Source organism: Paenibacillus sp. P13VS (assembly GCF_015143645.1).
GTDB classification, from domain to species: domain Bacteria; phylum Bacillota; class Bacilli; order Paenibacillales; family Paenibacillaceae; genus Paenibacillus; species Paenibacillus xylanilyticus_A.
Window position 1 is genome coordinate 922,741 of record NZ_WYEV01000003.1, and the last position, 181,948, is coordinate 1,104,688.

The following is a 181,948-nucleotide window of genomic DNA, read 5'->3' on the forward strand; positions in this document are numbered from 1 at the left end:
GCAAAGTCATCCATTCGATGCGTACACCGTGGCCGATCTAAACGAAGAATATGCGGCCGCACGCCGCTCCACTCTGCTCATGCTTCGTCACATCACCCCGGAAGCCTGGCTGCGTAGAGGAATTGTTAGCGATAATCCTGCTTCTGCTCGATCCATTGCTTACGTTCTGGTTGGACATGAACTGCACCATCTGTCCGTTCTTCGCGATCGTTATGCAGTAGATTTGCCATTATAATTAACACAACCTTTTTGAAGTGACTCCCCATTATCGTTATCGGACAGACGTTGAACCTTCGTTCTCTGAAGTTTTCAACATCTGTCCGTCATTCTTTAATCCTTCGTTTAGCGCTTACGAATCACCTTAGATTTAAAAATGATCTGTCCCTCCCTCTTTCGCAATGACCTCTCTTGCTGCTTCGAGGAAAGATAACAACATGGGTGAAAGCCACTTGTCCTTATGCCATAACATTTGTGTATACACGTGCAAGTCAGCAATTTGCCATGGAAGAACGACCAGTTCCCCCCGATCTACTTCCGCTTCCGTTGTTAATTCCGGCAGGAACGCAATACCTATTCCGGCCATGGCACATTGCTTAATCGCTTCAGCATTTTGAAATTCCAAATGTGTAATGGTATCTATCCCCTTTTTCTCGAATGCCCGGTCAAACATGGTTCGATATGTACAGCCCTTCTCATTGGTCAGGAACACTTGGCCGTGAAAATCTTCAAGCTTTAATACTGTATACTGCGCAAGTGGATGATCCGGCGCAGCGTAAAAACGGAATGTCTCTTCCACCAACGGTTCCACTGCAAGACCTGTAGATCGAATGGGTTCGTCCAACATAAAGACCACATCAGCGGTCCCCTCAAAAAGCGTGTGCTTCAGTTGTTGGTTGGGAACGGAGCGAAAAATTAGGCGAACTCCCGGATGCCTTGAACGAAACAGATGAAAGACCACCGGGAGCCGATACGCACATAGAACCTCATTGGCACTTATGGTTAAAGTTCCGCTTAAATGTTCATCGTCGTGAACAGCATTTCGGGCTTCATCCAATTTATCCAGAGCACTCTCAATATGAATTAAGAAGCGTTTCCCGGCTCCTGTGAGTACAAGCTGCTTACCCAAGCGGTCAAAAAGCCGAACACCCAGCTCATCCTCCAAAGCCTTGATCTGCATCGTCACGTTCGAAGGTACATAGCCCATAGATTCGGCTGCCCTGCTGAAATTAAGGGTAGATGCGACAGTGCGGAACATATTTAATTGGCGCAATTCCATGTATTTCTCCCCCTATTACTATCAAAAATATTGAACACTATATTAAATTCTAATCACTTTTAATGAGAGTAACAAGGACCTATACTGGCACAAGAAACACACATTATGATTCATTATATTTGAAAGGAGAAATTAAATAATGGAGTATGACATCTTCAAATTGGGTGATGTTACCTTGCAATCCGGTGTGACGTTACCAAATGCTTTTCTTGCTTACAAGACTTACGGTAAATTGAATGAGAAGAAAGATAATGTTGTGGTCTATCCTACGGCTTTTGGTGACCAGCATGTACAGAATGAATGGTTAATTGGAGATGGCATGGCGCTGGATCCGGAAAAATACTTTATCATCGTTCCAAATCTGTTAGGTAACGGATTGTCCTCGTCTCCCAGTAACACGCCTCCTCCATTTGATCGGGCGAATTTCCCCAGAGTAACCATCTATGATAATGTAGTTCTGCAGCATCGGCTAGTTACCGAACTATTCGGCATACAAAAGATTGCACTCGTTGTAGGGTGGTCCATGGGTGGTATTCAAGCATTCCAGTGGGGGGCAAGTTATCCCAATATGGTGGAACGCATCGCGCCTTTTGCAGGCGCTGCCAAAACATGGCCTCATACGTTTACGGTGATGGAGGGAGTATGTGCCCCCCTCCAGTCAGCCGCCCAATTTGATTCGAATCAACTCAATCATTTGACCACTGCAGACATGCGCGGGGCTGGCCGGGTATACGCGGGATGGGGATTTTCACAGGCTTTCTATAGAAAGGAACTTTACCGTGAGCTGGGTTTCGATTCTTTGACAGATTTTGTGGCAGGCTTCTGGGAAGAGGTCTTCATGACTATGGATCCGCACAATGTCCTCGCCATGTCATGGACAGGCCAACATGCCGATATTAGTGATAATCCCTTCTATAACGGTAATTTCGAGCATGCGTTAAGCAGCATTAAAGCGCTTGCCTGCATTATGCCAGGTAGCACGGATCTCTTCTGCATGGCGGAAGACAACGCGTATGAGGCTGGCCTTATTCCTAATGCGGTCTATCAACCGATTCCTTCGATTTGGGGACATTTGGCCGGTCGTGGGATTAACCCTGCGGATAACAAATTTATCGATGACAATCTTAAACGGTTGCTGACGTTAAGTCCAGGCGGATAAATACACTCTTTGTTTAATGATATACCTTTTATCGTGATATAACTCCACATGCTAAAACCAACCTCTCCTGACGTCCTGGTCTCATGAACGGCAAGAGAGGTTAATTTAACGCATTGTGCAGCAATAAAACAAAAAGGCCCGAGTATACTGCTTGCTTATTAAGCAGCACTTGGGCTTTAGTTTTGTTTAAATTAGCTCACTAACTGAGGTTCTGAGGCTTTTGTCAGATAATCAGTTGGCTCTTCTATTTATTTTGGTTTTCAAGCATATTAAGAGCGCATCAACGTGATGGGTTAGCGGCATCTTGCTGTTTATGGTTAACGATAACGGATGGCTCTATAAGTCCAAGATGCTCTCGTAACGTCATACCCTCGTATTCTTCACGGAATAGGCCGCGCTTCTGAAGCTCAGGAATGACATGCTGGACGAATTCTTCGAGATCCCCTGGCAGAACGGGTGGCATGATATTGAAACCGTCGCACCCATATCCATGAAACCACTCTTCCATAAGGTTGGTAAGCTGTTCTGGGGTTCCCACAAATTGCATATGACCACGGGCACCGAGAAGCCTTCGCCCTATCTCGGTAATGGACAACCGCTCTTTGCGTGCCAGGTCCATAATGAGCTGGACACGGCTTTTCATACCATTACTTGCTTCCACCGGATCCGGTATGTCAGGTAACGGACCATCGGCAGGATATCCGCTGAGGTCTGTCTGAAGCATGCCGGATACCATCATCACAGCCTCCTGGGGGTCAATGAGGTCAAGCAGCTGTCGTTCCTTACGACGGGCTTCCTCCACAGTTAAACCGAGGATGGGTGATAGTCCTGGCATGATGAGCAAGCTGCCACGCTCACGGCCCACGGCCAGAAGTTTTTCGTTCACCTTCCGATAAAAATCCTGCGCAGCTTCGAGTGACGACTGAGCCGTGAAGATGACCTCGCCGACTTTTGCAGCGAAATCCTGGCCTGGCTCCGATGAACCCGCCTGAATAAGGACCGGATATCCTTGTGGTGGACGTGGCACGTTCAAAAGACCATGCGTGGAATACCATTGGCCTTGATATTCAGCAATGCGCAGCTTGGATTCATCGACGAACGTACCCGATTCCCGATCCATAACGAATGAATCTTGGGGCCAGCTATCCCATAATGCCGTAACAACATCAACGAATTCCTGCGCCATCTCATATCGTGTTGCATGCTCAGGATGCTTGTCTCTACCAAAGTTCCGGGCTTCCGTATCGACTTGAGATGTCACTATATTCCAGCCTGTCCGTCCTCCGCTGATGTGATCAAGCGTAGCCAGACGGCGTGCCGCATTGAATGGTTCGTTATACGTTGTTGACAGCGTTGCTGTTAACCCGATTTTCTCAGTCACCGTGGACAGAGCGGAGAGAAGCGAAATCGGGTCCAACATGCCTGCGGCAGCCCGACTAGGGTAAATTAAATGCAATAAATCCGCAAAAAAAATCATATCGAACTTTCCCCGCTCAGCAGTTTGGGCAATTCGTTTATACCATTCAATATCGAACATCTTCTCTACACCCGATTCCGGATGACGCCATCCTGCGTGATGATGTCCGGTGAAATATATGAACGCACCAAGATGAAGCTGACCCTGTCGTTTATTCATCATACCCATCCCTCTCTTCCATACTTCGAAGATCTCTAATTATTTCGAAATCTGTCTATTTACCTAATTTTCTATAATCAACCTTTGTAGGTGTTACTCCATCGCAGGAATCTTTTTTCGGCCAGTCTAACGACTGAATCCGACAGTTTACCAACCAACGCAAACAGAATGATTCCAACAAAAACGATATCTGTCTGTGCGTAAACGCGTGCATCCTGAATCATATAACCCACTCCTGCATTTGCTCCCATCATCTCTGCGACAGCAAGCAGCAGCCAGGAAGCCCCTACGGACAACCGGATGCCAAGCAGGATGTTCGGCAACGCAGAAGGGATAATTAGCTTCGTTAGCAGCATGAACTTGGAGTATTGCAAAATACGGGTAACCTCATATAGCTTACGGTCAGCACTACGTACACCTAGATGCGTATGGAAATAGATCGGGAAAAACGATCCGAGTGCGATCAGCAGTATTTTGGATAATTCTCCGACTCCGAACCACAGAATGAACAGCGGAATAACCGCAAGCAACGGAACCGTCCGCAGCATTTGGATTGTTGGATCAAGCGTCTGTTCAGCCCACTTGCCCAAGCCGGTGAATACCCCTAGCAGCAATCCTGTTGCCGCTCCAAGTAGAAATCCTCCGCCAGCCCGAATAATGCTGGCTGCCAGATGTTCCGTCATATCTCCATTTGTGCACAAATGCCAGAAGGTTAGAGCAATTCGAGACGGAGCTGGCAATACCGAGTCGGATAACAGCTCAAGAGCAGATGCTGATTCCCATAACACGATTACAATGACAGGCAGCATCCACCCATGCAACCAGCTCGGCAATCTCCACGGGGACCTTCTTCCAAACGCTGGTTGCTTCTCGTTTGTCTTAGCGTTTAATGACACATCGTTCGTACGCATGATCAATTATCCCCCTCCCTCCAAGGAATCCTGCCAACTCAATAATTTCTTCTCCACCAGCCTTACCAGTGAATCCGTTACCTTGCCAACAACCGCAAAGACGATTATGCCAACGAAAATGACTGACGTTAGTGAGAAGGATCGTGCATCGTTAATAATGTAGCCGATTCCGGAGCTTGAACCCATCATTTCCGCGACAACGAGGCCGAGCCAGCTTACGGCAATGGACAATCGAACCCCGAGGAATAATGAAGGGAGAGAAGCAGGGATAATCAGTTTAGTAATGGTCTGAAATCTAGTGAATTCCAATACGCGTGCTACTTCAAACAAATGCCGATCTACTGAACGAACACCCAAAAAGGCATTAACGTATAAAGGAAAAAAAGCCCCCTTAGCGATAAGCAAAATCTTCGATGTTTCGCCAAAGCCAAACCACAGAATAAACAATGGAGCAACAGCCAAGTGAGGCAATGTTCGAAGTAACTGAAGCGATGGATCGAGCAACCGTTCAGCCTTGATAGAAAATCCGACCCATAATCCAGCAGCCAATCCCAGCCCGCCACCAATCAAAAATCCGAGTGCTGCTCTACCCGTCGAGATGCGCAAATTTGACAGCAGTTCTCCTGAGGAGATCATCCGACCAAATTCAGTCAAAATGTCCTTGGGAGGCGGGACTAACACCGCATTTACCCATCCATTGGAGGATGCCATCTGCCATATAATTAATACTGCTGCCGGAACCATCATCCCAATCAGGAAATGAATAGTCCGAAGAACAAACCTCTTTTCCGATATATGCTGCATAACCGCACCTCTACTTTATTTAAGTGCTTCCTCAATGTACTGGTTGTCAAACACCTCAGCGACGTTAATTCGCTTGCGGATAGTACCTAGTTCGAATTGGAAATCAGCCGTATTCTGCTGACTCGCTATGATATCGTCACTGACCGGAAAGTTAATCATTGCTGCACGCGATTGCATACCTTGTACCAATTCAATCGGAATGTTCCGTTCATCGGCATAGCGCTGGAAGGCTTCCTCCTGGTTCGTTGCTTCCCACTGGCGCGCCTGCTCAAATATCTTTAAATATAGGGTAACAAGTTCCGGATACTCATTTGCAAAATCTGAGCGAACCAATTGAAACGACGGTGACAGTACACCCTCGGTCTCCCCATCAGCAAGTACCCGCCCTTTGCCGCTAAGTGTATTCAGGGTAATATAGGGATCCCAGACGGCCCAGGCATCCACTTTTCCGCTTTCGAATGAAGGCTGCGTTTCATCAGGTTGTAATTGAATTTCTTGAATATCGGATTTTGCCAAGCCGGCCTTCACGAGTACTTGATACAGGAAGTTGTAGGCGTTGCTGCCCTTGGTAACAGCGACCTTCTTACCCTTCAAATCGGCAATGGTTTGGATGAGACTATCGGTCGGCACAATGATTGCGACATTGTTCTTGCCATCAAGAACCTGTGAGATGATTTTGAAGTCAATGCCGGCTGCCTGTGCCGATATTGGCGGCATATTGCCCATGCCAGCAAAGTCCAAGTGATTGGATGCCATAGCTTCTACCATCGGAGGACCGCTCTGAAACTCCACCCACTCCACTTTTGCCCCCACTTCTCCAAATGCTTCTTCGAACCACTTCTGTTCTTGTGCTTTGCCAAACAAACCGCCCTTGCCTTGCACCCCAATTTTCACCTTGACATCCTCATAAGATGCCTTTGAATCCAAATTGCCTTCTTTCATTGACGTGCCTGCAGTTTGTCCAGGGCTCGCATCCTTCTCTCCATTGCCAGCATTGTTGCTAGCATTGCTGCATCCCGCAACAATCAGAATCAGGACTATTAATACTGTAATCAAGCCATATCTATTACTCATCTATTCGCATCCCCTTTATGAACACATAATTGTTGATAATGCAGTTCTATTAAATACCGGCGCCCTCATCAATAAGGGGAGGATGCTCCACTTTTTCAAACTCACGTAGAACCCGGGAACGAAGCTCCTGAAATGAACCTCCGCTTCGCTTACGTTGATAGGGAAGGTCTACGTTCATCACATTGCGAATATGACCTGGACGAGGGTTCATGATAACGACTTTCTCTCCAAGAAATACCGCCTCGTCTAAGTCATGCGTAACAAATAACATGGTCGTCCGGCTGCTCTGCCAGATGTCCAGCAGGGCTTCTTGCATATGTGTGCGTGTGAAGGCATCCAGAGCTCCAAAGGGCTCATCGAGCAGCAGAATCTCTGGTTTGCGCAGCAGAGCTCTAGCAATGGCAACCCTCTGGGCCATTCCTCCAGACAGTTCCTTCGGGTACGCTTTCTCGAATCCTTTTAGACGAACCAATTCAATCAGCTCTTGGACTTGATAGCGAACCTCTGCATTACTAAGCGAAAGGTTAGCAGCGATATTCTTCTCAACCGTCATCCACGGGAACAAACGTGGCTCCTGGAATATAAAACCTTTATCAACACTTGGTCCCGTAATTGCCTTCCCGCTCAGCTCCACCTTGCCTTCATATGTCGTATCAAGTCCGGCAACGATCTTGAGCAATGTGCTTTTGCCGCAGCCGCTCGGGCCGATAAAAGTGATAAATTGTCCCCGTTCAACCTGCAACCGTATATTGCTTAGTGCCATAATTGGCCCTGTAGGAGCAGAGAACGTTTTGTTCAACCGCTCGATAGTCAACATCGCATGTTACCTCCAATTTAAAATAATTTATCATATCAGCTTACTTGGTTTTATGGTCATAAAAAAAGGCCTTCTGCTTGTAAATCTCTACCCTTTGAACGATCTCTGGCTGTCCAGTTGATCTCTCGTTCACAAACCGAATGTTCACTCGGTTTGTTGGGGAAATTGTAGCAGTGGCCTAACTCTCTTGTCAATCATTTCTTTCAACGTTGCTTAAAATTTAATCTTTCTTGTTTGTTTTTCTTAATAGATGTACCTGACCAATTGCAACCCCATTAATCGACTTGTCTTGCGGCAAATAAGGAAACAATCGATTGCGCCTGCGCACGGATCGGAACTTCAGCACCTGGCATTTTCTGCAGCGTCAACCCTTGAATTAAACTTACAAAATAATAGGCAAGCTCCACGGGAACACCACTCACAATCAATCCTTCCTGCTGCCCCTGCTCCATAATGCTGGCTACAGGACCAAGGTTATTCGTAAATCGTTCTGTAACTTCTCGCCGAATTTCTTCGGAGGAGCTTTCCGAAAGACGTGCCGTATGGATAAGGATCGTATATGCCCAATTGTTTTCTAATGCTAGCCATGACTCAGACAGAAGTAAAAGCTTGCTCAAAGCATCGCCTGGTTGCTCGGCAAGTTGGGAGACATGTTCGCCGTAACGGGTCTGGCCTCTTCTCAGAAGTTCGCTGATAATCTCATCTTTGGACTTGAAGTAGTGATACATATTGCCAATACTCATTCCCGAAGCCGCTGCGATATGGTTGATGCTTACTGAACCGATTCCTTTAAGTGCGATAATCTCCAATGCGGAATCAAGGATGTGGTTGATCCTTTTTTCCCGCTGCTGGAGGTCTTTTTCTATGTTTCTTGGTGACATTAGAGCGCATCCCCTTTCTGCATTTCATTATATCATAGCCATCTTGTAGGCTTGATCTTCACAGAAACACATCAACGTCTCTATTCTGTACGGCCTGGAAACCACGACTACCTCTAACGCAGGATTCCTCGTTGGTCTGACAGTTTTTCGTTCCCTTGATGAGTGTCAGTTTTTTCGAAACAAGCTGGATCCATAATCAAGTTAAGGTCGTCGAAATCAAGCCCTATCGGTTTGATTTCACGACCTTTTATAGTACCCATTTGATTCAATGAAACTTCCTCTGATTGTTCTATCTTTTTCCTGTGTTATAATAAAACATAAACCTATTTTGGGTAATTCTAGGAGGTTCCAATGTTGCAAAGTATTAGTATCCCAGGCTTAATCATTCTCTTCCTAGTCATTTTATTAATCATATGGCTCGTTCGTAAACTAATAGCATCCTTACGCCGTTAGGTACGTGTTTTTTTCCTCGGACCTTGACACCTTCTTATCGCCTCAAAACAAAAAGCCGCTATATTAGCGACTTATATAGACTACTTATATCTGCTACTCGACATGTCTTAAATACTGGCACTTACGACCATCGTTTGACCTAAAGGAGTCCCAGGCTACATATCCCTTTGCACAGTCGACAGTGAAACGAGAACGGGTCCTGCAAAATCGGATGCCTCTTCCCCTTTTGGATTATGAAGCCGGAACAGAAAAGCATCTCCCGCATCAGACTTCCATACCATATAATCACTTATTCCTTCCTCTCCGGAAGCTTGAAGATAGAGTTCCGCGAAACGTAGAGGATGTTCAACCAATTCACCACTATAATCGGATACCTCACCAAATGTGCTGAGTTCCTTATTACCTTCGGCTTCAAGCTGAGTCACATCGTAATCGGAGGGCAGCGGTTCAATGTCCACATAATAATCCGGATTACTGCTTAACGACAAGCGGCCTGCTGATTCATCGAAGGTAAATTTCTCAAAGACATACAAGGAAAATCCTTCGCCTTGCTTCAGATCCGCGTCCATGGACTGGTTTCCATCTGCTGTCATTAACTCAAAACTCTCTGATTCTGGACGAGTTGTTTCAGAAGAAGGCTCCTGCTCGGAGGGAAGAGGTGATACCGATTCAGATTCTGGAGTCATAGGATCCGGATTAGCAGTAGGCTGCGCTTCATCTGTACAAGCTGAAAGCATCAGAACCAGGATAACCATCGGAAGGTTTTGCCACAGGGCATAACGGGTTTTCAATGGGATCGCTCCTTTCGAACGTAACCTAAGAATTTAAATATGAATGAAGATGTGCTCAATCTTCACACGATCCAATAGTTCCTTATGTTGAGACAATATGTTATTACCCTTTATAGTGATCTACACTCAACCCATTTTTCCTCCAAGTTCCAAGCTCCCAGCACTTTAAGTTTGATGATTTATGTAAAAAAAGCCGCTACTTACGACTTCAACTTCAAACGTACTTCTATATCCGATTCTAGATCGACATAGTAAACCATGAATCAGTCTTCTACAGTTTGATGTTATATTAAAAAATGACTGCCGGACAGGTTGTCCGGCAGTCATTCGCTTAACTCGTAGTTTGCTTCTCTTCATATTCGCTTGATAATTCTTTAAGCGATCTGATTTTACCATGAGGATGCTGTTCTTGCTTTCGTGACTTCCAAGCAGCTTCCTGCCTTTTCTTCTGGCGAGCCATAAAAGATCTCCTCCTCAGGAAATTAGAGTGATACTACTTTTCTATGATGTGAATTATCACTGACTTTCATTCATGTACAGCTTCATCTCAATAATCCAGCATTCAGAATTTACCAGCTCTTATTGAGCAGTGTATCCGCCATCCACGATCAGGCTGTTTCCTGTCATGTAAGATGAATCATCGCTGGCCAGGAACAGAACGGCTTTAGCCATTTCTTCCGCTTGACCAAGACGTTTCATCGGTGTTGCTGCCGAGAGGGCCTGTTTGCTCTCTTCAGGAATAATCGGTGTATCGATAAAACCTGGGCATAGTGCGTTGACGCGAATGTTTTTCTCTGCATATTCCAGCGCCAGCGAACGAGTCAAATTCACAACGCCGCCTTTGGCTGCATTGTAGGCTGCAGAACCAGGTGAACCAACCCATCCATACATGGATGCCGTGTTAACGATTGTGCCTCCACCGATTTTGAGCATTTCACGAATGGATTCACGTGCAACCAGGAATACTCCGTCCAGATCGACATTAACCGTATTACGCCACTCGGCATAGTCCAGCTCGTGCGACGGATGAACACGTCCGATTCCTGCATTGTTGAATACAATGTCCACTTTGCCGAATGCTTCTACGGTTTGTTTGAAAATCTCAGCAACCTCTTGTTCGCTTGTGATGTTGGCTTTGATGAATAGAGCCTCCGCGTTAAGCGCTTTCAGCTCCTGCTCAAACGCTTTGCCTTTCTCTTCATTCAAGTCCACCAGGACGACTTTAGCTCCTTCGGAAACGAATAGACGAGCTGTCGCTGCACCAATTCCGGATGCTCCTCCTGTGATCACTGCCACTTTGTCTTGTAGTTTGCCCATGACTATATCCTCCAGTATACTATTTTGAATAGCGCCTATATCAATAGTGCTATATGATGTTTACAAAACTAATTGTATGCTTAAAATTGTAACAATCCAATCATTAAGATACAGCCAAGTGTCTACCTTCTAGACACTTCTCTATACAATGTCTAAATTTATAGGAGATTTTTTGAATGAATGATGAACTTATTGTGACTTCTCAACATCGTAATCGTACCAAGGAGCATCTCAAAACGGCTCTGATTCAGCTTATTAAGAAAAAAGGCTTCCATGCAGTGTCTGTCAAAGACATCGTCGACCAAGCGGGTTACAACCGAAGCACGTTTTATTTGCATTATCAGGATAAATATGTCCTTGCCGAAGAGCTTTTGATCACGAAGTTGGAAGGCTTAAAAGAAGCCACAGGCAAACCCTACTGGCACGGTCATAAAGTCTTTACAAATAAGCTTAACGTGGAATCTTTTCAAATTGTGGATTATATATATGAACATCGTGACTTCTTCGAATTAATCCAATACGATGATACATTACCCGGTCTGCATACAGGCTTTCCACAAACCATGCTCAAAATTTATGAAGAGCAATTTGTATTCGAAACGATCAATAACTCCCCTGTCAACATGGAGTATTTCAAGTACTATACTGCATACGGATTTTTTGGACTATTGAACAATTGGATTTTAAGCGGATTTCGTGAGTCAAGGGACGCGTTTATCCATAACGTAATTGAACTCACCAAAACGCATATTCAATCTTTTTATTATGTGGGGGATAAACTGAATTAAATACGTTGTTATGCCGCTCAACTAAACTAGACATTTTCCACTGTAGCTCCGGTTAATGAATTACATAAAGTTTCAGGTTTAACGGATTGAACAAATATGTTCAAAATAAAAAAGCCGCAAATAACAGCGACTATAACAAGAAATATTCCAGTTCAGCATCAGGGTAGTTCCCTATGGTGGCTTGTTTGCTCTCTACAGAGTTCAGTCGGATGAATACGTCTACAAGAAAGTTGGATCAGCGGCTGGCTAGCCGCCGATCTTCTCCTTCAGTGCAGCGAAGCTTCATTGCGGTTTGAGGATCTCTTCTGGCCATTATCATTTACTACATCCAGTTGATTGGAATTACACCTTTACCGGTGTTTGTTCAGATGCTGCTGCGGCCGCTTTTGAAGAGAAGGAAAGCTTCGGAGGCATCACGTCATCCGGGAACGGGCAAACGTACGATTCTCCTTCCAGTCGTTCAGCCAGCTCTGCCTTCGCCTGCTCAATGAGAGCGGGATCAAGCAGCGCTGCAATGGCCGTACACGCCATCGCTTTGCCTGCGAGCAGCATGCCTTTGTGTGCATAGCTGCTCTTGCCTTGCGCAACAGTCTGCCAGGCATGGATCGGCGTTGCATAAGCCCAGGTCGCGGTACCGCATTGTGCAGTCGGCACGTTCCAGCTGACATCCCCTACGTCCGTTGACGCTGGCATAACGCGCATGGTATCCATAAGTGGAGCGACGAAGCCCGCAAGAGGACGGGCCGAGAGCATGTCATGGACCGTCTTTCCACTCTGTCTCGATGCACTTGTCTTATCCTCTTCAGGGATCATCGCAAAGATCTCTTGGGCAAAGGCCATTTCATCCTCAGTATACACAGGAAGCTCAAGTTCACTGAGGAACTCATGCATTTTGCCTTCCAGAGCCGCATTCGGGATGAGATTGGAAGCCCCGCCCTCATAGTGATATGACATTTTTGTCCCCGTCATCAATGCCGCCCCGCGAGCAACATCGAGAACCCTTTCAAACAGTTCAGCAACCTGGGCAGACTTGGGCGCCCTAACCAGATAGTTCACTTCTGCTTCCGCCTGTACAACATTAGGGGCAAAGCCGCCTGTATTCGTCACGGCATAATGAATTCGGGCATCGGAAATCATATGCTCACGCAAGTAGTTTACTCCCACGTTCATCAGCTCAACCGCATCCAGCGCGCTTCGCCCCAGATGGGGAGCGGCCGCAGCGTGGGCGCTTCGGCCCGTGAATTTGAAGTGCACATGCAGATTGGCAAGCGAGGACATGTGCATAACCACGTTCATCGTTGCAGGATGCCAGCAGAATGCAACGTCGACATCCTGGAATAATCCTGCTCTAGCCATGTAGGCTTTGCCGGAACCACTCTCTTCAGCCGGACAGCCATAGTAACGAACCGTGCCGGAGAGACCATGCTGCTGCAGATAATTCTTTATTGCAAAAGCAGCCGCAAGAGAGCCTGCTCCGAGCAAATTATGCCCGCAGCCGTGTCCGTTCGCACCCGGTACTACAGGATCAAAAGCTGCCGTTCCCGCCTGCTGGCTAAGGCTGGCCAGAGCGTCAAACTCTCCAAGAACAGCAATCACTGGCGAACCGTTCCCGAAACTGCCTACAAATCCGGTAGCAAGTCCGGCAACACCCTTCTCTACTGCAAATCCCTCCTGTTCCAGGGTCTTGCAGAGCAGATCTGCTGATTCGACCTCTTCGAATCGTGTCTCAGCGAAGTCCCAGATTGAATCACTTACATCAATAAATAAATCTCGCGTACCTTCGATATAGGCGGTAACCTCTTCAATAATGTCTTTGTTCATACCAAACACCTCTCTCCATAGTTTTGGCTACTCATCATTGGGATGCGAATGCTGCTAGTAAGCTAAATACAGGCTAATCGTCAATTAAATGCAAAGCAGGCAACGGCATGCTCGTGACCTTTAAGCTCCGGTTCGAATTCGCGACAGATTGCTTTGGCGATTGGACAGCGTGTGTGGAAACGACATCCCCCTGGCGGGCGGACCGGATTCGGTACATCCCCTTGAATTATGATCCGTTTCCGTGAACGGAGCTTTGGATCGATTACCGGATTAGCACTCAACAAAGCGTTCGTGTAGGGATGCTTCGGCACCCTGAACAGTTTCTCCCGGCTTGCGATCTCCACAATTTTGCCTAGATACATCACAGCGATTCGATCACTGATATAGCGAACTGCGCCGAGGCCATGTCCAATGAACAGGTAAGCGAGGCCTTTCTCCTTCTGAAGCTTCTTCAGGAGATTCAAAATCTGGGCCTGAATCGAGACGTCCAGAGCAGAAACGGGTTCGTCGCAAACGATTAGCCTTGGGTTTAGAGATAATGCTCTCGCAATGCCAATACGTTGTCGCTGTCCTCCGGAAAACTCATAAGGATAACGGCCTTTTTCTTCTTTTGGTATTCCGACCGTTTCCATTAATTGATCTACTCGCTCCGCAACAGACGAACGACTTTCAATTCGATGCGCCAGCAGAGGCTCTGCCAGAATATCACTGATTCTCATTCGGGGATTCAGAGAGGAATAAGGGTCTTGAAAAATCATCCCCATGCTCGCCCGAGTGCGGCGAAGTTCCCTCTTGCCGAGTTCTGCCAGTTCCCGGCCCGCATAGAGGATCCTTCCGTCATATGGAGTTTCAAGTTGAAGCAGGGTGCGACCGACACTCGACTTCCCACACCCCGATTCTCCAACAAGACCAAGCGTTTCTCCTTCGGGAATGGAGAAACTGATCCCATCGACCGCCTTAACATGGTCTGTGACTTGCGAGAAAATGCCCTGCCGGATGGGATAATATACCTTGAGACCTTCTACACTCAGCAGCGGTGGCCTTTTGCTACTCATACCCCGCATCTGCAGCCCTCCCTGGACCGAAGCTAGTCGTTAATCAATCAAGGGGTAAATTTCCACTTGGCAACGTTGTTTGTCAAGCCCACCGTGCTGGTATCGAGACTTTTGCCAATATCCAGGTTTTTGGCCGCTGCATACATTTGCTTATCCGCATACAGGGCAATTGCCGGAACATCGTCGTGCAGCTTTTGCTGAACCTGCTGGTAAATCTCGAAACGCTTGGATGGCTCCAGCTCTTCTGCTCCTTGGGCCAACAGCTCGTCGACTTCAGCGTTCGAATAATCTGCAAGATTAAAACTGACCCCCGTTTTGAACAGACCCAGCACGGAGTTCGGATCGAGAATGAAGCCAAGATTGATTACCGTCAAGTCGTATTCGTGCTTGAGAGCTCTTTGATAGGTTGTCGGAAAATCAAGCTTTGTGATTTGCACTTTCAAACCGGCTGCCTTCAGATTCTCGGCGATGATGTCAGATGCTTGCTCGCGGATTTTGTTGCCTGTCGGAACGACGAATTCAATCGACTGGTTGAAGTCCCAGCCCGCTTCGTTCAGCAGTGCTTTTGCTTTTTCCGGATCGTAGCTGTAAAGGGGGATATCTTTATTATAGTAAGGGTGATTTTGGCCGAGCATGCCATCCACGAGTTCACCTTGTCCTTTGAGCAATTGATCTACAATGAGCTGGCGGTTCATGGCATAAGCCATGGCTTGACGCACTTTCGGATCCGGGAACTTCTTCGTATTGATGAACATGATGTTTGGATTATTGGCATCTCCATAACCTGTGGTCACATTCGCCATATTCGCTACCTTGTCAAAATCCTGTACCGGAATGAGACCTACACCAGGAGAAGTCAACTGTATGTCTCCCGTCTGAAGCTGGGCTGCGAGGTTCGTCGCCGGCATCATTTTGATATAAATGTCCTTAATATTCGGCGCACCTTCGTAATATTGCTCATTGGCGGTGAGCTGCACGTACTGGTCCTTGGCGAATTTCACAAATTTGTAGGCTCCGTTGGTGACCGTAGGATTCATCATAAATTCGTTTTTGTTCAGATCCACCGGGGCCACATCCTTCAATATGTGCTCTGGCAGATATCGGAAGTACGTGCCGAACTGACTCTTGAATTGGTTCGTTTCCATCGGGTTTTTCGTCGTAATGACAAACGTATAATCATCCACCTTTTTGAAGAAACCCAGCTCCGTTTGCCCCTCCCCTCTCTTACCCGCTTCATTCAGTCCGGCGACGAACGTCATGTTGAGAAGGGTCTTTACGTTAACATCCGTGAACATGCGGAACGTGAACTCGATATCGTCTGCCGTAAACGGTTCCCCATCGCTCCACTTCGCGTTCTTGTTTAGCTTGATGGTGAAGTTCAGATTGTCCGTCGTTTCGATCGATTCGGCAAGCTTCGGATCGAATCCATAATCGCTGTTCATGGCAACAAGGGTATCGCTCATCAACGAGTTAACGAAGATACCTGCATTATCCAAATTAAAGATATCGAATGTCGTCACGGGATTTACAAGGCCGATATACAGAGGCTGACCGGCCCCCCCGGAAGCAGAAGCACTTTCGCCACCCGATCCCGGAGACGATGATGTATTGCTGTCAGAATTCGTACCGCAGGCCGTGACCAGTACCATTAATAATGTCAATACTCCGCAAATCCAAGCTTTACGCACCCTTTTCATCGGATCTCCTCCACTTAATATCTCGTTTTGTATGTCATCATTGAGAGATGCAATGTAGCTTATTGTTTCGGGTCAAGTGCGTCACGTAAGCCGTCACCGACGAAGTTGATAGAGAGCACCGTCACCAGGATCATGATACCGGGAGGCAGCCAAAGCCAGGGCTGGTCCGTCATCACGCTAATAGATTGAGCATCCGTCAGCATATTGCCCCAACTGGCCGTTGGTGGCTGTACGCCCATGCCCAAAAAGCTTAGCCCGGACTCTGCCATGATTGCCGCAGCAACACCGAATGTCGCGTTCACGATAATGGGAGCCAGCGCATTCGGCAGGATGTGACGGAAGACGATGCGCGGTGTGCTCAGCCCCAAAGCCACTCCGGCTTTGATGTAATCCATTTGCTTCAGCGTCAGTACACTCCCCCGAACCAGTCGGGCAATGGAAGGCCAGGAGAATAGAGCAAGAACAAGGACCAGCGTCCAAAGTGTTGGTCCAAGCACACTGACAACCACGAGAATAACCATCATATAGGGGAATGCCATGAACATATCCGTAATTCTCATGACCAACATATCAATCCAGCCGCCAACATAAGCAGACCAAAGACCGATGATCGTTCCAAACGCGACATACAAGGCGACTGTTCCAAATCCTACCGTTACAGCAACTCTCGTCGCATACAGCAGACGGGACAGCACATCCCTTCCCACCTGGTCGGTTCCAAGCCAATGGGAAGAGGAAGGTGCAGCAGAAAATTCGGCGGTTACAGCATAAGGGCTATGCGGGGCTAGCCAAGGAGCAAAGATGGCTATGAGGATAAGCAGCAAGGTAACAACAAGTCCGGCGACGGCCAGCCGATGCTTCAGGAAACGTCGGGCCATTTGCCGGAAGACGCTCTCGGGTTCTGCCTGTTGAATCGGAAGGATAACGCCTCCGGCGACTGGGGTTTGTACAGCAGACATCGAATCCGCCTCCTCTCATTCGTGGTTTGTTTCGTGGAATATATGCCTTCAGTTACTGATATTGGATACGAGGATCAGCTACCGAATAAAAAATATCTGTAAGTAGATTGGCAGCCAGTACAATCATGGCAGCGACCAGGTTTAGACCCATGATGGTCGAATAGTCTCTGGACATGATTGATTGAATAGTCAACTGTCCGATGCCAGGCCACTGAAACAATTGTTCCACAATGACGGCTCCACCAAAGAGCATCGGAATTTCCATTCCGACAACCGTAATGATCGGAATCAGAGCATTGCGCAGGGCATGCTTGTTGGTGACATAAAACTCTTTGAGCCCCTTGGCTCGAGCAGTACGCAGGTAATCCTGCTTCAATACATCCAGCATACTGGCCCGTATATAACGCACTTTGCGTCCGGCAATACCGACTGCGAGTGCTATGGAAGGCAGCACCAAATGTCTGATTCGGTCGGCTAACCCTCCGCCGCCGCCAAGATCCTCTGTTCCGCCGACGGGAAGCCAGCCCAGTTGAACAGCGAAAATATAAATGCACAAGAGACCAAGGAAAAACTGGGGAATGGACGTTCCAACGAAGGAGAGTCCAGTCATCAGATAGTCGAATTTCGAGTTTTGCCGGACTGCACTCATGATTCCGATTGGCAGCGCGATCAAAAGGCCAATAATCAGAGCACAGATGCCTAGCAGCACAGTCTGCCCCAGACGCTCACCGATGAGTGAAACAACCGATTCACTAGTGCTGAAGGAATAACCCAAATTGCCGACCAGCAGTTGACCGAGCCATTTGAAATATTGAACGATAATTGGATCGTTTAATCCAAGCTGCTCCTTACGTAACTCGAGCAATTCCGGAGGTGTATCCGGTGTCATGTACATGTCAATGGGGTTACCAGGCGCAAGGTTGATGATGACAAAATTGATGATCGTAATGCCAAACAAAACGGGAACTGCAATCAGAATGCGGCGAATGACGTAAGTAAACATGCTCTCTCTCCTCTCTTGCGATTTAACCGGCAGTCAGTGGATAATGACAAGCCACCGCGTGTTTTTCTCCTTGCAGAAGGGGCTCCTGCTCCTTGCACAATGCTTGGGCGTACACACACCGGGTATGAAACCGGCAGCCTGACGGGGGACTAGCGGGACTGGGGACATCTCCCTGAAGAACGATCCGCTCTTGTCCGCGCTTGCGGGGATCCGGGACCGGATAAGCATTGAGCAAAGCTTGCGTGTACGGATGTCGCGGGTTCGCAAAGATCTGCTCCTTTGTTCCGATCTCCACCACTTTGCCAAGATACATCACCGCAATACGAGTACTGATGTACTTGACGGCCCCGAGGCCATGAGCGATAAACAAATAGGTGAGTCCCAGCTCCCGCTGCAGTTCCTTTAGCAAGTTCAGGATCTGCGCCTGAATGGAAACGTCAAGCGCGGATACCGGCTCGTCACACACGATGAGCTTCGGATTCAGGGAAAGTGCTCGAGCGATCCCGATGCGCTGCCGCTGACCCCCTGAAAATTCATGGGGAAATCTCTGCTTATAGCTTCGGGGTATACCGACCGTATCCAGTAGGTGGTCTATCCTTGTCTCCAGCTCCGCTCCGGTGGCCAGACCATGCACCCGCATCGGCTCGGCAAGCAGCTCCTGAACCCGCATCCGGGGATTAAGGGAGGAGTATGGGTCCTGAAAAATCATTTGCATTTTGGTCCGTTCCCTGCGGAGGTCCAACATTGTTCTTTTCGTAATATCCTGTCCTTCGAACCATATTTTTCCACTCGTTGGATTCTCAAGTCGGATAATGCTGCGGCCGATGGTCGACTTGCCGCAGCCCGACTCGCCAACAAGTCCCAGTGTTTCTCCTGGATACAGCTCCAGCGAAATGTCGTCCACTGCTTTTACATTCCCAACGGTTCGGGACAGCAGTCCTCGTTTAATTGGATAATACGTCTTCAAACCTTCGATTCGAAGCAGCGGTTCTAGGCCCACCCTATGTTCCACAAGCGTCATATGACATTCTCCTCTCGTATCTTCCAGGCACCTGAATCCTGTGCCATCCAGCAGCGCACATGGTGGCCTTCCTGAACCGACAGCAGCATCGGTGCTTCGGACAGACATTTTCCTTCGGCAAACTCGCAGCGAGTGTGGAATCGGCAGCCCTTCGGCATGTTCGTAAGGGGAGGCACCGCACCAGGGATGGAGGTCAGCGCCTCCTCGGCATCGGATTCAATGTGGGGAATGGATCTCATCAGCCCTTGTGTGTAAGGATGAAGCGGCTGCTCAAACAGGGTATACACGTCAGTCTCCTCGACGACTTGGCCGGCATACATAACCACGACCTTATCGGCCATCTCGGCAACAACACCAAGATCATGTGTTATAAGCATGATCGAGGTATCCATTTCTTCGCGAAGCTCCTTCATCAGATTCAGAATCTGTGCCTGGATCGTCACATCCAGTGCGGTTGTTGGCTCATCGGCAATGAGTAATTTCGGCTTGCAAGAAAGGGCCATTGCGATCATCACGCGCTGCCTCATCCCTCCAGATAGAGAGTGGGGGTAGCTCTTCATGATTGCCTCAGGACGGGGGATACCGACCTTTTCCAGCATTTCGACGGCATAACCTTCAGCTGCCCTTCCTCTTAAATCGGTATGCAGCCGGATGGCTTCCATCAATTGGTTCCCAATAGTGAACACGGGATTGAGTGATGTCATCGGTTCCTGAAAGATCATCGCAATGTCTCCGCCGCGAATTAGACGCAGTTCGGGCTCAGGCAAGGTCGCGAGATCCTTCTCCATGAACCGAATCTCACCCTCCTTGATACTGCCATTCTTGCCGAGCAGTCTCATGATGGAGAGCGAAGTAACACTTTTACCACAGCCCGATTCGCCAACGATGGCGATCGTCTCCCCCTTCTCCAGCTTAAGGCTGACCCGGTCCACCGAAGTAACTTCCCCTTTGTCCGTTTTAAACACGGTCTTTACGTCCTTCAGCTCTAGCAGCATGCGTATCCCTCCTTCGTCTATATCGTTGCTCTCTATTGCAATCAAATGTTATATAATCTAACTTAAAATTACGGTTTGTGTAGCCCTCTTAAGAAGAAGATGTAGATACCCACACTTTTTTCTCTTTTTCATTAGAGAAATCTACATATTTTTCACTGGAAACTTATGATATATTTCAATTATCGTATTTTCTTTCTAGTGGTATCCCCCTAACATATCGGTGATGTATCTCAACTTGTAATCTTATTTAACGTCAATATGACGATTAATTAAAGGCACTTTTCATTAGCTTTTGGGATCATTTCTTGACATCATTGCCTCCATAGACCAGAAAGGTATCAAATTTTAAGAATACTAGAGAACGGGGTGTGGCCGTGTACAATCTCTTAATCACGGATGATGAAAGCGAAATTCGCAACGGTCTAAGTAACTATTTCCCTTGGCATGAATTTGGATATCAAGTTGTCGGGCAAGCTTGCGATGGGGAGGAAGCACTCGCCTTTATTGAGGAGAAACCTGTGGACGTGCTTCTCTGTGACATCCGGATGCCGTCCCTATCAGGCATTGATGTAGCAGAACGGCTGTACCGACAAGGCTCAGGGGTCAAGGTTATTCTTTTAAGCGGATTCAAGGAATTTGAATATGCACAATTGGCCGTACAGTATGGAGTCAAACGCTATTTGACAAAACCTACTAAATACGTGGAAATCGCTGAAGTGTTTGGACATCTCCGAAGTGAAATGGATCATGAGAGAATGCCTGCCCCTTCCCCTTCTGCATCGTCTGCGGAGAGCGGCTTGACGGATCACACTATCGAGAAGGTTAAGGCATACTTGCAGGATAATTTGTCTGCTGCCACCCTGGAGAACGCTGCAAAGCATGTTTATCTTAATCCCTTCTATTTGAGCAAATTCTTCAAGACCAAGACCGGTGAGAACTTCTCCGATTATGTCATGAACCTTCGTATGCATCGTGCGGCGGAACTGCTTAAGACTACCCACTGCAAAACGTACGAGATCAGTGAAATTGTCGGGTATAGCAACGCCAAAAATTTCACCAGAATGTTCCGGAGCTTCTTCGGGGTGACTCCCAGAGAATACCGGAACGAAGATTAACTTATGGTCACAACTACTGTCCGTTTTTTCATCAAGAACCTGCTGACCTTTCTTTTGCCCATGCTGATCCCGCTCGTTGTTCTCAGTGCTCTGTCCGCGTTCCTAACCCAGCAGTACGTCGTAAATGGTATCAAAAGCAACAACATGAACATGCTGAAGCAAACCAAAGAGAACATAGAACTTCTGTTCAATGAACAGAACGCTCTGAACCTGCATATCATCGCCAGCACAACCCAGTTCATGAACCTCAAGGATATGCTGAACAAGCCCTTGCCATCGGCAGAGGATTACCAACAACTGGCCGTTCTGAAAAACTTTATTGATTCACCCTCCATCGCCAGCTCCTATATTGATTCCATCTATATCTATCTAAATAACGATAACCAGCGCTACATTTCGTCCGTTACTGGAGGTTTTATCGAGCTCGGAGAAGATCCGGATCACCTCTGGTTTAATAGCTATCAAAAGCATGCACATCACGAAGAGATCTGGACGGAAAGCCGGAAGATTCCACGCTATAATTTGAACGACGAGATCGAATACGCAGACGTCATTACCATGTACCGCCATTTTAAGGTGTCGGATGACAATACCGGTGTTATCGTCCTTAATATCAAACGTGAGTATATTGAACGCAGGCTGAATGATCTCGCTACCGCAAAAGGACAGCTGCTTGCCGTTGTGGATCAGCAAGGCTCTGTTATCTTCCACAATAACGCCAAGTACGAGCTAAGTTCCGAGGAAATGCAGCAGGTCATTTCGAGTAAGAACAGCTCTGTTACGACGCAAACTTCGAATGAGGAAGCCTTGATTCACATGATCTACTCTGAGACGTACGACTGGACATTCATTTCCGTCACGCCGAAGCAATCACTTTACACCGCGCTTACTCGTCTGCTTCGCATTGGAGCTGTACTGATGGTCATGGCGCTGGTTGCTGCGCTTTTGCTCGCCTTCCAGCTCACCAAGAAGAATTATTCGGAGCTTCAGATCATCATGTCCATTCTAAACGCAGCAGAGAAAGGCAAGCCGCTTCCCTTGCATCGTTCCAAGGGGAATAACGTCTACAGTCAGATTATTCGCAGCCTGCTGCAGAATTTTATTGAGCACAATTACATGCGCGTTCAACTCTCCGAGAGCCAGTACAAAACGCAAGCTGCCCAGTTCGCTGCTCTGCAATCACAGCTCAACCCTCATTTTCTCTACAATACGCTGGAGACAATACACTGGAAGGCAGCTGGATACACAGACGGGCCGAATGAACTAACGAGCATAGTAGAACATTTGTCCGACATTTTGCGATATTCCCTGGATGGGCAAAATGGACTTGTGCCGCTTCACGTGGAGATTGCAAATACGAAGAGCTACATCGCGATTCAGAAAACAAGATACGGAGAACGATTTGATATTTGGTGGGAATACGAAGAAGAGCTGGAGAAATACCAGGTGCTTAAACTGATCTTTCAACCGCTGATCGAAAACAGCCTTCAGCATGGCTTAAGTCGTTCGGATCAGAAACTGGCCGTAAAGATCAAGATTCAGCGCCATGGTAACCTGCTGCGTTTGGCCGTCATCGACAATGGCGATGGCATACCGGAGGAGCGGATGGTCGAGCTGCGTACAAGGCTGTTTAGTGACACAGCGGATGCGAACCACATCGGTTTGATTAATACACAGAGAAGAATACAGCTTGCCTACGGTCATCGAAGCGAGCTGTGCATCAAGAGCAGACCCGGCCGTGGAACTCTGATAGATATCAAGCTTCCAATCAGTTAATTCCCGCGCAGTTCGTCAAGAAGGAGCCGTTTTCTTTTATCCAATCCATGTTCAGAAAAAAAAGAAACCCGCCCCGGCGGTTCGCCGAAACGGGATGTTATGGATACTAGTTGTTTGCATTTTCCTTGGTCACCAGCTTCAATTCTGCCGGGATGGACTTCTCCACCTGTTTGCCGTCCAGGACATCGAGAGCAGCTTGTACGGCCAGCTGGCCAATCAGTACCGGCTGCTGAGCAACGGTCGCTGTTAGCTTTCCATCCTGGATGGATTTGATTGCATCGTCGTTGCCGTCAAACCCGATCACTGGAATGTCTTTGCCCGAGCTTTGAATCGCTTCAATCGCACCAAGTGCCATCTCATCGTTATGGGCAAATACAGCCTGTACATCCGGATTTCCCTGCAGCAGGTTTTCCATCACATTCAAACCTTTGGAGCGGTCGAAATCCGCCGATTGTTTGGCAACCACGTCAAGCTTCTGGTCAGCCACCTCGTGGAACCCTTTACCCCGTTCACGTGTAGCGGAAGCTCCTGGCACACCTTCAAGTTCAATGACTTTAGCACCTTCACCGAGCTGTTCAACAAAATATTCGGCTGCCATCTGTCCGCCTTTGACATTATCGGATGCTACCAGAGCCGCTACCTCACCTTTGTCTGCGGAACGATCCAGTGTAATTACGGGAATGCCTACGCTGTTGGCAGATTGAACTGCCGTAGAGATTGCCGCGGAGTCCGCCGGGTTAATCAGGAGTGCATCAACGCCCTGCTGAATAAGGTCATCCACATCGTTGGTTTGCTTGGCCGAATCATTTTGTGCATCGACAACGATAACCTCAATGCCTTGCTTTTGAGCTTCTGCGACGACTCCGTCTTTCAATGAAACGAAGAACGGATTGTTCAGTGTTGAAATCGAGAGACCTATTTTCTTCTGTCCCTTATTTCCGGCACCGTCCGGCTTCGCCCATTCAGGGGGCTCCAGAGAGCACCCGGCCAGAACAATGATCATGATCATGCTTACAAGTGTTAATGTCCATTTTTTCATAGTTGTTTCTCCCCTTAAGCCGTTTTCTTGCGGTCCAGCAGGACAGCAATCGCAATGACGACACCTTTGACCACCATTTGATAGAAGGAGTTCACGCCGAGTAGGTTCAAACCATTGTTCAGCACGCCGATAATCAGAACACCAATTAATGTGCCCACGATCCGTCCGCGTCCACCCGTCAGGCTTGTTCCGCCCAGAACAACGGCTGCGATCGCATCCAGTTCATACGAAGTACCTGCTGTTGGCTGTGCGGAATTCAAACGAGATGTCAGAATTGCACCTGCTAGAGCTGCCAGCATTCCTGCAAGGGAATAGATCATGATCTTCACACGTGTGACTTTGATACCCGAGATGATGGACGCTTTCTCATTACCACCGATAGCATACGTTTTGCGGCCAAAAGCCGTTTTATGCAGAATCGTCCATAGAATCACGAAGGTAATCAGCATCGTTATGGCAGGTACCGGAATGCCTAACAGATAGCCGCGTCCAAACAGTTGGAACAGCAGACTGTCCCCGAGTCCTGTGATCGGATTACCATTCGTATATACCAGCGTTAAGCCGCGGAATATGGTCATTGTTGCCAATGTTGCGATAAATGGAGCCATTTTACCCTTCGTAATCATGAGTCCATTCACCATACCCATCACACCACCAAGTGCTACCCCAATGATGATGGACAAAATCGGATCCAGACCAGACAACATCATGTTTGCGACAAATGCGCTGGATAGAGCCAGTATGGAGCCAACGGACAAGTCGATCCCGCCGGTCAGAATGACAAAGGTCATACCGAAGGCAATCAGTGCATTAATCGATACCTGACGCAGCAGGTTCAAGATATTAAGCGGTTCCAAGAAGCTTGGATTCAGTACGGATACGATAATAATAAGAATGATTAAACCAAGCAGCGGTCCTAATTTCTGTGTTACGTTGGATAAGCGGAATCCCGTTCCAGTTGTTTTGCTGTTCTGCATTGTTGTCATTTCACTGTCCCCCTGTGGCCAATGTCATAATGTTTTCCTGTGTTGCTTCTTCCCTGGCCAGCTCTCCGCTGATCTGCCCTTCATGCACAACCACAATTCGGTCACTCATACCGAGTACTTCAGGAAGCTCCGAAGATACCATGATGATGGCGACGCCGCGTTCTGTCAGCTCATTCATCAACTGATAGATTTCACGCTTCGCTCCGACATCCACACCTCTCGTTGGTTCATCCAGAATGAGCACGCTTGGTCCGATGCCCACCCATTTGGCAATAACAACCTTCTGCTGGTTGCCCCCTGATAGGTTACGCGCAGCTGTCTCCGAAGATTGCGTCTTGATCTGCAGACGCTTGATCAGGGTATCAACGAATTCCTGTTCTTTTGGAGTTGAAATGAACCCTTTACTGGAGAAGCTGAACAGATTGGTCAGCGCCATGTTTTCCCGAATCGAGAAGTCCAGTACAAGCCCTTCATCCTTACGATCTTCTGTGATAAAACCGATGCCGTGTTTCACTGCATCCGAAGGTTTACGAATGTTTGCTTTTTTGCCACGGACCAAGACTTCTCCACTGTCCAGGGTATCCAGACCAAAGATCGCTCTCATGATCTCTGTTCGCCCGAACCCATGAGTCCGGAGAAACCAACAATCTCACCTGCTCTTACGTTGAAGCTGACATGTTGGAACAATCCCTTAATGCTTGCGTCCCGCACTTCCAGAACCACTTCACCATACGAAGGATTACGAGCCGGATATCGCTCGGTCAGCTCCCGTCCAACCATTTTCCGCACCACTTCATCGAAGCTTGTCTCAGGAATCGGCTGGGTATCTACCGTCCTGCCATCCCGCATGACCGTGATCCGGTCGCAGATGGTGAAGATCTCCTCCATACGGTGAGAAATATACACGATGGATACTCCGTTTTTCTTCAGTGCAGTAATCACATCAAACAACTTCTGAATTTCGCGTTCCGTTAACGCTGCAGTGGGTTCATCCATAATAATGACCTTCGCATCCGTCATCAGCGCCTTGGCGATTTCTATCATCTGCTGCTGTCCAACGGAGCATTCTCCTGCAGGCCGTTCGAGCGGGATTTGTACCGACAGCTTGGCGAATTGTTCTGAAGCGAGCGCTTTCATTTGTTTTGTATTGAGCAACCCTAAGGAAGATGTCATCTCCTTACCAATGAAAAGATTATCAAGCACCGTCATTTCGGGCCAAACGTGAAGCTCCTGATGAATAAATGCGATACCTAACTTCTCTGCTTCCTTCGGACTGCCAAAGTAGGTTTCCTTATCATCAATGGAGATCGTTCCCTGGTCACGCTGGTGAAGTCCGATCAAAATGTTCATCAGCGTGGATTTGCCGGCTCCATTCTCACCCATCAGGGCATGAACTTCGCCTTCCCTCAGTTCGAAATCCACTCCGCTTAGTACCTGGTTGGTGCCAAATGCTTTATGAATGTTGTGCATCTGAATATGCATCATGCAACCTCCTTTTAACCAAAATGGACTCCTGCTTGTAAAATGCAATTGGCATAGGGTGTAGCTTCACCTGTGCGAACAACCGCCTTAACCTGCCGGGTTAGTGCTTTGAATTGTTCGTGGTTGATGGAAGCATCAATCGCATCGTTGCCAAATTTATCTGTAACGAACTTCAGAGCTTCCGGATTGCCTTCCTTGATCTCTTCTGCCACGATTACTCTCTCAATGACCATGTCGTCAGCAATCAATTCAACTACTTCCTGAAAGCTTGGCGTTCCGAGTTTCAGAGCCACATCAATCTTGAGCACCCCTTCCGGAACGGGGAGACCCGCATCCGCAATGGCAATCATGTCCGTATGGCCTAAATCAGATAGTATTTTAGAGATGTGACTATTTAGTATGCCATTTCTTTTCATGATAAACTCTCCTCCACTTCGTCTCTCGTCGGCATGCCGCCCTGTGCTCCAAATTTGGTCACGGACAACGATGCGGCACGATTGGCGAACCGTATGCTCTCCTGCAGCGGTTTGCCTTCCGCTAAGGCGACCGCAAATGCAGCATTAAATGTATCCCCTGCACCGGTGGTATCCACGGCCTCCACCTTATATGTTGGCACAAGGATTTCTTCTGCTCCGTCAAAGTAACGAACACCCTTGCTGCCTTCGGTTATGAACAGCTTGTTAGGGTATTTGCGCAATGCTTCAGCCGGGCTCATGCCTTGAAAGAGAATTTCGGCTTCATGCTCGTTCGGCGTGATGTAGGCGGCATTGTCAATGACTTCCTGCGGCACTGTTCTCGCTGGAGCCGGATTAAGCAGCAGTGGCGTTCCGTATTCAGCACACAGGCTGCTCACACGGACAACGGTTTCTTCCGGAATTTCCTGCTGGATCAGTACGATATCGGCATTGCGGATCACTTCCGCCGCTTGATCAACATACTCGGGAGTGACTTCACGATTGGCAGCTTCAACAAAAACAATGCTATTATCGCCTTCCGCCAGTATGATATGAGCCGTTCCGCTTTCCGAATGTGTAACCGGTTTCACATTTTGCGTATTTACACCATTTGCTTTGAAATTATTCAAAATGTCTTGACCAAAAGCATCGTCTCCTACCCGGCCAATCATCGTTACCTCACCACCCAGTCTTGCAGCAGCAACCGCCTGATTGGCCCCCTTACCGCCAGGTACCGTTTTGAAACTTTCCCCGAGGACGGTTTCACCCGCCCCCGGACGTCTTGAAGAAGTAACGACCAGATCCATGGAACTGCTTCCAATTACGCATATTTTAGCCATCTGAATTCACCTTTCTCGTTGTGCCTCGTTCGATAAAACTTACGGGCATCTGTATGTTTTTGTTCTCGATTGGAGCTTGTTCCACAAGCCCGATAAGTAATCCCGCCGCTTCCCTGCCCATCTCGTAAGCAGGCTGGCGAATGGTTGACAATGCGGGTGATAACAGGCTGCTCATCGGAATGTCGTCGAAGCCGATTACCTGCACATCGTCAGGAACCTTTCTCCCGATTCGCGAAGCCTCATGCAGTACTGCCATAGCTGCAATGTCATTGCTGGCAATGACCCCATCCGTGTCAGCATATTTGCTGAACAGCTCTTCTGCCCACAATCCCGCTTCGTTAAAAGAGAACGAGGTCGTCTGAATCACATGGTAATCCAATCCGGCATCCCGGATGATTTCAATGGCTCCCTCGAACCGGTCCTGTGCTGGTTTGATATGTGAGGGACCCTGCATAACGGTTATCCGACGACTACCGCGCTTGATGATCTCTCTCGCGGCCAATCGTCCGCCCTCTCTTCCGTCCGCATAGACCGAAGGACTATCGAATGCAGTCCTGTCAAGAAACACCACAGGTATTTTTAATTTTTCATATATTGGAGAATGAGGGTAGTTCGTGGATGAAATCACACCGACTACGTTATTTTGGACAAACGTCTGGATGTAATCCTGCTCCTTCGATTCATCCTCATCACTATTTCCGAATATCAGCCTGAAATCCTGCTCCTGCATCCGATCCTCTACACCCCTAGCTAACTGTGGGAAGTAAGGGTTTGCAATATCCGGCAGCAGCAGACCAATCAGTTTGGACTTACGTTTATATAATGAGCGAGCTACTTCATTAGGGGAGAAGTTAAGCGCCTTCACGGCATCTTCTACTTTCTTGCGAGTATCCGCATGTACATAACCCCTGTCATTGATAACCCGAGATACGGTGGCTACTGATACACCAGCCCAATTCGCTACGTCTTTGATTGTTGTCATGAATTTGTTCTCCTTATGTGTAACCGGTTACAGACATTAAATTATCACATCTCTTTTTATTTGACAATCATTTTTTTACTGGGAATTTATCCAAGTTTTTTTGTGTTTCCTAATGCTTTTGATTATTCGAAGACAAAAAGCCACGGTTGACGTGACTTTCTGTCCGTTTCAATGATTATTTCCGTTGTTTAATTCTCGTTGCTGGCGAGTGTAATTTCAAATACTGAACCGATATCACCAGCAAAAACTATGATGCCATTATCAGGAAGAACCACCTCGTTTTGACCGCTGACCACGGTGTGATTAATGGAAATACCCGCTGGATTATACACGGTAAAAGCACCTTTTGAAGGCATTTGGACCGTCATAACCTTACCTGCGGCTGTCGCCGGGATCGAGTACCAAGTGGCATAACCATTCGTCTGGATCGTTGTCTTCGACTGATTTCCGGAATAGAGCGGCTTCACTGCGTCCTGGCTCGCATAAACTTTGCCCCCTGCTGAGACATATTCCACTCCGTTTTCCTTGAAGAATTCGTATACCATCGTATCACGTCCGGCCAAACCGGGGATTTGCAGCTGGTTCTCAGCGTGGTTGGCGTCTATGATTGTATTGGTGTATACCAAGCCTGGCATCTCGTCAAAGAGGTGAATCGGGATGATCGGTGTAGCACTGTCATATACCGTTGAAGTGTATTTCTCATTCACAAGAAAGTAATTCTTACCTTCACGTTTCTGCCAGGCTGCCGCAACATCCGGGGACAGTTCAGTCGTTTCCAGCTTCTCAGCCTTGTATTCGGAAGAAGCGATCTGCCCAAGCCCAGGCATGGACTGATACGAGCGTGACCATAAATAGATATTCCCATTATCTTCTTCAACGAACATCAATTTTTCCGTACCTTCATCATTGGTAAAAGTTCCATCTGTGGTATATGTGTACTTTTGTTCAGCACTATTCGGTGTTAAAGGCGCGGACAAAGTTAGTTGTCCATCAGCCTGCACATCAATATTCAGTAGCGAGCTGGCTCCACCTCCATAGATGCCCGAATACGCTGATAATCCCTTAGGCATCGTTGCGCTTACAGGCGTCCCGAATGACTTATCCGGCTTTCGTTCCGTAATGATATCCTTCTCCTCAAGTGCACCAAGCAGCAGTTCCGTTGCAATCAATTGATCCGTTGTGCTTGTTCCTCCCGATGAGGTGACGGCTGCAGCCATGTTGTATTCCGGAAGCACAATTAAAGAGGAATGATACGAAATCGTATTTCCGCCTTTGGCAACGGCCTGGATGCCGTATTCATTGAAAGGGAAAAGGTTTACACTATCCCAGCCCAAACCATAAGAAATTGACGAATCTGCATCTTCCGGCCACATGCCATTCTTGTATTCTTCTTCTGCCATGGCTTCTGCCGATTCACTCGAGAGAATACCTTCGACCTCTCCCGTGAAAATTTGCGCAAATTGAACCAAGTCTTCGGCTGTGGAATAAATGCCTCCCGAAGCAATCATATTTGTATTTTCTTGTGGAAGTTGTCCGTTGTGCAGGGCTGAATACGTCACGGCCATTTTGTTGTCACTAATCAGATCCTGTGGCGTTTTGGTGTTGTTCATCCCCAAAGGCACGGTAATATAGCGGTGCATGTATGCAGTAAAACTCATTCCACTAATTCGCTCAACCAGAATCTCGGCTAACGAAAAGCCGTCGTTACTGTAAACCGAATATGCTCCGGGGTCTGCCTTCAGCTTTTGCGTTGCGAGTTGATCCAACAATGTATCATGTGCGTAAGTATCTTTATCCCCGAACAGGATCGCACTGCTGCTTGAAGTTCCAGGAAGTCCGGAGGAATGATTCAACAGCATTCGCGCCGTGATTTCTTTGTAACGTTCATCCTCCATTTTGAAATCAGGGACATAATGTATGACTGGTACATCCAGATCGATTTCCCCTTCATCGACCAGCTTCATCACAGCAGTAGTAACTACCATTTTGCTGGTTGAACCTATGCCATAGATCGTATCTGCGGTAAGAGGTACAGCGTTATTCATGTCATTCTTGCCGGCTTGCCCGGAAATTACGATTTCACCATCATCTATGAGTGCATACTGCACGCTTGTTGTGCCATAGTTTTCGGTAAGAATTTGGGCTTTCTCCATCACTGCTTTTGTAGTCATCTCGTACGTAACATCGTTGACGTTACTTACCGGCACAGCCATAGCAGACATTGGAGCAAGTGTGGTAAACACCAGCGTTACGGCTGTAATTAAAGTTCGTTTCTTGATGGACAAAATTATCATCTCCTGTTTTTTTCTGTGTTGGCTACCATCAGGTGGCGTCAAGATAAGTGTACTGAAGGAAAATGTACTGCCCGTGTCATCCATATGAACTGAACATGAACTACAAAAAAAGCCGCGAATGCAGCACTATCATGACACCCATCAACGTCGTTATTGAAGTTTCCAAATATGGATACAATCTACTTTCATTCTACTTTCGTTAGATTCTCGAATATTTTTTGTTGACTTTTATTCATGGATAATGAAGTTCGTTTTAACATTTGGGGAGTGCAAGCGCAGCTTGATTGCAGATCGAAACTAGGTACGGAAAATGGTTTTATTGTTGTGAATTTTTCATATGTTGAAATATTATAATTATAGAGCTAAAAAAGAACCTTCGGAATCACATTAAAGTGATTTGAAGGTTCTTGAATTTTTCATATACGCATCCGACTAGTTTCCCAGTGCGTTTTCCATCGTTTGTTGCTGTTCTCTCGCCTGCAAACGTTGATGTGCTATCCACAAAAAAGGCACTCCGCATACAGCACTTATTGCAATTGGTGCAAAGACAAGCATTGGCTCGTTAGCCCCGAAGCTGTCCAGTAAAAAGCCGCCCAGGATTGGAGCACTGACATTGCCCAGATTGTTGAATCCGATCATGCCGAAATATGTGCCTTTCAGTTCCGGCTTCGCAATCCGATCCACCAGAACATCCATCAAGGTGAACATGAGTACTTCTCCTACCGTAAAAATGACAACTGCCGCGACCAGCATCCATGGGCTTTGCGCCAACCCAAACAGCAGCAGACTGACAGATACCATAATATTGCCTGTAATGAGCGGCACTACAGGTGGAAAGCGACTCGCGATACGAACCACCGGAAATTGAACGGCGATAACAACCACTGCGTTTAAGGAAAGCATGTATCCAAACCATTTCGCACCATCAGTTATATTCGGGTTAATCGCCATGAACTGAGGTAGCGTCGAGCTAAAGTGTCCGTACCCGAGCACACAAAAAATAGTCCCAATCAAAACAAACATAAAGACAGGATCTCCACTTGTTATCCGGAATGCTTGTTTCAAACGGATCGGCTCCGCCGTCCCCAAACTCTGCTCATCCCGCTTCAGAGGATGAAGAATAAACTGAACAATTAATAGAATACCGTAAGCTATGTATACTCCTCCAGCCACCAGAAAGGACAAATTGGAATCCGATAATCCCAAATACAGTCCCAGCAGCGGTCCAAATACTACACCCAGATTTATCGCTGCATACCTCAGATTGAATACAAGCAGCTTGCTTGATGGTGGTGTGATATCCGATAATAACGCTCTGGATGTCGGTTCAAATAACGCCCGGCAAATGCCGTTGAGTGCATTCATGATAAAGAACAGCCAGATCTGGTCCGATAGGGCAAACCCAATAAATACGAGCGCCCAGCCAAATACTGACATGAACAATACTTTTTTACGGCCAATCCGGTCAGAGATGTATCCACCATAGAAGCTGGCAAAAACACCGACAAGCGCGCTCACGGCCACGATTATGCCTGTCTGAGTTGGCGACGCCCCCATCTGCTGTGTCAAATAGATGGACAGAAACGGAATGCTCATGGATGTCGCCATACGTCCAAAGATGGTACCCACGATAATCGTCCACGCCAGTGGATGAATTTGTTTTAACTGTGAAGCCATGCTGTTCCCCCTTGTTGACCACTCCTGATTTTACATGTTCTTATAAACATATGAATTCTATTATACGGCTCGTGGACTTATTAGAGGGACATTTTATTTGGAAAACAGACTTGACTTTTACATTTAGGCCTATTCCTCGCCCTTTTTCTCGTGACAGGCATACACTTTAACTAAATCCAGCGCGGATACACGAAGAGTGTTTGTTGTTGTGAATTTTTCATATGTTGTAATATTATAATTATTTTATTTTCAAAATCTTCTTCCATTGTTTTTGCATGCCTCCCTTAGCTTGGGTGCTCCGATCCCACTAAAAAAAGCCGCCCGAGGGCGGCTTTCCAAAATCGACGGTTCTCTGTCGAACCGTTCGCTCCATTCTTCCATTACGTACGTCCGGTCCAATCCGGTCCGGCGACTTCCTTCCATCTTGTCCTGATTTCATCGTACAGTTCCTGCGGAAGAGCACCTTTTGCGACCAGATCAGCATTTTGCTGCCACCGGTTGGGCTTCGTTGTTCCAACAATCGCTGTATCGACGCCCTCCGTACTTAACGTGAAACGAAGGGCCGTTTCAACCGCCGCTTGTACATCATTACCTGCAATAAAACCGTAGCCCAGCTCCTGCAACCGTCTCCAATATACGAATGGATAGGCATCTTCGGGGAGCGTGTCAAACGTCCATGCCGCATTGGCAATCGGTCGTTTGGCAATGACGCCTATGTTTCTTTTTCTCGCCTCCGGCAATGTCAAATCAATCGCTTCCTGGTCTGCAATATTTAGCGAAGTTTCCAAACTGTCGAACACCCCGGTTTCAATCGCGTATAACGCGTCCGTTGTGTCCCCACTGTACCCGATAAACCTGGTCTTTCCGGCTTCCTTGGCGCGCTGCAGCACTTCAATTACCGCCCCTTGCCGAAGAACTTCTTCAGAGCAGCTATGCAAATGAATGACATCCACATACTCCGTTTTGAGTCTTCTCAGACTGCGGTCAATCGTTTGCTCCAGTACCTTGGCGTCCCAATCAGGTCCATCCACCCCGGCAGCATGTCCGCATTTGGTAAACAAATAATAATCATCACGCCGATGCGAAAGTACATCCCCGATCAGTTCCTCACTGTCCCCATAACATTCGGCGGTATCAATGACATTCAATCCGGCATCCAAAGCGGTATTCAGAAGTGTTTCCACGTCTTGTTTGGATACGTTGCTTCCGATTTCGGATCCGCCAAATCCGAGCGTGCTTACTTTCATGCCTGTGTTTCCATATTCGCGCAGTTCCATGATTGATTCCTCCGAGCTTCGATAATATAGGTACAACTTATGAAAGATTGACAACTCTAAGGGTTATTACCCGTTAGACGAACAACGCACCCACTTTAGATCTATTTATCCAATAAACATTTAAAATCCGTATAAGAAAAATGACATCTTCTCTTGTCCATGAAATATCGGATCTAATCGTGTCACATGCTCCTAATTCAATACAGTATGTATAGTGACAGTCGATCAGGTCCTCACACACTTTTACGTTACAAAAAACTGGCTCGGATTACCGAGTTCCGGATGAAATTTCTCACGAAATCTTCCTCCTGTGTAGGCTCCGATCACTTTCCTCCAGAACGCCTGAGCGATCACATTGTTGCGCACCTGCGTTACTTTCCATCTTCCCGGAAAACGATGAAACAGCTCGTGTGCGGCTTGAGTCCCTATCCCGCTCCGCCGATATTTTTGCATGACAAAGAACTCGGTCAAATAATAATCGTTATCCTTGCTGCCAGGCTCGAAGCGTTCCACCAGTGCAAAACCCGCCGGGGCTCCATCACATGTGATGAGAAAAGCAAATTTACGCCCTTCCTCCTCCCAAAATGCTTCCAAACCGGGATACTCCGGAAAAATGCCATTGCTGTCCACATCGATATTCAGGTATTTTGTAAAATCATATAGATAAAACTGCATTAAATGCCGAATTACCTGACTCCGTTCCCGGGGAACCAGCTCGATTTGCATATTCATCCGGTTCACCTCCTCTGCTTAACTTATACTAGTTACTTTAAAGGTTTGTACCGCGAAGGGCAAGAATACCGCTCTCCTTTGCCCTATTCCGTGAACAGGCTGTGACCAAGCAAATTATGGTACAATAGGACATAGACTATTCGAAGAAGAATTAACCAGGAGGTGCCGAACTTGACCAATGTGCAAAAAGAGATTGATCGACGCAAGCTGGATGACAAACTGCCTTCCATGCCTTGGTTCGTTCAGCAATTCATTGACTATAAGCTTCCCGATTTATCACCTTCTACCCTGCTGGAGTACTTAAGGGATTATGATACTTTTTTCAGTTGGCTGCGTGCTGAAGGTTTGTCCCAGGCTGAGTCTAACCGCGAAGTGACGTTAACTGAACTCGAAGTATTACGAATGGATTCGGTAACCTCGTTCCGATTGTTCCTCGCAACTAAACGCGAAGGAGCCAATTCGAGAATTACGGTATCCCGCAAACTGTCCTCTCTGCGCTCCCTCTTTCATTATTTGAGCCAAATTGCCGAAGATGAAGATTTCTATCCGCTGCTGAAGCGAAATATTATGGCCAAGATTGAGATCAAACGTACACATAAACCAAAGGACACCGCAGCGAAGCTCAAAGGAAAACTGTTAGAGGATGAGGAGCTGCTTGAGTTTATCGGATATATCCTCGAGGGATATGCAGTCGACATGCAAAAAAACAAACAAGCCCTCTATTCCCATGAACTCAACAAAGAACGGGATGCCTGCATCGCCAGTCTTATTCTGAATTCCGGACTACGTGTATCCGAAGTGGTTAACCTGAATGTCGATGATCTGGATTTGAACAACAAGCTGTTATATGTTTACCGCAAAGGTAACAATGATGAAACGTTCAAAACACCCGTATATTTCAGGGAGCAGGCCAAGGATGAACTAGCCAACTACATGCAGCTCCGGCAATCAAGGTATCGCACACCCAAACGGGAAAAAGGATTATTCATTGCGCTTCGTAACGGTGAATCCGAAGGCAGCCGTATGACCAAACGAGCGATTCAAGCCATGATTATGAAATATGCCAAATGTTTTGGCAAACCGTATTTGACGGTGCATAAGCTGCGGCATTCCTTTGCGACAGACTATTACCTGCAAAACGACATCTATAAAACCAAGGAACAGCTTGGGCATGCTTCGACAGAAACGACCGAAATCTATGCACATCTTACGGACAAAACGATGTCTGAAGCCATTGAGCGTCGTTCGGAAGGTACGGGTTCATAGGAGACGCCCATACCAATTAAACGGCGGATACTTTTTACTGATAACCAGTAAAAATATCCGCTGTTTTTTCGCTTATTCAATACATCTATGATAACGAATATGGTAGAGTTTGCTGAAATGAAACTGCATTATTCTTTCGATCACACCAAATACTTTCCGGCTCATGACTGCGCTAAATTCACATGTTCCAGCAACCATCGGGCAATAAGTCCCGGTTCCTGCACAGCGTGCCAAACCACCTCGCTTATCAGATCAGGTTCACTCCCCGCAGAATGCAAGGTTTCTCTCGGAAACCAGGAAACAACCGCCATCACTCCCTTTAGCTTCTGAAGTATCGCCACATGCTGTTCCTCACGAATCATTACCAGTTTGGGGTAGGATGCTGCTTTGTATCCTTCGATCAGAATCCAGTCATAATCCGATAGACGACTCAGCATTGTCTCCAGATTGGTTGGCTGCTGCTCGATGACAGCCGTTCGCTTCTCCGACATTACTACCACGGCGGAGGCTCCCGCCTGATGGAAACGATATGAATCGGTTCCTTCATGATCCATCTGGAAATGATCGTGTCCATCATGCTTAATGACGGCAACCCGTAACCCTTTCGAAGAAAGATATCTCGTGAGTTCTGCAGTTAAGGTGCTTTTCCCCGTATTTTTGTATCCCACGATCTGCACAATGTGTGGAAGTGTCCTCTTGTTGGCCATGAGCCCTACCTCACCTGTCCACTTGGCAGCTTGAGTATGCGTACCTGTTCACCTGCAGCAATCCCTTTCTTGTCAGGGGGAATGATGATCAGACAATCACTGTCCTTGATGGTAATCATGACGCTGGACTCATCCACTCGTGACGCAGCGGGCTTCGCAAATACCCTGCCATTCCGGATCTCTATGCGCCCCCGTACGAATCGTGTAAAATTGTTCACTTTTGTATATTCTTGATCCAATGTGGCTGTCCACTCTTCCAAATAAGGCTGGGCATCGTTTTGCATCATGCGAATAGTAGGCCGCACGAACAGTCCGAATCCTACAAAACAAGCTCCCGGGTTACCGGATAAGGCAAATAGTAACTTCCCACCAACAACCGCAGCTGTCGTAACACTTCCTGGTCGCATCGTCACTTTATTAAACAGCATCTCCATGTTGCCTTCCCGTACCAGATCACCCATAATGTCATAATCCCCGACCGAGACGCCTCCTGTGGTGACGACAATATCGTTATGCTCGACTGCTTCTGCCAGTTTAGCACGAGCCGTATCCACATCATCGGCGATGGATCCATACATCACAGGTTCGCCACCTGCCTCCACCACCAAGGATCGGAGCATATAACTGTTGCTGTTACGAATGCGTCCAGGCTGCAAAGGCTCATGCACCTCCAGCAATTCCGTTCCCGTTGCAAAAATGGCGACTTTCGGACGTCTAAACACCGGTACATCGGCCACACCAAAAGTAGCCAATACGGATTGTTCTCCTGCCTGGATGATCGTTCCGGCTTCAAGCAGCAGTTGACCTTCCTGAACCTCCAGTCCAATTGGCGTTATATTGGCATTGGGCTGGATATGGCGTTTCAATGCAATCCATTGTTCTCCATCCTGTTCCCTGCTTTCGGTCATCTCCAGCATAACAACGGCATCTGCTCCTTCAGGCACTTGTGCACCTGTCATGATCCGCGCAGTGGTGCCTGGAGTGATGGGTACATCCGATGTATATCCACATGGAATTTCATCAACGACACGCAGCCATACCTGTTCATCGCTGGACGCATGGGTTGTGTCACTGCTGACAATCGCATAACCATCCATACCTGACCTTCTGAAGAAAGGGTATGGATGCGGAGCATGAATCGTTTTTGCCAGCGTTCGTCCATGCGAAGATTCCAAGGTTACTTTTTCAACTAAAGCTGTAGTAACATGAGGTGATATTCTGGCCTGAGCAGCTTCGACCTGAACGGCTGTACGGTTGAATTTGGCACTTGTCATATCATCTGAATGTGTATTGATTCTCAAAATGAAACGGACCTCCTTGGGACAGAACTTGTTTAAGAAAGTGTAGCGTGAAAGCAGGGGTGTGACAAGTACTCGCCTCAAGGGTAACATGAAACTGAGAGCTTATGCCCATAATAGGGGTAAGAACGGAGGAGCAGATATGAGCAACCGATGCGAATTATGCGGTAGAGAGCCTGTGGAAACAACAGTTCATCATCTCACGCCCAAGGAAATGGGCGGTACTTTCATGCCTACTGCTGCTCTATGTATCCCGTGTCATAAACAAATCCATTCGCTGTTTACCAACCAGGATCTCATCCGTCTCCATTTAACAGAACTTCAGGCACTACGAGAGAATGAACGAATGGCCCCTTTTGTTCGCTGGATTCGCAAACAGCCACCTTCCACCATTCCCCGGACACGCAAATCCAATCACGTTCGCAGATCCTAATTCAAACGATACTTCCTAATATAAAACAAAAAGAACAGCCACAAGGTGAGCTTGCGCATGGCAGCATTTATTCTGCCTTACCTTGTGGCTGTTCTCTATAAACTCTTACGGCTGGCAAATCTCGTCTTTACCTTCGCCTCATGATTCGTCCGCCGCCTACCCTTGTTTTGGGTTTCTTATAAGAGCTCTTTGGTGAATTGAACAATCCACCGCTCTTGTTACGTTCGACGGTACCGGTGCTCGGTTCCTTTTTACGGCTAAACAATCCACCGCCTGAACCTACACTAGTATCAGTGTCTCCTCCCCGCCGGGTAATGGATCCTTTTCGATCAACCGTAATGGGTGGAGCTGCCTTTTTGTCATTGCTTGTTGGTGCACGATAAGTACCTTGATTCGGTTTGTACGTATCACGATCGGTGTACCCTCTGTACTTTCCGTATCCGCTGCCGCCAAAGGAATCAAACAAATTGCCAATGAGCGTTGCGGTCAAATAGCCCTGTAAAAAGGAAGAATCATAATTCTGGCGTACGTATTCCTTGGAATCCACCTCAATTAGGGTATCTTCCTTCTTGTTCGGGTCCTGCTGCAAATGATAATACTGGTCCTGATACACCAGGAACATCCGCTCTTCATTTTCCGCCGAGATCTGATCAGGTTTTCGCTGTTCGGATAACTCCTGAGCCACTTCCGGAACCGAACGGTCGGCAGCCCGATACACATAGGAAGTCGTATTGCCACTGCCACTTACAGACTCAAGCGGATAAGTGTCCTGAACGGAAGGCATCCCGCACGCGGACAACAGGGACATGACAAGGCTGAGGACCAGCATTAATTTTAATCCAAGTGCCATGCGCTTTTTCATTGGAACCTCTCCTAGCTCGAACGAATCACTTTGATATCCGCAGGAAGAATGGACTCACCTTCATACAGAGTAAATCTTCTGTCTTGCCATTCCACACGCAGAAGCATGTTATCATCAGACTGGTACTGCCAAACCAATTGCTCTCCAGCCTGACCATAAGGTGTCCTGCCGGCAGTGGTAACCATTCCTCCATATTCTTCCTCCAGATGATACGCGCGTCCGTCCAGATCAAGTAAGGTTGGGACTTCGTCTGGTGCGTCAAGACGGCCATCAATTGGCGTATAGAGGGAATAACGCGTCAATTCTCTTTCTTCTACATGTAAATGTCTAAACGTTGTACCGTCCTGCAGTGTGAGTACCACCGCTTTTCGGGCACGATGCTGCACCCGCCCCACAACTTCATACGTAACGAGCGAGACCTCACAGATATCTCCAGGCTCAAGGTCCAGCATGGTTTTCTCTGCTCGTGGTGGTTCGGGTTTGGCTAGTATTCCTTTAATCCGTTTCCATACACTCATACCCATTACTCCCGTTCGTTATCTTATAAACAAGCTGCAATAATTAATGCGCCCACAATGTGCAAAGCACCGGAGAACAAGCCATATCCTGTCTTCCCTTGCTGAATTCCTGTGTCCAGATCAAGATTGGCCCATGTGCGAATCATAAAGTGTACAACGCTCTCCAGAATAAGCAGGATGACAAATGAAACAACCGATACAAGCAGCGCTTCACCCAGATGACCCGCAGTCGAAATCGAAGTGGCAAGCACATAGCCTTGAGCAAACAGCTTCATGACCATCCGTGTCGTAACCGCCATGTTCCCTGCCTTAACTTCCGCAAAATCCTTATACTTCGTAAACAATGAATCCACATACATCAAAACAAAAAGCAAAACCGAGCCAGATAACGTCCAGACCAGCATCGCCAAAATGTTCAAATCCATTTACACAGCCCCCACTTATCAACATGAACCGCATTTAAAAGCGAAGGAGAAACGCTGTCTCTCCTCCGCCAGTGAACCCTGCCTGAGATGCAAGGTTTAGTTCTTATTTTCGTACTGCTTCATGAGTGCCGCCAGTTCATCCTCAACGGCCTGATCCTTACCGAGTTTCTCGAACTCTTCATCCAGTGATTTTCCTTTGGAAGACATTTCGTTGCTCGCTTCAGCCTGTGCCTCCATTTGCATCATTTTCTCTTCCATACGTTTCATGCCAGCACTAGCTGTATCGGAACTGAAGCCGTTCAGCGCTTTGTTGATTTCGGTTTGTGCTTTTGCTGCGTTATAACGCGCTACCAGCGTTTCGCGCTTATTTTTCATTTGTGTCAATTGCTTGCGCATTTCTTCCAGCTTGCCGCGCAGATTGTCTGCAGCAGCCTTATTCTGATCATAGCTTGTTTTATATTCTGCCATTTTTACTTCGGCAGCTTTTTTCTCTTCCAGAGCCCGGCGAGCCAGATCCATGTTCTGTGCACGTGCTGCAGTATGAGCTTGCTCCTCACGTTTCTTCACCAATGCTTCCTGTTCCTCGAACAGCTGCTTGAATTTTTTCTCAATCGCGATTTGTTGTGCAACAGCCTTTTCTGCATCTTCCAGATCTTCCTGCATATCACGGATATATTGATCCGTCATTTTGATTGGATCTTCTGCCTTGTCAATAATGGCATTAATGTTAGACATCGTTAAATCACGCAAACGTTTGAAAATGGACATTATGGTATTCCTCCTAGTCGATATTACATCCTTGTATATAATCATACATACGTGGTAACCTTCATCCCGTTTCAATTTTACCAAAAAAAATCATAAAACACGATTCCGGGTTACCCAAAATCTACTATTTTATATCATTCGCCAGGGTTAAATGGTCTTCGAGCAGCTTCTCCGCCGTCTGTACGATCTCATCGATCTGTACACGTGTAATGGCGTCAAAATGAATCCCCATAATGACGGTTACGGTCACCTTAAGAGAATTTGCGGCCTTACGTGCAAGGCGCTCACACAATTCCTGTTCCTTATGCCCTGGAATATGGACTGCCGTTCCCACCACGCGTTCTCTTTCCGGATAAAAGGTCGCCACAGCCCCTATATGAGCTTTCCCACCCGTGACCAAAAATATCTTATCTTCTCCAGCTTCAATGACCTGCAAACGAACTGATTTCAAATCATACGTACTCATCCTAATCCACCCATCCTTTGTGTGTATATGTAATGGTGGAATTATGAGCTTATCGACTGAATTGGACAATGAAACTTCTCACATTTATGCATAACGGACCGTCACCGCGGGCATACCAAAGAGAACGCAATCTGACAAGGGAGGCTATATCATGCGTATTCGCCTCATCGCATTCTCCATGTTGATCCTTATATTTATGAGTGGAAGCTATTTACCTGGACAAGTGCTGGCAAAACCCGTTCCAGAGAGCATACCTGCTGCAGAGCCGGATCTATCTGAGGATGAACAGCTGACACTCGGTCAGCTCAGGCAGAAATATGCCGATACATTCAAGACCAATGGGCCTTCAACCAGACAGGTAGCACTGACTTTTGATGATGTGCCTGATCCGCGCTTCACTCCGCAGGTATTGGATATTCTAAAGAAATATAATGTAAAAGCGACCTTTTTTATTGTTGGCAACCGGGCAGAGAAACATCCCGACCTCGTCAGACGGATCGTTAGGGAAGGTCACATTGTTGGAAACCACAGTTACAACCACCCTGAATTCAGTAAGCTGTCTTTGAATGCATTTCGCAAACAAATTCTACATACCGGTGACATTATTCATAAACTGACCGGGTATACACCTAAAATGATTCGTCCTCCATACGGGGACATTAATGAGAAACAGCTGCAATGGGCCGCAAGACAGCAATACAGCATCGTCAACTGGAATGTGGATTCGCTGGATTGGAAAGGCCTCAGCAAAGAGCAAGTGAAGCAGAATGTTTTATCTGCAGTCAAGCCAGGCTCCATCATTCTTCAGCATGCGGGCGGAGGCGTGGGCTCCAATCTGTCCGGTACCATTGGAGCACTTCCGGAGATTATAGATGAACTGCGATGCAGGGGGTTCAATCTGGTGACTTTGGACGAAATGCTGCAATTGCCAAAAAGCAAATAATACTCGGCTTGGTTAGACGAAACACACACCTTATGAATTAACCATTTTGCGCGTTATAATAAAGACAAAGGGTACCCTTATTTCACGTTAGTCGTGACTAAAGGCACCCTTTTGTTGGCACTGATACTTATTTCAAAATATAAAGTTCAACGTCCTGAAAACCGAATGTACTCACTGACTTCTGGCTCCCAGGAATGAAAATATCAATTCGTTTTCCTTTGATCGCCCCGCCGATATCCCGGGCAGTAGCCACAAATGCCTGCTTAGGCAGCCCCGGATGGGAGTGACCTGTAACAAGAACCTTTGTACCCAGTGGAATCACACTAGGATCTACGGCAATCGTGCCGAGTTCAAGTGGATTGCCGAAGTAATCAACAGCACCCCATCCACCATTTTCGGAAGCGGCTGCAGAGTACGCTGTTGCTTTCACATCAATGGACTTACTGTAATCAAATGTTTTGCCCCAGGCTTGAACGACTTTATCGTCAGCATTCACATCAAGGCTAGCGGTCGTAATCGTCTTTGCACCCGTAGAGCTCTTCGCTGCTGGAGCAGCCGAGGCCGTGTTTGCTTTTCCAGGAATCGTAATTTTCAAACCACCATAAATGTTGTAAGGCGAAATATCACTGTTTGCTTTTACCAGTGTGTTCAGTCCAACTCCATATTGTTTCGATAAGGTATAGAAGGTATCCCCTTCTTTGGCCACGTGAACAGAATCAGCGTGAGCTGGAACGGCCTGAATGAGCATTGCTGCTGTCAGCAGGGCTGCTGCTGTTTTGGCTATAGTTCTCTTCTTAATCATGGTCTTCCTCCCTCATTGTGCCTGCGAAGTTAGTTGTCGGATTCGGATGGAGGAAACCACCCTATAGGTCTCTGTTACATTCGTCTTGCGTTATGTACCCCTAATTCACCCCAAGCAGCGTGCGTATCAATCTTCCCCTCCACGGTCTGCATCGTTACATCCTCCACACTTCCTCCTCAGGAAGTTTCGGCAGGAACAATATATCACAATTTTGTAACCAGGGACCGTAGTAAATGTTACCAACTGTTTTAAACAACACATAATGCTGCTTAGAAATAAGGATTTTTCTTATTAAAAAGCGATCAAGCAGCTATGGAACGATGACAGAAACGTTACTTTTACGACACTGGATACTTATCCTGCACAAAAAACAACCCTGCAAACGTGACGTGAGCAAGGTTGTTTGATTTCGTTGTTTGTTCGTTTTAATTAATGCGGTTCACTGACTGGATCATGCTCAAAGGCTATGACAAGACTTTACCGAGGAAGTCACGCGTACGTGGATGCTTAGGCTGACCAAATACTTCATCTGGTGTCCCCTCTTCCACAATGACACCGCCATCCATAAAGATGATGCGATCACCGACTTCACGGGCGAAGCCCATCTCGTGGGTAACGATAACCATCGTCATGCCGCCTTCAGCCAGGCGTTTCATAACGTCGAGCACTTCACCAACCATTTCAGGGTCAAGTGCAGATGTCGGCTCGTCAAACAGCATCACATGCGGCTGCATCGCAAGCGCTCTGGCAATAGCAATCCGCTGCTTCTGTCCACCAGACAGCTGACTCGGATAAGCATCTTTTTTATCCAACAGCCCCACGGTTTTGAGCAAGTCTGCGGCAATCTGCTTGGCTTCCTGTGCAGACTGCTTTTTGACTTTAATCGGGGCAATGGTAATGTTTTGCTCCACAGTTTTATGCGGAAACAGATTAAAGTGCTGGAACACCATCCCCATTTTCTCCCGCGTTGCATTAATGTTGTGTTTGGGATCCGTGATCGATACGCCTTCGAAATTAATCTCACCTGAAGTAGGCTGCTCCAACAGGTTGAGACAGCGCAGGAAGGTACTTTTGCCTGATCCTGAAGGACCAATCACAACAACGACCTCGCCCTTGCCAATTGAGACATCTATGCCTTTTAGTACTTCGTTTTTGTCGTAGGATTTGTGTAATTGTCTAACGTCTATCACTTGCACTCAACTTCCTTTCCAGTCGACCCAGCAGCTTGGACAAAATAAATGTCAATACAAAGTATATGGCTGCTGCAATAAGGAACGGATTCATTCCTTGGTACGTAATGTTTTTGACTACACTTGCCTGATACATGATATCAACCATACCAATGACCGAGATAATGGAAGATTCCTTGATGATCGTTACGAATTCATTACCGATAGCAGGCAGCACAGCTTTGAAGGCCTGTGGCAAAATAATAAATCTCATGGCCGCGGCTCTACCCATCCCAAGCGAACGGGCTGCTTCCAGTTGACCGCGGTCAACTCCTTGAATCCCTGCACGGAAGATCTCTGCAAGGTAAGCACCACTATTGATGGAAAGAGTTAAGATACCCGCCTGAAGAGGCGAGAACGTAATACCAAATGTCAAGGCAAGACCATAATAAATAATCATCAATTGAACCAGCATCGGCGTACCACGAATGACTTCTACATAAGCCGTACCAATCCACCGCAAAATTGCTGTATCATGCATTCGGAACAGGCAAATGATCAAACCGATGATTACCCCGAAGATTACACCAAGTGCAGACAATAAGAGGGTATAACCCACGCCCGTAGCATAGAAGCTTTTGTACTGCCAGAATACTTCAAAAATATTTGGCGATTCGACCTCACGGTCTGCCATCAATTGACTGGCTTCCGTTACCATTTGATCAATTTTATTCTCACTCTTCAATCGTTCAAGCGTACCATTAACGGCATTAAGCAACTCCGTATTGCCTTTGCGAATCCCGATCGCTGCTGCTACCTGCTCTTCGTCCGGAACTGCAGGAGCAAGTCCAATCATATCGTCCAGGTAGCCTGCGGCAACCGTATCTTCAACGATTGCAGCGTTGATCCGTTTCGTCTGAAGTTGAAGCACAATGTCCGAGATTTTATCAAGAGACGTCAGCTTGACTCCAGGAATCTTCTGTCCGATCGTTTCCTGAATCGAACCTTTCTGTGCTCCGATTTTTTCATTTTCCAGTTCAGCCATGGTTGGGTATTTGTCTTTATCCTCATTGCGAACCATGATGACTTGTTTCGATTTATAGTAGGTATCCGAGAAGTCGATACTTTTTTTGCGGTCCTCTGTCGGTGTCATGCCTGAAATAACGATATCCACGCGTCCACTCTGCAACGCAGGCAGCAGGCCGTCAAAACCCATATCTTCTATGACAAGTTCTACGCCCAGATCGGCAGCAATCTCTTTGGCAATGGCAATATCAAATCCGACAATTTCATCCTTGCCATTAATCACTTTATGGAATTCATATGGTGCAAAGTCGGCACTCGTGCCAAGAACCAATTTTTTACTGTCTGAAGTGCCCGTAGTTCCACTTGCCAGCGCCGAAGGAACGGCAGCCGTCAATAAAACGACAAAGGTCAACAGCATCATGGTGTAACGACTAATCAATTTCAACCCTGTTCTCCCCTTACAATACATTATGTTCTTCCTCATGTTGATGCCTGAGTCATTATAAAGTACAATGCATGATTATGCAATGAGTTTTCAACTTACAAATCTTGACTTGTTTCTGAAAAAACCAAGCAAACATGATATAATGACTAAATTATTTTCATTTTGCACGAAGGAGTTCACGATGACACATACCAAATCACAAATTTTGTCGGTTATTGATCAATATGCTTCCCGTTTTAAGGAGATTTCATCATACATTGGTGCCAATCCCGAACTCGGGAACGAGGAATACCTTGCTTCTGCCCGCCTAAAGGAAGAACTGTTATTTCACGGTTTCGAAGTAGAAGCTCCCGTACTTGGACTGGATACGGCTTTTATCGGCACCTACGCTGCTGCCAAAAAAGGTCCAACCATAGCGCTGTTATGCGAATACGATGCACTTCCCGAGATTGGTCACGCTTGCGGCCATCATCTGATCTGTATGATGAGCCTGGGCGCTGCAGTCGGTCTAAAGTCCATTCTGGATGAAGTTGGAGGAACGTTGAAAGTATTCGGCACACCTGCCGAGGAAACTCGTGGCGCCAAAGTTCCAATGGCTGAAGCAGGTCTGTTTGATAATTGTGATGTCGCACTGATGGCCCATCCTTACTATGCTTATGAGAAATCGGGCAGCTCTCTGGCCATTGATGCTGTGCAATTCGAATTCCACGGCAAATCCTCTCACGCCGCGGCCAGTCCGCATGAAGGGATCAATGCTCTCGATGCCGTTATTCAAACCTTTAACGGCATTAATGCATTCCGCCAGCAAGTGAGAAGCACTGTCCGTATCCATGGTGTTATTAATAGCGGTGGTCAGGCTGCCAACATCATCCCCGACTATGCTTCAGCCCAATTCTACGTACGTGCCGCAACCAGAAAAGAGCTTAACATACTAACGCAGCGTGTCATTCAGATTGCAGAAGGTTCCGCACTCCAAACAGGCTGTCGTCTTGTGACTTCGAATTACGAAACGTCGTATGATGAGATGTTAACCAATGAATCTTTATCTGCAGCGTTCAGTGAAAACCTCATGGAACTCGGTATTCCACAAGACGAGATCGTTAGCGGAGATGATCATGGCTCCATGGACATCGGTAACGTATCCTTACGCTGTCCTGCAATTCATCCTTACATTCGTGTCGTTGATGAGGTTCACACCCTGCACTCCATCGAATTCCGCGATCTGGCATTACAGGAGCGGGCACTCGATGGTATGATCTTGGGTGCAAAAGCAATTGCCGCAACAGCTTATGATGTGCTAACGAAGCCCGAGCTGCTGCAAACGATTCGAACAGAGTTTGAACAGGCCCTACGATAATATAAGTTTTAAGTTTACAGACACAACCAAAGAGGTGTTCTCTACAGATTGGACGGATATCACCCGGTCTGCAGAAAACACCTCTTTTCTTTATTTTGCATACGTATATTCAAGCCTAACCTGGAGATGCTTGTGAAATGAAAACGATGAAAACAATGAAAATTTTACTAATTATGTAAACCTTTTATGGTTCATTTGCTGTCTAGCTTGGTTATGTAATGCTATACTCATCTTGATACAGGAGGTGCTGTCATGCTGCTCGAAGCGATGTATCACGTTCCCCGTGACAAGTGGGCCTACGCCTACAACACGTCTACGATTCATCTGCGTGTACGTACGAAGAGAGATGATGTAGACTATGTGACTGCACTGACCGGTGATAAATATGATTGGGACGGAACCTACAGGGAAATCCAACTGGAAAAGGCTGCTTCGGATAGCATGTTCGACTACTGGGAGGCTGCGGTTAAACCCAAATTCAAACGACTCACCTATATTTTTCGAGTCACAGCGGGTCATGAAAATGTATTTCTGGCCGACAATGGAATTCACCGAGATCCACCTTACCCTACTGGAGGATATTACGAATTCTCGTACATTCATGAAATTGATGTATTTAAGGTTCCCGAATGGGCCAAAGAAGCGGTTTTTTACCAGATCATGACCGAACGGTTCGCCAATGGCAATCCAGACCTTAATCCCGAAGGAACTCATGCCTGGGGAGGTACACCCGAGCTGGATAACTACTTTGGCGGAGACCTGCAAGGCGTCCTCGATCATCTGGATGATCTAACCAAGCTTGGCGTAAATGCTATATATTTCACTCCCCTCTTTCAAGCCAACTCCTACCATAAATATGACACCATTGATTATAAAAAAGTAGATCCGCATTTTGGAGATAATGATTTACTCAAAAAAGTCACCGAGGAATGCCACCGGCGTGGTATCCGCGTCATGCTTGACGCTGTTTTTAATCATTGCAGTGAAGATTTCCCGCCTTTTCAGGATGTGCTGCAAAATGGAAAACAATCAAAGTATGCAGACTGGTTTCATATCAATGAATTTCCTGTTGGTATTAAGAACGGTATACCTACCTATGATACCTTCGGTTTTTATGGAAATATGCCGAAATTTAACACGGCCAATCCGGAAGTGAAAGCGTATCTGCTTGATGTCGCGGAATACTGGATTAAGGAGATCAAGCTCGACGGCTGGAGATTGGATGTAGCGAACGAAGTGGATAACCACTTCTGGCGGGATTTCCGTAAGGTCGTTAAAACGGCAAACCCGGAAGCCTATATTGTGGGCGAGGTTTGGAGTGATTCCCTGACATGGCTAATGGGTGACCAGTTTGATTCCGTCATGAACTACCCTTTTGCCGACAAAGTCCTGGAATTTTTCTGCGGATCCATGGATGGCTACAACTTTGCGAATGAAATGGGCTCCCTTATAATGCGGTATCCCCAGCAAACCAATGAAGTGATCTTCAATATGTTATGCAGTCATGATACACCTCGCCTGCTCTCTCGATGCGGTGAAGACAAACGCCGATTAAAACTGTCCGTTGTATTCCTGTTTACCTACATCGGTACGCCGTGTATCTTCTATGGAGATGAAGTAGGCATCAGCGGTGAAGGAGATCCCGATTGCCGCAAATGTATGGAATGGGACCCTGCCAAGCAAGATCGGGAGCTCTATGACTTCTACCGGCTGATGATTGATCTGCGCAAAAGCAATGAGGCTCTTCGCAAAGGGCGCTTCCGCTTCCTGAAAGCGGATCACAACGACCCCTGTATCGTATACGAGCGAATGGATGATCAGCTTCACTTTACCGTCTGGATGAATAATACGCCTGATGTACGCACCCTCTCTCACCCTATGGAGACCAGGGACTGGAGAGATGCGCTAACCGAAGACCCCGTTATTCCCACAGAGGGCATCATGAACATTAAACTCGATCCTTACGGTTATCGAATTCTATACAGACAGTTAGATCCTTCATAAAGGAATCTCCTAATTCATCAGATCCATGCACCTTTTCCTCGATCTGGTGTTTAGGAGGTTTTTTTATGATAATTGCTAAACCTTGGTCCCCTTGATATTACCATTGGCATCAACAGTGACTCTCCAGCGGGTGGAGTTGGGTCCTGTCAGTACAAGGTCGTTCACCAGTTGATAGACAGAACCGTTGTTGTCCTTAACCACATCGATCACGACGTTTTTTCCATTCGAAAAAGCGCTGGACCCGAATAAATATCGACCAGTAGCACTAGACGATACCAGCAGCACATTATCTTTGATAATGTTATTTTCCACAACCCGATTAGCATTATCAAAATGGACTGCCCACCAATTCCCATCATAGTTCATGCGATTGCCCGTTATGACGCTATTTGATCCACGAATTTTTAGTGATGTGCCTTTACCCGAAATGGAATTGCTTGTGAATGTCACATGATCATTAATGCTGACCATCCGGTCAGGATTGGTCGTGACAAAACCAGGCTGAATGATATTGCCGGTGGCGACTACCCCATTACTCAAGTCCATAGCAATGCCTGCTTTGGCAATATAATTGCCTTTGATGATGATGTTTCCGTCTGCAATAATTCCCCAATGATTGCCATTAGGAATCACGATATTATCGGAGATAACGCCGATATCCATGCCTTCAATCCCGTTATTGGTTCTGGCCTCAATGGCTGCTGTAGGATTCGACCTTAAAATGCTATCAATATAATTGCCCTGAATCACAAAAATATGGTTGCTCTCATCATTTGGGTTGAATTGCGAAGGGAGAAAGGAGACAGAAACTACAGAGCTGTTTCGAATATTACTGAAGAAGTTTGAAGTGACAAATGCGCCTCTAAAACCGATAAGCCCTACGCCAAAAGCTGTTCCGATCACACTGTTATCATGGATATGGAGGCTTCGTGCCCCTGTCTCGCCACCTTCATTGTTACATGTAATGCCTCCACCTACTTTAGGCACATTGGACCCTTGCTGGCCCGCTGTAAACGTAGTATAGTCTGCATCGGTTGACAATACGGGTGTATGAAGAAAGTTTGTCGTTACAAATACGTTCCAGGTTGCTTTAATGAGGATTCCATCACCCAAATATCGGTAGCAGTCATTTTGGCTAATGATGACAAAGGCCAGATTGGTCCTCACCGCAATGGGCTCTTCACCCAAATGGTGAAGCTTGTTGTTTCTAATGATAACATTTCTTGAAGGATTCTCCTGACTGGTTGAACCATTCACGCCAATGCCGTCCGTAAATTTGCTAATATCATTATTCTGCAATATGACGTTGCTGGAATTCTCTACGTAAATGCCTGTTCTCCCCTTGGCCCATCCAGCCTGAGTTGTACGCCTTAACGTTAGACCACTTACTTCAATGTGGTTGCTGTTCTCGAAGCGTAAACCCTGATCTGAAACTTCCAATACGGCTCCCGGATGAGCTCTGATGGTTACCGCTTTTCCATTAAACGTATAAAACCATCCCGATTTTATGACTTTGTAGTGTCCTGGAGTGAATAGTAAGATATCACCTTCTTTTGCTGAGTCAAAAAACGCTTTGATCTGTGCGGATTGGTCAGTTCCATCACCCGGAGCGAAGTTTCTAACGTCAATGATATTTCCAGGGATAGAAGATTCAACCGCAGCAATATTTCCCAAAATCTGACTAAACATTGCGTTCATCTTGAGAGGATCAAATGTTTCATTCCCACCCCATGCCTCCAGATTCGGATTATAAGTGGAGGTGAAATTAATATGATTGGCCATTTTACCAACTCTCTTTCATCCATTTTTCAACCTCATTCACTTCATTCGACCTCTACAGGGCATTCCAACATGGCTCCGGATTTATTCTGCAAAAAAAGCCACAGTACGATATATACTGCGGCTCCGTGGTTTGGTCATTATTTTGTATTCTCAACAGTAATGCTGCGATAAATGTCCATGTATTCATCAGCCGAAACATCCCAGCTGTAATCCCCGTTCATGCCATTTTTCACAATCTTCTTCCAGTGGTCGGGCTCGCGATACAACTTCTCTGCACGACGGATCGTATTCATCATGTCATGTGCGTTAAAGCTGGTAAACGAGAAGCCGTTCCCTTCACCGCTGAACTCATTGTATGCCTGCACAGTATCGTTAAGACCACCCGTTTCACGGACAAGCGGCACACTGCCATACCGGAGTGCTAACAGCTGACTTATACCGCACGGTTCAAACTTGGAAGGCATGAGAAATATATCACTTCCTGCATAGAAACGACGGGATAATCCATCGTTGAACTTGATTTGGGCTGACATTTTCAGTGGATAACGATAGGACGCCTCCCGGAACCAATGCTCGTAGGCAGGATCTCCTGTTCCCAATACGGCGAACTGGATGTCATCATAATACAACAGCTCATCCAATATGCGACAAACGAGATCAAGTCCTTTAGAGTCAACAAGACGGGTAACCATGACCATCAAAGGTGCGTCTGGACGGACAGGCAGCCCGAGCTCTTTCTGCAGCTCAATCTTATTCTCCGTTTTCTTGGAAAGGCTTGTTCTGTACTTCACCGGGATTTTGTTATCCGTCGCCGGGTTGTAACTCTTGGTATCAATACCATTCACAATTCCGGTAAAACGTTCGCCAAGCGAGCTAAGCAGACCGTCCAAGCCGTAGCCGTAATAGGAAGTTTTCACTTCCTGTGCATAGGTGGGGCTTACTGTTGTTACATGGTCTGAATAGACAATACCAGATTTTAGAAAATTGACATTACCATAATATTCTGCGCCATCCATGGTGAAATATCGGTCGTCCAGTTCAAGCAAATCGCTGAATAACGAATGCGGGAATACACCTTGATACAACAGATTATGTATGGTGAATACGGTACGGATCTCACTATAGAATGGCTCATGTGCGTAATGTGCCTTCAGCAGCAGCGGAATCATTCCCGCATGCCAGTCATGACTATGAAGCACATCCGGCTTGAAGTCCAGCAGCGGCAATACCTCAAGTACCGCGCGATTGAAGAAAGCAAATCTCTCCCCATCATCCATATACCCGTAGACTCCGTCACGGCCAAAGTAATATTCGTTATCGACAAAATAAATCGGGATTCCGTCATGGACGAGCATCTCAATGCCGCAGTATTGTCTGCGCCAGCCCAGTGGAACATCCGTCACGATAACCGGCTTCATGGCCTCCTTATATTCGTCAGGGATCCCTTTATATTTGGGTAAAATGACACGAACATCTGCCCCAGCCTTTTTCAAGGCTTGAGGCAAAGCTCCAATAACGTCAGCGAGTCCACCCGTTTTGATAAATGGATGGCCCTCAGCAGCAGCGAATAAAAGTTTCACGCCTTCTTCCCCCTTTTTGTTTTGGCAGTGGTCTTATTTGTATTTTTGAGTGCTTTTGGTCTGACCGATGCGACTTCATTTGCTGTCTCACCCGTTTTCCGACGTGTATTCTTTTTTAGAATAACCACGCTTAGCGGAGGCAAAACAATCTCCAGACTGTGGGGATGGCCATGAAAAGGAATCTTTTCGGTAGCTATCTGCATATCATTCAATATACCTGATCCCCCGTAATCGGGATGATCACTGTTCAGAACTTCGGCATACATACCGGGACGCATGACACCAATCCGGTAACGCTCCCGCTTGACCGGCTGGAAGTTAACAAGCACAAGGAGTGTATCCGCAGGTTTTTTTCCTTTGCGTACATATGAAATGACACTTTGGCTATGGTCATCCGGAGTGATCCATTCATATCCGTCCAGGGAATGATCAAGCTCCCACAAAGCTTTTTCGCTCAGGTACAGCTCAGACAGGTCACGTTCAAACTTGTGGAGTTTGCGGTGACTGTCATAATCCAGCAAAAACCAATCCAGCTCATCCTCATCTTTCCATTCAATAAACTGGCCAAATTCTCCGCCCATAAAGAGCAGCTTTTTGCCTGGGAAAGTCATGAAGTAACCCAAGAAAGCTCGCATGCCATCAAATTTTTGTTCGTACGATCCAGGCATCTTGTCCAGCAAGGACTTTTTGCCATGTACGACTTCGTCATGCGACAGAGGCAGCACATAATTCTCAGAGAAGGAGTACACCACTGGAAATGTCAGCAAATGATGCTTCGACGGACGATCGTGGAAATCGGTTTTCATATAGTCCAGCGTATCGTTCATCCAACCCATGTTCCATTTATAATTGAATCCCAGTCCGCCTACGTCAACAGGAGACGTGACCATCGGCCATGCACTGGACTCTTCAGCCATCATCAGCGCATAAGGATAATACTTGAAAATCGTTTCATTGAGTTGCTGCAAGAAGGCAACAGCTTCTTTATTTTCCAGGCCCCCGTCTGCATTGGGACGAAATTGGCCAGAATGCTTTTCAAAGTCAAGCCTTAACATGCTGGTAACCGCGTCTACACGCAGACCATCAAAGTGATACATTTCCATCCAATACAGCGCATTGGAGATAAGGAATGAACGAACTTCCGGTTTCGAATAATCAAAACTTAGGGTGCCCCACCCTGGTCTCTCAGCCAGCAATGGATCTGCATATTCGAACAGCGGTGTGCCATCAAACAAACGCAGACCATGGGCGTCCTTGGCAAAGTGAGCAGGCACCCAATCAAGCAGTACTCCTATTCCAGCCTGATGTAGTGTATCCACTAAATACATTAGATCCTGAGGACCTCCAAAGCGGCTTGTCGGGGCGAAGAAGCCCGTACTCTGATACCCCCAGGAAAGGTCATAAGGGTGTTCACTGAGCGGCATCATCTCCACATGTGTGTATTTCATTTCTAATAAGTAAGGAACGAGCAGATCCGCGATCTCTCTATAACTGTATAAAGAGCCGTCTTCCTTGCGCTTCCATGTTCCGATGTGCATCTCATAAATATGTAAAGGCTTGTTATATACAGCCCTTTGTTTCCGTCTCCATGCACCATCGTTCCATTTGTATCCCTGGATGGAACTTGTAATGGAAGCAGTCCGAGGCCGAACTTCGGCGTGGAATGCATACGGGTCTGCTTTTAGCAGTTCTGTTCCGTTTTCCGTTAAAATACGGAATTTGTATAAAGTTCCTTCACTGATTTCCGGAAAAAAACGAGTCCAAAATCCAGAATCGGGTATCTTATATAAAGGTGCCTGTTCACCTTTCCAATCATTGCGGTCAAGAGCCAGTCCTACTTCTTTGGCATTTGGAGCCCAGACAGTGAAGCGATACCCCTGACGATGATCCTCAGTCGCAGGCTGTGCGCCTAATATTCGATAACTGTGATGAAGGTTTCCTTCATGAAACAAATAGATATCCTCCGGCGAAATGGCCGGATCTGCCAATGGTTGAATGGCCAAGAGATCACCTTCTTCCCCTAGAAAATAGATATAACGTTAACCATTACCCCATTCTAGCCAAGTTGAAAAGAAAAATGACGTGTTTAAAAAAATGTTGTAATTTTACAGGAATTTTACAGTATACATCGTTTCAACAGCTCCACTTTGCGTTTATGTAAGTACTACACTGGACAAATATCTTGGGAGGGAAACGATTATGTTTAATAAAGATTGCATCGCTATGTTACTGGCGGGAGGAGAGGGGAAAAGATTAGCCCCATTGACCTCAAGTATTGCTAAACCCGCTGTACCGTTTGGCGGGCACTACCGGATTATCGATTTTCCTCTCAGCAACTGCGTAAACTCAGGAATCGATACGGTTGGAGTATTGACGCAGTACCAAGCTGAATCTTTACACGATCACATTGGTGGAGGAGAACCATGGGGACATGGGAATTCGGAAGAGGCAGGAATCTCCCTGCTTCCATCTTATCATACAGGAAATGACGAATACTTGGGAACGGCGGATGCCATTTATAAAAATATGGACTATATTGACCAGCAAAACCCCGAAAATGTTCTAATTTTGTCGGGAGACCACATTTACCACATGAATTATCGCGACATGCTGGAATCCCACAAAGCGAACAAAGCGGTTGCGACTATTTCAGTCATGGAAGTTCCTTGGGATGAAGCACATCGCTTCGGAATTATGGCTGCGGATGAAAATATGCGTGTGACCGAATTTGCAGAAAAGCCTGCTGAACCAAAAAGCAACCTGGCTTCCATGGGGATTTACATGTTTAATTGGGAGTATCTGAAACGCCATCTTCTGCTGGATGCGGCTAATCCGAATTCCAGTCATGACTTTGGTAAAGACGTTATTCCTCAAATGCTTAATGAAAACAACTCTCTTTTCGTGTATAACTTTGATGGTTACTGGAAAGATGTTGGTACTGTAAAAAGCTTGTGGGATGCTCACATGGATCTGCTGCATAACGAAGAAAACTGGAGCCTTCACAAAGAACATTGGCCGATGTTCACTCGTGACTGGAAAACCAAATTAAGTGCTCACAAAGCTCGTCATTCCCGTGCTGAGCATGCGTCCTCCATGGTTCATGAGTCATGCGCCATTGAAGGCCGTGCAGAGCGCTCTGTTATCTTCTGCGGTGCTGAAGTAGGAAAAGCTTCTGAAGTCAAAGACAGTGTAATTATGCCAAATGCCCGTATCGGTAGAGGTGTTCACATCGAACGTGCCATTATTGGTGAAGGTGCCATTATCAAGGACGGCGCCATTGTCAAAGGCACGGCTGATGAAATTGTCGTTGTAGGCCCGAATGAGGTTGTATCTGCCAAACCGGCAGTCCGCACTCAGCCTGCACGTATTCTGAAAGAAGTATATGAGAAAACCGGTCGCTTGCGCGCTGGCGAACTCTCTTCATAATATACCAAAAAAGGCAAGCCGTTAATGGCTCGCCTTTTTTGGTGCTTTCAGAAGGTGTCGATTGTCAATCGGATGTCTATTCGCTTTTGCCTGTATCTGAACCCGGTTTGATGTGTTGTTCCCCGCTCTCTTGATGCGTTTCTGAAGGGAGTTCATCAACCGGATGCTCGGTTATGATCTCTTCTTCCGGCAAAGCGGGCAGTTCTATCGTGACGGTTGTACCCGATCCTAGTTCACTTTGTATCGTAATTGTTCCTTCATGCAGTTCCACGAGTTCTTGCGTAATGGCAAGCCCCAATCCTGTTCCACCATTCTGGTGATTGACCTGGAAGAACCGATCACGTACCTTGATGAGATGCTCCTCGCTAATCCCGATCCCGGTGTCCTGCACAGCAGCTATGATCTTCCCGTCCTCTTCTTTTACCGACAGATAAATCCACGAATTTTCGTGTGAGAATTTAATTGCATTATCCACGATGTTCAGGAATACCTGTTTTAGGCGATTTCCATCACCATGCACGTTAAAAGCACGGGTCTCATCTGTTTCCAGCTTCAAATGTATTTGCTTTTGTTCCGCTTTGGCCCAGACGTTTAACATCGTTTCCTGCACAATCTCGCGAATGCTGACCGTACCTTTGACCAGCTTCATCTGATTTTGCTGCAGTTTGGAGAAATCCAGCATCTCTTCGACAAGCCCGATCAAGCGTTCGGTTTCTTTCGAGATAATGCTCATGCCAATACGTGTTTCATCCGGATCATATCCGCCTGAATCCAGCGTTTCACTCCAGCCTTTGATACTGGTCAGTGGTGTTCTGAGCTCATGGGAAATGGATGATATAAAATCATCCTTGATCTGGTTACTGCGAACAATCTCATGAGCCATAAAATTCAGTGTAGATGCCAGTTCACCAAGTTCGTGCTTATAGTTTCCTTTGACTCTGACATCCAGACGTCCTCTCGCCATCTGGGCAGATACCGCGGTAATATTGTTAATGGGACGCACGATGGAGTTCGCCATACCAATGCTGATAATCAGGACAATGGCCATAACGGCAATCCCGACGGCAACGGCAAGCAATCCCATGACTAGCAGCTTTGAGTTTACATTTTCCAGTGAAGTCAGATATCTTACAATGTACGTATTCTCGCCACCCAGATCAAGTTTGTGCGAAACGGCCATGACTTGCTCACCGGTGCCCGGTTGTCTGCCTACCCACCGTCCCGTATTGCCATTTATGGCCTGCATAATATCACTTGTCTGCATCACAGCCCGGTCAGACTCGAAGGCCGCAGAGCTGGCAAGAACTCGTCCATTGAGATCCAGAATTTCGAGCTCTGTGCTGGATAATTCCAGGTTAGAAAGTAACTTCGACAGATTACCGTTATCCGCATTATCCTCGCGGGCAATGGGCTCCAAAAAGTCTTTTGACATGGAAATATGAGAGCTGATGGTATTGTAGATACTCTCGTAATAATACCGCTGCACCGCAAGCATAAAAATAAATTCCACCAATAACAGAGCAAGCAGAACTACGAAAAAATAATGTAGTACGATCTGCCTGGTGATGCCTTTTTTAATCATTGCTCCCGGCCCTTCCATTTATAACCGTGACCCCATACAGTCTGCAGGTATTCAGGTTCGGAAGGATTATTCTCGATTTTCTGGCGTAAGCGGCGAATGTTCACATCCACAATTTTGGGATCTCCCATATATTCCTTGCCCCATACATGATCCAGGAGCAAATCACGGCTAAGTGGTGTATTCTCTTTTTCCAGGAAGAATTGAATAAGTGAAAATTCCGTTGGAGTCAATTCAATCAATTCATTTTGTTTTTTAAATTGTTTGGAGATTAAATCAAGAGAAAACGGCCCCGATTGGAATGTGACTTTAGCTGCAGTCTCCCGGTGCACATTCACTCTGCGCAGCAAGGATTGGATTCGTGCGATCAGTTCAGTCGGGCTGAATGGTTTGCTTACATGATCGTCAGCTCCAACAGAAAGAGCATATACCTTGTCCTGTTCCTGAACCTTGGCCGTCAAGAAAATGATGCCCAATCGTTCATTGGTTTCACGGATGCGACGACACACTTCGAAACCGTCAATTCCAGGTACCATGACATCAAGAAGAGCCAGGTCAATATCGGGTACAGTTTGCAAGATGCGAAGTGCTTCATGCCCATCTCCTGCTTCAAGCACTTCGAACCCGTTTCTCTTCAAATTGATAACGATAAAACTGCGGATGGATTCTTCATCCTCAAGTATAAGTACTTTACTCATTTAGTTCTCCCTTTCTGTTCAGCTGAGACATATTATCAAGTAATCCATCATTACTATCCTGCGCATTACGTGAAGCAATCACCCGGTCGTTTGTTCGGGTAATTTCCTTCCATCTCTTTCCTTTTTCCTGTTCCCACTGAGAAAGCGTGAAATATTTAATTTCACCCACGGTTTCATCCGTATCAATCATTTTAAATCGAATATATTTTTCTTTTTCCGACTTGGTATCAATGGTAATCTTCCCGTACCACTCCGGCTTTAGATTTAAATGAAACAGATTGGCATCATCACGATACTGGAACGAAACAAATTCTTTTCCATCCTTGCCATCCCATTGATAAAAGGTATAAAACCACATGCGGGAGTCAAACACGTAATGTTCCCAGCCCTTTGGCGTTTCCTTTAGTCCAAATTCAATAATACCATCATTGTTGAAATCACCGCTTAAAATTTTGTCATCTCTATAGGTTTGATCAGGGGATTTGAAGGCATTCACCAGTTTGTTATCCTTCACATAAATCAGTTGTGAAAAAGAACTGCGGTCATCCAGCTCTGTGTCCAGCACAATACCCATCTTATCCTTGGCGATTTCTCCTCCAAGCGCATTGTAGATCTCTTTAACGGTATAATCGGTTTGCAGCCGATCAACTTCCTTAAAGCTGCCTTCGTCATACTGATACAACGCTACACTTGCAAACCCACTGTTATTTAGGGCTACAATGGCAAAATCGCTTTTTCCATCCCCATTCATGTCCAGTGTGTTACCTTGCAGATCATCAATAATATACTGGTTATAAGGGACTCCACCCAATACCTGCTCAAGTGCACCGCCATTATATGAATACGCCGTCAGTGCTTTTTGGTCTTGCAGACTCACACCGAGGATGATATCCGGGTTTCCATCGTTTGTGATATCCAACACTTTAAAGGATTGCAATTCACTTCCCGGAACGTCAAACGTCAGCTTCTTAACCCACGTATCTCCCTGTTCCTCCAGGAGCATGCCATGGATACGCACATTCTCATTGGGTGTTTCGTAAAATACGATAGCTTCGCGCGTGCCGTCCCCGTCGAGATCTTCAACACGAATCATGCTGGTATTGTTCATGTCTTTGGGACGAATCAGATTGCTCTCTGGCGGCTGCTCTTTCTGAACAACGTAAAACAATTTTTCTTTGTCCGTGGACAGCATGGGTTTCTTCATCAAGCCCTTGGGGTCGCTTATGACCGTACATCCGCTAAGAACGGAGCCGAGCACCACTGTCACTGCTCCACACGCTAACAGGCGCCCCCATCTTGAGTTAAGCAATTTCATCACTCATTTCAATAGTTTAAATCATGTTTTTTTCCTTCTGTGTCAGTCTACGTCCACGTATATCAAAGGCAATCTTGCCTTCTGCAAGACCCCAGATGCGAGCTGCATGTTTCTCCGCCATCTCAATGGGTAACACGGCAATAACCGTTGCCCGTTCTTCTTCGCACAGTTTCCGCAGCGTCTCGAGTACTGTGTCGGCAGTATGTGGGTCAAGCCCAATTACTGGTTCATCCGCGAGAATGACTTTCGCCCCATGGGCGAGTGCACGGGCAATCGCTACGCGCTGCTTCTCACCACCGCTTAGCTTTTCTGCAGTTTGATGAGCTTTATCCAAAAGTCCAAGGCCTTCAAGATAATCCATGGCACCCATGTAATCATCGGAACGGACCATTCCAGTCACCATTCTCCACCAAGGCGTCTGACCAGACCGGCCGATCAATACGTTTTTGAGTGCTGACTTTCTAGGATAGAGCTGAGGATTCTGTTCCAAGTATGCCCATTCACGTTTAATTTTCCGTTTGCCGGACCAGCCTTCTTTCAAAATTTCGACACCGTCAACCGTAAATCGGCCGCCATCCCATTTCTCCATCATGGCCAGGCACTTGAGCAGCATGCTTTTTCCACTGCCGCTTGAACCGACTACTGCGATCATTTCACCTTGTTGCATATCAAATCGTATATCCCGCAGAACCGGAACACGGTCCGCTCCAACGGATTTACTCAAATTCTCAACTCTGATCATCGCGATGTCTCCTCTTGTCCATGTTTTTCCCTACTATATAGTGTACTCGGAAATGGACATCAATTTCCATGCGAACACCAGCTTCTATTTTAACACAGAATGAGAACTTGGTTTATGTTGGAATAGGACACCTGCGGCACCAAAAAGCAGATAAAAACAACCAAGCAGGATAAACATGCTTCCGGGTGAGATCCAATTGATCATCTGCCCACCCAAATTCGGCCCCAGAATACTGCCTATCGTAAAATGGAATGAGGCCACAACGTTTGCTGCAGGAAGAAGTGCCTTTGGTAAAATATCTGCTGCATAGGCAAGTCCAAGCGAGAAAAACGACCCTACCAAGCCACCTGCTACGGTCAGGAGTACCAGCGTCCACCAAAAGTGAGTTCCGGCCACAGGTACCAGCATGAACATCACCCCGCCTGCAATACCAGCAGACATTAACACTTTTTTACGTCCAAAGCGGTCACTGAGGATGCCCAGAGGTAACTGCAGAAACAAACCTCCTATTCCCACAAACGGCAGTAAAGATGAGATCTCATTAGCGTCTAAACCGATCCGCAAGCCATATACCGGAAAGTTGCTGTTCATCCCGGCTTCCATATAGCCATAAAGTAGAGCTGGTATTAACGCATACCATGCCCAGGCCCAGCTGCGGCGGAAGCGGCGTTCCGGAAGCTGACCATGCTCTGCTTTTTCCGGTTTGGTATCCGGAAGCCTCATTAATACAAGCAGAAGCACGGCCACCATACAAATGAAAAGAACCCAGAACGGCACAGCCTCACCAAATCCGAGCAGCTTGATGCCCAATGGGCCGATACTGAAGCCAAGTCCGTAGGACATTCCATATAGGGATATGTAACGACCTCTCTTTTCGGGTGCTGTCACGAGAAGGACCCAGAGCTGAGCAGCATAATGTAATGCACTATCGCCTATACCAACGACGAGACGAAGAATAAACCATATTTTAATATCCGGTAAATACGGAAAAAGAATCAGGGGAAACATAACAAATAACAGGCCGCCGACAATCAGCTTTTTGAAACCAACCGCTCCGAGCAGCCGTTCAGCGACCAGAGTCATTGCAAAGGAACCTACATACAGCGCTGCTGCATTGAGGCCATTTAACCCTGGTGATACCCCTTTTTGCTCCAGAAAAATGGATAGTACAGGAAGCAACAGTCCCTGACTAATCCCTGCTACAACTATAACGATGATCAGGATCAGATAGTTGGATGTAGAATGTGATGATTTTGCGACATTAATGGATGACACGAATTTCATTCCTCCTGCGGACAACCAAAAGAAAAATCGCCATCGCTGACGACTTTTCGCATGTTATTCATATTCATATGATAAAGCGCTGCTTCACCGGTGCTTTTGCCCCGGACTTGAACATTATAGTGGACAACGCCCTGCAAAACAAGCCATAATAGTACATAAGTCGCTGCGTACATTTAGATGTGACGGGAGGATTCTGCATCGTTATGACTTATCATGTCAAGATTGATGTTTCACCGATATATGAAATGCTGAACAGTTTTCTTGTATATGTCACGAAAAAATGGATTCAACATCTGGATGTTGGACCCGAATGGATTCTTGAAGTGGAAGGCAAACTAAGTTCCAACGTACGTGCTGCTCTCGCACCTGCGTCGACTTGGCCTTTTGATGATTTTGATGTTTTGTTCGCATGGGCCGCCTACCGGACCTGCTCTTCAGAGAATCAGGATTTTCTCAATATGCTTGCGAGTCTGCCTGCAGAGGAATTGTTTGCACGAGTATCTCCTCTTCTGCCGAGTATTACAATAGAAGAAACAAGTCGTATTCGGGACAGTTACGTGCCGCTTCTACGTCTCTGGGACCAGCATTACTGCCAGAATATAAGTGACGATTATCGTACCTGGCTGGAAGAGGACGCTCAGGAGAAGCGAATTCTTTTGGAGAAAATGGGACCTGAACTGCTTATCGAATATGCTACAGCAGGTGTTATTGTGGAGCCAATGCCCGGATTAGATGAAGTGATTCTATTCCCCACAGTACATAACCGTCCAATTAATATTTACTGCTTCTACGAAGGCATGATGATTATGCAATACCCGGTTGATACTCCTGAAGAGAATGAAGATCAGCCGCCAACCTGTTTGCTTCGTTTTACTCATGCTTTGGCTGATCCCGAACGACTTCGCCTGCTTCGTTATGTATCCGATGAGCCGAAGTCGCTTGCGGAGATGTGTGAAGAATTGAACAAAGACGAAGACATGGTGAAAGATCAGGTTATGGCGCTGCGTGTCGCAGGTTTGCTTCGTACCCATCTGCTCGGCAGTAACCGCAAAGAGAAATACAGTATCCGGCCGGATGGCGTGTCTGAATTGAACATGTTCCTAGAATCCTATATACGCATATAAATAAGGATGTAACTGGAGTTGCCGGCAGCAAGGAGTGATTTTCTAAAATGAACACGATTAAACAGCACATCATTTTCGATCTGGACGATACACTCGTCTATTGCAACAAATATTTCAACTTAGTCCTCGGTGAGTTCTTCGAGAACATGCAGGAGTGGTTTGACCATCACGCATTAACCGTCCAGGACATTCGTGACAAACAACTGGAGATTGACGTGACCGGTGTGAACCAGGTCGGATTCGCCAGTCACCATTTTCCACAGTCTCTGATTGATACGTATCGCTATTTCTCTCAGAAATATGCAAGAGCCACTTCCACTGAAGAAGAAACGTTCCTCACGAAGCTTGGTATGAGTGTATATGATCGGGAGGTTGAACCTTACCCTCACATGGTTGAGACACTGGAAAGCCTGCAATCAGCTGGACATGCCCTCTATCTGTATACCGGAGGCGAAACGGTGATTCAACAACGGAAGATTGATCAGATGAAATTATCTGCTTATTTCGATGACCGTATCTATATAAGGCAGCATAAAAACGTCGAAGCACTTGAAAGCATTTTATCTTCCGGCCCCTTCGACCGCAAAACAACATGGATGATCGGAAACTCATTACGCACGGATATTTTGCCAGCAGTCACGGCTGGAATCCATAGCATATATATTAAACAACCCAATGAATGGCAGTATAACATTGTTGAACTTCAGCCCAATCCGGAGACTTCGATGTACACCATCACCGCTCTCGAAGAGGTGCCTCAGGTCATTCATGAGAATATTCAGCAGCAGCAGCAAAAAAGGACCCTGGGTTAAGGGTCCTTTTTTTGTTTACATCACATCTGTGATTTCTTTATTTTTTTGAACAACCTTACTACTCCTGCCTTTCAGCTGACAGCTTGCCCGAAGATAGATCCTGCAGGATGATTTTAGCCTTAACCGTACTCCCGTCCTTACGTTTGAAAGACAGCACCTGAGTGCTTCCCTTCTCGATCAAGGACTTTAACATCGTACTGGTTATTTTTTTGCCAACGTACTCTTTCCAGATGACAAACCCGCAGCCTTCCTTAAATCGCGTACACCCATAGCCTTTTTTTCCCTCAATAATCTGACCGGTGCATCCCGGCGAGGGACAAGATGCCAAGGGCTCACGAACACCGGCATTTGCCGAGCTCGCAGATGCAGTCTTTGCTACTGACACTGCTGTGTTACTCGATTTGGAGACTGATCCTGAAGACTGCCGTGTTGATTTGGCAGCTGATGCTGCTGTTCTCGCTGTTGTTTTCGTTCCTGATTTTGAGGATTTTGCTCCCTTGCCTTTGCCACGTCCCCCGCGTGAATCTTCCCCGAAGGCGTATGCAGGTGCAGGAGCTTGTACACGCACCTTATCAATGATGGACATCGTAAATTTCTTCACGTTCTCCATAAACTTGTCCTGACCGGCTTCCCCTTTGGAGATCTGATACAATCTTCTCTCCCATTGTCCAGTCATCTCCGGAGAGGTTAACAAATCAACTCCGGCTCGCCGAATCAATTCGATCGCTGTTCGGCCTTTTAACGTCAGCTGCATCTTTTTGCCCTGCATCGTGATATAACCAACATTTTTGAGCCTCTCGATGGTTGCAGCTCGTGTTGCTGGCGTGCCCAGACCGCTGTCCTTCATGGCATCTCGCAGTTCCTCGTTTTCGATCTGCTTCCCCGCACTTTCCATCGCTTTCAGCAAAGTTCCCTCCGTATAACTTTTGGGAGGTTGGGTTGCTTTTTCCTTGAACTCGCTCTTGCTGCACTGCACTGGAAGATCTGGCTGCACAGAGAACGACTTATCCGTCCATTCTTCGGATTCTTCTTCCTCATTATTGTTCTTCTTCGTTTTTTTCTTTCCCGAGCCATTCTGCTCTTGATCCGTAGAAGGCAGAACGACTTTCCACCCGAGTGACAGCAGTTCCTTCACAGAAGTTTTGAACTGATGCTGCTCTACTTCAGTAAGTACAGTATGCTGTTTATACTCTGCTGGTGGATAGAAATGAGACAAAAACCGTCTGACGATCAGATCGTAGATGTTCTGTTCATCCTTCGATAAGGTACCTGGCCTTTTTAACGTAGGTAAAATGGCATGGTGATCCTCAACCTTGGAAGGATTGCAGACTCCCTTGTTATTTTTATGAACCAATTCTGGCTTTGCACCAATGGCCAATTCACTATAGGGGCCGTTCTTCAGCAGGTTTAATGTTTTGTGCATACCCTCAATATTCTGTTCCGTAACATAGTTGGAATTCGTCCGCGGATAGGAAATAACCTTGTGTTTCTCGTACAAGGCCTGTGCAATGTCCAGTGTCTTCTTCGCTCCATACCCATACTTGGCATTGGCTTCACGCTGCAGCAGAGTCAGATCATATAGTCTGTACGGATACTCCTTCGTTTGCTTCGCCTCATACTTGGTAATATGTCCGGTCTTGCCCTTCACGCTGCTCGCTATCGCTTCAGCAGCCTCCGCGTCTGTGAGCTTGTCCCCTTGGCGTAAGCCTCTGTACTCTACACCCTCCTGACGGAACCAGGCGGCGACTTCATAAAATGTCTGTGATTGAAATGCCTCAATCTCCATTTCCCGATCATAGATCAACGCAAGAACCGGTGTCTGTACACGTCCCACAGATAACAGCGCGTTATGCCGAGTCGTAAAGGCACGTGATGCGTTCATGCCAATCAGCCAATCGGCCTCACTTCGGGCGCGAGCAGCATGAGTCAGATTTTCGAACTCTGATGCATCCTTAAGCCCATCAAAGCCACGCTTAATGCTCTCTGCAGTCAGGTCCGAAATCCATAGTCGTTTAACTGGCTGACGCAGCTTCAACTGCTGTTGAATCAATGCAAAAATATACTGGCCTTCACGCCCGGCATCACATGCATTTACGATCGATGATGCTCGTTTGGCAAGCTCTCCAATGATCTTCAGTTGATCTTTTGTTCTGGGATTCGGCACGATTTTGAACTGATCCGGAATAATGGGCAGATCCGCCATATTCCATCGTTTGTATTTCGTATCATATGCATCCGGTTCAGCAAGCCCGAGCAGATGACCAATCGCCCAAGTGATAATGTAATGCTCACCTTCAAGATAACTGCGATTGTTCTTGGCTCTTGGTTCTATGACGGCGGCAATGGTTCGACCCATATCAGGCTTTTCCGCTATAACCAATGTCTTCATCCGTCCATCTCTCCTCCTTCACCGTCCGCATGACGGCAAAAAGGGGCCTTCCGCCCACGGAAGCCCCTTGCTTCTGAATCCTATTATATCAGATTTTGATTCCGGGAGCATCCTCCGTGGAACAATTAACCTGCTGCTTGTTCATTTACGGCCTGCTTTTCCCTGCATTCCCTGCATACGCCCTGAAAGTCAAGACGATGATCCGTCACGGCGAATCCGTATTGACGTTCAATCTGCTGCTCCAGACGAAGCAACCCATCTTCCATAATTTCTTCCACTTTTCCGCACTCTGTACAGATCAAATGATGGTGATGATGGGAGCCATCTGTACTCCGCAGATCGAAGCGTGCAGCACCATCTCCAAAATTAATCTTCTCTACAACCTGAAGATCACTTAGCAGCTCTAATGTCCGATATACGGTTGCCAGGCCGATCTCAGGAAACTGCTCCTTCACCAGCAGAAACACTTCCTCCGCACTGAAATGATCCTTTTCATGTTCAAGCAGCACACGTACAGTCACTTCACGTTGTTGTGTCAATTTATATCCTTTGTCTACCAATTGCTTTTTAATGTCAAATATTTGTTCTGTAATGGACTTCTCCCGGTTTCTTGCCATAACTGGTCGCACCTCCGGATTTAATTCTCTATTTAACAAGGTCATTTGTCATCTTATTTATAATTATTATAATCTAATAATAAGTCTTTATTACTTAAAATGCAATGCTATACCGCACACTAGCTCAAATTATTTGTTACGCAGGTGGAATAGTGAAGTAAAAAAACAACTCCCACTAAAAGCGAGAGTTGTTTTTTTACTTCACTATTTTTGTTTCGATATAATTTATGCAATTATTGCTTAGTTCAAATTAAGCAAGAACGGTGGCACCCATCAGGTATTTGTCTACTTCACGAGCAGCTTCGCGTCCTTCATTGATTGCCCATACAACCAGACTTTGTCCGCGACGCATGTCACCTGCAGCGAATACTTTATCCACATTGGTATTGTATTTGCCGTAGCGAGCTTTAACATTGGTACGACGATCTGTTGCAAGTCCCAGCTGTTCAACCAGCGTTTGCTCTGGACCATCAAACCCGATCGCGATCATTGCCATTTGTGCAGGGAAAACGCGTTCTGTTCCAGGGATTGGCTGATAGATCTTACGACCTGTTTCATCGACAATACGCTCGATTTGAATCGTGTGCAGCTCTTTGAGGTTGCCCTCTTCATCTCCAACAAATTTGGTTGTCATGATGGAGAATTCACGCGGATCTTGCCCGAATAATGCTTTCGCTTCCTCTTGTGCATAGTCCAAGGTGTAAACGTTAGGGAATTGCGGCCAAGGGTTGTTAATGCGATCACGTTCCATTGGGGCTTGGGTATGCGTACCAAATTGAGTTACGGTACGACAACCGTGACGGAGCGATGTAGCCACACAGTCCGAACCGGTATCTCCGCCACCAATAACGATAACGTCTTTATCTTTTGCAGAAATGTAGTTTCCGTCTTCCAGGTTGGAATCCAGGTAACTTTTGATACTGCCATTCAGGAAGTCCATCGCGTAATGTACGCCTTTCAAGTCGCTTCCTTCAATATTGAACTCCCGCGGCTTCGTAGCTCCACCACACAGCACGACAGCATCATACTCGTCCACCAATTGCTGAGCAGGAATATCCTTGCCAATCTCGGTGTTTGTGACGAACTGAACGCCTTCCGCTTCAAGCAGATCCACACGACGCTGCACCACTTTTTTGTCCAGTTTCATTGTTGGAATACCATACATCAGCAAACCGCCGACACGGTCCGAACGCTCATATACAGTTACCGTATGGCCTGCTTTGTTCAACTGAGCCGCTGTCGCAAGACCTGCAGGGCCAGAACCAACGACCGCAACGCGTTTACCTGTACGTTTCTCCGGAGGTTGGGGAACCACCCAGCCTTCTTCGAATCCTTTTTCGATAATAGCTTCTTCAATCGTTTTGATGGTAACCGGCTGGCCGATCAGACCAACAGTACAAGATCCTTCACATGGAGCTGGACAGACACGACCTGTAAACTCCGGAAAATTATTTGTTTTGTGCAGACGATCAAGCGCTTCTCTCCACAATCCACGATATACAAGATTATTCCATTCCGGAATCAGGTTATGCACAGGACAGCCCGACGTTCCGCCAATCATATCTATACCTGTATGGCAATACGGGGTACCACAATCCATGCATCGTGCACCTTGTGTTCTGAGCTCTTCTTCAGCCATATGTTTATGAAACTCTTCCCAATCCTTAATCCGCTCAGCCGGCTCCCTGTCCGCAGGCAGCTGCCGTTTGTATTCCATAAATCCAGTAGGTGTAGACATCTTACGTTTTCCCCCATCCGTTCTCGTCTTAATCCTTTCATTGGCATGGTTCTATATGAAATGGATTACTCATGCTGAGTTTTTTGTCTATTGTATCACAAAAACTTCTCAAAGATATTTCAATTATAGTAGCATTTCGACAACTGAATATTAAATGGATTATCCGCATAATTATTTGTATTTTATACATCATATCGTCAGCTTTAGCTGTGGTCAATACCCTTATTTTGGAGCTGAAATTGATGATCAAAAGTCTGATCTAACGTTTATTATGTCGAAAAACAAAATGAACGTCATGTAAATGTGAGCTAATTTGCCATTAAAATCAAGCAAGTCAGTCCTATACACCTCCTAATTCCGAATATTCACTCGAATTTAGGGCTTTACAACGGTAAATGCCCATAACTTTTATACTATTTTACTAATTATGTTGAAAAGCTTATTCTTGAGCCCCAATTCCTCTTGGTTACAAATGTTATATTCGTGTAAACAACAAATCATGGCAGAGATCAACCTACATTTTTAAAAATAAATAAAAAAAGACGCTGTTCACGAATATTTCGTCAATCAGCGCCTTTTCTATTTTTCATTTCACACAATCAAATTTCTAATGAATGATCATCTTACAGGTTAACTTCAGCGTTTGCGCTCGTAAAACTCAAACGTATAGGCGTACACATTTTTCTCATCCTGCTCGCCCTCAATCTGCTCCTTCAGCTCCCATTCAGACCAATCCACATCCGGGAAAAAGGTGTCTCCCTCAAATTCCTCATGGATCCTGGTAACCACCAACCGGTCCGCCAGCGGGAGGAACTCACGGTATACCTGTGAGCCACCGATTACACATAGCTCCTCTCCTTTGGTAGCCTCCAAACCTTCCTCAATGGAATGCACCACTTCTGCCTGCTCTACCTTGTAGTTCAGATCTCTGGTGACCACAATATTCCGGCGCTGCGGGAGGGGCTTACCACCGAAGGATTCCCACGTATTGCGACCCATAATAATCGTTTTGTTTAACGTACGACGCTTAAAAAAAGCCATATCTTTGGGCAATCGCCATGGAATGGTGTTGTTCAAGCCAATAACGCCATTTTCACCCATAGCCCACACAAGTTCAATACTCAAAATGCTACACTCCTTCTTAGAGTCTGCTTATACCGCAATTGGAGCTTTGATCACCGGATGATGCTGATAGTTTTCAAACTCAAAATCCTCAAACTTATAATCAAAAATCGAATCCGGTTTACGCTTAATAATTAACTTAGGCAGAGCGAACGGTTCACGCTCAAGCTGTGTTTTCACTTGCTCCACATGATTGGAATAGATGTGTACATCGCCACCCGACCAGATGAAATCTCCCACTTCAAGGTCACACTGCTGGGCAATCATATGTGTCAGTAACGCGTAGCTGGCAATATTAAATGGCAGCCCCAGGAACGTATCCACGGAGCGCATCGTAAGCATACAGGATAGTTTACCCTCCGCCACATAAAATTGAAACGCAAAATGACAAGGCGGTAGCTTCATGTTGTTAATCTCTGCGACGTTCCATGCACTTACCAGATGCCGGCGTGAATCCGGGTTATTTTTAATTGAATCGATAACAGCTGAAATCTGGTCGATTTTCTCCCCGTTTGGCGCTTCCCATGTTCTCCACTGTGAACCGTAAACCGGGCCTAGATCACCATTCTCGTCTGCCCAATCGTCCCAGATCTTCACTCCGTTTTCTTTCAGATAGGCAATATTCGTATCCCCACTCAGGAACCATAATAGTTCATGAATGACGGATTTAAGATGGATTCGCTTCGTGGTTACAAGCGGAAAACCTTCAGACAGGTTATAACGAAGCTGTCTGCCAAACACGGATTGTGTACCTGTTCCGGTACGATCCCCTTTATGAACACCGTTATCCAATATATCTTGTAATAAATCGAGATAGTTTTTCAAATTGATTTCCCCTCGCATCTCTATATATGTTGCCACTCAGTTCCAGATTGGTCCGAGTTACACCATGTTTGATCATCTTAACAGTTTATCACACTGTGCACGACGGAAAAAGAGTTGAAAACACATTCAATTTTGTCCATGTTTACAACACGATGTACATGATACAACTCTACGGAAGCCTTCTACACTCACAAAAAAAGAGGCAAATAACGCGTTAGCGCTATTCACCTCTTCATTTACGTATGATGCCGGACGAGTCCGAAGCTTAGACGATATTAGCGGGAAATGATGTGGATCGGGTGACCCATAACCAGTTCCGCAGCTTCCATCACGATTTCGCCCAACGTTGGGTGAGCGTGAATAGTCAGAGCCAGATCTTCCAGAGTAGCACCCATTTCGATTGCAAGACCAAGCTCAGCAATCAGGTTGGAAGCTTCCAGACCAACGATTTGGCAACCCAGTACAAGGCCGCTTTCTTCGTCAGCTACGATTTTCACGAAGCCTTCAGCATGGTTCAAAGATACTGCACGGCCGTTACCCGCATAAGGGAATTTACCTGCTTTAACTTTGTAGCCTTTTTCTTTGGCTTCTTTTTCAGTGTATCCTACACTTGAGCACTCTGGATCTGTAAATACAACAGCTGGCATACATTTGTAGTCAACTACAGATGGTTGTCCTGCGATTGCTTCAGCAGCAACTTTACCTTCATAAGAAGCTTTGTGGGCAAGTGCCAAACCGGATACGATATCACCGATTGCGAAGATGTGAGGAATGCTAGTGCGGCCTTGGTGGTCAACTTTAACGAATCCACGCTCGTCAACGTCAACACCGATCAGGTCCAAACCAAGCTCACCATCCGTGTTTGGACGACGTCCAACAGTAACGAGCAGGTAGTCTGCAGTTACTTCTTTGGATTCACCATTTACGGAATATTTAACAGTTACATCTTTGTCCGTTTGCTCAGCACTTTCAGCTTTTGCACCTGTTACGATTTCGATGCCTGTTTTCTTCATGTTTTTAGCCACAAGGCTAGTCATGTCTTTATCGAATCCTGGCAGTACAGTATCCAAACCTTCGATGATCGTTACTTTAGCACCGAATTTGGAGTACATTTGACCAAGCTCAGCACCGATATAACCGCCACCGATAACGATCAGGCTTTTCGGTACTTCAGGCAGGTTCAATGCTTCTGTCGAAGACAGAATGCGTCCGCCAAATGGGAAAGGTTTCAGTTCGATTGGACGGGAACCTGTTGCAATGATTGCATTTTTGAATTTGTAACGCGGAGATTCGTGATCGTTGAATACACGCGCTTCGTTTTCGTTGATGAACATGCACTCACCGTTGAAAACTTCAACTTTGTTGCCTTTAAGCAAACCAGCTACGCCGCCAGTCATTTTCTTAACAACGCCGTTTTTGAACTCTTGAGTTTTGCCGAAGTCCACTTTTACGTTTTCAGCAGAGATACCGAATGCTTCACCGTGAAGTGCATTTTCATATTGGTGTGCAGCAGAGATCAGAGCTTTGGATGGGATACATCCACGGTTCAAACAAACGCCACCAAGCTCGGATTTGTCAACAATCAATACGCTTTGGCCCAGTTGAGCAGCGCGGATGGCAGCTACATAGCCGCCAGGACCCGCACCAATTACTAATGTGTCGATATTGAGAGAAGCGTCGCCTACTACCATATCTTACACCTCCATAACGAGCAGCTCAGGGTTAGCGAGCAGCTGTTTAATGTAGTTCATAAAGTTTTGTGCTGTTGCGCCATCGATGATACGGTGGTCAAAGCTCAAGGAAAGAGCCATTACAGGAGCTGCAACAACTTCGCCGTCTTTGATAACCGCTTTTTCGCTGATACGACCAGTTCCGAGGATTGCAACTTCAGGGAAGTTGATGATCGGAGTGAAGAACATACCGCCAGCAGAACCGATGTTACTGATGGAGATTGTGCTTCCTTTCATTTCGTTAGCGCTCAATTTGCCATCACGGCCACGAGCTGCCAGATCACGAATGGTATCAGCGATCATCCAGATGGATTTGCGATCAGCATCTTTGATAACAGGAACGATCAAGCCGTTGTCTGTATCTGTTGCGATACCGATGTTGTAGTATTTTTTGTAAACAATTTCGTTAGCTTCTTCATCAATCATTGCGTTCAGAGCAGGGAATTGACGGGAAGCTGCAACCAAGGCTTTAACGATAAACGGCAGATAAGTAACTTTGGTTCCTTTTTTCTCTGCGATTGGTTTCATGCGAGTACGGAAAGCAACCAACTCAGTTACGTCCACTTCGTCCATGATTGTAACGTGAGGTGCAGTGTAAGCCGATTTAACCATAGCATTGGAGATTGCTTTACGGATACCTTTGAATGGTACGCGCTCTTCTTCAAGGCGTTGGTCAGCTGCTGCCGCTGCGGATTTTTTCTCTTCTTGAGCAGGAGCTGCCGAAGATGCTGCGGATTGGCCTCCACCATTTTTGAAGGATTCAACATCTTCTTTGGTTACTTTACCGTTGTTGCCAGTGCCGTTAACCTGAGCGATGTCTACACCTTGCTCACGAGCAAATTTGCGTACGCTTGGAGTTGCCAAAACGTCTTTGGCAGGTACTGCCGGTACGCTGTTGCTGCCGCCTTCTTGAGCTGCATCCGAGCTGGAAGCTGCTGCAGAAGAACCGCTAGTGTCAGCTCCGCCTTGAGCTGCGTCTTTCTCTTGTGCACCTTGGTCGCCAGCAGGAGCGTCGTCTTGCTCAGGCAGTTCGCCTTCTGCATCGATCACAGCAACTACTTCACCAACGTGACAGATTTGACCGTCTTTAGCGAATACTTCAGTAACTGTTCCGTTAACCGGACAAGGTACTTCTACTACCGCTTTATCGTTTTGTACTTCCATGATGATATCGTCGTCAGTTACTTTGTCCCCGACTTTGATGTGCATCTTGATGATTTCGCCTTCGTGAAGGCCTTCGCCTAGTTCAGGGAATTTGTATTCAAATTTAGCCAACTGAAAAACCTCCTTGATTATGTGCTCAATCCTGAAAACAACCCTTAGCTCCAAGAACTAACTGTTACTGCTAATGCAAATAACTGTCAATCAAGGGGCTAATGGCTGTTTACAGTGCAGCCTGTGCTGCGATGTGAATCACCATACTGCGCCTTGCGGCATGTCAGATGATCAGATTAGAAATTTACGACTTTGTTAACCGCAGCAACAATACGTGCTGGGTTAGGCAGCCATGTATCTTCAATTTGTGCGAATGGATATACAGTGTCCGGACCAGCTACACGCAGAACCGGAGCTTCCAGGTGAAGAATCGCTTTTTCATTGATTTGGGCAATGACTTCAGCTGCAACACCTGCGCTCTTTTGAGCTTCTTGTACAACAATTGCACGATTTGTTTTCTTAATGGAAGCAACAACGGTATCGATGTCGATCGGGCTGATCGTACGAAGGTCGATTACTTCAACTTTGATTCCTTGTTTTTCAAGCTCTTCCGCTGCTTTAACGGAAGTATGAACCATCATTCCGTAAGTGACAATCGTAACGTCAGAACCTTCACGAACAACGTTTGCTTTACCCAGTTCAACCACGTAGTCTTCTTCAGGCACTTCTGCACGGAAAGCGTGGTACAGGTTCAAGTGCTCCATGAAGAATACAGGATCGTTGTCGCGGATGGAAGCGATCATCAGACCTTTTGCATCGTAAGGGTTAGAAGGAACTACTACTTTAATACCCGGAGTTTGCGTGAGCAAACCTTCCAGAGAATCTGTATGCAATTCTGCCGCTTTTACACCGCCACCAAATGGTGTACGGAATACGATTGGAGAATTGTATTTTCCACCGGAGCGGAAACGCATACGAGCAGCTTGAACTACCATTTGGTCAAGTGCTTCGAAGATGAACCCTACGAATTGGATTTCAGCTACCGGACGGAAGCCTTGAATACCCAAACCTACAGCCAAACCACCAATAGCGGACTCAGCCAGCGGAGTATCAAATACACGCTCTTCGCCAAACTCTTTTTGCAGACCTTCCGTTACACGGAAAACGCCGCCTACATTACCTACGTCTTCACCGAAAAGCAGAACGTTAGGATCACGTTTCAACTCAACGCGAAGCGCATCACGGATTGCTTCTTTCATGTTCAATTGTGCCATTTGCTTCATTTCCTCCTTAAACATTGACAGTTCACATTTGAATTCATACATGTATACCGAGACACCAGAGCCGGCGCCGGATGTTTATGCTTTATCGGAAAAAACTTATTGGAAATCAGCTTTTTGCTCTTCCAAGTGCTTAGGCGTTTGTTCGAACATGCTGTCGATCAAGCCTGAAATCGTCATTTTCTCGGTTTTTTCCGCTTTTTTGATCTCTTCATTTACTTTAGCTTTTGCTTCTTCTTTCACACGAGCTGTATCTTCTTCAGTCCAAAGACCTTTTTTCTCCAGATACTTAGCGAAACGTGCGATTGGATCTTTTTCGCTCCACTCAGCCTCTTCTTCTTTTGTACGATATTTGGAAGCATCGTCAGAAAGGGAGTGAGGACGGAAACGGTAAGTTACCGCTTCGATCAATGTAGCGCCTTCTCCGTTACGTCCACGTTCAGCAGCTTCCTGAACCGCTTTGATAACAGCGAAGATGTCCATACCGTCAACTTTAACGCCTTTGATACCTGCTGCTACCGCTTTGTGAGCGATGGACAGAGCTGCTGTTTGTTTAGCAAAAGGAGTTGTGATGGCATAACCATTGTTTTGTACGAAGAAGATAACTGGCAGTTTGTATACACCAGCGTAGTTCAGACCTTCATAGAAGTCACCTTCAGAAGAACCGCCATCACCTGTGTACGTAATAACAACTTGCTTTTGTTTCTTCAATTTATAACCCATAGCAATACCCATTGCGTGCAGAATTTGTGCACCAATGATGATTTGTGGCATCAATACGTTAACGCCATCAGGAATTTGTCCACCATGTTGGTGTCCACGGGAGTACAAGAATGCTTGATAAAGAGGAAGTCCGTGCCACACGAGTTGCGGAATATCGCGATAGCCTGGAGCAATAAAGTCTTCTTTCTCAAGTGCAAACTCACTACCAACCATTGTTGCTTCTTGTCCAGATACTGGAGCATAGAAACCAAGACGACCTTGACGGCCCAGGTTTACTGCACGGTCATCCCAAGTACGGGTAAATACCATGCGGTACATAATTTCTTTTAATTGATCGTCGGAAAGTTTAGGCATCATGTCTTTGTTTACAATTTCGCCGTCAGGAGACAGCACGGACAGAGCTTCTACATCCTCCGTATACACTTCATAAGGAACCTTGCTCATTTTTTTCTTCACCTCAACAAAAAATTTGAATATCAAGTTCCGCTGTTATAATATTATTATACACCTGTTTCACTGCATACGTCAAAGATATCCGTAATTTTTTTATGTTTCCTTCCGGATTGTATGTATAACAGGGGCTTAATATTGGTATAACAGCATAATACATGATTGCGTGTTTGACCTATCCCCGCACCAGGTTAATCTTACCGTATTGCGCGGACGAATGCAAAAATAAACCGAGAAAGGTGACGTTTTATGACGGATTCCCGCTATTTGAAACGTACGATTGTAAAGGAAGAAATCGATAGCCGCTATCTTGGAGAGAAGCGAACACTGCGAGTTTATCTTCCACCAGGCTATAACGAATTACTCAGCTACCCTGTCGTTTATTGTCAGGACGGCGAAGAATTCTTCAACTTTGGTCGTATCGCTACGACTGCCAACCGTATTATTCTGGATGAGGGTGCTGAACCTTTCATTATTGTAGGTGTTCAGGTTGATGTTTCCGTTCGTACCCAGGAATATGCTCCATTCGGAAATCGATTCAAAGCATATACCTCATGCTTTGCTGAAGAGATTATTCCCTTTATTGAAGAGAAATATCCGGTAAGACGCTCTCCACAGGAACGCGTGCTCGCTGGTGATTCCCTTGGAGGCAGTGTATCATTGCATCTGGCCCTGCTCTATCCGGACCTGTTCACACGGGTAATCAGCATGTCAGGAGCCTTCTATTCTGCCTCCCAGGAAATCTATGCTGCTGAAGAAGACTTGTCCTGGCTATCCATCTGGATGATCGTTGGGTTACAGGAAACTGCCTTTGAGGCGGATACCGGCACTTATGATTTTGTTCAGCTAAACAGAGACACACGTGATTTGCTGGAAAAGCGCGGTGCTCACGTCTCTTATCGGGAAAAGGATGGTCATCATCAATGGGGATTTTGGCAAAAGGAACTGCCTGAAGCCTTGTTATATTTCTTGCAAGAGAACTAGTGTGCTTCATATTACAAGCGGCTGTATTGGCCGCTACTTTTTTCATTTAATTTGATAACGCTTACAAAAATCTGCTTAAAAAAAGCAGGAATCTCCTGCTGTTCTTAACCTCATTTCGAAACAGTCCTGTACCTCTTAGGATTAGGCAAGAGAATGATCTTTTTGAATTTGCTCCAAAAGGACATTGCAACCCGCTTCTACCAACTTGTACACTTCTTCAAAGTTACCTGTAAAGTATGGATCGGGTACTTCCCGAAGGGATTCATTCGGCAGAAGGTCCATGAATTTCATAATATCGGCCTCTGCTCCGCCAGTTATCTTACGCACATTGGCAACATTGGAATCATCCATGCAGACAATATAGTCAAATTGGTCAAAGTCAGCACTTCCGAATTGTCTAGCAGCCATGTTGGCATAGGAAATTTGGTACGAATCCAGCAGCTTGCGTGTTCCTTCATGTGGAGGCTTGCCAATATGCCAATCTCCTGTTCCAGCCGAATCCACCTGAATCTGCTGTTGAAGTCCTCTTTCCTCTATCTTGTGACGCAATACCGCCTCTGCCATAGGTGATCGACAAATGTTACCTAGACAAACAAACAAAACACGAACCATGATTACTCCCCCTTGCTTAACGTATGCTTAAGCGCTGACTGTGAAGATTGTGACGGAACTGCTTCTGCGCTTACCAAGGAACGGCGAGGAAGCTTCCATTTATAATGTACAGAGCACATCCGGAAAAATACAACTGCTGCAAAACATATCAACAGTCCCGCATTTGAGGTAAACCATCCCATACCTATAACAAATCCGGCTGTCATAGCCCACACCGCATAAATCTCGTCGCGGAGGACTAGCGGCTTGCGGCCTGCAAGCAAATCACGAATAATTCCCCCGCCGATCCCCGTCAATACTGCAGCAACGATTACTGCGCTGATGGGATGTCCCATATTAGCAGCATACAATCCACCCTGGATGGCAAACGCCGCCAGTCCGATTGCGTCAAATAGTGCTTCTGTTCTCTTCCAGTGACCGATCCACTTCAGAGGAAGCAAGAACGCTACAGCAACTGATACCAGGGCTAGCATAATTAGTCCACCCTGACTCCAGAGCGTAGTGACAGGGACTCCAATCAGTACATTACGAACAACCCCGCCACCGAAGGCGGTTACCAGCCCCAATACGAGCACGCCCAGGATGTCATATTCCTCTTCCATCGCTACGAAAGCACCAGACATTGCAAAAGCAACGGTGCCTATAATGCTGAACACTTCAAAAATGTGCAAGTCCAACCTGTTCAAACCTCACTTTTCAAGTCATCTCCATGTCGCTCTACCCATTGTATCCGCGAGGACTGAAATTGTGCAACCACATTTTGTGTTTTATACTGAGAGCATTCGTGAATACTGTGAAATGATGTTATACGTTCTACATTAATAGAAAGGATGAATGGAATGACTACGAAACGCATTGTGATTTTTACAGGCGGGGCTCTCTCTCCTCAATTTCTCAAAGAAATTAGACAGGATGATATGATTATCGCAGCAGATCGCGGAGCACTGTATTTAATCGAACATGGCGTAAAGCCTCATATAGCAGTTGGAGATTTCGACTCCATTACAGAGCAGCAATGGCAAATGGTGCGTGAAAACAGCGAGCGCATGATTACAGTTGATCCTATCGCAAAAGATTGGACAGACACTGAAATGGCCTTTGAGACGGCCCTAGACCACGAACCTACCCACATCCTGATGTTTGGAGCTACGGGGACTAGACTGGACCACACCTTGGCCAATGTACATATTATGGTTCGTGCTATGCAGCATCATATCTTCTGTACCATCCAGGACGAACACAACTATATGATGCTGACTACATCAAAATTAGAGGTTGAGGACCGGGGATATGAATACATTTCCTTACTGCCCCTCACGCCGGAAGTTACGGGTATTACATTAGATGGCTTCCTGTATCCTCTTGATCAAGCTACCATACGTATGGGACAATCTTTGGGAATAAGCAATAAACTGATTGGAGCATCAGGAACTGTATCCATAGACAGTGGATTATTACTTATCATACAGAGCAAAGATTAAACCTATATCCTCGATAGTTATTACGTTTTTGTAACCTATGAAATGTACGAAATTTAAGATTAAAATTAGAAAAGACCCTTGATAATCAAGGGTCTTTTCTAATTTCCTGTCCAAACAAACAAGTCAACGATTAATTTTTTGACATTTTTAATTGTTTTTTAATAAAGAAACCCAAACCTAGGCTGTACAAGGGATTATAGCAGTGTATCCAATTTCTAGGCTGTTACAAACCTGTTATACTCGCTTTAGCAACTTAACGAAAACGAATTTTGGAGGTAACAAACAACATGAAAACAAACATCTTAGTCCAAAAGGCCGTAACCGTCGGGTTGTGCGCTACATTAGGTTTTGGAGCTGTATTAATGACAAATGCACCTGTTGCACAAGCAGCAACTGCATCCGTATCTACTGGACAACAAATTGTAAACTACGGCAAGAAATTTACAGGAACACCATATAAATTTGGCGCGTCAACGTCCACTACGAAATATTTTGACTGCTCTTCTTTTATGAAATATATCTTTAAGAAGTATGGTGTAGATTTGCCACGTACGTCTGTAAAACAATCCAAAGAAGGTAAAGCTGTATCGAAGGCTAACCTGCGTGTAGGAGACCTCGTATTCTTCTCAAGCGGTAGCCGTTCCACAGGTTCAAACATCACTCACGTAGGTGTATACGCAGGCAACGGCAAAATTCTGCACACTTACGGCGCTCCTGGTGTAACCATTTCGGATCTGGATTCCGGTACTTGGAAAAGAACATATATTAAAGCTCGCCGCGTACTGTAGTTATACTACTATAGACAGGCAGTTGGGACCGGATCTTGTATCCGGTCCTTTTATATTTACCCGGATTTCTGAGGATTACAAACAGGTGTATTTTGGTAACTTAACGTCATATAAATGCTCGGAGTCATTCATTAAGTTGTATGAAGCATGTAGCCAATGCCGCGTACGGTATGGATCAATTTAGTATCTCTCCCTTTATCCACCTTAACCCGCAGATGTTTAATGTATACGTCCACTACGTTGGTATCCATCGCAAAATCATACCCCCACACTTCCCTAAGAATTGCACTCCGCGTACACGCCTCATTCACGTGTCTGGCCAAAAATTCCAGCAGTTCATATTCTTTAGGTGTCAACATGAGATATTCCCCTGCACGACTTACCCTGCGTGAACGCAGATTCACTTTAAGATCATGCACGACGATGACCTCCTCATCCGTTCGGGCTGCATTCGAGAAGACACGGAGTAAATTTCGAATTCTCGCCATCACGATTTTCCACTGAAACGGTTCAACAATGACATCATTCGCGCCTTGATCAAGCCAAGCGACGATCTGTTCCGGGGTTGCCTGTGGTGTAATCACGACAATTGGTACGACGCCTTCCTTGTACTCCATTAGCCATTGCAGTTCCTCCACAATGGAATTGTCATGCTCCTCATCCACTACGCCAATAATCATGCTGCAGGTTTCCAGCCCAGCATCCTGTTCCTGATACAGTTCTTCCCACTTAATATCAAAAACGGAGTAACTTTCGGTACACAACACTTCCTTAATCGAGTTCGTTCGGTCTTCGGCACCAATAAGTAAAATGGACGTTTTCATTTCGTTTTCACCCGGCCTGTCTCATACCGCTGACAAGGTGTAACATGACCAATTTGCTAATCATTTTCACCTGAAGTACAGCAACCTTTGTTTGTTTAGCATGCCGTAAAACGAAAAAGTCCATTCCCCTATAGGGAACAGACTCGAGAAATTAATCATTTAGCCAAAGTATCGATGTACGAGTGTACGAGCTTCTGCAGTATCTTTTGTACCATGAACCAAAACACGTCCATCCTGAAAAATAACCAATCGATGCACCCCTGTCTTAAAAGAGATCAGGAACGGATTGACTTCAACTGGTCCTTCATCAAGCCTTCTCAGACGCTCAGCCGTATCTTGAAGATTCAGCTTCATGGAGCGAGAAGGACGAATCTGTACCGTATCCCTACCGCATAACACATCGGTTTTCTCCAGATTGGCAGCGGAAAGGTAAGGATAAGAAGCGGTATTTCCGCAGGAAGGGCAATCTGCTTTTTTGGCCCCATCCACATTTATGGATATGTACTCATTCCGCCATACATCAAACGACAACAGCTTACGCCGCAGCGCACCTTCATTACCGCTAAGAAGCTTCATCGCTTCCGCTGTCTGGTTCGCCGTTACCATCTGCACAGCCTGGGGTATAATCCCCGATGTATCGCAAGTATCTCCACCGAGCGGTACCTCGCCAAGTAAACAGTTCAGACAAGGGGTATCCCCAGGCAGGAATGTATAGGTGATACCATAACTCCCCACACACCCCCCATAAATCCAGGGAATGCGGTATTTCTGGGACATGTCATTAAGCAGCAGCCTTGTATCAAAATTATCCGTGGCATCCATGATGAGATCTGCATTTTGAATGAGATCCTCCAGCTCGTCTGCACGGACATCCATCACCTTGCCTTCAATGACAACCGAGGAGTTGATATCACGCAGGCGTTTTTGGGCTGCCATCGCTTTTGGCATTCGCTGAGCTGCATCCTGCTCAACATAGAGCTGCTGTCGCTGCAGGTTGCTCCATTCCACATAGTCCCGGTCCGCAATGGTAATGTGTCCAATACCTGATCTGGCGAGCGTCTCTGCAATGCCGGTTCCCAGTGCACCGGCCCCCACGATAACAACCCTGCTGTTGTTTAGTCTTCGCTGACCTTCTTTGCCAAGCGGAGCGTATCGTTCCTGTCTCGAATATCGATCACTTTGCTCCGTTGAATTTGTTTCTTCTATCATGTATGAACCATTCCTTCCGCCGGACTGCTGGCTGCTGCATAACGCTTAACGGGTATCATACCTGCTTCATAAGCAAGTCTTCCCGCTTCAACTCCCATTCGCATTGCTTTTGCCATTTTAACCGGGTTTCCCGAACCGGACACCGCCGTATTCAGCAGCACACCATCCGCCCCAAGCTCCATGGCATAAGCAGCATCTTTGGGGGACCGCAATCCCGCATCCACAATTACAGGAACTACCGCTTGCTCGATTATGATTTCCAGGTTGTACGGGTTGATAATGCCTCTCCCAGCTCCGATCGGTGAAGCACCTGGCATGACTGCATGAACCCCAAGCTGCTGCAGCCGTTTGGCTAAAATCACATCATCCGAGATATAAGGCAGTACGATGAAGCCTTTTCCCAGCAAGATCTCGCAGGCCTTGTACGTTTCGATCGGATCTGGCAGCAGCGTGACTCCATCTCCGATCACTTCTACTTTTATCATATCACAAAGTCCTGAGGCACGGGCAAGTTCAGCGATTCGGACGGCCTCTTCTGCAGTGGAAGCACCTGCGGTATTAGGAAGTAACGTGAATCGCTTCAAATCAAGTGTATCAAGGAAGTGGCGTTTATCCCGATCTTCCAAGTTCAGGCGTCGAACAGCAAAAGTCAGCACTTCGGTTCCTGACGCTTCTACCGCTTGACTCTGTATATCCAAATCCTCAAATTTGCCCGTACCCAACAACAATCTGGAAAGAAATGAATGATGTCCTATCTTCAGCATGTTTTAACCGCCTCCCACAAAATGTACGATCTCAATTCGGTCTCCGTCTCTTAAAACAGTCGATGCATGGTGCTCCCTCATCAGAATTTGGCGATTTAACTCAACCACCACAGTTTTCACCTGCAAATTAAAAGATTGCAGCAGCTGATCCACATGATTCAAATCTTCATCAATGTTCATGCTCTGCCCGTTTACGATGATGTTCACTGCATAATCTCCTTTCTGCTCAAACGCTCCGGACTCAATTCATCAATGCCAAGTTCCTCCGAAGAATGGCCAGCAATCAAATCAGCCATCAGACTGCCGGTTATTGCGCTCAGTAAGATGCCATTTCTGTAATGTCCAAATGCGGCATATAGCCCAGGTATGCTTTTATAAGCTCCCAGATAAGGCAAACCGTCAGGAGTCGCTGGTCGAACCCCTGCCCAAGCACGGATAAACTGGGCTTGCTGAATTCCAGGGACCCAGCCAGCTGCGGATGTAAGCAGCTTTTGAATACCTTCAACAGTTACATCCCGATCCGAGTGTCCTGGTAGACTGGTTGCTCCGATCCAAACTTCTCCGTTTGCTTTGGGGACAATGTATACATTATCTGCATAAACCGTCTTGTCAGGTCTGTAATCTGCATCATGTTTCGCATATTGAATTGCTGCAATTTCACCTTTCACTGGAAGAGTGGGCAGGTGAAGACCCACCTGCTTCAATATCTCTCCACCTTGTAATCCAGCTGAGACAACAACATGCTTACACGTTAATCTTCCAATCGACGTTTCCACAGCCTGGATTCCGCTCGAATCGGCAGATAGACTTACATTCTGTACACCTTCGATTACTTTGGCGCCCATTGTTTGAGCTGCGCCCGCATAGGCATGTGCCAAATTGACAGGAAGAAGTTCACTTTCTGAAGCTCTATACAGAGCCCCGAAAGTTTCCTTGCTTATCCACGGGGCTTCACGTTGAAGATTGGAATGATCCCACCACATTTGCTCTGTAAGCAAATCTGTACTTCTTCTGTTATCGCAATACTTTTTCATCTCGTCTTCATTTCGAAATGGTGTAATGAATCCATTCTGCTGCAGGCCAATTTCAATGCCGCTTAGTCGTTGAAGCTGTTCTCTTTGCTGATGCAGTCGTTTTCTACTTTCATATGCTAGCTTTGACATCAGAGTAGTATGAAACGTCTCGCTGTCTGCAGCTAACATGCCCGCTGCGGCAGAAGATGTCTCACCTGCAATACGTGCACGCTCGATTAAAATCACTTCTTTACCTCGTGAAGCTAGCTCATACGCGATGGCACAACCTATAATGCCGCCTCCCACAACAATCGTTTCGGCATGAAGCTTGCCACGAAGTTCTCCACGTAATTGGGCCGTAAAAGCTGCTGCATTTCGGTAAAGTCTGCCACTTCGTCTTCGCCCTCTGGCTTCTCCGCTCATTCATTCACCCCCGCGTTCCGTCTTATTTTCTACCGTTCAATAGCCTGCCTCAAGGCTGCTGCTGCGCGTTGCGGATTATCACTGGTCCAGATAGATGATATTACTGCCGCACCACTTGCTCCGGCTGCACGTACAGCAGATATGTTTGCCGGTCCAATACCGCCAATGGCAATTACGGGAACGGAAACAGCTGAGCATATTTCAGACAGTGCAGATAGCCCTCTCGGCTTGCTCCCAGGTTTACTGCTGGAGGAAAATACATGACCATAAAAGAGGTAATCTGCTCCCCGTTCTTCAGCTACTCTAGCTTCGTGAAGAGAGTGAACAGAAATGCCGAGACGAAGTCGATCGCTTTTGTTCAGGCTGCTGCCTTGGATAGTCGCCAAATTGGACTGGCCCCAATGAACCCTCTGAAATGCTACATGTTTCTCCAACTCATTCAACTCACATAGACCATTGATCACGATCCTATCAGCTGGAATTCCTGCGTACAGTAAACTGTACGCCCATTGGATTTTTTGTTCATTGGTTAAATGTTTCTCCCGGATGTGAATATAGTCAAGCAAGGGCCATAAATTCGTTGCAATCTTTACAAAACGTTTTTCATCCCCTATGCCCGGCGAAACAGCATGCAGCTCAAACGATAATGAATTCACAAGTTTCCTAGAGATATCCGTTTGGTTTCACCTTCCCTGCCGTCACAATATGTAAGCACAAAAAAGCCACTCCCGTAGGGAGTGGCCGCGATAACATGTCAAGTTAGTTAAATGAGCTTTACATGCCAGTTGTCAGGTATACAAGCTATTAAACCATATACGAGACACCTTCATGTTCCACTTCTGAGCATTCACATTCGCTTCAAAATCGAATATTAATTTGCCCATATCATTAACTAAAACGCGCCACTTCCCTACGCTGGTATAATCCAGATCAGGTGCAAAGGGTCCGGAATCGCATTATTCCATCTCAGCCGCAACGAGCGGCCCCCCTAGTGATCGTATGAAGTTGTAGCCTATGTTACCATAGACACCTTTTTTTGTCACCGTTGATTTTTCAAACTCTTGTCGATGAATATTTTGATTCTAGAGCACTTCATTGCTGCGGAACAATTAGTTTTTCTCAGACCAGGCTTCGACGTCCCATGTTTTGGTGACCCAATCCTGATAAAATTCAGGTTCATGCGAAACGAGCAGTACTGTACCTTTAAACTCTTGCAGAGCTCGTTTTAGTTCCGCTTTTGCTGTTACATCCAGGTGGTTTGTTGGTTCATCAAACAGGATCCAATTGCTTTCACGCATCAGAAGCTTGCACAAGCGCACTTTCGCTTGTTCTCCCCCGCTAAGCGCACTCAGCGGACGAGTGATGTGCTCGTTTTTCAAACCGCAGCGTGCCAAATGTCCTCGTACTTCATTCTGTGTCAGATGGGAGAATTCGTTCCACACATCTTCAATCGGTGTAATATTGCCAGCACGGACTTCCTGTTCAAAATAAGCCGTCTCCAGATAATCCCCCAGAAACGTTTTACCGCTAATCGGAGGTATTTTCCCCAAGATGGTTTTAAGCAGCGTCGACTTACCTACACCATTACATCCAACAATGGCTATCTTCTCACCACGTTCGATTGTCATTGTCATTTTAGGCAGCAAAGGGTAGGAATAACCAATCTCAAAATCAATTCCCTCGAATACTGTTTTGCTGCTGGCACGGGCATCTTTGAATTTAAATGTCGGTTTTGCCGCTTCATCCGGGCGATCGATTCGTTCAATCTTGCCCAGCTGCTTCTCGCGGCTTTTGGCACGTCCGGATGTGGAGGCTCTTGCCTTGTTACGCTGAATGAAATCTTCCTGTTTCTTAATATATTCCTGCTGTTTCTCATAAGCATCGATATGTTGAGCTTTTTGCATATCGGCCATTTCGAGAAACTTATTGTAGTTGGCAGCATAACGCGTCAATTTAGCAAATTCCAGATGGTAAATGACGTTAACGACTTCATTCATGAACTCCGTATCATGCGAAATCAGGATGAATGCATAAGGATAATCTTTTAAATATCGTGTTAACCATTCGATGTGCTCTACGTCCAGGTAGTTGGTTGGCTCGTCCAGCAAAAGAGCCGTCGGTTTCTCGAGCAGCAACTTGGCGAGCAATACTTTCGTCCGTTGTCCCCCGCTTAGTGCAGCGACGTCACGATCAAGCCCAATAGCGGATAATCCGAGGCCATTTGCCATTTCTTCCACTTTTACATCAATCAAATAAAAATCGCCCTGCTCAAGCTGCTCCTGGATTTCACCCATTTCTTCCAGCAATTTTTCAAGCTGGTCTGGATCTGCATCAGCCATCTGGTCTGTAATGGCCATCATTTCCTTTTCCAGCTCAAGCAGGGGAAGGAAGGCATCTTTTAAAACGTCACGGATTGTTTTGCCAGGAGTCAGCTTGGTATGCTGGTCCAAATATCCGTACCGGACCTTTGGTGTCCACTCTACTTTCCCGCTGTCTTTCAGCAATTTTCCGGTCAAAATGTTCATTAAAGTGGACTTTCCTACACCATTAGCTCCAACCAGGCCTACACGCTCTCCTGCAAGTAAACGAAAAGATACATTTTTAAATAACGTGCGGTCACCAAAATTGTGACTGACGTTTTCCACTGACAATAAACTCATGAGATGAGGTTGCTCCTATCTATTTAACATTACTTTTTATTCGGTATAGTTGATACCGGTCAAGTTCTGAACTGAAACCCTATTTTAGCACAGGACCTGCCTTTTCTGAAAGCAATGTAGTAGGCGCAGCAGCCTTACTTAGTGAACAACCTTGTTAATGTAGCAATTCCCCTCAAAATACCCCGCCGCCGCGGCCTGCTTCGCATCGGTAAAAACTTCTTCAGCTCGGAAGTTATTCTTACAAGTTGCTGGATAATAATACTTTATGCCGGTAGAAGGTTCTAGCCCTCCAATGACTGCAGTTCTTTTAACCAACCTTCCACCACCGATGGCATAGGTGTTTACCTTCTGGCTCCCTACAGGCAAGCCCTGAATAAAGGCCATGATCCCCGTATCATTAATCGTATTGTACCAATCCTCCTGGGAAATAAGAGGCAGGGTAAACGTATAGGATATCCCGTTTCTTCTTGCAAACTCATTATGCCGATTAATGACTTCGGCGAGATTCTCCTGCACGCTCATGACGATGCGAGTTTGTCTGACCTGCTCAAACGAATCTGAATTTTTAAGCAATGGAATTCCACTAGTCGAAGCAAGTTCTCTTTGAAAACCTTCAATCCATTTACCCTGAACGGCATCATAGGCATATACATAACCGTCAAGTGTAAAATTAATGCTGCTTCCGTCTGAATCTGAATATGTATAGGGCATTTTAGGACTCCATACCTGGTGGTACGAATCATTAGTCTCACCAGTCAACTCCGCTTCCTTTGCTAAGATATAATAACCATCGTAATCCAGTACAACTATGGCCGGTATGTAATCAAACAGTGCTTGAATCGCCTTTGGATCATCATGTATGCCCATATTCAAGGCCATCGTCTGACTGAATGTCTGAAGTGCCAGTTCCTTATCGGCCTTTACGAATTTGGTGGAATCATAACCTGCCTCACTGTTTTGCTTCTCATTCTGGTGCATTACGTTTCCCGCGTCCAATACAGCTGTTTGGAGGGCCGATCTATATCTTTGATTAAGAAGCTGAGCTTCATCCGCATCATGAGTATTCTGAGAAACCAACCAAAAAAAGGGTAGAAATATTAGAACAAACACAATGGACAAATCAGTAATCTTCATTGAGAACCATGCCTCCATAAGTGGTAAACACTGCTGCCGCAGGAGCCGTACCATTCAGCCACTCGCGAATCAGCATGGCTGATGTCCGATTGGTATTTTTGAGTGTAACCGTGAAGAAGTCACCCATGGTCAGAGTGTATCTACGAAGCGGATCATCGGCTGCATACGTGCCCGAGACAGGGAACAATTTTTCTAAGATTTGAGCTGAGTAATATGCATCCTGTACCGTCTCATACGTTCCTGTAAATGTATCTTGATCCATCGGATCCGTGTAGTGAGGAACATATTTTTTGTGCAGATGCTCCATGGTAATCTCGTAAACATTGCCTGTTCGCGCCAGCTGTTCTTCAAATTCGGCATACATCCCAGGAGAGATATAACCTTTCGTTCTGACCGAATCCACAAAACGGGTAACCGTCTGATATGTGACCATTCGCGCTATATCGTCTTGTCGATCTGCTGTTTCCGCAGTCGGATATACATATAGCAGAAGTACTGCCAGCATAACTGCTAGCAGCTTGGATACAGCATTTATCAATTGATACTGGCCTCCCTCCAAAATGCAATTCGAAGCAATTCCCCGCTATCATCTCTCATAAACTCCGGTTTATAGGAAGCGGACAGGTAAACAGGTATAATCGCACTTCGATTGATAAGCGGGTCTATCGTATACGTTTTCCCGTCAACCTGCACTTCGACCGCTGTACCCGTCATTTGTCTAACCGTATGTAACACCTCAGCTCCACTGTAACGAATTGGTTTGCTTATTCTTAATGTTGTATTTATTCTTCCTTCCATGTCTTCATTCGTGTGTACGCTGGAACTCAAAGCACTGGCCAATACGCTAACACTTTGCTGTCCATACAGACAGGCTGTTACAAACAGGACAATGGCGGTACAAAACAACATGAGTTGCTGTGTATTCTGGGACAATGGAAACCAACTCCTGTCAGGATTGCTGGAAGATTAGTCCTCTGACCACATTTGATTTGTCTTTTACGATTACAGCCTTGAACTTTCCACTTGGGTTAACGTATTGATTGTCCTTTTCACTCATCGTCTGATTAATACTGCCCACTTTGTTATCTGGAGCAATGACTGAACCGTAATCGGCATTATTAACATCCTGAGAAATGTTCAACTCATTGCCATACCACTGACCACCCTTGTTTTTTCCTGTAATGACCTGGATACCAAATTGATCCTTGTCCGCATACTTACGCAGTGCGTTAGTAACCTGGGAGCCACTGATCGTTGTCCCGTCATACACCGTAAATGCTGCCTGAGATAATTCTGTCTGAATATCCGCAAAATTGTTTTGCGCTGTTTTGGTCGCCTCCTGAGCAGAAATAAACAGAAGTACCACAATCGTAATAAGAGCAATCGTCAAAAAGATCCCTGCGGCTACCTTTAAAGCACTTGAAGCATTGTTCATGTTAAATCCTCCTATGTTTTGATCAATAAATGTATATCAGCCTGAACGGGTTCAACCTGAACCGCTACAGTTTCTGAATTTGTTCATAATAAATGTTCATTTGCAGGAAGCTCATACCAACAAGCGGGATCACCAGATAGAGAAAAATAAGGGCATACATAGGTGCAAAGCCAATCATTCTGCCCCATGAGGCTTTTACATCGATCATTCTGGTATACTCCTGCTTCCGTTGATCAAAATAAAAAGCCATCATGCTGTCCAGATCATCAAACGCTTCCCGGATCGAAATTTTACCCAGCGCAAGCTGCAGTTTGTCTACCAAACGCTGAAACTCAGGCAATCCTGCATCCTCTTTCAGCTGCTCAAGTGCATTTTCGGGTCCATGTTCAAAATGCAGCAGACATTTTTGCAGTGGTCGTTTGAAAATGACGGCAAAGCGATTAAGCCATTCCAAAATCTCTTCAACGGACATCCGGTCCATCTCACGCAAAATGGAGATCACCGTCTGATATTGGTAAATTTCATGCTTCATGTCCATGCTTCGCATTTTACGCTGGAACATCATTAGCCATATGGGCATGTAATATCCGGCTGCGCCGATAATGATGGCAATCAGCAGCTCCCACCAGTGCAAGTACTGCTTGTTGTATATTTCGAGCTTTTGAATGATGCGCAGACTCGTTTCAGTTTGTTTATCAGAGTCTAATGGGATGGAGGAAACCTGTTGTAACATGTTAAACACGTCATCATAACTAGTTCCACGTTTCATGCCTAACCGCTCCATTACCTCTCGGTCCAAAGCTGTTTTTTCGGCAGCCTGCTTCAGTTCCGCTTCGGCCATCGCTCCAAACATGCGGTCATCTCTTACCGGATCGTATAGAACATGATTTCGTTCGATATGATGAAGCAGTAATATACAACTGATAGCCAGTGCAAAGGAACACACAAATAACATCAATCTGCGGATCGCCAGCCACTCGTATTTTATTTCAGCGCTGCTCTCCCTCATCAACCTTACGGTCTGGGTATAATTTGTACTTCCTGGTTTGGCAGCAAACAACATGGCCAGTTTACGAATGAATTTTTGGTTGTACAAAAAACGGTCCATGAAGGAAGGTTTGTGCCCTGATCTGAATCGCGTTTCATCGTAATGCTGAAGTCTCTGCAACAGCAAGTAGGCCAAAATAATGATGATATAGATTGATATTTTGGTTATAAATCCAAGCTTGCTGCGGTAAAACTCATCCATGGTCGGGAAACTTCCTCTCGCCCAGCGTTCAATGGGAGCCGTAAATAATACCGGAGCCAGCGCAATCATGTTTAATCCTTTTAAAAGGTAATCCAACTTGTCCCGCCGTAAAATTTCCAAATGAATTTCCTGAGTCAGGTTTCCCAGACCTTTCAGGTATATTGAACCTTGAGCCCTGTCCTTGTCCCCAAACTCCATCACCATATAGGATATACCAGCAAAAGCCTTCAGAAATCGGTTGGGGGCTATCTCGTAATACCTTTCCAACGCTTCATTGGGATCTGGTGAAGTCAGTGCCTCATAGATTAGCAGTACCTGATCGGCTGCTTCACCCATACCAGCTTCTCCAGCTTCATAGAGTGCTTCTTCGATCATCCCGTGCTGGTGGTATCGATGTCGCACGTCCGCAAACAGATCCAACATTTGGACCAGCAGCCGTTTCTCTGTGCGATTCAGCCACAAGTCCACGACAAGACTATGGATTACGACAGCGCAAAGTACAGACAAAATGACGAAAGCAATCCCTGGTTGCATGAAGAACAGCACAATACTAATACTTCCATATCCTCCCGCAACAATCAGAACAACACTCATGGTCATACGTCGTAAAGATGCTTCGTCTCCAACATGTCTGAATGAGATCCGCTTCTGAATTAAATAGATGTAAGATGCCAAAATCGGCACCCTCGTACCCCAGCGATAGGACTGAAGCAGAAATGACCTTAACCGGACCGTTCGATTGGCAGCAGGAGTTGTTGTTCCAGAAACTCTACCGCTTAAGCCCTTCCCTCGCTTTTGAAAGAATTGGAGAGTCAGGAGTGTAATCACAAACCCGGAGATACATATGCCCAGCAAAAGGATAAGCCACGATTTAGTTGTCATGCATATCACCCCAATGCCGCTCAATAAACTGTTCAAACTGTGCAGCATCGTGCAATGTCATTTGGTCCCGCATATCCATGATGCAGCTAGGTGACAGGGGAGCGGTTACCACATATTCGCCGTCTTTGTATTCAATCACATTCCGAAAAGCAAACCCTGCCCGTTCTTCCACACTGTCCACCTGATCAGCACGAGGCAAGCACTCTGTAATTCGCTCTATGTATCTGCGTCCCTCAGGATCCTTTTTCATGTGCACATCAAAATTGATGACACTGACGACCTGTTCCTCAGCAATGTGCTCATGTTGAAACATGCCTGTTTTGAGCAAAGAGTTGCGGAGCGAGAATACCAGATCCCGGAACGTCTTGGCATGGTGGGTAAACAGAGTGAACAAACTCGCCACCTGCGACATTTGAATCATCCAGGCAGCAACCTCATCACTCGCAACCTCTCCCAGAATGTTGACTGTTCCATCTGTTTTTTTCTGCAGATCCAGTCCTTGTTGACCTGAAATATGTTCCGTCTCCCGAAAGCTCAAAATATTACGACGACTGTATATTCGACGCAGCTGCAGCTCAAATGCCATCTCTTGTACACGCAGGGTGTATGAGGCATAGATATGCTTGACCATCGCCATTAGCAGCGTCGTTTTACCAGAGCCCTGAGCACCAGTCACAGCTGTAATACGACTTCCTTTCATGAGATACTGCAGCAATGTGATTGGCAGTTCGGCATTGCTGCCGGTTATTAACTGCTCAAGCGACGCATTGGGAATATCGAATTTCCGGACAAAAAATGCCCAGGATTCTGCAAAAGGAGGCCGTACCACAACTACACGAGAGCCATCCTTCATTTCGTTAACCTTATATCCATTCGCTTCAGATAACTGACCAGGATAATTAAATTTATAAATATTCTGGCAAACCCTCTTCAGCTCCCGTGTACTGCCAAACGATAGAAATGAAAGATGGATCGACTTTCCTTTGTAAAAAATCCAAACACTTTCCATACCACTTAACGGAACTTCAACAGGCGTATCCTCCAAGCCATCTTCCAACAGATCATTCCAGGAAGCCGGGTGCTTAATTCCGATATCCTGCATGGCATCCAGCATACCGCTAACCCCACCACTAACCCCGTCAATTCGCTGGTCTCTGATTTCATCTACAACCGAGAAGCCTTTGTAATGCTGGTATATCCGCTGAACGATAATATCCGTTTTTTCTCTAAATCCGAGTTCACGGTATTCGCACTCAAATACATACCGGATATCTTCCTCGGAAACATAATATCCACCGCCATCCTCAGCACCATCCTCCAATCGGAGTCTGCCCAGATCGTAAGTGTCAATCAAGCGTGACAAGGCATCGACGCCGAACTGCTGTCGGTACAGGTAAAAGACAATTTCAAACTGGTCTTGAACGGATAACAGCTCAGGTTCTGCAAAAAGGATGACTTCATCCACATTGGTTTTATTTAGACCTATGTTTCGAGTAAGTAAGTCAGCGATCAGGTTCTTTACATAGGTTTTGTCACTTATGCTGCCAGAGACGCAGCCTTTCAGCGCTTTTCTCATCTCGGCACGCTGATTGATTCTCCTGCGATATTCTTCTTCATGAAGACCGATATCCGCAAGCTGACTATGACTTAATTCATGCAGCGAGTTCTTCACCTGTTCAGTTAGCATTTCAATCGTAAATGCCTCGCGTTCAGGAGTTCCTGCATTTTTTTGCCGATGGAATGATTTCGTTTTGATCCAGATGTATGTCAAAACAGCTATTACTATAAAACTGATCCCTATCGTATTCCAGAGCATTGGAGGTTCAGGCTCCCCTTTCCAGCCTTTTCAGAACAGTACGCATACCTGCACCATCCATAATCAGGCGAGCAAGTTCAGCCATACTGGCGGCCATGCTCCCTTTTCGAAGATCTCTACTGTCACACAATCCTTCAAGCTGCAGATACGTAGCCGTATCCCTCCGATTCACAGCATCCAGAAATGCAGTCGTATAAGGCACAATGGATATGGAGCCTTTGTAACGGAAACGTCGGCGGATGTTGTTAAGAGTTGCCCTTGCTTGCGGATCATACTTGCTGATGACAACATGCATGTTTTGGTTACTTAAGTGAACAGGTTTGATGTGTTCAAAAAACAATTCCAGATCCCGCATATTTTGTGTCAAATTCACCACAACATAATCAGCTTGAGCCAGTAGATCGGTCGCATCCATTCCATCACGGTCCACATCCAGCAAAACCATATCGTAGTACTCATTCGCCACTTCCAGCAGTGATTTCAACGTTTCCATATGTTCTGTTGGCGTACGTTCCATCTGGTTAATTCTTCCGGTCAATAAATCTAATCTATCCCGTAATAGCGGCTTCGCATAATCCTTCAAATTATGCTTATTGAGGCTTCCGCTTATATGTAATCGTTCTACTGCATCCCAACCACCCTCTTCAAATCTGAACAGACTGTCAGCCTGCCCTAATTCCATAGATGGAAGAGGTGCTTCAATACCACTGCCGACTGGGCCTGTGTTCACTAATAAAACTCGGGTCCTGTATTGAAGTGCCATGGCGTAGGCGCTTATTACTGCACTGGACGTACTACCCGAGCCAGCAAAAGGACTCCAAAACAAAATGTTGCTCATGCTCTCATCCTTTCCGCTTCCTTGATCGCTCTTCGACTTCGAACACTTTCCCAACCAGTCAATTGTTCGAATAAACGACATAGTGATTTTTTGTAGCTCCGTGACAAAGGCCCTAACCGCACCCTACGGTGATGCTCATTTTCCAATTTCACCGCAGCAGTCAGTTCATCCCATGGAAGTATCAAAGATTCGCCTGTCCAAACAAAAGGACTTCCTTCAAGATAGGCCCATAGGTAACGTTCTTCCAATTTGCAGTCAACTGCATTAATCAGAATACGCTGAAAAGAAAGCTCTGTTGGTAATGATTGCTCTTCAAGAAGCCGCCTCAACCAGCCTTTTCCTCGTTCCAGATTATAACGTTCATAATCACTCACCCAGACTCGAATATCAGCCGTTAGCCATAATTCTCTAGAGGCAAAATGGGAGGTTTCCATGTCATACAGGACATAATCATAAGCGTCCATACCTTCTCCACTAGCCTCCAGATGACTCTCAACCGCGGCCGAAGTTACAAAGTGACAGGCAATATCAAAACCCTCAAATTCAGTGATGCCCAGAGAATGGTGTCCTTCTCCAACCCCATACCCATACTTTTGTTGTAAGGTTCCATCAACCAGCAACACCCGCTTGCCTGAAGTGGCTAAAATTTTGCACAGATATAACATAAGATCATTTTTTTCACATAATCCAGCGAAAATCCAAGTTTGCACGTGACACTCAACTCCTTCCTCTTAAGCATTAATCCGTTGTTATCAGCATTAAATTTTTACATTTTGAATGTCTGCTACTCTCCTCCGGTCAACAGGCTTTTCTGTTCATCCGTATATGCGGAAGACTCCGTGGATTGATTGTTTCCATTTGTCGTTAGCTGATTGCTTCCTGATCCGTCATTCCATATGACTTCGTCCGAAGTATTGTTAGAGCGAGGTCTGCTGTTATGGGAAACGGATGATTGTGCAACATCTTGCTCAACACTTTGGGAGGGCGCTGTCATGGAAGCAGCCAGAGAGCTCTCAAGGGAACTCCGTACCTGTCTCGACAACTCCTGTTCTGCCCTCCGAACAATGTTCGGGTCACTTTCAAGCAGTTTCAGCACTTCACTATTGGCAGGGTACGTTGGAATTGCAGCTGTCTGGAACTGAGGCTCAACATACGTTAGTGCATAAATTGAAGCTTTATGTAAATAGGCATCTACGATTGCGCTGGACAGCGACAGAATCTCTTCCTCGGTCATGGTAATCCACAACGTCGCTTCATTCAGGCGCTCTACTTTCTTCTTGGACAGAAGGATATAGTCCTGACCTGTTGGAAATTGGATACGAATGTCTATATTGTCGCCTTGCGCAAGTGAAGTGGGTAATAAAACGACCTGCAATTCACGATTTCTTAGATCTGGCGGTGCTGGCGTGTCTTCATAAACCATTTCGGTGGTTATGGCTGTTCCTTTTTTCAGTTCTATTTTGGCTACTTGCCCATCCATCTGTTTGGTGCTGGACCATAAATTACGTGGCGCTTGAGCATCAGGCACTGCGATAAGCTTAATATCCTCGGGTAAGATCGGTTCTCCTGCCTCAACGTCGCGTACCGTTACCCAGCCTTGTGCTCCTGTGTTCCATTGCTGCAGCAGCTCCGCCTCTTTTTGTTCGTAAGCTGAAGCATACTGGGACTCCAGTTCAGATTTGGTGTCATTCATTGTAATTACGTTGTAGATGACATATCCCCCGAATAACAATCCTACTGCTCCCGCACCCGTTAGTCCGGCATAGATCATTTGTCGGCTTTGTTTTCTTAATTTGGACAAAAAAGGCTCTCCTTTCACAAGCTCCTCTAATCATGATTTTATTCTTCTTGCAAAAAACGAACGCTTCTTGGGCTGCTGCCCGATCAAATGATTCAAAATATGGGCTAATACCTTGTCTGTCTGAGGATCCCTGTCAAAAGGATCAATGTGTAATGGAAGTCCGTACACACTTGATGTATTCAAAGTTCTACGTACACGCTGAACAGCATCTGTGGCAGCAAGCGGCAGACAATAAATCCATTTGTCTCTCGGATAACGATGATGCGAACGAACAAATGCATTAATCTCTGCCTGCTTCCACTCAGCACCTGAGCCTACAACAATAGGCAGGTCTGCTCGCAGAAACTCCTCCAGTCGATTCTGATCCTGACCACTACCCAGATCCATTACGATAAACTGGTAGCTGCCACCCAGCAGAGACAAAATATCTGCTCGTCCGGACTGTTTCCAATAGTGCACTCCGTCGACTGCAAACTGTCTGCCCGCAGATAAAGGCTTCCCGGCTTGGGCAACTTGCTGAATCCTTGCAAACGATTGGGAGCGCGGCGACATCTCGATGACTGCCACCTTAAACTGTTGTCTCTCCAGGTAATGGCTAATGGCTATGGCGGTATGCGTAACCCCAACACCGGAAGATGCACCTGTCAGAGCAATAACTCTAGTTCCACCGTTAATGGTCCATGTTGTTGATTCATTACTTTCCGTTATTCCAGGTCTTCGAAGCAGTTCTTTGCGGACTTCATCGGCAGATTGGAAACGTTCCTCGGGGTTCTGTCTCAACAATCTTCGTACAACCGGAATGTAAGTGCGAGGTACATCACTGCGTATGGAACTTTCGACACCTTGTATCCATTCTGTATATGTACCACCCGTCATGAGATAGAGCAGCAGTGCTCCGAGCCCATACAAATCCGATCTTGCATCCGTCTGTCCGGTACCGTATTGTTCAGGAGCAGCAAACCCTGCCGTACCCAGTTTCACCGTATCTTCTGTATGCTGAGCTTTGAAGCTGCGAGCAATGCCAAAATCAATCAACCTGACTTCATAATCCGGGGTTATCATGATGTTGGATGGCTTCAGATCTCGATAGATCACTGCTGGATTCAGACCATGCAAATAACTGAGCACGTCAAGTAATTGGAGCACAAAATCTGTCATATGTTCGAGGGGGACTTTTCCACGACATTGCTTGTGATAATCACTCAGTGTCTGACCTTCAATGTATTCCATTACCAGGTAAGTATAGCCCTCTTCATCAGGCACAAAAAAATCAACAATCAACGGTAATCTGGGGTGCCTGAGTGAGGTCAATAGAGCAGCTTCCTTCTCCATACTGGATTCGTAAGGTACCGTAGCGACACTTTCTTTTATCGCCCAGGTCTTCCCTGGCAACTTCATATCTTCTGCCTTATATACGTGGCTCATCCCACCTGTACCCAGCACGGACTCGATTCGATACCGTCCTCCCAGCAGGCTTCCGTGTTCCAGCCTCGCCGGATGTCTCATGTATAATCCTCCTTTCTGCATAACAAAAAAGGGAAAGCTTACCGAAGTGCAACAGTCCGGTTATCCGGACTTGTCCACCTCGGGATGCTTTCCCTTGGAATCATTATGGTTAATATTGGTATCATTATAGTATACGCCACAAGATATTGTAAAGTAGTAAATTTAAAATCTTTACGTGCTTAATATTTAATCATATAAAGTGTTATTTCCTCGCGATTGTGGAACAATTGTTTGGATCGTTGAATCTGCATCCGTGAACGCTCAAACGTATCAATGACTTCCTTGATCAGCGCGAGTGGTTTCTTATGCAGCAGTTTTACCGTAACAACTGCTGTTCCACCAGATTGAAGACTGTACAACAAGTCCGAAACGAGACGGCTCATCAATTTCGGACTCCAGCTCATGTCACAGACAAGCAGGTCAAATTCACCTTCACGGAACCGTACATCACCTGCATTCTTTTTCAAAAACGTAAGTTTGGGCGATTCCAGAAGTGTGGCATCCATTTTGGCCGGGTCCACTGCTGTGACTTCTAGTCCTCGTTCTAGCAAAAAGGAAGTCCAACCACCAGGGGCAGCACCAATATCAAGCGCCTTGTGAAACGATGCAAAATCAATGCCAAACGTCTGCTCTGCCTCAAGCAGCTTGAATTTGGCTCGCGAGATCTGGCCTTCCTCTTTTTGAAAGCGTACAGCTCCCCCGCTCCAGTCGGAAAGGTTCTGTTCAGGTCGTGATATCCCAGCATACAGGGCATGATCTGCTGCGAACACAGAAATAACAGAGTCCGCATCGCGAACAACCCACTCACAGCCTAGTGTATCGAGCTTTTCGGTCAACCATTGCTTCAATGAAGCGGCGTTCTCCAGCCAAAATGAACCTTCCGTTTTACGGACCTGTAGTGCCACTTTGGTTCCGTTCAACTCCGTATGGTTTGTAATAAAGGCAATCAGTTTCTCCATCGCCTGATCAGAATCTTCCGTATTCTCCTGAAACTGAACAGGCTGAATGTGACGTAAAAATGTTGGATTTTCCTCAAGGAGTTTAATCGATACCTCTTCTTCTGTTACCGGTAAGCCGGCAAGAAGCACTTCACCCGGTACAAGTACCGTACTCTTCACAGCACCGAATGTACGGCGCAATTCTTCCTGAGCATAAGGTGCAAAGCCATGATTGGCTGTGCAGATAAAACGGGAGAAATTCCCTTCTCCGCTAGACGACTGTGTACTCAACTTGTGTTACCCTCCAGAACGTACGCGAATCCATGGTCGATCGTGATCCCACTGAATGTCGACCGGAATGTCGTACGTATGCTTAATTGTATCCTGTGTCAAAACATCATGTTTGTTTCCTGCTGCAGCAATACGTCCTTCGCGAATCAATGCTACATGTGTAAATAAGGGCATGATCTCTTCTACATGATGCGTTACATATACTACTGTTATATTGCGCTGACGAAGTCGGTCGATTTCAGCCAACATTTTTTCCCGTTCATATAGATCGAGTCCAGCGCACGGCTCGTCCATAATTAATAACTTAGGATTCGCCATCAATGAACGTGCCAGCATGACTTTTTTTCGCTCGCCCTGGGAAAGTGTACCCAGCGGGTGGTTAGCCAGTTTAGCAAAGCCCATGTCATCCAGGAGATTCAAGGCTCTGGTCTTCACTTCATCGGGAATGGTCTGATAAAAACGCAAAAAGGCAAATGCACCTGTCGCAACGACCTCCCAGACCGGATCTCGCAATGTCAGTTTTTCAATTAGCGTTTGACTGATATAACCAATCTCTTTTCTGACTTCACGAACGTCACATTGCCCATATAAGTTCCCCAGCACCTCAATACGCCCTTGACTGGGGAACATATATCCATTCATCATTTCCAGCAGCGTTGTTTTGCCTGAACCGTTACGTCCCAGAATGACCCAATGCTCGCCCTGCTCAATATGCAGATGAACTTCATCCAGGATTTGATTATCCTCCCGGCGAAGAGAAACATGCTCCATCGAAATAATCCTCATTTTAGGACCGCCTTTCGAATTTCATTTAGCAGGTGCTCCACCGAGGACATTCGATAAATCATTTTAGGTACATCCTGCTCACCATCAAACAGCATCACTGCAGGTACGCTTGAAATTTTAAACTGCTGCACAAGTTCCGGAATATCATGAATGTTCATTTCAAATAAGGTGTTCTCAGGCAGCAAATGCTCAGCGATTTCCAGCATTTTTCTCGCTGCAGCACAAGTTCCGCATAAAGGGGTGTAGATAAATACAGCTTGAGGAATACCTTCCCACACACCGCGCATCAAAAGCTTCGAATGAATGGGCTTCATCAGCTGAGCTCTCCCGCAGCAACCCGAAGCATAACCTCACCTGTCATCGGACCGTTGTGTACCTTTACAGTGTCAGGTTTATTGGTATATAACAATTCGTACATCTGACGTTTGCCGTACATGCTGGAGGTGTGTAAATAAATTTCGCGTGGAAACAGCCCTTCCCGTACAATGGCAGCTGCAACTTCTCCACCATTTGGCGAATCCGGCCCCAATTCATAATCCAGGGACAGAATATCCACGTCACCTTCCCTGAGCAGCATCAGACATTCTTCAGCGTTGGTAGCCAAGACAAATCCCTTGGGACATGACCGGTAATCATCCAAGTAAACATGCATACAACCACTCCTCTCCCCGTTTACAACCAGGAACGCATGACTTCAATATCATCTTTGTGCGTCCCATCCTCACCTGTCTCGGTTTCCAACACAACGACAGCCTGTTGGAACTCGGTCGAACTCAACAATTCTTGCATCGCTTTGCTTCCTATACATCCCTGACCGATTCGCGCATGTCGATCCTTGCACGAGCCGGAAGCATATTTGGAGTCATTAAAATGCACAGCAGCAAGTGCATTCCAGTACCCAAGCTGTCTGCCTTTTTGAAGCATATCCTGTTCACTATTGCTGTGCCACATCCCTGAAGCAAAAGCATGACATGTGTCAAAACAAAAAGCAATATGCTCCGGATATTGGCTCAGCTTGCGAATCTGAATCATTTCTTCCATGGTCGTGCCCATTGGACCGTGATCGCCTGCCTGATTTTCGAGCAAAATCTTTGCCTGTCCATTCCAGTCTTCCAAAACCGTATCCAGACAATGGATGAGATTCTGATACCCTTCAAGCGGCTGATCACTCTTAAGATGACCAAAATGAACTACCGTTCCTACTGAACCGCACGCGTCTGCAATATGCAGATCATTCCTTATGGAAGCTACGGTAGCATGAAAGCCCGCCTCTCCACGGGTCATGCCCAAAGCCGGATTCGTTGGATAGGGTGAGTGCGCAATGGACGCAATGCCATTCTCCTCACACCAAGCCCGGCACAATTCAGCATTTTTAAGGTCAGGATCTTTCAAACCAAGGCTTCGGGGGTTCTTCGGAAAATATTGAAATGCTGTAGCCCCCATCTCATATGCCCTCTTGGCTGCTTGTAAAAATCCACCTCTCGTGCTGACGTGTGCGCCGATTCCGTAATTAGGCCTCATGCTGACAATTCGGACAGAAGAAAGCCTTCTTCCCCGTAATTTCAACTCGTTCAATCGTGCCTCCACAACGTGGACAGCTTTCCCCTTCGCGATCATATACCCTGCATTGCTCATCAAAACTTCCTGTTTTCGTGTCCCCTTGCATCAGCGGCATTTCCATATAACCACCCTCGGATGCTGCTTCACGGAGCACCGATTGCATAGATCGGAACAAACGCTCTGTGAGTTCTGGAGAACTAGCGATGTTCTGTGTTTTGGAGCTAGGTCTCAAACCTGCAGCAAAAGCAATTTCATCCGAGTAACAATTGCCGATACCCGCAATAATGTGCTGATTAACCAGGGTCGTTTTGAGCGTTCCGCGGCGTCCTTTCAGCAATGAAGCAAAACGCTCAGGATTCATGCGTCGATCCAGTGGCTCAGGTCCAAGATCCGACATGGCTTCTTCCGTTTCCTTGGATGTTAGCAGGTGCAAATAACCCAATCGAAGTCCAATAAAGAACAAGATCCGATCACCAAATTGAATCTCAACTTGTGTCGAACGATCGGGACGATCTGCCTCAGTCCCCCAATAAATCATGCCTCCCAGCATGAGATGGAGTACCAGCCGTTTACCGTTTGCCAAATGAAAAATAAGATGCTTAGCCCGGCGCTCGACAAAAATAATACGATTGCCTGTAAGTTCGCGCGTAAACTCCTCAGGCTCCTTATTGATGGATTTTTCCCGGTTAACGACAACACCAGTAATAAGTAAATCAAGTATTTCTGCGGACAATAATGTCCGGTAGTTTTCCATTTCCGGTAGTTCCGGCATCTGTATCTATCCCTTCTTGGATGCTTGGCTCGCTTGTTGCGACAGCCACTCAATCAGTTTATGCAAATCATCAAACACATGATCAGGACGTATCTTGGTCGCGCTGATATGAGTGTCCATATTTTCTTTCGTTGTGACTCCGGTCAATACGAGCAATGTCTCGCATCCTGCTGCTGCTCCTGCTGCAATATCCGTACGCATATTGTCCCCGATCACAGCCACTTCATCAGCCCTTAGATTTAAACGATCAATCGCTGATTTCATAATAATGCTGGAAGGCTTGCCGATTACAGTTGGTGAAACACCTGTAGCCGCTTCGATCGCAGCACCAATGGTACCTGCTCCTGGAGTCAAGCCATCATCAGAGGGAAGCTGCAGATCCGGGTTGGTCAGTATCGATTTGGCTCCATCATTAATCCAGCGCAGTGCCTTGGTTAGTTTTTGGTAGGAAAATTCTCGGTCAATGCCTTGAATGACGTATTCCGGCTTTTCTTCCGTCCTTTGCAATCCTGCTTCATCGATAGCCTGAAGTAAACCAGCTTCTCCAATGCAGGCAACCTTTGCGCCAGGAGATTCCTCAGCTACATATTCAGCAGCAGAAACTGCAGAGGTGCAAACTTGAGATGCTTCCGCTGGAATTCCCATTTCGTTCAAGTGATCTGCTACTCCTTGCGGAGTACGTGAAGAATTATTTGTAACAAATAAATAAGGTACAGCCTGTTCATTCAGCGTCTGAATAAGCTTGTCTGCCCCATCAATCCGATGTCTGCCATGATAGAGTGTTCCATCCAGATCGATCAGATAGGCCTTAATCATACAGAGCACTTCCTTTCTTTTAGACCATTAACAATTCATGTCCTTAATTACATTTTGATGTTTTTTTGATCCATAGCTATGTATTTCAAAAAAAATAATACGGGCTTGCTCGTATGAGCACGCAACACGTCGAACCAAATCGAACGCAGACGTTTTAACTCGCGCGCCTTCTGTACAAGCTTGTCATTTCCTGCGCTTTCCCGGAAAATAATTTAATTCATTTCCCTGCTCATATTGCCCATCCTACACGCTTTCCGATCAGATTGCAAAAGGGACCTCAGGGTCTCTCCCCTTCAGTCCCGCCTGAATTGCCGTCTTTAAGACAAACTTTTTTGAAGCCCTACTGCCTTAATTATAATTGAGGTCCATTCTGATGATGAACGACAGGAATTAACTGATGCTCATTCGCCAATCTGGAGTTAGGAAAAACGGCCTTTGCCTCGTCCAAAAGAGGCTGCAGCTGTTCATCATCTTTATAACGAGAGCTAAAATGAGTCATAATCAATTCTCCAACATCGGCCGCTCTGGCCGCCTCGGCTGCTTGCTTAGCAGTGCTATGATAGTACTCATGAGCGGTATCTGCCAAATCATCCATAAATGTTGCTTCATGTACAAGTACATCTGCATGCTTAGCAAGAGGCAATACATTTGCACACGGTCGTGTATCTCCCAAAATGGTTATCACTTTGCCGCGTTTGGGAGCTCCTAATACATCCTCCGGACGAACAGCTTTGCCGTCATCCAGGGTAATCGTCTCTCCACGTTTAAGGCGACCAAACAGAGGACCCGGCTTCAAACCATACTCTGCCAGCTTGGCTTGATCGAGACTACCTGGACGATCCTTCTCCGTAATTCGGTAGCCGTAGCTGTCGATTCGATGTTCCAGCAATGCAGACTCTACAATGAAGCTCTCGTCTTCAAACAGCAAACCACCTGTATGCTCAACAATCTTCAACTCATAGTTAATCCGAGACTGACTTAACTCCATTACGGTTGTAATCATACGTTCCATCCCAGGCGGTCCATAAACCGTTAGGGGCGTTGTCCCTCCCTGGTATGCTCTGCTCGAAAGCAGGCCGGGAAGCCCGAATACATGATCCCCATGAAGATGGGTAATGAAGATTTTCTCCAATTTACTCAGTTTTAGCGGTGAACTCAAAATTTGGTGCTGGGTTCCTTCCCCACAGTCAAACAACCACAAAGCTCTTCGCTCATCCAACATGCGGAGCCCAATGGAAGTTACATTCCGCTGCAGTGTAGGTACACCAGCGTTAGTTCCCAGGAAATATAGTTCCATCCGGATTGCACCTCTTTCTGTTGCCAGCAAAAAGCCTCCGACGATGCGGAGGGCTCTGCCTGACCTCTTATTGACTATGCTTTTTCGACATTAAAATATTTGGCTTGCGGATGACTGAACACCATCGCGGATACGGAAGCTTCCGGCTCCATCATGAAGCCTTCCGTCAGTTCCACCCCAATGTCCTCAGGCTGCATCAGCTTGAAGAGTGGCCCCTGATCTTCCAAATCCGGACAAGCCGGATATCCAAATGACACCCGTATCCCTTGGTAACGTGCGCCATGACGCTGTTTCATGGTCATGTTTGCCGGATCCGGGAAGCCCCATATATCTCTCATCATATGATGCACTCGTTCAGCTAATCCCTCAGCCACTTCAAGCGCAACAGATTGCAGAGCATGTGATCGAAGGTAATCCCCTTGCTCCTTCCATGCCGTAGATAGCTCACGCACACCATGACCGGCTGTTACAACCATGAATCCAACGTAATCCATTTCTCCAGATTCCACTGGCTTCAGGAAATCAGACAGGCACAGGAACGGTTCAACCTTTTGCCGCGGGAATGTGAAGGTATGCAGAATATTGCTTGTATCTTCCGGATCGTAAATGATGATGCTATTGCCGCTGGATTGTGCCGGGAAGAAGCGATACATCGCGTGTGCCTGAATAATTCCATCCCGGACTGCTTCTTGCATAATCCCGTCGACAACCGCTTTGAGATCCGTTGCTTTGGGATCACCCGAAGCGAGAAGCTGCTCCACAGAACCGCGAAGGCCAAGATGATGACCTAGCAGCATCTGCATGTTTACATACGGCAAAATGTGCGACAATGGATAGTTACGCAGCGTGTGCCGCTCAAGATCCGGAGGAACGAGAACAGGATTATCTATTGCGATATCCGACCGTTCGACTCGCGTTAGCTCCGGCAGCGGTTTAACCGTTTCTGCACTGGACGCATCGGCTTCTTTTTCAGCCTCCATCTCCAGCTGCATGACTTCACGGGAAGCCGGGTTCATCAGTTTGTTTGCCAAATCCAGACCGTCCATGGCGTCTTTTGCATATACAACCATTCCGTCATATTCAGGACGAATCCGGTTCTTGGTGAATTTGCGTGTAAGTGCTGCTCCGCCCACCATGATAGGAACATCGATACCCGCTGTTCTCAAATCCTGTGCGGTGACAATCATCTGCTGTGCCGATTTGACAAGCAAACCGGATAAGCCGATTGCATCCACTTTTTCTTCTCTATATGCTTCTATGATTCGTTCTGGTGGTACTTTTATACCCAAATTAATGATTCGGTAACCGTTATTGGACAGGATGATTTCCACCAGGTTCTTCCCAATGTCGTGCACATCACCCTTAACCGTTGCCAGAATGATTTTGCCCTTCACAGATGTTTCATTTTTCTCCATGAATTGTTCCAGATAAGCAACTGAAGCCTTCATTACTTCCGCACTCTGCAGAACTTCGGCAACGATCAGCTCGTTGTTGTTAAACAGTCGGCCTACTTCTTCCATCCCCTGCATGAGTGGCCCATTGATGACTTCAAGCGCTGAGTATTTGCCAAGAGCCTGTTCCAAATCTGGCAACAATCCCTCTTTGCTGCCTTCGACAACATAAGAGGCGAGACGCTCTTCTAATGAAAGATTCGAAATCTTTTCTTTCTTCTCAACCTTTTTGTTCCGGAATGCCGCTACGAATGCAGCGAGTGTTTCGTCATTCGTATTATAGAGCAGCTCTTCCGACAATCTGCGTTCTTCCTCGGGGATGGAAGCATAACGTTCCAGCTTCTCCGTATTTACAATCGCGTAATCGAGTCCTGCCTTCGTACATTCATACAAAAAGACAGAGTTCAGGACTTCCCGACCGGCCTCAGGCAAACCAAATGAGATGTTACTGATACCAAGAATCGTATGACACTCAGGCATGGCTTCCTTTATAACCCGAATCCCCTCAATGGTTTCCTTGGCAGAACCAATATACTGCTCATCTCCCGTACCAACAGGGAATACCAACGTATCAAAAATCAGGTCCTCTGCCTTCAATCCATACTTGTTCACCAGCAGATCATATGAACGCTTGGCAACTTCCAATTTATCTTCACGACTAATGGCTTGTCCACGTTCATCGATGGTACCCACTACAACGGCTCCGCCATATTTGTGGATAAGAGGAGTTACAAGCTCGAATTTCTCTTCCCCATCCTCAAGGTTAATGGAGTTAATTATCGCTTTACCTTGAGAGTACTGAAGAGCTAGATCGATAACCTTTGCGTCGGTTGTATCAATCATCAGCGGAACTTTTACTTTTTTGACGACCAGTTCGAGGAATTTTTCCATATCCTCAGCTTCTTCGCGGTCCGGGTCCTGCACACAAACGTCGACAACATGTGCACCATTTTTCACCTGAGCGCGTGCAATTTCCGAAGCTTCCTCATATTTCCCTTCCACGATCAGGCGCTTGAATTTCCGAGATCCAAGCACGTTGGTCCGTTCACCAACCATATATGGACGATTATCCTGCTCTATATATACGGGATCAATACCGGATAATGCTGGCGGATGTGTTCCGTTCATTTCTCTTGGGGGGTACTTGGCAAGCGTATCACGCATCGCCCGAATATGTGCTGGAGTTGTACCGCAGCAACCTCCGGCGATGTTTAACCATCCCTGTTCGGCAAATGCTCCAATTTTCTGAGCGAGTGAATCAGGTGATTCATGATAATTACCATTTTCATCAGGCAGACCTGCATTCGGATAACAGCTGACTGCTACTGAAGCCATTCCGGAAAGAGAACGAATGTGGTCACGCATAAATTCCGGGCCTGTAGCACAGTTTAGTCCCACTGAAATTGGGTTAAGGTGTTCTAGGGATATATAAAAGGATTCGATGTTTTGACCCGCAAGGGTTGTGCCCATCGGTTCAATTGTCCCTGAGATCATCAAAGGGAGCTTCATTCCGCTCTGCTCAAATGCTTGCTGGATACCTATGCTGCCTGCTTTGACATTAAGGGTATCCTGCGAAGTTTCAAGCAGTAGCGCATCAACGCCTCCCTCAATTAAAGCGAGCGCTTGCTCGGAATAACTGTCGATGAGCTCCTGAAACGTTACGCCGCCCGTAACTGAGAGCGTCTTCGTTGTTGGTCCCATCGCACCTACCACATACCGTGGGGAATCTGGAGTCGAAAACCGATCTGCCGCAGCTCTCGCAATTCGAGCAGCTTCGAGGTTAATCTCGCGGGCACGATCCTGGATATCATATTCGGCCAATACAACCGAAGTAGCTCCAAATGTATTGGTTTCGATTAAATCTGCACCAGCTTCCAGATATTCTTCATGAATGCGCTGGATGAGTTCTGGACGTGTAAGTACCAACATTTCATTACAGCCATCCAGATCCTCTCCGCCAAAATCTGCACCAGTGAGATCAACTTGTTGAATCATGGTCCCCATCGCACCGTCGAGGATTAATATTCGTTGTTTTAATGCATCATGTAGACTAAGCTTATCCAATAACTTCACCCCCGCAAAACGTTAAATCTTAGTTTAACAGAAACTTACTTATTGTGAAAGATCGGTTTTATTCAGCTGTATGGCGGGTTTCAGACGATTAAGGTCGAATTTGCGAATCGACAAAAGGGTAGACATCCGATATAATATCTATTAAACCAAGTGGAAAAGAGGGAAAGAACATGGCTGAAATTGTGATCAGAAATACGAACGAACGTATCACTGGAGACGAAAATGTTCGAAATTTCTTGGACAAATATGAAGTACTCTATGAAAAATGGGATGCATCCAAATTAAGTGCTGAATTGCAAAATAACTTTGGATTGACTGATGATCAGAAAAACCAGGTTTTGGAAACCTTTGATTATGAAATCAAAGACCTTGCTGCACGTCGCGGATATCAAATCTGGGATGTCATCACCCTCTCCGAACAAACGCCAGATATCGAAGAAAAATTGGCCAAGTTCGAGGAAATCCACACCCATGCCGAAGATGAAATCCGTGCTATTGTTGCCGGTAAAGGGATCTTTGTTATCAAAGGAACAGATGATGTCGGTTACTTTAATGTAGAATTGTCTCCTGGAGACGTCATTTCCGTACCCGAAAACACGCCGCACTTCTTCACTTTGATGGAGAACAAACAGATTATTGCTGTCCGTCTCTTTATCGAAAAAGACGGCTGGGTTGCTGACCCGTACCCGGATCCTACTTTTATTAAGCAGGCCTAATCGTTATATTACGCATATCATTCATTCAACAAACCCCTGTCCATTTGAACAGGGGTTTGTTGCGGTTTGGATCATTATACAACAATAGATTGATTATATAAAATAATGTGGATACTTTGCTTTGACCGTCTCCTGTTCAACGACGACAAGTCTAAGGTGAGCTTCCATCACCTTCATCGCTTGTTCTGTTTGGCGCTCCTTGATGAGCTGGTAGATTTCCTTGTGTTGGGAGATAATAATTTCGGAATTAATGTCTTCGGACAAGCGAAGGATACGCAGACGATTAAACGGAATGTTAAGCTGCTGAAGCATTTTCCACGTTCTCATCTTTCCAGTTCCCTGAAACAGGATCTGATGAAACTCCTCATCCAGCTCAAACAGTCGATAGAAGTTATTCTTATCCATGCACACTTCCTGCATAGCGATATTGGTTTCCAATCTGAATTTGAATTCTTCTGCAAATGAGGCACATGCCAGCGCTACAATTTCCTTTTCTATTTTTTCTCGCATAAATCTGCCTTCTTCCACATGCTCCAGATTAATATGCGAGACGATTGTTCCACTCTGCGGAATAATATCCAAAAGTTCCTCTTCAGCAAGCTTCATGAAAGCTTCGCGAACTGGAGTTCTGCTGACCTCAAGTTCGTCCGCTATTTCTTTCTCTGAAATCTTCGTACCAGGCTCAAGCTCAAGGTGCAAAATTCTTTCCTTTATCAGCTCGTATGAATAAGCCCGAGTCGAACCTCTAATCTTTTGATTAAGTGACATTCCTTAACCTCTTCCTCTCAGCCGTATTCATTCATCTTAGCATAAATTGCCGTTTCACTAAAATGAGCTCAGCGAAACGGCAATCGTTTAAACTTTGTCTATCATGTTACTGCTGTTTGTTCTCTTTATACTTTTTGTACGTATCGTTGGAAATCTGCAAGTACTGAGACAACCCTTGTCCTTCCAATTCCTGTACAAATGCATCGAACTCGTCAAGACTGCGTTCACCCAGAATAAATTTAAGGGTATTTTGGTCCGAGTAGTCCTTAAGTGGAGTACTAAGCAATGTCACCTGTTCACGGTCAAGATCTGAGTACGGGATTGGAGGTTCAGCAGGAATAACTTCCTTGGTATCCTTCATGTCCTGCTGGAATTTCAATTCTTCTTCACTAAACATGGAGTGCAGCAGATCTGTTGTTCCACCATAAGCAAATACGCCACCAGAGAAACCGTAATCAATACGCAGATCTTTTGTGCCTTTAGGATTCAATCCATTATAGTTCACATCATCCGCAAGCTTGCGAACCCCATCCTGTTTCGTGTAGGTCTCTCCTTCAACTCCCCATTTGGCGAATTCCTGTCCTTCATCACTGTAGTATAACCAGTCAATAAATTGCATTGTTGCTTTGAAATTTTCACTATCTTTGATTTTACCGGAAATCATGACACCGTTTTCAAGTCTCGATCCAGACATTAATTGTCCTTTCGGACCACCCGGAACCGTAATTTTAGCAATGGAGAATTTTCCTTCACCCAACGTTTTATTCATATCATTGCGATGCAGCACTAACGTTTGAGAGTTACCGTTAATGATAAACGACTTGCCAGAGACAAATTTTTGTGTCGCTTGATCATCATCTTGAGTGAAACTTTCCTTGTCCAGCAACCCTTCTGACACCATTTTGTTGAAGTAGGTCAGCATTTCTTTGTACTCAGGAGTAGTGGATGTATATACGAATTCATCCTTGTCTTCCTTATACGTAAGACCATTGCCGAAACCCCAACCGCCCTTGGTTCCAAAACCAGCAGCCGCAATATTTAATGTACTGTTAAATTCAAATCGGTCCGAGAACGGAATCGAATCTGGGTAGATCTCTTTCAACTTCTTGGCAGCATCATATAGTTCATCCCATGTCGTTGGGATAGGAATGTTGTTTTCCTCGAAGACATCCGTTCTAACAATCAGTGTATAGTCTGGCCATACTTCTTCATGCAAACCAGGGAGAACATAATACTTCCCATCTTCCTGACGGAGACTCTCCAGTTCATCCTCAAGTCCCCATTTCTCTATCTTGTCCTTGAAATTAGGCATCAAGTCAACATAGTCACTTACGGGTAATATGGCTCCAGAAGATACGAAGGCAGATTCTTCACCCGGATAGGTTTTAGGGATTACGAGAGGTGCATCTCCCGAACTAATCAAAAGAGATCTTTTTTGCGGATAGTCAGACATCGGTACAATGGTAGGATCCAAGGTCACACCCGTCAGCTCGGTGATTTTTTGGAAAAGCAACCAATCTTTCTTGTATGGATAAGCTGGCTGATCACTATAAAGTATGGATAAGTTGAATGGCTCCGAGGCTTTAAACGTGTCACCCACTCCGTAGGACTCCATAGCCCCTTTGGATTCAGGTTCGGCCTTCTCGGTTCCCGCTCCGCTGCTGCATGCTGCCAAAACGACACTCATCATTGTTGCCAAAACCATCTTGCCTACAAGCTTGCGTGGTCTCTTTTTCATTCCATTGTCCCCCTGCATGTGGTTTAGATTGGCCTTGCGTCTAAGAGATGTTCACTATATGCACTTGGAATTACTGCTTAACAGATCCCAACATGATACCGGTTACAAAGTATCTTTGCACAAACGGATAGATCGTAAGGATTGGAAGAATCGTAAGTACCATCGTTACCGACTTGATATTGGCTGAGATTTGAGTCAAATTATCAGCCGACGCTCCAGCAGAAGCTCCTCCTGTTGCACCTGCAATCATGTTCCGCAGATAAATGGTCACAGGGAACAGTTCCTTTTTGTCGAGATACAGGAATGCCGGGAACCATGAGTTCCAGTGTCCCACTGCGTAGAACAGAACCATTGTAGCCATTACAGCCTTACTTAACGGCAATATGATACGAAGTAAAATACCATATGTGTTCAAACCATCGATGGCTGCAGCTTCCTCCAGCTCCTCGGGCATGTTTTCGAAAAATGACTTCATAATTAACATGTTATAAATGCTGATGGCTCCAGGTACAACTAACGCCCACATCGTATTGTTCATGCCAAGGGAATTAATCAGGACATAGTTTGGAATCAATCCGCCACTGAAAAACATGGTGAACACGGCAAACATTGTCCAGAACTTGCGTCCCATTAATCTCCTTTTAGAAATCGCATACGCGAATATGGTTGTCATAAACATGGAGATCAACGTACCTACCACAGTGTAGATAACCGTATTTTTATAATTGGTCCAGAACATGCTGTCACGCGAGATGGTCTTGTAGGTTTCCACATTAAAACCGCGCGGGATGATGCTGACTTTCCCTGAATTGATATAGGATTCGCTACTGAAAGACTGTGCTACAACATTCAGGAATGGATAGAGTGTGATGAACACCACAAGCAGCAAAAAGATGGTGTTAAATACTTTGAAGACTTTGTATGATTTTGATTCCTGCATGTTATCCCTCCTTTACCACAAGCTTCGTTGTGTTAGTCTGCGTGAGATTGCATTTACTGAGAATACCAAGATCAGTCCGATGAGTGATTCGAATAATCCAATCGCAGTCGCGTAACTGAAGTTGCTGGATTGCAAACCTACACGATACAGATAAGTGGAAATCACGTCCGATGTATCATAGATAAGCGGATTGTAAAGGAGGAGAATTTTCTCAAATCCAACAGCAAGAAAATTACCCATATTCAGAATTAACAAAGTAACAATCGTTGGCAAAATGCCTGGTATGGTTACATGGATCGTCTGTTTCCAGCGATTCGCACCGTCAATCCGTGCAGCTTCATACAAAGAATCATCGATTGTCGTTAATGCGGCAAGATATAAAATGGCTCCCCAGCCCATGCCTTGCCAAATTTCAGAGCTTATATAGATCGTTCTGAACCATTCGGCGCGCTGCATAAAGGGAATATTGTCTCCAGTAAAGAATGCAACCAAGCCATTAATGGATCCATTCACTGCCGTTAGTTGCAAAATCATACCGGCTACGATAACGATCGATAAGAAATGTGGCAGATAGGATGCAGTCTGAACGAACTTTTTGAAGCGTTTACTTTTTACTTCATTCAAAAGCAGCGCAAAGATAATGGGAACCGGGAATGTGAAGAGTAATGCAAGCCCGCCCAGTATGAGTGTGTTTCCAAATACCTTCCAGAACGTTGGGTCTTGAACGAACATCTGAAAATACCTTAACCCAACCCAAGTTTCACCAAAAATGCTGCCTCCCGGTACAAACCTTCTAAAGGCTATCACATTACCAATCATCGGTCCGTATTTAAAAATAATCAGATAGATCACTGGAAGTATTAATAGTGAATACAGCTGCCAATCTTTGCGGAGTAAGGCTCCAGCCGTTCTTAACCTGCTTTCTTTGCGTAATGAGGTCATCGTAAGCGTGGTTTTAGCAGTTTCTGACTTCATATCTGATTCACTCCGATCAAATAAACTTTATAAAATCAAAAGTACTTCATGACAACTCCCATCTTCACTTCTTTCTATCGAAGACCTTGCAGAAAATTTCACCCCCACTGCATAATAGACACTCGGTAATGTAAGCGATATCAATTTAAACTAATGTTAATGGATACACTTAGGTTCAGATTGTTATCTTATTGCTCAATCTCACGGGTACCTGTTGTATTCCAAAAGTTAATATTTCCCAAAACTATGTAAAGCGCTTACAATATACATGAAAATAATAAAGCGATATCTTCTGACTCCATAACCTGGATATGTCAAAAGTTAACTGCTTTAAGGATTCCCATACTAGTCATACTAGTATGTTAGTTATATTCTAAAACAGTGCTTCCTACATTTCAATACTTTTTTTATTTATTTTTGATATTTCTTCACTATACTGCTGTTATTAAGCTTCAAACAAACAAAAAAACATTGATACCCGTGAATGATTTTGCATCATTCACCCAGGCTATCAATGTTTTAAAATGCACCATTGTCAATTCTGAAATAATCAGAAATTAGCAATAATACGATCTAATTCTGATAAGTGCTTAATCTCATGATCAGGTACATACGACTCCGAGTTCACTTTGTTCTCCCGATTAATCCAGACAGCCTGGATTCCTGCTGACAAAGCTCCGCGGATATCCGTCGTGAGTTTATCTCCAACCATCAAACCTTCTTCTGGTTTTACCCCAAGTTTGCTGAGTGCATGTTCAAAGATAGACGGATCCGGTTTTCCTTTTCCAAAAGTACCCGAGATGATGATCTCATCGAAGAAAGGAGCCAGTTCAGGCACACCATCCAACTTCTCTTGCTGCAGAGCAGGACACCCATTCGTCAAGAGCAGCAGTTTGAATTTCCCCTGTAAGTGACGTAAAGTGTCCATTGTTTCCTCATATACATGAGGTCTGGATCTTCGCTCTGCTCCAAATTGCGAGGCAAGACGTTCAGCCAAATCTTCACGGTCCACTCCCAGCTTCAATAAGCCACGACGCCAGGACTCCTTACGATATACAGGGGCAAGCTGCTCCAATTGACGGAATTCCGGCTGGTCACCACCAGTAAAATTAGCCCAAAGTCCTTCAAACGGATTGATACCAATCATTTTGGTAAATGGAAAGGTTTCATATGATTCATATAGACTACGAGCTTCATTACGAACAGCTTCTTCCAATGCCTCAGCATCAACGCCGGTTTCTTGTGAAGCAAGCAGGCAAGTTTCGTGAAATGCTTCACGCACACTGCGTTCATCCCACAATAAAGTATCATCCAGGTCGAACAAAATCGCTTTTAATGCCATTCCGATCATCTTCCCCTTTGTGAATAATTACTTTTTCTCGTCTGTTTCTACAGTAATCTGATGTGCTTTGGCAAATTTCAGAAGTCGTTCAGTAATGGCATCTGTGTCATAGCGGTTCAACAGTTTAGTGAACACCCATCTTTTGCCACGGCTGTTATGTTCGATAACTACCGTTCCCTGTTCGAATCTAAACTTAACGATGTCATCTACTCCAATGGAGCGTTCCCGATTCCCTTTGGTTGTTATAATCCGGTTGCTCCCGATTTTGATGTAAGGACGGCGAAGCATAAAAATTACAGCCAAAAATACATACAACAGCATCGTAACCCAGTCCCATGTTGTCATTGGAGCTTTAACAAGAAATGTGCTCATAAACAGATACAAAAACGCAAGTCCAATGAGGAAAATAGGAAACAGAAGACTGCGTCCTTTGAAAATGTCCTCACCGGGCGTACCCGAAATCGGTTGACCATTTTTTTTGCGCTGCTGATTCAACTGCTTTGAATTTTTCCGAACCGTTCTCTCGAACGAACGAGCCATGAGAATCCCCCTTATGTCATCTTTGTATCGGCTTACAAAATTCGCAAACCGACATTCCCCCTATAAATTTGCATTCTCAAAATAAAAGGAAGAAACCTAAATATCATTACGATATCTTTAGGTTTCCTTAGTGTTTGAGTTTGCCTTGGTGGCCTTGATCGTTCTCATCATCTACAATTTCAATGGACTCCAGTTGCTGTCTGAAGTTACTGCGGATGTTGTTTAAGTAAATTTCTCTAAGTTTAGCACGTTCGGCAAGTTCTTCCTCTGAAAGTCCAGTGGACTTTTGTTTACGAGCCAATTCATTGATGCGTGCTACCAGGCTATCTATATCCAAGCTTGTCCCCTCCAAAAATACAAAGTCATACTAACTTTGACATGATCGAGGCTGCTTGTCAAGGTTGCTACTTACTCGCTCCACTGAATCGTGATTTTAAGGGGTAAACTGAGGCAAAATTAGAACCTGTCCAGCTTGAATTGAAGTTGTTTGAAGCTGGTTTACTTTCTTTATTGCTTCTATATATACACGCGTATCCATATTTTCCGGTTTATGCTCCAAAGATAAGCTCCATAAGGTCTCTCCCTGGGAAACAGCTATTTTGCTGCCAGGAAGAACATTGTTCTCGTCTCCTGCAAACACAGTTAATACAGTGCTGCAGCCAATAAATATGATTAACGATGCCATAATCAATTTCAATATCCATGTTGGCATCTTGGCTTCTGCAAACCATTGTGTAACGTTACCTATGTTAGACTTGACCGCTTCCGAATTCACCGGTTCGTAAATACTTTGATAAGTGGAATATCTCATATTAATCGTCCTCCAAACGTTTGTTCCTATCTGTTAAAATCAATATAACACGAACACTTGTTTTGTACAACAGATTTTTAGAACAATTGTTCGCTTTATTTCAAACTCCAAATTCCCCGCAAATCTCTAGGTGAATCCAACTCGTTTATTTACTATTGTTAGATTTGAAGGATTATACGAATATAAGACTCAAAAACATTGATTTTATCGGATTTTATTTAGAACTTATGTTTGTACGAACGGAGGTTCTATGTTATAATTTTCCCAAACGTTACTAAAATGGGGTTGATACGGTATGTCGAAGATATCCAGCAGGCAGCAAGCTATTCTGGAGTTTATACGCAATGAAGTCCGGTTGAAGGGATATCCTCCTTCCGTACGTGAAATTGGTGAAGCGGTTGGACTGGCTTCCAGTTCTACGGTTCATGGGCATCTGGACCGCTTGGAGAAGAAAGGTCTCATTAGACGTGACCCTACTAAACCGAGAGCCATTGAGTTATTAAGCCAAGAGGAATCAGAACACTCCCATCAGTTTGCACACAGTGTTGCTCGCATTCCTGTCGTAGGTAAAGTCACTGCAGGGGTTCCGATTACCGCAACAGAGAACATTGAGGATTATTTCCCACTACCGACACATTATGTTGGAGAACAGAAAGTATTTATGCTCTCTGTTGTGGGTGACAGTATGATCGAAGCAGGAATTGTCAATGGAGATTACGTTATCGTACGCCAGCAGCAAACGGCAGATAACGGTGATATTGTCGTTGCCATGACTGAAGATGACGAAGCTACAGTTAAAACATTCTACAAAGAGAAAGACCACATTCGTCTTCAGCCTGAGAATGCAACATTTGAACCACTTCGTTTAAAACATGTTAGCATTTTGGGTAAAGTGATTGGCCTTTTCCGTGATATTCACTAGTCTTTCTTCCAAACAGCAATTGAGATGTAATGTAATGATAAAAAGAGGTTGCCCTATTGAACGGGACAACCTCTTTTTATATGCTAAATTTCTATTTCGTTACTTCCATTTGTTATCGTTTGAGAATGCTTTTGTGATGGGAGAACACTTCAAAGCTTTGCTTACCATGATATGACCCCATACCACTCTCTCCTACACCGCCAAACGGTAAAAAATGTGAAGTCATATGAGACAACGTATCATTAATGCATCCTCCACCGAAGGACACTTGATCCAAAACCTGATTCTGCAGCTCCTCTTGCTCCGTGAACAGGTATAGCGCCAGCGGTTTGGGACGGTGCACAATCTCAGCGAGCAGAGGATTAAGATCCTCGTAAGTCATTACCGGCAAAATGGGACCGAATATCTCCTCTTGCATCACAGGTGAACCCCAGTCCACATTTCCTACCAAGGTAGGTTCAATCAGCAGCTGATCCCGATCAGAGCGACCACCAATCAGAGCTTGACCATCTTCTAGGAATACAGACAGTCGATCAAAGTTACGTGTGTTGACGATATGCGGAAAATCAGGATTCCCCATGACATCCTTACCGAATTTATCTTGAATCTCCTCACGAATCTCTTCAATGAGTTTATCGTGTACGTCTTGATGTACAAGCAAGTAATCTGGAGCAACACAGGTCTGACCGGCATTCAAGAACTTGCCACGAACGATCCGCTGAGCTGTCAGCTTCAAATCGGCGTCTTTGTGAACAATTACAGGGCTTTTCCCACCCAATTCAAGCGTTACAGGCGTAAGATGCTCTGCCGCTGCTTTCATAACAATGCGACCTACACCCGTGCTGCCTGTGAAGAAAATATAGTCAAACTTCTCTTTCAACAAGGCTGTGCTCGTTTCGACTTCACCTTCCATCACAGCTACATATTCCTCAGGAAAAATATCCGTGATCAGGTCATATGTTAGACGTGACACTGCCGGCGTTAGTTCAGAAGGCTTAATAACAGCACAGTTACCGGCTGCAATTGCACCAATCAAAGGACCAAATGCCAGTTGGAACGGGTAGTTCCATGGCGCAATAATGAGAGCAACTCCATAAGGTTCTGGATAGATCGTGCTTGTACCATCAGGGATAACAGCACTTGTTGGCACTGCTCTAGGAGCCGCCCATTCCTTAAGGTGTTCTAGTGCAAAATCCAGTTCACCCAAAACGATGCGAATCTCAGAGTTATAGGCCTCTGTTTCCGATTTATTTAGATCAGTATGCAGTGCGTCCAATATTCGTTGCTGATATTTCTCTATGCCTTGTCTTAATTGCTGAAGAGCATGAATCCGATTTTCAATATTTTTAGTTTTTCCTGTATAAAAGAAGGCCCGCTGACTTGCAACGAGTTGTTTCGCTTGTTCCATATTAACATCTCCAATTAATGATTTAAAATTAAATTGCTAAAAATATAATTGAATTATACCTTGTTTATATGAAATTATCAACATATTAAAATAGTTGTTCTATGGAAAATATGTATCTACTCTCTTGCGTAATTTATATATACTATTAAATACTGCTATTTTCTTAGAAACCAATCACCTCTGTCCCATTATGTAATTCATCAAAAAAAGCCCTTGGCACTATTGCGCCAAGGGCTTTCCATATTAGTACAACGTAATGTATTGATCGCGTTCCCATTGGTGGACTTGTGTACGGTACATATCCCACTCAATTTCTTTCAACTCGTAGAAGTGAGCCAGGGCGTGATCGCCAAGTGCATCACAGATGACTTCGCTGCGGATCAATTCGTTCAAAGCTTCTTTCAGGTCAGCTGGCAAGCTTGGAATGCCTTCTTCCACACGCTCTTCTTCTGACATAATGTAGATGTTACGGTCAATCGGAGCTGGTAAGGAAAGCTCACGTTTGATTCCGTCCAGACCTGCTTTCAATAAAACAGCCAAAGCCAAGTAAGGGTTAGCAGCCGGATCCGGGTTACGAACCTCTACACGTGTACTCAAACCACGGGAAGCTGGAATACGGATCATTGGGCTACGGTTACTGGCGGACCATGCTACATAACAAGGGGCTTCATAACCTGGTACAAGACGTTTGTATGAGTTCACAGTTGGGTTAGTAATTGCTGCAAACGCACGCGCATGCTTCAGCGTTCCAGCCATGAAGTGACGTGCAGTTTTGCTGAGACCCAGCTCGTCCGACTCGTCAACAAATGCGTTTGCACTGCCTTGGAACAACGATTGGTTGCAGTGCATACCGGAACCGTTCATACCAAACAATGGTTTTGGCATAAAGGTCGCATGTAGACCATGCTGACGTGCAATCGTTTTAACAACGAGTTTGAACGTTTGGATCTGGTCAGCAGCTTTAAGCGCATCAGCATATTTAAAGTCGATCTCATGCTGACCTGGAGCTACCTCATGGTGGGAAGCTTCGATCTCAAAGCCCATTTCTTCAAGTGTGATAACGATGTCACGACGACAGTTTTCACCAAGATCTGTAGGCGCCAGGTCGAAATATCCACCTTGGTCATTCAGTTCATTAGTCGGGTTTCCTTTTTCGTCTGTTTTGAACAAGAAGAACTCTGGTTCAGGACCGACATTGAAAGAAGTGAATCCCATTTCTTCGGCTTCCTTCAGGTTACGTTTCAAGATGCCGCGTGGATCTCCAGGGAATGGGTTGCCATCCGGCAAATAAACATCACAGATTAGGCGAGCAACACGGTTCTCAGCTACCCAAGGGAAAATCAGCCAAGAATCGAGATCCGGATAGAGGTACATGTCGGATTCTTCAATACGCACATAACCTTCAATGGAAGAACCATCAAACATCATTTTGTTATCCAAAGCCTTATTCAATTGGCTTACAGGAATTTCAACGTTTTTGATAGCTCCAAGCAAGTCGGTAAATTGCAATCGAACGAACCGTACGTTTTCTTCTTTAGAGATGCGGAGAATGTCTTCTTTTGTATAACTCACGATACCTCTCCCTTTCTTTTCTGCTTATTTGGCTTGCATGTTATATTTGTACATTAGAAAGTTCCACGGGTCAAGGAGTCTGCCATCACAACTGCATGATTTCCCCTCACTCGCCAAGTTATGCGAACTTACTTTTTATTAAAAAATCGGGAAAGCTCTCCCTGAATGAGAGATACTTGTCCAGGTCTCTTACCCGAAACCAGCTGTTGCTTCAATAAACGGTGCAGCTGTGTATCCGACAGTTCTCTGCGCTTCACTTCTGTATCTGCGGTGATGACTGTCGCTTCTTCGGATTCCTTGGATACCGGATTCATAACCTGCTTGATGCCGGCAATATTAACACCTTTTTCGATCAAAGCCTTGATCTCCAGCAATCGTTCTACGTCATTAAAGGAAAACAAACGTTGGTTACCTGACGTTCTTGCCGGTACAATCAAGCTGTGCTGTTCATAATATCGAATCTGACGAGCGGACAGATCCGTAAGTTTCATAACAATACCTATCGGGAATAAGGCCATATTTCTGCGAATTTCGTCACCCATGTTCATCAACCTTCCAGTCATCTATTCTTCACCCTATTGTACATTTAGTTATTACTAAGTGTCAATGACGTGTTAGATAAACTCACAATAATTTACGATCTTTCATTGTCTGGAGCGCCATCAAAACGCCATATTTAACATGAGAGTAGGTTAATCCCCCCTGCATGTAGCCGATATATGGCTCTCGAATAGGCGCATCCGCTGACAACTCCAGGCTTCCGCCCTGTATAAACGTACCTGCCGCCATAATGACAGGATGTTCATAACCAGGCATGTCCCATGGCTCTGGAACGACATGACTATCCACTGCAGCAGCCCGCTGAATCCCCTGTACAAAAGCGATCAGATGCTCCGCGGAGGAGAACTGCACAGCTTGGATCAAATCCGTGCGTGTCTCATTCCAAGCAGGTTTGGTTACAAATCCCGAAGCAGCAAACATTGCAGCGGCAAAGGTACTGCCCTTGATGGCTTGTCCCACAATTGTCGGCGCCATGTAAAGTCCCTGGTAGATCCCACGGGTCGTTCCCAACATGGCACCAACCTCACTACCTATGCCAGGTGCAGTCAAACGATACGCTGCCAATTGTACATATTTTTCCTTCCCGCATATGTAACCCCCGGTTTCAGCAAGGCCTCCGCCAGGGTTTTTGATTAGTGAACCTGCCATCAGATCTACCCCGACCTCTGTCGGTTCGCGTTTCTCCGTAAATTCGCCATAACAGTTATCCACGAATACGATCACATCTTCTTTGATTGCCTTGACCCGTTTTACCATATCTGCGATCTCATCAATACAGAAGGAAGAACGCCAGTCATATCCGCGTGAACGTTGGATCCCTATCACTTTGGTTGTGGCAGTAATATTTCCTTGAACTGCGTCCCAATCGACACTGCCATCTGCCAGCAAAGCGGTTTCACGGTATCCTATGCCAAAGTCCCGAAGAGATCCAGTTCCATCTTCCGGACTTCCAATGACTTTGTGCAATGTATCATAGGGTTTACCTGTGATGTATAACAACTCGTCACCTGGGCGCAGAACGCCAAAGAGCGCGGTAGCTATCGTATGTGTACCTGAGGCAAAATGGGGACGAACCAACGCGGCTTCTGCGCCAAATACGTCCGCATATACTTCATCCAGCACTTCCCGGCCACGATCGTTATATGCATATCCCGTTGAACCAGCGAAATGATAATCACTGACTTGTTTTCGTTGAAACGCATCAATGACCTTCCACTGGTTGTAATCCGTAATACCGTCAATCATTTTCATCTGTTGTTCAATCTGGGCCTCAACTTGTTGTTGCAGCTCCACAATCTTTGTATCCAAACTTGCCATCTTACTTCATTCCCCTTCATTGCACTAATCTAACGCATAATATCGATTATCGTGTCAACTTACCATACCAATATGTCATGTATATTACAATTCAATGAAATCTTCAAGTAAATAACCGAATTTTTCATATTCCCCTTTTTGCAGCTCCACTTGATAGATCACATCATTTTCTTCAAAAGTGGTTTCAACAACATCTCCAACCTTATAAAGAACAGATGTAAGATCTCCCCGCTCTGCAGGAATACGGAACCGCTTCGTATCACCCGTCAGTTCTTCCTGAATCCGCTCCCGAATCTTCAGCAGGTCAGCTTCATCCAGTGCACTTACCTTCATATGGTCTTTATCCAAAGGAAGCATTTCCAGCTGCTCCGGTGTACATGCATCTTTTTTGTTATAGAGCACCAACTGAGGCTTATCGCCAGATCCAAGCTGCTGCAGAATTTCATGCACAGTTCTCATCTGATCTTCCCGCATTGCAGATGATGCATCTACAACATGCAAAATCAGATCGGCTTCATTCACTTCCTCCAATGTTGCACGGAAAGCAGCAATCAGATCATGTGGAAGGTTTTGAATAAATCCTACGGTATCCGTAAGTACAATTTCTTTACCGCTTGGAAGCTCCATCGTACGTGAAGTTGGATCCAACGTAGCAAACAGCTGATCCTGAATATATACATCAGCAGCAGTTAATTGTTTAAGCAATGTGGATTTACCTGCATTCGTATACCCTACAAGTGCAACCTGTACAATGCCTGTCTTTTTACGACGCTCGCGATGAAGTTTGCGGTGGCGTGTAACCTCTTCCAGGTGCCGTTTCAGATCATCAATGCGACCCCGGATATGACGGCGATCCGTCTCCAGCTTGCTTTCCCCCGGTCCACGTGTCCCGATTCCCCCTCCAAGCCGTGATAGGTTTTTGCCATGACCCGATAATCGTGGAAGCAGATAGCTAAGTTGGGCCAATTCAACCTGAATGATACCTTCTCTTGTATTTGCACGTTGGGCGAAAATATCCAGAATCAACTGGGTACGGTCGATAATTTTGAGATCCAGTGCCTCTTCCAGGTTACGAACCTGAGCTCCAGACAGCTCTTGATCAAATATCGCAGTGGTTGCGCCCAATTCCTCTGCGATCGCACGTAGCTCCTCGACTTTACCTTTTCCGATAAACCACTTCGTATCTCGCGTTTCACGGTTTTGAGACAATACACTCAGCACCTCAACACCTGCAGTCTCTGCAAGCTTCACCAATTCCTCCAAAGAGTACTCCGGATTAATGCCTGAACGCTTTACTTCATCTGTAATCAAACTCACTAAAACAGCGCGGTCTTTCTTGACTTGATCTGTATCATGGGTAACTGTCATATTCAATGTGTCCTCCTTCTCAAACTCAGCTTCATCTATTACGGTTATTGTTCCCTCATAGCGTACTTTAAGCCGAACCGGTTAACCCGGCCGGCTGCTCCAAAAAAACCATTATCGCTTACTTTCGCTCAAACTTCAAATCCTCTGTTCGAATCGACATCAGTTCCAATTTTCCCGGACTGCCTTGAGTATACTGTTCCAGCAATCGAACCGCCTGATGGCGTATGGACCGCTCAATTGCATTTCGAACGTACCTAGCATTGCTGAAGGCATGTAGAGATTCATTCTTCTCCTGCAGCAAATGCTGCTTCAGCTTCAGGATGGTCTGTGGCATTAAAATATAATCTCGCTCTTTTGCCATAATCTCTGAAATCTGTATCAACTGATCTATACTGTAATCCGGAAATTCAACCTGAATAGGAAAACGGGATGGTAATCCCGGATTAGTCTGTAGAAAGAAATCAATTTCTTCAGAATACCCTGCCAAAATCAAAATGAATTGATTTTTATGATCTTCCATGGATTTTACAAGTGTATCAATAGCTTCCTTGCCAAAATCCTTCTCGCCACCGCGAGCCAAGCTGTATGCCTCGTCGATAAACAAGATGCCTCCAAGTGCCTTCTTCACCAGATCGCGCGTTTTCTGGGCCGTATGTCCAATATACTCTCCGACCAGATCGGCCCGCTCCACCTCAATAAGGTGCCCTTTGCTGAGCACGCCCATCTTTTGGAACAGCTTTGCTACAATCCGCGCAACCGTGGTTTTCCCGGTCCCTGGATTTCCTTTGAAAATCATATGATACACATGTGCTCCACTGATCAGGCCTGCCTCAGAACGCATCTGGGCTATTTGTAAAAACGCATAGATTTCAAATACAAGATCCTTGATATTTTCCAGCCCAACCAACTGCTCGAGCTCACCTTGAATCTCCTGAAAATGGCTGTGCTTGGCTAATCCCTTTACTGCCTGAAGTGGTGTCTCCTCTTCCTTTGCCAACATCTGAGGCTCTTGGTTACGCAATACAACATTAATTTGTCTGGATGGTCTGCCTCCCGGTTGCCCTCCTGCAGCCATGACCCGTCCGTTCATTCGCCATCACCTCTATTTTATCGGGCTGATCTCTCCTGATTATTAATGTATTCTATCAGATGCTCCAATATTAGAAGGATGACGAAGTAATTCTCTGCTTGTCAAAACTCAGATTTGAACGTTTTTGCGAAACTCCCCGTTTTCAAACAAGGTCTGCCGATGCTTCAATGATAGTTGAAAATAAGGAAACACATGAGCATCAATAGCATGCAGCAATTCCTTGGCCGTTCGGTTAGCCAGATCATAATCGCCGGTGGTTATATGCTTGCGCGAAAGAGCATCTTCAAGCTCATCTTCATCCAGCAAAAATACCTCTCCATCTTTCAGGACAACTACATCGAGATAGAGATCATCAAACCAGGGAACCCCCTGATCCGTTATGCCCTGGCTTCGACAGGTATCAATGTACCATTCAACGATTCGTTGCTGATCGTCAAACATGGCCGTCACCACGAAATGCTCTCCCTTCGGATAATACTGCAGCCATGAGTACCCTTTATCTGCGATGCAAAACGTACTCCCCCCATAGGTTTTCCACAAGGGTTCTTTCAAATCCTGTATGGTATACAACGTAATGTAACCTGTAAAAACTTTGGATTGTACGAACCGGCATGTAAATTGTCGGTTCGTAATCCGGCGCCAGTTCGCGCGGTCCCCGAATTTCCGTTTCATACGAACCCCTCTTTGCCGACTACAGGTCCTTGACCTGTTCTCATATTGGTGAACACTGAATAACGTCCGCACAGCCGATTCCATGACTTACGAATCAGTTTTGCACAACGTATTACGATAGCTACAGCTTACCATATTTAAGTTATACACTCAAAATTAAGCTTTGCCTCAACAATTAATCGTTATGAATGGAGTTAAAATATCGCTGTCTAAAACAAAAAACCTGCTTCACCGATCATTCGGGAAGCAGGTTAAGAGCTGCGTTAATGATATTCAGTTGAAGTTAACCATCGTTTCCGGTCTGCGTTTCAACAGAGCCATCATTTTCACCTGTGTTGCTTTCTGTTCCGGCATCCGGCGGAACAACTTCACCAGGAGTGTTAACCGAACCATCGCCTGATCCATCATTGTTCCCACCAGGGTTGGTATTTCCCGTTCCAGGGGATGTATTTCCATCACCAGACTGGCCGTTTCCTTGCCCCGGCCCTCCATTATTACCATTACCGTTGCCATTCCCGTTACCGTTATTGCCGTTGTTTCCATTACCATTTCCGTTGTTGCCATTATTTCCATTACCATTTCCGTTGTTTCCGTTATTCCCATTGTTTTCACCTGAATTCCCATTATCCGGTGAACCGTTATCCGGATTCTCGGTACCAGGCTGTTCCGTTCCCGGATCCGTTCCTGGGTCTGTACCCGGTTCTGGATCCACTGGGTCGATTTCCTGCGCCTCAATCATAAGTGAGATTGTATTGGAAGGATCCGTTTCAAGTCCAGAGGCCAGATCAAAGGCAGTAACATAATACTCATATGTCAAGCCTGGAAGTGCACTTAGATCCTGTGCACTCGTCGATCCCACTGAATCAATCAGATGGGTGAATTGTGCTTCGGACGTCTCTTTCCGATAGATACGATATTGAGTATTCGCATCTCCTGTTCCTGTCCAGTTAAGCGAAACCGTCTGAGAATTCGGATCATACGCTCCGCTTAATCCACTAACCGATAATTGCGGCTGCTCCGGCTGCGTTTCTTCCGGTGGTGGTGCCTGTTGACCTTTAGGTGCTTCAAAGTCCTTCACAGGTACACCCTTCAGTGCATCAGTCATGACTTTGGCGAAGAAAGCAGCAGACAGCTTACTGCTGTTTTTGAGCATATGCGTTGCGTCCGGATTATCATATCCCATCCAGACTGCAGCAGTCCATTCAGGTGTATACCCGACAAACCATACATCACGGTTTGCACTGTTGCCAGCGATGCCGCTCTGCACCGTACCCGTTTTACCTGCTACCGGGCGATCCAGTCTTGCGGATCGTCCTGTACCATCATTGACTACGTTTTGGAGCATCTGTGTCAATGCGTAAGCATTTTGTTCACTCATGACACGTGTCGTGTCTGACTTGTCATGCTTGTAAACGGACTTATCAGAGCTGTCCTTGATCTCCTTGATCGAGTAGGCCTCTTGATATTCACCGAGGTTGGCAAATGCACTATAAGCTTGTGCCATTTCAAGGGTATTTGTGCCTTTGCTCAGACCCCCCAGAGCGATCGCGAGGTTTTTATCCTCATCGGTAAGCTGAATGCCTACACTCTTGGCAAACTGTACGCCTGTATTAACACCTATTTTATCAAGCAGCCACACGGCAGGAATGTTCTCCGACTTCGTGATAGCCTCGGTCATACTTATTGTTGAAGAGTATCCATGCAAGTTTCCCGGGCAATAATTGCCAAAGCACTGCTTCTGATTACTCAGCGGCGAATTGGCGTTATAGTCGCCAGACTCCAGTGCAGGCGCATACGATACGATGGGCTTGAATGCCGATCCTGGTTGTCTGCGGCTCTGTGTTACCCGGCTGTACCCTTTCGTTTGATAGTCACGTCCACCCAAGAGAGCAACCAAACTACCATTTTCATGGTTCATGATAACCATGGATCCTTGAACCTTCTGGTCGTCTTTGCTTTCCTCAAATAAACTGTCATCCGAGAAGGCACTTTCCATCGCCGTCTGGGCCTGAGCATCCATGGTTGTATAGATCTTGTATCCACCGATGTTCAGATCATCTTCTGTTTTGCCTGTTACACGTTCTGCTTCACGAAGAACATAATCAATAAAGGCTTGATATTTTTGCTCTTTTTCCGGTGGTGTATAATCGTAATCCACCGCTTTCGCTTCATCCATTTCTGCCTTCGTAATGTAGCCTTGTTCGTACATCAGCTGCAGCACCACACCGCGGCGTGCTTTGGAATCGTTCGGATTGCTCAGCGGGTTGTAAGCGGATGGCCCTTTAGGCATCGCTGCCAGCGTGGCAATTTCCCACAGATCAAGGTCCTCAAGCTTATCCTTGCCAAAATAAAATTCCGATGCAGCCTTTATACCATAACGCTGATGACCGAAGAAGATTCGGTTCAGATACATGGTCAAAATCTCGTCTTTTGTGTACTTGCGCTCCAAAGCCATTGCAATGGATACTTCCGTCGCCTTCCGGAAGAATGTTTTGTCACGGGACAGGAACATGTTTTTCGCAAGCTGCTGGGTTAGCGTACTGCCGCCCTCAACCATGGAACGGGCCATGATGTCTTTTACAGCTGCACGTCCGATGGACCAGATATCCACACCCTGATGCTCATAGAATCGTCTGTCCTCTGTTGCCACAAAAGCTTCCTTTACCAATTCAGGAATCTCATCTTCATCCACTGGTTCCAGCTTCTGAATCGACAGCTCCCCCATTAATTGGCCATTGCGATCATATACTTTCGATGTCTCATTAATTGTTGTTTTGTCCATATTGGCTGTAAGCAGCCGCTCACCACTGACCATGATGAACAGATACCCGCCAAGTGCACAAAAGATGGCGATTGCCATAGTGAAAAACAGTGTCCACCCAACGCGTTTACCCGTAATTTTTTTCTTTTTAGAGGTCTTAGGCTTCGCTTTCTTGGGTGACTTGTTATTGTTGTTGCGATTGTTAGACCTCGACAACGGATCGTTTGGCATGTTACCTCCTGACTCCCTTTCGGTTGCTCAATTTCTATTTGCCTGTAAAGGCTAATGCTTATCATAACCCTTTTTTGCCCGGAATGAAAAGAACAACCCTTGTTAAGGTTGCTCTGCTTCAATTCCTATACTTGTAGACGAAATGGTTGTAGAAAAGGTTTCGTAATTTTTTAAGCTTCGCCGCTGTTATCCTGCTGCATCAGCGATACGCTGCGTTGCGGCGTGAACGTGGAGATGGCGTGCTTATAGACCATTTGCTGGCGTCCGTCGCTGTCAATGACGATCGTAAAATTGTCAAATGCCTTGATCGTTCCACGGATTTGAAAGCCGTTGGTCAGATAGACCGTAGCAGGAATGTTTTCTTTCCGCAGTTGGTTCAAGAACGTATCTTGGATGTTGATGGACTTGTTCATTAGCCGTACCCCCATTGGTTCATTTGAATTCGTGTTTAAGATAGTATTCAATATCGCTGAGTAGCTTTCGTGCTATTATATCATGAACAGTTTCATATAATCCACAAAAACCCCTTGTCTACTAAATTGCATCTCGGAATCAGCCTGACGTGCAGTTAGAAGACTTATCCATTATACACCGCTTGTCTAAAATGCAAAAGAGGGACAAAATCATCGTTTTAGAGCGCTTTATTCCTGCCCCTCCTGGTCAACCAACGGGTTAGCCAATGCTTTTGTTAACGGAATTTTCTGCCGTTCTTTTCGATCATGAATCAGCATTTTCAGGTATGTATTGGTATTGGACAGAACGATAATCACCCAAATTAGGGCAATAAGACCCAGAATGGCAACGGCAACTCCAAATAATCCTGAAAAAAATAGATATAAGCTTGTTCCTCCACTCACACTTGAGTCCATTCAGATTCCTCCTTTCTCATTTGAACACATTGTCAATGTCTCATGTTGTTATGTGTTTTCATCTTAATGATATTGTTATTTTTTTACAATCATTTTATGAACTAGATCCCTTTATTTTCTATGTTTTGTACTCAAAACAAAAAACCTCTACTCTTTTTTAAAATCAAGAGATAGAGGTTCAAACGTCCCATAAGGGACGTATTTCACACATTTCGCAATCATTTAAACTTTTGATGAATTAATGCACATACCCGCTCATAGTTCCCTGCGAAATCTTCGGTATCTGTCATATCCACCCATTCAATGTCCTTCATATGCCGGAACCAGGAAAGCTGGCGTTTGGCAAATCGGCGGGTATCCCTCTTCAGCCATTCGACCGCAGCATCCCAGCTGACTTCGCCTTGAAGATAGGCCGCAATTTCCTTGTAACCCAGTCCCTGCATGGAGATATGTCCTCTGGCCACACCGCGTTCCAGCAGTGACTTCACTTCTTCTACCAAACCTTGCTCAATCATCAGGTCAATACGTTCTTCAACCCTTGCGTAGAGCTTTTGACGATCCATTGTTAAACCAATAATACTCAGATCGTACGGGGATTCTTTCTTCTGCGACGCCAGTTGTTCAGATAACTTTTCCCCTGTCAGGTGGTAAATCTCAAGAGCCCGAACAATTCGCCGCTGGTCGTTCACATGCAGCCGATCCGCACTAATTGGATCTATTTCCCTCAGCTTGTCATGCAGCGCCTGAGCACCGTGTAACTCGGCATAGCGGAACTGTTCCTCCCGAAAAGCCTCATCTGACCCGCTTTCCGAGAATTGAAATCCGTAACAGACCGACTCTACATACAGACCCGTTCCGCCAACAATAAAGGGAAGTTTACCACGATCCTGTATTTCACTGATCAGCCGGGTACAGCTCTCCTGAAATTCTGCAACCGAATATGGATATTCCGGTTCATGGATATCAATAAGATGGTGGGGCACTCCCTTCATCTCTTCACGGGTAATCTTGGCCGTCCCGATGTCCATTTCACGATAGACCTGCATCGAATCTCCCGAAATAATTTCGCAATCAAACGCTTGTGCGAGCTCGATACTCATCCTTGTTTTGCCTACTGCTGTCGGTCCAACCAGTACAAGCAGTTTAGGTTTAGCTTCCGCTTTCAACATTTATCACTCCGTACAGTGTTTTTGCATTGGCGCGATCCAGCACCTCGAATCCGAGCCTCGTAAACTCCGCGCTGCCGCGCTTTTCTTTCATCACAACCCGCTTGCGGGCTACCCGTTTGGCCTCCAAGATACTTTGAATATCCAGTGCATGGGAGTTTGCATAATCCCGCAAGGGCTGAATCGCACTTGAATCCATCATCGGCTCGCGGAACATGGGGTCGAAGTAGACTGTGTCGCAGCTTCGATCCGGCATAGAACGAAGAAGATCCAGATGATTGGCGTGTCTTAACTCAATTCTGCGAAAGGCTTCATCGACTTCGGGCTGATTACTCTCGTAATAGGACATTCCCTCAACCAACAGTGTATAGAGCTGCAGAGAGCTCTCACAAGCAATAACCCGACCCTGTTTACCTGCTGCGACGGAAAATACCAGTGCATCCGTACCTAACCCGGCTGTACAATCAATGATGGTATCTCCTTCAAGTACAGCTCCCGCTTCCAGCATAGGATCGGGCTCTCCCCGCAATACACGCTTCGCGCGTACGAATCCCATGCTTGGATGGAATTCAAGCTGAGGCGCATTCTTGCGATACAAGCGCGCCTTGCCCTGAAGCACGACAAGAATTTCGTTAACTCCATATTTTTCAATCAGCTTGGGCAAAGACTTTTTATTGCGCGGCACATAGATGCCACCCGTCGTTTCCGCGAGCTTACGCGCGCGTTCCACAAGCGATGGCGCCTCTGTATCACCGGTTGTAATATACATAACTTCCTCCTAAACAGCTACATGACCCGTTTGAATAATTTCTCCAGATCATAGGTTGAAAATGAAACGACTATTGGTCGCCCGTGTGGGCAAGTATAGGGCTGCCTGCAGGAACCGAGTCGCTGAATGAGTGTCTCCGCTTCCTGTTCTGTCAGCTTCTGATTGGCTTTAATCGAGGCTTTGCAGGAGCACATGATGGAAGCAGCTTCCCGCATTTTACCCACATCAATGCTGCGCTCGCTGAGCACCCATTCAGACATTTCCTCAATAATATCCTTCTCGTCCCCTTTGGGAAACCAGTACGGATGGGAGCGCACACGAAATGTCTGTCCACCGAAATGCTCCAGATAGACCCCAGCCTGTTCAAACCAGGCCAGCCTGGACTTGAGTTTTTCCGTTTCGGACGGTGTAAACTCCAGAGTGATCGGCAGCAAAAGCTCCTGTGAAGCTTGAGCAGGATTGCCAAACTTTTCATAATAATACTCATAATTCACCCGTTCATGAGCGGCATGCTGATCAATCAAATAGAGGCCATCTTCATTCTGGGCAATTAGATACGTACCATGATGCTGACCGATCAAGCTGAGCTCAGGGAATGCTGGCAGCGTCGCATCCGACTTCACTGCTGCTGCCAGCTTCGCAGTATCAGGTAAACCTGAACCCTTCCAGCTGCGCTCCATATTGGAACGATTTGAAGCTTGATATGACGGCCGGTTTTCTCTAACTGGAGCATTCACGTTGGTTGGTCGATATGTCGGCGCTGTGTCCTGAGGTGGCACCGCGCGTTCATCTGTCTGAACCCGTTCATCAACAACAATAGCTTGAAACGGATTTATCGGGTTGAGCTGATCTGGCGGAGGAGCGTCCGGCAAGGGAACTACCTCTGAGAAGAGTTCCGCAGCCTGTCCTGGTTGAATATCAGCGGGAGCATCCAGATCGTCCTCTTCCATGGCCGTGTTTCCTGGCACATGGGTGTTATTCTTTTTGGAATGTGCACTCCCATCCTCTATCGCTGGCTCATCCTTGTATGGTCCTCTCGGAAACAGAAACTGTTCCTGTATAAATGAACTATCGTCTCCACGTCGGATCTGCTGTTTGGTCACTTGAGGTATAAGCACTTCCTGCCGCAGAATTCCCCGCACTGTCGTTTCAATAAATTCATACAACTCGGCTTCCTTGCTGAATCGCACTTCCAGTTTTGCCGGATGAACGTTTACATCCACCAGGGATGGATGCATCTCAAGCTGCACCACAACAAGCGGGAATCGATTGATTGGCAGTAACGTGTGATACGCTTTAAGAATGGCTTGATTAAGACCATAATTGCGAATAAATCGACCATTCACAATCGTTGACATGCCGCCCCGATTGGCCCGTGTCCATTCCGGAAGACTGATTAATCCACTTACCCGATAATCCAGATTCTCGCCCTGGATGGGCAGCATGGCTTTGGCTGCACTTGTACCGTAGATTGCTGCCACCACCTGAAGCAGATCACCGTTTCCGAGCGTTTGCAGCAGCACATTGGCATTATGCCGCAGCGTAAAGGAAATATGCGGATGAGACATGGCCATCCGGTACAGCACATCAGAGATATGTCCCAGCTCGGTTTGGATCGTTTTCATATATTTCAGGCGGGCAGGAGTATTATAAAATAATTCTTTGACGACAAACTCTGTCCCTTGCGGTGAAGCAGCATCCTCATGTGTACACAGTTTGCCACCCTCAATCACAATCCGGCGCCCCCGGCCGTCGTCACCGCTAGCCGTTAGCACTTCGACCTTGGAGACAGCCGCGATACTCGGCAGCGCCTCTCCCCGAAAACCAAGACTTGTGATCTGGAAGAGATCACGTCCGTGCGTAATTTTGCTCGTTGCATGACGATAGAATGCTGTTTCCAGATCGTCGGGTTCAATGCCTGAACCGTTGTCTTTCACACGAATGCTGAGCAATCCGCCCTCTTCAACGGAAACTTCAATTTTGGTAGCCCCTGCATCCACGGAGTTCTCCAGTAATTCCTTAACAACCGAAGCAGGCCGTTCAACCACTTCACCTGCTGCAATCTGGTTGGCAATATGTTCGTCAAGGACATGTATTTTCGCCACAGGTTTCCCCTCCCATCATATCAGGATAATTGCTGTGCCTTTAACTTAAGCTCGTTCAGTAATTGCATCGCCTGCAGAGGCGTCATATTCATAACATCAATGTCTTTCATGTTGCGTATAAAATCTCGCGCGGGTTTGTCCACAGCGACCACAGTATCGGGCTTGCTTCCCACGCCCGGCTCATCGTCACCGAATATCGACAGCTGGACCACGTCCTGTGGTTTGGAACCCGATCTGTTCTTATTGCCTCGCTCCTTGGACGACTCACTTTCCACGTATGTCACCGTATCGGATACTGAAACCACAGCTTCCTCTCGTATCACTGGGGCACTTTCGGCATGTTCCAATCCAGGTGTAATATTGTAGTCCGATCCCGGAATACGGCTTCCTTTTCCAGCAAACTCACTGCCGACCGCCACCTGTGCAGCCGCATGTTCGAAGCCGTGCAGTAACCCATTCGCTCGTTCGATGATACTATCCGGCAGACCGGCAAGTCGTGCGCAGTATATACCGTAACTGCTGCTGGCAGCGCCCGGAATCAATTTGCGCAAGAAGTTTACTTTGTCCCCACTTTCTTGTACGGCCATGGAGTAGTTAGCCAGCTTATCCAGACTTTCTTCCAAGTGAGCCAGTTCATGAAAATGCGTCGATACGAGTGCTTTACAGCCTATAATATCGTGCACATACTCAATGACGGATTGGGCAATGGCCATTCCCTCGCTTGTTGAGGTACCCCGGCCCAATTCATCGATGATGATCAGGCTTCTCGGCGTGGCTTTGTCAGTCATTACCTGAATATCCGCCATCTCGACCATAAACGTACTTTGACCGCCAATCAGATCGTCTGCTGCCCCAATTCGTGTGAAGATGCGATCCATGATGGGTACCTCTGCCTGACCTGCAGGTACAAAACAACCGATCTGCGCCATGATTGAGATCAGGGCAACTTGTCGCATATACGTACTTTTCCCGGCCATATTCGGACCAGTAATCAGAAGAATCCGTGCTTCTTCCTTTTTCATTGCCGTGTGGTTGGCGATAAAGGCGCCATCGCGCATCACAGCCTCCACCACAGGATGACGTCCTTGTTCCACCACAAAGTCATAACCATCTGTCAGTGTTGGTCTAACAAAATTCCGCTCAGCACTAATTACCGCGAAGGATTGATACACATCGATCTCTGCAACCTGTTCAGCCAGTTTTTGCAGTCTTGCAATTTCCTGATTCAACCGATCCCTCAGCTCAGCAAACAATCCGTATTCAATATCGACCATTTTGTCCTGTGCTTCGAGAATCAATGTTTCCTTTTCCTTAAGCTCCGGCGTAATGTAACGTTCTGCATTGGCCAACGTCTGTTTTCGCTCATAACGGCCTTCCGGCAAGGAAGACAGATTGGACTTTGTAATTTCGATATAATAGCCAAACACCTTGTTGTAGCCAATTTTCAGGGAGCGGATGCCTGTAGCTTCACGTTCTTTTGCTTCCAATTCAGCGATCCACTGTTTGCCATTCACCGATGCTTCCCTTAGTTCGTCCAGTCGTTCATGGTAACCCTCACGGATTAATCCTCCATCTCTTACGGATACCGGAGGCTCGTCCACAATGGCACGACCGATGGCATCCCTCAAGTCACTACAGTCATCCATCATCTCCGCAATATTCTGCAGCGTGGTCGAAGAAGACTCTGCACAATATTGGCGAAGTCCCGGTATTTTATCCAGCGACAGCTTGAGTGCGTTCAAATCGCGCCCGTTGGCATTCCCGAAGGCAATTCGCCCCACCAGCCGTTCCAGATCGTAAATGTCCTTCAGTTCAGCACGCAAATCCTCACGCAAAATAAACTGATTATATAGCGTGTCCACTGCTTCAAGTCGCTCATTAATTTTCCCTTTTTGCAGCAGGGGTTTATCCACCCACCGCCGCAGCATCCGCGCACCCATGGATGTTTCCGTTCTGTCCAGCAGCCAGAGCAACGAGCCTTTTTTGGAACGCTCGCGAACCGTTTCCACAAGTTCCAGATTACGTCTGGTGAATGGATCCAGAATCATGAAGTGATCCGGCTCGTAAGTCGAGATTTGTGTCAATTGCCCCAGAGAACGTTTCTGCGTTTCACTCAGATAAGAGAACAGTCGCGCAACACAGACTTGACGTTCCGGTTCCAGTCTTGCCCATGCAGCTTCACCGAATTGCTGCCGAACGAGATCTTCCTTGCTTTTGGTCCAGGGCGTGTATACAACAGGTCTACCGATTGGTAATGATTGCGCAGCCACGGTATCAAGAAGAGTCGCATCACCGACTACTTCGGAGGGTTCGTAGATGCCGATCTCGTCCTTCAGCCATTCCTTGGAATATGGCACGGACGTCACGTACAATTCACCCGTTGACAGATCACACGCTGCCAGCGCCAGTGTATTTTGGTTTCCTGTCAGGCAGACCATATAGTTGTTGGATTTGTCGCCAAGAGTCTTGCCTTCCATCACCGTTCCAGGCGTGATAACACGTACAATCTCCCGTCGTACCATGCCTTTTGTTACAGTTGGATCTTCCATCTGCTCACAGATGGCAACCTTGTATCCTTTTTCAATCAGACGCTGTATGTAATTGTCCGCCGAATGATAAGGCACACCGCACATCGGAATTTTCTCTTCCCCACCGCCTGCGCGTGCAGTCAGCGTAATTTCGAGCTCACGTGCTGCATTGACAGCATCATCGAAGAACATCTCATAGAAATCACCTAATCTAAAAAAAAGAAAAGCGTCTTGCGCTTCGGCCTTCACTTGCAAATATTGTTGAATCATTGGCGTATACTGAGCCATGAATATCCTCCATCCGTTCCTATGTTGTCAGGAAGAGTCCCTGCCCTAGAAGGAACAATAAGGCGGTCAGGCACATCTTCGTGCCTCCGCCTCATGTTTCGGCCATCTGCCGCTTCCTTCACAGACCAGTGTCTGCATGTCTTCCATAGCTGTAATCAGATCCAAAATTGACTTGCTTTCTATTATAACAAAAAAACATCTACTCTTCATGAACCTGTACGAATATTCCAGACTTTGCGAATGTCCCGGCTCTCATCCCACGTCTTCCCTTCTCTCAGGTGACGTATGAGCGGAGCAGCATACTTTTCATATCTTGCGTAGTCCTCCAAGCCAACCAGATCGTCCAGAAGCGCTGGAATGGATTCCTTCATTCGTTCCCGGTCTCCTTCATAAAAGGCAGTATGCACTGTTGTGTTCATCAAAGGACGACGAGGAAGACTGGTGTAGGAGGCGGCAATAAGACCTGCAAGAGCGACCACTCCTTTGGCTACGAGTGGAGAGATCAGGAAGCTGGGCAGTGTTCGATATTCGAATCCACCATAGTGCTTCAGTCGAAAATCCCCCAGTGCACCGTACCTTGGACGCCTGCCCGAACCACGCGGGTCCTGCAGAAACGCAAGCGGCAGGGCGAGATAATTGTCAAGCACACGCAGCAAGTCCCCGTTAAGTGTCACTCCGCTGAAATGAACATGTCCCCCGAGCGGCAATCCACGCTGCGGCATTCCCCCAGCCTGCCAAATGAGCGAATGGTCGGTTATGCTGCGGGATGCCAGGTCAAAAGCTCTCAGTAAATGAGTTAGCAGCTCCCGCGGTTCCGAACTCGGGGCAGGACGAAGTTCAGCAACCGGATAGATCCGCCTCCCCCCAATGGTCACGGAATCGCAGCCTACCATTCCCGTGCGTCCGAGAAACCTTGAGGCAGGTATAATTTTGGACTCCGGCATCTGCACGAGTAGAAACTCCGGGTCCATTCCAAGCACGGGCGTTACTTTATTCTGACTTTCCTCATCCAGTTGAGACTGCAGCTGCTTCCAGCCTTCCCGGTACATGACGGATAGATCTGTCATGCCCTTCCACGGACGTGGGTCAATCGAAACAACAGTGCAGCCGTTTTTCCCCGAAGCTTCCAGCCGTACAGCGCCGTGATCGAGTCCAAGGGTATATAAGGTTTTAACCGCAAGCCGCTCGATTCGTTTGAACAGCGTTGACGCCGCTTCCCGGTCCAGTATGCTATCCTGTGCACCGCCCATGCCGCTTGTATCCCGCCGTTTAATCCGAAGCGCGTACAAGCAGCATATCTCTACATCGTAACGTACTCTTAGTCCAGGCTCCCTTTTTTGCCTGTCACGTGAAGCAAGCACTTCAATGCCGGCTCGATCCAATCGTCCTGCCCGTTCTCTCGCCGACATGCGTTCGTAACGTCTAACCGCTTGCTCTGCCTCTTCCATTACATTCATTCGGCCCCTCCTTTCCATCGCCCAAAAAGAAAAAAGAGGGCTTGCGCCCTCTTCACTGCCGCTTGCGGCGCATATAATACCTTAGCTAAGGATACAAGAGACGAAGAAATTACAGTTCCTCGTCAAGCAGGTCCGGATCAAGATCATCATAATCTTCATCCGCACTGCCAAAGTCATAATCCTTGTCTTCGTAGTCTCCGCAACCATCTGTGCATACCTTCACGCATACTTTGGTTTCGGCTACCAGTTCAACAGCGAATTCCCGTTCTACCCGGATAATTACGCTGCCTCCGCCTGCGGATACAGTGGCTTCCACACAGCTTGGTTCCTGCGTTGCATCCGCAGATACCTCTACTGTGGAAGCCCGATGTTTCGGATCCAGGTAAGACAAAGGCACATGTTCTACATACGACACCGTTTCTTTGGCAACATCTGTCTGCGAATTTTTGTCATAGGAATACCAAATGTTGATATCGTAAGTACCAATAACTTCAATTCCGTCCCCCGCTGATACGGCTTCATATTGGTGGTTGATAATCCAAGCCCCCAAAATACTGGTCGGACCATTAGGCGGAGTCACGGTATGTGTTACGGTAGAGAACTTACGACCTTTGCCGCAGATCGCCTTCGTGATGATCTCTCTACATTGATGTTTATGACTCAATGACATCTTTAAACCTCCTCCATACAATCATTCACTACAAGTGTATGCAGGGCATCCGTCTAGGGTGACAACTATTTTCTATTATTCGTTTGTAGATTGGGACCGGTCCGTAATCGGGGACGGCGCTTTGTCCTTTTTCGCAATTTTCAGATACAGCGCGAGTTCCCGGCACAGCTGGAGAATCGCAGAACGAATCTCGAATTCTTCCCTTGTATCTGGCAGCTCCATTCGCCTGAATTCTTCCTGCACATTTGCGAGAAGTTTTTCGGTTCGTCCTGTGTAAGACTCTGTGAGCACATCCTGACTGAGTTGGTCAAACAGCTCCGACACCATTTCGGCGTGTGGCATCTTCTGATAAATTTGAGAAATCAGATGCATCATATGCTGAATGGAGTCCAGCTGCGTTTTTCGCATGTAAAAGTATACGCTCCATTCTTCGTTCGGATGAATGACCTGATTCTCAAGTGAACGCTTGGCTGCTTCAATGCCTCCAAGAACAGCCTTATCCGCTTCGATCAGTTCCTTCCCTGCCCAAACCTCATTCGGATTACGAAGAGTCGCAGCAAACTCCTTGAAGATCACGGAGAATAGTTCGTCAATCCTTTTGCGAATCTGAAGCATCTGCGGGTCCGCTGCTGGCATATATGCCAGATTAACAACCATCGCAGATCCCAGACCAATCAGCAGCAACCCGATTTGCACCAAAATGACTTGAACGTCCATCTCCCCGCCACTGAAGACACGAAAGACCACGACAGACCCCGTCACAATGCCCTCCTTGAATCCGGCCCGAACAATTACCGGAAACGCAATCAGTATGTACACGGCTAGAACCCAATAATGGAAGCCTAGAAAGTGAAAAAGTACACTTGCGAACAAAAGACCTACCACGGAAGCAAAGAATCGCGCCGAAATCGTGCGAATGCTTCTTTTTCTCGTAACATCGACACCCAGAATGGCTAGCAAGCCTGACGATGTTGGCCCGGGCAAGCCGCACCAGTCCGCAATCAGCACAGCCATCAGTGCAGCAATTGCGGTTTTAATTACTCTAAAACCCATTTCTCATTACCTCTCCTCTAAGCTGCTTATATAACCAAGCCAGCTTTTCGTCCCATCCGGAATGAATGCATGTCCTGCTTCATACCTCTAACAAATCTGCGTTAGCCTGGTTATGCAATACGTAGTATTACACACCCTGAGGCAAACCATTTCCCGTTTCACAAAAAAAGAGCTATTGAAAGGATGCATAGACATATGCAGTCTCTTCAATATCAATAAACAGCATCAACCGACATGCCATGCATGCCGGTCACAACATCGCGTCCCGGATGTGGGACGCTGGCAATTTTGATTTCATGCAGGCGGAGGCCATATCAGGCCCTACTCTCCAATCTCCGCATACATGAAGGACTGCACGGAATATTTGTATTAGTATGGTACTTGATTTTTGGTTAGCGGGCAACGTGACACTCCTTGTGAAATTGTATACATAACACGATCTAGCAAGCTCTACTAACCTTTTTCGTGGCACTACCTGCGCCCTGCCAGCAGTTTTCGCTCCACATACACCACAAGCTGATACATCGCAGTAGCTACGGCCGCAATAATTAGCAGGCTCGATAAGACCAGGGTAAAATTGAAGACCTGAAATCCGTAGATAATCAAATACCCGAGCCCCTGTTTGGCAACCAGAAACTCACCCACAATTACACCGACCCAGGCCATGCCCACATTGACTTTCAGTGTAGAAACAATCGCGGGAAACGAAGCCGGCAGGACAACTTTGGTGAAAATCTCGGACCGATCGCCACCGAACGTACGAATGACCTTGATATAATTGCTGTCCACTTCATTGAAACTGTTGTACACCACCAGGGTCGTAATGATCACCGTAATGGACAACGTAGTCATGACAATAGCCGTGAAGCCTGCACCGAACATGACGATGAAGATGGGGCCGAGTGCCACTTTTGGCATGCTGTTGAATACGACCATATAAGGATCAAGCACTTTGGACAAAAAAGGAGACCACCAGATCAGGACCGCAAGCAGCGTTCCGACAAGCGTCCCCAGCAAAAAGCCAACTGCCGTCTCCCCAATGGTGACTGCGACATGGATCCAAAGTTCACCACTGGCGATGTCCTTGCCAATCTGGGCAAAAACTTTGCTTGGATAACTGAACAGCAGCACATCAATCCAGCGCAGTCTGCCCGCCAGCTCCCATAACAAAAACATGCAGACCAGCAGGGAAAGCTGAACCGCAAGTACCTTGCGGCGCCACTCAGCAACCTGCTTCATGTGGCCCCGATGCAGCTTCTGCATCCATTCATCACGGCGCATTTCCTGCTTCTCTCTCGTCTGATTCACCCGTTCTTCTCACCTCCTCCGGTCTGTTCCAGTTCGCTCCATAACGCCTGAAAAAGCTCATTAAAACCTTCCTGTTCCCTTGCGTAGAAGGGCTGGGATTTCCGAATGGCTTCAGGAATGATAAACTCTTTCCGAATTCGTCCAGGATTGCGATCCAGCACAATGACGCGGTCACTCACGGCAATCGCTTCAGACAGGTCATGTGTGACCAGCACCGAGGTTTTTCCCGTTTCCTTGAGCGTATCTGACACCAGATCCTCCAGCTGCAGCTTGGTCTGATAGTCCAGCGCAGAGAACGGCTCATCCAGAAGCAGCAAGGATGGATCAGTTGCTAGCGTCCGCACGAGCGCGACACGCTGCCTCATGCCCCCGGATAGTTCGGAAGGATATAAATTCTCAGTTCCACCGAGGCCCATCTCTGCAAGCAGCTCGCTTGTTCGTTTACGACTCCGTTCATCCAGCCTGCCCGTCAATTCAAGTCCGATCAGTGCATTGTCCAAAATGGTACGCCATGGAAACAGATAGTCCTGCTGCAGCATGTAGCCAATCTGGGCAGAAGGACCTTCAACCAGTTTCCCTTTTACTTTCACCTCTCCCGCGGTCGGCGTGAGCAGCCCGGCGATAATGGACAACAATGTCGTTTTGCCACACCCGCTCGGACCAACGAGACTGACAAATTCCCCTTGGTTAACCTGAAGGCTCAGGTCTTCGATGACCAATGAGGCTTCACGCTCATTGACATACACTTGCGAAATTCCTTCCAGTTTAATCACCGTATCGGATTCAGGCATGGCGATCACTTCCTTTCCTGAAAGCCTGTTACTTCACAGATGCTGCTTGTTCCGCATAGGTGTTATCGACAATCGCTTTGGAATCCACCCGTTGTTCGAGTTCTCCAGCCGCACTCATGACGTCCAGCAGATTGTTCCATTCTTCATCGTCAATGATCGGATCGGTTGCATACGTCCCCTGTTCCTTATAGCGATGAATACTACTTACGAGAATGGATTGATCGATGTCTTTAAAGTAAGGGAGGATGACCTCGGCAATCTCTTCAGCCGAATGGGAATCTACCCAGACCTGCGCTTTGTGCAGCCCGTTCGTAAATTTCTGGACCATTTCCTTGTTGTCGTTGATGTAGCTTTGTTTCGTCATGAACACCGTATAAGGCAAATGTCCGCTCTCCGTTCCAAACGATGCAACGACCTTTCCGCGGCCTTCCTGTTCAAAGATGGACGCCTGTGGTTCAAACAGCTGTACATAATCTCCTGTACCCGACGCAAATGCAGAAGCAATGTTGGCAAAATCGACATTTTGGATCAATTCCAGATCCTTCTGCGGATCAATGCCGTGTTTGTTCAACGTGAATTCTCCAGCCATTTGCGGCATCCCGCCTTTGCGTTGTCCGAGGAAAACGCTTTGGTTAAGCTGATCCCAGTCAAAGCTTCCTTTTGCGTTCCGTGCAAACAAAAATGTTCCGTCTGTCTGGGTTAGCTGGGCAAAGTTAATGACCGGATCTTCCGCTCCCTGCTGATAGACGTAGATGGATGTCTCTGCTCCGACCAGGGCGATATCCACGGAGCCCGCGAGCAAGGCAGCCATCGTTTTGTCACCACCAGCCGTTGTCTGGATCTCAACCTCCAGCCCCTCTTCTTCAAAAAAGCCTTGGGCTACGGCTACATATTCCGGTGCGTAAAATACCGAACGCGTCACCTCGCCAATCGTAATTTTCGCTTCGTTTTTCTCTTGGTTGCAGCTCGTGAGCGCGACAATGATAATCAGCAATATAACGATGGCACGAATGAACCAGGGTGTGTATTTCATGCTGTTTCCCTCCTTCGCTGGTTTCAGCAGTTTCTCTCTACTATGAATATGCCGCTGCCCATCAAAAGGTTAAGAACTTGCACACCAAAAAAGAGCCGGGCATATGCCCGGCTCTCTCTAGTACCTGCTTCGTAATATAAGATTTACAACTACAGTTTGTAAATCTCGGTATATTTGGCTTCCAGATAATCAGCCAGATAATCCGGGTTCAGCTCCTCACCTGTCACAGCGAGAATCAATTCGGAAGGTGTACGGCTCTTGCCGTAACGATAAATCTTGTCCGTTAACCATTCCTTGATCGGTATCAGATTGCCTTCTGCAATATAAGCGTCAAACTCCGGCAGTTCCTGGCGCAGCGTATGTAGAATCTGAGCGGCATACATATTGCCGAGTGAATACGATGCAAAATAACCAAAATCGCCACCGGACCAGTGAACATCCTGAAGCACGCCTACACCATCGTTTGGAGGAACAATCCCGAGATATTCTTTGTACTTGGCGTTCCAGGTTTCCGGCAAATCCTTGACTTCCAGTCCCTCATTGAACAGCATTTTCTCAATCTCATAACGAATGATAATGTGCAGATTATACGTCAGCTCGTCTGCTTCAATTCGGATCAGCGAACTTTCGACGCGGTTGATCGCACGGTAGAAATCTTCCAGAGCCACTTCGCTCAATTGCGGAAAATGCTGCTGCAAGTCTTGATAATAGCGAGTCCAGAACGGACGACTGCGGCCAATCATATTTTCCCAGAGGCGGGACTGGGATTCATGAATACCCATTGATGTTCCTTCAGCCAGAAGGGTACCTGCCAGACTTTCGTCAATATTTTGCTCATATAGAGCATGTCCACCTTCGTGCAAAGAACTGAATACCGCGCTCGTCACATCATCCTGCAAATAATTCGTCGTGATTCGCACATCTCCCGGATTAAGTCCTGTCGCAAACGGATGAACACTCTCATCCAGTCTTCCGGCATCAAAGTCATAACCCATCTGTCCCAAAATGAACAAACTGAATTTTTCCTGTTGCTCCGTATCAAACAGCTGGTTTAAGAACTCCGTATTCGGCTTGTTTTCGGAAGCATTGATCTTTTCCTGCAGCGGCACCAAGCGTGCTTTCAACCGGGCAAATACCGCATCTACCTTCTCTACGGTCAGATCCGGCTCGTACATATCAAGCAGCGTATCATAGCGTGTGTCTTTCACACCCCAGTAGTCGATGAACTCCTGTTTGAGTTTCACGATCTCTGTCAAATACGGGGAAAAGCCTTCAAAATCGCTATTATGCTTGGCATCTTCCCATGCCGTTTCCGATTTGGCCGTGAGCACCGTATATGCTTGAACCTTCTCAGGCGGGACGGATTGGCTCCGATCATATTCCTTTTTGCATTCCAATACCAGGCGGCGATTTATATCATCCAGTTGATTCAACACCTCTGGTTTGGTCAACGTGTCCAAATAGGTTTTCATCTCATCCGAAGTTTGAAGCTTGAACGCTTCGGTAGATAACATGCCGATCGTTTCCGAACGAGTCGGAACGCCTTTCTTCGGCGCACCCGTGCGCAGATCCCAATGAAGCAAACCAATGGCTTCGTGATAACTTTTGATTTTGCTGGCCAAATTAAGGAATGATTCTAGTTGGTTCAGGGTTTGTTCTTCCATTGTTATCGTTCACCTCTCCAAAAAAAGTTTAGACTCCCTATTGATGATACTTTTTGCAATGCGTATAATCAACTTTTAACAGAGGTAAAGGGCATGATTCTTATTTATAAGATATCATGCCCTTTGCTGAGCGTGGTATAATTGAGAGCAGGGCGTAGGACAAGCTGCATACCGATGCAAGCTGTCGTGCTCATCGTATTGGATAACAGGAGGCAATGGACATGAACAACATTCAAGAGATTTTGGCGTACAACAAATCATTTGTCGAGACAAAAGAATACGAAAAGTATACGGCCGGAAAGTTTCCAACCAAAAAAATGGCAATTATCACATGCATGGACACCCGTCTGGTAGAACTGCTGCCTAAAGCGATGAACCTGAAGAACGGTGAGGTTAAAATCCTTAAAACGGCGGGTGCCATTATCTCTCAACCTTTCGGTTCTGTTATGCGAAGCGTGCTTGTAGCTATTTATGAACTCGGGGCAGACGAAGTTGTTGTTGTCGGTCACACCGAGTGCGGTATGGCATCCTTGCAAGCAGACACCATGATTGGCCACATGGTTGACCGCGGTGTATCCAAAGAAGTCATAAATGCTCTAGACAACTCCGGAATCAATTTGCAAAATTGGCTTCGAGGGTTTAACAGTGTTGATGAAGGGGTAAAACACACTGTAGGAGTCATCAAAAATCATCCCCTGTTTCCACAGGGAGTACCCGTTCACGGCATGATTATTGATTCCTCTACAGGCCAGCTTGAGCTTGTAGTTGAAGGGTACGAGCAACAGGCATCTCTCTAAATGGTTTTGGGTGCGGACCTCAGGGTCCGCACTCTTTTTTTGTCTAAATTGAGGCAGTTATGCTGTCAGGTTGTCAAACCATACAGTTTCAGTGTACACTTTTTATGAAAGCGGTCATTGATGGCAATATCCATTGTTTTCACTGGCCCAGCCCTAATATTAAGGAGACATGTGCATGAACATACTTTCCTACGGATTGCTCGGGCTGCTTACCCGCGAGGAGTCGTCTGGTTACGATCTGATGCTGAAGATTCAGCCTCATTGGCAAGCCAAACACAGTCAGATCTATCCACTCCTGTCCAAGATGGAAAATGATGAACTATTATCTTCCCGCTGGGTGCAACAGTCTGACAAACCGGACAAAAAAATGTATGCAGTCACGGAAAAAGGTATCGAGAAACTGCTCGGCTGGATGATTACTCCTGTTACCGCTCCGGTAACACGTGACGAGTTCAATTTGCGTATTTTATGTGTCGGCATAGCCGAAGATGGAAGCATGAGACGTATTCTGAATGAGCGCAAAAACTGGTTTATGGAGCGCATCCGATATTTCGAGGATCTGAAGTCCCGCATCCCTCAGGATAACCTCCGCGTAGGCAGCCGGGAATTCGGGAGCTACATTCTGGTTCAAAAGGGATTAATGAATGCCCAGACCGGCCTGGAATGGTGCAACTGGGTGACCCAGCTGTTGGATGGTCAGGCAGCCATTCAGGACCCTTGTCCGATTATTTCGGAAAATTAATAAAAATTTGAAACGTTCCTGCTTTTAGACCGTATTACATGAGTAAGGCCCATTTTTAGGGTTGATCACACAATTTAATCGGGGGGTTACGATCTTTACAATGAAGAAAAAATTTGGAATTAAACATCTGATGATGGTTTTTATGGCTTTCACTCTGTTGTTCGCAACAGTTGGCGTAGCAAATCCGGATTCTGCTGACGCAAGACGTGGTGGCGGTTTCAAATCAGGCACAAAGAGTTATACCAATACACCTAAGAAATCCGACAACAATGTGAGTCAGTCCAACTCGAACAACAACTCGGGTACAGGTGCAGCTGCAACTAACCGTGGCGGATTCTTCGGCGGTGGCGGCGGATTCATGAAAGGCATGATGCTGGGTGGTCTGGCCGGTATGATGTTCGGCGGATTGTTCGGTGGTATGGGAGCTCTTGGTAACATCCTTGGATTGCTTGTAAACGTGGCTGCGATCATGCTGATCGTTATGCTGGCAATGGCACTCTTCAGAGCCATTGCGAATCGCCGTAAACCGGCTGCAGATGGTCGTTATGACCGTCGCAACGATCGTGATGATGATGACCGCAACAGAAACGGACGGTACTAATCATTATGGTTCTAAGCATGGATGAGATTGTTAATGCAATCTGTCTTCACATGGCTGAACGCAAAGGTGTGCGCCCGACCGATGTCAATGTTGAACTGAGCTGGGAAGAAGATACGGGATACTCCGCAGAAGTCTGGATTCAAGGCCGTAGTCAATACTTGGTTGAATCCAACATGATAGAAGCGATCCTGCGCTACCTGCACAGCGAATACAACATCCGGGCTTACCGTGAAAACGTTCGACTTGATCTGGACGAAGAAATTACAGCCATTGTGAATCAATAATCAAATCAATTAATTTATTTGCGGATGAATTGTTAAAGGGCCGTCTCCCTAATGTCATTGACATTAGTGGAGACGGCCCTATTGTTTACCTTGGGAATGATGAATATCCTGGGAATGTAAACTTACGTTGTTCTTCCCAAGATATTCATGATACGGTACGTTCCTACTTCAATTTCACAAGGCTGTAGTTCTTCTTGCCTTTACGAATAATGATGAACTTGCCACCAATCGCATGCTCTGCAGACACTGTGAATTCCAGCTCTGTAATCTTCTCTCCGTTCATAGAGATCGCACCTTTCGTGACATCCTCACGCGCTTGGCGTTTGGATGGCTCAAGGCCCAGATCCAACAGCCAGTCCACGATGTTTTTGGCTTCGCCGTCTGTTTCAAACATAGGCATTTCCTTGAAGCCCTGCTCGATCTCATCTGCTGTTAGGGAGCGAATATCTCCACTGAAGAGCGCAGCGGTAATCCGTTTAGCTTGCTCCAGCATCTCATCGCCGTGAACGAATTTTGTCATTTCTTCGGCGAGTGCCTTCTGTGCTTCACGTTTGTGCGGCTCAGTCTCCACCTTTTCAGCCAAAGCTTCAATTTCCTCTTTGCTCAGGAAGGTGAAGTATTTCAGGTATTTGATGACATCGCGATCATCCGTATTCGCCCAGAACTGGTAGAATTCGAATGGTGTCGTTTTGTCCGGATCCAACCAGATCGCACCGCCCGCGGTTTTACCGAATTTCGTACCATCGGCTTTGAGCATCAGAGGGATCGTCAGCCCGTAAGCTCTTGCTTCAGATCCTTCCTTCTTGCGGATGAGGTCCAGACCACTCGTGATATTCCCCCATTGATCGGAGCCACCGATCTGCAGCTGTACATCCTCGTTTTGGAACAGGTGATGATAATCCAGAGACTGCAGGATCTGGTAGGAAAACTCGGTGAACGAGATTCCGCCTTCCAGTCTGCTCGCTACCACATCTTTTGCCAGCATCGTGTTAAGATTGAAGTTTTTCCCGTAATCACGCAAAAACTCGATGACGTTAATTTGATGGGTCCAGTCGTAGTTGTTCACCATACGAACCTGATTGTCGCCTTCGGTTACGAACAATTTTTTCATCTGTGCTGTCAGCTTATTGACGTTCTCTTGGACCTGTTCCAGGGTTTGCAGCGAACGCTCGGATTGACGTCCACTTGGGTCACCAATTGTACCCGTTGCTCCCCCAATCAGGATCACTGGACGATGTCCCGCAAGTTGAAAACGTTTCAGCATCATGAACGGAATCAGGTGACCGATGTGCATACTGTCTCCAGTAGGGTCAACTCCACAGTACAAGGATATCGACTTGGTTTCCGTTAGCTCACGCAGCCCCTCCGCATCCGTCTGTTGGTTTATGGCGTCACGCCATTCAAGTTCATCAATAATATTCAACCCAAACAACCCCTTTCTCTTCTAATCGTTTTTCAGTCATGGACTACGTTAATGGTCAAAAATACAGATGAAAGCAGCTTTTTTGGACACAAAAAAATCGCCTCCTTGTCTTCATTAGACATAGGGACGATTATCATAACCGTGGTACCACCCAACTTGCATGAACAGATGCTTACGCACCATCCATACCGCTTTCGGCAATATATCGTTTGCCCATTCCGCTTGGCATTACCCAAGTACTCCAGAGTGTAATTCGCAGCCCTTGTATGTATCAGGTTCCATCAACCCCTGACTTTCTGTAACAGGGACAAAGCCGCTACTGCGCTCCATCAACGTAATTCATGTATTAGATTATAGCCAGTATAGCCGAACGTTCAATCCATTGCAAGAGCCTGTATTTAATCTGCTCGCCGTACAGCAAAAGATACCTCTGACCTTTTATACTATGCCTCCATATTCAGCTTCCTATGATAATACGTGTATGCCTTCTCCGCAATCTGATCCTCGTTATCCCACAATTGCTGATCCAGAGCATCTAACCTTAGTTCCTCTTCTGTCGTGAGTAAACGGGGAATGTCCCATAATGCTGTCAGCCGTTCATCATCCGCCAAATGCTCGATCAAGCGATACTGCTCTTGAATATTACCCAGTACTTGGTTCGCACCAATCGTATGTAATGCCCGCAAAACATGAAGATATGCTTCTTCTCCCCAATTGCAGAAAAATTGAATAAACCCACCGTTAAATACGTCTACTTCCAACAGCCATAGGGCTGCAATTTCCTGCTCCTCGGATGTTAATCCCGACCATCCCTGTTCCTGTTTGTTCTTTTTGTCTACAAACTTCAACGCATAATCATACCATACATCATGAATATCTTGATTAGTCATGCCCTTCATCCCTTCCGCTAGGCTGCATGCTCTCCAGTTCATGGCGTTTACCGGTTTGATGCCAGTGTAAATAGGGTTCTCCCAACTGCTGAAAAGCGTTCGTTACGTTGTGGTCCATTTCCTGTATCACTTCGCTCGTGTATTTTAGATGAGTGTTGATATTATCTACATCGTATTTTTTCAACATCTCCACATGCACCGTGGTAAAAATAATATCCTCCAGCAGCCAGTAGATCACCATCTCGGTCTGCTTCAACTTTTTCTTCAACATGGGCATTCCACGTTCATATATGGTGACGATATAGGTTCCATTTTCAATTTCAACATAAGGCACGCCTTCCCATTTGAAAGGCTCGAATAGACGGTTAACATATGTATTGCTCTGTTCATGGTCAAAGTCTGTTTGGGATAACAGTTCAAGCAGCTTGACTGCTAATTCCTGTTTGGTTAAAACCTCTGACATGGCAGCTCACCACCTGTAATTCATTTAAAATTGCACTCCCCATGACATGATCATGAAAAAGCTGCCGGTGGCAGCTTCTTCGTGATCACCGTGTGGCTTGTACTCACAAGGTACCTATTGCAACTTATGATTGTCTTTTCAATCTGAATGCTGAATCTGCACTTCCCATCAGGTTCCGCAAAATGTCCGATAAGATGGATCACAGGTCGTCGGCAATGTGGCGTATTCTTCCTGTTCCGGTGTATGTGCATAAGGTTTCCGGAGAACGGCTAGCAGCTGGTTCATTACGCGATAATCCCCATCGTTTTCTGCCCGTTCAAGCGCCTCTTCCACTCTATGATTCCGTGGGATGATTGCAGGATTGCTGCTCATCATCAATTGCTCTACAGCCTCTTTGGATTCAGACTGCCGGCCCAGTCTGGCTTTCCAGCGTTCATTCCATTCCTCAAATTCCGCCGCTTCGTTCAGATTGGAGTTCTCCCACTTATCAAAGGTTAAAGCTAAGAACGTATTCGTGAAGTCCGCCGATTGCTTTTCCATCAGTTCCAGAAGGTCTTTTATAAGCGTTTCATCTTCGTCCTCTTCTGTCAATAATCCCAGCTTGGCACGCATGCCGGATACCCATTCTTGATGATACTGCTCCGAGAATTGGGAGATGGCATCCTGTGCAATCTGAATGGCCACATCTTCATTTTCATGCAGCAGCGGCAGTAAAGTCTCCGCAAGACGAGCCAGATTCCAGCCCGCAATATAGGGTTGATTGCCGTAGGCATAGCGACCTTGTGTATCGATTGAACTAAAGACTGTAGCCGGATTATAAGCATCCATAAAAGCACAAGGCCCGTAGTCAATCGTTTCTCCACTGATGGCCATATTGTCCGTATTCATGACACCATGGATAAATCCAACATTCTGCCACTTGGCTATCAGTGATGCCTGTCGTTTGATGACTGCACGGAGGAAGTTCAAGTATCGGTTATGAACCAAAGGAATGTCGGGGAAATGACGCTCCAGCGTATAGTCGGCCAGTGCTCTCAGTTCGTCTACAGTTCCCCATCTAGCTGCAAACTGAAAGGTGGCCACGCGGATGTGACTGGAGGCCACTCGGGTTAATATGGCACCCGGCCGTTCCGTTTCACGAAAAATGCTTTCTCCAGTCGTCACTACTGCCAAACTTCTCGTTGTAGGGATACCCAGGGCTTCCATCGCTTCACTAATAATATATTCACGCAGCATCGGTCCGATCGCCGCCCGACCATCTCCTCCACGTGAGTATGGTGTTCTGCCTGAACCTTTGAGCTGAATATCCACCCTCTCGCCCTGTGGCGTAATCTGTTCACCCAGCAGCAATGCCCGTCCATCACCAAGCATGTTGAAATTGCCAAATTGATGCCCTGCGTAAGCTTGAGCCAGAGGCTCGGCTCCAGGCGGAAGTTCATTGCCTGCAAAAATTGATGCCCCTTCCTTGCTGCTCAGCGCTTCAGCATTCAGCCCGAGGCTGGCGGCAAGGGTTTCATTTAAGATGACAAGCTCAGGCGACTGTACCGGTACTGCACCCTGACTTGTATAAAAGGTCTGCGGCAGCCGGGCATAACTATTGTCCAAATTCCAGCCTGCGCCTAGCTTATCCTTTACCATGTGCACTCCACTCCTTCTCCTCAACAAAGGAACTCCTCTGTTTGTATTCATGTAGCCTGTGTGAACCAATGCTCATTTATGTAGTCGCATGGAATTTCGAAATGATGAACATATCATATGCTCATAAGGAAACTTTAGCATATTTGTAGGGTGTTTGCATGTTTCATCGTGTAGGGCAGCCAAATAAACCCACAAGGTATTCATTAGGAAGAATGATGTTATTCAATCTTTCCAGGAATGAATTCGATGTGGGCTTACTCGTTTAATTCGCTATTATTCAGTTAAGATGAAATCAGGTATGTGCTTCCTGTGTTCCGGCTACAGGCTGGACAGGCAGACTTTCCTTTTTGAAACCAAGGTTGAAAAAGATATTGAGCAGAATCGCTGACAGACTTCCTGTGATAATACCATCGCTCACAATGATCCGAATGCTCTGTGGCAGCTGGGCAAACAGATCTGGTACGGCTGTGACACCAAGCCCGAGCGATACCGAACAAGCAACGATCAACAGATTGGACTGCCTGCCGAAATCGACGGTTTGCAGCATTTTGATTCCAGAGGATACGACCATACCGAACAGAACCACTGTCGCACCGCCTAATACTGCACTTGGGATAATGGTTGCAAATGCTGCTACCTTCGGAATGAGTCCAAGGAAGACGAGAATGCCTCCGGCTGCAACCACAACATTTGTCGTTTTCACCTTGGACAATTGAACGAGCCCGACATTCTGTGCAAATGTATTGTATGGGAAGGCATTGAATATCCCGCCAAGTACAAAAGCCAAGCCCTCTGCACGATAACCGCGAGCCAGATCCTTCTCATTGATGGGCTGATCACAAATTTTGCTCAAAGCCATAAACACACCCGTTGACTCAATAATCACGACAGTACCTACGATGATCATTGTAATAATCGGGCCAAGCTCAAAGGTTGGCATTCCGAAATAAAAGGGTTGTGGCAAGTGGAACCATGACGCTTCCTGTACAGGAGAGAAATTCACTTTTCCCATAAGAGCCGCAATGAGCGTTCCTGCGATGATGCCAATCAGGACAGCTAGAGATTTAACGAAACCCCGAGCATACCGGTTCAGGATCAAAATAAAGAGCAGTACTCCGAAAGATAGTGCCAGATTGTCCAGGCTTCCGAAGTTCTCACTATTTGCCCCGCCAGCCATATTCTTAATACCGGTAGGAATAAGTGCTAGACCGATAATGGTTACCACGGTACCAATGACAACGGGAGGAAACAGCTTGACGATTTTGCTGAAAAATACGGCACAGATGACGATAAATAAACCGGCAACTATGATGGACCCATAAATGGCTGGAATTCCATACTGAGATCCGATGGCGATCATGGGCGTTACAGCTACAAATGAACTACCGAGTACTGCCGGCAAACCAATACCCAGATACTTTCCCTTTCGAGCCTGCAGCCACGTTGCAACACCGCATGTGAGCAGGTCAATGGATACCAGATATGCCAGCTGCTCTGCCGTCAGATTCAAGGCTCTTCCCACGAGTAAAGGTACCAGAATTGCCCCGGCATACATCGCCAATACATGTTGAATCCCCAGTGAAAAAATTCTCATCTTTTTTGTTTCGTTCATCCGCGCTCGCCCCCGAAATTAGAATCAACCCATCGCACTGAATAATCATGTTATGTTGATTCACATTATATAAACTATTTCGAAAACTTCCATGATACATGAACGAGAATTGTTACAGGATATAAAGAGATCGTATCTTTTTGGGCAAACGAAACAAAACACCCGATTTCTAGTGTAATATAATTTAACATCTCACTACATTTTTTACGGAATATCAGGAGAAAAGAAAAAAGCCAGCACCACATGTGCCAGCCTGCTGTTCAATCGATTTAATCATGATCGGAATTTTTCATTGAAGGTATCTGGACTTCTAGGTGGCAAATTGGGAAGCGATGTAGGCCCATCCCTCCTCCACACTCCGGAACACCCATCCGGCAGATTCGATTCCATCTTCACTGCCAACCCCAAGCAGAAGTGTTCTGACCGCTTCTTCTGATTTGGGTCCAACGGTAAGCGCAAGCGGAAATGGACGGTACCGTGAGATCTCACTACCTACGTCAAAAACAAGATCCAACTCATCTCCCCAATCATACTGCATGTCCGACAGATCAATAACAAGTCCGTCCGGCCTCCAGGCTTCCAGCACAGCTTTGCCGATTGCACTCATATAACGGGCATCCGAGTTGCCTCTACTGCCAAACCCGTAGACACCACTAAATTTCAAAATCATGATCTTCCTATAGGTATTCTCTGACACACTCCCGATACGAACTTCGTACTCCAGCTCGCTTAAATCTTCCAACCGATATGTGCTGGTATTTAAACTCATATTAGTTTTCTCCTACATGACCTGTCTTATTTCGAAGGAATCGGAAAGTCCGTTACAATAACATTCTCTACCCATCCGTTAAGGGAAGCTACAAAAGCCTGATGCGCAGGATGTGGACCATATGCACGCAAGGCTTCTTGGTCTTCAAACGTCACTCTTAATCCAAGCGTGAATCCCTGAATATGATCCGTCTCTTCCGTTACATTGATTCCGGCAGTCAGATCGATGATCCCAGGAATCTCGTCCTGCAAGGCGAGCAATTGTGTGACAAATTCCTGCTGTTTTGCCGGCGTAATTTTATCGTTGAATTTGAATACCACCAGATGTTCGAACATGAAATTTCCTCTCCTTCGTTATACAATGTTCATTTACGACATAGTTCAGATTCTATAGGTTTTTTCCATATCTTTCAATCCAGGCTCCTGATTCTGCTTCGCACTTTAGACAAAAAAAGGCGCGTTCAAAGCCAGACTGTCGCTGACCTGACGCACCTCTTCGCAGGCACGGTGACGCGTAACGCGCTTAATGCCTTAAGGCTCTGCTCTGAACATGATGAAGGAGCTTCTCCAACCAGGCAATGTTGCTCTCAATCGTGTGATAAGCATGATCCCTCATCAGCCACAGAGCATCCATCAAATCCTCACTTACCTCAATCTCCTCTGGTTTCTGCTCGTCAATATAATCGAGTTTTTTTCTTTGTTTCACGATTATATCTTCAATAAGGTATGCGATCTTCTGATTATCCACCTTATCCAGATTAACCAGCGCTGCATAAAGGGACTGAATGGTCGTGAATTTCTGAAATACTTTATAGATGCTCTCTTCAAGTGCTAGCCGCCCTTGATCGGTGATCCCATACATCGTTTTGTCTGGTCTATTCTCACTCTGGATCGTTTCAATCTTCTCGATTAGACCCTTCTTATGCAGCACTTCAAAATTGTAATAGATCGTACCTTCCGTGATTTTGGCCTCGGTCTGATCCAAATGTTTGCCTATTTGCTTTTTAATATCATAGGGATAACAATTCCCTTCACTTAATGCACCAAGAATAAATATTTGAATTGACATGTGACTGCCCCCATTCTGCTCTTACCAAGGGCACAGCTTTTTACAAAATCGCCCGAGCCCTTTTATTTCTTATTTTATACTATAGCGGGCTGTTGTGAAGACTCTTGCAGCGGATTGGTTTGCTTGGCCTGTTTGAAATGTTGAATCGCTGCATTGAGCACGAAAGCGACCAGCCCAACCAGCGCTAATCCAATGGCGTAATGGGCCGTTCTGCCACCACCGAAGAGAATATTGTAATCCAGATGCGTGGAATAGAACATCGGCGTGATCTGACTGACGAATTTGAAATATCCAGGCATCATTTCGAGTGACATGGACGTGCCGTTGGCAATGGACTGGCTAAGCACGAATATCATGTTGATCAGCATACCTCCTTGACCGAGAAGCATGATGAAGATACTTGTAAATTCAATCGACACGAATAATTGCAGACTGTGCACCAGCCACATTTTCAGAAAGACTTCAACTCCATATCCTTGAACCATGAAATAGATGCCTACTCCAACCAGAGGAGCAATCAGGGATATCAGCAGGTTCGCCCCCCGCAGGGCAAAAAAGGCTTTCCATTTTCCCATTTGTGCACGCAGCTGCTGCATTCCGCCCACGCTCTGCATGGCATAGATCATGGCTCCAACGTAGAGCGCCATCGTGATGAACATCGGTGCCATCTGATTTTGCATACCGGCAGGCTGCGGGTTGCTCATGACGATATTGGATGAGACCTTGCCGGTAGTTGATTCCACAATCTGTTTGGATTGATCCGCAGGAACCTGCATTCCGTTCAATACCGCTTCGAAGCTTTGAGCCTGAACCTGTGCGCTGATCTGAGCGGTAATTTCTGCTGCTACACTTTTCATCGAACTGGTAATGGTCGTTGGGTTAGATTCATTAATCAAATATTCCAGCTGCGCTTTGCCGCTCTGTTCAGACAGTTTCTCCGTAAAATCACCAGGTATACGTATCACCATATGAATATCGCGGTCCTCCAGACCCGTCTTCGCCTGTTCCAGCGATTCATCGGTTACGATATTGAACGGGAGCTGCTCTTGCAGCTTCTGAACAAATTCAGTACCGGATTGTTGGTCCTCATTAACGATGGCCACGGTAAGATTCGTTACATTTTTGGGGATCGCGCTATATCCGGACATGAAAACGGTCAGCATCACAATCTGATAGAACACAATCATGAATATACCCGCTTTGACTCCTTTATGCTTCAGCATGCTCTTCACTCTCTACTCCACCTTATTATTATAATTTAAACTACTTGAATTAAAGTACTCTTGTTTGTTATATTTGTCAATGACCCCAACTAAGGAGGTAAGATGAATGAAGAAGAGCACGATTATTTCTCTGTCTGAAATCACGAAATTCCAATCGAAAGAAGAAGAGTTTAGCCCTTATCGTTGGTATCGCCACATGCTCAAACAGGAACCCGTCGTTTACAATGAAGAAACGGATTCCTGGCATGTGTTCAAGTATGACTTGGTCAAAACCGTATTGAATGATCATGAACATTTCTCCAGTGTAAGAGAAAGATCGATTGTGAACGTGGGGTATTCAAATGAAGGAGAAGGTGCGGACAGCGAGCATCATATTCCGGACAAGCTGGATATTCACAACGTCGATCCTCCGGAACACCGCAAGCGAAGATCATTATTAGCAAGTGCATTTACCCCAAGAAGTCTCAAACTGTGGGAACCGCGTATTCAGGCCGCAGCAGACGAGTTAGTCGCGGAATTTTCACAGCTTCCCGAGGTGGATATTGTACAAGCCTACACAAGTATGTTTCCAGTAATCATCATGTCTGATCTGCTTGGCATTCCTTCCAAAGACAGGCTCCTATTTAAGGAATGGGTAGATATTCTCTTCATGCCAACAACAGATGCAACCTTTAGCCGGATCAATGAAATGAAGAAAATAGCGGGTCAGCAATATTTCGAATACCTTTACCCTTTTGTCGTGTCCAAACGCACAAATCTTGCCGAGGACATTATCTCGGACCTGATCCAGGTCGAAGTGGATGGTGAACATTTTACGGATGAGGAAATTGTACGCACCACCATGTTCATTCTGGGTGCAGGAATAGAAACGACAAGCAACCTGTTGGCCAATTCCTTCTATGCGCTGCTCTATGATAAGCCTGGACTGTACACGGAGCTGAGAGATAATCCAGAGCTTGTCGGAAATGCAGTGGAAGAAATGCTGCGGTACCGTTTCCATATCAGTAAAATGGACCGCATGGTCAAAGCGGATAATAACCTGCTTGGAGTTGAGCTCAAAAAAGGAGATGCCATCGTAGCCTGGATGAGTGCAGCCAACATGGATGAGGACATGTTCGAGGATCCTTTCACATTGAATATTCATCGTCCGAACAATAACAAACAGCTCGCTTTTGGCTTCGGCACACACTTCTGCCTGGGTGCACCTCTCGCTAGGCTGGAAGCCAAAATTGTTCTGACGACATTTTTGAGAACCTTTTCAAATATTGAACCCGTCAGCGGGTTCATTCTGGAAGACCACCTGACTCCGTCTGCAGCAGGACAATCTCTGACAAGCCTTCCCATGAGGTTATATAAGTAGTACGATATAGATGAAAAAAAGAAAAAGAGCAGGAAATCTGCTCTTTTTCTGCTGCTTCCCTGCTATTTATACATGCGCGAGCGCAATATCGTCCAAGAAATTGCCTTCTTTTCAGTTTATACTGACAAGAACTTACGAGAAAGAAGGTGCAGCATGAATCGCGAAGTACGAACCGTTGTATTTGACACCGATCTGCAGCTTGAAGCTTATCAATTCCAGGGCATCATGCAGAAATTCCCCAATCACTTTCATGACTATTATGTCATTGGTTTTATTGAGCAGGGCAAGCGACATCTGGTCTGCAATAATCAGGAGTATGTGCTAAATACGGGCGACATGATTATATTTAACCCTCATGACCCCCACGCCTGTGAAGGGATTGACGGAAGAACACTCGATTATCGCTGTATTAATATCCAGCCAGAGGTCATGAGAGAATACACCCGCGAAATTACCGGACAAGATTATCTGCCGCACTTCACAGCACCCGTACTCTATCAACACGAATTGGTCGGCTCTTTGCATGATCTGCATTTGATGATTTTGGAGGAGCAGTCCGATTTTGGCAAAGAAGAGCTGCTGCTTCTGCTGCTGGAACAGCTGCTTCGGGATTATGCAGATGCTGAATCCTCCGTCTCTACTCAAGATGTCACGATCGAAGTCAAGTGTATCTGCGAATACATAGAGTCTCATTACATGGAAAGTATATCGCTGGGTGAGTTAGCTGAGCGAAGTGGAATGAGCAAGTATCATCTGGTACGTCTATTTACTCGCCAAAAAGGCATCTCACCATATCGGTATCTGGAAACGATTCGTATTAATCAGGCCAAACGCTTATTGGAACAAGGAACGCTGCCGCTTGAGGTATCCGCCCAGACGGGATTCAGCGATCAGAGCCATTTTACGAACTTTTTCAAAAAACTAATCGGCTTGACGCCCAAACAATATCACCGAATCTTTAACCATGAATACCATTCCCAACGGCTGCAGGACCGTGTTTCACGATGAGTGAAAATAAACATACGGCTGGTCACCTGCTCGCCTTGCTAACGATTTTGATCTGGGGGACCACTTTTATCTCCACAAAAATTCTGCTCATCGACTTTACACCTGTGGAAATCCTGATGTTTCGTTTTCTGATTGGATATGTGGTGTTGTTCCTGATCTACCCACGCGTGATGCGAATATCAACGATTCGGGATGAGATGCTTTTTATGGCGGCCGGACTGTGCGGGGTCACATTGTATTTTTTGATCGAAAATATCGCGCTTGTTTTCACACTGGCTTCCAACGCAGGTGTCATTGTGTCCATTGCACCCTTCTTCACCGCTGTGCTTGCGCATTTCTTCCTGAAGGATGAGCCGTTATCTCGACATTTTGTCGTCGGTTTTGCTATTGCTTTGACAGGCATTGTGATCATTGCGTTCAATGGGCGTTACAGCCTGCAGCTGAATCCGCTGGGCGATCTGCTTGCTTTTGTGGCTCCTGCGGTCTGGGCAATCTATTCCGTCCTTATGCGTAAAATAGGCGATCTTCGCTATCACACCATTGGCGCAACACGCAAAGTGTTCTTTTACGGGCTTTTGTTCATGCTCCCTGCCTTATTCCTGTTCGAATTCCATTTTGACATGAAGCGGTTAGCCGATCTGTCCAACCTTTCCAATCTTCTTTTTCTCGGGGTAGGCGCTTCTGCGTTGTGCTTTGTAACCTGGAATAGGGCGGTAAGCCTTCTGGGAGCAGTGAAAACCAGTGTTTACATTTATTTGGTGCCTGTAATTACATTGGTAGCCTCTGCACTGCTGCTGGATGAACCTATTACTTGGGTTACCATGCTTGGTGCGGTGTTAACACTCCTGGGTTCCATCATCTCAGAACGAAAAGTTCGGAAGCATGCCCCCGGATCGAAGTTGTCCGAGATCCATTAGGCTCTGGTCGTTTGGAACGCAAAAGAAGGCACTATGCATCCTTTCAGGATTAGTGCCTTCTTAATGTTTGCGTGCGATGACTTACCTTTTGCACAAATGTTATTATCCAGGCTAGGAGTAGTCAGCTAATTCAGTCTGGCAAGCAGCGTACTCAGCTCATGCTTCTCCAGATGCCTCCATTGTCCTCGTTCCAGCTGATCCAGTGTTATATTCATAATACGGATGCGCTCCAGTTTCAGCACTCTATACCCCAAGGCTTTGCACATTCTGCGAATTTGCAGATTAAGCCCCTGTGTCAGTATAATCCGAAAAACATCCTCTCTGTGGCGATATACTTCGCATGGCTTGGTTATTACGTCCAGAATCTCGACTCCTTGGGACATCATTCTTAGGAAATCATCTGTAATCGGTTTATCCACGGTCACCACGTATTCTTTCTCATGATTGTGCTCTGAGCGCATCATTTTGTTAACAATCTCTCCATCGTTCGTAAGCAAAATCAAACCTTCCGAGGCTTTATCCAGCCTGCCAACGGCAAAGATACGTGATGGATAATTCACATACTGTATAATATTCCCCTCGACTTGTTGTGCTGCCGTACAGACGATACCTATTGGTTTGTTGAGAGCCAGGTATACAGGCTTACGATCAACCTGCGGGATTTCCTTGCCATCGATCAGGACGAGATCCTCTGCTTCAACCTCTGCCCCTTTTACACAGACCTCACCATTGATCGTAATCCGCCCGGCTGCAATTAAGCGGTCTGTCTCTCTCCTTGAGCAGAATCCCGTTTCACTTATGTATTTATTAATCCGCATGCTTCACCGCTTCTCATCTGTAATATAGCCATCATCTCATTTATAATGAAAGGAAGCAATGAAGCCTATACGAAGTCTTAGGGTAAGCAACTAACTTTTGAGGAGATGCTCATGGACAAACAATGCATGAGAGTGCTTAAAAAGCTGTACCTTCATACCAACGGCAAGTATGACAGGGAGCGCCAAGTGATGGTGTATCAAACGGATACACTAACTGCTGACGAACAAGACATATTACATACGCACGGCTGGGTTCCTAATAATCTGGAGCTAATTTCGCATGACGAAATTATTCAACAATTAATTGATTTGCAGCAAAATGAACATCTATCCTGGACCACGATCACCAATGCATTTGTGGCGGGTGTTGGCGGAAGTTATCCCCGAGGCATAACTACACTTGGAAGCTACTATATGATGGTTCACATGCAGCACCATGCTTATGAAGAAGCGAAACAATTCCATTGTTGTAAATACTGCGGTTTAAGCCGTAACAGGAATGACGCATGGGATAATTTGTCCTATATTCGCTATGCCGTTCATTTGGGACACGATTACAGTTCAACTAGTTTAGGGGCATATGCTGATTTGACAGAGCTAGTTTCCCTGCTTGAACATCAATCCATTACACCGAGTGAAAAGGACATATACGCCTTCAATCAACTGCTTCATAGTTTGGATCAGGCAGAGAGCGATGAATCTCCGGGAAAATATGAGAAACGGCTCACAGCCGAGAAATTGATCAAAGGACAGGCTGGCATCCGCCGAGGCATATTGAAATCTTTATCCCGCGTGGGTGTTCTGCCGAACCAGATTCTCCCCCTTCATCCTGATCATTGGACCAATATCGAAGAGCTGCTGAATGCCGAATTACTGCTCAGCAATACGAAAGGCCGCTCCGACATGGAGATGCCGTGGGCTGGATGGCAAGGTAAACTCGGCGTGGATTGGGACAAGGCTCGTCAGCTTTTTGGAAGTATGATCCTCCATCATTCCTAGTCGTAAAAAAACAACCCAAACTGCTTCAATTCCATGAATTGAAACCGTTTGGGTTCGCTTGCTGCAATTGTTTTTGAACATGCATTTCTTCGAAAACGTCTACACTGAAATATCCAGACTACTTCCGAGATTCGGATGTGGGGCTGGAACAGATTTTAACATTTCCGTAAGCTGTTGACCTTGTTGTTCTGCCATGTTTTTCGACAATGACATCACCTGCAAACTCGCCGACTGCGCCAGCGACGTTTGACTCATGGCCATTGATAATGCTGCAATATCCATGTTCTGCACTCCTTTATGTATCTAGTAAATGAGGGTACTTAATATATATCGGACAGTGCACAGGAATTGTGTAATCTAACGCACGCTATGATTCTATTCAGGAGGGAGAAATCTCAAGAACATAGGACTAAATCAAGCCATACTTCACAAAACTGTGATACAACCCATCTTCGTCAATGGTTTCGGTAATGTCATCGGCGATGGCTTTCAGACCGGGCTTCGCATTGCCCATGGCAATGCCTATATTGCAAAATTCCAGCATCTCCGCATCATTCATGCCGTCTCCGATGGCCAGTGTGTCCTCCCTAGACATGCCCAGGTGTTCCAGCAGATCCGCAATCGCAATTGCCTTGTGAATGCCAGGAATCATGAGCTCCCCGCTTCCCTCTCCAAAGATAGGTACGGTACATTGGATTACCTCGAATTTGCCCTGAAATTCCTGCTTGATCCGTTCGAACGGAACCACAGCACTTTCCAGAAAACAAACCTTATTGACATCATCCTTATATAAGTCGGCTTCACCGTAGGTCAGACCCGCAATAAAGGGATGTGGCTTCTGTTCCTTTTTCGCTCTGGCTGCCGGATCATTCTCCACATCACCGTATATGCGACGTTCGAGATGGGTTTGAAGATTGCTGCTAGCATAGAGGGCCGAATTGGATTCCAGATAGAAATCAATCTGATGTTCATTGAAAAAATCGACCATATGCCGAACATCTTCAGCCGTTACCTTTTTATGATAGAGAACTTCATCTCCAAACTCCACGTATCCGCCACCTGCACCAATCAGACCGTCGAATCCGACGTCCCAGATGGAATCATAAATTTCCGCCTTCGAACGCCCTGTGCACAAATAAAGCAGATGTCCATTCGCACGTGCCTGTATACAAGCTTGCTGAGCTGAAACAGGTATGTTCCCATCATCATCCACCAGTGTTCCGTCAATATCGATAAAGACTATTTTCTGTGTCCGTGTGTTCATCTGCATCTGCCCCCATTATGTCTCATGCCATGTTGTAACCATCCATTCATGCAAAACACGTATACATTACGAATTACTTCTCCGCAGGCTTATCCATATGCACAATTTGCCACTCATTATGCTCTTCGGTCACGATTGTAAATCCTTGACGCTGCCAGAAATCCACAGCCCCAGGCAAGAAACGGTGGGTGTGTAGGTACAACGTGGTGTACGGCATTTCTCTTACCACACGCTCCAGCTCTTTCACCAAAAGTGAACCAATACCGTATCTGCGATAGGCAGGATCGACATAACATTTTACAATTTCAGCTGCGGATTGGTACGGGTACCGGCCTTCGATCACCTGAATCCGACCATCATATGGCACAATGCCGATGGAGCCTACAATGTCCGCTTCCTCCGTTACGGCTACCAGAAAGACCGCACCTGCTGTCTCCATATAATGTTCTCTAAATTGCATCAGATCCGCAGGTATCTGTTCATGATTCATCATTGGAAATACTTCTCTGCGGACACGCATGGCAAAATCAACAGCTTGCTCAATCTGATGGAGCTGAACCTTCATTACCTTGGGCACTGTTTGGAGCTGTTTTACCATATTTTCATTCCTATCCTGTAAATTAGAGCCTGCTTATTGCAGTTACCCCGAACCCGCTTTCTTAGTGAGTTCGCTCTCTCCCATCATCTTACCTAATTAATTTTCTTCTATCAATCTAGCTGTACTCCTATCCAAAATGATAGAAAGCCCGCGCGATTTGAGAGACTCTGCATACGATAAGACGTGTTACCAAATCAAACTCACAAGGGGGAAAAAGCGATGTGGCTATGGCTGGGTATCTCTGCTGCATTTCTGCTCATGCTGGGACTTGTATATCGTTACGTAGAAGACATCCTAGAAACGCGAAAATTTCATCCCCATGCTCCCAAGCAGCTTATGGTCAAGTTTAAAGACGGCACCACAGCAGATCAAATGCACACTCTGCATAAAAAAGGAAGATGCAAAGTTGCCGAAACTTATGAGGATCTCGGCTGGTATCGGGTCGAATCAAACAGAATCATGCATCGCATGCTAAAGTATTATAAGGATCATGAACTCATTGAACATGTAGAACCCAATTACCTCGCTCAGGCATCCTATACCCCGAATGACCCCTACTTCCCTTATCAGAATAACCTGCAAAAAATTAACGCGCCTGCGGCTTGGGATATTAGCCAAAGCAACAGCTCCATCAAAATAGCCATTATTGATACCGGAGTGCAGCTAAACCACCCCGAGCTTGCAAGCAAGCTCCTTCCTGGTTATGACTATGTTAGCTATGACACCATCCCTGAGGACGGAAACGGACATGGAACACATGTGGCCGGTATTGCGGCTTCGGTCACGAATAATGGAGCTGGCATCGCTGGCGTTGCTCCGCTTGCATCCATCGTACCTATTCGTGTGCTGGATGATAGCGGAATGGGAACCATGGGCAATGTCGGCAACGGGCTGGTCTATGCTGCCAATAACGGTATACAAGTGGTGAATTTGAGTCTGGGCGGACCTGTCGGCGATGCCTTCTTGCAGGCTGCGGTACAGTATGCTTGGGACCGCGGGGCAGTCATTATTGCTGCTGCCGGCAATGACAATACTTCGTATCCAATCGTGCCCGCTTCCTACCCCAATGTGATTGCTGTCGCTTCCACCAATCCTTCCGATCTGAAATCCAATTTTTCCAACTATGGTGCATGGGTTGATATGGCTGCTCCGGGTGACAGCATACTGTCGACTTATCTCGGCAGCTCGTACGCATATATGAGCGGAACATCAATGGCTGCACCACAAGTAGCAGGTGTAGCTGCCTTGCTTGCTGCCCAAGGCAAAACCAATGCCCAGATCCGTGATGCGTTGTGCTTTGCCTCCGATCCTGTATCCGGGTCCGGTGTCTATTGGCAGTATGGCAGGCTAAATGCACAACGGAGTCTGCAAGTCCCATAATTGGTTTTTCTCCTCGATGAACCTATAAAAGTGAATTTCCCTAAGTTCTGTTCAATTGAACAAAACAGGAGCAGAACCGTGTATAACACAGGACTGCTCCTCCCTTTTTCTGAATTTCACTTACTGGACAGCACTTAGAAGTATTGTGCACCTCGAGTAGCAATGACGTCTTTGTACCAGTGGAAGCTTTTCTTTTTCACCCTTCTCAGCGAACCCGTTCCGTCGTTGTTTCGGTCTACATAGATGTAACCATAACGTTTCTTCATTTCTCCTGTACCTGCACTGACCAAATCAATCGGGCCCCAGCTCGTATATCCAATGATCTCGACTCCGTCCTGAATGGCCTCTGCCATCTCGGCAAAATGACGGTCCAGATAGTCAATGCGATAATCATCCTCCACCGTATCATTATCCAGCAATACATCTGTAGCACCAAGACCATTTTCCACAATGAATAATGGCTTGCCGTAGCGATCGTGCAGCTGATTGCAGGTAATTCGCAGACCTTTCGGATCAATGGTCCATCCCCATTCCGATGCATCAAGATAAGGATTTTTCACTGAACCAAATACATTGCCCTCGGTTGAATCCTTCAAAATCTCCGGATCGGTGCTTGTGCAGCGGCTGGCATAATAGCTGAAGCCAATATAGTCCACCGTATTTTGCTTAAGAAGCTCGGCATCTTCTGGCTGCATCTCAATATGAATTCCGTTTTCTCTGAAGAAACGCTTTGTGTAGCCCGGGTATGCCCCCTTGGACTGAACATCAATGAAGAAAAATGACTCGCGATCCTGCTCCATCGCCTTCCATACGTCCTCCGGATTGGATGTGTAGGGATACACCATACCTGCCGCCAGCATACATCCGATCTGTGCGCCGGGAATCATCTCGTGACACGCCTTGACGGCAAGTGCACTGGCTACCAGTTCATGATGGGCCGCCTGATACAAGATCTGCTGCTTGTCCTCTCCCTCTTGCAGGACGATACCTGCACCAATATAAGGTAGATGCAGAAGCATATTGATTTCGTTAAACGTCATCCAGTATTTCACTTTATCCTGATATCGATGGAATAACGTCTTCGCATAGGTCTCAAAAAATCCAATCATCTTGCGGTTCTTCCAGCCGCCATATGTTTGCACGAGGTGTACAGGTACATCAAAATGACAAATGGTAACGACCGGTTCGATGTTATATTTCAACAATTCATCGAAGACATCATCATAGAATTGCAGGCCTGCCTCATTGGGCTCGGCGTCATCCCCGTTCGGGAATATCCGAGACCAGGCGATCGAAAGTCTTAAACATTTGAACCCCATTTCAGCAAATAAAGCAATGTCTTCCTTGTACCGATGATAGAAATCAATGGCTTCATGAGAAGGGTAGAACTCGCCTTCCTTGGGTTCGAACGAGTCCAGGTTCCCCATCGCAATGGGGAACCGCCTAGACCCGGTAGGGATTAGATCGACCGTAGTCAATCCTTTCCCTCCTTCCAGATAGGCACCTTCCAGCTGATTCGCTGCTGTAGCTCCTCCCCAGAGAAAATTCTCCGGGAAGGAAGTTGGCTTTTCAAACATAGTACACTCCTCCTCTTCATCGTAACTGGAATTAACCAAGCACCGTCAGCAATTTGTCTTTTTCGTTCACCGATGCATTCTCTGTGCCCACAACATCCAGGTAATTTGAAGTATTCGTAATAATAATGGGAGTAACCGTCTCATAACCGGCATCCTTGATGGCCTGCAGATCAAACTCCATAATCAAATCTCCAACGTTGACCCGGTCACCATCTTTTACATGAGCGTTGAAATGTTGACCTTTCAGTTGGACCGTATCTTGTCCAATGTGGATCAACATCTCTACACCATCATCCGTCACAAGTCCAATCGCATGCTTTGTGCGGTAAACCGTTTGTACAACACCTGTGATTGGAGATACCACTCGGCCACTTGTTGGTCGAATCGCAATACCTTTACCCATATGCTCACCAGCAAACGTAATGTCGTTAATTTCCTTCAATTGAATAACTTCGCCAGCCATTGGGCTGAAGATTTCGTATTTGCTGTTCGGGTTGGGATCGAGTGCAGGTACTGGTGCAGCTGCCGGAGCTGGTACAGGTGCAGCAGCTTCCTTGAAACCAACTACATACGTAAGAACAAAACCAAGTATGAACGCAACGGCTGTTGCAACAAGTGCCATGTAGAATGTTGAATCAACACCTGTGGCCGGGTTAATGAAGGTCGGATAACCGAATACGCCAAGTCCGCCAAACATGTACATTTTCGAGCCGAAGAATCCCAGTATGGCGCCGCCAATACCACCTGCAATACAGCTCATGATAAACGGTTTTTTCAGTGGAAGGGTCACACCATAGATTGCCGGCTCGGTAACACCGAAGATGCCAGAGATGAAGGCCGGAATACTCAAAGATTTCAGTTTGGCATTTTTAGTTCTCAACATTACGGCAAGTACCGCACCAATCTGAGCAAAGGATGCAGCGAACGACATGGCAACCACCGGATCCGCTCCGGACGTACTGAGGTTCAGAAGCATGACTGGAACCAGACCCCAGTGAAGACCGAACAGTACAAACACCTGCCACAGACCGCCAATGATAAGTCCTGTAAGAAGTGGGCTCAGATCATATATCCCGGTTGCTCCTGCACCGATCAACTGTCCAGCCCAAGTGGATACTGGACCAATCACAAGGAACGTTGCCGGAACGATAACAAGCAGCGTGAAGAATGGAACAAGGAATGTGCTAACCACTTTAGGAATAACATTTTTGAAGAATCTTTCGATTTTCACGGCAAAGAATGTAGCAATGATAATTGGAATAACCGAAGATGAATAGTTCATCAGGATCACAGGAATACCTAGAAATGTAATATGGATCGGTGATTCAAACAACGTACCTGCGAACAATGTGTACAATGGATCTCCTGCAGTCAAACCGGACAGCGTAGGATAAACCAGTGTAGCACCGATGGCCATACCCAGAAACGGTGAGCCGCCAAATTTCTTGATAGCTGTATAACCAAGGAATACCGGGAAGAAGTAGAACAGACAGTCACCCGTTGCATTCAGCAAATGGTACGTTCCGGATGTGTCCGTCAACCAGCCGAAGGATAGAAACATGGCTGTAAACCCTTTGATCATCCCTGTTGCAGCAAGCAAGCCGAGAAGTGGAGTGAAAACTCCCGAGATCATATCGATAAATCGGCTGAACAATCCTACTTTTTTCCCCGATTCTTCCTTCGTCTCTTCAACCTGACCTTCTGTCGGCAAGTTGCCCACCTTCACAATCGCTTTATATACATCCGGCACTTCATTGCCGATGACTACCTGATATTGTCCACCACTCTGCATAACCGTAATAACGCCGGGCAGATTTTTAATCTCTTCTGTTTTAGTGACGCTTTCATTTTTCAGTTTAAAACGTAATCTGGTTACACAGTGGAAAACGCTGTTCACGTTACCAGAACCACCTACACGGGATAGGATGTCTTTGGCCAGTTGATCGTAATTCATAGTTATTCTCCCTCTCTAAGTAGACTCCCCATGCTTGTGAAACAAAGAAAACCTGAACTACTGAACATACACAACGTGCCGGATGATCCGGAAACAAGTCGTGTTATTCAGCAATTCAGGTTTTGCCCTTAATTGGTTGCAACCCTGTAAGGCTGTACACAGCGATATTCAGTTGTTACTTCAACAACTTCATCTTAAAGTAAGTTGCAACCAGTCTACTGACCTGGAGTGATCGGCATTGCCTGATTGAACAGTTACAATCCGATTTTGTATGCGCTTACTTTATGGATTCATAATAATATAACTTCTGGACTTTTGCAAGCGCTTTTTTAGTGGAATATTTTGGATAATCAAACTACTCTGAAGTGGCGTGCACCACGCGTTCAATATGAATTGACAGGTACATCATTTCCTCGTTAGTAAGTTGATACGTGTAGTTATTTTCAATAAATTTTTTGATTTTTTCCGAGCACTTGTGCGCTTCAGGGTACTTCTTCTGGATCAATTCAAACAATTCATCATCATTGTTATTTTTATAGTGCTTCCCTTTGACCAGACGTTGGGCGAAAAATTTCAGATGTGTCACAAATCGGTAATAGTTCAGCGAGTTCTCGTCAAAATCCATTTTGAAATGGTACTTGATGATCGTCAGCACCTCTTGCATCACCTGTGTCATGCTTCGAATATTTGGCATTTCTTCGTTAAGTGCTGCATTTACAAAATGTAATGCCATAAATCCGGCTTCATCTTCCGGTAACAGGACACCAAATTGATCACAAATCATGTTGAGTGCCTCAAGTCCCACTTCGTACTCATCCTTGTACAACTGTTTCGTTTCCCACAGTAGTCCATTTCGTATAGGCAGGTTCTTGCGATATCGCTCAATGGCGAAATGGATATGATCTGTAAGATGGAGATAGATGCTGTCATTCAATTTTTTGCCCAATTTCAGTTTGGCATACGCGATGATCTCTTCGGAAACTTTCATGTATTCCAGCGGTATGCTGGCGATTAATGTTTTGAAGTTTTCCTGGATATCTTCGTTCTGCAAAGTAAAGATCTTGTCAATTTGCTCCTCGGAGACCTGATCACCTGCCCGCTTCTGAAAAGCTATACCTCGGCCAATGACGATGACTTCGCGCCCATCCTGAATGGCAACTACAGCATTATTATTCAGCACCTTCTCGATTTTCACTTTATCCACCCCAATATACAGAAAAAGACAAGCCATACCTTCAACGAGGTCATAGGTCCTGCCCTTTTCAACTTCAATATCTACGATATGTGCGTTCATGGTATTACAATTTTCTACAATGTGCAACAATAAATTTAATCTGGTTCCATCTGTTTTATTTTATTCAGTCTCTCCCTTATGTTCTTGAAGCATTTGCATTAATTCCTCTCGAATGAATAATATACGCCCAACATATGAAGAGCAATACTCATCCATTTTCCGCTCTTAGATCGCCAGTATTCCATACCATTCATGGTTAATGAGAGAAAGTTGAATGAATTACCGACCCGAGGAGAAACGATCACTTTTTTGCATTAAATTGCAGGACGAAGCAAACTTGCAATCCTAGTTTTTCTTATTTCTATTTTCCTTCTCCAGCTCAGCTACAATCCTCTTGTTGATCACACGAATCTCATCAGAAGTAAGTTGATCCTGTTGACTCAACTCTTTCTCGAATTCGTATTCTTCTGCTTCCTTGTTGTTCATGAGCCCCAGATGCTTCTTGATCGTACGGATATCTTCACGAATATATAACGTATTTCGATAATTATCCACCACAAGTCCGAGAATAACACCAATGACGATGACAGTGCCGTACGGAACCAAAAGACTTACAATGGCTCCTGCAATCATCAAGATGAGTACAAACAATATGATTCAACTCCTTAGACTTTGCAAATATTAGTACAATCGCTTCTCATACAATTCTTGCAAAAAACGGACGACATCGTCCTCCGTAACACCTAATTTGCTAGCATGCGCAGCGATAATACGTGCTGTTTAGGATGATTTTTCCTTGGCAAGCCAGTTCTCAGGTTCCCATGTGTGCGAGTTTAAAGGCTTGCGGATCGCTGATTATAGTTCAAATCTTTTCTTGATGGCTTCTGCCACCTCTTCAGGACTTTTATGGGTGTTATTAATTCGTATATAGTGCTCATGTGTAAATTCTCCCGGGACTGAATTCAGTTGGTGCTTGTTCATGCTATCTAGCAAATCCTGTTCAGACCATTCTACGTTTCGCTTCGTTGCCTTATGCAGCAGCCGGTGAGGACTCCGGTTACGTTTCAATCGCTCCGGCAGATCTGCCTCCAATTCGACATAACACACCTGTCCGCCATGAGCAGTGAACAGTTCACTGATTTTACGGATATATTCTGCATCCTCTTGGGAATCAAACGCCCACACATATGTAAAGATCAAGCCGGGAAGATTACTCTTCGCCACTTCTTCAAAAATTTCCTGACGAAACAGGCTCACCAGTCGTTTCCCTTGAGGTGTACCATAACTGAAATAGGGAGATACCAATTCAATGGTCATGTGATTATGAAACAACTTCAGATCCGTGATCTTCTCCAGTTCCTGGCCGACGGTCATCTTCCCGACCGCTTGTGGACTCCTCCTTTGGATATAAATTACTTGAATTTTCTGGGCATTCATCCATAATACCTCTTTAAAAGCAAATAAAAAAGAGATTCGAGTTCCCCTTTTTTTCATCAGGAGCATTAGAATCTCTTAATTCATATTCATAAATATAATATTCAAATTTAGCGCCCAATCAACGCCCAGCCCCATTTCATTCGCCGTAATCCAATCGCTACTACCCAAGAGAGCAGCAGGGCAACGACGTATGACAATAGTATGCCAAGACTAAAATGCCGGGCCAGTTCCACCGAGAACTCCCGTCTCCAGAATAACAATACTAATGGGTGCATCAAGAATACGCCGAAGGCGACTGTACCCAGTGAGTCGAAGAGACGATGAATCCGATGTGCTCGATCCCGCTTTCTTGCCGCTATTCGTTCACATCCCATCAGCAATAACAAACATGCAGAAAGTGTAAACAAATTCCGGAACAAAAACAGCAAGGTATACTGCATGATTGGGATTGCAGTTAAGGATGTTTTTATGTAGACACTGCCATATATAAATATAAAAGCTCCGCTTAAAAAGGCCAAAATTAAAACATAGCGGTATGAACGCAGTTTCTCCAGAGAAACGTTATAGTTCAGGCCAATCCACGCGCCAAACCCAATAACGATCAGGTAACTCGGCAGTAGACTTCCCATTCGTTCGAAGTGAAACTGAAGATGCATCACATAAAAGACAGCCTGAGCTGCAATGAAGAACAACGGCAGATAACGCTTAAATAAACGAAACCGGGTTAGTGATAATAGTAACGGAAATACTACATAAAACTGAAGAATAATAAGAAAAAAGTATAAGTGCGTATGGGCCGTTCCTGTGAGCAATTGTTTAAGAAAAATCGTAAAATGAGACATTGGATCATGACGTGCCAGCAGCTGTTTGACCCCAAAATAAATGAATGACCACATCACATAAGGCACAAACACATAGAGCAGACGCTTTTTATAAAATCCGAACATCCAACCCGTTTCCTTCACCCTGGCACTATAATTGTAGAATAAAACAAGCGAGGACAAAAACAGAAACGCAGGCACCGCAAATTGCAGTATACTGTTCCAGAAAAAATAAAAATCATAGCCCTCTGAATGAGTGGGATAATGTGTAACTGCTGTGGATGTTGCATGGATCGCAACCACCGCCATGATGGCCATAGCCCGAAACAGATCCAGATATTCAATTCGCCGGGGCCGATTAACCGGTTGATTCATGATAAAACCTCACTTATGACTGATATGGGATGATAGTTTCCGGCCGCAATCCAGATTCTACACTTCATTGTAATCAGCCTTAGAGGGTTATACAATCGATATCCATATTATTTTCGTCAATTCACACCCGTATTCAACATTATTCGACATTATTAATCCAGAATCGCTCCACTACGTTACCATCTGGCTCAACATAATGTTGATCCTGCACTCCCCCATTACGAAGAATAACTTTTTTGGAAGCGATATTGTGGGCGTCACACACAACCAGCACTTTGGTAATTCCAAGCTCCCGTGCCTTAACGAGGCTCAGCTCAAGGATCTGTGAACCATAATGGTTCTGACGCTCATCTGGACGAATTCCATAGCCGATATGTCCACCACTGTTCAACAATTTTTCTGTAAGCTCATGCCTGATATTTACGGCCCCAACCATCTTTCCGGTCTCTGTTACAAGCCAGTATGTACTATCCTTGACCCACCCTTCCGGAATGTCGATTCCTTGTTCATTCCGATGAAGAGAGGCTACCATTCCTTCAAAATCACTTGGATCTTTTGCAATAACCCAAGGTACCATCAATTCTCCACTTTGGAGCCAATCCTGATAAAATGCCATGTATGCTTCTTGATAAACAATTGATGGTTTAACGAGTCTGACTTGTTCTTTTGTCATACGAAGTACACTCTCCTTTCCCTAATACTACAACTACATTATATAAAAATGAAGAAGGACCTGCGTTAATGCAGATCCTTTTTTCAATGTGCTTATATTCCTCTATCTATATTACTTTATGATTACGGGCACCGATTCCTCCACACACTTGTATGTGAAATGGTAACTTCCCGATCCCAAATCAATCTTCACGTGAGATTCTTTCGTTTGAACACCCTGAAGATGCGGCACCTTGTGCAAAGGAAGACCATCCTCCATAACTGTCTGCAGGCTTGCACCCGGCAAAACAACGGTACCCGTTACATTTGCGGGAATGGTTACGTGCACTTCCATCTCATTCTGTTCCCGGCGATGCCAGCTTGAACCCACACGTCCATACATCGTATCAAGACTTGCTTCCACCCAATCCAGACCCGGACCAGGCTGCGGCTCAATATGCACAACACGGAAGCCCGGAGATTTCTCATCGGAACGGATGCCTGCAACATAGCGGTATAGCCACTCTCCAATGGCACCGTACGCATAATGGTTGAATGAATTCATATCTGCACTCCATAGGCTTCCATCTTCTTTTATCCCGTCCCAATGTTCCCAGACAGTCGTCGCCCCTTTCGTCACCTGATACAGCCAGGACGGGTAGTCTTCCTGAAAGAGCAGCGTATAAGCCAGATCATGATGACCCGTTTCGCTAAGTACCGGATTCAGGTATGGGGTACCCACAAAACCGGTTGTCAGATGATTCCCTGCATCTGCAATCAGTTTCCCCAGTTGGTCTATAGCCCGCTGTCTTGCCTTAGCATCCAGTAATTCAAAATGCAGGGCAAGAACATGGGCTGTTTGTGTAGGAACCGCCAATTTCCCCGCTGGCGTAACAAATTCCTCACGGAATGCCGTTACAATATGTTCATGCAATTTTGCATAGTATGCTTCATCCTCGCCCTGCCCAAGAACTGCGGCCGTCTTTCTCACGAGTGAGACCGAATAGGCATAGAACGCCGTTGCCACAAAATCCTTGTCCGTCGCACCAATGTAGCTGTCCGGCTTGGAATCAAGTCCGAGCCAATCCCCAAAGTGAAATCCCGTGTTCCATAAGTATGGATTGTTACCTTGCTGATAAATATAACGAACCCAACGTTTCATGCTGTCATATTGCTCGGCAAGCAGTCTGATGTCCCCATACATCTCGTAAATGGTCCAGGGACAGATAACCGCTGCATCGCCCCAAGCAGCCGAGGAATGACTGGTGTCTCCCCAGCCCTCTGAAGTTGAACTTCTTAGATCCGGAACGAAAAAGGGAATACCGCCGTCCTCGCCCTGATCTGCCTGAAGATCCCGCAGCCATTTCGTGAAGAAGGGGCCCGTGTTCATTAGATATGAAGCTGTCCGAATAAACATCTGGGCGTCGCCGGTCCAACCAAGACGTTCATCCCGCTGTGGACAGTCTGTCGGTACGTCAAGAAAATTCCCCTTTTGTCCCCAGAGTATGTTGTGATGAAGCTGGTTTACAAGCGGGCTGGAGCATTGGAAATCACTTGTTCGCTCCATATCGGAGTGCAGCACGACTCCCCTAAAGTCATCTAGATTTATGGATTCCGCGAAGCCGATGAGCTTAACATAACGGAATCCCTGAAATGTGAAATGGGGTTCATATGACTCAACCCCCTCACCTTTTAAGATATATTGAACAGACTGCGCTGCTCCGCGCAGATTCTCGGTATAAAAGTTACCCTCATGATCCAAAATCTCAGCGTGTCTTAACTCAACGGTATGCCCTTGTTTACCTTCGATGTTGAATTTCACCCATCCCACCATATTTTGCCCCATGTCCAGCACGCGATCTCCCTGTGGGGTTGTGATTAAGGCGATAGGCTCAAGCTCCTGCACCTTGGTAACAGGTACATTCTCCTGAGCAACGATAATCTCCTTGGTATATTCCAGTACATCCACAGGTGACCAACGGGTGGAAGCGTTATCTGTCCAATCTGTCTCCAAGCGTGCATCATATGTCTCCCCCATGTAGATATCCGACATACGGATGGCACTGCTCGCCGTCTTCCAGTCTCCATTAGACAGAATGCTTTCTACCGTTCCATCCACGTAGTGAATATGGAGTTCCAGCAGTAAAGCTGCTTGATCTCCGAATATCCTCTTTTCTTTATTCCATCCCAAATGACCTTTATACCAACCGTCACCAAGGTATGCACCCAGAATATTCCCACCTGCTTGCAGAAGATCAGTGATATCATACACCTGGTATTGCAACCGCTTACCATAACTGGTCCATCCAGGCGTGAAATAATCCTGACCCACTCTCTTGTTATTCAGGTGCAATTCATAGAGTCCAAGAGCTGTTACATAAATTCTTGCACGTGTTACCTCTTGTTTCAGTTCAAACGTCGTACGTAGGCGAGGACATGCCGTATCATGTTCATCTTCGGGTCTGGACGTAATCCAATCAGCCTGCCAAGCATTCTTGCTGTCCATCATTCCCATTTCGAAGAATGCTGCTGCTGACCAGGCAGATTGCTCTTCATCAGCGTCCCAGACACGTATACGATAATAATACCGGGTTCGTGCCTGAGGCTCCCAACCAGCCAGTTCCACATGGATGGACTGATCGGAGATGACTTTTCCGGAATCCCACACGGTCTGTTCATGGCCATCCGTTAGAGATAATTGAATTTGATAGGCAGATTGAACGCAGTTTCGCTGGTCCGACTGCAATTGCCAGCTTAATCTGGGTGATTCGACATCCAGACCAATCGGATTTACTTTATACTCGCAACGAAGATGATTGATGGTCAACATAGGATAAACATTCCTTTCCATCGTGGTTTCCAACACAGGCTTACGCTATAATTATACTAATCCCAATCAAGGAAATACCCGGTAATGAGGACTGTTTAACCCGGTAATTCGGCCATAACCTTAAGGAGGTGAAGACATGAACTCATCTGTGCACCTGTTAAAAAGTGAACTCTTCTTCAACTCCGAACTGCAGCTATTTGTGAATAGATGTACCGAAGACTTCAACCTGCCTTTCCATGCCCATGATTTCTTGGAATACAGTTATGTTGCGGAAGGCGCGGGTTTCCATCACATTGATCAGGACATTGTCCCGGTTCAAAAAGGCATGCTGTTTGTCATCCCGGTCGGCGTTCCCCATGTATTTCGTCCATCATCCTCCAATGTCTCTGAGCATCCGCTTATCATATATAACTGTTTGTTCCATACAGAGCTGATACATAAACTGTCCCTCACCATTCAGGAAGAGGACATTCGAAGTCACCTGATCGATTTGGCCAACAATGAGGTCTCTTATATATCCATTGGTGATCGGAATCGTCAGATTGAAGAATTGATGGTGAAGCTCTACCATGAAACCTCCATTGCGGGAATCGGTTCTTCCAGTATGTTGTTCACACTCGTTTGCCAGCTTATCGTAATGACCTACAGACAGCTGCATCAGAAAAAGCACGGTGAACAAGGGCCCTCTTCCGATTTTGAATACATCCTTCAATATCTGGATCAGCATCTCGGCATGCGCATTCGCATGAGTGATCTATCTCAACAATCAGGTTGGAGCGAAAAGCAAATTGGCCGCATGTTCCTGACATATACGGGACAGACGTTCAGCTCTTACCTCCAGCACCTGCGCATACAAAAAAGCCGTGAACTCCTGAAGAGCTCACAGCATAAAGTTAGCCTCATCGCCGAGCTTGTTGGCTACCGGGATGTAGACACATTCTACAACGTTTTCAAACGAATTACCGGGGAAACGCCGCTGACATATCGCAAAAAATCCAGAACCTGACGTCCTGGACCTTCCTTTTGCTACTTTGACTAGCCACTTGCAGTCTCAAACAAGTCATCTATGTACGCCTTAGCACCTTTCCAACTGGACATCAAGGGAAACGGATACTGTTCCCGCTCACTCCCATTCCACGGATGAGGGATACAAATGACTTTCTTTCCCGCGTTCCAAGCCGGAATCAAATTATGTGCTCCGTCATCAATTAACAAGTCAAAGTTAATCAAATTTTTTCGTTTGCATGTGATAAACTGCTCCGCCGTGATAAAGGGCATATGGCGCTGAAGCCAGTTCCACTTTTCCACCACGGTCTTCGGATCTGCTGCCGTCACAATAATAACGTCATAAGCTTCATTTAGCTTCTTCATTTCATCTACAACGTACTCGTCGTACAGCTCCAATTCCTCAAATAGTCCGGGCCGACCATAAAAAACTTCATGAGTGCTCTCCGGATGACGCAAGTGAGACGTATCCCAATGAGTCATATCCTCATAACGCAGCGGATGGGTCGGGAAATTGATGTTGTTGTGATAAATGGCTCGCCGGACCAGATGACAGATTGTATCATCCATGTCTACCGCAATGATTGGTTTTTTCATTTTATCCCTCCCCAGTACGAACACAGTATATCACCCCGGGTGTCATGAAGCTATTCTTTTTACCAGCTCCCTTTGGACAAAAAAAGGCGCCCCTGCGCCGCTCATCTGCTGCGCCTGGGGCTGCCATTTTGAATTAAGCCAAATCTTCACCGTTGGAAGCAATGACTTTTTGATACCAGCCAAAGCTTTTTTTCTTATAACGGTTCAATGTACCTTGTCCGTTATCGTCCTGATCGACGTAGATTACGCCATAACGCTTGGACATCTCGGAGGTGGAGGCACTGATGATGTCAATCGCTCCCCAGTTGGTGTAACCCATGAGGTCCACACCATCCATAACGGCTTCCTTCATTTGCGTAATATGTTTTCTTAGGTAATCAATCCGGTAATCATCGTTAATGGAACCGTCAGCCTCAACTGTATCCTTGGCACCTAGTCCGTTCTCCACGACGAATAGCGGTAATTGATAACGATCATACAGCTCTTTGAGCACTACGCGAAGACCGATCGGGTCAAGCTGCCAGCCCCATTCTGTACGTTCCAGATTCGGGTTTTTAATGGTGCTGTACAGATTGCCTCCAGTTACCCCATACTCCTCCGGATTTACAGCAGACACCAAGGATGTGTAGTAGCTGAACGAGATGAAATCGACCGTGTGCTTTTTCAACAGTTCTTCATCGCCTGGTTCCATGACAATGGAGATTCCATGCTCAGCCCAGTAACGTGCCATGAAGGTTGGGTAACTTCCGCGAACCTGCACATCGGTATGCAGCAGATTCAGTTGGTTATCAATCTGTGCCTGCAGCACATCTTCCGGTTTCGAAGTAGCCGGATAGTGAATCATGCGAGCAAGCATGCAGCCAATCCGGAACTCCGGATTAATCTGACGGGCTTTTTCCGTAACCAGACTGCTGGCCACGAATTGATGATGAAGCGCCTGATACGAAGCCTGCATCACGTTGTCCACACGGTCTTCGATAATGCCTCCACCTGTGAACGGCTCAATGATGGTGGTGTTGATTTCGTTAAACGTCAGCCAATATTTAACCTTGTCTTTATAACGGGTCATTACCGTTTCGGCATATCTCAGAAAATGACCAATGACTTCCCGGCCAGCCCAGCCGTTATACTTCAGTACCAGTGCCATTGGCATTTCATAATGAGAAAGTGTTACGAGTGGCTCAATGTTGTGCTTGCGCAGTTCATCGAATACTTCGTCATAGAACCGCAGTCCTTCTTCATTAGGTTCTGCATCATAACCATTTGGGAAAATACGAGGCCAGTTGATCGATAGACGAAATGTTTTGAAGCCAAGCTCCGCGAATAGCGCGATATCCTCTTTGAATCGATGATAAAAATCAATGCCATAGCGTTTCGGATAACCCTCCGCACTATGGTGGGACATTGCTTTCTCAACGGTTGCAGTCGTCACATGCATGAGCTCTCTTAGATTGGTGTAGTCTTTTTTCTCAAAATAAGGAACCATGTCCGCTGTGGACCAGCCTTTGCCACCTGCATCGAATCCACCTTCAGCCTGATTGGCGGCAATGGCGCCGCCCCACAGAAAACCTTCGGGAAATCCTTGACGATTAATCATGCGTCTCTCTCCTCTTCTCGTTGATTAAGATTAAATTTGGGCTTTCAATACCTCTTGTCCTATCGTGATTTCACCCAAGTTCACTGGCTGAATGTCTTTATAATCCGCCGTGTTAGTAACCACCATTGCTGTTGTAATGTCATATTCTTTCGCAATTTGATCGAGTTCGAAGGAAAGCAGCTTGTCTCCGGCCTGTATGCGAGTTCCGGCTTCAACATGGGATTCAAAATATTGTCCGCGCAATTTGACTGTATTGATTCCCACGTGGATCAGGAGTTCCATGCCGTCATCACTGCGGACAACGATCGCATGTTTTGTTTTGAACACATTCATAACCGTTCCTGTTACAGGAGATATGAGCTCGCCCACGCTTGGAACAAACGCAACACCTTTACCCATTAATTCATCGCCAAACGTTGGATCATTGACTTCTTTCAGCGGAATTGCTTTTCCTGTCATCGGAGCTACAGCTGTCGCATCACTAGTTGGCGTTGGTGCACCCATATCATCCACATTCACCGGTGCTGCCTCATTGGAAGGCGCTGCTGCTGGCGCAGAAGAAGCACCAGGGGAAAATTGAGCGAGCGCTTCTGCGTCTCCTTCTTCTTCCTTAATTCCGAATACTGTGGACATAATCGCACCTACCACGAAAGCAAGAATCATACCAATCAGGGAATACCAGAACGTTTGTCCAATCAGGGAAGGCAGTCCAGGAAGTCCGCCATTACCCGCAAGTACATAAGCTTTGGCTCCGAAGGCCAGTGCGAATCCGCCACCTACAGCACTACCGATCATGGCGGCAGCAAATGGCTTTTTGTATTTCATGTTTACCCCGTACATTGCCGGTTCAGTTACACCCATGAGGGCTGTAAAGCTGGTCGATAATGCAACGGTTTTGAGCTTTTTGTCTTTTGCCCGGAAAAATACACCGAGCGTTGCTCCGGCTTGACCCATATTTGAGATATACGTCAGAGGCAAGAATTTATCAAAGCCAAGTGTAGCAATGTTGCTCAGGATAATCGGAACAAGTGCATAGTGCATACCTGTCATAATTATCAGCGCCATTGCACCGCCAAGCACGATACCTGCAATCAATCCGCCTTCATTCAGCAGCCAGTTAATCCCGCCAGACAATCCATTACCTACAAATGTACCCAATGGACCGATCGCGATCAGCGTAACCGGAACCATAACAAGCAAAGTAATCAACGGAACAAGCAGCAGCTTCAAAGCGGCGGGAATTACGCGATCAACCCATTTCTCCACATAGGACATGAGCCATACAGCCAGCAAGATTGGTATAACCGATGATGCATAGCTTACTGCCGTTACCGGAATGCCGATAAAAGCAACGGATTCACCGCTGGAGAGCAGTGTGCTCATATCCGGATACATTAACGCCGTACCTAATGCAATCGCAACAAACGGATTACTGCCGAACTTGCGGGCCGCACTGACTGCAATCAGCAGTGGCAGGTAATGGAAGACGCCATCCCCGATGGCTGAGAGAATGCGATAGGTGTCCGTACCCGCCGACATCCAGCCGAGAGATACAAACAGGGCAAGCAAACCTTTGAGCATACCTGCAGCGGTGATTGCTGGCAGCATGGGTGCAAATACACCTGCAATCGTTTCAAATATTTTAAGAATTACATTTTTCTTGTTGTCCGATTTGGTCTCTTTCTTTTCCGAGCTCTGCTGCAGTGCCGGATGTTCTTTGACCATCGCATCAAACACTTTAGGTACATCATTACCAATAATGACCTGGAACTGGTCACCGGAGATGTTGGTCCCCATGACCTTGTCCAGCTTCTTGAGTGTACCGTTATCGACTTTATCATTGTCTTTCAATTCAAAGCGAAGACGTGTAATACAGTGGTACACCGAATTGATGTTGTTTGTTCCCCCAACGGCTTTGATAATTTCCTGTGCCGTTTCCTGATGATTCATGATGTTTTCCTCCTCCTATTTGCAATAAAAAATACCCGAACGAATACGACACGTCATGTGCGTGTCATTTCATTCGGGTATTGCCTGATTGAACAGTAACAAGCCCATGGGATATTTAATTTAAATCTAATTCTCTCGCTTGGTTTTCATTAACCGCTCCAGATGGAGCGTGAGATATAACTGTTCCGAGTGTGTCATGTCGTATTGATAGTTCTTATGGATAAACGTTTCGATCTTGCCGATACACTTGAAGGTTTCCGGATAGTTTTTCCGAACCACCTCGTATAAATACTCCTCTGCATCATCATGCGTTGAATGCGTGATGACTCTCTGGCAGAAGTACTTCAAATGTGTAATGAAACGGAAATAGTTAACGCTATCTTCATCCAGTTCGACATTGAAGTGATATTTGATAATGTTCATGATTTCCTGAAGCAGCTGCATGAGATGAGTCACATCATTCATGGAATCATTGACTTCCGCATTAATGAAATGCAGTGCAATATTGCAAACCTCATCCTTGGGAAAATCAATATCCAGTCTTTCCTTTAATAGCGTGAGCGCTTCTCGGGCAACATCGTACTCCGCCTTATAAAAGTGCTGCACTTCCCAGGAAAGCGGATTCCTTGTAATCATGCCCTTTTCCATACGCTGGACAGCAAAATGAATGTGATCCGACAACGAGACATAGATCCCGTCACTGATCGTTTTATTCAGTTGAGTACGAGCCAGCGTTACGATATCATCCGTTGCCTGCAGAATTTCAATCGGCACTTCAGTGACGATGGACTTGAATTTCTCATAGATCGATGCATCCTGAAGACGGAACACTTTCTCTATCCGTTCCTCATCAATCTCATCACCGACTTTGAACTTAAACCCGATACCCCGGCCGAGGATCAGCAGTTCCTGATTTTTGTCATCCACGGTACTGACAATATTGTTATTAAATATCTGTTTAATAATCATTTTGGACCACCCGTTTTTTTTGAGGATTAAAAAAGGGCAAAACCAAAATAGAAATAATAAATCATTTCCATAGTGGTTTTGCCCGCATTACCGGTAACAAGCCTCGGGTATAATTTATCACAACCTGAAAACGGTGTCAACCAAAAATGCTACCACTGTCTTATTTACATCGGTTTATTACATAGAAAAATCCTTTTTATTAGGGCTTTAATCTTAGCAATGTACTTTCTAACAGGTATTTCACATGTTTACCCCTATAAAGTATTGCCATCGAACAGTGGTGTGAAACCATATTAATGTATACTGGTTATTCTAATTCATTCGGGTTAAATGGTTTTGGTTGGCTTAAAGCAAAAACACTTCCATATAAAAAGACCCTTCATTTGAAGGGCCTTTTACTATTATTGTTGGAAGGTCACATGAATCTGAACAATTTCAGAGCGACTGCTCGTGCGAATTGGCGGTCCCCAGAAGCCATAACCTGAGGTCACAATGGAATGCATTGAACCTTTTTGCAAGTACCCCCAATCGTTCTCGTAGATCGCCTGTGTGATAAATTGAGCTGGTGCAATCTGACCACGGTGGGTGTGACCGGACACTACCAGATCCACCTGATTCTGCTCCGCAATATCCAGATCATATGGCTGATGATCCATCATCAGCACAGGCTTGCTGAGGTCGGTATCCTGCATGAACGTTGCTACTTCGGCACGATCATCTTCCGTTCCGTCTTTCCGTCCAATCAAGGTGATTTTGTCGTCCAATATGATCTTATCATCATAAAGAACCTGCATTTTGCTCTTCTCCAGCGCAGCAATCAGATCTTCAATCGGGCCGTCGAACTTGTCATGATTACCTAATGAAGCGTAGACTCCGTAATGAGCCTGAATACCACTGATAATATCTGCGATGCCACTGCTCAGGTACATGTCCAGATTGTCATCGATAATATCACCAGGATAGAGAACCAGATCAGGCTTCAAAGCGTTAATTTCCTCCACCATGCGCTTGGCATGTGCCGGGCCTGATAGAAGACCAAAATGCATGTCTGCAGCCATAACAATGTTGAGACTGTCGATCCCTTCCACCTTTTTATCAATCTGAATGCTGTACTCTCTCACGACCGGACTGTACGCATTGTAGATCCCGTATGCCATCGTAGAGAGAAGTAACACCAAAGTAACTACACCCGCCCACTTCTGCGTGTGATGTCTGGGAATCCGCGTTAATCGGAGCAACCACAATGTTAAATGAATCACTGGCAAGATCAGCAGCAGCAGCGAAAAAATCGCAAGCCAGTAAGAACCAATCACACTTAAGAAGGATATACTTCCAAACAGCCGGGCCAGAATGAATGAAACTGCAAGAAATACAAGGGCCACAATATAGAACCATCGAAATCTGGCTGACACGACGGGCTTCATCCAGCTCCAGCCGCTCCAGCCTATGTAGAACACCAATAAACCGTATACCACCAAAAACAAAATGCCTGCCAATACAAACATGCTCCGGTTAACCTCCACGTCAGTAAGTTGATTGCTGAATTTACAGCTAACAAACGATAGCTAGTAGTCTGTCTGAACCAGTATAACGCAGTATGCAGGGTCGAGGCATCACCTTCACCAGCATAGATACGTACATTTTATTACAATTTGGGGATACTTAAATTCCAACCACTTGCACTCAATAATATGGAGTAGTATGGTACTTAGTTAAAATAAAAAAACATGCCTGCATTCGCCTAGAATATAACACTTCTAAGCGATGCAAGCATGCTTGCTTGTTCTAATCAGTACATTGAATCAGCAGATCTTACTCGTTTGTATCCATCCATTGGAAGTGGAATGAACCTTCTTTGTCCACACGTTTGAAGGTGTGAGCACCGAAGTAATCACGCTGCGCTTGCAGCAGGTTTGCAGGCAAACGTTCTGTACGGTAGCTGTCGTAGTAGGACAGTGCGCTGGAGAAACCAGGTACCGGAATACCTTGTTTTACAGCAGCTGCTACCACTTCACGCCACGCATCCTGATAGGATTCAACGATGTTTTGGAAATATGGGTCCAGAAGCAGGTTTTTGAGTTCTGCATCCTTGTCATATGCTTCTTTGATGTTTTGCAGGAACTGTGAACGGATAATGCAGCCGCCGCGGAAGATCATGGCGATGTTACCGTATTTCAGATCCCAGCCATACTCGTCGGAAGCCGCACGCATTTGGGCAAAGCCTTGTGCATAGGATACGATTTTACTTGCGAACAATGCTTTGCGTACACTCTCGATGAACGCTTTTTT

The 181,948-nt window shown here is 46.1% G+C and carries 164 protein-coding genes, 2 pseudogenes, 2 riboswitches and 1 other annotated feature (1 of these 169 cut by a window edge); of the genes and pseudogenes, 28 read left to right on the top strand and 138 right to left on the bottom strand.

Going from position 1 to position 181,948, the window contains the following annotated elements:
* Positions 1–235, top strand: the end of a protein-coding gene (locus GUA98_RS08910) for a DinB family protein (protein WP_193722763.1). Its footprint begins 293 nt before the window's first position; only the last 235 of its 528 coding nucleotides appear in the window; the start codon falls outside the window, past its left edge; it ends in the stop codon at positions 233–235.
* A gap of 132 nt (positions 236–367) precedes the next feature.
* Here the strand turns inward: GUA98_RS08910 and GUA98_RS08915 are convergent, their stop codons facing one another.
* Positions 368–1,276 (bottom strand): LysR family transcriptional regulator, encoded by a 909-nt coding sequence (locus GUA98_RS08915; RefSeq protein ID WP_153978968.1) that lies wholly within the window; start codon positions 1,274–1,276, stop codon positions 368–370.
* A 139-nt stretch (positions 1,277–1,415) separates the two neighbouring features.
* On the opposite strand from GUA98_RS08915, the gene GUA98_RS08920 reads away from it, so the two are divergent.
* Positions 1,416–2,435, top strand: coding sequence for an alpha/beta fold hydrolase (locus tag GUA98_RS08920; RefSeq protein ID WP_193722764.1), 1,020 nt, complete (start codon positions 1,416–1,418; stop codon positions 2,433–2,435).
* A 280-nt stretch (positions 2,436–2,715) separates the two neighbouring features.
* On the opposite strand, the gene GUA98_RS08925 is transcribed toward GUA98_RS08920, so the two are convergent.
* The 9 genes from GUA98_RS08925 to GUA98_RS08960 form a co-directional block, all read right to left on the bottom strand.
* A complete protein-coding gene (locus GUA98_RS08925) occupies positions 2,716–4,071 on the bottom strand; it encodes an LLM class flavin-dependent oxidoreductase (protein ID WP_193722765.1) in 1,356 nt (451 codons plus the stop codon).
* A 77-nt stretch (positions 4,072–4,148) separates the two neighbouring features.
* A complete protein-coding gene (locus tag GUA98_RS08930) occupies positions 4,149–4,982 on the bottom strand; it encodes an ABC transporter permease (protein ID WP_193722766.1) in 834 nt (277 codons plus the stop codon).
* 6 nt (positions 4,983–4,988) lie between these two features.
* The gene (locus tag GUA98_RS08935; RefSeq protein WP_193722767.1) at positions 4,989–5,786 is read right to left on the bottom strand and encodes an ABC transporter permease; all 798 of its coding nucleotides are present in this window, start codon (positions 5,784–5,786) and stop codon (positions 4,989–4,991) included.
* A gap of 15 nt (positions 5,787–5,801) precedes the next feature.
* A complete protein-coding gene (locus tag GUA98_RS08940) occupies positions 5,802–6,860 on the bottom strand; it encodes an aliphatic sulfonate ABC transporter substrate-binding protein (RefSeq protein ID WP_193722768.1) in 1,059 nt (352 codons plus the stop codon).
* Between the two features lie 49 nt (positions 6,861–6,909).
* Positions 6,910–7,677, bottom strand: coding sequence for an ABC transporter ATP-binding protein (locus tag GUA98_RS08945; RefSeq protein ID WP_193722769.1), 768 nt, complete (start codon positions 7,675–7,677; stop codon positions 6,910–6,912).
* Positions 7,678–7,952: 275 nt separating this feature from the next.
* Positions 7,953–8,558, bottom strand: a complete 606-nt coding sequence (locus GUA98_RS08950; protein ID WP_193722770.1) for a TetR/AcrR family transcriptional regulator — start codon at positions 8,556–8,558, stop codon at positions 7,953–7,955.
* A gap of 608 nt (positions 8,559–9,166) precedes the next feature.
* A complete protein-coding gene (locus GUA98_RS08955) occupies positions 9,167–9,802 on the bottom strand; it encodes a hypothetical protein (protein ID WP_193722771.1) in 636 nt (211 codons plus the stop codon).
* A 331-nt stretch (positions 9,803–10,133) separates the two neighbouring features.
* Positions 10,134–10,262 carry a DUF6254 family protein gene (locus GUA98_RS29475; protein ID WP_227779503.1) on the bottom strand — a complete coding sequence of 43 codons (129 nt, stop codon included), beginning with the start codon at positions 10,260–10,262 and terminating at the stop codon, positions 10,134–10,136.
* Positions 10,263–10,381: 119 nt separating this feature from the next.
* Positions 10,382–11,119: an SDR family NAD(P)-dependent oxidoreductase gene (locus tag GUA98_RS08960; protein WP_183519094.1), complete on the bottom strand. Its 738-nt coding sequence runs from the start codon at positions 11,117–11,119 to the stop codon at positions 10,382–10,384.
* Between the two features lie 176 nt (positions 11,120–11,295).
* On the opposite strand from GUA98_RS08960, the gene GUA98_RS08965 reads away from it, so the two are divergent.
* Positions 11,296–11,907: a TetR/AcrR family transcriptional regulator gene (locus tag GUA98_RS08965; RefSeq protein WP_153978976.1), complete on the top strand. Its 612-nt coding sequence runs from the start codon at positions 11,296–11,298 to the stop codon at positions 11,905–11,907.
* A 342-nt stretch (positions 11,908–12,249) separates the two neighbouring features.
* Here GUA98_RS08965 and GUA98_RS08970 read toward each other — a convergent pair whose 3' ends face one another.
* From GUA98_RS08970 to GUA98_RS09000, 7 genes are all read right to left on the bottom strand, one after another.
* A complete protein-coding gene (locus GUA98_RS08970) occupies positions 12,250–13,728 on the bottom strand; it encodes a M20 family metallopeptidase (RefSeq protein ID WP_153978977.1) in 1,479 nt (492 codons plus the stop codon).
* Positions 13,729–13,808: 80 nt separating this feature from the next.
* On the bottom strand, positions 13,809–14,792 hold the full coding sequence (locus GUA98_RS08975; RefSeq protein WP_193722772.1) for an ABC transporter ATP-binding protein: 984 nt from the start codon (positions 14,790–14,792) through the stop codon (positions 13,809–13,811).
* A gap of 38 nt (positions 14,793–14,830) precedes the next feature.
* On the bottom strand, positions 14,831–16,444 hold the full coding sequence (locus GUA98_RS08980) for an ABC transporter substrate-binding protein (RefSeq protein ID WP_227779504.1): 1,614 nt from the start codon (positions 16,442–16,444) through the stop codon (positions 14,831–14,833).
* A 95-nt stretch (positions 16,445–16,539) separates the two neighbouring features.
* Positions 16,540–17,439 carry an oligopeptide ABC transporter permease gene (gene opp4C / locus GUA98_RS08985; protein ID WP_193722774.1) on the bottom strand — a complete coding sequence of 300 codons (900 nt, stop codon included), beginning with the start codon at positions 17,437–17,439 and terminating at the stop codon, positions 16,540–16,542.
* 52 nt (positions 17,440–17,491) lie between these two features.
* Positions 17,492–18,442 (bottom strand): ABC transporter permease, encoded by a 951-nt coding sequence (locus tag GUA98_RS08990; RefSeq protein WP_193722775.1) that lies wholly within the window; start codon positions 18,440–18,442, stop codon positions 17,492–17,494.
* 22 nt (positions 18,443–18,464) lie between these two features.
* Positions 18,465–19,463, bottom strand: coding sequence for an ABC transporter ATP-binding protein (locus GUA98_RS08995; RefSeq protein ID WP_193722776.1), 999 nt, complete (start codon positions 19,461–19,463; stop codon positions 18,465–18,467).
* Complete coding sequence (locus tag GUA98_RS09000) at positions 19,460–20,464, bottom strand: ABC transporter ATP-binding protein (protein ID WP_193722881.1); 1,005 nt, start codon at positions 20,462–20,464, stop codon at positions 19,460–19,462. The genes GUA98_RS08995 and GUA98_RS09000 overlap by 4 nt, the downstream gene beginning before the upstream one ends.
* Positions 20,465–20,832: 368 nt before the next feature.
* Here GUA98_RS09000 and GUA98_RS30140 point away from each other — a divergent pair, with 368 nt between their 5' ends.
* Both GUA98_RS30140 and GUA98_RS09010 read left to right on the top strand, forming a co-directional pair.
* Positions 20,833–21,573 (top strand): response regulator transcription factor, encoded by a 741-nt coding sequence (locus GUA98_RS30140; protein WP_193722777.1) that lies wholly within the window; start codon positions 20,833–20,835, stop codon positions 21,571–21,573.
* A gap of 3 nt (positions 21,574–21,576) precedes the next feature.
* Positions 21,577–23,349, top strand: coding sequence for a sensor histidine kinase (locus tag GUA98_RS09010; RefSeq protein WP_193722778.1), 1,773 nt, complete (start codon positions 21,577–21,579; stop codon positions 23,347–23,349).
* A gap of 106 nt (positions 23,350–23,455) precedes the next feature.
* On the opposite strand, the gene rbsB is transcribed toward GUA98_RS09010, so the two are convergent.
* From rbsB to GUA98_RS09060, 10 genes and pseudogenes are all read right to left on the bottom strand, one after another.
* Complete coding sequence (gene rbsB / locus GUA98_RS09015; protein WP_095357431.1) at positions 23,456–24,388, bottom strand: ribose ABC transporter substrate-binding protein RbsB; 933 nt, start codon at positions 24,386–24,388, stop codon at positions 23,456–23,458.
* Between the two features lie 14 nt (positions 24,389–24,402).
* Positions 24,403–25,365 carry a ribose ABC transporter permease RbsC gene (rbsC, locus tag GUA98_RS09020; protein WP_415753013.1) on the bottom strand — a complete coding sequence of 321 codons (963 nt, stop codon included), beginning with the start codon at positions 25,363–25,365 and terminating at the stop codon, positions 24,403–24,405.
* 10 nt (positions 25,366–25,375) lie between these two features.
* Positions 25,376–26,856, bottom strand: a pseudogene (locus tag GUA98_RS09025) (sugar ABC transporter ATP-binding protein).
* Between the two features lie 14 nt (positions 26,857–26,870).
* Positions 26,871–27,272, bottom strand: coding sequence for a D-ribose pyranase (rbsD, locus tag GUA98_RS09030; protein WP_193722780.1), 402 nt, complete (start codon positions 27,270–27,272; stop codon positions 26,871–26,873).
* Positions 27,269–28,150 carry a ribokinase gene (gene rbsK / locus GUA98_RS09035; RefSeq protein WP_193722781.1) on the bottom strand — a complete coding sequence of 294 codons (882 nt, stop codon included), beginning with the start codon at positions 28,148–28,150 and terminating at the stop codon, positions 27,269–27,271. The genes rbsD and rbsK overlap by 4 nt, the downstream gene beginning before the upstream one ends.
* Positions 28,143–29,132 carry a LacI family DNA-binding transcriptional regulator gene (locus GUA98_RS09040; protein ID WP_193722782.1) on the bottom strand — a complete coding sequence of 330 codons (990 nt, stop codon included), beginning with the start codon at positions 29,130–29,132 and terminating at the stop codon, positions 28,143–28,145. Before GUA98_RS09040 ends, rbsK begins: the two co-directional genes overlap by 8 nt.
* A 188-nt stretch (positions 29,133–29,320) precedes the next feature.
* Positions 29,321–31,426, bottom strand: coding sequence for a serine hydrolase domain-containing protein (locus GUA98_RS09045; protein ID WP_193722783.1), 2,106 nt, complete (start codon positions 31,424–31,426; stop codon positions 29,321–29,323).
* Positions 31,427–31,858: 432 nt separating this feature from the next.
* Positions 31,859–33,103, bottom strand: coding sequence for an MDR family MFS transporter (locus tag GUA98_RS09050; protein ID WP_193722784.1), 1,245 nt, complete (start codon positions 33,101–33,103; stop codon positions 31,859–31,861).
* Between the two features lie 380 nt (positions 33,104–33,483).
* A complete protein-coding gene (locus GUA98_RS09055) occupies positions 33,484–34,380 on the bottom strand; it encodes an aldo/keto reductase (RefSeq protein ID WP_193722785.1) in 897 nt (298 codons plus the stop codon).
* A 243-nt stretch (positions 34,381–34,623) separates the two neighbouring features.
* Positions 34,624–35,112: a GNAT family N-acetyltransferase gene (locus GUA98_RS09060; RefSeq protein WP_127536748.1), complete on the bottom strand. Its 489-nt coding sequence runs from the start codon at positions 35,110–35,112 to the stop codon at positions 34,624–34,626.
* Between the two features lie 171 nt (positions 35,113–35,283).
* Between GUA98_RS09060 and xerS the strand changes: the two genes are divergently transcribed.
* The gene (xerS, locus tag GUA98_RS09065; protein WP_095357422.1) at positions 35,284–36,378 is read left to right on the top strand and encodes a tyrosine recombinase XerS; all 1,095 of its coding nucleotides are present in this window, start codon (positions 35,284–35,286) and stop codon (positions 36,376–36,378) included.
* Positions 36,379–36,539: 161 nt separating this feature from the next.
* On the opposite strand, the gene mobB is transcribed toward xerS, so the two are convergent.
* Together mobB and glp are read right to left on the bottom strand one after the other, a co-directional pair.
* Positions 36,540–37,085, bottom strand: coding sequence for a molybdopterin-guanine dinucleotide biosynthesis protein B (mobB, locus tag GUA98_RS09070; protein ID WP_193722786.1), 546 nt, complete (start codon positions 37,083–37,085; stop codon positions 36,540–36,542).
* Positions 37,086–37,090: 5 nt separating this feature from the next.
* A complete protein-coding gene (glp, locus tag GUA98_RS09075; protein ID WP_193722882.1) occupies positions 37,091–38,359 on the bottom strand; it encodes a gephyrin-like molybdotransferase Glp in 1,269 nt (422 codons plus the stop codon).
* A 166-nt stretch (positions 38,360–38,525) separates the two neighbouring features.
* On the opposite strand from glp, the gene GUA98_RS09080 reads away from it, so the two are divergent.
* Entirely contained in the window at positions 38,526–38,816 is a 291-nt protein-coding gene (locus GUA98_RS09080; protein WP_193722787.1) for an HNH endonuclease, read from the top strand.
* 127 nt (positions 38,817–38,943) lie between these two features.
* Here the strand turns inward: GUA98_RS09080 and GUA98_RS09085 are convergent, their stop codons facing one another.
* The 5 genes from GUA98_RS09085 to GUA98_RS09105 form a co-directional block, all read right to left on the bottom strand.
* Entirely contained in the window at positions 38,944–39,678 is a 735-nt protein-coding gene (locus tag GUA98_RS09085; RefSeq protein ID WP_095286505.1) for a DUF4247 domain-containing protein, read from the bottom strand.
* A gap of 11 nt (positions 39,679–39,689) precedes the next feature.
* The gene (locus GUA98_RS09090) at positions 39,690–40,196 is read right to left on the bottom strand and encodes a DUF4178 domain-containing protein (protein WP_095286504.1); all 507 of its coding nucleotides are present in this window, start codon (positions 40,194–40,196) and stop codon (positions 39,690–39,692) included.
* Between the two features lie 23 nt (positions 40,197–40,219).
* On the bottom strand, positions 40,220–40,621 hold the full coding sequence (locus tag GUA98_RS09095; RefSeq protein WP_095286503.1) for a DUF350 domain-containing protein: 402 nt from the start codon (positions 40,619–40,621) through the stop codon (positions 40,220–40,222).
* A gap of 96 nt (positions 40,622–40,717) precedes the next feature.
* On the bottom strand, positions 40,718–41,389 hold the full coding sequence (locus tag GUA98_RS09100; protein WP_183519057.1) for a PspA/IM30 family protein: 672 nt from the start codon (positions 41,387–41,389) through the stop codon (positions 40,718–40,720).
* 124 nt (positions 41,390–41,513) lie between these two features.
* The gene (locus tag GUA98_RS09105) at positions 41,514–41,855 is read right to left on the bottom strand and encodes a hypothetical protein (RefSeq protein ID WP_183519055.1); all 342 of its coding nucleotides are present in this window, start codon (positions 41,853–41,855) and stop codon (positions 41,514–41,516) included.
* A gap of 148 nt (positions 41,856–42,003) precedes the next feature.
* Between GUA98_RS09105 and GUA98_RS09110 the strand changes: the two genes are divergently transcribed.
* A complete protein-coding gene (locus GUA98_RS09110; RefSeq protein ID WP_415753014.1) occupies positions 42,004–42,798 on the top strand; it encodes a polysaccharide deacetylase family protein in 795 nt (264 codons plus the stop codon).
* A 127-nt stretch (positions 42,799–42,925) separates the two neighbouring features.
* Here GUA98_RS09110 and GUA98_RS09115 read toward each other — a convergent pair whose 3' ends face one another.
* From GUA98_RS09115 to GUA98_RS09125, 3 genes are all read right to left on the bottom strand, one after another.
* On the bottom strand, positions 42,926–43,600 hold the full coding sequence (locus tag GUA98_RS09115) for a 3D domain-containing protein (RefSeq protein WP_153978997.1): 675 nt from the start codon (positions 43,598–43,600) through the stop codon (positions 42,926–42,928).
* 2 nt (positions 43,601–43,602) lie between these two features.
* Positions 43,603–43,802: riboswitch (cyclic di-AMP (ydaO/yuaA leader) on the bottom strand.
* A gap of 262 nt (positions 43,803–44,064) precedes the next feature.
* Positions 44,065–44,790 (bottom strand): amino acid ABC transporter ATP-binding protein, encoded by a 726-nt coding sequence (locus tag GUA98_RS09120; RefSeq protein ID WP_153978998.1) that lies wholly within the window; start codon positions 44,788–44,790, stop codon positions 44,065–44,067.
* Complete coding sequence (locus tag GUA98_RS09125; protein WP_415753015.1) at positions 44,777–46,216, bottom strand: ABC transporter substrate-binding protein/permease; 1,440 nt, start codon at positions 46,214–46,216, stop codon at positions 44,777–44,779. Before GUA98_RS09125 ends, GUA98_RS09120 begins: the two co-directional genes overlap by 14 nt.
* Positions 46,217–46,421: 205 nt before the next feature.
* On the opposite strand from GUA98_RS09125, the gene GUA98_RS09130 reads away from it, so the two are divergent.
* Both GUA98_RS09130 and GUA98_RS09135 read left to right on the top strand, forming a co-directional pair.
* On the top strand, positions 46,422–47,597 hold the full coding sequence (locus GUA98_RS09130) for a M20 family metallopeptidase (RefSeq protein ID WP_193722790.1): 1,176 nt from the start codon (positions 46,422–46,424) through the stop codon (positions 47,595–47,597).
* A 252-nt stretch (positions 47,598–47,849) separates the two neighbouring features.
* Positions 47,850–49,601: an alpha-glycosidase gene (locus GUA98_RS09135; RefSeq protein ID WP_193722791.1), complete on the top strand. Its 1,752-nt coding sequence runs from the start codon at positions 47,850–47,852 to the stop codon at positions 49,599–49,601.
* Positions 49,602–49,676: 75 nt separating this feature from the next.
* Here the strand turns inward: GUA98_RS09135 and GUA98_RS09140 are convergent, their stop codons facing one another.
* The 3 genes from GUA98_RS09140 to glgB form a co-directional block, all read right to left on the bottom strand.
* Positions 49,677–51,383, bottom strand: a complete 1,707-nt coding sequence (locus tag GUA98_RS09140) for a right-handed parallel beta-helix repeat-containing protein (RefSeq protein ID WP_193722792.1) — start codon at positions 51,381–51,383, stop codon at positions 49,677–49,679.
* 137 nt (positions 51,384–51,520) lie between these two features.
* On the bottom strand, positions 51,521–52,963 hold the full coding sequence (gene glgA, locus GUA98_RS09145) for a glycogen synthase GlgA (RefSeq protein WP_193722793.1): 1,443 nt from the start codon (positions 52,961–52,963) through the stop codon (positions 51,521–51,523).
* Positions 52,960–54,966 carry a 1,4-alpha-glucan branching protein GlgB gene (gene glgB, locus GUA98_RS09150; protein ID WP_193722794.1) on the bottom strand — a complete coding sequence of 669 codons (2,007 nt, stop codon included), beginning with the start codon at positions 54,964–54,966 and terminating at the stop codon, positions 52,960–52,962. Before glgB ends, glgA begins: the two co-directional genes overlap by 4 nt.
* 196 nt (positions 54,967–55,162) lie before the next feature.
* On the opposite strand from glgB, the gene GUA98_RS09155 reads away from it, so the two are divergent.
* On the top strand, positions 55,163–56,389 hold the full coding sequence (locus GUA98_RS09155; RefSeq protein ID WP_227779506.1) for a glucose-1-phosphate adenylyltransferase: 1,227 nt from the start codon (positions 55,163–55,165) through the stop codon (positions 56,387–56,389).
* A gap of 76 nt (positions 56,390–56,465) precedes the next feature.
* Here the strand turns inward: GUA98_RS09155 and GUA98_RS09160 are convergent, their stop codons facing one another.
* The 5 genes from GUA98_RS09160 to GUA98_RS09180 all read right to left on the bottom strand — a co-directional run bounded on the left by GUA98_RS09160 (position 56,466) and on the right by GUA98_RS09180 (position 61,998).
* Positions 56,466–57,971 carry a sensor histidine kinase gene (locus tag GUA98_RS09160; protein ID WP_153979005.1) on the bottom strand — a complete coding sequence of 502 codons (1,506 nt, stop codon included), beginning with the start codon at positions 57,969–57,971 and terminating at the stop codon, positions 56,466–56,468.
* Positions 57,968–58,666 (bottom strand): response regulator transcription factor, encoded by a 699-nt coding sequence (locus GUA98_RS09165; protein WP_095286490.1) that lies wholly within the window; start codon positions 58,664–58,666, stop codon positions 57,968–57,970. The genes GUA98_RS09160 and GUA98_RS09165 overlap by 4 nt, the downstream gene beginning before the upstream one ends.
* On the bottom strand, positions 58,659–59,981 hold the full coding sequence (locus GUA98_RS09170; protein ID WP_146239907.1) for a hypothetical protein: 1,323 nt from the start codon (positions 59,979–59,981) through the stop codon (positions 58,659–58,661). Before GUA98_RS09170 ends, GUA98_RS09165 begins: the two co-directional genes overlap by 8 nt.
* A gap of 16 nt (positions 59,982–59,997) precedes the next feature.
* Entirely contained in the window at positions 59,998–60,723 is a 726-nt protein-coding gene (locus tag GUA98_RS09175) for a phosphonate ABC transporter ATP-binding protein (protein WP_127536731.1), read from the bottom strand.
* Positions 60,724–60,807: 84 nt separating this feature from the next.
* The gene (locus tag GUA98_RS09180; protein ID WP_321573851.1) at positions 60,808–61,998 is read right to left on the bottom strand and encodes an MFS transporter; all 1,191 of its coding nucleotides are present in this window, start codon (positions 61,996–61,998) and stop codon (positions 60,808–60,810) included.
* A 212-nt stretch (positions 61,999–62,210) separates the two neighbouring features.
* On the opposite strand from GUA98_RS09180, the gene GUA98_RS09185 reads away from it, so the two are divergent.
* Complete coding sequence (locus GUA98_RS09185; protein ID WP_153979008.1) at positions 62,211–63,131, top strand: ArsR/SmtB family transcription factor; 921 nt, start codon at positions 62,211–62,213, stop codon at positions 63,129–63,131.
* Positions 63,132–63,178: 47 nt separating this feature from the next.
* The gene (locus GUA98_RS09190) at positions 63,179–63,943 is read left to right on the top strand and encodes an HAD family hydrolase (RefSeq protein ID WP_193722796.1); all 765 of its coding nucleotides are present in this window, start codon (positions 63,179–63,181) and stop codon (positions 63,941–63,943) included.
* A gap of 58 nt (positions 63,944–64,001) precedes the next feature.
* Here GUA98_RS09190 and GUA98_RS09195 read toward each other — a convergent pair whose 3' ends face one another.
* From GUA98_RS09195 to pdhA, 9 genes are all read right to left on the bottom strand, one after another.
* The gene (locus GUA98_RS09195) at positions 64,002–66,332 is read right to left on the bottom strand and encodes a type IA DNA topoisomerase (RefSeq protein WP_193722797.1); all 2,331 of its coding nucleotides are present in this window, start codon (positions 66,330–66,332) and stop codon (positions 64,002–64,004) included.
* A gap of 125 nt (positions 66,333–66,457) precedes the next feature.
* Positions 66,458–66,949 (bottom strand): Fur family transcriptional regulator, encoded by a 492-nt coding sequence (locus GUA98_RS09200; RefSeq protein ID WP_227779507.1) that lies wholly within the window; start codon positions 66,947–66,949, stop codon positions 66,458–66,460.
* A 250-nt stretch (positions 66,950–67,199) separates the two neighbouring features.
* Positions 67,200–68,687: a glutamate synthase subunit beta gene (locus tag GUA98_RS09205; protein WP_095286483.1), complete on the bottom strand. Its 1,488-nt coding sequence runs from the start codon at positions 68,685–68,687 to the stop codon at positions 67,200–67,202.
* Between the two features lie 636 nt (positions 68,688–69,323).
* A complete protein-coding gene (locus GUA98_RS09210; RefSeq protein ID WP_193722798.1) occupies positions 69,324–69,812 on the bottom strand; it encodes a dihydrofolate reductase in 489 nt (162 codons plus the stop codon).
* A 27-nt stretch (positions 69,813–69,839) separates the two neighbouring features.
* On the bottom strand, positions 69,840–70,634 hold the full coding sequence (gene thyA, locus GUA98_RS09215; RefSeq protein WP_321573852.1) for a thymidylate synthase: 795 nt from the start codon (positions 70,632–70,634) through the stop codon (positions 69,840–69,842).
* 275 nt (positions 70,635–70,909) lie between these two features.
* Positions 70,910–72,325: a dihydrolipoyl dehydrogenase gene (lpdA, locus tag GUA98_RS09220; RefSeq protein WP_095286480.1), complete on the bottom strand. Its 1,416-nt coding sequence runs from the start codon at positions 72,323–72,325 to the stop codon at positions 70,910–70,912.
* Between the two features lie 3 nt (positions 72,326–72,328).
* On the bottom strand, positions 72,329–73,639 hold the full coding sequence (locus GUA98_RS09225) for a dihydrolipoamide acetyltransferase family protein (RefSeq protein ID WP_193722799.1): 1,311 nt from the start codon (positions 73,637–73,639) through the stop codon (positions 72,329–72,331).
* 176 nt (positions 73,640–73,815) lie between these two features.
* Positions 73,816–74,793 (bottom strand): alpha-ketoacid dehydrogenase subunit beta, encoded by a 978-nt coding sequence (locus tag GUA98_RS09230; protein ID WP_153979015.1) that lies wholly within the window; start codon positions 74,791–74,793, stop codon positions 73,816–73,818.
* Positions 74,794–74,898: 105 nt separating this feature from the next.
* The gene (gene pdhA / locus GUA98_RS09235; protein WP_095286477.1) at positions 74,899–75,966 is read right to left on the bottom strand and encodes a pyruvate dehydrogenase (acetyl-transferring) E1 component subunit alpha; all 1,068 of its coding nucleotides are present in this window, start codon (positions 75,964–75,966) and stop codon (positions 74,899–74,901) included.
* Positions 75,967–76,221: 255 nt separating this feature from the next.
* Between pdhA and GUA98_RS09240 the strand changes: the two genes are divergently transcribed.
* Positions 76,222–76,956: an alpha/beta hydrolase gene (locus GUA98_RS09240; protein WP_153979016.1), complete on the top strand. Its 735-nt coding sequence runs from the start codon at positions 76,222–76,224 to the stop codon at positions 76,954–76,956.
* Positions 76,957–77,097: 141 nt separating this feature from the next.
* Here the strand turns inward: GUA98_RS09240 and GUA98_RS09245 are convergent, their stop codons facing one another.
* Positions 77,098–77,568 carry a low molecular weight protein-tyrosine-phosphatase gene (locus tag GUA98_RS09245; protein ID WP_153979017.1) on the bottom strand — a complete coding sequence of 157 codons (471 nt, stop codon included), beginning with the start codon at positions 77,566–77,568 and terminating at the stop codon, positions 77,098–77,100.
* Positions 77,569–77,570: 2 nt separating this feature from the next.
* Complete coding sequence (locus GUA98_RS09250) at positions 77,571–78,239, bottom strand: trimeric intracellular cation channel family protein (protein ID WP_193722885.1); 669 nt, start codon at positions 78,237–78,239, stop codon at positions 77,571–77,573.
* A gap of 168 nt (positions 78,240–78,407) precedes the next feature.
* Here GUA98_RS09250 and GUA98_RS09255 point away from each other — a divergent pair, with 168 nt between their 5' ends.
* Positions 78,408–79,049, top strand: a complete 642-nt coding sequence (locus GUA98_RS09255) for a thiamine diphosphokinase (RefSeq protein ID WP_193722800.1) — start codon at positions 78,408–78,410, stop codon at positions 79,047–79,049.
* 287 nt (positions 79,050–79,336) lie between these two features.
* Positions 79,337–79,837 carry a C40 family peptidase gene (locus tag GUA98_RS09260; RefSeq protein WP_153979019.1) on the top strand — a complete coding sequence of 167 codons (501 nt, stop codon included), beginning with the start codon at positions 79,337–79,339 and terminating at the stop codon, positions 79,835–79,837.
* Positions 79,838–79,968: 131 nt separating this feature from the next.
* Here GUA98_RS09260 and GUA98_RS09265 read toward each other — a convergent pair whose 3' ends face one another.
* The 26 genes from GUA98_RS09265 to metH all read right to left on the bottom strand — a co-directional run bounded on the left by GUA98_RS09265 (position 79,969) and on the right by metH (position 107,366).
* Positions 79,969–80,661, bottom strand: a complete 693-nt coding sequence (locus GUA98_RS09265) for a response regulator transcription factor (RefSeq protein WP_153979020.1) — start codon at positions 80,659–80,661, stop codon at positions 79,969–79,971.
* Between the two features lie 159 nt (positions 80,662–80,820).
* Positions 80,821–81,870, bottom strand: a complete 1,050-nt coding sequence (locus tag GUA98_RS09270) for a ThiF family adenylyltransferase (RefSeq protein ID WP_153979021.1) — start codon at positions 81,868–81,870, stop codon at positions 80,821–80,823.
* Positions 81,867–82,634: a thiazole synthase gene (locus GUA98_RS09275; RefSeq protein WP_153979022.1), complete on the bottom strand. Its 768-nt coding sequence runs from the start codon at positions 82,632–82,634 to the stop codon at positions 81,867–81,869. Before GUA98_RS09275 ends, GUA98_RS09270 begins: the two co-directional genes overlap by 4 nt.
* Before the next feature lie 3 nt (positions 82,635–82,637).
* Entirely contained in the window at positions 82,638–82,841 is a 204-nt protein-coding gene (thiS, locus tag GUA98_RS09280; protein ID WP_153979023.1) for a sulfur carrier protein ThiS, read from the bottom strand.
* Positions 82,838–84,070, bottom strand: a complete 1,233-nt coding sequence (gene thiO / locus GUA98_RS09285; RefSeq protein WP_193722801.1) for a glycine oxidase ThiO — start codon at positions 84,068–84,070, stop codon at positions 82,838–82,840. The genes thiS and thiO overlap by 4 nt, the downstream gene beginning before the upstream one ends.
* 29 nt (positions 84,071–84,099) lie before the next feature.
* Complete coding sequence (locus GUA98_RS09290) at positions 84,100–84,726, bottom strand: thiamine phosphate synthase (RefSeq protein ID WP_193722802.1); 627 nt, start codon at positions 84,724–84,726, stop codon at positions 84,100–84,102.
* A 234-nt stretch (positions 84,727–84,960) separates the two neighbouring features.
* Positions 84,961–85,070, bottom strand: a riboswitch (TPP riboswitch).
* Between the two features lie 109 nt (positions 85,071–85,179).
* Positions 85,180–86,730, bottom strand: a complete 1,551-nt coding sequence (locus tag GUA98_RS09295; RefSeq protein WP_095286466.1) for an ABC-F family ATP-binding cassette domain-containing protein — start codon at positions 86,728–86,730, stop codon at positions 85,180–85,182.
* A 138-nt stretch (positions 86,731–86,868) separates the two neighbouring features.
* Positions 86,869–87,864, bottom strand: a complete 996-nt coding sequence (locus GUA98_RS09300) for a hypothetical protein (protein ID WP_153979026.1) — start codon at positions 87,862–87,864, stop codon at positions 86,869–86,871.
* Positions 87,851–88,402 carry a hypothetical protein gene (locus GUA98_RS09305; RefSeq protein ID WP_153979027.1) on the bottom strand — a complete coding sequence of 184 codons (552 nt, stop codon included), beginning with the start codon at positions 88,400–88,402 and terminating at the stop codon, positions 87,851–87,853. Before GUA98_RS09305 ends, GUA98_RS09300 begins: the two co-directional genes overlap by 14 nt.
* On the bottom strand, positions 88,399–88,797 hold the full coding sequence (locus tag GUA98_RS09310) for a hypothetical protein (RefSeq protein WP_153979028.1): 399 nt from the start codon (positions 88,795–88,797) through the stop codon (positions 88,399–88,401). Before GUA98_RS09310 ends, GUA98_RS09305 begins: the two co-directional genes overlap by 4 nt.
* A gap of 16 nt (positions 88,798–88,813) precedes the next feature.
* Entirely contained in the window at positions 88,814–89,299 is a 486-nt protein-coding gene (locus GUA98_RS09315) for an ABC transporter permease (protein ID WP_153979029.1), read from the bottom strand.
* 64 nt (positions 89,300–89,363) lie between these two features.
* Positions 89,364–91,430, bottom strand: coding sequence for a hypothetical protein (locus GUA98_RS09320; protein WP_153979030.1), 2,067 nt, complete (start codon positions 91,428–91,430; stop codon positions 89,364–89,366).
* On the bottom strand, positions 91,420–93,246 hold the full coding sequence (locus GUA98_RS09325; protein ID WP_153979031.1) for an ATPase, T2SS/T4P/T4SS family: 1,827 nt from the start codon (positions 93,244–93,246) through the stop codon (positions 91,420–91,422). The genes GUA98_RS09320 and GUA98_RS09325 overlap by 11 nt, the downstream gene beginning before the upstream one ends.
* Positions 93,247–93,253: 7 nt before the next feature.
* A complete protein-coding gene (locus GUA98_RS09330) occupies positions 93,254–94,084 on the bottom strand; it encodes a ParA family protein (RefSeq protein ID WP_153979032.1) in 831 nt (276 codons plus the stop codon).
* Positions 94,081–94,794 (bottom strand): hypothetical protein, encoded by a 714-nt coding sequence (locus GUA98_RS09335; RefSeq protein WP_153979033.1) that lies wholly within the window; start codon positions 94,792–94,794, stop codon positions 94,081–94,083. The genes GUA98_RS09330 and GUA98_RS09335 overlap by 4 nt, the downstream gene beginning before the upstream one ends.
* 74 nt (positions 94,795–94,868) lie before the next feature.
* Complete coding sequence (locus GUA98_RS09340; protein WP_153979034.1) at positions 94,869–95,885, bottom strand: SAF domain-containing protein; 1,017 nt, start codon at positions 95,883–95,885, stop codon at positions 94,869–94,871.
* Between the two features lie 30 nt (positions 95,886–95,915).
* Positions 95,916–97,391: a serine/threonine protein kinase gene (locus GUA98_RS09345; RefSeq protein WP_153979035.1), complete on the bottom strand. Its 1,476-nt coding sequence runs from the start codon at positions 97,389–97,391 to the stop codon at positions 95,916–95,918.
* A gap of 179 nt (positions 97,392–97,570) precedes the next feature.
* Positions 97,571–98,620: an SAM-dependent methyltransferase gene (locus GUA98_RS09350; protein ID WP_153979036.1), complete on the bottom strand. Its 1,050-nt coding sequence runs from the start codon at positions 98,618–98,620 to the stop codon at positions 97,571–97,573.
* Positions 98,621–98,626: 6 nt separating this feature from the next.
* Positions 98,627–99,400: an ABC transporter ATP-binding protein gene (locus tag GUA98_RS09355; protein WP_153980751.1), complete on the bottom strand. Its 774-nt coding sequence runs from the start codon at positions 99,398–99,400 to the stop codon at positions 98,627–98,629.
* Between the two features lie 2 nt (positions 99,401–99,402).
* A complete protein-coding gene (locus tag GUA98_RS09360) occupies positions 99,403–99,720 on the bottom strand; it encodes a thioredoxin family protein (protein WP_153979037.1) in 318 nt (105 codons plus the stop codon).
* Positions 99,720–100,058, bottom strand: a complete 339-nt coding sequence (locus tag GUA98_RS09365; RefSeq protein WP_153979038.1) for a cyclic-phosphate processing receiver domain-containing protein — start codon at positions 100,056–100,058, stop codon at positions 99,720–99,722. Before GUA98_RS09365 ends, GUA98_RS09360 begins: the two co-directional genes overlap by 1 nt.
* Positions 100,059–100,078: 20 nt before the next feature.
* Entirely contained in the window at positions 100,079–100,927 is an 849-nt protein-coding gene (locus GUA98_RS09370) for a deoxyribonuclease IV (RefSeq protein WP_153980752.1), read from the bottom strand.
* Positions 100,917–101,738 (bottom strand): Fpg/Nei family DNA glycosylase, encoded by an 822-nt coding sequence (locus tag GUA98_RS09375; protein WP_153979039.1) that lies wholly within the window; start codon positions 101,736–101,738, stop codon positions 100,917–100,919. Before GUA98_RS09375 ends, GUA98_RS09370 begins: the two co-directional genes overlap by 11 nt.
* A gap of 6 nt (positions 101,739–101,744) precedes the next feature.
* Complete coding sequence (locus GUA98_RS09380; RefSeq protein WP_153979040.1) at positions 101,745–102,554, bottom strand: TIGR01457 family HAD-type hydrolase; 810 nt, start codon at positions 102,552–102,554, stop codon at positions 101,745–101,747.
* Between the two features lie 352 nt (positions 102,555–102,906).
* A complete protein-coding gene (gene rnz / locus GUA98_RS09385) occupies positions 102,907–103,851 on the bottom strand; it encodes a ribonuclease Z (protein ID WP_193722803.1) in 945 nt (314 codons plus the stop codon).
* A 74-nt stretch (positions 103,852–103,925) separates the two neighbouring features.
* Positions 103,926–107,366, bottom strand: coding sequence for a methionine synthase (gene metH, locus GUA98_RS09390; protein WP_193722804.1), 3,441 nt, complete (start codon positions 107,364–107,366; stop codon positions 103,926–103,928).
* Positions 107,367–107,545: 179 nt separating this feature from the next.
* Here metH and GUA98_RS09395 point away from each other — a divergent pair, with 179 nt between their 5' ends.
* Positions 107,546–108,091, top strand: a complete 546-nt coding sequence (locus GUA98_RS09395; protein ID WP_095286447.1) for a cupin domain-containing protein — start codon at positions 107,546–107,548, stop codon at positions 108,089–108,091.
* Positions 108,092–108,184: 93 nt separating this feature from the next.
* Here the strand turns inward: GUA98_RS09395 and GUA98_RS09400 are convergent, their stop codons facing one another.
* The 8 genes from GUA98_RS09400 to GUA98_RS09435 form a co-directional block, all read right to left on the bottom strand.
* Positions 108,185–108,859 (bottom strand): GntR family transcriptional regulator, encoded by a 675-nt coding sequence (locus GUA98_RS09400; RefSeq protein WP_183518972.1) that lies wholly within the window; start codon positions 108,857–108,859, stop codon positions 108,185–108,187.
* A 106-nt stretch (positions 108,860–108,965) separates the two neighbouring features.
* Positions 108,966–110,597, bottom strand: a complete 1,632-nt coding sequence (locus tag GUA98_RS09405; protein WP_193722805.1) for an extracellular solute-binding protein — start codon at positions 110,595–110,597, stop codon at positions 108,966–108,968.
* Positions 110,598–110,667: 70 nt separating this feature from the next.
* Positions 110,668–111,537, bottom strand: a complete 870-nt coding sequence (locus GUA98_RS09410; RefSeq protein WP_095357368.1) for a carbohydrate ABC transporter permease — start codon at positions 111,535–111,537, stop codon at positions 110,668–110,670.
* Positions 111,538–111,549: 12 nt separating this feature from the next.
* Complete coding sequence (locus tag GUA98_RS09415) at positions 111,550–112,479, bottom strand: ABC transporter permease (protein ID WP_397332667.1); 930 nt, start codon at positions 112,477–112,479, stop codon at positions 111,550–111,552.
* Positions 112,480–113,062: 583 nt separating this feature from the next.
* Positions 113,063–113,854 carry an HAD family hydrolase gene (locus GUA98_RS09420; RefSeq protein ID WP_153979046.1) on the bottom strand — a complete coding sequence of 264 codons (792 nt, stop codon included), beginning with the start codon at positions 113,852–113,854 and terminating at the stop codon, positions 113,063–113,065.
* A 27-nt stretch (positions 113,855–113,881) separates the two neighbouring features.
* Positions 113,882–114,394 (bottom strand): hypothetical protein, encoded by a 513-nt coding sequence (locus GUA98_RS09425; RefSeq protein WP_153979047.1) that lies wholly within the window; start codon positions 114,392–114,394, stop codon positions 113,882–113,884.
* 127 nt (positions 114,395–114,521) lie between these two features.
* Positions 114,522–114,731 (bottom strand): DUF896 domain-containing protein, encoded by a 210-nt coding sequence (locus GUA98_RS09430; RefSeq protein ID WP_193722806.1) that lies wholly within the window; start codon positions 114,729–114,731, stop codon positions 114,522–114,524.
* A 96-nt stretch (positions 114,732–114,827) separates the two neighbouring features.
* On the bottom strand, positions 114,828–115,205 hold the full coding sequence (locus GUA98_RS09435) for a LysM peptidoglycan-binding domain-containing protein (protein ID WP_193722807.1): 378 nt from the start codon (positions 115,203–115,205) through the stop codon (positions 114,828–114,830).
* Between the two features lie 295 nt (positions 115,206–115,500).
* On the opposite strand from GUA98_RS09435, the gene lexA reads away from it, so the two are divergent.
* The gene (lexA, locus tag GUA98_RS09440) at positions 115,501–116,127 is read left to right on the top strand and encodes a transcriptional repressor LexA (RefSeq protein ID WP_056689962.1); all 627 of its coding nucleotides are present in this window, start codon (positions 115,501–115,503) and stop codon (positions 116,125–116,127) included.
* 112 nt (positions 116,128–116,239) lie between these two features.
* Here lexA and GUA98_RS09445 read toward each other — a convergent pair whose 3' ends face one another.
* The 21 genes from GUA98_RS09445 to GUA98_RS09545 form a co-directional block, all read right to left on the bottom strand.
* The gene (locus GUA98_RS09445; protein WP_193722808.1) at positions 116,240–117,535 is read right to left on the bottom strand and encodes an aldehyde dehydrogenase; all 1,296 of its coding nucleotides are present in this window, start codon (positions 117,533–117,535) and stop codon (positions 116,240–116,242) included.
* 243 nt (positions 117,536–117,778) lie between these two features.
* Positions 117,779–119,107 carry a type I glutamate--ammonia ligase gene (gene glnA, locus GUA98_RS09450; protein ID WP_153979050.1) on the bottom strand — a complete coding sequence of 443 codons (1,329 nt, stop codon included), beginning with the start codon at positions 119,105–119,107 and terminating at the stop codon, positions 117,779–117,781.
* Between the two features lie 128 nt (positions 119,108–119,235).
* Entirely contained in the window at positions 119,236–119,649 is a 414-nt protein-coding gene (locus GUA98_RS09455) for a MerR family transcriptional regulator (protein WP_095286436.1), read from the bottom strand.
* An 82-nt stretch (positions 119,650–119,731) separates the two neighbouring features.
* Positions 119,732–120,985: an aminotransferase class I/II-fold pyridoxal phosphate-dependent enzyme gene (locus GUA98_RS09460; RefSeq protein ID WP_153979051.1), complete on the bottom strand. Its 1,254-nt coding sequence runs from the start codon at positions 120,983–120,985 to the stop codon at positions 119,732–119,734.
* Between the two features lie 84 nt (positions 120,986–121,069).
* Entirely contained in the window at positions 121,070–122,353 is a 1,284-nt protein-coding gene (gene hflX / locus GUA98_RS09465; RefSeq protein ID WP_153979052.1) for a GTPase HflX, read from the bottom strand.
* Positions 122,354–122,471: 118 nt separating this feature from the next.
* Positions 122,472–123,443: an AAA family ATPase gene (locus tag GUA98_RS09470; protein ID WP_153979053.1), complete on the bottom strand. Its 972-nt coding sequence runs from the start codon at positions 123,441–123,443 to the stop codon at positions 122,472–122,474.
* Between the two features lie 108 nt (positions 123,444–123,551).
* A complete protein-coding gene (locus GUA98_RS09475) occupies positions 123,552–124,115 on the bottom strand; it encodes a DUF402 domain-containing protein (protein WP_153979054.1) in 564 nt (187 codons plus the stop codon).
* A 283-nt stretch (positions 124,116–124,398) separates the two neighbouring features.
* Complete coding sequence (locus GUA98_RS09480; protein WP_153979055.1) at positions 124,399–127,107, bottom strand: penicillin-binding protein 1A; 2,709 nt, start codon at positions 127,105–127,107, stop codon at positions 124,399–124,401.
* 170 nt (positions 127,108–127,277) lie between these two features.
* A complete protein-coding gene (gene hfq, locus GUA98_RS09485; protein WP_017687918.1) occupies positions 127,278–127,520 on the bottom strand; it encodes an RNA chaperone Hfq in 243 nt (80 codons plus the stop codon).
* 228 nt (positions 127,521–127,748) lie between these two features.
* Positions 127,749–127,976: a hypothetical protein gene (locus tag GUA98_RS09490; RefSeq protein ID WP_153979056.1), complete on the bottom strand. Its 228-nt coding sequence runs from the start codon at positions 127,974–127,976 to the stop codon at positions 127,749–127,751.
* 218 nt (positions 127,977–128,194) lie between these two features.
* Complete coding sequence (gene miaA, locus GUA98_RS09495; RefSeq protein ID WP_153980753.1) at positions 128,195–129,142, bottom strand: tRNA (adenosine(37)-N6)-dimethylallyltransferase MiaA; 948 nt, start codon at positions 129,140–129,142, stop codon at positions 128,195–128,197.
* On the bottom strand, positions 129,126–129,911 hold the full coding sequence (locus GUA98_RS09500) for a class I SAM-dependent methyltransferase (protein WP_153979057.1): 786 nt from the start codon (positions 129,909–129,911) through the stop codon (positions 129,126–129,128). Before GUA98_RS09500 ends, miaA begins: the two co-directional genes overlap by 17 nt.
* 17 nt (positions 129,912–129,928) lie before the next feature.
* Positions 129,929–132,016 (bottom strand): DNA mismatch repair endonuclease MutL, encoded by a 2,088-nt coding sequence (gene mutL, locus GUA98_RS09505; protein WP_153979058.1) that lies wholly within the window; start codon positions 132,014–132,016, stop codon positions 129,929–129,931.
* Positions 132,017–132,036: 20 nt separating this feature from the next.
* Positions 132,037–134,832 carry a DNA mismatch repair protein MutS gene (mutS, locus tag GUA98_RS09510; protein ID WP_193722809.1) on the bottom strand — a complete coding sequence of 932 codons (2,796 nt, stop codon included), beginning with the start codon at positions 134,830–134,832 and terminating at the stop codon, positions 132,037–132,039.
* Positions 134,833–135,038: 206 nt separating this feature from the next.
* The gene (locus GUA98_RS09515; RefSeq protein ID WP_321573853.1) at positions 135,039–136,289 is read right to left on the bottom strand and encodes a putative amidoligase domain-containing protein; all 1,251 of its coding nucleotides are present in this window, start codon (positions 136,287–136,289) and stop codon (positions 135,039–135,041) included.
* Positions 136,290–136,398: 109 nt separating this feature from the next.
* Positions 136,399–136,959 (bottom strand): outer spore coat protein CotE, encoded by a 561-nt coding sequence (locus GUA98_RS09520; protein WP_193722810.1) that lies wholly within the window; start codon positions 136,957–136,959, stop codon positions 136,399–136,401.
* Between the two features lie 75 nt (positions 136,960–137,034).
* On the bottom strand, positions 137,035–138,012 hold the full coding sequence (locus GUA98_RS09525) for an aromatic acid exporter family protein (RefSeq protein WP_193722811.1): 978 nt from the start codon (positions 138,010–138,012) through the stop codon (positions 137,035–137,037).
* A gap of 471 nt (positions 138,013–138,483) precedes the next feature.
* The gene (locus GUA98_RS09530) at positions 138,484–139,275 is read right to left on the bottom strand and encodes an ABC transporter permease (RefSeq protein ID WP_415753016.1); all 792 of its coding nucleotides are present in this window, start codon (positions 139,273–139,275) and stop codon (positions 138,484–138,486) included.
* A 41-nt stretch (positions 139,276–139,316) separates the two neighbouring features.
* Entirely contained in the window at positions 139,317–140,111 is a 795-nt protein-coding gene (locus GUA98_RS09535) for an ABC transporter ATP-binding protein (RefSeq protein WP_193722812.1), read from the bottom strand.
* Positions 140,112–140,139: 28 nt separating this feature from the next.
* Positions 140,140–141,144 (bottom strand): ABC transporter substrate-binding protein, encoded by a 1,005-nt coding sequence (locus GUA98_RS09540; protein ID WP_193722813.1) that lies wholly within the window; start codon positions 141,142–141,144, stop codon positions 140,140–140,142.
* A gap of 149 nt (positions 141,145–141,293) precedes the next feature.
* Positions 141,294–142,808 carry a carboxypeptidase M32 gene (locus tag GUA98_RS09545; RefSeq protein WP_193722814.1) on the bottom strand — a complete coding sequence of 505 codons (1,515 nt, stop codon included), beginning with the start codon at positions 142,806–142,808 and terminating at the stop codon, positions 141,294–141,296.
* Positions 142,809–143,029: 221 nt separating this feature from the next.
* On the opposite strand from GUA98_RS09545, the gene GUA98_RS09550 reads away from it, so the two are divergent.
* The 4 genes from GUA98_RS09550 to GUA98_RS09565 all read left to right on the top strand — a co-directional run bounded on the left by GUA98_RS09550 (position 143,030) and on the right by GUA98_RS09565 (position 145,232).
* A complete protein-coding gene (locus GUA98_RS09550; RefSeq protein ID WP_153979065.1) occupies positions 143,030–143,605 on the top strand; it encodes a beta-class carbonic anhydrase in 576 nt (191 codons plus the stop codon).
* 175 nt (positions 143,606–143,780) lie between these two features.
* The gene (locus GUA98_RS09555; RefSeq protein ID WP_095286420.1) at positions 143,781–144,347 is read left to right on the top strand and encodes a PadR family transcriptional regulator; all 567 of its coding nucleotides are present in this window, start codon (positions 143,781–143,783) and stop codon (positions 144,345–144,347) included.
* 100 nt (positions 144,348–144,447) lie between these two features.
* Complete coding sequence (locus GUA98_RS09560; protein WP_095357348.1) at positions 144,448–144,948, top strand: hypothetical protein; 501 nt, start codon at positions 144,448–144,450, stop codon at positions 144,946–144,948.
* 5 nt (positions 144,949–144,953) lie between these two features.
* A complete protein-coding gene (locus GUA98_RS09565; protein WP_095286418.1) occupies positions 144,954–145,232 on the top strand; it encodes a YxcD family protein in 279 nt (92 codons plus the stop codon).
* A gap of 163 nt (positions 145,233–145,395) precedes the next feature.
* Here the strand turns inward: GUA98_RS09565 and tyrS are convergent, their stop codons facing one another.
* The 9 genes from tyrS to GUA98_RS09610 all read right to left on the bottom strand — a co-directional run bounded on the left by tyrS (position 145,396) and on the right by GUA98_RS09610 (position 154,318).
* Complete coding sequence (tyrS, locus tag GUA98_RS09570; RefSeq protein WP_193722815.1) at positions 145,396–146,655, bottom strand: tyrosine--tRNA ligase; 1,260 nt, start codon at positions 146,653–146,655, stop codon at positions 145,396–145,398.
* A gap of 119 nt (positions 146,656–146,774) precedes the next feature.
* Positions 146,775–146,997: a binding site (T-box leader), on the bottom strand.
* A gap of 101 nt (positions 146,998–147,098) precedes the next feature.
* Positions 147,099–147,545, bottom strand: coding sequence for a DMP19 family protein (locus GUA98_RS09575; RefSeq protein ID WP_193722816.1), 447 nt, complete (start codon positions 147,543–147,545; stop codon positions 147,099–147,101).
* Positions 147,538–148,008, bottom strand: coding sequence for an Imm63 family immunity protein (locus GUA98_RS09580; protein WP_193722817.1), 471 nt, complete (start codon positions 148,006–148,008; stop codon positions 147,538–147,540). The genes GUA98_RS09575 and GUA98_RS09580 overlap by 8 nt, the downstream gene beginning before the upstream one ends.
* Positions 148,009–148,176: 168 nt before the next feature.
* A complete protein-coding gene (locus GUA98_RS09585; protein WP_193722818.1) occupies positions 148,177–149,646 on the bottom strand; it encodes a protein adenylyltransferase SelO in 1,470 nt (489 codons plus the stop codon).
* Between the two features lie 292 nt (positions 149,647–149,938).
* Positions 149,939–151,258, bottom strand: coding sequence for a nucleobase:cation symporter-2 family protein (locus GUA98_RS09590; protein ID WP_193722819.1), 1,320 nt, complete (start codon positions 151,256–151,258; stop codon positions 149,939–149,941).
* Positions 151,259–151,568: 310 nt separating this feature from the next.
* A complete protein-coding gene (locus tag GUA98_RS09595; protein ID WP_193722820.1) occupies positions 151,569–152,027 on the bottom strand; it encodes a hypothetical protein in 459 nt (152 codons plus the stop codon).
* A gap of 26 nt (positions 152,028–152,053) precedes the next feature.
* Positions 152,054–152,362, bottom strand: a complete 309-nt coding sequence (locus GUA98_RS09600; protein ID WP_153979071.1) for a Dabb family protein — start codon at positions 152,360–152,362, stop codon at positions 152,054–152,056.
* 187 nt (positions 152,363–152,549) lie between these two features.
* A complete protein-coding gene (locus GUA98_RS09605; RefSeq protein ID WP_127536673.1) occupies positions 152,550–153,095 on the bottom strand; it encodes a PadR family transcriptional regulator in 546 nt (181 codons plus the stop codon).
* 74 nt (positions 153,096–153,169) lie between these two features.
* Positions 153,170–154,318 (bottom strand): YhgE/Pip domain-containing protein, encoded by a 1,149-nt coding sequence (locus GUA98_RS09610; protein ID WP_227779509.1) that lies wholly within the window; start codon positions 154,316–154,318, stop codon positions 153,170–153,172.
* A 106-nt stretch (positions 154,319–154,424) separates the two neighbouring features.
* Here GUA98_RS09610 and GUA98_RS09615 point away from each other — a divergent pair, with 106 nt between their 5' ends.
* The 3 genes from GUA98_RS09615 to GUA98_RS09625 all read left to right on the top strand — a co-directional run bounded on the left by GUA98_RS09615 (position 154,425) and on the right by GUA98_RS09625 (position 157,603).
* Complete coding sequence (locus GUA98_RS09615) at positions 154,425–155,678, top strand: cytochrome P450 (protein ID WP_193722822.1); 1,254 nt, start codon at positions 154,425–154,427, stop codon at positions 155,676–155,678.
* A gap of 153 nt (positions 155,679–155,831) precedes the next feature.
* Complete coding sequence (locus GUA98_RS09620) at positions 155,832–156,686, top strand: AraC family ligand binding domain-containing protein (RefSeq protein ID WP_193722823.1); 855 nt, start codon at positions 155,832–155,834, stop codon at positions 156,684–156,686.
* Positions 156,683–157,603: a DMT family transporter gene (locus tag GUA98_RS09625; protein WP_193722824.1), complete on the top strand. Its 921-nt coding sequence runs from the start codon at positions 156,683–156,685 to the stop codon at positions 157,601–157,603. Before GUA98_RS09620 ends, GUA98_RS09625 begins: the two co-directional genes overlap by 4 nt.
* A gap of 125 nt (positions 157,604–157,728) precedes the next feature.
* Here the strand turns inward: GUA98_RS09625 and GUA98_RS09630 are convergent, their stop codons facing one another.
* The gene (locus GUA98_RS09630) at positions 157,729–158,421 is read right to left on the bottom strand and encodes a pseudouridine synthase (protein WP_193722825.1); all 693 of its coding nucleotides are present in this window, start codon (positions 158,419–158,421) and stop codon (positions 157,729–157,731) included.
* Positions 158,422–158,532: 111 nt separating this feature from the next.
* Here GUA98_RS09630 and GUA98_RS09635 point away from each other — a divergent pair, with 111 nt between their 5' ends.
* Positions 158,533–159,420: a hypothetical protein gene (locus GUA98_RS09635; RefSeq protein ID WP_193722826.1), complete on the top strand. Its 888-nt coding sequence runs from the start codon at positions 158,533–158,535 to the stop codon at positions 159,418–159,420.
* 99 nt (positions 159,421–159,519) lie between these two features.
* Here the strand turns inward: GUA98_RS09635 and GUA98_RS09640 are convergent, their stop codons facing one another.
* From GUA98_RS09640 to GUA98_RS09650, 3 genes are all read right to left on the bottom strand, one after another.
* Positions 159,520–159,702, bottom strand: coding sequence for a YjfB family protein (locus GUA98_RS09640; RefSeq protein WP_095357337.1), 183 nt, complete (start codon positions 159,700–159,702; stop codon positions 159,520–159,522).
* Between the two features lie 127 nt (positions 159,703–159,829).
* Positions 159,830–160,684 (bottom strand): Cof-type HAD-IIB family hydrolase, encoded by an 855-nt coding sequence (locus GUA98_RS09645; RefSeq protein WP_193722827.1) that lies wholly within the window; start codon positions 160,682–160,684, stop codon positions 159,830–159,832.
* A gap of 73 nt (positions 160,685–160,757) precedes the next feature.
* Complete coding sequence (locus GUA98_RS09650; RefSeq protein ID WP_321573854.1) at positions 160,758–161,261, bottom strand: GNAT family N-acetyltransferase; 504 nt, start codon at positions 161,259–161,261, stop codon at positions 160,758–160,760.
* 240 nt (positions 161,262–161,501) lie between these two features.
* Between GUA98_RS09650 and GUA98_RS09655 the strand changes: the two genes are divergently transcribed.
* The gene (locus tag GUA98_RS09655; RefSeq protein ID WP_153979081.1) at positions 161,502–162,662 is read left to right on the top strand and encodes a S8 family peptidase; all 1,161 of its coding nucleotides are present in this window, start codon (positions 161,502–161,504) and stop codon (positions 162,660–162,662) included.
* A 134-nt stretch (positions 162,663–162,796) separates the two neighbouring features.
* On the opposite strand, the gene GUA98_RS09660 is transcribed toward GUA98_RS09655, so the two are convergent.
* The 8 genes from GUA98_RS09660 to GUA98_RS09695 all read right to left on the bottom strand — a co-directional run bounded on the left by GUA98_RS09660 (position 162,797) and on the right by GUA98_RS09695 (position 173,541).
* Positions 162,797–164,239, bottom strand: coding sequence for a 6-phospho-beta-glucosidase (locus tag GUA98_RS09660; protein WP_193722829.1), 1,443 nt, complete (start codon positions 164,237–164,239; stop codon positions 162,797–162,799).
* A gap of 31 nt (positions 164,240–164,270) precedes the next feature.
* Complete coding sequence (locus GUA98_RS09665) at positions 164,271–166,193, bottom strand: beta-glucoside-specific PTS transporter subunit IIABC (protein WP_193722830.1); 1,923 nt, start codon at positions 166,191–166,193, stop codon at positions 164,271–164,273.
* Positions 166,194–166,548: 355 nt separating this feature from the next.
* On the bottom strand, positions 166,549–167,388 hold the full coding sequence (gene licT / locus GUA98_RS09670) for a BglG family transcription antiterminator LicT (protein WP_110823418.1): 840 nt from the start codon (positions 167,386–167,388) through the stop codon (positions 166,549–166,551).
* Between the two features lie 384 nt (positions 167,389–167,772).
* Positions 167,773–168,078, bottom strand: a complete 306-nt coding sequence (locus GUA98_RS09675) for a hypothetical protein (RefSeq protein ID WP_153979084.1) — start codon at positions 168,076–168,078, stop codon at positions 167,773–167,775.
* 204 nt (positions 168,079–168,282) lie between these two features.
* Entirely contained in the window at positions 168,283–168,864 is a 582-nt protein-coding gene (locus tag GUA98_RS09680; RefSeq protein WP_193722831.1) for a shikimate kinase, read from the bottom strand.
* A 107-nt stretch (positions 168,865–168,971) separates the two neighbouring features.
* Positions 168,972–170,060, bottom strand: a complete 1,089-nt coding sequence (locus GUA98_RS09685; protein ID WP_193722832.1) for an acyltransferase — start codon at positions 170,058–170,060, stop codon at positions 168,972–168,974.
* A 139-nt stretch (positions 170,061–170,199) separates the two neighbouring features.
* On the bottom strand, positions 170,200–170,733 hold the full coding sequence (locus GUA98_RS09690; RefSeq protein ID WP_193722833.1) for a GNAT family N-acetyltransferase: 534 nt from the start codon (positions 170,731–170,733) through the stop codon (positions 170,200–170,202).
* A 111-nt stretch (positions 170,734–170,844) separates the two neighbouring features.
* Positions 170,845–173,541: a glycoside hydrolase family 78 protein gene (locus tag GUA98_RS09695; protein ID WP_193722834.1), complete on the bottom strand. Its 2,697-nt coding sequence runs from the start codon at positions 173,539–173,541 to the stop codon at positions 170,845–170,847.
* Positions 173,542–173,677: 136 nt separating this feature from the next.
* On the opposite strand from GUA98_RS09695, the gene GUA98_RS09700 reads away from it, so the two are divergent.
* Positions 173,678–174,547: an AraC family transcriptional regulator gene (locus GUA98_RS09700; RefSeq protein WP_193722835.1), complete on the top strand. Its 870-nt coding sequence runs from the start codon at positions 173,678–173,680 to the stop codon at positions 174,545–174,547.
* A gap of 29 nt (positions 174,548–174,576) precedes the next feature.
* On the opposite strand, the gene GUA98_RS09705 is transcribed toward GUA98_RS09700, so the two are convergent.
* The 6 genes and pseudogenes from GUA98_RS09705 to GUA98_RS09730 form a co-directional block, all read right to left on the bottom strand.
* Positions 174,577–175,143 (bottom strand): 5' nucleotidase, NT5C type, encoded by a 567-nt coding sequence (locus GUA98_RS09705; protein WP_193722836.1) that lies wholly within the window; start codon positions 175,141–175,143, stop codon positions 174,577–174,579.
* 133 nt (positions 175,144–175,276) lie between these two features.
* The gene (locus GUA98_RS09710; RefSeq protein ID WP_193722837.1) at positions 175,277–176,740 is read right to left on the bottom strand and encodes a glycoside hydrolase family 1 protein; all 1,464 of its coding nucleotides are present in this window, start codon (positions 176,738–176,740) and stop codon (positions 175,277–175,279) included.
* Positions 176,741–176,770: 30 nt separating this feature from the next.
* A complete protein-coding gene (locus tag GUA98_RS09715; protein ID WP_193722838.1) occupies positions 176,771–178,690 on the bottom strand; it encodes a beta-glucoside-specific PTS transporter subunit IIABC in 1,920 nt (639 codons plus the stop codon).
* A gap of 126 nt (positions 178,691–178,816) precedes the next feature.
* Positions 178,817–179,659: a BglG family transcription antiterminator LicT gene (gene licT / locus GUA98_RS09720; protein ID WP_095357321.1), complete on the bottom strand. Its 843-nt coding sequence runs from the start codon at positions 179,657–179,659 to the stop codon at positions 178,817–178,819.
* 401 nt (positions 179,660–180,060) lie between these two features.
* Positions 180,061–181,164 carry a metallophosphoesterase gene (locus tag GUA98_RS09725; protein WP_153979093.1) on the bottom strand — a complete coding sequence of 368 codons (1,104 nt, stop codon included), beginning with the start codon at positions 181,162–181,164 and terminating at the stop codon, positions 180,061–180,063.
* 307 nt (positions 181,165–181,471) lie between these two features.
* Positions 181,472–181,948, bottom strand: a pseudogene (locus tag GUA98_RS09730) (NADP-dependent phosphogluconate dehydrogenase); the annotation flags it as partial.

Bases quoted from the DNA above. Each gene is read 5' to 3' on its own strand.
- rnz (WP_193722803.1), bottom strand. From the start codon at position 103,851: ATGGAACTATATTTCCTGGGAACTAACGCTGGTGTACCTACACTGCAG.
- GUA98_RS09605 (WP_127536673.1), bottom strand. From the start codon at position 153,095: ATGTCAATTCAAATATTTATTCTTGGTGCATTAAGTGAAGGGAATTGT.
- GUA98_RS09115 (WP_153978997.1), bottom strand. From the start codon at position 43,600: ATGATTAAGAAGAGAACTATAGCCAAAACAGCAGCAGCCCTGCTGACA.
- GUA98_RS09445 (WP_193722808.1), bottom strand. From the start codon at position 117,535: ATGGAACAAGCGAAACAACTCGTTGCAAGTCAGCGGGCCTTCTTTTAT.
- GUA98_RS08935 (WP_193722767.1), bottom strand. From the start codon at position 5,786: ATGCAGCATATATCGGAAAAGAGGTTTGTTCTTCGGACTATTCATTTC.
- GUA98_RS09620 (WP_193722823.1), top strand. From the start codon at position 155,832: ATGAATCGCGAAGTACGAACCGTTGTATTTGACACCGATCTGCAGCTT.
- GUA98_RS09635 (WP_193722826.1), top strand. From the start codon at position 158,533: ATGGACAAACAATGCATGAGAGTGCTTAAAAAGCTGTACCTTCATACC.
- GUA98_RS09205 (WP_095286483.1), bottom strand. From the start codon at position 68,687: ATGTCTACACCTACTGGATTTATGGAATACAAACGGCAGCTGCCTGCG.
- GUA98_RS09540 (WP_193722813.1), bottom strand. From the start codon at position 141,144: ATGAAATACACACCCTGGTTCATTCGTGCCATCGTTATATTGCTGATT.
- GUA98_RS09325 (WP_153979031.1), bottom strand. From the start codon at position 93,246: ATGCTCTGGAATACGATAGGGATCAGTTTTATAGTAATAGCTGTTTTG.
- GUA98_RS09165 (WP_095286490.1), bottom strand. From the start codon at position 58,666: ATGAGTAAAGTACTTATACTTGAGGATGAAGAATCCATCCGCAGTTTT.
- GUA98_RS09530 (WP_415753016.1), bottom strand. From the start codon at position 139,275: ATGCAGAAGCTGCATCGGGGCCACATGAAGCAGGTTGCTGAGTGGCGC.
- GUA98_RS09695 (WP_193722834.1), bottom strand. From the start codon at position 173,541: ATGTTGACCATCAATCATCTTCGTTGCGAGTATAAAGTAAATCCGATT.
- opp4C (WP_193722774.1), bottom strand. From the start codon at position 17,439: ATGTCTGCTGTACAAACCCCAGTCGCCGGAGGCGTTATCCTTCCGATT.
- hfq (WP_017687918.1), bottom strand. From the start codon at position 127,520: ATGAACAAGTCCATCAACATCCAAGATACGTTCTTGAACCAACTGCGG.
- GUA98_RS09435 (WP_193722807.1), bottom strand. From the start codon at position 115,205: ATGAGATATTCCACTTATCAAAGTATTTACGAACCGGTGAATTCGGAA.
- GUA98_RS09080 (WP_193722787.1), top strand. From the start codon at position 38,526: ATGAGCAACCGATGCGAATTATGCGGTAGAGAGCCTGTGGAAACAACA.
- GUA98_RS09045 (WP_193722783.1), bottom strand. From the start codon at position 31,426: ATGATAATTTTGTCCATCAAGAAACGAACTTTAATTACAGCCGTAACG.
- GUA98_RS09200 (WP_227779507.1), bottom strand. From the start codon at position 66,949: ATGGCAAGAAACCGGGAGAAGTCCATTACAGAACAAATATTTGACATT.
- GUA98_RS09170 (WP_146239907.1), bottom strand. From the start codon at position 59,981: ATGAAATTGCTTAACTCAAGATGGGGGCGCCTGTTAGCGTGTGGAGCA.
- GUA98_RS09230 (WP_153979015.1), bottom strand. From the start codon at position 74,793: ATGGCACAATTGAACATGAAAGAAGCAATCCGTGATGCGCTTCGCGTT.
- GUA98_RS09195 (WP_193722797.1), bottom strand. From the start codon at position 66,332: ATGAAGACATTGGTTATAGCGGAAAAGCCTGATATGGGTCGAACCATT.
- GUA98_RS09245 (WP_153979017.1), bottom strand. From the start codon at position 77,568: ATGGTTCGTGTTTTGTTTGTTTGTCTAGGTAACATTTGTCGATCACCT.
- GUA98_RS09380 (WP_153979040.1), bottom strand. From the start codon at position 102,554: ATGATTAAGGCCTATCTGATCGATCTGGATGGAACACTCTATCATGGC.
- GUA98_RS09475 (WP_153979054.1), bottom strand. From the start codon at position 124,115: ATGAAACGGAAATTCGGGGACCGCGCGAACTGGCGCCGGATTACGAAC.
- GUA98_RS09665 (WP_193722830.1), bottom strand. From the start codon at position 166,193: ATGAATTACGATCAACTGGCCAAAGACATCCTATCCCGTGTAGGTGGT.
- GUA98_RS09010 (WP_193722778.1), top strand. From the start codon at position 21,577: ATGGTCACAACTACTGTCCGTTTTTTCATCAAGAACCTGCTGACCTTT.
- GUA98_RS09400 (WP_183518972.1), bottom strand. From the start codon at position 108,859: ATGTCACTTAATCAAAAGATTAGAGGTTCGACTCGGGCTTATTCATAC.
- GUA98_RS09655 (WP_153979081.1), top strand. From the start codon at position 161,502: ATGTGGCTATGGCTGGGTATCTCTGCTGCATTTCTGCTCATGCTGGGA.
- GUA98_RS09095 (WP_095286503.1), bottom strand. From the start codon at position 40,621: ATGGATTTGAACATTTTGGCGATGCTGGTCTGGACGTTATCTGGCTCG.
- GUA98_RS09690 (WP_193722833.1), bottom strand. From the start codon at position 170,733: ATGACAAAAGAACAAGTCAGACTCGTTAAACCATCAATTGTTTATCAA.
- GUA98_RS08915 (WP_153978968.1), bottom strand. From the start codon at position 1,276: ATGGAATTGCGCCAATTAAATATGTTCCGCACTGTCGCATCTACCCTT.
- GUA98_RS09625 (WP_193722824.1), top strand. From the start codon at position 156,683: ATGAGTGAAAATAAACATACGGCTGGTCACCTGCTCGCCTTGCTAACG.
- GUA98_RS09710 (WP_193722837.1), bottom strand. From the start codon at position 176,740: ATGATTAATCGTCAAGGATTTCCCGAAGGTTTTCTGTGGGGCGGCGCC.
- GUA98_RS08930 (WP_193722766.1), bottom strand. From the start codon at position 4,982: ATGCGTACGAACGATGTGTCATTAAACGCTAAGACAAACGAGAAGCAA.
- rbsK (WP_193722781.1), bottom strand. From the start codon at position 28,150: ATGGCTAAAATATGCGTAATTGGAAGCAGTTCCATGGATCTGGTCGTT.
- GUA98_RS09405 (WP_193722805.1), bottom strand. From the start codon at position 110,597: ATGAAAAAGAGACCACGCAAGCTTGTAGGCAAGATGGTTTTGGCAACA.
- GUA98_RS09130 (WP_193722790.1), top strand. From the start codon at position 46,422: ATGACACATACCAAATCACAAATTTTGTCGGTTATTGATCAATATGCT.
- GUA98_RS09140 (WP_193722792.1), bottom strand. From the start codon at position 51,383: ATGGCCAATCATATTAATTTCACCTCCACTTATAATCCGAATCTGGAG.
- GUA98_RS09520 (WP_193722810.1), bottom strand. From the start codon at position 136,959: ATGTCATTGAGTCATAAACATCAATGTAGAGAGATCATCACGAAGGCG.
- GUA98_RS09685 (WP_193722832.1), bottom strand. From the start codon at position 170,060: ATGAATCAACCGGTTAATCGGCCCCGGCGAATTGAATATCTGGATCTG.
- GUA98_RS09395 (WP_095286447.1), top strand. From the start codon at position 107,546: ATGGCTGAAATTGTGATCAGAAATACGAACGAACGTATCACTGGAGAC.
- GUA98_RS09060 (WP_127536748.1), bottom strand. From the start codon at position 35,112: ATGAATATGCAAATCGAGCTGGTTCCCCGGGAACGGAGTCAGGTAATT.
- rbsC (WP_415753013.1), bottom strand. From the start codon at position 25,365: ATGCAGAACAGCAAAACAACTGGAACGGGATTCCGCTTATCCAACGTA.
- GUA98_RS09640 (WP_095357337.1), bottom strand. From the start codon at position 159,702: ATGGATATTGCAGCATTATCAATGGCCATGAGTCAAACGTCGCTGGCG.
- GUA98_RS09425 (WP_153979047.1), bottom strand. From the start codon at position 114,394: ATGGCTCGTTCGTTCGAGAGAACGGTTCGGAAAAATTCAAAGCAGTTG.
- GUA98_RS09270 (WP_153979021.1), bottom strand. From the start codon at position 81,870: ATGATAGAAGAAACAAATTCAACGGAGCAAAGTGATCGATATTCGAGA.
- GUA98_RS09600 (WP_153979071.1), bottom strand. From the start codon at position 152,362: ATGTTCGAACATCTGGTGGTATTCAAATTCAACGATAAAATTACGCCG.
- GUA98_RS09420 (WP_153979046.1), bottom strand. From the start codon at position 113,854: ATGGCATTAAAAGCGATTTTGTTCGACCTGGATGATACTTTATTGTGG.
- pdhA (WP_095286477.1), bottom strand. From the start codon at position 75,966: ATGAGCAAGGTTCCTTATGAAGTGTATACGGAGGATGTAGAAGCTCTG.
- lpdA (WP_095286480.1), bottom strand. From the start codon at position 72,325: ATGGTAGTAGGCGACGCTTCTCTCAATATCGACACATTAGTAATTGGT.
- mutS (WP_193722809.1), bottom strand. From the start codon at position 134,832: ATGGCTCAGTATACGCCAATGATTCAACAATATTTGCAAGTGAAGGCC.
- GUA98_RS08920 (WP_193722764.1), top strand. From the start codon at position 1,416: ATGGAGTATGACATCTTCAAATTGGGTGATGTTACCTTGCAATCCGGT.
- GUA98_RS09580 (WP_193722817.1), bottom strand. From the start codon at position 148,008: ATGTCAGAGGTTTTAACCAAACAGGAATTAGCAGTCAAGCTGCTTGAA.
- GUA98_RS09085 (WP_095286505.1), bottom strand. From the start codon at position 39,678: ATGAAAAAGCGCATGGCACTTGGATTAAAATTAATGCTGGTCCTCAGC.
- GUA98_RS09320 (WP_153979030.1), bottom strand. From the start codon at position 91,430: ATGACAACTAAATCGTGGCTTATCCTTTTGCTGGGCATATGTATCTCC.
- GUA98_RS09415 (WP_397332667.1), bottom strand. From the start codon at position 112,479: ATGACCTCATTACGCAAAGAAAGCAGGTTAAGAACGGCTGGAGCCTTA.
- GUA98_RS09555 (WP_095286420.1), top strand. From the start codon at position 143,781: ATGAACATACTTTCCTACGGATTGCTCGGGCTGCTTACCCGCGAGGAG.
- GUA98_RS09705 (WP_193722836.1), bottom strand. From the start codon at position 175,143: ATGAAAAAACCAATCATTGCGGTAGACATGGATGATACAATCTGTCAT.
- mobB (WP_193722786.1), bottom strand. From the start codon at position 37,085: ATGGCCAACAAGAGGACACTTCCACACATTGTGCAGATCGTGGGATAC.
- GUA98_RS09615 (WP_193722822.1), top strand. From the start codon at position 154,425: ATGAAGAAGAGCACGATTATTTCTCTGTCTGAAATCACGAAATTCCAA.
- thiO (WP_193722801.1), bottom strand. From the start codon at position 84,070: ATGAGCGGAGAAGCCAGAGGGCGAAGACGAAGTGGCAGACTTTACCGA.
- GUA98_RS08975 (WP_193722772.1), bottom strand. From the start codon at position 14,792: ATGCGGGGTATGAGTAGCAAAAGGCCACCGCTGCTGAGTGTAGAAGGT.
- GUA98_RS09410 (WP_095357368.1), bottom strand. From the start codon at position 111,537: ATGCAGGAATCAAAATCATACAAAGTCTTCAAAGTATTTAACACCATC.
- GUA98_RS09645 (WP_193722827.1), bottom strand. From the start codon at position 160,684: ATGAACACACGGACACAGAAAATAGTCTTTATCGATATTGACGGAACA.
- GUA98_RS09055 (WP_193722785.1), bottom strand. From the start codon at position 34,380: ATGGAACTGCGCGAATATGGAAACACAGGCATGAAAGTAAGCACGCTC.
- GUA98_RS09535 (WP_193722812.1), bottom strand. From the start codon at position 140,111: ATGCCTGAATCCGATACGGTGATTAAACTGGAAGGAATTTCGCAAGTG.
- GUA98_RS08995 (WP_193722776.1), bottom strand. From the start codon at position 19,463: ATGACGCTTGTGGAACATAGGGTGGGCCTAGAACCGCTGCTTCGAATC.
- GUA98_RS09345 (WP_153979035.1), bottom strand. From the start codon at position 97,391: ATGAGACATCCGGCGAGGCTGGAACACGGAAGCCTGCTGGGAGGACGG.
- GUA98_RS09330 (WP_153979032.1), bottom strand. From the start codon at position 94,084: ATGAGCAACATTTTGTTTTGGAGTCCTTTTGCTGGCTCGGGTAGTACG.
- GUA98_RS09255 (WP_193722800.1), top strand. From the start codon at position 78,408: ATGACTACGAAACGCATTGTGATTTTTACAGGCGGGGCTCTCTCTCCT.
- GUA98_RS08960 (WP_183519094.1), bottom strand. From the start codon at position 11,119: ATGGGCAAACTACAAGACAAAGTGGCAGTGATCACAGGAGGAGCATCC.
- GUA98_RS09455 (WP_095286436.1), bottom strand. From the start codon at position 119,649: ATGGGTGACGAAATTCGCAGAAATATGGCCTTATTCCCGATAGGTATT.
- GUA98_RS08940 (WP_193722768.1), bottom strand. From the start codon at position 6,860: ATGAGTAATAGATATGGCTTGATTACAGTATTAATAGTCCTGATTCTG.
- GUA98_RS09090 (WP_095286504.1), bottom strand. From the start codon at position 40,196: ATGAGTGTATGGAAACGGATTAAAGGAATACTAGCCAAACCCGAACCA.
- GUA98_RS08990 (WP_193722775.1), bottom strand. From the start codon at position 18,442: ATGTTTACTTACGTCATTCGCCGCATTCTGATTGCAGTTCCCGTTTTG.
- GUA98_RS09725 (WP_153979093.1), bottom strand. From the start codon at position 181,164: ATGTTTGTATTGGCAGGCATTTTGTTTTTGGTGGTATACGGTTTATTG.
- rbsB (WP_095357431.1), bottom strand. From the start codon at position 24,388: ATGAAAAAATGGACATTAACACTTGTAAGCATGATCATGATCATTGTT.
- GUA98_RS29475 (WP_227779503.1), bottom strand. From the start codon at position 10,262: ATGGCTCGCCAGAAGAAAAGGCAGGAAGCTGCTTGGAAGTCACGAAAG.
- GUA98_RS09175 (WP_127536731.1), bottom strand. From the start codon at position 60,723: ATGATCAGAGTTGAGAATTTGAGTAAATCCGTTGGAGCGGACCGTGTT.
- lexA (WP_056689962.1), top strand. From the start codon at position 115,501: ATGTCGAAGATATCCAGCAGGCAGCAAGCTATTCTGGAGTTTATACGC.
- rbsD (WP_193722780.1), bottom strand. From the start codon at position 27,272: ATGAAAAGAAATGGCATACTAAATAGTCACATCTCTAAAATACTATCT.
- GUA98_RS09275 (WP_153979022.1), bottom strand. From the start codon at position 82,634: ATGCTGAAGATAGGACATCATTCATTTCTTTCCAGATTGTTGTTGGGT.
- GUA98_RS09040 (WP_193722782.1), bottom strand. From the start codon at position 29,132: ATGACAACAATCAAAGACGTAGCGAATTGGGCTGGTGTATCAGTAGCC.
- GUA98_RS09515 (WP_321573853.1), bottom strand. From the start codon at position 136,289: ATGAATGTAATGGAAGAGGCAGAGCAAGCGGTTAGACGTTACGAACGC.
- GUA98_RS09470 (WP_153979053.1), bottom strand. From the start codon at position 123,443: ATGAACGGACGGGTCATGGCTGCAGGAGGGCAACCGGGAGGCAGACCA.
- GUA98_RS09560 (WP_095357348.1), top strand. From the start codon at position 144,448: ATGAAGAAAAAATTTGGAATTAAACATCTGATGATGGTTTTTATGGCT.
- GUA98_RS09590 (WP_193722819.1), bottom strand. From the start codon at position 151,258: ATGAACGAAACAAAAAAGATGAGAATTTTTTCACTGGGGATTCAACAT.
- GUA98_RS09365 (WP_153979038.1), bottom strand. From the start codon at position 100,058: ATGCATGTTTACTTGGATGATTACCGGTCATGTCCCAAGGGATTTGTC.
- GUA98_RS09155 (WP_227779506.1), top strand. From the start codon at position 55,163: ATGTTTAATAAAGATTGCATCGCTATGTTACTGGCGGGAGGAGAGGGG.
- GUA98_RS09315 (WP_153979029.1), bottom strand. From the start codon at position 89,299: ATGAACAATGCTTCAAGTGCTTTAAAGGTAGCCGCAGGGATCTTTTTG.
- GUA98_RS09660 (WP_193722829.1), bottom strand. From the start codon at position 164,239: ATGTTTGAAAAGCCAACTTCCTTCCCGGAGAATTTTCTCTGGGGAGGA.
- GUA98_RS09135 (WP_193722791.1), top strand. From the start codon at position 47,850: ATGCTGCTCGAAGCGATGTATCACGTTCCCCGTGACAAGTGGGCCTAC.
- GUA98_RS09105 (WP_183519055.1), bottom strand. From the start codon at position 41,855: ATGAGTACGTATGATTTGAAATCAGTTCGTTTGCAGGTCATTGAAGCT.
- GUA98_RS09370 (WP_153980752.1), bottom strand. From the start codon at position 100,927: ATGAGGCCTAATTACGGAATCGGCGCACACGTCAGCACGAGAGGTGGA.
- GUA98_RS09565 (WP_095286418.1), top strand. From the start codon at position 144,954: ATGGTTCTAAGCATGGATGAGATTGTTAATGCAATCTGTCTTCACATG.
- GUA98_RS08950 (WP_193722770.1), bottom strand. From the start codon at position 8,558: ATGTCACCAAGAAACATAGAAAAAGACCTCCAGCAGCGGGAAAAAAGG.
- GUA98_RS09715 (WP_193722838.1), bottom strand. From the start codon at position 178,690: ATGAATCATCAGGAAACGGCACAGGAAATTATCAAAGCCGTTGGGGGA.
- GUA98_RS09375 (WP_153979039.1), bottom strand. From the start codon at position 101,738: ATGCCGGAACTACCGGAAATGGAAAACTACCGGACATTATTGTCCGCA.
- glp (WP_193722882.1), bottom strand. From the start codon at position 38,359: ATGACAAGTGCCAAATTCAACCGTACAGCCGTTCAGGTCGAAGCTGCT.
- licT (WP_095357321.1), bottom strand. From the start codon at position 179,659: ATGATTATTAAACAGATATTTAATAACAATATTGTCAGTACCGTGGAT.
- GUA98_RS09700 (WP_193722835.1), top strand. From the start codon at position 173,678: ATGAACTCATCTGTGCACCTGTTAAAAAGTGAACTCTTCTTCAACTCC.
- GUA98_RS09595 (WP_193722820.1), bottom strand. From the start codon at position 152,027: ATGAGTTTAAATACCAGCACATATCGGTTGGAAGATTTAAGCGAGCTG.
- GUA98_RS09125 (WP_415753015.1), bottom strand. From the start codon at position 46,216: ATGATGCTGTTGACCTTTGTCGTTTTATTGACGGCTGCCGTTCCTTCG.
- GUA98_RS09295 (WP_095286466.1), bottom strand. From the start codon at position 86,730: ATGAGTTTATTGTCAGTGGAAAACGTCAGTCACAATTTTGGTGACCGC.
- GUA98_RS09490 (WP_153979056.1), bottom strand. From the start codon at position 127,976: ATGGACTCAAGTGTGAGTGGAGGAACAAGCTTATATCTATTTTTTTCA.
- GUA98_RS09190 (WP_193722796.1), top strand. From the start codon at position 63,179: ATGAACACGATTAAACAGCACATCATTTTCGATCTGGACGATACACTC.
- GUA98_RS08970 (WP_153978977.1), bottom strand. From the start codon at position 13,728: ATGAACAAAGACATTATTGAAGAGGTTACCGCCTATATCGAAGGTACG.
- hflX (WP_153979052.1), bottom strand. From the start codon at position 122,353: ATGACAGTTACCCATGATACAGATCAAGTCAAGAAAGACCGCGCTGTT.
- GUA98_RS09525 (WP_193722811.1), bottom strand. From the start codon at position 138,012: ATGGGTTTTAGAGTAATTAAAACCGCAATTGCTGCACTGATGGCTGTG.
- GUA98_RS09575 (WP_193722816.1), bottom strand. From the start codon at position 147,545: ATGACTAATCAAGATATTCATGATGTATGGTATGATTATGCGTTGAAG.
- GUA98_RS09260 (WP_153979019.1), top strand. From the start codon at position 79,337: ATGAAAACAAACATCTTAGTCCAAAAGGCCGTAACCGTCGGGTTGTGC.
- GUA98_RS09480 (WP_153979055.1), bottom strand. From the start codon at position 127,107: ATGCCAAACGATCCGTTGTCGAGGTCTAACAATCGCAACAACAATAAC.
- GUA98_RS09160 (WP_153979005.1), bottom strand. From the start codon at position 57,971: ATGATTAAAAAAGGCATCACCAGGCAGATCGTACTACATTATTTTTTC.
- GUA98_RS09680 (WP_193722831.1), bottom strand. From the start codon at position 168,864: ATGAATGCCCAGAAAATTCAAGTAATTTATATCCAAAGGAGGAGTCCA.
- GUA98_RS09265 (WP_153979020.1), bottom strand. From the start codon at position 80,661: ATGAAAACGTCCATTTTACTTATTGGTGCCGAAGACCGAACGAACTCG.
- GUA98_RS09300 (WP_153979026.1), bottom strand. From the start codon at position 87,864: ATGAAGATTACTGATTTGTCCATTGTGTTTGTTCTAATATTTCTACCC.
- GUA98_RS08965 (WP_153978976.1), top strand. From the start codon at position 11,296: ATGAATGATGAACTTATTGTGACTTCTCAACATCGTAATCGTACCAAG.
- GUA98_RS08945 (WP_193722769.1), bottom strand. From the start codon at position 7,677: ATGTTGACTATCGAGCGGTTGAACAAAACGTTCTCTGCTCCTACAGGG.
- GUA98_RS09240 (WP_153979016.1), top strand. From the start codon at position 76,222: ATGACGGATTCCCGCTATTTGAAACGTACGATTGTAAAGGAAGAAATC.
- GUA98_RS09500 (WP_153979057.1), bottom strand. From the start codon at position 129,911: ATGTATATTACAACCGGTGATACAGAGGCGCCATCGCTTGTGGAACGC.
- GUA98_RS09185 (WP_153979008.1), top strand. From the start codon at position 62,211: ATGACTTATCATGTCAAGATTGATGTTTCACCGATATATGAAATGCTG.
- GUA98_RS09545 (WP_193722814.1), bottom strand. From the start codon at position 142,808: ATGGAAGAACAAACCCTGAACCAACTAGAATCATTCCTTAATTTGGCC.
- GUA98_RS09630 (WP_193722825.1), bottom strand. From the start codon at position 158,421: ATGCGGATTAATAAATACATAAGTGAAACGGGATTCTGCTCAAGGAGA.
- GUA98_RS09100 (WP_183519057.1), bottom strand. From the start codon at position 41,389: ATGTCCATTTTCAAACGTTTGCGTGATTTAACGATGTCTAACATTAAT.
- GUA98_RS09050 (WP_193722784.1), bottom strand. From the start codon at position 33,103: ATGGCTTCACAGTTAAAACAAATTCATCCACTGGCGTGGACGATTATC.
- GUA98_RS09360 (WP_153979037.1), bottom strand. From the start codon at position 99,720: ATGAAGCCCATTCATTCGAAGCTTTTGATGCGCGGTGTGTGGGAAGGT.
- GUA98_RS09550 (WP_153979065.1), top strand. From the start codon at position 143,030: ATGAACAACATTCAAGAGATTTTGGCGTACAACAAATCATTTGTCGAG.
- GUA98_RS08925 (WP_193722765.1), bottom strand. From the start codon at position 4,071: ATGAATAAACGACAGGGTCAGCTTCATCTTGGTGCGTTCATATATTTC.
- GUA98_RS09460 (WP_153979051.1), bottom strand. From the start codon at position 120,985: ATGGCAAGTTTGGATACAAAGATTGTGGAGCTGCAACAACAAGTTGAG.
- GUA98_RS09585 (WP_193722818.1), bottom strand. From the start codon at position 149,646: ATGGTAAAGGATAAGCTAGGCGCAGGCTGGAATTTGGACAATAGTTAT.
- GUA98_RS09610 (WP_227779509.1), bottom strand. From the start codon at position 154,318: ATGCTGAAGCATAAAGGAGTCAAAGCGGGTATATTCATGATTGTGTTC.